A 227,017-nucleotide genomic window follows, 5' to 3' on the forward strand; every position below is an offset into this window, starting at 1 on the left:
CGCCTTTTACTACGCCAATCTGGCCGAGGCGCATTTCGAGAAAGTGGGGTTGGGCAGAGACTTCGTCAAGCACTTCATACGCTGAGTGCCAAGATCAAAAAAAGAGGAGACAACATGAAAACCATCATCAAGGGGTTGCTGATCAGCGCCTGTCTGACCGTGTCCGCGCACGCGGCCTATCCGGAGGGGCCGGTCAAACTGATCGTGCCCTTTCCGCCCGGGCAGACGACAGACATCATCGCGCGCGCGTTCGCCGAAGAACTGCAGAAAGAGCTGCAGCAGCCCATCATCGTGGAAAACCGCGCCGGCGCCGGGGGCATCATCGGCACCGAGGCGGCCAAGCGCGCGCCCAACGACGGCTATACGGTGTTGTTCACGTCGGGCGGACCGGCCTCCATCAATGAAAGCCTCTACAAAGCCATCCCCTATCGCACGTTGAGCGATTTCGACCAGGTCGCCGTCCTCTACGAAATGGCCCAAGTGCTCATCACACGCGCCGATATGCCGGCCAGCCGGGTCGACGAGCTGGTGGCTTATCTGAAAAAAACCGGGGACCAACTATGCCTCCGGCGGCATCGGGCTGACCAATCACCTGACCATGGAGATGTTCAAGCGTGAAGCCGGTGTGGATGTGCTGCACATCCCGTACAAGGGGACGACCGCCGCCTTGACGGGCCTGATCGGCGGCGACGTCGATTTGATGGTGGAATCGCTGCCGGCAGCCAAGCCCCACATCGACTCTGGGCGAGTCAAGGTCATCGCCACCGGCTCGGCCAAGGGATTGACAGGCTATCCGGAGGTGGAAACCGTGGCCAAGTACTACCCAGGGTTCAACGCCACGACGTGGGTTGCGCTCATGACGCCGAAGGGGACGGCGCCCGGCGTTCTGGACAAACTGCACGCGAGCACGCAGGCTGTCATCAAAACCGATAGGCTGCAGAAACTCTTTCGCGAGAACGCGGCCGAGCCTATGGTTTTGTCGCGGGCGCAGTCGCACGACTACATCGCCGGCGAGGTCGCCAAGTGGAAGGGCATCATCAAGCAAGGCAATATTTCCGCCGATTGATCGGGCTGTCGGCCCACGGGCCGACAGCGATTCAGGTCCACAACATGAGCAAAGAACACATGGACGAATTTTCCGGGAAAGTCATCGTCATCACCGGTGGCGCGCGTGGGCAGGGCCTGCTCGAGGCTCGCATGCTCATCGAACGCGGCGCCAGCGTCGTCATCGGTGATGTGTTGGAGCAAGAAGGCGCCCAGGCGGCGCGGGAACTGGGCGAGCGCGCCCGATTTCTGCGGATGGACGTCAGCCGCGAGGAGGATTGGCAGCAGGCGCTGGCGGCCGCGCAAGACATGGGGCGAGTCCATGGGCTGATCAACAACGCCGGTATCTATGACCCTCATCCCATCGGCGCGACCACGGCGAAGAATTTCGAGCGCCATTTCCAGGTCAATCAACTCGGCGCCTTTCTGGGCATGAAGGTTTTCGCCGGCCATATGCGCGCTCAGAGACACGGCTGCATCGTGAACATCGGGTCGGCGGCGGGGATGCGCGGGTCACCCAATTCTTTTTCGTATTGCGCCACCAAATGGGCCTTGCGCGGCATGACCAAGGCGCTGGCTGCCGATGTCGGTGTTGACAATGTGCGCGTCAACTACGTTGCGCCGGGTCCGGTGAATACGGCCATGATCGGTTTCCGGGGCGAGCAGGCCAACCGGCAGCGCGCCGCCGAGGTGCCGCTGGGCCGGCTGGCGGACGCCGAAGACGTGGCGCCGACGGTGATTTTTCTGCTTTCCGATGCAGCCAAGTACATCACCGGGGCAGAAGTGATGATCGACGGCGGCCTCTATCTTTGATGGTCGCGGCGCTGCCGGGGGCGGTTTGCGCTTGCCCGGGCGCCAGGCGCGAATACCGCCATGGCGCACGGGGGCTTTCGCATGTGGGTCAATTATTAATGATTATAATTTTCATCCGCGAAGGGCCTTATGTCGGCCATCGTGCCCACGAGCGGCCGTGCGTCGGGGACGCGCCGCGACAACATCAGCAAAAAGGAAGGCAATATGCGCATCATCAAATCCGTGGCGGCGCTCGCGCTGCTGGGCTGGACCACCATGGCATCGGCCCACTTCGTGTGGCTGGAGCCGGCCGGCGAGAACAAGGTCCGTGCTTACTTCGGCGAATGGGCCGACGATCAGCGCGAGAAGACCGAGGGCTTCCTGGGCAAGGTCGTGGTCGAACCTTCGGTCAACGGCAAGAAGGTCAAGCCTTCGGCCACCGGCGCGGACTATTTCGAATTTGAAGCGCGCGGCGACACGCGTCTGGGCCAGCCCGTGCTGTTCAAGGAAACACTGGTGGACTACAACGCCCGCCTGGGTCGCACCGACACCAAGGCGCTGTTGCCGCTGGAAATCGCCCCCACGGCGGCGGGTGGCAATACCTTCGTCCTGACCTTCGAGGGCAAGCCCTTGGCCAAGACCGAGGTGACGGTATTCGGCCCGCCGAAGTGGATGAAGCAATTCCACACGGATGAAGCCGGCAAGTTCACGATCGAAACCCCCTGGGCGGGCCAGTACGTGCTGGAAGCCGGCCATACCGTCGAGAAAAACGGCCAGCATGATGGCAAGCCGTTTACCAAGACGCGTTTCGTGACCACGCTGACGTTCGAACGCGCCAAGTAATCCGCGCGAAGGTAGCGAATGACGCCCGGCGCCTGAGCGCCGGGCGTTTTTGTTTGGGCGAGGCGTGCCCCATTTGGTGGGGTGTCTTTTTTAATGGATAATTCATCTATTATGATGGATACTCCGATGGCTGCCGACCCTGACCCGCAAGACGTCAACGCGCGCATTGCCCAGCGGGTGCGCGCGTTGCGCGCTGCCGGCGGCTTGTCTCTGCAGGCCTTGGCCGAGCGCAGCGGCGTGAGCCGTTCGATGATCTCCTTGATCGAGCGCGGCGCGGCAAGCCCGACTGCGGTGGTCCTGGACCGCTTAGCCGGGGGCTTGGGCGTGCCGCTTGCCGGCCTGTTCGAGGCCGGTTGCCAGGCGCGCGGTCCGTTGCGCCGCCATGGCGAACAGACGGTCTGGCGCGATCCGGCTTCCGGTTACGAGCGTCGTGCCCTGTCGCCGCCGGGCTGGCCGTCGCCGCTGCAATTGGTCGAGGTCGTTTTCCCGCCAGGAGCACGCGTGGCCTACGAAACCGGGCTGCGCCGCCCCGCATTGCAGCAGCAGATCTGGATGCTGGCAGGCAGCATCGACATTGCATTGGGCGAGGACCGCTTTGCGCTCAACGCCGGCGATTGCCTGGCCATGGTGCTGGACCAGTCCATCGTATTCAGTAATCCGCGGCCAGAGCCCGCCCGCTATCTGCTGGCGACCCTGGATCCGCTTGCCCCATGACCTCCCTCACTTGCCGGAGCCTCTGATGAGCGCCGCTATGCCGCACGATGACGTGCACCTGATCGATTGCACGGAGGCTGAACACGCCGCCGCGATCCTGGACATCCTCAACGATGCCATCGTCAATTCGACCGCGCTCTACGATTATGTTCCGCGTCCGCCCGCCGCGATGGCCGCGTGGTTTGCCGCCAAGCGCGCCGGCGGCTTCCCGGTGTTGGGCGCAGTCGATGCACAAGGCCATTTGCTGGCCTTCGCCAGTTGGGGCGCGTTTCGCGCCTTTCCGGCCAACAAGTACACCGTCGAGCATAGTGTCTATGTGCAGCGGGAGCAGCGCGGCAGGGGCCTGGGCGCGATGCTGTTGAGAGCCCTCATGGCGCGCGCGCAGCAGGCACAACTGCATGTGATGGTGGGTTGCATCGACGCGAGCAACGCCGGCAGCATCGCCTTGCATGAAAAGCTCGGCTTCACGCATAGCGGTACCCTGCGGCAGGTCGGCTTCAAGTTCGGCCGCTGGCTGGATGCGGCCTTTTATCAAGTCCTTTTGCCCACGCCCGTCGAGCCGCGCGACGGTTGAGCGCGCCAGCCCGGCTGTCGACAGACGAGGGTTACTCGAGGCGAATACCGTTTTCTCGCGCGATCTTGCCCCATCGCTGGATGTCCTCCAGCCAGAAATTCTGGAATTGCGTGCGCGACATCGGCTGCGGCTGCACGCCGGCACCCTCCCAGACTTTCTTGAGCTCGGGGGTCTGCAGGGCCTGTTCAATGGCGTCATGCATGCGATCCATGAGGGCAGGAGGCGTGCCCGTGGGCGCCATGACGCCGTACCAGCTCGAGACGGCAAAGCCGGGCGCCACGGTTTCGTCCAGGGTGGGCAGATCCGGCAAGGCCGGCGCCCGCGCCTGGCTGGTCACCGCGATGGCGCGCACCGCGCCCGAGCGGGTCTGCGCCAGGGCCAGCGGCATGGTCTCGAACATCAGGTCCACTTGTCCACCCAGCAGATCGCTCATGGCCGGGGCGCTGCCGCGATAGTGCACGGCGACGGCCTTGACGCCCGTGATCGCCTTGAACCATTCCATGCTCAGATGCTGCAACGTGCCCGGTCCGCCCGTGGCGTAGTTGGCGCTATCGCTCTTTCGCTTCATCCAGGCAACGAGCTGCTGGGGCGTGTTGACCGGAATCTTGTTGTTGATGATGACGACGTTGGGCGTCGTGCCGATACTAGCCACCCCGACGAGTTCGCGCTCGGGTTTGAACATCAGATTCGGGTTGACCGTCGCGCCGATGGCGTGGTGCACGGTACCCATCAGGAAGGTATAGCCATCCGGCGTGGCCTTGGCGGCGTAATCGGCCCCCAGCATGCCGCCGGCGCCGCCGCGGTTCTCGACAATGACGGTCTGACCCAGGATGGCACCCAGCTGCGTGGCCAAGGGGCGGGAGAGGATGTCGAGCGAGCCGCCGGGCGCGGCCGGCACGATCAGCCTGATCGGTTGCTGGGCAGGCCACGGCGCAGCCTGCGCGCTACAGGTGAGGGCCAACGCGAAGAAGGCGGCTAGCCAGCCGCGTGCCCGGTTCCCCTTGGGGCGAATGCATTGCATGGTTGTCTCCCGCCGCGTCATGGCGCGGCTTATCGTGGATGAATGGGTCAGTGCTTGCCGTGGCCGCGCGATAGCGGGCGCCGGGCGATGTCCTGGATGCGCTCCCAGTTCGGGGTGAAACCCAGGCCGGGCGTGTCGGGCAGAGGCAGCCAGCCGGCCTGTGGTTGCGGCAGACCGTCAAAGAGCTGTTCGCAGACCTTGACCGCGACGGTGTGGTACTCGATGAATCCGCCATGCGCCAGGCCGGCATGCAGGTGCATGTTGTGAAACGGCCAGGCTCCGCCATTGGCGATAGCGACGTTGCAGGCCTGGGCAATGCCTGCGATGCGCAGGCATTGCGTATAACCGCCGGTGATCGCGACATTGGGCTGAGCGATATCAAGGGCGCCGGCGAGGAAGAAATCGGCAAAGCGAGACGCCAGGCCTTCGTTCTGGCCCGCGGCCAGCGGCATCGGCGCGCGCCGCCGCAAGTCGGCCAGGGCGTGTACGTCGTTCTGAGCCAATGGCTCTTCAAAGAAGGCGATATCGCAGTCGGTCAGACGCTGAGCCAGCCGGCGCGCATGGTAGGCGTCCAGGCCGCAGTTCGCGTCGATGCAGAGCTCGACATCGGGGCCGACGCGCTCGCGCACGGCGCGCACCCGCGCCTCGTCTTCGCGGATGAGATCGGCCAGAGGACGCGGCTCGTCGCGCCGTTGCAGACCGTGGTTGCCAACCGTCATTTTCAGGCGTGAGAAGCCGCGTGCGGCCCATTGCGCCGCGGCATCGGCCAGTTGCTCCCGGTCCAGGAAGTTGAAGCCGAAGGTCGCATAGACCGGCACGCGCGCGCGCGCCCCGCCCAGCAGCCGCCACAGCGGCAGGTCGAGTCGCTGCGCCTTGAGGTCCCACAGGGCGATGTCGATGGCCGCGATGGCGTGGCTGGCATAGCCGCTCTGGCCGCGCGGGGTGAGGAGCCAGTAGAGCTTTTCCCAGAGCTTCTCGCTGTCCATGGCCGACTCGCCCAGCAGGGCATCGGCGGCGACGTGTTCGATCGCGGCGGCGACGACTTCCTCTTCGGTGATGGCGGTGAAGCCGCAGCCGCTCAGGCCACATGCCGTGTCGATGCGTACCAGCACACAGGACAGGTTGCTGCGTTTCTCGCCGCCAGGCACGGGCATGCCCACGTCGATATTAAGGGGGATGGCGGACACCCGGGTGATGTCTATGTCCGCGCCGATCTGCTGCATGATTGTCTCCGTGATGGGCTTTCCGCGTTATAGGACGTTCGTGGCTCGGTGGACAATCGCGTTTTTATCAAACTGCTTTCGACTTAGGTTAAGGCAGGTGCGGCCAGAAGATGCGCAATGAGGGCTTGCGCGCCCGGCGAGGGCTCGCGCTGCTGGGGCCAGCCCAACATCAGTTGCCGGTGTGCCCAGCTGTCGCTGAGCCGGATCTGGCGCAGCCGCCGCAGCGTTACATAGGATTGCGCCACCCGGGCCGGCACGATGCCAATGCCAATGCCGCTTTCGGCCATGCGGCAGACCGCATCAAAACTGGTGACCTGAATGCGCAGCCGCAGGCTGCGTCCGGCCTGGGCGGCGGCGCGCTCCATCTGCGTCAGGATGGCGGTGCCTCGGTATAGCCCGACGTGGTCATGCTCGAGCGTCTGCTCAAAGCGCAGGGCCCCGCGTACGCGCGCCAGCCTGTGATGCGGATGGGTGACGCACACCAGCGTGTCGGCGCGATAGGGATGGCAATGCAGGTTGGCGGCGGCATAGCCGCCGTCGAACAGGCCCAGGTCGGCGCGGTCGGTCTGCAACTGTTCGACCGCAGAACGGCTGGTGTGCTCTTCGAGTTCGATGCGCACGCGCGGATTGCCCTGCATGTAACCATGCAGGTCTTCGGGCAAGAACTGCACGATGGCGGCGGAGTTGGCCACGATGCGTACCCGGTCCTCGACACCGTTGGCGTAATCGCGCAGGTCTTCTTCCATCGCCCCGGCCAGCGTGGCCATGCGCCGTGCGTGGGCGATGAAAATTTCGCCGGCAGGCGTCGGCTTGACGCCGCGTCTGTGGCGCAGCAGCAAAGCCGTGCCCACGCGGGCCTCCAGATCGCTGATGCGTTTGCTGGCCGCGGCCACCGACAGATGGCTGCGCGTGGCACCGGCGCTGATGCTGCCCTGGTCGGCGATGGCGATCAGCAGGCGAAGCGCGGCGATATCAAGTTGAGACAGAGTGCTCATGGCGTCATAAGTCCTGCAAAGCCAGCACGATCTGTTCCGCAAACCATTGAACGGCGGGCTGGGATGCATGGTAAGTGTGGACATGCACACGGACTTCGAACTCGGGGATGTCTACGGGCAGGTCCCGGCTGCACAGTTGACCGTAGGATTCGAACACGCGCGCGACGCGCAGAGGCAGCGTCGCCAGCAGATCACTTTGCGCGATCAGCCCGGGCAGGATGGTGAAATGCGGGATACGCAGGGCGATTTTTCGGTGTATGCCGAAGGCGCGCAATGTGTCTTCCACATTCTGGTGCGCAAAAAAGGCGACGTCACGAGCACGTGGCGCGCCGCCAGGAACGAGGTCAGGGTCAAGGCCCTGTGCGAGGCAGGGTGGCTCTGAGCCATCAGGCAGACATAGTGCTCTCGAAACAGCAGGCGGCTGTGCAGCTTTTCGTGCAACATGGGCAGATTGCCGATGGCGGCATCGACCTTGCTGCCAGCCAGATGTTCGATGAGGGTGTCGACCGGCATCTGCACGACCTCGAGATCGGCCAGCGGCGCGACCTTGCGCATATGCGCGACCAGCGGCGGCAAAAAGCACAGCCCGCCGATATCCGACATGGCCACGCGAAAGCGCCGCGTGGTGCTACCCGGGTCGAACGGGCTGGCGAGTTCATAGGTGCTGTCGATACAGGCCAGGGCTTCCTGGAAGGCCAGGTAGATCTGCTCGGCGCGCGGGGTGGGCGCCATGCCGCGGCCGTCGCGCACGAACAGCGCGTCGCCGTAGGCCTGGCGCAGTTTGGCCAGCCCATAACTGACCGTGGGCTGGGTCAGGCCCAGCCGCTCGGCAGCGAGACTGACGCTCCGAGTCTCGAATACTGCGGTCATGAGCCTGACGAGATTGAGGTCGAGCCGCGGCTCGGCTGGGGTGTCCATGGCGCTGTCTCCGTGGCGTCTGGCGCCTTGTTTTATCTATCGATCACATCGATATGAAACATATCGGACATCGATTGTTTAGATTGTAGTTCCACTCCTACTATGCCTTCAAATCGATGATGGCGGTGCGAAGCCGCCCGGGAGACAAGGGGTATGGAGCGTTCATTCGCACGCGAAGTGGGCAGTCTTTCACTCGGCGCGGGGGAGGTCTTTCATGGTGAAGGCATTCTGGCCGTCACCAAGGCCTTGCTGCAATCGGGCGTGAGCTACATCGGCGGGTATCAGGGGGCGCCCGTGTCCCATCTGATCGATGTGTTGGGCGACGCCCGCGACCTGCTCGACGAACTTGGCATCTACTTCGAGAACAGCGCATCCGAGGCGGGGGCGGCGGCGATGCTGGGCGCTTCGATTCACTATCCGGTGCGCGGCGCCGTAACCTGGAAGTCCACGGTGGGCACCAACGTGGCCTCGGATGCACTGTCCAATCTCGCTTCGGCCGGGGTGACCGGCGGGGCGCTCATCATCCTGGGCGAAGACTACGGCGATGGTTCGAGCATCATCCAGGAGCGCACGCATGCGTTTACCATGAAGTCACAGATCTGGCTCATGGACCCGCGGCCCAATCTGACCTCCATCGTCGACGCGGTCGAACAGGATTTCCAGCTGTCCGAAGCCAGCCAGACGCCGGTGATGATGCAACTGCGTATCCGCGCCTGTCATGTGCACGGCAGCTTTGTGTGCAAGGACAATGTGGCCCCGGCCATCTCCACGCGCCAGGCGCTGCGTGAAGGCAAGTTCGATTACTCGCGCATCAATCTGCCGCCCTCCATCTACGAGCACGAGCGCCAGAAGGTACAGGTGCGCTGGCCGGCCGCGCTGGAGCACATCCGCCGCGCGGGCCTGAACGAAACCTTTCCGGGTACCCGTGAAAAGCTGGGTCTCATCGTGCCGGGCGGGCTGTACAACGGCCTGATCCGCGCGTTGCAGCAACTCGGACTGGCCGACGTGTTTGGTGCCAGTGAAGTACCGATTCATGTGTTGAATGTGGTCTATCCCCTGGTGCCTGATGCGTTGCAGGCATTCTGCGCCGGCAAGGATGCGGTGTTGATCGTGGAGGAAGGGCAGCCGAATTATCTGGAAGAGGCGCTCACCGCCATGTTGCGGCGCGCGGGATTGCCCACGCGCGTGCATGGCAAGGATGTCTTTCCGCTGGCCGGGGAGTACAACGGCGAGGTCATGCTGCGTGGTGTTGCCGCGTATCTGGATCGTGCACAGCCCGATGCCAGCCGCGCGGCGGCCGCCGGCGGGCTGCCCGGTCACAAGCAGGCGGCCGTGCAGGCGCTGGGCGAGCCCGTTCCCAACCGTCCACCGGGCTTCTGTGTCGGTTGTCCGGAGCGGCCGGTGTTCTCGGCCATCAAAATGGTGCAGCAGAAGCTCGGGCCCCTGCATGTCAGCGCCGACATCGGTTGCCACACGTTCGGCACGCTGGCGCCGTTCAACATCGGCAGCACCGTGCTGGGTTACGGGCTGGGCCTGGCGAGCTCATCGGGCATCGCGCCATTGATGGGCCGGCGCGTGGTCAGCGTCATGGGCGATGGCGGTTTCTGGCACAACGGCTTTACCAGTGGCGTGGTCAATGCCATGTATAACAACCAGGACTCGGTGCTGGTCATTCTCAAGAACGGCTACACCTCGGCCACCGGCACGCAGGCCATTCCGTCCTCGCCCTCGCAGCCGGCCGCCAAACCGCTGACGCTGGATATCGAGACGGCCTTGCGTAGGGTGGGCGTGAAATGGCTGCGCAAAGTGCCCAGCTATCAGGTGGCGGATATGAAGCGCACCCTGGATGAAGCCATGACCACCGAAGAGGGCGGCCTGAAGGTCATCATCGCCGACGGCGAATGCCAGCTGGAGCGCCAGCGCCGGATCAAGCCGCAGAACGCCCAACGACTCAAGCAGGGCTTGCGGGTGGTGCGCACGCGCTTTGGCATCGATGAGGATGTCTGTACGGGCGACCACTCCTGTATCCGGCTCTCAGGATGCCCGTCGCTGTCGGTCAAGCCCAATCCCAGCCCGCTGCGCAGCGATCCGGTGGCCACGGTCAATCAGGGCTGCGTGGGTTGCGGACTGTGCGGCGAGGTCGCGCATGCCGCGCAGTTGTGTCCGTCGTTTTTCAAGGCCGAGATCGTTCAGAATCCCGGGAGATGGGAGCGGCGCCTGGCGCGCTGGCGTGAACGGCTGATCCACGCCATGGCCGGGCGGGCGCGTCTGCCGCGCGAGGTGACGGCATGACGGCGCCAGTGACCATATTGATCGCCGCCTTGGGCGGCGAGGGCGGCGGCGTACTGGCCGACTGGATCATCGCGGCGGCCACCGCGCAGGGTTTTCCGGTGCAGAGCACCTCCGTGCCGGGGGTGGCGCAGCGTACCGGCGCGACCAACTACTACCTGGAGATACTGCCGGTTTCCCGCGCCGAACTGTGCGGGCGCGAGCCGGTGTTTTCGCTGGTTCCCTACCCCGGTGATGTCTCCATCGTCGCCGCCTCGGAGCTGGTCGAGGCCGGACGCATGCTGCAAGGCGGTTATGTGCATCCGCAAAAAACCGTGCTGGTGGCCTCGACCCACCGGGAGTATGCGGTGTCGGAGAAATCGGCCATGGGAGATGGCCGGTATGACGGCGAGCGCGTCATGAGCGCGGCCGCGACTCTGGCGCATGAGGCAATTCTGTTCGATATGGCGGTGCTCGCGGCACGGCACCGCACCGTCATCAACACCGTGCTCTTTGGCGCCATGGCCGGCAGCGGGGCCTTGCCGTTTGATCGTCAGGCTTGTGAAGCGGCCATCCGGCAGTCCGGCAAGGCGGTGCAGGCCAGTCTGGCCGGTTTTGCGGCCGGCTACGACAGGGCGCGTGGCGTGGCAGCCAGCGAAGCGCCACCCATGCCGGGCACGGCGACCGCATTCCCGGCGCGGGTGGCGGCGCTGCCGCCGGCCCTGCGAGAGGTGGCCAGCCATGGCGTTGAGCTGGTGGCGGATTATCAGGATCAGCGTTATGCCGGTCTTTATCTGGATCGTGTCGAGCGAATGCTGCGCGCCGAACAGGCGCACGGCGGCGGCGCGCTGGATGTCAGCCGCGAGACGGCGCGCTATCTGGCGCTGTGGATGAGCTACGAGGACGTGATACGCGTGGCGGACCTCAAGACACGACGTGAACGCCTGGCGCGCGTGCGGCGCGAGGTGGGGGCCGGCCAGCAAGAGCCGCTGCATGTCACGGAGTTTCTCAAGCCCGGTCTGGACGAGGTCTGCTCCGTGCTGCCCCCTGGTCTGGCTGGGTGGCTGCGCCGCCGATTGACGCGGCGCCTGGGCAAGCAGGGCATGGGGCTGCACGTGCGCACCAGCACGGTCGGCGGCTTTGCACTGCTGTGTCTGCTGCGCGGCCTGCGCCGCTGGCGTCCGCGCACTGAGCGCTACCACCAGGAGCAGGCGCTGATCGAACGTTGGCTGCAGCACGTCCAGGCGCTTTTGCCCATATCGCCGCCCGCCGCGCTGGAGCTGGCGCTATGCGGCAATCTGGTCAAGGGCTATGGCGAGACCAGCGAGCGCGGGCATCGCAATCTCGGCGCCATTCTGGACGACACCCAACGCTGCGGCTCGGTGCCTGACCTGACCGAGCGCATCGCGGCGGCTCGCCGTGCCGCGCTGGCCGACCCGCAGGGCAAGGCGTTGGCGCGTGCCCTGGACCTGCCGGACCCGCCCATGATCGAGCAGCCATTGCGCTTTGTGCGCAAGGCAGCCAGTTCCTGATTGGCGGCCAGCCGGCCGCACGCTGTTCCCGCATCGCCGCGTCAGACGGCGGGCAAGCCCAGTAGTCCCAAAAACGACTAGGAGACAAACGATGAAGCGCATGTTGACCCGGCGGCTGCCCGCCGCCTTGGTCTGTGCGGCCGCGGTATTGGCCGGCGCGGTACACGCCGAACCGGCCCCGATCAAGGTGGGGGCCGTGGTCTCGGCCACCGGCCCGGCCTCTTTTCTGGGCGACCCGGAGCAGAAAACTCTGCAGCTGTACGTGGACAAGCTCAATGCCGAGGGCGGCGTTCTTGGGCGCAAGCTGGCGCTGACGCCGTATGACGATGCCAGCGACGCCAACAAGGCCAACGCCTTCGTGCGTCGCCTGATCATGCAGGACGGTGTCGATGTGATCGTGGGCGGCTCGACCACCGGTTCGACCATGGCCATGGTGCCGCAGGTGCAAAGCGCCAAAATTCCGTTCGTGTCGCTGGCCGCAGCCAGTGTCATCGTCGAGCCGGTCAAGCCCTGGGTGTTCAAGATGCCGCACTCCGACCGCATGGCTGCCGTCAAAGTGATCGAGGACATGAAGAAAAACGGCGTCACTCGCATGGCGCTGCTTTCGGATACGGGTGGCTTTGGCAAGTCCGGACGGGCCGAGACGCTGAAGCTTGCGCAAAGCCTGGGCGTGGAAGTGGTCGACGACCAACAGTACGGCGAACGCGATACCGATATGACGCCGTAGCTCACGCGCATCAAATCGAGCAATGCGCAGGCTGTCTTCGTGTTCGGTACGGGGCAGGCGCCCGCCATCATCGCGCGCAACTACCGGCAACTGGCGATGAAGCAACCGCTCTACACCAGCCACGGTCAGGCATCGATGGAGTTTGTGCGTCTGGCCGGCGAAGCCGCCGAGGGCATACGCATGCCATCGCCCGCGCTGCAAGTCGCGCGCAGCCTGCCTGCCAGCGACCCGCAGCGTGAGGTCAGCGTCAGTTATGCACAGGCCTTTGAAGACAAGCACAAGGTGGAAGTGTCGACCTTTGGCGGCTACGCCCATGATGGCATGTTGATGGTGGCCGACGCCATCAAGCGCGCCGGCGGCACGGATCCGGAGAAGCTGCGCAAGGCGCTGGAGGAAACCAAGGGTTTTGTCGGGGTCAGCGGTATCTACACCATGACGCCCGAGGACCACATGGGCCTGGACATCTCCGCCTTCCGGATGGTGGAGGTCCGCAAGGGGGCCTTCCAGGCGCTGCCCTGACGAGGCCCATATGAGCTTGAATGTCGCAGATTTCCGTCAGCGGGCCCGCCGCGTGCTGCCGCGTTTCGTCTTCGATTATGTCGAGGGCGGCGCCGAGGACGAACGGTGCCTGGCGCGTAATCGGGCGGACCTCGATCGACTGGATCTGCTGCCGCAAGGCCTGCGCGATACGCGCCGGGTCGATACGGCGGTCGAGATCCTGGGCCAGACGTGGTCGGCGCCGTTTGGCGTAGCGCCGGTCGGGCTGGCGGGTCTGTTGCGCCCGCAAGGCGATGTGCTGGCGGCGGCGGCCGCCGGCGCGGCAGGCCTGCCTTATGTGCTGTCGACGGCGTCGAACAGTCCCCTGGAGGCCGTGCGAGCGGCCACGTCGGGGCCCTGTTGGATGCAGCTCTACGTCATGCAGGCACGCGCCGTGGCCGAGCAGATCGTGCAGCGGGCGCAACGGGCTGGCTTTGATGCGCTGGTGCTGACCATCGACGTGCCAGTCAGCGGCTATCGGGAGCGCGACGCGCGCAATGGGTTTTCACTGCCGTTTCGACCAGGCCCCGCCATGCTGTGGGACATGGTTCGCCACCCGCGCTGGCTGGCCCGGATGGCTGCGGCGGGCGCGCCGGATTTCGTCAACCTGGCGCCCCCGGAGCAACAGGCCTCGCCCCAAGCCCAGGCGGCCTTGCTGGCGCGGTCCATGGATTGCTCGCTGGTTTGGGAGGATCTGGCATGGCTGCGTTCGCTGTGGCGCGGGCCGCTGCTGCTCAAGGGTGTCCTGCATCCCGAGGATGCGCGCCGCGCGGCCGGTCTGGGTGTGGATGGCGTCATTGTGTCCAACCACGGCGGCCGGCAGTTGGACGCTGCGCCGTCGGCGATCCGCATGCTGCCGCGCCTGCGCGCCGCCGCCGGGCAAGGCATGCCGCTTTTTGTGGATGGCGGGTTTCGTCGCGGAGCGGATATCGCGCGGGCGCTGGCCAGCGGCGCCGATGGCGTCTTCGTGGGCCGTCCCATGGCGTATGGCCTGGCGGTAGGAGGCCAGGCCGGCGTGCAACAGGTATTGAATCTTCTGGCTGCCGAGCTGGCGCGCACCATGACCCTCATGGGGGTGGTGCGGCCCGGCGAGTTCGGCGCTATCCATCTATGCAATCGGGATTTCGACAGTCGAGGCTCGCATGGCTGATTTCGCGCAATTCGTTTTCGCCGGACTGACCACGGGCGCCATATACGCCCTGGCGGCACTGGGGTTCTCCGTCATCTACAACGCCAGCGGCATCATCAATTTCGCACAAGGCGATTTTCTGATGGTGGGCGGTATGGTGGCTGCCACACTGGTTGCCATGCACGTGCCGCTGCCTGCCGCGGTGGCCGCCGCGGTGGCGGTGGGCATTGTCGTGGGGCTGTTGCTCTATTTTCTGGCGATACGACCGGCCCGCGAGGCCAATGTGTTGTCGCTCATCATCATCACCATCGGCGCGTCGCTCTTCATCCAGGGAGTCGTGCAGCGGGTGCTGGGCAAGAACCAGCGCACGCTGCCGGCTTTCAGCGGCGACGATGCCATCTCGCTGGCCGGCGCCTATGTGCTGCCGCAGAGTCTGTGGATCTGGGGCGTGTCCCTGGTGCTGGTGGCAGGCTGTGCGGTCTTTTTCCGCTTCACGCTGACGGGCAAGGCCATGTTGGCCGTGGCGGCCAACCGCCTGGCCGCCCAAGCAGTGGGCATCAGTACCTCGCGCATTCTCATGCTGTCGTTCGGCCTGGCAGCCGGACTGAGCGCGGTGGCGGGCGTGACGGCCGCGCCCATCACCACCACGGTCTACGATCTGGGTCTGATGTTGGGCATGAAGGGTTTCGTCGCCGCCACGCTGGGTGGACTCGGCAGTGGCGTGGGCGCGGTAGCAGGCGGTCTGCTGGTGGGGCTGCTGGAGGCTTTCATGGCCGGTTATGTCTCGTCGGCCTACAAAGACGCCGTACCTTTCGTGCTCATCATCGTCATCCTGCTGGTCATGCCTCAGGGCCTGTTCGGCAAGCGCAGTTCGGAGCGCGTATGAGAGCGCTCGCCCTGCGTCCTTCGTTATGTGTGCTGGCTGTGGCGCTGGCTGTGCTGCCCCTGGCGCTGAACAACAACTTTCTCATGGATCTGGCGATCCGCATCTGTCTGGCGGGGATTGCCGCCGTCGGGCTGAATCTGCTGATGGATTTTGCCGGGCAGGTCAGTATCGGCCATGCGGCATTCGTGGCCATCGGCGCCTATGGCGGCGGCATTCTGACGGCCCATCTGCACTGGCCGCCACTGCTGGCAATGGCCGCCGCCGTGCTGGGCGCGGACGGCGTGGCGTATGTGGTGGCCCGGCCGATTCTGCGCCTGCGCGGCCATTCGCTCACCATGGCCACACTTGGCTTGGGGATCATCGTCAATATCGTCCTCATCAACGAAGTTGACTGGACGGGCGGCCCCGACGGCATGCCGGTCGGGCCGCTGGAGGTCATGGGCCATGCCGTCGAGGGGATGGGCATGTGGTACGGCCTGGCGGCGGTGCTGCTTTTCGGCGCCGTGGCGCTGTCGCTGAATCTGTATGCCTCACAGGCCGGCCGAGCCTTACGAGGCCTGCACGGGTCGGAAGTCGCGGCGCGCGTGGCTGGCGTGAACGTGGCCAGTTACAAGGTGAGGGCTTTCGTCGCCTCGGCGGTGTTCACGTCGCTGGCTGGTTGCCTGAGCGCGCATTACCTGGGGTTCATCACGCCCTCGCTGGCAGGTTTTACCTATTCGGTGGAGTTGGCGACCATGGTGGTGCTCGGTGGCATGGCGTCGACCTTCGGCGCGGTGCTGGGTGCGGCGCTGCTGACCTTGCTGCCGCAATTGCTGGGCGGGCTGCACGAGTACGAAATGATGTGTTTTGGCCTCATCCTCATGCTGACGATGATTTTTCTGCCGAAAGGGCTCGTGCCCACGCTGCAACATCTTTTGCGCCGGAGGTCATGATGCTGGAAGTCCAGGGATTGAGCCGCCATTTTGGCGGTGTGGCCGCCGTCCAGGATGTCAGCTTCAGCGTGCGGGAGGGGGATGTGCATGCGGTCATCGGACCGAATGGCGCGGGCAAAACGACGCTGTTCAACCTCATCAGCGGGGTCTATGCGCCCAGCGCCGGCGCCATCCTGCTCGATCGCAAGCCGGTCGGCGGACTAGCCCCCGAGCAGCTGGCGCGGCGGGGGGTGAGTCGGACGTTCCAGAATCTGCAGGTCTGCATGAATATGACGGCCTGCGAAAACGTCATGCTGGGCGCACATCTGCGCCAGCATGCCGGCTTGCTGGCCGGGCTGTTCGGCTGGACACGGGCGGCTGACCGGCGTCTGGCACAGGATGCCTTGGGATGGATGGAGATGGCCGGCGTGGGGGCTTACGCCGCCCACCACGCCTCGCAATTGTCTTTCGGTGTACTCAAGCGTCTGGAGATCGCTCGTGCATTGGCCAGCGAGCCCCGTCTGCTCTTGCTCGATGAGCCGGCTGCCGGCCTCAACGATAGCGAGACCGCCGAGCTCACCCGGCTGATCCGCCGTATCGCCGACAGCGGCATCACCATCCTGCTGGTCGAACACGACATGCGGCTGGTGATGGAGGTGTCCAATCGCATTCTGGTGCTGGATCACGGCAGGCGGCTGGCAGAAGGCAGCGCGCAGGAGATACGCGCCGACGAAAAAGTGATCCAGGCCTATTTGGGAGCCGAAGATGTCAGCCATGCCGAATGAAACCGCAAGCGCCGCGCAGGCGTTGCGCGTGCGCGGCCTGAAGGCGGGTTACGGCCGCATCGAGGTGTTGCATGGCATCGACCTGGATCTGCCGCGCGGCAAACTGGTGGCGCTCGTGGGCGCCAATGGAGCGGGCAAAACCACTTTGCTGCGCACGCTCTCCGGGCTGGTGCCGGCGCGTGCCGGAAGCATCGAGCTTCTAGGCAACGACATTGGCCGCACCAGTGCCGACACCCGGGTCCGGCTCGGGCTGGCCCAGGTTCTGGAGGGGCGGCAGGTCTTCGGCCCGCTATCGGTCGAAGACAATCTGCTGCTGGGCGGTTATGTGCGGGGCCGCCAGGCTCGCGAGCGCATGGACGAGATGTTCGCGCTGTTTCCCGTGTTGCAGCAGAAGCGGGGCTTGCCGGCGGGCACCTTGTCGGGCGGGCAGCAGCAGATGCTGGCCATTGCCCGGGCGCTCATGAGCCGCCCCAAGGTTCTGCTGCTGGACGAGCCTTCCATGGGGTTGGCGCCGTTGCTGGTGCGCGAAGTGCTGGAGGTGGTGGCGCGTCTGCGAGACCTGGACATGCCCGTATTGCTCGTGGAGCAGAACGTCCGCGCCGCATTGGCGTTGGCGGATCAGGCCTATGTACTCGAGGTAGGCCGCATCACGGTGGCGGGAACCGGCCAGGAACTGCTGCGCGACCCCCGCGTTATGCAGGCCTATCTGGGTTTGTGATGGCGCCTACCCGCCATACAGGAGAGCGCGACATGCAAGACGCCGGTTCAGATCTGGTCATCACATCGGTTCAGGCGCGCGCCGTACAGGTGCCGCTCGAGCATCCCATCCGTACCAGTGTCGGTGTGGTCGATGCCGCCCCGCTGGTGTTGATCGACCTGTACACCAGCCGCCCGGAGGTGGTCGGGCGCGCCTATCTGTTCACGTATACGCCGCTGGCGCTGGCGCCGACCTGCCTGGCGGTCAGGCAACTGGCCGGAGTGCTTCAGGGGCAACCCCTGGCGCCCGTCGAGCTGGATCGCCTGTTGTCCTGCCGGTTGCGTCTGCTGGGCCGGACCGGCCTGATGGGAATGGCCTGCGCGGGGCTGGACATGGCAGCCTGGGATGCGCTGGCGGTGGCCCACGGCCTGCCGCTGGCGCGGCTGCTGGGCGGCGAGTGCCGCCCAGCAGCCGGCGTATGACAGTCATGCCATGGATGGCGAGGCCATGGGCGTGCGGCGGGCGGCGCAGGCCTGCGAGCAGGGGTTTCGCGCGATCAAGACCAAGATCGGCTATCCCTCGCTGCAAGAGGATCTGCGCGTGTTGCGGGCCTTGCGCCACGCGGTGGGCGATGAGGTCGCCATCATGGCCGACTACAACCAGGGGCTGACGGTGCCCGAAGCCGCGCGGCGGCTGCGCGCCTTGCGTGACGAAGGGCTATGCTGGATCGAAGAGCCGACTCTGCAGGAGGATTACCTCGGCCATGCGCGCCTGCGCGGCGCGGTGCCGGTGCAGATGGGGGAGAACTGGTTCGGGGTGGAAGAAATGCAGAAGGCGCTGACGGCCGGTGCATGCGATTACGCCATGCCCGACATCATGAAAATAGGCGGGGTGACGGCCTGGCTGCGGGCCGCGGCGCTGGCGCACGCGCATGGGGTACCCATGTCCAGCCATATTTTCCAGGAATTCAGCGCGCATGTGCTGGCCGTGACGCCCGGCGCCCATTATCTCGAACGCATGGACCTGGCGGCTCCGGTTCTGCAGCAGCCGCTGCGTTTCGAGGAAGGCCAGGCCATCATCGGCCAGGCGCCAGGCGTCGGTCTGCAGTGGGATGAGCGCGCGGTAAGCCGTTACGGCGTGTGAGGCCGGGCGCTTATATCCTTAGTCGCAATCGTGCGTTTGCAGGCAGAGCCGATCGTCTTGGGCTATGCGCTGCTGCGGGCGCGGTGCCCGCCGGCCAGCCTTTCCCCGGGGTGTACCGGGCGACTCATGCAGGAGAGTATTCATGACGCTTCCCATCATCAATGCGCGCAATCAGTTTCGCGGCAAAATCAAGGAGATTGTCCTGGGCTCGGTGGTATCCGAAGTGGATGTCGAGACGCCGGCCGGCATCGTGACCTCGGTGATCACGACGCGGTCGATCAAGGAACTGGACCTGCAGGTGGGCACCGAGGTGCTGGCCTTCGTCAAGGCAACCGAGGTCTCGGTCGCCAAGCTGTGATCGCGCTCAGGCTGCCGCGCGCGCCTGGCGCGCGACGGCTGCCGGATGCGCCGGCCGTCGCAGGCCGAGATGGTCGCGCAGGGTGCGACCCTGATAGTGAGTGCGTACCAGGCCGCGGCGGCGCAATTCGGGCAACGCCAGCTCAATGAAGTCATCCAGCCCGCCAGGCAGCCAGGGCGACATGATGTTGAAGCCGTCGGCGCCTTCCTCCTCGAACCATTGCTGCAACTGGTCTGCCACCCGTTCGGGCGTGCCCACGATCTGCTGGTGGCCGCGCGCGCCGGCGATACGCAGATACAGGTCGCGAATGCTCAGCCCGTCTCGCCGCGCAAGATCCACCAGCAATTGTTGGCGGCTTTTGCCGCCGTTGGTCTGCGGCAGGTCGGGAAGGGGACCGTCGACCGGATAGCCGCTGAGGTCCGCGCCTATCATGTTGGACAGTAGCCGCACGCCGACCACCGGGTGGATCAGCTCTTGCAGTTGGGCGAATTTTTCTTCGGCCTCTTGTTGTGTCCTGCCGATGACCGGAAAGATGCCGGGCATGATCTTGATCTCGTCCGGATGCCGTCCGTAGACACCGGCCCGTTGTTTGATGTCGCGATAGAAAGACTGGGCTTCGTCGAAGGTCTGATGCGCCACGAAAATGACTTCGGCCGTGCGCGCCGCGAGGTCGCGGCCAGCCGCTGACGCGCCCGCCTGGACGACGATCGGCCGGCCCTGGGGCGAGCGTGCGACGTTCAGGGGGCCACGCATCCGGAAGTGTTCGCCGCGATGATTGAGCGGGTGTACTTTTTCCGGGGCGAAGTACTGCCCGCTGGCCGTGTCGCGCACGAAGGCGTCGTCTTCCCAGCTGTTCCACAGGCCCAGCACGACATCGTGGAACTCTGCGGCACGCGCGTATCGGATGGCGTGCTCGAGATGCTCGTCGAGATTGAAGTTCTGGGCTTCGCCCAGACCGCTGGATGTCACCAGGTTCCAGCCGGAACGTCCGCCACTGATATGGTCGAGCGAGGCGAACTTGCGGGCGACATGGTAAGGCTCGTTGTAGGTGGTCGAGACGGTGGCAATCAGCCCGATTCGCTCTGTCACCATGGCCAGCGCCGACAGTAGCGTCAGGGGTTCGAACTGATCGCTGCGCGCGGTGCGAGCCAGAGAGTCCAGTTCGCTGTTGCGCACACCCACCGAGTCTGCCAGAAAGAGGGCGTCAAAGCAGGCCGCCTCCGCGCGCTTGGCGAGTTCGACATAGTGGCGGATATTGATGCTGGCGTCGGCTTGGGCGCCGGGGTGGCGCCAGGCGGCGATATGGTGCCCTGTCTGCATCAGGAAGGCACCGAGTTTGATCTGTCTTGTCGTCATGAGAATCTCCAGACCTGTTACCAGGCCATGCGCAGGGAGGCGAGAGAGGGGTGAGCCGGGGCACGCTCGGGCAGCGGTGTTTGCGTGGCTACGGGGCCCAGAAAGTCGGACAGCACGTCGTCGCGAATCTGAATGAACCGGGGGTCGCTGCGGTTGCGGGGATGCGCCAGCGGCACGGGGACGATGCACCGGATACGCCCGGGCCGTGGCTGCATCACGACGACACGGTCGCCGAGGAAGACGGCTTCTTCCACGTCGTGCGTGACCAGAATCATGGTGATGCGCTCTTTTTGCCAGATCCGCTGAAGTTCGGTTTGCAGGCGCGCTCGCGTCAACGCGTCCAGCGCGCCGAAGGGTTCGTCGAGCAGCAGCACGCGCGGCCGATTGACCAGGCCGCGCGCGATCGCCACGCGCTGGGCCATGCCGCCGGAGATCTGATGTGGATAGGAGCGCTCAAAACCCTCCAGGCCAACCAGCGCGACGTGTTCGGCTACCCGGTCGCGCTTGTCGGCCTCGCTGATGCTGGCGTTGCGCAGGCCGACTGCGATGTTCTGTGCGACGGTCAGCCATGGGAAGAGCCGGTGATCCTGAAAGACGATCCCGCGCTCCGGGCCGGTGCCCTGCACGGGAGCCCCGCCTAGCGCGATCTGTCCTTCGTAGTGGCTGTCCAGACCGAGGATCAGCCGCAAGAGGGTGGATTTCCCGCAGCCGCTGGTCCCCACGATAGAGAGAAACTCGCCCGAAGGGATATGCAGGTCGATGCCGTCGAGCACCTGAAGCGCGCCGCCTTCGGCCTGATGGCTGGCGTAGCGCTTGCTCACCGTCTGCAGATCCAGGTCCAACGTGGAAGTAGAGTGTGTCATGCGGATGCATCCTGTCGTTATTGCGCCGCGCCACGCAGAAAGGCGAGACGGCGTTCAATGGAGCGGGCCAGCGCGTTCAACAACCAGCCGACCAGGCCGACGACGAACATGCCGAAAATGACCAGATCCATCTGAAAGTGTTCGCTGCCCTCGATGAGCAGATTGCCGATTCCCACGCCGGCCACCAGCAGGTATTCGGCGCCTATGGTGGCCAGCCAGGAATAGATAAGCGCCAGATAGATGCCCGTGAAGATCGCGGGCGTGGCAGCCGGCAGCACGACATACAGAAAGGTCTGGCGCCGCGTGTAGCCGTAGACGCGCGCGACTTCCAGCAAGGCCGGGGGCGTGCTGCGTATGCCGTCGCAGGTATTGACCACAACGGGCACCAGCGCGGCCAGCGACAGAAACACGACCTTGGCGATGTCGCCCAGCCCGAACCACACCGAAATCAGCGGAATCCAGGCAAAGAGCGAGATCTGCTTGAACGTATTGAAGCTCGGCCCGACCAGCCGGTTGAACACGCGCGACACACCCAGCAGCGCGCCCAGCACCAGCCCGCTGGTGGTGCCGATGACAAAGCCGGTCAGTTCCCGCGCGAGGCTGGCTCCCAAGGCGCGCCAGAGCTTGCCGGTGAATATCTGGTCGGCGGCCGTTTCCAGCACCTTGGCGGGCGAGACCAGCAGCGCCGAGTTGACGACCCCGGCCTGAGAGGCCGCCCACCAAAGCAGGATGAGGGCCGCCGGCAGCACGGCACCTCGCCAGCGCCGCTGGTTTTCGTCGACTGCGGTGATCGGTTGCGCGATCATGGCCGTTCTCCCTGCGGATTGCCGGCACGATGCGCTCCGATCAGAAGCGTCTCGCTCCAGTCGAGCAGACGGTCGATGGCGTAGCCCACTGCGCCGACGATGATGACAGCGGCCATGACCAGATCGAGCTGGAACAACTGCCGGCCGTAGACGATCAGGTAACCAAGGCCTTCGCTCGAGGCGACCAGTTCGACCACCACCAGCGACAACCAGGCTTTGGTAAAGCCCAGGCGCAGTCCGGTAAAAATCGTGGGCGTGGCCAGCGGCAGCACGACCTCCAGCACCTCCTGGCGCCGGCTGTAGCCATAGACGCGGGCGACTTCGCGCAGTGCCGGGCTGGCCAGGCGGAAGCCTTGCAGCGTGCCCAGCGTGACCGGCACCAGGGCGGCCTTGGCGATGAGGATGTACTTGAGTGTCTCGCCGATGCCCACCAGCAAGAGCACGAAGGGCAGCCAGGCCAGCACCGGAATCTGCACCAGCGCGTTGAACAGGGGCAGCAGGTAGGCCTGCAACGGACGCCACAGGCCCATGGCCACGCCCAGGACCAGGCCCAGCAAGGCGCCGGTGGCAAAGCCGACCAGGACACGTGCCATGCTCGCGCCTAGGTGCAGCCAGAGGTCGCCACTGGTGGCCAGTTCGCGCAGCGTCTCCCACACATAGGCGGGAGGCGGCAGCACCTGGGAGGAGATCCAGCCTTGCGCGGCGCCGGTATGCCACAACAGGTAAAGCAACAGAGGCAGCAGCCAAGGGGCCAATTGCCAGGCCAGGCCTCGGCCATCCAAGGCAAGTGCCGGTAAACGGGGCAGGCTCAGCGTGCTCATGATGACTCCTTGATGGATGGCGTCAGCGCGTGCTGGCCTGGGGAGCCTGGCTGGCGGGTAGGCCGCTGGCATCAAACGGCGTCCAGTGGCCGGTCAATCCCTGCGTCTTGAGCGCCTGATCGATATAACGGGTGTCGAACCATCCATCGATGGCGACCGGGCGGCAGATGAGTTTTTCCTTCAGCGCGTCGGCGGCCACGGCTTTGTAGCGGGCAATGATGAAGTCATCGACCAGCGGCGAGTTGCGCACCGCCAGGTCTTGCTTGTCGAACTCGGCGGCCCAGGAGGCATAGGGAACGCCGCTTTTCTCCCAGATCTTGAACAAGGCATCGCGGTTTTTCTCGTCCGAGGCCCATTTGGCGGCCTGTACGAAGACGTCGACCACCTTCTGCACCTGGGCCGGGTTCTCGCGCTCGAAGTCTTCGCGCACCAGCAGCGAGGCCTGGCGCGTGAAGGCGGGATCCTGGCCCTGCGTGGAATAGATCACCTTGGCCAGGCCTTTGTCGCGGACCTTGAACCACTCATAGCCGCCGAATGCGGCGTCCACGCCGTTGGAAACGAGCGCGGCCTGGGCGCTGCCGGTGTCCAGATTCACGCTCTTGATATCGCGTTCGGCCAGACCGTGCGCGGCCAGTACATTGATGGCGACCAGATGACCGTTGGTGCCGCGGAAGATCGACACCTTGTGGTCTTTCAGGTCTTCGATGCGCGAGAGCGTCGAGGCCGGCGGCGCGACGACGTACAGGTTGTTGCGCGCGCCGCTGACCAGCAGCAACTTGGTCTTCAGACCATTGGCCCGGCCCACGACCTGCGGCAGGTCACCTTGATAGGCAAAGTCGATCTGCTTGTTGGACAAGGCTTCGTTGACAGCAGGGCCGGCGCCCTTGAAGAACAGCCACTCCACCTTCACGCCGTCGTCCTTGAAGGCTTCTTCCAGTGCTTGGGTGGCGCGAACCACGCCGCCGGGCGAGCCGCCCCAGGTGATGGGATCTCCGCCGCCGGCCGTGGCCACGCCGATGCGGACCACCTCGGCAGCCTGTGCGGCGGCGGTCGTGGTAAGAAGAATGAGCAGGGCGGCGCGGGCCACCGTTTTGGACAGCGTATTCATGCATGGACTCCAGGGATCAGGCGGCTTTTGCTTGCGAGGCGAGCTTGCGTTCGACTTCGGTGCCCACGAAGAACGCGGGGTTGGCTTCGGTGTAGAAGCGGTAGGGGTTGCCAAAGACAAAGGCCTTGAAGTCGGCGGCGCTGATGACGCCTTGTTCGACCAGGTCCCAGCTCTCTGCCAACGGTTCGGTCAGATCCGGCACATCCCAGTGGCCGACGTCCGATGACCAGATGGCGTTGATTTTTGTACCCAGCGGATTGACGCGGTCGTTGAACGCGGCGGCCACGGTACGATCGTCGGCCTCTGAGCCAAAATAGAAACTGTCGACCCAGCGCGCACGGATGTCCTCGACGCTTTCAATGCCTGCCAGTGCGAAGTCGTCGAGTTCGTCGGGGTTGGGATCGCGGCTGTGGGGCAGTGCGGAGATACCCAGGCTGTCGCGCAGCAGTTGGGCCGGATCGATGTCGCGGCCCTTGATGAAATCGGCCCCGTAGCGCTCGAACAGGTTTTTCAGCAGCGCCAGGTCGGCATGGGCCGGGTTGTAGTTCTGCACGGCGACCCGATTGCGTTTTTCCCAGCGGTCGACCAGGTGCGTATACACATGCGAGCCCCAGTCCGCGCCGCCTTCGAGCAGGCCGACGCGCAGGCCGGGAAAACGACGCGTGACGCCGCCGAAGAACAGCGCCTTGGCAAAGGCCTGCGAGCCATCGGCGAAATGCCCGATGTGGTTGAACATGTAGTTGCTGATGGACTGGCGTCCCGTCCACCCCTGGCTGCCGTAGTGCGTGGTCACCGGCACACCCAGCTCGACGACCTTGGCCCAGAACGGGTCGTAGTCATACTCGCTGTCGATGCCGTAGAAGTCGGTGTAGTGGGCGTGTTTGGCAATCTCGGGGTAATCGCTGGCGGGATATTTGTCGGCAATGGCCTTGATGGGGCGTTTGACGCCACCCGGGATATTGATGACCTTCAGGCCCAGGGTCTTGACCGCGAACTCCAGCTCCTCGATGGCCTCTTGCGGGGTGCTCATCGGAATGCCCGCCACCGGCGTGAGGCGATCGGCGTACTTGCGGTACTGGTCGGCGTGAAAGTGATTTATGGCGCGGTGCAGTGCCTGACGCGTATCGTCACGCGCGGCCAAGGGCGCCAGCACATCATTGGGAAACAGGACGGAGTAATCCGAGCCCTGTTCCGCCAGGCGCTCGTAGAGCAGTTCGGGAAGCGTGTAGGTCGCCAGATCCAGGGTATTGCGCGTGACGCGTGCCCACCATGGCGCGCGCGGCGTGCGGTTGTACTGACGCTCTTCGGCCGTTTGCGCATACCAGTCTCGGCCTTGCGATTTTGTCGCAAAGCGCGCGCCCAGCGCACGGCGCAGTGCGTCCACCAGTTTGGCGCCGCCATAGTGCTGCACGTAGTCTTCCAGAATGGGCGCGTAGTCGTTGACGTGGACATCGGTGTCGATCACCGGGTAGTCCAGCGTGGCTTTGACGGCGGCGGATCGCGAGGCTTGGACGCGGCTGAGACGGTCGTTCATGGCGGGCTCCAGAAAAGAAAAACGTCGGTATCACTGCTGACGAAAAACTCTAAGACAGTGCGTCGTGCAGCCCAACGAAGGATTCGTTCTTTTCTTGTGCTTATGAGCAAATACCCCGTAGAGAAAGCGGTCTGGCGCAGCGTCGCGTCCGCGGCTGGCAGACGGCGGCGCGAGGTGCCGGCCCGTATTTGCCTTTATCATGAAGGCCTGGCCCGACAGGGGCCGGATGGCAGTCGCCACACGAGTCGGCGCCCGACGGTGGCTCAAAAGGCGTACCGAGACAGTGCGGGCTGCGCCCGCGACGATTCCTCTTTGCGAGCTCATCATGAAACGTATTCTTGCCGGCCTGTGCACCAGCGTCGCGCTGGCCTCGGCCGCTCACGCCGCTTATCCCGACCGCCCCATCCGCCTGATCGTGCCTTTCCCGCCCGGGCAGGCCACCGACATCTTCGCGCGCGCGTTGGCCGAGAAATTGGGCACCGACCTCAAGCAGACGATCGTGGTCGAAAACCGCGCGGGCGCGGGCAGCAACATCGGCATGGCCGAAGCCGCTCGCGCCAAGCCCGACGGCTATACGCTGGTGATCGCCGGGAGCGCGGCGGCCGTCAATCAGACCCTGTACAAGAACATCAATTTCAGCTTGACCCAGGACTTCGCTCCCGTGTCGGGCGTGTTCTCCGTGCCGCTGGTTTTCCTGGCCACGCCGGCTTCAGGCATCACCAGCATTGCGGCGCTGGTCGAGCGCGCGCGCGCCCAACCCGGCGACCTGGTCTACGCCAGTGCCGGCATTGGTGGCACGCAGCATCTGGCCGCGGAAATGTTCAAGGCAGCCGCGAACGTCGATGTCCGCCACATCCCGTACAAGGGCAGCGGCCCGGCGCAGGCCGATTTCCTGGGGGCGCAGGTTCCCCTCATGGTGGATTCGGTCACCGCGGCCTTGCCGCATATCCAATCGGGCAAGGCCGTGCCGCTGGCCGTCACGACGAGCAAGCGCCTGGCGCAATTGCCGGATGTGCCCACGGTGGCCGAGAGCTATCCAGGATTCGAGGCCATCGGCTGGGCCGCCGTACTGGCGCCGGCCGGCACTCCCGACGACATCACCGGCAGCCTGAGCAAGCACATCGGACAGGTGCTCACCAGCCCGGAGATGAGCAAGTTCTTCACGGATCGAGGGGCTCAGGCCATGCCGTCTTCGCCCAAGGCGACGGCCGATTTTGTCGCCGCTGAAGTCGGAAAATGGGGCGAAGTGGTGCGCCGTTCCGGAGCCGAGGTGGATTGAACCCGCGCCGGCCGGCCGGATGGTGGGCCGGCCGTTTTGTAATTGATAATTGAAACTATTATCATGTGTGGCCTTATCGATCATGTGCCATGCGTCCTTTCGGTTTCCTTGTCTTTTACGAAGAGCTGCTTGCGGTCTGGACCCGCAAGCTGGGCTGCCGCGACGCGGCGCGGGATCTTGCGCACGACGCCTTCGTCAAATGCCTCGAGGCCGACAGTTCCAAGATCGAGCAGCCGCGCGCCTATCTGCATCAGGCCGCGCGCAACGCCGCGATCGACAACTTTCGCCGTGAAGGCGAGCGCCAGTGGCTTCCGCTTGATACCATAGCCGGCGAGCCCGGCACGCTGGGCGATCCCGTGGCCCAGGCCCGTGCCCAACAACTGGGCCAGGCGCTGGAAGTCGCGCTGGCGGAACTACCGCTCAAATGCTGCCAGGTTTTTATCTGGCAGCGTCTGGAGGGCCTCACCCAGGCCGAGATCGCCGAGCGCATGGGTCTGTCGAAAAACATGGTCGAGAAATACATGATCCGCACCGCCTTGCATCTGCGCCAGCGCTTGGGGGCTTATGCGCCCAACTGACCGCAAGGCTGATCCGGTACGCGAGCAGGCCGCGCGCTGGTTTGCGCGCAGCCGCGACGGACTCGACGCCGCGTGCCGCGCCGAGCTCGATGCCTGGCTGCGCGAAGATCCGCGCCACGCTTATGAATTCCAGGCGCTGCACGCCATCTGGCAGGCGGCCACTCAGGTGCCAGCCGACCGCCTGCGAGCGCTGGCCGAGCCGCCCGCTCGCCGCCCTGTTTCCGCCCGCCGGGCAGTGCTGACGGCCGGCGCCTGTGCGCTGGCTCTGGGCCTGGGAGCCGTCGTCTGGGGGGTGTTGCCGGGCGCGGACGTCGTCGACTACCGCACGGCCGCCGGCGAGCGCCGGGAGGTCCGGTTGCCCGATGGCTCGCTTGCCCTGCTTAACAGCCGCAGCCATCTGCGCGTGACCGTCGACGCGAGCAGCCGACGGGTCGATCTCCTGGCCGGAGAAGCCCTTTTCTCCGTGGTCAAGGATGCCAGCCGATCGTTCTCGGTCGATGCCGGGGCGGGCACGGCCACTGTGACCGGAACCCGCTTTGTGGTGCGCCGCGACGGCGAGGCGCTGCGGGTGGCCGTCGAATCCGGTTCGGTGAATGTAGCCGGCACGCGCGATGCGCACGGTATCGCGCTGGGACCGGGACAGGCGATCCGCGTCGATCCGCAAGGCCGGGTCGGAGCGATCGAACCCGCGGCTCTGGATACCACCCTGGCCTGGCGCTCGGGGCAAATCATCTTTACCGATACCGATCTTGGGGCCGCGCTGCGTGAGGTGTCGCGCTACCGCGAGCAGCCGATCGTGCCGGCCGCCGATGCGCGGCTGGCATCCATGCGGCTGAGCAGTGTGTTCCGCACCGACGATACGGACGCCTTCCTGTGCGCCTTGCCGCGTATCTTGCCGGTCGAGCTGCGCACGTTGCCCGGTGGCGGCGTCGAGGTCGTGGCACGCTAAAGCAAGGCTGTTACAAAATACTTGTTCAGGTCGTTCAGGTTTTTGGGCGCCGCTGCGTCTTCTTCGCCATTGCCGGGAACATGCCCGGTCAGAGTCAGGGAGAAGCCGACGTGAATCACACAAAAAAGAACCGCCCGCGAGTGCGGCTGGCCACCGCAGGTGTCATGCTCTGGATGGCAAGCGCTGCAGCCTGGGCCGATGACATCAACGTGGCGTTGCCGGCCCAGCCGTTGGACCAGGCGATCCGGACACTGGCGCAAAGCCAGGGTCTGCAGATCTTCTTTTCGTCTGACCTGGTGCGCGGCATGCAGGCGCCGGCGGTGGCCGGGCGCATGTCGGCGCGCCAGGCGCTTGACGCCTTGCTCGCGGGCAAACCGTTGCGCTTGCGCGAGGATGGCGATGCCTACATCCTGGAGCCGGCGCCGGCGGCGGCCGCTGCGATCGACCTATCGCCCATCGAGATCAGCGCTTCGCGTACGAGCGGCCTGTTTGCCACGCAGCAAACCATCGTGCTCGAGCGCGAGGCCTTGCAGGAACTGCGTACTGGTTCGGACAGTCTGGCGACCTTGTTGTCCAAACAAGTGTCTGGGATGGCGGACTCCAGCCGAACGATCACCGACTATGGCCAGACCCTGCGCGGGCGCGGCATGCTGGTGCTGGTCGATGGGATCCCGCTCAATACCAATCGCGATTCGGCGCGCAATCTCGTCAATGTCGATCCTGCGACCATCGAGCGTATCGAGGTCATGCGCGGCAGCAGCTCGATCTACGGCGCCGGCGCCACCGGGGGGATCGTGTCGATCACGACACGGCCGGCGGGCGGCGAGCCGGTAGCCGAGACGACCGTGACGGCCATCTCGCCCCTTAGCCGGCTGCGGGCCGACGGGCTGGGCGGCCAGTTGCAGCAGTACTTCGCCGGCAGCCAGGGCATGCTGGACTACTCGCTGGATCTGGGCGCGCGCCACAACGGCGCGTCCTATGATGCGCGCGGCCGACGCATTGCCTCGGAGCCGAGCCAGGGCGATCTGTTCGACTCGAACATCTACAGCCTGGGCGGCAAGTTGGGGCTGCGCATCGATGATCGGCAACGCGTGCAGCTATCGGCCAGTTATTACAACGCGGATCAGGATTCCGATTATGGTTCCGACCCACGGGTCGCGAGCCTGCCCCCTGGCACCGCGCACGCCTTGCCGCTGGGCGGCCTCGAGCTGGTGGATCAGAATCAGATTCGCAACACCATGCTCAACCTGGAGTACGAGCACCTGAACGTCTGGGGCAGCAAGTTGTCGGCGCAGGTGTATTACCGCGATTTCTACACGCGCTTTACGCCCTTTGATGCGCGTGCCGTCGTCACGCGCGGCAACCATGTCGATCAGGTCATGCAAAACTCCAAGGTGTGGGGCAGCCGCCTGACGCTGGACACGCCGCTGGCCGAGCACACGCGGTTGCTGTGGGGCGCTGACTTCAATCAGGAACGCAGCGACATGCCCATCGATATCTTCGATGCGGCCGCCTTCGACGCCAGCGGGGGCAGAGTTTTTCGCAAGACCGGGCGCTTGACGTATATGCCTTCCCTGACCACGCGCAGCACGGGCATCTTCGGTCAGCTCGAGCATCGTTTCAATGAACAGTGGTCCGCTCACGGGGGTCTGCGTTACGAGTATGCGCAGGCCAGCTTCGGTGACTTCGTGCCGCTGTCGCAGTTGCGGGTCGCCAATCCGGCCACCGTCACCGGCGGTTCGGTCAATTACGATGCGCTGCTGTCGAACATCGGGCTGACCTATGCGCCTGTGCCGGACCACGAGTTCTACACGACCTTCAGCCAGGGCTTTCAGTTGCCGGACATCGGCGTGCAGATGCGCAACGCGCGCCCGGGCTTCGATATTGCGTCTTCCGATCTCGAGCCGGTAAAGATCAACAACTATGAGGTGGGCTGGCGGGGCACCTTCGGCCGCACCTCGACATCGCTGGCCGTCTTCTACACGACCTCCAAGCTCGGTGACGTGCAAAGCTTCAACAACGGCCTCATCCTCACGCGCACCAAAGAGCGCATCTACGGCGTGGAGGCCACCGTGGATACCTCCACCGACGACGAGCGTTGGGGCACCGGCGGCACGCTGACCTGGATGCAGGGACGCGAGCTGCCCGACAACGGCTCCTGGCGCGACATGACGGGATATCGCATTCCGCCGTTGAAGCTCAGCGCCTACCTGCAGTACCGGCCAAATGAACGCTGGTCGGCGCGGGTGCAGGGCAACTTCCAGGCCTCGCGCGACTATCGTCTCGATGGCGTGGCGAGCTTCGGCCGGCGCGATGTCAGCAGTTACTTCACGGTGGACCTGATGGCGCGTTATCAGTTCACGGCCAAGGACACCTTGACGCTGGGCGTGGAAAACGTCTTTAACCGCGACTACTACCCGCTCTACAGCCAGTTGATGCGCAGCAATACCAACACCAGCCGTCTGCCTGCTTCCGGGGCCGTGCTCAAACTGATTTATCAGCACCGCTGGTAAGGGCATTGCCGTGTGCGGATCCCGCCCGCGCGGGGCGGGATCCGCACGAGGTCATGATTTATTCTCGTTGGGACTTATTTCATGAAAAATACTCGCTTGTTGTGATCAACGCCGCCCCTTAGCATCGGCGGCATGATCACAGTTGGAGTCTGTTCATGAGCGCGCCTGCCACCATTCCCGTCTTTGCCCATGCCATCGTCAGCCGCGACGAGCGCGGTGTCTACACGCTGTGCATCCACGACGCCAAGAGCCTGAATATCCTCGCCTCGGCCGTGACGCTCAGCCTCACCGAAGCGGCGCGCTGGGTGGCGGCGCAACCGGATGCGCGGGGGGCCATCCTTCGCGGCAGCGGCGAGCGGGCGCTGGTCGGCGGGGCCAATATTTACGAAATGGCCGATCTCGACCCGCAAGGCGCGCGCGAATTCATCACCCGACTGCGCGATCTCTGCGATGCCGTGGCCGACATTCCGGTGCCCACGATCGCGCGTATTGCCGGGTTTTGCCTGGGCGCGGGGATGGAGCTGGCCGCGGCCTGCGACATCCGTCTGGCCAGCGAGGATGCGGTGTTTGGCATGCCCGAGGTCCGGGTAGGCATCCCATCCGTCATCCACGCCGATTGGCTGCTGCTGACCGGAGAGACGATCGACGCCGGTCAGGCATTGCAATGGGGTTACGTTGAGTTCGTCAGCGAGCGGGACGAGTTGGATGCCCTGGTCGAGAAGACGGTCGCGCCCATTGCCGCCAGCGGCCCGCGTGCCGTGCGCTCGCAGAAAGCGCTTTTGCGCTACTGGAGCACATCGACCGTCCAGGCGGGGCTGGACCGCAGCGTTGCGGCGTTCGGCGAGGCCTTCACCACGGACGAGCCGCGCCGTTACATGGCGCCCTTTGTCGCACGCAGACAGCACAAGGAGAGCCGGTGATGGCAGGGCCGCTGCAGGGCGTTCGGGTCGTGGATATGACGTCGGTGGCCATGGGCCCGTATGCCACGCAAATTCTGGGTGACATGGGGGCCGAGGTCATCAAGGTTGAAGCGCCTGAGGGCGATGTCTTCCGGACGTCGGCTCCGGCCGCCCATGCCGGCATGGGGCCGGCGTATCTCAACCTCAATCGCAACAAGGCCAGCGTGACGCTGGATGCCAAGCAGCCGGCTGATCGTGATCGGCTCTTCGCCCTGATCGCCGAGGCGGACGTGTTCGTCTCCAATGTGCGCACGGCGGCGCTGGCCCGTCTGGGCCTGGATGCGGCCACGCAGTGTGCGCGTCATCCCCGGCTGATTCACTGTTCGGCGGTGGGCTTTGGTCAGGACGGCCCCTATGCTTCGCATCCCGCTTTCGATGACATCATCCAGGCCATGAACGGCATGGCGGATCTGCAGGGTCGCAATAGCGGCGCGCCCGCCTATGTGAACACCATCATGGCCGACAAGGTGGCTGGGCTGACACTGGCTTATGCCATCCCCATGGCCTTGTATGAGCGCGAGCGCTCGGGGCAGGGCCAGGCCATCGAGGTGCCCATGTTCGAGACCATGGTGTCCTTCACCCTGGTCGAACACATGAGCGGGCACACCTTTGTGCCGGCGCGTGGCCCCATGGGCTACAGCCGCGTGCTGTCGCCGCAGCGCCGGCCTTACCGCACGCGCGATGGGTATCTGGCGCTGCTGCCTTATACCGATGCGCAATGGGGGCGTTTCTTCGCGTTGGCGCAGCGACCGGATCTGGCGGCCGATCCGCGTTATACGGATGCCGCCACACGCGCCAGGCATTTTGATGCGCTCTACCAGGACCTGGCAGATATCGTGGCCAGCCGCGACACGGCGCAGTGGCTGGCGTTGCTGGCCAACGCCGACATCCCGCATTCGCGCGTCAATTCGCCCGAGGCGCTGTTCGATGACCCCCACTTGCGCGCGACGGGCTTCTTTGAGCAGGTGGAGCACCCGACAGAAGGCCGCCTGGTGACCACGGCGGTCCCCGTACGGTTTTCGCGCACGCCTGGCGGGTTGCGACGCCTGGCACCGCGCCAGGATGCCGATCGCGATATTCTGTAGTTCACTGCCCGGCGGTCCAGGCCGGCGACCGCGACCATGAACATCACACTCAAGCAACTGCGCGTCTTCTGTGCGCTGTATGAATTGCGCAGTTTCACCGCGGCCGCCCGCGCCGCCTTCGTGACGCAATCGGCCGTCAGCAAACTGTGCGCCGAGCTCGAGGCCGAGGTCGGCCAGCCGCTGTTCGAACGCTCCACGCGCAGCATCACGCCGTGCGATGGCGCTGCGGATTTCTATGCGTATGCGCAGGAAATTCTGGGTACCGTGCGTGCGGCCGAACGCAGCATGTCCGGGCTGCGCAGCCTGGAGCGCGGACGGGTAGGGGTGGCGACCTCGCCGCTCATGATGGTGGGCCTGCTGGGCGACGTCGTGGTCGATTATCATCGCGCGCATCCCAGCGTGGCGCTCGATCTCTTCGAGCTCTCCACCGACGACACGATAGAGCATGTACGCAACGGTCGTGCCGATTTCGGCATCGTGTCGCTGGAGACCCCGGCGCAGGAGCTCAGCACGCGGGTGATCTACCGCGACACCATGTTTGCGGTGTGTGCGACGCATCATCCATTGGCGGGCCAGGAGGCCGTCACGTGGGCTGAAGTGGCCGCGCAAGAGCTCATCATGCTGCGCAACGTCTACAGCGTGCGGCGCAGCCTCGATCGGGTCGCGGCGGACCTTCGGCTGGATTTCGACTACCGTATCGAAGCCGGTATGTTGACGTCGGTGTTGAAGCTGGTCGGCGCGGGGCTGGGCATCACCGTGGTGCCGGGCTATGCGCGCGGCCTTGCCCGCGAACTAGGCCTGAGGGTGCTGGACATCGATGGCGCGCGCCGCCATGGCCACGAGCTGTGGCTGATCCAGCGCCACAACGCCCGCCTGTCGATGGCGGCGTCGGCGTTTCTGCACGATACCGAGCAGGCGCTGCGCCAGCGCGAGGCCAGGGAAGATTGATCCGTAACCGGAATAAGTCTATGAAAATTAGTCCCTTGTTGGGATAAACGATGGACGCGCATCATACGTTTCCACGCAAACGGGCCTGAGCGGTCCGCAGGAGACAAAAAAATGATGAAGCGCACCTTCCTGAGCCGCGCCGCCAGTGTTGTGGCCATGAGCGGTCTGACGCTGGCGAGCGCGCTGGCCGCCGACATGCCGCCGGCCGGCTATCCTGACAAACCGATCACCATCGTGGTGCCGTTTTCGCCGGGCAGTGCGACGGACACGAGCGCGCGCATCATCGCTGAAAAGCTTGGCCCGCGCCTGAACGTGCCCATCGTCATCGAGAACAAGCCCGGGGCGTCCGGCACCATCGGCGCGGCCTTCGCCGCACGCGCGCAGCCCGACGGCTACACGCTCATCCTGACCAGCAGCTCGACGCACTCGGCCACCCCAGCCCTGTTTCGCAAACTGCCGTTCGACCCCACGGGTGATTTCGTCCACGTCATCCGCATCGCGACCATTCCCATGATGCTGGTGGTGCGCGAGGACGCACCCTATGACTCGCTGCAGTCCCTGGTCAAGGCCACGCAGAGCAAGCCGCTGAATTACGCCTATGGCTCGCCCACCAGCCAGATCGCGGGCGCGACGTTCAATACCGTGGCCGGCGCGGCGGCCAATGCCGTGCCCTACAAGAGCCAGCCGCCGGCCGTGACGGATCTGCTGGGCGGCCATGTCGATTATCTGTTCGCGGACCTGTCGGTCGTGACGTCCTTCATGCAAAGCGGCAAGCTGCGCGGGCTGGCCTTCACCGGGCACGAACGCGCCAAGGATTTCCCCAAGGTGCCCACGATCCTGCGCGAGCCAGACGTGGTGCAGCGCTTCGAGTCGCTGGGCATGCAGGTCTCGCCAAATACGGTCGGCGAGCACAAAGCTTTCGCTCAAAAGCAGCGCGAAATCTGGACGCAGCGCGCGGTCGACGCCAAGATAGAGCCGCAGTAAAGCGCTCAGGACGCGCGCAGCGCGGCCACATCGACGGTGCGGGCGCCGCAGGCCTGCACCAGATCCGGGTCATGGCTGGCAAACAGCACCACCCGGTCGCGCGCTCATAGACGGAACGTCTCGGCCAGCACGTCGCGGGCCTGGGCGTCCAGGCCCTGGCTCGGGCCGTCCGCCACGACGACGGCCGGGTTGCCGATGGCCGCTGCGGCCACAAAGACCTTGCGCCGCGTGCCGGTCGACATCTGCTCGAAGCGCTTTTCCAGATGCGGCTCGAGGCCCAGCCGCATGGCCAGGTCCATGACGCTGTCATCAAGCGCGACCTGCTTATCGGCGGCGGCCTGCCTGAGCAGGCCCAGCCCGGTCTGCTCAGGAAACAGCAGTCAATCGTCGGGGACGTAGGCCAGGCGCGGGCGGGCCGCTTGCGGCTCGCCCGCAAGATCGTGCCCGCCGATCCAGACCGTGCCCGTATCGGGCGTCATGACGCCGGCGATGATGTTCAGCAGCGTGCTTTTGCCGGTGCTGTCCTGTTCGCACAAGGCCACGCAGCCCGGGCCAAAATCGTGCGTCAGCCCTTCGAAGACGAGGTGGTCGGCGTAGCGTTTGCTCAGGTTTTCGATACGCAGCATGCGGCCGGCATCCTTCAGGAAAGAGGAGGAGTGAAAGTGCGCGCGGACCTGCCTGGCGGCTTCGGCCCATAGCGCTGGCGCGCCGCGCTCGATGACGGGGCCGTAGCGCGCCACGACCTGGGCCTCGTTCAGGTGCGCCGCATTCCACGTGCCGCCATCGGTGGCGGTGTTGTGCAGCAGGGGTTGCAGTCTGTCGAGCGCTTTGGCAAAGCGCGCGTCGTCGCTGCTGCCGGCTTCGAACTCCTGCCACAGCGCGTAGAGGGCTTCGCCCTGATCGGGCGGCAACAATGCAAAGATACGCAGCGCGGCAGCTTGCTCACGCTCGGCCTGGCCGGCTTGCGCCGTTGCGTCATGAAAGGGGGTGTCGCCGGCATCGATCTCGACGATGTCGTGGATCAACAGCATCTTGACTACGCGCAGCACATCGACGGGCGCGGCGGCGTGCTCCGCCAGCGTGAGCGCGTACAGCGCCAGATGCCAGGAATGCTCGGCGCTGTTTTCGCGGCGCGACGCATCGATGAGCGTCGTCTGGCGCAGGACGCGCTTGAGTTGGTCTATCTCTCGCAGGAAGGAGAGCTGGCCTTGCAGCGGGGCGGGATTCACGCGGGGGTGGGGTCAGGGTGTTGCGTGAAAAAAGTATAGCAGCGCGGCCTCGCGCCGGGCCGCGGGCAGCCCCGCACGTGGCCGTCAGGCGCGGATATAGGCCCAGCCTTCGGCTTGTTTCTGCGCCAGGTAGAGTATCGCGGCGGGCACGATCGTCAGATTGGGTGGCGCCTGCGTGCCCGTGGCCAGCAAGGTGTTGGCGCAGACGCGCAGACGGGCATCGGTGGCGTGCGGGTCGGCCAGCGCGGCCGCGACGCCGGCGGCGTTGACCACGATCTCGACTGCGGCGTGTGGGTCGGCCTTGAGCAGGTTGGCGGCGTTGTTGCGAGCGCGGCGCAGGGCGTCGGCGGTGGGGGCGTGAATGAGCACGCGCAGGAGGTCAGGCATGTTCGAGGATATGGGAGATTTGCGCCACGTTCTGGGCAAAGTCCGGCAGCGCGCGATTGCGCGGGCGATGCCCACGCGTTGGGCTTGTCCGCCGGAGAGTTGGTGCGGCCAGCGGTCGTCCAGGCCCTCCATGCCGGTCAGCGCCAGAGCCTGCCGCGCGCGGCGGCGTTTCTCTTCGCCGGATAGACCCAATCCCTCCAGCCCATAGGCCACATTGGCGCCGACTCGGCGCCAGGGCAGGAGCCGGCTGTCCTGGAACACCACCGCACGGGCGCGGCAGCCGGGCTTGGGGCGAGCCTCGAAGCGCACGCTGCCTCCACCCGGTTCGGTCAGGCCGGCGGCGGCGCGCAGCAAGGTGGACTTACCCACGCCCGAGCCGCCGACGATGGCCACGAAGCTGCCGGCCTGGATGTCCAGCGTCAGGCCGCGGATCACCGGCGCGGTCGCGCCGGGATGGGTGTAGCTGAAGTTCTCGAAACGCATTACGGCCGCCATTGCAGTACCCGTTTTTCCAGTTGGCCGTAGGCGAAATCGCACAGCGTATACACCAGCGAGATGGTCAGCATATAGACGACGACCGCGTCGTAGGCGCCTACGCCCGCGGCGGCGTTCATCTCCTGGCCCATGCCGGGCACGCCCAGCAATTCCGCCGCGATCAGTGTCATCCAGGCCTGGCCGATGCCGGCGCGTACACCGGCCAGCGCGCCCGGCGAGATGGCCGGCAGCGTGATGCTCCAGGCGCGTGCCAGGTAGCTGCCATGTCCGAAAGCCCGCGCCAGTTCGTACAGGCGCGGATCGACGTTGCGCACCGCGGCATAGGTGGCGAAGTAGTTGACCCAGAACACGCCGATGGCGATGACAAAGGCCGCGCCGGCGTGGCTGACCTTGAACCAGGCAATGGCAAACACCACCCAGGCCAGCGGCGGGATGGGGCGCAGTACGCGTGCCAGCCAGGCTTGCAGCATGTCGAAGCGCTGCGTCGTGGCGGCGGCCAGGCCGACGCCGAAGCCGAACAGGGTGCCCAGCGCCAGGCCCCAGAAGTAATGCACCAGGCTGGAGCCCACCGCCGGCAGCAGCCGGCCGTCACGCCACTCGCGCATCAGCGCGCCCGGTAGGGCGAAGGGGTCGGGCAGCGTGCCGCGCGGCGCCCACTCCCAGACCTGGGCGGCTTTCCAGATGGCCAGAAAGATCAGCACTCCCCGCGCGCCATAGAACATGCGCCGGGGCCAGAGCCGCCGGCGCGGTAGTGACGGCGCCAGAGCGATTACGCTGGTGTCCATTTGGCGTTGACGTAGAAGCGAGTATCAAAGAGTTGGCCGATGTCCACGCGCTCGGCTTGCGTGCCCAACTGGGCCTGGAAGTCCTGCAATTGCGCGGTGGCCGCTTCGATGGCGCGGGGGTCGGCTTCGAATTGGTCTCGCGAGTTGCGGATGGCTGCTTCGACGAGGTCCAGCGGCAGGCGACCGCCGCCGACGAATTTCTGCACATAGCCGGCCGCCTTGGCGGGATCGTCGCGCAGCATGGCCGTGGCGGCAATCTGCGAACGCACGAGCGCCTGGACGATCTCGGGGTGGTTCTTGATCAGCGTTTCGCGCACGAGAAGAACGGCGCCGGGCTGCTTGGGAAAGAGCTGCGAGCCGCGAGCGACCACACGTGCGTCGGGCTGGCGGCGCAGGACCGAGGTGGTGGTGGGTTCGAGCACGGCCGCACCGTCGATGGCACCGGTCATCAGCGATTGCTGGATCTGCGCTTCGCCCTGATAGACGAAATCGATGTCCGCCAGATCGGCTTTCAGGACGTTGCGCAGCCAATATTGGAGGGCGGCTTCGGGCACCGCGCCTTTGGGATAGCTGGCAATGACGGCCTTGCGGCCTTTTTCCTTGGCAAAGCGGGCAAAGGCGGTAGACGGGTCGCCCGAGGCGAAATACGGCGCCAGCGGGCCCAGGGCCAGGACGCCCACCTGTTCGACGATATTGGAGGCGACCACCTTGATGTCGGCACCCTTGGCGCGCGCCACCAGGGCCGGGCCGATGCCCACATAGGCAGCGTCGAGCTGTCCGGCGATCAAGGCCTGGGTCAATGCCGGGCCGCTTTGGAACTGCACGAGCTTGGGCTGAGTGACGCCATCGGCGGCCAATGAGCCGCTTTCCAGTGCGACAAAGAGCTGGGCATCGGGAAGAATGGGCAGGTAGCCGATTTCCAGTGCGGGTTGGGCGGCCTGAGCGGCGCTGCCCAGACCGGCGGCCAGCAAAGCGGTGGCAAACAGCTTACGCAACATGATTCAGTGGTCCTGTGCCCGTTATGGGCTTAGCTTATGTCTTAATAATTTTAAGGAAGTTGTCCTAACAATTTCATTCATTTTGGTTATATGCATAGTTGTATCCGCGCGGGTAGCGCGCGCGTGGGCGGTTATTGCTGCGAGCTATTAGTGTCCAAGAGATCGGTCTTCGACCCACGCGCCGCCTTGCGGTAAGCTGGCGTTTTCTCCTGGCCGGCATTTCGCATGACGACATCCGAATATCTCTGGTACATCCCCAATCACACCGAGGCCGGTCATCGCGGCGACACCGCGGCCGACGATCACAACAGCCTGGACACGCTCACCCGCCAGGCGCTGGCCCTGGAAACGCATGGCTGGACCGGAGCCTTGCTCGGAGCCGGATGGGGACGCCCCGATACCTTCACGGTGGCTACCGCGCTGGCCGCACGCACGACCCGCTTCGAGCCCTTGATCGCCGTGCGGCCGGGTTACTGGCGTGCCGTGCAGTTTGCCGCCGCCGCGGCCACGCTGGATCACCTGAGCGGCGGCCGCGTGCGGGTGAACATCGTTTCGGGCAAGGATGACCTGCAGGCTTACGGTGATCACGAGGGCGGGCAGGACGAACGCTATGCGCGCACGCGGGAGTTCATGCAACTGACGCGCCGGTTATGGACAGAGGAGGCGGTCACCTACGACGGGGACTTTTTTCAGGCCAGGCAGGCACGGCTGCAGCCGCAGGTGGTGACGCGGGGGGCGCGGCGTCATCCCAAGTTGTACTTCGGTGGCGCCTCGGCAGCGGCCGAGCGGGTGGCTGCCGCGGAGGCGGACGTGCAGTTGTTCTGGGGCGAGCCGCTGGCCGATCTGGCCGAGCGCATCCATCGGCTCAAAACACTGTCGGCACGGCTGGGTCGTGTGCACGCGCCGCTGGAGTTCGGCTTGCGCATCACCACCGTCGTTCGTGAGACGACGGAGCAGGCATGGGCCGACGCCCAGGCACGGGTGGCTGCGATGGCGAACGCGCAAAACGGGGCCTGGCAGGATCATCGCCGCGCCGTGGCTGTGGGCCAGCCGCGCTTGTTCGACCTGCAGCAGCGCGGCGAGGTGCTCGATGACATCCTCTACACCGCACCCGGCCGCCACGGCGGCGGCGGGGCGGCGACGACCTGGCTGGTGGGTTCCGCCCGCGATGTGGCCGCAGCGCTGCGGAAGTACCAGGATCTGGGCATCACGCAGTTCGTGCTCTCCGATACGCCTTATCTGAACGAGATCGGGCGGCAGGGCCGTGACCTGCTGCCGCTTCTGCGGGCCGGCTGACGGCGGCCGCGCTGGCATGCCCGGGCAAGCGCGAGCCCGGCGGGGACGCTACTATCGTGTTCTCTCTTGTCTGGCGGGCACTATGTTGACGACGCAGGATCATTTCATCGAGACGGATCACGGCCGTCTGTTCGCCCGCCGCTGGCATGCTGGCGAGACTGGCTTGCCGCCGGTGGTGTTGCTGCATGATTCACTGGGCTGTGTAGCGTTGTGGCGTGATTTTCCTGCGCGGCTGGCTCAAGCGGCCGGCCGGGACGTGATCGCGTATGACCGCCTCGGTTTCGGGTGCTCGGATGCGCATCCTGGCCGGCTGGACCTGGACTTCGTCAGCCAGGAAGCCGAGTCGGGCTTGCGCTGCGTGCGAGAACAGCTGGAGATCGGGCCGTTTGTCGCCATGGGCCACAGCGTGGGCGGCGGCATGGCGATCGTGGCTGCTGGCCGGTATGCGCACGATTGCTGGGGCTTGATCACCGAGTCGGCCCAGGTCTTTGCCGAGTCGCGCACCCTGTCCGGGATCCGGCAGGCGCGCGAGGATTTCGCTCTGCCCGGTCAGTTGGACCGATTGAAAAAGTATCACGGCGACAAAGCCGCCTGGGTGCTGAGCGCCTGGGTCGATAGCTGGCTGTCGCCGGATTTCGTGCAGTGGAATCTCGACACGGCGCTGGCCGAGGTCCGCTGCACGGTGCTCGCGCTGCACGGCGACAGCGATGAATATGGATCCCTGATCCATGCCGAGCGCATCGCCGGCCAGACCGGCGGGCAAAAAAAGGTCTTCGCCCAGTGCGGACATGTGCCGCACCGTGAACAACCCGAGGCCGTGCTGGCGGTCATCGGTGCGTGGCTGGCGTAGTCCCCCCGCGCCGGTTCGCCGGCCCCGGCCGGATCGACTGTGGCGTGCAGCCAACTATGGCCGCCATCGATCTGAAACGAATCCCTACAAACCCGGATAATATCGCCGGCAACGGCGGGCACGAGCCTGGCCGCAACGCAAGCAAGGAGTCCTGATGTACGTCGGAATGTTTACGAAAGGCGCGCTGGCAGCCGTAGCGGTGGCGGCATGCTCGCAAGCCGCAGCGCAAAGCCAGAACTTCATCGGGCTGGGCGTCGGTGTCGTCCCGGTGTATGACGGGTCGAGCGAGTACCGCACGGTTCCGCTGCCGCTCATCAATTACGAGTCGGGCAATTTCTTCATCACGCCGCGCGCCGGTCTGCCGGCGATGGGTTTGAAGACCACGCTGGCCCCGGACCTGAGCGCCGGCGTGTTCATCGGAGCCAATCTCGGCCGGGACGCCAGCGACGCCGATCGCACGCGCGGCATTGGCGACATCAAGTTTCACGCGGCCTACGGCGCCTATGTCGAGTGGGCTCCGGGCCGCTACTCCCTGGGCGCAGCCTACCGCCAGGCCGCACACAGCGGTTACGGCGGTGCGCTGGAGCTGCGCACCTCTTATGCCGTGTTGCAGACCGAGCGCAACAGCGTTCGCGTCGGAGCCGCGACCCAATGGGGCAGCCGCGACGATATGCAGACGTGGTTTGGTGTGACGTCCTCGCAGGCGGCCAACAGTCGTGAGGGCCTGTCGACGTATTCGCCTTCGGCCGGCTTCAAATCGGCATCGGTGTTTGCCAGCTGGGCCTACCTCTTCGATGCGCGCTGGAGCCTGCTGACCAATCTGGGCGTGAGCTCCGTGTTGGGTGACGCGCGCGACAGCCCGCTGAACGAACGCCGCACGAATCTGTTCGGCAGCGTGGGCATGGTCTACGCGTTCTGAGCGGGTGGGCTTCGGCGTGCTGCGCCACGCCTTGGCGAATGCGCCGCTTGCGTAGCCCGGCGAGGGTTCGCGGCGTCGGAGACCGTACCGCGGGCCGCCCCGGCGGATCGTCCCTGACGGCGTCGGCGCGAACGCCCCCCTTGTTCTTCATCATGTAAGCCCCGAGGGTTGGAGGGATCTCCAACCCTCGGGGCCAGTACGCCTGGCGTGTTTCCGTTCAGAAGTCGATCTGCGCCGACAGCAGCACCGCGCGTGGCGCAGCCACCGAGGCATAGGTGCCGCTGGCCAGCCAATAGCTCTTGTTGAACAGGTTTTCGATGTTGGCGCGGAACACGATGGCATGGCCCATCATCCGCGTGCTGTACCGCGCGCCCACGTCGTAGCGGGTCCAGGAGGGCAGGCGGATGGTGTTGGCGGCGTTGAACCAGGCCGACGAGGTGTGGATCACGCGGGCATTGAGGCTCAGGCCCTGTACCCACGGCATGTCCCAGTCCACGCCAAGATTGAAGGTGCTGTCGGGTACGCCATTGGCGTCGTTGCCGTCGTTGACGCCGCCCGCGCTGCGGGTGATCTTGGCATCGTAGAAGGTGGCGCTGGCCATCATGCGCAGGCCGGAGACGACTTCGCCGGTAGCGGCAAGTTCGAAGCCACGGTTGCGCTGCTCGCCGTCAAAGCTGTAGACGTTGGTGGTCGGGTCCGTCAACGCGTTGGGACGCTTGATCTGGAACACCGAGGCGCTGGTCATGACACGGCCCCAATCGACCTTCACGCCCGCTTCGTATTGCTTGGATTTGTAGGGGGAGAAGACCTGCCCGGCATTGGCCGCGGTAGCGGGTGCTACGCCACCGCGCGTCAGGCCGGACGTGAAATTGCCGTACAGCGAGACGTTGGACCAGGGCTTGAACACCACGCCCGCCAGCGGAGAGACGGCGCTCTCGTCGTAGGAACTGGTGAGGTCACCCGTGGATGTCGAGTAGTTATCCAGCGCCACGCGTTGCTGCCGCAGGCCGCCGGTGATCATCAGGCGGTCGTCGGCAAACGACAGCGTATCGGCCAGCGTGAAGCTGGTGAGCGCGGTTTTCGACGCCTTGTTGGGCGAGCCCCGATGTCCGGTGACATCAGGCAGGGGGGACGGGTTGTAGATGTTCGACGGTGTAGTGGCCGTCGAGGTGAGGTAGAAGTTGCCGAGCTCCTGGTCCAGGCGCGTGGCACCCAATGCCAGATTGTGCTTGACGCCCCAGGTGTCAAAGCGTGCGCGCAGCCCGGCCTCGCCGGTGGAGGTGCGCGAGTAAGAGTCATAAAAGGCATTGCGGGCCGTGAAGTCGCCATTGGCATCGACCGGACCGGGCGGGAACGTCTGATCGGCCGTGCCATAGCGATAGCCGCCGGCGGCATAGACCGTGACCGCGTCGTTGATGTCGTACTCCAGGCGCGAGGCGACGGTGGAGTCCTCCAGTTTGAGCTGCGTGCCCGGGTAGAAGTTGCGGTGGCCGGACGGCGGCGAAGGCAACTCGGTCACCGAGGATTGGAAGCCCACCTGAGGGCGGAAGTTGTCGGTGCGCTCGCGTTGCGTATAGGCATCGAGCGACCAGCGCAGGCGCTCGCCGCGGTAGTCCAGCGCCAGCGCGCCCATCCCCTGGCGCTGACTGCCGCCATCGAGCGTGGTCTGGCCGTTGTGATAGACGCCGTTGACGCGGATGCCCCATTCCTCGTTGTCACCGAAACGGCGTCCCATGTCGAGCATGCCCCCCAACTGGGACTTGTCCTGATAGGTAGCGGTCAGGCGGGTGAGCGGTTCGTCGCCGGCTCGCTTGGTCACCACATTGATGCCGCCGCCGATGCTTCCATTGGGGCCGACGCCATTCATGAGCGTGCCGGGCCCTTTGAGCACTTCGACCCGCTCCATGATGGCCGCCGGCATGCGGCTCGAAGAGGTCAGGCCGAACAGGCCGTTGAGCCCCACGTCGCCACTGGAGACGGTGTAGCCCCGGATCTGGAAGTCTTCGCCAAAGCCGCCGCTGGAGGTCAGCGTGCGCACCGAGGCTTCGTTGACCACGACATCGGCCAGGGTGCGCGCCTGTTGGTTTTCCAGTGTCTGGGCGGTGTAGTTGGTCGTGTTGAAGGGCACGTCCATGACGTCGGCGCTGCCCAGCATGCCCAGACTGCCTCCGCGGGCGACCTGCCCTCCGGCGTAAGGCGCAGGCAGTCCGTCGCTTGAGGCCTGGGCCGCCACGGTGATGGCCTGCAATTGGGCCACGCCGCCATGGCGTTCGAGCACATATCCGCCGGCGCCTTGGGGCCGGACCTCAATACCGGTGCCGGCCAGCAGGCGTTCGAGACCGGTTTGCACGGTAAAGCTGCCCCGCAGGCCGGCGCTGTCCAACCCCTGCGTGACCTCAGGGCGGAAGGACAGCAAGACGCCAGCATCGCGGCCAAAACGGCCCAGCACTTCTTCGAGCGTGCCGGCGGGGATGTCGAAGCTTCGTGCGGTCTGGGCCTGGGCCGCCAGCGGCCAGGCGGCCGACGCGGTCACGCCCAGCGCGCCCAGGGCCAGGCGAGTCGCCAGGGTGACGGTGCGCAGGGAAAGCAGAGAGCGTTGTTTCATGGACAGGTCTGTTTTGAGAGAAGGTTCACTCCCCTTGACCCGCGAGATCCGAAAACGGATCAGTATTCGGCAGAAATGTTGTAACCGCGGTCAGGACAGGTGTAGCCGGCGCGCCCGCCACAGCGGCGCCTGTGTGTCCAGGTGCAGGCCCAGGGTGATCGCCACGGCGGCCAGCACGCGCGGCACATCGCCGGTGGGAAAGGCTCCGGAGACCTGAAGATCGGCCACGGCCTGGGCGCAGGACAGGTCGTCGGCGGTGTAGCGACTGAGTTCGGTCACAAAGTCAGCCAGCCGCATGCTGCGCGCGACAATGAAACCGTCTTTCCAGGCAAGGTCGCGCTCATCGGCTGGGGAGGCCTCGGCGATGCCTGCGGCGGTGTAGCGCGCGCGGCGTCCCGCTGCCAGCAGCAATCCCTGTGCGGGATAGTCGCGGGGTTCTATCTGCACCTGGCCTTGCAGCACGGTCACGCAGGTCGCGCGCGAATGTTGCCGCACGCTGTATTGCGTGCCCAGCGCCCGCGCCACTCCCTGACGGGTCTGCACCAGGAAAGGCCGGGGCGGGCTCTGCGGGTCAGGGGCCGTTGAGATGAGCACCTCGCCGGCCACCAGAGAGAGCAGCCGTTGCGCCGGACTGAAGCGAACATCGACGGCGCTGTTCGTATTGAGGATGAGGTGCGTGCCATCGGGCAGCGTGAGCGCGCGCCGCTGACCCGGGCGGGTGCGCTCATCGGCAGACCATTCGCGCCAGATCAGCGTATCGCGCAAGGCCCAGGCAGAGCCGCCCGCCATGGCCAGCACCGCCAGGGCCTTGATACCGTTACGCCGCGCCGGCAGCAGGACGGTGCGGCTGGCCGCGGCGCTGTCGGGCGCGGCCAGCGGACGCAGTTGGCCCAGGACAGACTCGATGCGCGCCCAGGCGCGAGCGTGGTCCGGATGCGCTTGATGCCATTGTTGCCAGGCCATGCGGTTCTGCGGCGAATGGTCTTCACGCAGGTCGAGCAGCCAGTGCAGCGCGCGTTCGGCCACCTCGGACGTGACCTTCCCGGCATCCTGCGTGTGCCGGTACCACGCGGAGTGCCCGCTCATCGCGAACCGCCGAGATCGGCGAAGCAGCAGCGTGTCAGCGCGCGGACGATGTGGCGTTTTACCGTCGGCACGGATAGGCCGAGGGTCTGGGCAACCTGCGCATGGGTCTGGCCCTCCAGTTGCGACAGTAGAAAGGCACGCCGCACGAGGGTCGGCAGCCCGTCGAGCTGCCGGTCGAGTTCGAACAGCGTCTCGAGCAAAAGCGCGCGCTCTTCCGGCGAGCGGGCCAGGGGCTGTGGTGCCAGCGCCAGAGCGTCGAGGTAGGCGCGTTCGAGCTTCTCGCGGCGCCAATGATTCGACAGCAGCCGCTGTGCGACCGTGGTCAGAAAGGCGCGGGGCTCGTCCAGGACGGCCGGCACACGCTCGCTGCACAGCAGGCGGATGAAGGTGTCGTGCGCCAGATCGGCGGCTTGTTCCCGGTTGCCCAGGCGGCGGTGCAGCCACCCTCGCAACCAGGAGTGGTGGTCGATGTAGAGGGTTTCTAGGGTCGTGGGCAGCACACAGAATCTCGCCGTTCGTGTAACAGGGCCGGCGTGCTGTCTTGCCCGTGCGGCCCGTGATCAAACGGGTAATAATAATCGTTATTGTTTTTGGCGGGTGCGGCCCGCCGCCGCGGGCCGGCCGGATCAGCCGCGCCGCCGCCGCCGCACCAGGACAAACACCCCCAGCAGCACAAGCACGGCGGCCACGATGAGGGCCGGCAGTATGTAAGGCTGCATGCGCGCCAGCAGCGGCGGGGCCCCGCCGCTGCGCGCGACCTGGACATCTTCGGCAGTGACGGTCAGCACGGGATTGCCGTAGTTGGCCAGCACATAATTGGCGATGAGGGCGATTTCGTTATTGGTCAGTGGTTGGACATACGATTTCTGATCGAAGCGAGGCATCAGCACGTGTTGTCCGGCGGCATTGCGCTCGACTCCGTAGAGGATGGCGGCGACCAGGTTGTTGGCATTGTCCGCCCCGGTTGCCGTGTTGTGAAACAGGGCAGGGTAGGCCTGGCCGGTGCTGCCGGTGCCGCTGGCCTGGTGGCAACTGGCGCAATAGGCGCTGTAGAGCGCCGCGCCGGTTTTCAGGGTGTGGTTGGCCGTTTGTGGATGGGTGCCGCGCAGTTGCGCTTCGGCGCTGGCGGCAGCTCCGCGCGCGTAGCTGGCCGGTGCCGCAGAGGCCGCGGGCACGGGCGGCGTCTGTTTGAGCCAGGCCGCGATGGCCGTCAGATCGGTCTCGGACATATGTTGGAAACTGTGTTCCACGGCTTCGGCCATGGAGCCTGCGGCCTGCCCCTTGCCGGCCACGCGGCCCGTGCGCAGGTATTGCACGATCTCTTCGTTGCTCCAGCCTCCGATGCCAGCGGCGGGGTCGCTGCTGATGTTGGGCGCATGCCAAGGCCCCACCATGCCGCCGCCCAGCGGGCGTTTCACGTCTTCGGCCATCAACGCATTGCGCGGTGTGTGGCAACTGCTGCAATGCGTCAGGGCGCGGGCCAGATAGGCTCCCCGGTTGATCTCGGCGTCTTTCGTCGGGTCGGGCGTAAAGCGCTCGTCGTCGAAAAAGAGCGCATTCCACACGAGCATGGAAGCCCGGATACCAAAGGGGAAGGGCAGGTCGGTCGACGGCGGTTTGTCGTCGACGGCCTGCACGCCGTTCATGAAGTAGGCGTACAGGTCCCCGATATCCTCGTCGGTGATGAGCGTGTAGGAGGTGTAGGGCATGGCCGGATAAAGCCGGCTGCCGTCACGCCGTATCCCTTGGCGCACCGCGCGGGTGAAATCTTCCAGGCTGTAGTCGCCGATACCCGCACTTTTGGACGGGGTGATGTTGCTGGCGTAAATCGTGCCCAACGGGCTCTGGATGGGGTAGCCGCCAGCGAAGGGCTTGCCCGAAGGCGCCCGCGTATGACAGGCCATGCAGTCCGCGGCGATGGCCAGGGTACGGCCGCGCTCGATCCGTTGCGCATTGTCATTGGCGTGCGCGCCCGTCGAGGCCAGCGCCAGCGCCAAGGTCAGGAGCAGACGCTTCATGACGTGGCCTCCAGGCGCCTGGCGATGGCCGCGGCGGCCTTCAGTCCCAGTGCCGCCATGCTGAGCGTGCTGTTGACCACGCTGGCCGATGGCATGGCGCCGCCGCCAGGCAGCCAGAGGTTGTCGTGATCGTGCGCGCGGCAATCGCCATCGACCACGGAGTCGCGCGGATCCGAGCCCATGATGACGCTTCCCATCATGTGGTTGTTGGCGTTGAGGTCCGTCGTGATGAGAAAGTCGGTTGCGCCAAACAGGCTGCCGATATGACGCAGTTGAGTATGGGCGGCCTCGGCGCCTTTGCGCACGTACTCTCCGACGTCATAGTGCACGTCGGGGCAGGGCAGGCCGAGCGGATCCATGCGTGTCTTGCTCAGGGTGACGCGGTTGCCGGGTTCGGGCAGCGGCTCCAGATTGATGGACAGATCCACTCCGTGGGCAGCGCGGCGGCGTATTTCGGCATCGAGCGCCTTGCCGCTCAGGCCCCGGGCCAGGGCGGTCTTGGTTGCCAACGTGACCTGGGTGATGTTGTTCAGGATCATCTTGTTGGCCGAATAGCGGGCCCGGAAGGCGCCATCGCGCGGGCCGACCAGACAACTGCTTTGCGCCGGCCCTCGGCCCGGCCAAAGCGGCTCCGCTGACTGGAAGTAGCAATGAAAACCCGAGTGATCCATCAGGTTGCGGCCGACCTGATCGGAGCGATTGGCAATGCCTTTCGGATTGCGTGCATCGGCGGCCATGAGCAGCAGGCGCGGCGTCTCCATGGCATTGCAGGCCAGGACGAAATGCTTGCCGGTGGCCTTGTGGGATTGGCGCTGCGCGTCATACCAATGCACGGCCGTGATGCGGTTGTTCTCGTCGGTGTCTATCTTGTAGACGACGGCCTGCGCCAGCACCTTGGCACCTTTTTCTTCCGCAGCCTGTACATGGTGAATGCCGTTGTACATTGCGCCGATGGGACAGATGGGCTGGCAGTTATTGTTGCCACAGCAGGTGGGGCGGCCGCGCCAGGGATGGATGCTGCGGCCCTGCGGGATGGGCACCGAACGATATCCATGCGGATTGACGACGTCGGCGAAGCGCTGGTCGCCATACGCCCAGGGCACCATGTCCATGGGGTAGGGGCCGCTGCGCTCGGAGGGCGATTGTTGCGCCGGGTCGTTCGGGCCCGCTACGCCCATCTCATCTTCGGCCTGGAGATAAAAAGGCTCGAGTTGTTCGTAGGAGATGGGCCAATTCCGGCCCACGCCGTAGGTCGATTTCATGCGCAGATCCACCGGCAGGTGGCGCCAACAGGACGCGGCCCAATGCCATGTCGTCCCGCCCACGGTACGCAGATAGCCTTGCTTGAAGCTGCCGGCGCTCGGGCCGCTCAGATGCACGTAATGGTTCTCGGGGAAATAAAGCGGCGCCGGCGCATCGGGACTCTGCGGGTACAAGCCCTGGAAGTCGGAGCCCGCGCGATTGGCAAAAGGCATGTTGCGCCAGTTCTCGACGGCCTGGCCGCGTTCGATACGCAGGCCGGCCTCGAGGATGAGCACGGCGTGGCCGCGAGCAGCCAGTTGGTCGGCGATCATGGCGCCCAGCACCCCCGAGCCCACGATGACGATATCGGCCTGGGCATCGCCGTTGGCCTGAAATTCTGCTTGCCGGGTCATTACAGCCCCCTTGCGTCGGGAATGAGGTCAGGTTCAGGCGGCATCACCGCCACATCCGGAGGCATGCCCGTCCACCACATCGGCCCGTAGTTGCAATAGGTGGGCACCGTCAGCCCGTCTCGCACGGGTTGGTACATCAGCGCTTCCTCGTAGGCGACGACCACGGCCTTGGGGCCCTGGCCGACGGTCCCGGTGTACCAGGCGGTGACGATGTCGATGGCCAGGTCACCCAGACCGGCTTCGGTGGCGGCGTGCATCAACTGCGCACTGTCGCTGGCCGAAGCCGCTAACGCGAGCAGTTCGGGAAGACGCGCGGCCTGCCGCACACCTGAACCGGCCAGGGCCGCTTCGATGCGCGAGGCAGTCAGGGGATTGAGGTGGTGCCGGTCCGTGAGAATGCTCGACAGCGCCAGAAATGCGGTGCCGCCCGCTGGCGCGCTCATCATGGCCGCGACGCCGGGCAACGGGGCGGCCACGCAGAGGCCGGCCATGCCGAGCAACAGCGCACGCCGCTGTCGTGACGGCTGCCGTACGCCGCTTCCGGTGGGGGGGGCAGTGAGATCCAACGCAGCTCCTTGAGTGTTTCGCGTTACCTTAAAGGGCCGGCCTGACGATCTTCTGTCAAAACGGCAAAGGCCATGCGGGCAGCAGGGTATTGCTTGGGTCGTGGATCCTGCAGTGGGCGCGCCAAGCGCATCCGTCCCACCGTGGACGATAGACCTTATCATGGTTGAGGAGCCTTCAGGGAACGGCGATGGAACTGGAAACCGCGTATTGGGATGGCGAATTGGTGATTGCCGTGCAGCCTCGTGAGGCGCGCATGAGCCACTGGATACATGCACCCCGCGCCTGGCGGTCGCTGGACGGGCAGATGCTCTTCGATCTGACAGACAGCGATTGGGATCTCTACGGGGTCAGCGGCGACGACGAGGATTGCCTGGTGCTGGCGCTGCGGCGCTACCCGGGCGCGGGGCCCCTGGTCAGGCTGACGATTGCCCGAGGCAGTCTGGACATGCACCTGGAGGGGCGCAGCCTGCCTGCGGATGATCTGTTGCAGCAGTTGCAGGCATGGACAGATGCCTGAGCGCAACGGCTCCGAGGCGGGCCGACTGTCGTCGCCGGTGGAACAATCTGTCTCGCCTGGTCAGGCCCGCGCGCGTCAATAAAGGCTGGCTCCGGGGCCATCTGGCTAGGTAGAATCCCCAGGTTCCTCTCTGTTTAACCCTGCCAAAGGCAATCAAGGTCATGAGCAACGCTTATATCGACGCGCTCAAGCAGCGCCGCACCCAATACGCCCTGGGCCGCAATGTTTCCCTGTCCAAGGAAGCCCTGGTCAATCTGATCCAGGAAGCCATCAAGCACAGCCCGTCTTCCTTCAACTCGCAAACCTCGCGCGCCGTGGTGCTGTTTGGCGCCGAGAGCGAAAAACTCTGGGCCCTGGCCGCCGATGAGGTTCGCAAGGTCGCCCCGGCCGATGGTTTCGAGATAACCGAAGCCAAGCTCAAAAGCTTCGCCGCCGGCGTGGGCACCGTGCTGTTTTTCGAAGACCAGGACGTCGTGCGCGGCCTGCAGGAAAAATTTGCGCTCTACGCCGACAACTTTCCCGTGTGGTCGGAACAGTCCAGCGGCATGGCGCAGTTGTCGGTCTGGTCGGCCCTGGCCAGCGCCGGCGTGGGCGCCAGCCTGCAGCACTACAACCCGCTGATCGACGATGCGGTGGCACGTGAATGGAAGGTGCCGGCCTCCTGGAAGCTGCGTGCACAAATGCCCTTCGGTTCGAACGAATCCGGCCAAACCGAAAAAGCCTTCATGAACGACGCCGACCGCTTCATCGTGGTGGGCTGAGCGTCACTGGCTTGGCAATGAAACACGGGGCCTGCGGGCCCCGTGTTTTTTCTGGCCCGGATTGCGGCGGGCGCGCGTTTACGCCTTGGGAACCTTGTCGAAGTCGGCCGCGTCATGCCGCTCGTGCAGTTGCTCCGACACCGGGCCGCGCAGGCGATTGACGATGCGTCCGCGCTCGACGGCAGGACGGGCCTTCAGGCTGTCTGCCCAGCGTTGTACGTGACGGTATTCATGCACGGCCAGGAACTCGGTGGCGTCATAGATCCAGCCCTTGATGAGCCCGCCATACCAGGGAAAGATGGCCATGTCGGCGATGGTGTATTGGTCACCCGCCACATAGGCGTGGTCAGCCAGGCGCCGATCCAGGACATCGAGCTGACGCTTGACCTCCATGGTGAAGCGGTCGATGGCGTACTCGATCTTCACCGGCGCATAGGCATAAAAGTGGCCGAAACCGCCGCCGACATAAGGGCCGCTGCCCATTTGCCAGAACAGCCATGACAGGCATTCGGCGCGTGCCGCCGGTTCGGTCGGCAAAAACTCGCCGAATTTCTCGGCCAGGTAGAGCAGGATGGCGCCGGACTCGAATACGCGTATCGGCTCAGGCCCGGAGCGGTCCACCAGTGCCGGGATCTTGGAGTTGGGGTTGATGTCGACAAACCCGCTGCCGAACTGATCGCCATCGCCGATGCGAATCAACCAGGCGTCATACTCGGCGCCCGCATGGCCGAGCGCCAGCAGCTCTTCGAGCAGAATGGTGACCTTCTGGCCGTTGGGCGTGCCCAGCGAGTAAAGCTGCAAGGGGTGGCGTCCCACGGGCAGGACTTTGTCATGCGTGGCGCCGGAGATGGGGCGGTTCAGGCTCGAAGCATTGGAGGCGGTGCTGGCACTGTTCTTGTTCCAGGTCCAGACCTTCTCAGGGGTGTATTCCGTCGTCATGATGGGGCATTCCGGTTGGGGGATGACGAGGAGGATTGTCCCGCGTTTTCGGTCGAATGCTCGGATTATCCCTGCCGCCGTGCCCGTTTTACGTCCGCTGCTGTCCTCAGGCCGCCAGGTGCGCGCGCACCAGATGCAGCAGCAGCGGCAGCGACCCCGAAAAAAAGTGATCCGCGCCCGGCACCACGGTGACCGGATGTCCGGTGGGCCGCGCCCACTCCATCAGCAACGCCAGCGGCGCCTGCTCGTCGCGTTCGCCATGAATGAGCGCGACGTCTTCGGGCAGCGCCGGGGTGTCGTAGAAGCGCTCGGCGGGGACTTCACCCACGGGCAGACCGGCCAGTGCGACGCGTTGCGCCGGGGAGCCGGCATCGATGAGCGCGCGGGCCACGCGTGCCTGAACAAAGGCCCCGAAGGAAAACCCCACCAGCGCCAGCGGCAGGGTGGGGGAGGCGTCGCGCAACGCGTGCACCAGAGCCAGCATGTCTTCACTTTCGCCATCGCCATGGTCGTATTGCCCCGCGCTGCGGCCCACTCCGCGGAACGCCGGGCGCACGGCCAGCCAGCCGTCATCGCGCAGCGCGTGCGCCAGCCGGTGGGGAATTTTGTGACGGGGGCTGCCGCCCAAAAGCGGCTGGGGATGGGTGATGAGCGCGATGCCACGTGGTGTCTGCACCGGGGCGTCGATGAGGATGTCGATGTCGCCGGCCGGGCCGGCATAGAGGTGATGTTCGGTTTTGCCGGCAACGGCAAACAGGGACCCGGGCATGCATGGCTCCATCAGGAAGGATTCAGGCGACAGGGTAGCCCGGCGCCTGCGCCAAATGGGCTTGCCTTGGGGCCCGTCAGCGGGCGGCCACGCGCAGACCAGGCTGCGGTTACGGCTCTAGGATTTACCCTCGTTATGGCCGTGCCGCCGTCCTAAGTAGTTACCACTAGCGGGCGCCGGCGCTGCCCAGGTGGCGGGCGTTTATGTCTGCAAGTTATAACCCTGCGGAATAGGAGGCTCAGGTTGAGGACTTTGACGCCATGGTCGTCTGGCTCGTAGTCTGCGCTTCATCCAACAATGGCTGCGTTCAGGCGCGGCGATACCCAGGGGAAATCCATGAAGCGGAAAGTCTTGATGCGTTGCGGTCTGGTGGTGGCGCTTGCAGCCTGTGGGCTGTCCTCTTCGGCTTGGGCCGAAGACCGGCAGATGTTGCGTTTGAGTTCGGGCGCGGCCGATAACGCCACGCTGGATCCGCACCGGGCAACGTCGACCGCCGACAAAGGGGTGGCAGCCGAAATGTTCAACGCGCTGGTGCGCTTTCCTCCTGGCAGCGCCGACCCCAAGGCCCTGGAGCCCGACCTGGCCGAACGTTGGGAGTCGTCGCCCGACAGCAAGACCTGGACGTTTCACTTACGCAAGGGGGTGAAGTTTCATGGCGGCTACGGCGAGCTCAAGGCCGACGACGTGGTCTACTCCATTCAGCGCGCCGCCGACCCCAACCGGTCCAGCTTTGCTGCGGCCTTTGGCCTGATCGACAAGGTCGAGGCCCTGGACGACCACACCGTGCGTTTCACGCTCAAGTATCCGGATGCGGCTTTTATGGGGCGGGTGTCCAACTATCACGGCGGCAACATCGTCAGCAAGAAGGCCGCTGAAAAGTTGGGCGACAAGTTTGGCGCGGCGCCCGTGGGTACCGGGCCGTTTGCCTTTGGCGAACACGTCACGCAGCAGTACGTCAAACTGGTGGCCAATGACGAGTACTTCCGCGGCAAGCCCAAACTGGCCGGCATTATGTACCGCATGATCCCTTCGGACAGCGCGCGCGAGCTGGCGTTCACGTCCAACGAGATCGACGTGATGCAGGGCAAGCGTGAGCAGCGCTGGGTGGAGCGTTCGGGTAAACGGGGCATGCAGGTCGATATTTTCGAGCCGGCCGAGTTCCGCACGCTGCACGTCAATCGCAACATCAAGCCGTTGGACAACCTCAAGGTACGCGAGGCCATTGCCGCGGCCATCAATGTGGATGAGATCGTGCGCTACGCCGGCAAGGATGTGGCCGACAAGGGCTGTTCGGTCGTGCCCAATGGCTATCTGGGTCAGGATTACGGCGTGGGCGCCTATGCCTACGACGTCGAGCGCGCCAAGAAGCTGTTGGCCGAAGCCGGGTTTCCCAATGGGATTCAGATCAAGTCCGTGGTGTCGAACATCTCCGCGCAACAACCCATCATGGAGATCGTGCAGGCCCAGTTGGGCAAGGCTGGCATCAAGCTGGACATGGAAGTGGTCGATCACGCGACCTATCAGGCCAAGAGCCGTCAGGATCTGAGCGGTCTGGTGTTCTATGGCGCGGCGCGCTTTCCGAATGCCGACACCTACCTGACCGAGTTCTATGACTCGGCCGCCGCCATTGGTGCGCCGGGTGCGATGTCGAATTTCTCGCACTGCGCGGTCGTCGATGAGCCCATCCGGCAGGCGCGGGTCGAACCCGACGCCCAGAAGCAACTGGCGTTGTGGAAGGATGCCCAGGCCAAGATACGCGCCGATGTCTGCGCGGTGCCGCTGTTCGGCCTCAAGCAGGTCTGGGTGCACAGTGACCGTGTGAAGTACGGCTACAAGCTGGACGGAGCGCTCAATCTTCAGCCGCCCGTCACCGAAGTGACAACCGTCACTGCCCCTTGAGCACCTCGCGCGAGACGTGCGCGGCGACGTCGCGTACGTCTTGCACGAAGTCTTCGACCAGCGCCGCGTTACGCGAGGCCTGCGCCCGGCACAGTTGGAAATGGAAATGCAGCTCCGGATCGAAACGCCGCAGCACGAGGCGGCTTTGCATGCCTTCGGCAAACAGGGGATGGATGAGCGATACCCCCAGGCCGGCGGCGACGAACTCACAGACCGTCGGCGCGGTGTTGGTGTCGAGCACCACGTTAAGGGGCAGCCCGGCCGTGTCGAAGGCGTGCTGCACCAGTTGGTGGGTTTGACTGTCCGCCCCAAAGGATACAAAGGGCTGGCCGGCGAGATCGCGCGCACGGATGACGCGCTTGCGCGTCAGGACGTGGTTGACGGGCATCGCACAGACCAGGGGTTGGCGAAACAGCGGTTCGCGATCGATATAGGGGTTGTCGACATGGCGCCGAGCAGGGCCACATCGATGTGGCGCGTTGCCAGCCAGTCAGCCAGAAAGAGCGAGCCCCGGCTCTGAATGGAGACGCGCACATCGGGATGGCGCGCGAGGAACTGCATCGTCACGCGACGGATGAAGGGGGCCGCCAGTGCGGGCAGCACGCCCACATTGAGCGTGCGCTGTTCGGCGCGGCGGATGGACTCGACGGCCTGTTCGACCTGGCGCAACCCGTTGAAGACGCGGTCGATCTCGCGATAGAGGCGCATACCCTGGGTAGTGGGCGCGAGTTTTCCCCGGACACGGTCGAACAGCTTGAGGCCGCTGTCGGCTTCGAGATGCGTGAGCAACTTGCTCACGGCGGGCTGGGACACTCCCAGGACCGTTGCGGCCTGACTAACCGTGCCGTGCTCGATCACCGCCTTGAAGGCTTCGATCTGGCGGAGATTGAGAACGTCTTTCATGACATGAGCGGAAACGGACATGAATACAGAGGGTAGTCAAAAAGGTTATAGGTCCGCAGCAGACAAGGCAAGGGAAGAACTCGATGTCATTGTGGCCGGGGCAGGCATGGTGGGAGCGGCCATTGCCTATGGACTGGCCGGCCTGGGCCAGCGTGTGCTGCTGATCGATGGCGCGGACACCGACTATCGGGCGGCCAAGGCTAATTTCGGCCTGGTATGGCTGCAAGGCAAAGGCCTGAACCACCCTCACTACCAACGCCTGTCGTACCGGTCGGTGCGGCAGTGGCCGGCGTTCGCGCGCGAGCTGCAGGAAGAAAGCGGCGTGGACCTGCACTATGAACGGCGGGGCGGACTGCATTTCTGTCTGGGCGAGGCGGAGCTGGAGGCCCGCGCGGCACGCATGCAGGCCTGGCTGCGGCAAGCCCCGGAGGTGGGCGAGTGCGTCAGCATCCTGCCGCGTGATGCGTTGTTGCGGCGGTATCCCGGACTGGCTCTGGGGCCCGAGGTCAGCGGTGCCAGCGTGGGCGAGCTGGATGGTCACGCCAACCCGCTGCGATTGCTGGCAGCGCTGCAATCGGGCTTTCAACGACGCGGCGGCCAGTTGTGGGGTAATTCTCCCGTGCATGGCATCCGTGCCTTGAGCGGCGGAGGATTTGAGGTCGAGGCCGGCACGCGCCGCGCGCGCGCTGCACGTCTGGTCATTGCCGCCGGACTGGGGTCGATCCGCCTGGGCCCGATGGTGGGCTTGGATGTGCCCCTGCGGCCGCAGCGCGGCCAGATTCTCGTGACCGAGCGCTTGGCGCCGATCCTGCCCGTGCCGGCAAACGGCATCCGCCAGACCGGCGAAGGCACGGTCATGGTCGGGCTGACGCAGGAGGAGGTCGGTTTTGATCTGTCCACCACTACGGATGCCGCCGTGCGCATGAGTCGCAACGCCTTGCGGGTGTTGCCGGCGCTGGCGCAAGCCAGGCTGGTGCGACAGTGGTCCTGTCTGCGTGTCATGACCCCGGACGGCTGTCCGGTCTACGCATCGTCGCAACATTTTCCCGGCGCCTACATCGCGCTATGTCATTCGGGCGTGACCCTGGCGGCGGTGCATGCGGGCGAGTACGCCCGTAGCCTGGCCGCGGGCGCCCCCCCTTCTTTCCTGGATGTCTTTCATCATGAGCGCTTCAATGTTCAGAAAGTTGCATGAATCCGGCGCGGCCTCGCTGACGCTGACCATCGATGGCGAGCCGGTCACGGCCGAGGCGGGAGAAAGCGTGGCAGCGGTGTTGTTGCGACAGACCACGCCGGCCAGTCGTAGCACGCCGGTCAACGAAAGCCCGCGTGCCCCGTACTGCATGATGGGCGTGTGCTTCGAGTGCCTGGCCATCATCGACGGGGTGGCGTCCACGCAATCCTGTATGGTGCCGGTACGCGAAGGCATGCGGGTCGAGCGTCAACATGGCAAACGGAGCGTGCAAGCATGAAGCGCGAATTTGATGTTGTCGTCATTGGCGCCGGTCCGGCCGGCATGAGCGCGGCGCTGGGCCTGCGCGCACAGAATCTGCGGGTGCTGGTCGTCGACGAGCAACCTGCCCCCGGGGGCCAGATCTGGCGCGCGGTCGAAACCATGGCCGCCACCGACACGGGCAGGCTGTTGGGCGAGGAGTACCGCGCAGGCGCCGCGCTGGCCGAGCGCTTCCGGCAGTGCGGCGCGGTTTACGAGCCGCAGACGCAGGTCTGGCAAATCGAAAGCGGCTGGCATGTCTACATGACCCGCAATGGCCGGGCCGAGGTGGTGCGGGCCGATCGCATCGTGCTGGCCATCGGAGCGCAGGAGCGCCCGGCACCGTTTCCGGGCTGGACGCTGCCGGGCGTGCTGACGGTGGGGGCGGCGCAGATCTTGCTCAAGACATCCAGACAGGTGCCTGCGGCGCCTGTCTGGGTGGCCGGCAGTGGCCCGTTGCCGCTGCTGTACATGGCGCAATTGCTGCGCGCCGGCGGCAAGATCGCCGGCTGGCTGGACACGACCGCTCCGGGGGCCTGGCGCCGAGCCCTGCCTTGGGCCGGGGCAGCGCTGGCGTCCTGGGGCGATGTCCGTAAGGGACTGGGCTGACTGCGGGAGTTGAAGGCGGCCGGGGTCAGGCACGTGCGCGGGGTTACCGGCCTGCGCGCGCTGGGCGAGTCCGCGCTGCGCGAGATCGAGTACACCCTGGCGGATGGCAGCAGCCATCGCGAGCCGGCCAGCGTGCTGTTGTCGCACGAGGGTGTGGTGCCCTCCATTCATATGACGCGCGCGCTGGAGTGCGACCATCATTGGGATACGCGCCAGGCCTGCCTGGCACCGGTGCTTTCGGCATGGGGCCAGACCAGCCGCGAGGGGGTCTACGTCGCCGGGGATGCGGCCGGCATCGGCGGGGCGCTGGCAGCCTGCGTACGCGGTGAACTGGTCGCCCTGGGGGTGGCGCAGCAGGCAGGACGGCTCAGCGCCCAGGCGGCCGAGCAGGCGGGCGCGCCGCTGCGCGCCAGGTTGCACGGCCTGTTGCGTATGCGACCGATGCTCGATGAGATGTATCCGCCGCGTGCCAGCATTTTCAATCCGCCCGATGACACCATCGTCTGCCGTTGCGAAGAGCTCACCGCGGCAGACATCCGCCGCGCGGCACGTATCGGTCAACCGGGTCCCAATCAGGTGAAGTCATACACGCGAGCCGGCATGGGTCCCTGTCAGGGGCGTCAATGCGGCTACACCATCGCGCACATCGTGGCCGCCGAAGAAAAGCGGCCCGTGGCCGAGGTGGGTTTCTACCGTATCCGCCCGCCGCTCAAGCCGTTGACGCTGGGCGAGCTGGCCTCGCTGGACATCGAGGACGAGCAAGCATGAGTACGCCAATTTTCGATGTGGCCGTCATCGGTGGCGGGCTGCACGGCCTGTCGGCCGCCTTGCACATCGCCCGTCAGGGCAAGCGCGTGGTCGTTCTGGAGCGCCATTGGACCGAACGTCATGCGTCGGGAGCCACAGCGGCCGGTGTGCGCACGCTCAACCGTGACCGCCGCGAGCTGGACCTGTCGCTCGAAGCGCTGGATATGTGGCACAACATGGCGGCGCTGGTGGGCGATGATTGCGGTTTTCATGCGCACGGACAGATCTGCGTGGCCGAGACCGAACAGGGCCTGGCCAAGCTCGCCGCGCGCGTGGCGACGTTGCGTGCGGCGGGCTATACGCATGAAGAGGTCATCGACGCGGCCGAGCTGCGCCGCCTGTTGCCCGAGCTGAGCCCGCATTGCGTGGGCGCGACCATGGTGCGGCGCGACGGCGCGGCGGATCCGCACCGGGCGCTGCGCGCGTTTCGCGCCAGCGCCGAGGCGGCTGGCGTCACGCTGGTCGAGCATTGCGCGGTAACCGGACTGCGGCGCCAGGGTTCGGACTGGTGCGTGGTCACCGAGCGCGGCGAGTGGGTGGCGCCGGCCGTGGTCAACGCCGCCGGCGCCTGGTCGGCGCGCATTGCCACGATGGCCGGCGACGATATTCCGCTGGACACCAAGTCCTCCATGATGATGGTCAGCGAGCGCCTGCGGCCGTTCATCAAGCCCGTGGTCGCCATCGTCGGGCGGTCGTTGTCGTTCAAACAATCCGATCAGGGCACGCTGGTCATTGGCGGCGGCCTGCAGGGCACCCCCAATCTCGAGCGGGAAACCTCGACCGCGCGCATGCGCGTGCTGGCCAAAGGCGCGCATGCGGCCACCGACCTCTTTCCGATGGTGCGCGATATCCGCATCGTGCGCGTCTGGGCGGGGCTTGAGGCCAAGACCGAGGATCTGTTGCCCGTCGTCGGTCCGTCGCCCAATGCGCCGGGTCTGTTCCATGCGTTCGGTTTCTCGGGCCACGGTTTCGAACTGGTGCCCGTGGTCGGGGCGGTCATGGCCGATCTGGTGCTGCGCGGCACAACCTCGCGGCCCATCGAGGCATTGCAGGCCACGCGCCTGATGGGAGCCCAGCCATGATCCGTTATGCGATCAAGCGCCTGCTGTTGGCGATTCCGACCCTGCTGGCCATGCTGACGGCAGTTTTCGTGCTGGTGCGACTGGTGCCGGGCGATCCGGCAGCCGTCATGCTGGGCGATCAGGCCAGCGCCGAGGCCCTGGCCGCCTTGCGGCTGCGCCTGGGCCTGGATATGCCCATGTACGAGCAATACCTGCGCTTTCTGGGCGATATGCTGACGGGCAACTTTGGCGTATCCATGGCCAGCGGCCGCACGGTACTGCAGGAGGTGGCGCTGGTTCTGCCGTGGAGCTTGCAATTGACGGCCGCAGCGGTCCTGATCGGAGTGGTCTTCGGCCTGCCGCTGGGTATCTGGGCGGCACTGCGCCGTAACGCCTGGCCCGACTATCTGGGCCGTCTGCTGTCGCTGACCGGTCTGTCTTTTCCCGCGTTCGTGTCGGCGATCCTGATGCTGCTGGTCTTTGCCATCGAGCTGCGCTGGTTTCCGGTGATCGGCAGCACCACGGGCGGGGATTGGAGCACGCAGTTGCGCAATCTGACACTGCCGGCGTTCAACCTCGGTCTGATCATGATGGCTTACGTGATGCGCGTGACCCGCTCGTCCATGCTCGGTGTGATGGGCGAGGACTATGTCCGCACCGCCCGCGCCAAGGGCGTGCGGCCGCTGCGGCTGATCCTGCGCCATGGCCTGCGCAATGCGCTCATCCCCATCGTGACGGTGGTGGGCCTGTACTTCGGTACGTTGATCGGCAACTCGGTGCTCACCGAAATCGTCTTCAACCGGCCCGGGCTGGGCAAGCTCATCCTCGGCGCGCTCAATACGCGCGACTACACGCTATTGCAGGGGCTGATGGTCGTGTTCGCCTCCTGCGTGATTCTCGTCAATCTTCTGACCGACCTGGTGTACGGGCTGGTCGATCCCCGGGTGAAATACAAATGAGCGCCGTCATGTCCTCCGCCCGGCCCAATCCGCTGTTGCAGGCGCTGGCCAAGAACCGCCTGTCCTGGGTGGGTATCGGGCTGCTGTTGTTCATTATCCTGGCCGCCGTGCTGGCGCCATGGCTGGCGCCGCACGATCCGCTGCAGCAGAACATCGCGTTCCGCCTGGAGCCGCCCTCGGCGCAGTTCTGGCTGGGCACCGACAGTTATGGCCGGGATGTGCTCTCGCGTCTGATCTACGGGGCGCGGGTGTCGCTGCTGGTGGGGTTCGTGGCCATCATGATCGCCATGTGCATCGGCTCGGCGCTGGGCATTCTGGCCGGCTATGTGGGCGGCGTGATCGATCAGGTCATCATGGGGCTGGTCGATGTGCTGCTGTCCTTTTCGACGCTGTTGCTGGGCCTGATGATCGCGGCCATGCTGGGCGCCAGCCTGGAGAACCTGATCATCGCCATCGCCATCACCGAGATCGCGCCCTTCGTGCGCGTGGCGCGTGCGCCGACGATTGCGCTCAAGCAACGCGACTTCGTCGAAGCAGGCAGGGCGCTGGGTTATGGGCCGCTGCGCCTGATGGGGGTGCATATCCTGCCCAACATGATCTCCGATGTCGTGGTGCTGGGTTCGCTGTGGATGGCCTCAGCCATTCGCACGGAAGCGTCGTTGAGCTTCATCGGGCTGGGTGTGCCGCCGCCGGCGGCCACCTGGGGCAGCATGATCCGCGAAGGATTCGAGAACATCCTCGATGCCTGGTGGCTGACCGTGTTTCCCAGCCTAGCCATTCTTTTGACGGTCCTGGCGCTGAATCTTCTGGGCGACGCCCTGCGCGACGCCATCGACCCCAAGCTGCGTTCGGAGCGATCATGAGCACTCCCGTACTGGAATTGCGTCAACTGCGCACCGAGTTCCGCATCGGTGGCGCCTGGCACGCCGCCGTGCGCGATGTGTCGCTGACGGTCGCGCCCAACGAAACCTTGGCGGTGGTCGGAGAGTCGGGCAGCGGCAAGAGCGTCACCGCGTTGTCGGTGTTGCGGCTGCTGCCAACCTCGGGGGCGCGCCATGCAGGCGGGCAGATCCTCCTCGAAGGCCAGGACATCGCGTCCTTGCCCGAGAAGCAGATGATGCGGCTGCGCGGCGACGCCATCGCCATGATCTTTCAGGAGCCCATGACCTCGCTCAACCCCACCATGACGGTGGGGGGCCAGATCGCCGAGGCCATCCGTCAGCATCGCAAGCTGTCCTGGGCCGAGGCACGCAAGCTGGCCCTGGAAGCCTTGCAGGAAGTCAAGATTCCTGCCGCCGAGAAGCGCTTTGATGCTTACCCGCATCAGTTCTCGGGGGGGATGCGCCAGCGTGTCATGATCGCCATGGCGCTGGCCTGTAAGCCGCGCGTGCTGCTGGCCGACGAGCCGACCACGGCCTTGGACGTCACCATCCAGGCGCAGATTCTGACCTTGCTGTCCGAGCTGAAGTCGGCGCACGGCATGGCCGTCGTTTTCATCACGCACAACCTCGGTGTGGTGGCGCAGATTGCCGACCGCGTTGCCGTCATGTATGCCGGCGAAGTCGTCGAAACGGCCGACGTGCAGACGCTGTTCGCCCGCCCCTTGCATCCGTACACCGAGGCACTGCTCAAAGCCATGCCGCGCGTCGATTCCGATGCCGAATCGTTGGCGTCCATCCCCGGCGGGGTGCCGGCCATCACGGCCATGCCGCCCGGGTGCGCTTTCGCGCCGCGTTGCCCCTTGCGCCAGCAACGGTGCGACGCGCAGCCGCCGGCACTGACAGGTGTGGCGCCCGGACACGAGGTGCGGTGTCTGGTCAGGGCCGAGGCGGCGCAGGGGCAAGCAGCATGAAAAACAGCGGCAAGGAAGATCAAATGGACGACATTCTTCAGGTCAGGAACCTGGTCAAGCGCTTCGAGAGCGGCGGCGGTTGGCTGGGAGGCCAGAAGCAGGTCGTGCGGGCGGTCAACGATGTTTCCTTCAGCGTGCACCGAGGCCAGTCGCTGGGATTGGTGGGCGAGTCCGGCTGTGGGAAATCCACGGTGGCGCGCACGCTGTTGCGCCTGATCGAGCCGGACGAGGGCAGCATCGTGTTCGACGGGCAGGATATACGGCGTGCTGGCGGACAGGCCATGCGGGCCTTGCGCCGGCGCGTGCAGATCGTGTTTCAAGATCCCTACGCGTCACTGAACCCGCGGCGCACCGTGCGCCAGGCGCTGACCGAACCGCTGCATGTGCATCGCATGGGCACGCCAGACGAGATCGCGCGCAAGGTCGAGCAAGCCATCGACGAGGTGGGGCTGCCTGCTTCGACGCTGGACCGCTATCCGCATGAGTTCTCGGGCGGGCAGCGGCAGCGCATCGGCATTGCGCGCGCGCTCGTGCTGGATCCCGAGCTTATCGTGGCCGATGAGCCCGTGTCGGCGCTGGACGTGTCGGTGCAGGCACAGATCCTGCAACTGCTGGACCGGCTGAAGCGCGATCGGGGGCTGTCTTTCGTGTTCGTCTCGCATGATCTCGGGGTGGTGCGCCACTTCTGCGACTCGGTGTGTGTGATGTACCTGGGGCGCATCATCGAGCAGGGGCCTACCGCGCAGGTACTGGATACGCCGCGTCATCCGTACAGCCGGGTGCTGCGTGACTCGTCCCCCGTGCCCGATCCCCAGGCGCGTATTCGTCTCATGAAGATCGAGGGCGAGATCCCATCGCCCACTCATCTGCCGCCCGGTTGTGCCTTTCATCCGCGCTGCGCCCGTGCCCAGGCCGACTGCAAGAGTGCGGTGCCGCCGTTGGCCGGCCAGGGCGATCGGCGCCTGGCCGCCTGTTTCCATCCACTGGTTTGATCGGGATCGGCCCGATGAGGCGGGTCAGGCTAAGATCGCCGTCATTCACACGTCATCGAGGGGACACGGATGAAGAAGCGGCTTTCGATCATGGCGTTGGCTCTGGCCGCTGCGGCGGTGCAGGCCGCGCCTGCCAAACCATTGCGCACGCCTCAGGCCGGCGTGCTGTGTGACAGCCATTTCTGCGCCGATGCGCGCGGCCTCTCGACCGCGCTCACCCAGAAGTATCTCGGCGCGCAGGCCGCTGGCGCCTTGCGCGAGCAGGGCGCGTTCGATCACCAGGCATTTACCTACGAAAACGGGGTGTTTTGCGACACCCGCGAACGTCTGTGCCGCGAGAATCGGTATTTCGGCAGTGACGGCAAACGCAGCGCGGCGGTCGAACCGGTGTTCACGCGTCTGCTGTTTCCGGAGTAGCCGCCCGGTGGGAGCCGCCGGGGCCGGGCGAGAAGCGGCAAAGATTGTCTGACAGCCGGCGCCGGCAGGAATACACTGCCGCACAATAAATTCAGCCACCATCCAGGTGGCAGACAATGGGGGAGACCATGATGCACTATCGCAGTATTGCTGCACTGGCGTTGGGCCTGGCGTTCAGTAGCGCGCAGGCCAATGATGCCAACGGGGTCAAGATTGGGGTACTGACCGACATGGCTGGCGTCACGGCCGATGCCACCGGCAAGGGGTCGGTCGAGGCCGCGCGCATGGCGATCGAGGAAGTGGGCGGCCGGGTGCTGGACAAGCCTGTGAGCCTGGTGGTGGGCGATCATCAGCATAAGCCGGACATCGGCAGCAGCCTGGTGCGCAAGTGGTACGACGCCGACGGCGTGGATGTGGTGGTCGACGTCCCGAATTCGTCGGTGGCGTTGGCGGTGCAAGGCATCGCCCGCGAAAAGAAAAAACTCGTTCTGGTCTCCAGCGCCGGCACGACGGCGTTGAGCCAGGCGCAATGCTCGCCATATGGCGTGCAGTGGACCTACACCACCTACGCGCTGTCGCGCGGTACGGCCAACGCCGTGGTCAAGGAAGGCAATAAGCGCTGGTTCATCCTGGCCTCCGATTATGCGTTCGGCAAACAGCTTGCCGCCGATACCGAAGCCGTGGTCAAGGCCGATGGAGGCCAGGTGCTGGGCACGGTCTACCATCCGCTTAACGCGTCCGATTTCGCGTCCTTCCTGCTGCAGGCGCAAGCGTCCAAGGCGCAGATCATCGGTATCGCGAACGCGGGCGGAGACACCATCTCGACGATCAAGCAGGCCGCCGAGTTCGGCGTCTCCGGTGGCGGGCAGCAATTGGCAGCCATGCTGCTGCTGCTCACCGACGTGCACAGCCTGGGCCTGCAGGCCGCGCAGAAAACCTATCTGACCGTGCCGTCGTATTGGGACATGAATGAGGGCACCCGCAAGTTTTCCAAGGACTTCCAGGCCCGCGTGGGCCATCCGCCAACCTTCCTGCAGGCCGGTGTCTATGGTTCGGTGCGCCATTATCTGCGCGCAGTGCAGGCGGCCGGCACCACGGACAGCGATGCCGTAATGGCCAAGATGAAGGCGCTGCCCATCGACGACGCGTTCAGCCAGAACGCCCGCATCCGCGAGGATGGCCTGGTGGTGCGCGACATGATGCTGGCGCAGGTCAAAACCCCCGAGCAGTCCAAGGGCGCCTGGGACTATTACAACATCGTGCGCACCATCCCCGGCGACACCCTGGTTTGGCCGCTGTCCGAAAGCCAATGCCCGCTGGTGAAAAAACCGTGAGTCTGCATCTGGCCGATGTCGGCAGTTTCTATGCCGGCGGTGAGCAGGTCCGGCTGCAGGGCCAGCCCGTGCGCGACATTCAGTTCACGCGCACGGCGGCGTACTCCTACGACCCCAACGGCCTGTATCACTTCGGCCAGGCCTATGTGCAGTATTTCATCCCCCAGCGGCGGGTGCAGCCCTTGCCGCTGGTGCTGTTGCATGGTGGCGGCATGACCGGCAGCATGTGGGAGCAGACGCCGGACGGCCGGCCCGGATGGCTGCGGCACTTCCTGCAGCAAGGCCACGCGGTCTATGTGGTGGACAACGTCGAACGCGGCCGCGCCGGGTGGGCACCGTTTACGGACGTCTGGCCCGACGCGCCCATCATGCGCACGGCCGAAGAAAGCTGGTCGTTGTTTCGTTTCGGCCGCGCCGACGATTACGCCCAGCGGCGGCCGTTCCCGGGCCAACGGTTTCCGGTGCAGGCGTTCGACGCCTTCATCCGGCACGCCGTGCCGCGCTGGCTCGGCAATAACGACGCCGCGCTGGCGGCTTTTTGCGCCGTACTGGATCGGGTGGGGCCCTGCCTGGTCCTGGCCCACAGCCACGGCGGTGAGGTCGCCTATCGGGCCTTGCACGAGCGTGCCGACCTGGTGCGAGGGCTCATTGGCATCGAACCCTCGGGGTTTTCCGCCGACGTGCGTGCCGACTGCGTGGCGGACAAACGCTTTCTGTTCGTCTATGGCGATTACCTCGACGCCACGCCGTTGTGGGCGCAATTGAGTGCCAGCGGTCTGGCGTATGCCGCCCGCCTGAGCGGGCAGGGCGCACGGGTTCAGACCTGGAAGCTGGCCGATATGGGCATCGCCGGCAACTCGCACATGCTCATGATGGATGACAACAGCGACGCGCTGGCCCAGCGTATCGGTGAGTGGATCATGCAAGCATAGGCTTCAATTAATGGCATACAATTAGTTTGCATATCATCTAATTGTATTGTCCATGCCGGATTCCACCTCGGCAGCCGTCCGTTTCGGGCCGCTGCTTGCCCAGGCCGCGCGCAGCTGGCGCCGTGCCGCCGATCGCCGTCTCGTCCCGTTCGGATTGACCGAAGCCACCTGGCTGCCCTTGTTGCGCGTCTCGCGCGCCGGCCATCCCATGCGCCAGAAAGACTTGGCCGCCTCGTTGGGGCTGGATGGCTCTTCCATCGTCAGGGTGCTGGATGCGCTCGAAGCCAGCGGTCTGCTGGCGCGGCAGCCGGATCCCGAGGATCGGCGCGCCAAGGCGCTGGTGCTCACGCCCGCTGGGCAGGCGGTGGTCGAGCAGGTGGAGGCCGTCGCCCGGCAGGTGCGCGAGGCCGCGCTGGCCGACCTGCCCGATGAGGAGGTGCTGCGCGCCTGCGCGCTGCTCGATCTCATCTGCCAGCGGCTCGATGGCGAGGGAGAAAGCGCGTGAGCAAGGCCATCCCCCGGGTGCAGTTGTGGATGCTGGCGGTGTTTACGTTCAGCGGCACGCTGGCCATGCATATCTTCGTGCCCGCGTTGGCGATGGCGGGTAAGGATCTGGGCGCGAGCAATGCGTCCATGCAGATGACGGTCAGTCTTTACATCCTGGGCCTGGCCGGCGGGCAGTTGGTCTACGGCCCGCTGTCGGATCGGTTTGGGTGCCGCCCTGTCCTGATGGGCGGCTTGTTCATCTATACGCTGGCGGGCCTGGCGGCGGCGCTGGCCCCGGACGCCCATGCGCTGATCGCCGCGCGGCTGTTCCAGGCCTTGGGAGGCTGCGCCGGCCTAGTGCTGGCGCGCGCCATCGTGCGCGACACGGCCGCCGACAGTTCGGCTGCCAAGCGGCTTGCGCTCATGAACATGATGGTCATGATCTCGCCCGCCCTGGCGCCCTTGCTGGGCAGCTTTCTGGCCGCCACGCTGGGTTGGCGTTCCATTCTGGTGGTGCTGTGCCTGCTGGGCGTGGCCAATCTGTTGCTGGCCTGGCGCAAATTGCCCGAGACGCTGCCGCAGACCGCGGCCCTGACGCCATCCCGATTGCTGCGTGACTACCGCGCGCTGTTTCGTTCACCGCGTTTCGTGGGCTATACCCTGGGCGGCGGTTGCGCGACGACCTCCATGTACGCCTTCGTGGCGAGCGCGCCGTTCATCTTCATCGATCAGTTGCATCGCCCCGAGCATGAGGTCGGGGTCTACCTGGCGATTCTGGTCTCCGGGGTATGGCTGGGCAATGCGATCTGCGGGCGCTTGCTGAACACCGTTCCGATCGACCGCCTGCTGATGGGCGGCAATCTGCTGAGCGCCATCAGTGTGCTCCCCCTGCTGGTCTGCGTGCTGGGCGGCGTGATGAACACCACATTGACCATGGGGCTGATGTTTGTGTTTTGCGTCGGCGCAGGAGCCTGTTCGCCGGCAGCGCTGACGCTTGCCATGAGCGTCAACCCGCAGGTCATCGGTTCGGCGTCGGGGCTCTACGGCTGCACTCAGATGGCCATCGGGGCAATCTGCACTAGCCTGGCTGGCCTGGGTTCGTCGCCGTTGCGCGCGGCCGTGCTGGTGATCGCCGTCGCCTGCGTGCTGTCGCAGTTTGCGTTGCGTATGGCGCAGTCGTCTCGCGATCCCGCGCCCGCCGCGTCCTGAGCGATAGTGATTTCAATGGCGCACGCATTGGCGGTATGCTTTTGCGAGCCGCTTATTCCTGTTTAGCTGGAGACACACATGAGTCAAGACAAACCCGAGTTCCTGCTTGAGCGCCACCCGAGTCCGGTGGCGCCCGCCGAACGTGAGCGCCTGCTCCAGGATCCGGGATTTGGCCGGATCTTCACCGATCATATGGCCACCGTGCGCTATAACGCGGACCGCGGCTGGCATGATGCCAAGATCGAGGCGCGCGCCGATCTGCGCCTGAATCCGTCGACGCTGGTGCTGCACTACGCGCAGGAGATTTTCGAAGGCCTCAAGGCCTATCGCCTGCCCGATGGCAGCGCCACGCTGTTTCGCCCCCAAGCCAATGCACGGCGCTTCCGCAACTCGGCGGCCCGTCTGGCGATGGCCGAGCTGCCCGAAGCCGTCTTCGTCGAGTCGGTCGAACAGTTGGTGCGCTTAGAGCGCGACTGGATTCCGTCGGCCGATGGGGCTTCGCTCTATCTGCGCCCTTTCATGATCGCCACCGAAGTCGCGCTGGGCACCAAGCCGTCCGCCGATTATCTGTACGCCGTCATCGCCTCACCGGTGGGCGCCTATTTCAAGGGGGGCGGTTCGGCCGTCACGATCTGGGTGTCGGATAACTACACGCGCGCCGCGCCCGGCGGCACCGGTGCGGCCAAGTGCGGCGGCAATTACGCCGCCAGCCTGCAGGCCCAGGCCGAAGGCGCGCGCCAAGGATGCGACCAGGTGGTGTTCCTCGATGCGGTCGAGCGCCGCTGGGTCGAGGAGCTGGGTGGCATGAATGTCTTTTTCGTCTTTGCCGACGGTTCGCTGCAGACCCCGCCGCTGACCGGCACCATCTTGCCCGGCATAACCCGTGACTCGCTGATCACCCTGGCGCGCGATCTGGGCATGACAGTGCGCGAAGAGCCGTATGCCATCGACCAGTGGGAGGCCGATGCCAAGAGCGGCAAGCTGGTCGAGTCGTTTGCCTGCGGGACCGCGGCGGTGGTCACCCCGATCGGCCAGGTCAAGGGCCGCCAGCACGGCTTTACCATCGGTTCCGGGGCGGTGGGCGAGATCACGGTGCGTCTAAAAGCCGCGCTCGAGGATATCCAGCGCGGCCGCAGCGAGGACAAGCACGGCTGGCTGCATAAAGTCGCCTGACCGTCCGGCATGCACCTGACGGCCGTCCGTGGCATTTAGGTTGCGGACGGCCGTATTTCTTCCTGGTTCAGGGTGATCTGATACAAGGCGGCAATGAGGTCGGATTGCGTGACCACCCCCTTTAGCTGCCCATCGTGGTCCAGCACCGGCACGCCATGCAACCCGTCGGCCATGGGGCGCGCCAGGGTGACCGCCGGCAGGTCTTCGGTGGCGAAGGCGCCATCGCGACTGAGGCAATCGACCAGCGCGCGGCCTGCCGCCTGGCCCGCCTGGGCGGCATGCTCATGCAACATGCCCAGGTAGGCACCGGTGGCGGGGTCGACCACCGGCAGGGTGTGCAGGCGGTGGTGGCGCATCAACGCCTGGGCATGGTCCAGCGTGTCCTGCGGCGACAGGCGCACGATGTCGCGCGACATGATATCGGCGCATTGCACCGTGGCATGCCGGCGTGCGGCGGCGCGGGCCTCGGCGGCCAGGATGATGTCCTGGATATCGTCGGGGCTGATATCCAGCAGGCCTTCGTGCGAATCCAGCGTCTGCCGCAGGTCGTCGGCCGAAAATCCCAGGCGTTCACTGGGCAGTGGGTTGCGGGTCGCATGCGGCGAGGGGGTATCGTGCGTTCGTTTGGGGTAAGGGCGTTTGAGCAGGCCATTGAACATCACGGCCACGCACAGCAGCGCCAGCGAATTGATGCCGACTGGCCAGATCGCAAAGCCAAACCCCAGTTGGCTCACGGCAGGGCCGCCGAGCACGGCTGTCAGGGCCACGGCGCCGCCGGGCGGGTGCAGGCAACGCAAGGCAAACATGGCGGCAATGGCCAGCCCTCCCGCGGCGGCCGCGGCCAGCGCGACATCAGGGATATAGCGGGCGCAGACCACGCCTATCAGGGCCGAGACAACGTTGCCGCCCAGGATCGACCAGGGTTGCGCCAGCGGGCTGGCCGGCACGGCAAAGAGCAATACGGCCGAGGCGCCCATGGGCGGGATGAACCAGGGGCTGGCCTGGCCCAGCGCCAGGCGGGCTATCCATGCGGTGCATAACAGTCCAAGCAGCGCACCCAGGGCGCCATAGCATTTTTCTCGCAGGCTGGCTCCGACGGGAGCCGGGGCAAAGGCGCGTAACCAATGGGCAAAGCGGACGGGCAATGTGTTCTCCTCGTGACCGAGCAATCACGCGGGAAAAGACTGTAGCACGCGTGCCGAGGGTGCTGCCGCGCTAAGCTTGGGGCGGCGCAGCCCGCAGGTGTGACCCCGTTGGCGGGTCTTGCGGCGCGCCGCAGCCAGGAGCACAGAATGCCCTCTCATTTTCAAGTGGTGGCGCTCGAGCATGCCAGCCGCCTCATCAATCATGGTCCGACGGTGCTGATCACCACGCGTCATGGCGCCGTGCGCAATATCATGGCCGCGGCCTGGTCCATGCCGGTGGAATTCACGCCGCCGCGCATTTCGGTGGTGATAGACAAGCACACCTATACGCGTGAGCTGATGCAGGCCAGCGGCCATTTCGGACTGCTGATCCCGGGCGCCAAGGCGGCCGATCTGACCTATGCCGTGGGGAGCGTGTCTGGCCGCGACGGTGACAAATTCGTGCGCTGCGGTGTCGAACCCCTGAGCGGTCCGGCGCTGGGCCTGCCCTTGCTGGAAGACGGCATGGCCGCCTGGATGGAGTGCCGCTGGATCCCCGAGACGCATACCGAAGACGCTTACGACACCTGCTTTGCCGAGGTCGTGAGCGCGGCGGCAGACAGCCGCATTTTTGCCGGCGGGCATTGGAATTTCAGTCAGGACAACCGCGATCTGCATACGCTGCATCATCTCGGTGGGGGCGCCTTCGCCATAGCCGGCACCCCCATCCAGGCGCAGGCGCGCTGACGTCAGCCGGCCGTGGCGCTCAGGTGCTCGTAGAGAATGGTCGATCCGATACCGATCAGAGCCACACCGCCCAGGATCTCGGCGCGCTTGCCCGCCATGGCGCCCAGGACGCGGCCAAGCATGACGTCCAGGGTCACCATGGTCCGCGTGGCCAGGCCGATGGCGATGGCGGTGAGTACGATATTGGTGTCGATGAAGGCCAGGCTCACTCCCACGGCCATGGCATCGATACTCGTGGCAAAGCCCGTGGCCGCCAGAAGCCAGAAACCGTGTCGGGAAGGGGGAGCGGCCTCTTCCTGCGGCCCTGACAGCCCATTGCGTATCATCATGACCCCCAGCACACAGAGCATGCCGAAGGCAATCCAGTGGTCCCAGTCGGCGATGAATGTGGCGGCGATGGAGCCCAACGCCCACCCGATGACGGGGGTGATCGCGTCGATCACCCCGAAGATCAGGCCGGTGCGCAAGGCTTCGGAGAAACGGGGTTTGTGCAAGGCGGCGCCTTTGCTGACGGCGGCCGCGAAAGCGTCGGTCGACATGGCAAAGGCCAGCACCAGAATGGACAACAGATTCATTAACAGCTCCAGCCGGGCAACGTACGCATAGACCTCTGCCTGCCGCCCGGCGCAGCAGGAAAGGTCCATGGTCTCGCCAGGCCGGCAGGCTGCGCGCGCCATGGCCGTGTCGGGCCAAGAGTGTTGACGCGTGCCCTTTCCGCAACGGAAAGGAGGCTACTCCCCAAAAGGATGGGCCGAGTGTAGCAGGGTATTTCGTGACAGCCCTCCAAGCCGCATGGCTGCGGGCGGCAATCCCTGGTCTGGGTATGATTGAGCCATGATTGCCGCCGCTATTCCCTCTATCTGGTCCTATCTTCTGCCTTTGTTGTCCCTGCTGGCCCTGGTGTGTCTGGTGGTGTGGGGGCTGGGGCTGGCGGTGAGCCGGGGTTGGCGCGCGGCGATACGCCGGCACCCCTGGCGTGCCCTGGTTCTGCTGCTGCCCCTGGCGTCGTTGCTGGCGTATGGCGTGGCATTTGCGCATTCGGTCTGGCGTTACCAGCAAGTCGTGGCGCGGCAGGAGGCCGCGCGTGCGCTGGTGCTGGAGCACGCGCAGACGATCGACGGGATCGCCATGCCCGCCGGCAGCCGTCTGCAATTGCAGCGCGCCGGACACCCCGAGAGCTTCGTCGAGGCGGAGTTCGCCCAGCCCGTCATGGTGCAGGGGATCGCCGCGCGTCGTCTGGCACGCCGCGTCTCCACCCGATACGACGCCCAGAGTCATGCCGAGATCGGTAGCGACGTGCTGTCGATGTCGGTGTTTGGCGACGGCCCCCAACGTGTGCATGGCTGGTCGTGTGACGCCGCGCTGCCGATCGAGTTCGAGTTCAAAGGTGGCCGTGCGGTATTCGAGCAATGCACGTTGGCTGCCGGCGCCGCCCACCCCCTGGCCATCGCTGGCGCGCGCCTGCGCGCCAGCGCGGGTACGGCCTACACCGACGGTCATATCGATCCGGATCGCTGGATCATCAGCCTGAAAGAAGGCCAGAGCCTGCGTCTGGCGGGGATGTGGTTGGCCGAAGCGAGTCTGCGTCTGCACGACGATGGCACTTTTTTTGCATTGAGCGCAGGGACGCTTATCTGCCCTCATGTCATGGGCCCGATGCGTTATCCGCCCGGCACGCAGGTCCAGACCATCGCGCGCGGGTGGCAAGGCCGCCGGCCCTGGCTGTTCACACCTGCGGCGCACACGCATGCCAGCTATGCCGGTCACGCAGACGTCGAGGCCTCCTCATCGGTGGTGCAGTCGCAGGACGGCGAGGTGCTCAGCGTGGCTCCCAGCCGCGAATTAGGCGTCAGGGATTGGATGAAGCTCGGCCCGCACGCCGCTTTGCCGGCTTGCCCGGACTAGTCTTGGCGGGTGAGGGCAGTGCCGTATTCAAGCGCTCCAGGCCGCAGAGCGTGTCCACATAGGCCATGAACTGATGCAGGTAGTCGGGCGAGAGCGAGCGCAAGTGCGACAGGGCCCGGTGTACCAGATGGTCGGAGTTCAGCGCGAACAGCACGCTGCCACTGATGCCGATGCGGCCGTCGACCAGCGTGACGCGTCCGGCGGCCAGAGGGCCGGCCAAGGCCTGCTCGAGGGTCTCGCGGCGCTGGGTTTCAGCCTGCCTTTCTTTAACCTCTTCATCGAGTTTGGTTGTCAACTGCAACTGGAACCCGATGATCCCCACCAGAATGAGTACGAAGGCGCCCAGCAGCACCGACATCAGGTCGCCGAAGACCGCCCAGGCAGGCGCCGGGGCGTCCAGGCCGGCATCGAGCTCGTCGTTCATGTGGCCTGAGCCCCGTCACGGTCGCGTTGCTGCAACTGCTGCATGATTTGCTTCTGCGACAGCAGCGACAGGTCGACGACCTCCCGGGCCTGTGCCACGTAGTAGGCCAGTTGTTCGTCGCTGCGCGTGAGCGATTTGGCCAGCGCCGCCTCGATGCGCTCGAGCTGGCCGATGAGCCTGGCGTTGGCCTGGTCGAATGTCTGCACCGCCGCGCCGAGCGCCTCGCCCAGGCTGGCGACTTCGACGGCGCTGCCCGTGACCTGTTCTGCGACTGCGCCCAGCTTGCCTGTCTCCCCTTCGAGGTGGTCGGTAAAGCGCTGTCCCACACGCTCGAGCAGTTCGGCCGAAGACGCCACCAGGGCGTCGACCGCCCCGCGCTGTTCATGACTGGCGTGGTTGATGGCCTGCAGCAGGGTGTCCACGGTTTCGAGGAGATGGCCGCGCTCTTGCAGCATGGCGTTGTCGCGCGCCATGCTGTCGGAGAGTTTTTCGCGCAGCTCGCTCACCATGGCCGCGGCGGCCTTGGGGGCTTGCGAGGCGGCTTCGAGCAAGTGCTCGATCTCGCCGATCATGCGCTGCGACTGCGCATCGGCCAGGGCGGTGATGGCGCCGACCGCAGCCGAAAAGCTATCGCAGATCTCTTGTTGGCGCGCCAGGGTGCGGTTGCCGGTGGTCTCCCATTCCGCGCGCAACGCGGCGGCGACATCGGCCAGGGATTCGGTCCAGGTGGCCAGGCGCGCTTCGTCGCGGGTGGCCAGTTCGCCATGCAGGCGGCCATGGGCCTGGTCGACCGTTGCCAGCAGCGCGGCGGAATGGGCCTCGAATCGTTCGGCCGCTGCGTCCAGGGCGACGTGGTGCGCATCGGCCAGCGAGGCGCTGGCTGCCTCGTGGCGCCCCAGCGCCTCGCGCCAGGCCTGAGCCAATTGCTCGGTGGTGAGGTCCATGCGGCTGGCGACGTTGTCGACCAGGCCGATGGAACGCTGGTCAAACGCCGAGCAAAAATCCTGCAGCGTGGCGCGCAACGCGTCGGACAGGCGGGCCTGGTCTTGCGCCTGTTCGGCCAGTGCGGCCTGCCAGTGTTGCAACGTGTCGGACGTACCCTGGGTGACGGTCCGGGCCGTGCCTTCCAGTCGCGTAGCGATGCCGTCGATGAGGGCGGCCGAACGCGTCTCGAAGGAGGCGGAGAACTGCTGCAGGGCGTCGTGCAAGCCCTGGGCGGCGTCCTGCTGGCCGCGGCGTTGCTCGCCCAGCGCGGCCTGCCAGGCGCCCAGCGCAGCCTGCACATGGGCCGCGATGCCGCTGGCCGCGCCGTCCAGGCGCGCATCCATGCGCGCAACCAGATCGGTGGCGCGGCCGTCAAAGCCCGTGCTGAATTGCTCCAGCGCCACGCGCAGATCCTGCGCCAGCGTGGCCTGCGCGGCGTGCTGTTCGGCCAGCGCCGCTTTCCAGATAGCGGCCACGCCCGCCGTGGTCTGCGCGACGCTGTCCGTGGTGCTGGACAAGCGGGCGGCGACGTCGTCGAGCAGGCGGCTGGAGCGGCTTTCGAAAGTCGCCGCGAACCGGTTCAGCGCCGTGTCGAGTTGGTCGGCCAGCGCGGCGGACCAGCCGCTGGCGGTCTGTTCGGTGCTGACGGCCAAGGTGGCGGCGGTCGTGTCCAGCCGGGCCGAGACATCGGTCAGCAACGCCGATGCGCGGCCGTCGAAACTGGCGCCGAACTGCTCCAGCGTGGCGCGCAGATCCTGGTTCAGCGCCAGATTGGCCTGCTGCTGTTCGGCCAAGGCCTGGCTCCAATGGTCGGCCAACGTCGAACTGGTCTGCTCCAGCCGCCGGGACAGCTCGTCCATCTGCTGCTGCAGCGCCTGGGTGACGGTGTCGCGCCAGGCGCTGGTCTCACGCGCCAGGGTCTGCATGGTGGTCTGCACCGCTGGCTGGATGGCAGCCCCGGCGGCCTGGGCGCTTTCGGCCACGCTGTGCGTGAGCGCGGTTTGCACCGAGCTGGCCAGACGGCCGTAGACCGCCTCGGTGTTGCCGTAGAAGGCCTGCTGTCCGTCGAGCAGCCGCTGGTTCAGCGCCTGGCTCTGGTTTTCCATCGAGGCCATCATGGCCGCCAGGCGGTCTGCCAGCAGCGGCAGGGTGTCTGCCTGGCTGCGCAGCAACCGGAAACTCTCTCCCCGCTGATGGGCCAGTGAATAGCCGCGCAGCGTCGTGGCGGCCTTGGTGTCGAGCAATTCGCCGGCCTGCAGGCGCGCGCGCCGGCACAGGGCCGAAAGCAGTCCCAGCATGGCCGAGGCAGCCACGCCCGCGACCGAGGTGCCAAAGGCAAACCCCAGGCCTTTGACCGGCGCGGCCAGCGACGCCCGCATGGCGGCCAGGTCGGTGGCGCTTTCCAGGGCCAGTCCGGTCCCGCGCAACGTGGCGACCATACCGAGAAAGGTCCCCAGCATGCCCAGCAGGACCAGCAGCCCAACCAGGTAGGGCGTCAGGGCCGGACCCGGCAAGCCGGCACGTTCGCCTTCGATGCGCAATCTGACCGTATTGCGCAACCCCTGGGGCAGCACGTCGAGCCAGGGGCCAAGTTGCGCGGGGGCTTCGGACAAACGCTCCAGGGCATGCGTGAGGCTGCGCGTGGCTTGCTGATAGCGCAGCAGCTCCAGCGCGCCGGCCAGGTAGCAAACACCGATCAGGGCGGTGACGGACAGCGCCAACGGATTGCTGCCGAGATAGCCGACGCCGATCCAGCCGATGGCGGCCAGGCCGACGAGAAAGACGATGAGATGGAGGATGCGAGTCATGAGGGCCTGATTAGCGGGCGCGAAGGGCGGCTAGCTGTGAAGATTCAATAGGTTGTATGCATGGTTCATCCGAACCGGATTTGAGAAACTGGAAATCGCCAACCCCCCAGTTCACTCAAGGAGCCCGGCCGGATGAACACCCATAAGCATGCCCGATTGACCTTCCTACGTCGCCTCGAAATGGTCCAGCAATTGATCGCCCATCAAGTTTGTGTGCCTGAAGCGGCCCGCGCCTATGGGGTCACCGCGCCGACTGTGCGCAAATGGCTGGGCCGCTTCCTGGCTCAGGGCCAGGCGGGCTTGGCCGATGCGTCCTCGCGCCCGACGGTCTCGCCCCGAGCGATTGCGCCGGCCAAGGCGCTGGCTATCGTGGAGCTGCGCCGCAAGCGGCTGACCCAAGTGCGCATCGCCCAGGCGCTGGGCGTGTCAGCCAGCACCGTCAGCCGCGTCCTGGCCCGCGCCGGTCTGTCGCACCTGGCCGACCTGGAGCCGGCCGAGCCGGTGGTGCGCTACGAGCATCAGGCCCCCGGCGATCTGCTGCACATCGACATCAAGAAGCTGGGACGTATCCAGCGCCCTGGCCACCGGGTCACGGGCAACCGACGCGATACCGTTGAGGGGGCCGGCTGGGACTTCGTCTTCGTGGCCATCGATGACCACGCCCGCGTGGCCTTCACCGACATCCACCCCGACGAGCGCTTCCCCAGCGCCGTCCAGTTCCTCAAGGACGCAGTGGCCTACTACCAGCGCCTGGGCGTGACCATCCAGCGCTTGCTCACCGACAATGGCTCGGCCTTTCGCAGCCGCGCCTTCGCCACGCCGCAGCGCAAGGCCACGCCATGGTCGCGCAGTTCCGCGGTTGGCAGGCGGCGAGCGACGCGGCGCCGCGGCACGTCGCCGCGCTCGATATGACGCCAGAGATCATGCGCGTCCTGGCGCAGTTCGATGAGCCGGTCCAGGCGCATGGCCAGGCTGGTACGAAGAATGGCCTCCCAGGCCTGCGTGCCGGGCGGCGAGCGGGTCATCTGTGCACTGCTGCGCAGTTGGCCGATGGCCACGCGCAAGCGGTGCAGATTGGCCGCATCATCGTCGTGCGTCGGCGGACGCAGCCACCGCTGCAGTAGGCCGGTCAGGCGGGCAATGTCATCGGGGCAGGTCCCTGCGGCTAGCGTGGTGAGCGCGGTGACGCGGTCGGAGATGGCGCCGATGACCGGCAGCATCAATGACATGCGGTCATGCAGGATGCGCAACGCGCCTTCGCCCCCGCGCAACTGAGGTTTCTCATAGGCCAGGTGAACGAAGAAGGTACGCAGCTCCGCCACCCCGGCGGCCAGGTTCTGCATGTCGTGCGGCATGCGCTTGTGGCCTTGAGGGCCATGCAGGCTGTCGATCAGCAAGGTGGCCGAGTCACGCAACCAGCCTTCGATGCGCGCTGCGATCAGCCCGCCGACATGGCGCGGCAGAATCAGATGGCTGACCAGCGTCGCGCACAGAATCCCCAGGGTGATTTCTTCGCAGCGCGCCAGTGCCGTATCAAAGACCGCGAGGGGTTCGGTCGCGCTCGAAAAACCGACAATGGCTGCCGTGTAGCCGGCCAGCATGAAGATGTAGCTGCGCGGGCGCCTGTCCAGCATGGAGACATACAGGCACAGACCCACCCACAACGCCAGGGTGCCGGACATGAGCGCCGGCGCATTGACCAGCCTCGGCACGAGCAGTACCGCAACGGCTGCGCCCAACCATGTGCCGATGACACGGTAGATGGCCTTGGACGTCAGCGCGCCGGACAACGGATGAGCAATGATGTAGGCCGTGGCCATGGCCCAGCCGGGACGCTGAAAGTCCAGGCACAGCGACAGGTAGAGCGCCAGCATGGACGCAATGAAATTCTTGCTCGAGAAGATGGCATCGCTCAGGGTGGGGCGGTAGGTGAAGATCTTCGCGATCATGCCTGGGAGTCTGAGGTGTTGAGGGTTTCGAGCCGCTGCTGTATGGCCCGCAACACGCGTTCGGCGATGCGCAGTTCGGCCGGATCGATCCCGTTGACGACGTCGGCGCGCACCCGGTCGACGATGTGGGCGATGTCCGCCGCCTTGGCCTGGCCGGCAGCCGACAAGGTGACGCAGCGGGCGCGCCGGTCTTCGGGATCGGCCAACCGCTCGATCAGGCCGGCCGTCTCCAGCGCGTCGATCACCCGGACCAATGACGCGCCCTCGACGCCTATCTCGTCGGCCAGAACACCCTGGCGCAGCGGCACGCCGTGCACGCGCAGCACCAGCAGGGGCCAGGCGGTGGCCTGCGACAGGCCCTCGCAGGCCAGGGCCTGGTCGATGCGCTTGCGCCATTGGCGGCCGCTGTTGACGAGCAGCCGGCCGATGGAGGCGGGGGGGAGGAGATGACATGGATGACTTCCGTTTATTGCTTAGTATTCTATATATTATAATTCTATGTATATCGGCCAGGCATACCCCTTGGCCGACGGGGGGCTCTGCGCGGGCGGCCGGCACCCGCGCTAAACTGACGCTTCTCTGTGCCCGGGCGGTACGGTTGACCATTTCACATGCAGGGGGCGAGCGACGATGCCTCTGCATGCCCACCTGCGCCTGCCTGCGCGACGCACTTGAGCGGTCGCGCGTGCGGCACCAATGCCGGGCGAGACCTGGCGGGTCGCCGCGCCTTCTCCGGCCTGACCCTACGCTGCCTTTACCGCGTCTGCGGTAGGCGCTGTTGCTCTCCTTGCGTGCCGGCCCTCGTGCCGGCCTATTTACTATGGCTAGATCCCACCAAGAACGCCGCGGGCAGACTTTCCGCAATGTGCTGGTTTTCACGCTGCGCCGCTGGGTCAAACAGTCCTGGCGCCTGAGCGTGGTGGCCGCAATGGCGTTGCTCTCGGCGGGGGCCGATGTGCTCACGCCGATGTACGCCGGGCGGCTGGTGGATGCGCTGGTGTCCGGCTCGCCGGGTGAGCAAGCGGTCTGGCATGCCGCGCTGACGGCCTTCTGGATGCTGGTGGCGCTGGGGGGGGGCGGCACCTTGCTGCGCCAGATCGCGTTTCGCAACATCATTCCGTTTACGCTGACCTTGATGCACGGCATGGCGTGCGACGCCTTTCACCGAGTCCAACGCCTGTCGTCGGACTGGCATGCCAACAGCTTTGCCGGTTCGACGGTACGCAAGATCACACGGGGCATCTGGGCTGTCGACCTGCTCAATGACACCCTGCTGACGGCACTGCTGCCGTCAGTGGTCATGCTGGTGGGGGCGACCGTGCTGCTCGGGGTGAGCTGGCCGCTGATGGGGTTGGTGGTGGGTCTGGGTGCGCTGCTCTACATCGGGGTGGCGGTCGTCATGGCGCTGCGCTACGTCGCTCCGGCTGCCCGGCTGTCCAACGCCTGGGATACGCGCATGGGCGGGGCACTGGCCGATGCGGTCAGCTGCAATGCCGTGGTCAAGGCCTTTGGCGCCGAGTCGCGTGAAGAAACCCGCTTCGAAGGTGTGCTGGCCAAGTGGCGTGCGCGTACGCGCCGCTCCTGGTTGCGAGTCACGCTCAACGGCGGGCTGCAGGGCGTGATGATGACGGCCATGCAGGCCGCCATGCTCGGGGTGTCGCTCTACCTTTGGATCAACGAGAAAGCCAGCGTGGGAGATATCACCTTTGCGATGACGATGTTCTTCGTCCTCAAGGGCTATCTTCGCGAAGTCGGCATGAACCTGCGCAACCTGCAGCGTTCGATCAATGACATGGAAGAGTTGGTCATGCTCGATACGCAGCCGCTGGGTGTGGAAGACCGGCAGGGCACGCGGGCCATCAAGGTGGCCGACGGCGAGATCCGGTTTGAACACGTCACCTTCCGCTATGGGGCGCAGCAAAAGCCGTTGTATGAAGACTTCTCGATTCGCATCGCGCCGGGCGAGCGTATCGGCCTGGTGGGGCATTCGGGGTCGGGCAAGACGACCTTCATCAAACTCATCCAGCGCCTGCACGACCTCGACAGCGGCCGCATCACCATCGATGGGCAGGACATTGCTCTGGTGCGCCAGGCCTCGCTCAGGCGGCAGATCGCCATCGTGCAGCAGGAGCCGATTCTGTTTCATCGCACGCTAGCCGAGAACATCGCCTATGCCCGTCCCGATGCGTCGCGGGCGGAGGTCGAGGAGGCCGCCCGCCAGGCCAGCGCGCACGATTTCATCATGGCCTTGCCCAAGGGATATGAGACGCTGGTGGGCGAGCGCGGCGTCAAACTTTCCGGCGGCGAGCGCCAGCGGGTGGCGATTGCACGCGCTTTCCTGGCCGATGCGCCCATCCTCATCCTGGATGAGGCGACCTCCAGTCTGGACAGCGAAAGCGAGGTCCTGATCCAGGCCGTCATGACACGGCTGATGCAGGGCCGCACGACATTGGTCGTCGCGCATCGGTTATCGACCGTGCGCGCCCTGGACCGGTTGCTGGTGATGGATCACGGCAAGGTCGTCGAAGCGGGCAGCCACGAGGCACTCATCCGCCGCGAGGGGGGCATTTACCGGCGTCTTTTCGAGCGGCAGGCGCTGGCGCTGACCGAGGGGCTTGACGAGGCGCTGCCCCGAGGGTGACCTGCCAGGAGAAATAAACCGACATGCAAGGACAAGAAAGCGGCTGCCGGCGAAATTAATGTAAGCATCCATCCTTTCGCCCGTTGTGCTGCCTACACTGGGCAGGTGCCCGTCGTGGGCACCTGCCCTGGAAGGCGTGGCTCATGGATGAAGGCTCTCTCTCGCTGTGGACGACGCGGCGGCGCATGACTCTCAAGCAGGCCTTGCTGGCCCTGGGGGCGGTATGTGCGTTGCCCGCCTGCCTGATTGCGGCTGCCGTCGCTTACGAGGATTACACCCTGCGCGAACAGCGGGTGTATCAATCCGTGGTGGAGACGGCTCGCGCCGTCGGCGCGGGGCTAGAGCATGACCGCAACACCGTCGAAGGCGGACTGCGCGTGCTGGCCGCCTCCGAGGAGTTGCGCCATGTCGACCTTGCCGGTCTGAGCGGCCGTATGGTGCAGATCATGAGTCTGCAGGGCGTCGATGGTTTTGTGCTGGCCGATGGGGCGGGGCGGATACTGCTGAACGTGGGCGATGCTCACTGCGCCACGCGCATCCCTGACACCTTGCTGGCCGCACGCTTGCGCCCGGAAGCCGTGGCGGTCTCCGGTGTGCAGTCCGGTGCTCGGGCAGGCCAGGCATGTCTGCTCATGGGCCTGCCGGTGCGTCTGGGCGAATCCGCCGATCACGCCCTCTACGCCAAGGTACGCTCGGACCGCCTGAGCCAGGCCTTGCGGCGTTATCCGTTGATCTCTGGCTGGGTGGTTGCCGTGCTCGACGATAGCGGACATATCGTTGCGCGCTCGCGCGATGAACTCAATCACGTCGGCAGTGCGTCCACACCAAGCCTGATGCAAGCCGTCAGCGAAGGAACCGAAGGCATACTGCATACGATGACGCGCGATGGCGTGGACGTATTGACGGCCTTTACGCGCATACCGGGTGGATCGGTGGCCGTGGGTGCGCCGTCGGCCACGCTGCGCTCGGGGCTGTACCGCTCCATGTCGCTGGCCATGGTCTCTGGCTTGCTGGTGCTGGTCGCGGCCCTGATGGTGGCCTATGCGCTGGCCCGTTCCATCACCCGGTCGGTGAGGGCCCTGATCACGCCGGCCGAAGCCTTGGGGCGGGGGGGCGCCGGTCTGGGTGCCCGAGACTTCCTTTCGCGAGACCGAGGAGCTGGCAGCCGCGCTGGTGCATGCGGCCCGGACCTTGACCCGCGCACGCGAGCAGGCCTATCACGACCCGCTCACCGGGTTGAACAACCGGCTTCTGTTTCGCGAGTTGGCGCAGTTGACGATGCGTACCGCGCAACGCGAGAAGCGCCCCTTGGCCCTGTTGATGCTCGATCTGGATGGCTTCAAGGCCGTCAACGACCAGCATGGCCATGCCGCAGGCGACAGTGTGCTCAAGCAGGCGGCCCGGCGCATGACCGAAACCGTGCGCGGCAGCGATGTCGTCGCGCGCCTGGGTGGCGACGAGTTCGTCGTGCTGCTGCCGGGCGCGGATGCGCTGGCCGCCGAGCGGGTGGCGAGTCTGCTGATCGCCGTGCTGTCATATCCTTTTGCCGGTGTCAGCGCGTCCATTGGCGTATCGGTCGGCATCGCGCTCTTTCCGCAGGATGGTGCGACGCTGGATGTGTTGCTCGACCGGGCCGATCGTGCGCTGTACGAGGCCAAGCGGGCGGGACGCTCCTGCTATCGCGGCGCGCAAGCCAGAGAAGCGCTCGCGGGTGTGGCGGCGGAGTGACAGCCGTATTTTTGTTTTACGCGCCGCTCGCGGGTTGGGATAATGTCAGGGCGGGGCGGGCGTCGCCCTTTGGAAGGAAGCCGGCATGACAACGCAAGTTCAACGATCGCTCCGTAAACGCCTGGGCAGGGCCGGCCGCTTGGCTGCGGCCGCGCTGCTATGCGCGCCGCTTGTCGCTCAAGCATGCACGCGCGTGGTCTACCTCGGGCCGCAAGGCAACATCATTACCGCTCGCTCCATGGACTGGAAGGTCGATGTGGGCACCAATCTATGGATTTTTCCGCGCGGCATGGCGCGCGACGGTGCGGGAGGCCCTGGCGGGTTGCGCTGGACGTCCAAGTACGGCAGCGTGATCGCCAGCGGGTACGATATCTCGACCACGGATGGCGTGAACGAGGCGGGTCTGTCCGCCAACGTGCTCTGGCTGGTGGAGTCCAACTATCCGAAGCCGACGGGCGACAAACCGCCGCTGGCCGTGTCGGCCTGGGCGCAATACGTGCTGGACAATTACGCCACCGTGGCCGAAGCGGTGACTGCGCTGGAGAAAGAACCTTTCACCATCGTGACCGAAAAGGTGCCTGGCGAGAGTCGTCTGGCGACCTTGCATTTGTCGCTGTCCGACAGCACGGGTGACAGCGCCATCGTCGAGTACATCGACGGCAAGCAGGTGATCCATCACTCGCGTGAGTACCAGGTGATGACCAATTCGCCTATCTTCGAGAAGCAATTGGCTCAGGAGGCCTATTGGCGCGAAGTCGGTGGCACGGTGGTTCTGCCCGGCACCAACCGGTCGGTCGATCGCTTTGCCCGCGCCATGTTCTATATCAACGCCATCCCGAAGAGCGAAAACCCGGACATGGCGCTGGCCAGTGTCTTTAGCGTCATCCGCAACGCATCGGTGCCTTACGGTATCACCACGCCGGATCAGCCGAATATTTCCTCGACCCGCTGGCGTACCGTGGGGGATCACAAGCGCAAGCTGTATTTCTTCGAGTCGGCGGTCAGCCCCAATATTTTCGGTTCATCGAGGAATACCGGGGAATGCAGACCGGATCTTGAGGAAGAAGTACTCCTGATCGCGGTAGCCGTAGGCGCGGCGCTTGATGACTTTGATGGTGTTGTTGATGCCCTCGACGATGCTGGTGTTGAGCCGGTGGCGACAGCGAGACAGAATCCCGTGCAGATAGGCTTTTAGCTTGAGCGCGAAGTGAGCCAAGGCGGCGATGCCGCTGCCCTGAGCCTGTTGCAGCCAGTGATCCCATGCCTGGCGGGCGTAGCCGGGGTGTTGGTAGAACCACAGCTGTTTGAGCTCATCGCGCATCAGATAAGCGGTGAGCAAGGGCTGGTTGGCCTGGAGCAACTCGTCCAACTTTACCGATTGGCACGGATCGAGGTTTTTGCGATTGCGCAGCAGTAGCCAGCGACTGGACTTGATCACCCGGCGGGCCGGCTTGTCGTGCCGCAACTGGTTCGCTTGGTCTACACGCACCCGGTCTATCACTTCACGGCCGTACTTGGCCACGACGTGGAACAGGTCGTAGACGATCTCGGCGTTGGGGCAGTTGGCCTGGATCTCCAGCTCATAGGCCGTCGTCATGTCGATCGCTACGGCCCGGATCTGCTGGGCAACCCCAGTTGGCAGTTGTTCGAAGAAGGCTCTGGCCGTCTCGCGCGAGCGGCCATCACCGATCCATAGCACCTGACGGCGGATCGGATCGACAACGACCGTGGCATAACGATGGCCCTTGTGTAGAGCGAACTCGTCCATCGCTAGGTAGTGGATCTGGCTCCAGTCCGGCTCTTGGATCGCCCGTCGCAGCAGGGCCTTGTCCAGCGCCTTGACCGTGTGCCAACCCAGTTGGAAGAAGCGCGCCACGGCCAGAATGTTGCTGGACTCAAGCAACTGGCTGACCGCCTCGGCCAGCCGGTCGGTCACTCGCTGGTAACGGCCCAGCCAGCTCAGCCTCTCCAGATGCGGTCCACCGCACTGCTCGCACCAGACCCGCCGACGCGGCACTACCAGCGTCACTCGCAGCGCCATTAGCGGCAGATCCCGCACCCGGCGCGTGGTCGTCTCATGCACCTGCCGACATCGGTTGCCGCAGTGCTCGCAGTGCATCGTTCGCGCTGAAGGCTTCAGGTAAATCGTGACCGTCCGGCTCTCACCTTCAGGCCACACGACCCGCTCCACCCGATAACCCTCCCACCCACCCAACCTCTCGATCGTCTTGCGGTCCAGCATGATCCCGGCCTTGATCCTTGAAAAATCAAGGATCAAGCGTAACGGCAATCAAGCACGGCTCCACGCTATTCCGCGATGAACCTTTTTTTGTGCACCCGGGTCAAGCCCGGGTGTTTCTTGATCAGGCGGATGCCTGTGTTTCGCTCTGCGGCATTTCGATCTTGACTTCGAGCACTTCCAGGGTGTCCTGGCGCTCAAGGTTGACCTTGATATCGTCGGGATTGATCTTGACGTACTTGGAAATCACGGCCACCAGTTCCTGCTGCAATTGCGGCAGGTAGTCGGGGGAGTCGCCCCGGCCTGAGCGCTCATGCGCCAGGATGATCTGGAGCCGTTCTTTGGCGACGCTGGCCGAAGCTTTCTTCTGGCCGAGCAGAAACGACAGGAAGGACATTGCTTACTTTCCTCCGAACAGGCGCTTCAGGAAGCCGGGCTTCTCATACTCAGTAAAGCGCAGCGAGCGTTCTTCGCCCAGATAGCGGGCCACCACATCTTTGTACGCCTCGGACACATCGGTGTCCTTGAGGTGGATGGCGGGCAGACCCTGGTTGGACGCCTGCAGCACCGCTTCCGATTCGGGTACCACCCCGATCATCTTGATGCGCAGAATGTCTTCGATATCGCCCAAGGACAGCATTTCGCCGTCGATGACGCGCTTGGGGTTGTAGCGCGTGAGCAGCAGGTATTCCTTGACTGGCTCGTCGCCCTCGACGGCGCGGCGCGACTTGGCTGCCAGAATGCCGAGGATGCGGTCGGAATCACGCACTGACGAGACTTCGGGGTTGGTCACCGCGAGCGCGTCGTCGGCGTAATAGGCCGCCAGCAGCGCACCGGTTTCGATGCCGGCAGGTGAATCGCAGATGATGTAGTCGAAGCCCATTTCCTTGAGGTCTTCGATGACCTTACCCACGCCTTCCTGCGTCAGCGCGTCTTTGTCGCGCGTCTGCGAGGCGGGCAGGACGAATAAGTTTTCGAGGTGCTTGTCTTTGATGAGGGCTTGCTTGAGGCTGGCCTCGCCTTGAATCACGTTGACGAAGTCGTACACGACGCGCCGCTCGCATCCCAGTTCGTCTTCCTGGGCGTATAGGGAGCGGGCAGGCGCGTGTGGGGTCGGGTTATGCTCGGCAGGGCTGCGGATCTCGTGACAGCCGCTCCTGGAGAATGATTTGACCCAACCCCACTCCTCGCAGGCCCAGGGTATGCCAGCCGAGTCGGTTTCGGCGCCCTCGGGCCTGAGGCGCACGCTGTCGGCGCGCCACCTTTCCATGATCGCTGTGGGCGGCTCCATCGGTACCGGGCTGTTCGTCGCCTCGGGCAACACCATTGCACAGGCCGGGCCGGGCGGGGCCCTGCTGGCCTACGGGCTGATCGGCCTGATGGTCTACTTCATCATGACCAGCCTGGGCGAGCTGGCCGCCAGCATGCCGGTTTCCGGTTCGTTTGCGACCTATGGCGCGCGTTATGTCGAGCCCGGCTTCGGGTTCGCGCTGGGCTGGAACTACTGGTACAACTGGGCCGTCACCGTGGCGGTGGATCTCGTAGCCGCGCAACTGGTGATGGCGTACTGGTTCCCGGACGTGCCCGGGGTCTACTGGAGCGCCCTGTTCCTGGTGCTCACCTTTGGCCTGAATGCGTTGTCGGCACGCGGATTCGGGGAAGCAGAATTCTGGTTCTCGTTGATCAAGGTGGTCGCCGTGCTCGCCTTTATCGTGATGGGCGTGTTGATGCTGCTGGGCATCATCCGCGGCGGTGAGGGGGCGGGCCTGCATAATTGGACCGTCGGCGAGGCCCCCTTTGTCGGGGGCTTCGCCGCCTTGATCGGCGTGGCCATGGTGGTGGGATTTTCGTTCCAGGGCACCGAGCTCATCGGTATTGCCGCTGGCGAATCCAGAAACCCCGCGCGCGACCTGCCGCGTGCGGTGCGCCAGGTGTTCTGGCGCATTCTGCTGTTCTACGTGCTGGCCATCGGCATCATCGGCCTGCTCATTCCCTATACCGATCCGCAGTTATTGCGCAACGAGGTCGGCGACATCGCCGTCAGCCCCTTCGCCCTCATTTTCGAGCGGGCCGGTCTGCTGGCGGCGGCCTCCATCATGAATGCCGTCGTGCTGACCTCGGTGCTCTCGGCCGGCAATTCCGGCATGTATGCCGCCACGCGGATGCTTTATGCGCTGGCTCGCGAAGGCAAGGCGCCGGCCCTGTTCGGCCGCGTATCCCGGCAGGGAGTGCCGCTGGTGGCGCTGCTGGCAACCGCGGCGATCGCCGCGCTGTGTTTTCTGTCCTTTCTGTTCAGCCCGAATCAGGTGTATATCTGGCTGCTCAACACCTCCGGCATGACCGGCTTTATCGCCTGGCTGGGTATCGCCATCAGTCATTACCGGTTTCGGCGCGGCTATGTGGCGCAAGGTGGCCGCTTGCAGGATTTGCCGTATGTCTCGCCTTATTTCCCCTTCGGGCCGTTGTTCGCCTTTTCTCTGTGCCTGGCCATCACGCTAGGGCAGAACTACGAAGCCTTTCTTCAGGATCGCATCGACTGGACCGGCGCGGCCGCCACCTACGTCGGCATCCCGCTCTTTTTCCTGATCTGGGCGGGGTACCGCCTGGCACGCGGTTCGCGCTTCGTGCGCTACGCCGAGATGGAGTTTCCGATTCGCCGCCGCGGGGAATACTGAGGGTTGGCGGGCTGCGGCACGAGCCCCTGGCGCAGCGGCTCGTGCCGCCCGACCTGCCGGCGCGCGGCGACACCATCGTCAACGCCATCTCCGCATCGCCCTGTGGCGGGTGCCGGAAATGGGCCACCCAGGCCATCTGCATCTGTGGATGATGAGTCGCAACTGGCCAGGCGCCGGCCGAACGGCGGCACCTGCACCGGCTCTGCGCGCCGCTTTCAGATCTTGCTGCCCTTGGTCACGGCCAGGGCCAGATGCAGCGTCTCGGTGATGCGGCGTTTGGCGGCGGCCTTCTGATCGGCGGGCAATTCCAGGCTTTTGCTCAGGTATTGCAGCAGCGAATCGGCGACGTCTTCCAGCACGCCCAGGGCTTCCTGCGGCTTTTGCTGGCGCATGGCAAACAGCGCGATGTGAGCGGCGTTCAAGGCCAGATCGCCCAAGACCTGTGGGTCGACGGCGGGAGGGGTGGTGGATGCGCTCATGATCGGCTCCTGTGGCCAGTGGATGCGGCAGCGGCCGCAACGACCGACGCCAAAGGCGAGACTATAGGAAAAACAGGCGGCCAGGACAAACCGGCCCGCCCGTGCCGGGCAACGCCTCGGTGGGCTGATGTCCGTCACCGGGGAGGCGGATCGCGGGCCCATGCGCGCCGGCATTCCCATCGCGGATCTCAGCGCCGGTCTGTTCGCAGCCATCGGCATCCTGATCGCGTTGCTGGACCGCGAACAGACGGGCAAGGGGCGTTGGGTGCAGACCTCGCTGTTGCAGTCTCAGGTGTGGATGATGGATTTCCAGGCCACGCGCTGGCTGATCGACGGCGAGGTGCCCGGGCAGTCCGGCAACGACCATCCCACCAGTTCGCCCACGGGTGTCTACCCCACGGCCGACGGCTACATCAATATCGCTGCCATGGGTTCGAGCATGTTCGCGCGCCTGTGCGACGTGCTGGAAATGCCGGGCCTGATCGACGATGCGCGCTTTGCCTCGGCCGGGTTGCGGGTGGAAAACCGCCCCGCGCTCAACGAGCAGATCGTCTCGCGGACCCGTCAGCGCACGAGCGCGGAGTGGATCGAGCGCCTCAATGCCGCCGGCGCGCCGTGCGGCCCCATCCTGTCCATGGATGGCACGTTCGCCAACGAGCAGGTGCATCACTTGAACATGACGCGCAAAGTCAGGCATCCGCAGCGCGGCGAGGTCGAGATTCTGGCCCAACCCGTGATCTTCGCCGATAGCGAGCCCGGACCGGTCACGCCCGCGCCGGAGACCGGGGCCCATTCCGACGACATTCGGACCTGGCTGGGGTTGGATGGAGCGGCCCGCGAGCGTTTGCGCGCCGTCGGGGCGGTGTGACACCATCGAAGCTTTTGCTCTCATCAGGAGTCCCATGGCTACGCCCGCGCACGATACGCTGTTTGGCAATCTCAACCGGCCCGAAAATCTGGCCGATGAGATCGCGCAGCAGATCCGCCAGAAGATACTCAGCCAGGCGTTCGAGCCTGGGCAGCGCCTGCCTACGGAGTTCGACCTGGCGCAGCGGTTTGGCGTCAGTCGCAACGTGGTGCGCGAGGCCATCGCGCGTCTGAAACTGTCGGGTTACGTGGAAACCCGCCGCGGGGTGGGTAGCTTCGTCGCGGCGGGCGGGCAGACCAGCTTCGAGATCCTGCCCGAGGATCTGTTGCGCGTCGACGCGCTCGAGCAGATATATCAATTGCGCGTGGAGATCGAGGCGGGGGCAGCCGCGCTGGCCGCGCAGCATCGCAGCGAGCAGCAGCTCGAGGTCCTGCGCGGCGCCTTGGCCCAGGTCGATGCTGCTGGTGACAACTGGCGCCAAGGCGCCGATCGCGCGCTGGACTTTCACATGGCTGTCTGTCAGGCCAGCAACAACCCGTATTTCGTGCGCCTGCTGTCTTTGTTTGGCAGAGCCATCGGCGACGCCGTGCGCACGCTGCGTTATGGCAGTACGGGCACCGACCGCATTTCTGAGGTCGAACAAGAGCATCACCGGATTTTTGACGCTATCGCCGCGCGCGATAGCGAAGGCGCCCGCGCCGCGATGCGCGAGCATTTACGCAACGGCATGCTGCGCCGTCAGGCGCAATTGCGCGCACGTAGCGAAGACTGATAACGAGACAACACCATGCAACGCCAGCGTATTCTGCAGGATCGCGTCACCGAGCACCTCATCGTGGAAAAGCGTGGCTCTGCCGGCTGGATCACGTTCAATGATCCGGAACGACACAACGCCGTGTCCTTTGCCATGTGGGAAGGGATTCCGCTGGCGCTGCAGGCGCTGGCTGACGACCCGGCCATTCGCGTGGTTGTTCTGAGCGGCGCGGGGGAGCGCGCCTTTGTCAGTGGCGCCAATATCTCGCAGTTCGACACGCTGCGTTCGGGCGAGCAGGCCGTGCAGGCCTACGAGCGTGTCGCCGAGGCGGCGCAACTGGCGCTCTACAACTATGAAAAGCCCACCATCGCGCGCATCAAGGGCTATTGCATTGGTGGCGGATTAAACATCGCGTTGTGCTGCGACTTGCGCCTGGCCTCGGAAGACAGCAGTTTCGCCATCCCGGCTGGCAAGCTGGGGCTGGGTTATCGCATGACCGCCATTCGCAATCTCGTGACGGCTACCGGCGCGGCGCGCGCGCTGGAAATCTTTCTGACGGCCGCCCGCTACCCGGCGCCGCAGGCGTTGCATCTGGGGCTGTTGCACAAAGTGGTGCCGGCTGCCGAACTGGATGTCGAACTGCAGACGTATATCGATCAGATAGGTGCCAATGCGCCGCTGACGCTCATGGCTGGCAAGAAGATGATTCGTCAGATGCAGCAACTGGGGCCGCAGATCGATCTGCAGGCCATGACGGATCTGGTGCTCGCCTGCTTCGAAAGCAATGATTATCGCGAGGGGCGACGAGCCTTCGCCGAGAAACGCTCGCCGGTGTTCACCGGCACCTGAGCCTGGGCCCGAAGCGGCCATGACTCCGACGTTTGTTACATGCCAGCCTGCCTGGCAGGATCACGTGCGCCCGCCACGTGGAGGAGGCGCACGTGCCTACCGCGGGACGCCAGGCCGGGCGTGGCGGCCATATAAAAGACGGAGACACCCATGAGAAAAGCTTTGGCAGCCATGCTGTTCACCCTTGCCTTGCCCGCCGCGCACGTGGCCTATCCCGAGCAGCCGATACGTCTGGTCATCGGCTACGCGGCTGGCGGCACCACCGATATTCTGGCGCGTGCGCTGGCCGAGCAACTGAGCAAGTCGCTCAAGCAATCCATCATTGTCGAGAACAAACCGGGGGCAGCGGGCAACATCGCCGCCACAGCGGTACAGCAGGCCAATTCCGATGGCTACACGCTCTTCATGGCGACGGTATCCAGCCACGGCATCAACCCGGCCTTGTACAAGAAGTCGCTGGGCTACGAAGCGGTAGAGGGCTTCGAGCCCGTAGGGATGGTGGCGTCAATCCCGCTGGTGCTGGTGGCCAATCCCAAGTTGCCGGCTACCGATGTGCCAGGGCTGGTGGCGCTGGCCAAAGCCAAACCTGGGGAGCTGAATTACTCCTCCAGCGGCAATGGCTCGCCCGTTCATCTGGCCGGCGCCATGTTCGCCCAGCAGGCCGGGCTGGACATGGTGCACGTTCCGTATCGCGGCGGCGCTCTGGCCAACACGGCCGTCATGACGGGCGAGGCCCAACTCAGTTTCGCCACCTTGCCCGGCGCCATGCCTCAGGTCAAGGCGGGCAACTTGCGCGCGCTGGCGGTGACCACCCGCGAACGTTCCTCCCAGTTGCCCGATGTGCCGACGCTGGCCGAGGCGCCCGGTTTTGACGGCTTCGAGATCAATACCTGGAACGCGCTGCTCGCGCCCAAGGGAACGCCTCCTCAAACGGTCGCCACCTTGAACGCCGCGCTCAAGCAAGCCATGACGTCGGACAAACTCAAAGAGCACTTCAAGCGCGAGGGCGCCACGCCGGCCACCAGCACACCGGCCGAACTGGGCACCTTCATCCAGGCCGAGCTCGACAAGTGGGCCGGTGTGGTCAAAAGCGTGAACATCCGGGTTGACTGAGCTCCTTCAGTTCTGAAAGTAGAGCCGCTGGGGGTTGTCCACCAGCAGTTGCTGCAATACTCCGGCGTCGCCGTACAGAGGCAGGATGTCGATGAGGTCGCCGTCATCGGGGACCTCCCGCACGTTCGGATGGGGCCAGTCCAACCCCCAGACGGCGCGCTCGCCCGCCACGCCAAGGATGCGGCGGGCGATGGGCACGACGTCCGCATAAGGCGGTTCGCTCGCGCTGAGCGTGGCCGACAGCCGTTCGGGGCCGCTTACCTTGATCCAGGCGCCCGGGTGTTCGAGCACCCGCAGCAACTGGTCCAGCTCCGGCTGCATGGCATCGGCCATGACCCGGGCCATGTGATCGATGACGTAAGGCACGGGCAGCGCGTGCAGGAAGGATTGCATCTGCGCCAGTTCGGCCGCATGGGCGTGCAACTGGATATGCCAGCCCAGATCGGCGACGCGTCGGGCCATGCGCGTGACGGCACCGAGATCGGCCGAGGGGCCTAGATGCGGCATGAAGTTGTAGCGCAGGCCGCGCACCCCCTGCTCGTGCAGCGCGCGCAGTTGTGCCGCGCTGATGTCGTCATCGACAAGTGCCACGCCGCGATAGCGCTGCGGCTCGCGCGCGATGGCGTCCAGCATGGCGCGGTTGTCGGTGCCGTGCACGGTGGCCTGCACCAGGACGGCACGCTCCACGCCCAGCAGGCGATGCAGCGGTTGCAGTGTCTCGATCGGGGCATCGGGCGGATCGTAGCGCCGCTCAGGCGCATACGGAAAGCGCTCGGCGGGTCCATAGACGTGGACGTGGCAATCACAGCTGCCCTGGGGCAGTTTGTAGCGGGGCGCACGCGGGTTGGGGTGGGGCGGCGGGACGGTTTTCAATGGAAGTCTCCTCTTGGGCTGTGGGCCCAGTATGAGGGGGGCGCCGCCGCGAGGGTTGCGTTCGGGGCGGGGCGGCGATCGAATCGGCTTATGCCGTGGTGATCTGCCGGGCCTGGGCCTGGACCTCCTGCAGCAGGGCGTTGGCCCCGGGCGATAATTGCGCGCCGGCGCGCACCGTCACGCCGATGTCGCGCTGCATGCCGTCGAGCGAAAAATTCAGCGCCTGTAGGCCTCCGCTGGCCACTTCATAGTGCATCTGGTGACGCGACAGCGCGGTCAGCATATCCGAATGCAGCAGCAAGCCTCGCAGGGTGGCCAGATCGGCCGTCTCGACCGACGGCTCCAACAGTGGCTGCCCTTTGGCACGGAAGAAGTCGTTCAATTGGTAACGCAAGGGAGACGAGGCGCGCGACAGTACCCAGGGATAGCTTCGTAAATCGTCAAAGTCTATCGTTCGGCGGCGGGCCAGAGGATGGCCGGCGCGCGCCAGCAGCACGATGTCCTCGTGCATCAACACGCGTGTGCTGAGCGATTTGTCATGCAGTGGGCGCAAGGCGCCCAGAATGAAGTCCACGTCGGCACTTAGCAGGCCGGCGCACAGGTCGCCATAAGGGCTCTCGAGGGTGCGGATCCTCAGCCCTGGGTGCCGCGCCAGCACCGCAGCGATGGCGCTGGGTAGCACCAGTGTACGTATCAATGGCAACGAACCGACGGTGACGGTGCCTTCGATGGCGCCGTTCAGTGCTGCGACATCAGCCTCGATATTGCGCAGCTCGGCCAGCACCCGTTTGAAGTTCCGGACCCAGCGCTCGCCCGCTTGGGTGGGGATCATGCCACGCGGCGTGCGTTGAAAGATCGCTTGTCCCAGGCATTGCTCCAGCCGTGAGACGGCGGCACTGATGGCGGGTTGCGTCAGGCCTTGCTGATGGGCCACGGTGGACATATGGTGCACGTCGGCTAGCAGCACGACGCTGGCCAGCCGGCCCGTGTGATACAGGGCCGCCGAGGTTCCTGCCCGGGCGCCGCGCTGCCGGGCTTCGTCCATGACGGACTCCAGCTCGTCCTGGATGCGCGCCGTGCGCACGCGTACGGTGTCGCCCGCCGCCGCCACCGCCACCGCGTTGAAGACGTGCAGATGGTGAAGATTCAGGGGCGGATGCGGATCCATGTTTCAAGGGAATCTGAGGTCATAAATTTATTAGAACGGTCATTCGCGCACAAGGCAACCCCGATATCGGCATATGCCCACATACTTTTGCACAAAATGTGAAGCCGGATATCGGGCATGGATACTCAGGATAAAAATCAAACGCAGCAGGCGGTGGACTGCCTGTTCATGCGCGGTGGGACCTCGCGCGGGCCGTTTTTCCGCGCGGCGGATTTGCCGACGGACCTCATCAGTCGAGACGCCTTGCTGCTGGCGATCATGGGTTCGCCGGATACGCGGCAGATCGACGGTCTGGGCGGCGCTCACCCGTTGACGAGCAAAGTTGGCATCGTCGGTCCGGGCCGCGAGCCCGGTGTGGATCTGGAGTTTCTGTTCGCGCAAGTTGCGGTGGACCAGGCCCGTGTCGACACCACTCCCAATTGCGGCAATATGCTGGCCGCTGTCGTTCCGTTTGCCCTTGAGACGGGGCTGGTCGCCGCGCGCGGCGAGTGCAGCAGTTATCGCGTGCTCACGCTCAATACCGGCATGCTTTGTGATATCGAGGTGCAGACCCCGGGTGGGCAGTTGCGCTATGACGGCACCGCCCGCATCGATGGCGTGCCTGGCACGGCCGCGCCTATCGCCATCAATTTTCTGGATACCGCGGGCTCAGTGTGCGACAGCCTGCTGCCGACCGGCCATGCCCTGGACCGGCTCCGTGTGCCGGGGCAAGCGGACATCGACGTCACATGCATCGACAACGGCATGCCCATGGTTCTGATGCGCGCGTCGGACTTGCAGCGTCGCGGCGACGAAAGTGTGGCCGAACTCAATGCAGACGAAGCCCTCAAAGTCCGCCTGGAGGCCTTGCGCTTGGCGGCCGCAGAGCGCATGGGTCTGGGGGATGTGCGCGATAAACCTTATCCAAAAATGTGTTTGTTATCGCCGCCCCTTCGGGGCGGCAGCATCGCGACGCGTTGCTTCATCCCGCATGTCTGCCATGACGCCATTGGTGTGCTGGCCGCGGTGACGGTGGCAACGGCTTGCGTATTGCCCGGTTCCGTGGCCGACGGCCTGGCGCGGTTGCCTGGCGGAACAAAGCAGTGCCTGCCCGTCGAGCATCCTTCTGGTGAGTTCAGTGTGGAGTTGGAACTTGACGCGTCGGGGCAGGTGAGTCGCGCGGCGCTCTTGCGCACGGCCCGTTTATTGATGCGCGGGACGGCCTATGCGCCGCGCATGGTTTCTTCCGGAGAGTCCGCTTGATTATCGATTGTCATGGCCATTACACGACGGCCCCACCTGCACTGCAAGCCTGGCGCCAGCGTCAGATCGACGCGCTGAACAATCCGTCGGCCGCGCCTCGAGCCAGTGAGCTGCATGTCAGCGACGACGAGATACGGGAGTCTATCGAGGCCAACCAGTTACGTCTTATGCGCCAGCGCGCCTGCGACCTGACGATATTCTCACCGCGCGCGAGCTTCATGGCTCATCACATCGGTGACCTGTCCACCAGCCAGACGTGGGCGGCGTTGTGCAATGAGATGTGCCACCGTGTTGCTCAGCTCTTTCCGGACCAATTCGTGGGAGCGGCCATGCTGCCGCAGTCCCCTGGCCAGCCCATCCAGACCAGTCTGGCCGAGTTGGACCGCTGCGTGCAGGAGTACGGGTTTGTGGCACTCAACCTCAATCCCGATCCCTCAGGGGGGCATTGGACTTCACCGCCCCTGTCGGAGCCCTACTGGTATCCACTGTACGAACACATGGTCGAGTACGGCATTCCCGCCATGGTCCACGTCAGCACCAGTTGCAACGCCTGCTTTCATACCACCGGCGCGCATTACTTGAACGCGGACACCACGGCGTTCATGCAGTGTCTGACGTCAGATCTGTTCAAGGTGTTTCCCCAGCTGAACTTCGTCATCCCACATGGCGGCGGCGCCGTGCCCTATCACTGGGGCCGCTTTCGCGGCCTGGCTCAGGAGATGAAAAAACCCCCGCTCGAGGACTGGCTACTGGATAACGTCTACTTCGACACCTGCGTCTATCACCAGCCTGGCATCGACCTGCTGGCACGCGTCATTCCGGTGAAGAACGTGCTGTTTGCCAGCGAAATGATAGGCGCGGTGCGCGGTATTGATCCGCAGACGGGTTTTCACTACGACGATACGCGGCGCTACATCGAGGCTGCGGACCTGAGCGCCGAAGACCGGTTTCAGATTTATGAGGGTAATACGAGGCGGGTCTATCCGCGCCTGGACGCCGCGCTCAAGCGCAAGGGACTGTAAATGAATGATCTGCTCAACACCCTGGGTGTGGTCAAGCGCAAGTTCGACAGACCCGATCCGGCGCTGGTGCGCCGACTTTCCGCCCATGGCGTGGCGACGGTGCACGAGGCGCTGGGACGCGTGGGGCTCATGGATCCCGGCATCCGGCCCGTGTACGACGGCGCGCGTCTGTGCGGCACGGCGGTGACCGTATTGCTGCAACCGGGCGATAACTGGATGCTGCATGTCGCCGCCGAACAACTGCAGGCCGGCGATGTCGTGGTGGCGGCATGCACCACCGACAGCCACGATGGCTTTTTTGGCGAGCTGCTGGCCACGAGTTTTCGGGCACGGGGAGCGCAGGGCCTGGTCATTGACGGCGGCGCGCGCGATATCAGCGAGTTGCGCGAGATGGATTTCCCGGTCTTTAGCAAGGCGGTTTGCGCCAAGGGTACTGTCAAGGCCACGCTGGGCTCGGTGAACATCCCGGTCATTTGCGCCGGCGCGCTGGTGCGCCCTGGCGATGTGGTGCTGGCCGATGCCGATGGCGTGGTCGTTATCCCTGCCGCCCAGGCCGCAGAGGTCGCAGACCGGGCCGATGAGCGACTGGCCAACGAGGCACGCAAGCGCGCCCGACTGGCGGGCGGAGAACTCGGGCTGGACATCTATTCAATGAGGGAACCGCTGGCGCAGGCCGGCCTGCGTTACCTCGATTGAATCGGGCGCTTTGCGCTCCTAAAAACGACAAGGAGGAGACTATGAATCGACGCGAGTTTATGTGGAAATCGGCCCTGACCCTGGCGGCCGCGCAGGGCTTGCCGCGCCTGGCCCTGGCCGCCTATCCGGAACGGCCATTGCGCCTGATCGTGCCGTTTGCGGCCGGCGGCAATATCGATGCGGTCGGCCGCATCATCGGCGCGGCCATCGGGCCCAAGCTCGATGTGCCGGCCGTGGTGGAAAACAAGCCCGGAGCGGGAGGCAGTATCGGAGCCGACATGGTCGCGCGCGCGCCCGCTGACGGATATACCTTGCTGGTCGGCTCCAATGGCCCATTGACGGTCAATCCCTTCATTCAGGCGCAATTGCCTTATGAACCGTTGAAGGATTTCACACCCGTGGGCATGGTCGGTTACGTACCGCATGTGCTGGTGGTCAACCCTAATGTTCCCGCCAAGAATCTGGCTGAACTCGTGGCCCTGTCGAGTAAGCAGGGCATCAATACCGGAACGTCCGGTGTGGGTAGCGCCACGCATTTGACCTTGTTGCGCATCAACGCGGCCACCGGCGCCAAGCTCGTCAATGTACCCTACCGCGGCGGCGCACTGATTCCCGATCTGCTGGGCGGCAACATCGAAGCCACGGTCACGGAGTTTTCGACGGCATTGCCTCTGCATCGCTCGGGCAAGGCCCGGATTATCGCCATCACCTCCGACCATCGTCTGGCCCTGGCCCCGGAGCTGCCGACCCTGGCCGATCAGGGCTACGACAATCTCGTGGCCGCCAGCTACATCGGCCTGCTGGCGCCGGCGGCCACCCCTCCCGACGTGATGGCTCGCTTGCAAAAAGCATTGGCCGACGGCGTGCATGACTCGTCCATCGCCGCCAAGCTCAAAGACTTTGGCGTGGAGCCGGCCACCGCGCAACAGGAAACCTCGGCGGGATTCTCCGCATTTCTGCGCGACGAGTATGCCCGCTCCAAGGCTGCTGCCGAGCAGGCGGGCATAAAGCCGGAGTAAATCCGGGATAGGGCAGGGAGGGGCCGTGGGCCCCTCCCGGGATTCTGACGTGAAAGCGTTCAAGACGTCGTATGTGCAGGTGCTGACAGCCGGCTACCGGCTCACCAGCGACGACGCCATGCCTACACATGGCCTGCGGCGCAGGATTCATCGCGCAGGCTGCCGACGCGGCGTTGCCCTTGTCCGGCGGGCCTGCTGTTCGGTACCGACCGCATATGGCTAGCGTCACACCAACCCCTCATGCCATCGGCAATAGCGTGGCCGTTCTGGTGTTCGCGAAATGGCTGAGCCTTTTCGCCCGCCTGAAATTCTCAATGCCTGCGCGCGCCGCCGTGGTGCCGCGCCGGCCGTCAACACACCCTCACTGTACTTCCGGAGATATGCATGTCTGCCCCCACTTCCCTCCCCCGTATCGCCATCATCGGATTTGGCGAGGTTGGTCCGATCTTTGCGCAGGCCTTGCACGAGCGTGGCTGCGAGGTGGCCGCCTATGACCTGAAATTGCAGGATCCGGCCAGCGCCGACGTGATCCGGGCCAAGGCGGCGCGCAGCGGCGCCCGCGTGGCCGGCAGCCTGTCGGATTGCCTGAACCAGGCGGATTGGATTTTCTCGGCGGTCACTGCCAGCCAGGCTGGCGCCGTCGCGCGCGATGCCGCCGCCTTCATGCAGGCCGGTCAGATTTTCATCGACCTGAACTCGGTGTCGCCGCGCGTCAAGCAGGAGAATTGCGCGCGCATTCAGCAGGCCGGCGGCGAGTATATCGAGTCGGCCGTGATGGCTCCGGTGCCACCGCAAGGTGTACAGGTGCCGATGCTGCTGGGCGGGCGCCGGGCACGCGAGATGGCCGAGTCCCTCAATGCGCTGGGAATGCGCACCCAGGCCGTAGCGGATGACGTCGGTTTGGCCTCGGCCATCAAGCTGTGCCGCAGCATCATGATCAAGGGCCATGAGGCGCTTTGCCTGCAATCCATGCAGGCCGCTCTGCATTTCGGGGTCGACGAACGGGTGCTGGCCTCGCTGGCCGCCACTTTTCCTGGGGTGGGTTGGGACAAGGGCTATGAAGCCTACCTGATTGGCCGCGTCGCCGAGCATGGGCAACGGCGCTCGGAGGAGATGCGCGAGGCCGCCGCCATGCTTGACGAATTGGGGCTGGACTCTGGTTTGGCCAGCGCTATTGCCGACGTGCAGCAGGATTTCGCGCAACGCGGCCGGGGTTGGCTCACAGACCTGGACGCTCGCGGTGGGCTGCCCGGCTGGCGCGATCTGCTGGCATGAGTACAGGGGCGGCTGGTTGATGCCGGCCCCGGCCGCCGAGAGCATTCCTCGTTGTCTTGCCGGGCTGGCGGACTCGCGTTATACGATAGATGCAGGCGTGCCTGCGCATCGGGCGGGTTCGACTTGTCTGCGTGCGGCTTGCGGGCGGGACAGGCACGCGATCCATGGACAAGGAGGTTGAAGATGCGAAATCCCGGATGGCTCATTGCCGCATGTGTCAGCATGGTGGCGCCGGCAGGCGCGGCAAACTCAGAGTCGGCGTTGCTGGAGGCCGCCGCCCAGGGGCAGGCCGATCGTGTAAGGACCCTCATCGCCCAGGGTGCTGCGCTCGAATCGCGTGATGCGCAGGGCAACACCCCATTGTTGCGCGCCACCGACGGCAATCATGTGGCCGCTGCGCGCGTGCTGATGGAGGCCGGTGCCAACGTCAATGCGCAGAACCGCATGCAGGATAGCGCCTACCTGCTGGCAGGGGCCTGGGGCTACGACGATGTTCTGCGCCTGACGCTTGAGCGCGGCGCGGATCTCAAAAGCACTAACCGGTATGGCGGCACGGCGCTCATCCCCGCTTGCGAGCGCGGCCACGTCAACACGGTGGATATCCTGTTGCGGGCCGGTGTAGACCCCGATCACGTCAATCGTCTGAGCTGGACCGGCTTGCTGGAGGCGATCCTTCTGAGCTATGGAGGCCCCCGTCATCAGGCCATCGTGCGCCGTCTGATCGAGGCCGGGGCCGATGTCAATCTGCCCGACGGCCAGGGCGTCACGCCGCTGGCGCATGCGCGCCAGCGCGGGCAGAAAGAGACCGAGCGCCTGCTGCTGGCAGCCGGCGCCCGGTAACACTGCTTGACGGTCAGAACTTGACCGTCGCGCTCAGGCTGTACGTACGCGGGTCACCCGGCTTGATGTATTCGGCCGTCTGGTAGAGCCAGTAACGTTTGTTGGCGAGGTTGTTGATGCCCGCGCGGAAAGTGGTTTCGTAGCCGGCGATGCGCGTGTCGTAGGTCGCGCCGATGTTGACCAGCGTGTAGTTGTCGAGCTGGATGTCGTTGGCCTGGCGCAGTTCGCTGCTGCCGGTGAAGCGAACATCCGCGCGCAGCTTCAGCCCGGGCAGTTGCGGCACGCTGTAGGCCAGTTGCGCGGCGGCCACGAAACGCGGAGCACCGGCGACGCGGTTGCCGTTGTAGGTGGTGCCCTTGCGGTATTCACTGTCCAGGAACATCAGGCTGCCGCCCAGCGTCCAGAGTTTGGCCAGCCGGGTCGAGGCCGCCAGCTCCAGGCCCTGATAGCGCGACAGGCCGTTTTGCTCGAGCCGCGCGCGGCCCGTGTTGGGATCGACCACCGGGTTCTCAGTCTTGCGCTCGATGCGAAACAGCGCGGCTGTGGCGGCCCAGTCGTCCTGCTCGGTCTTCAGGCCAAGTTCATATTGTTTGCTCTTGAGCGGATCGAGCAGGGTGCCGGCGTTGGTGTGGTTGTTGCCCACGACCGACCCGGCCTCCAGCGACTCGATGTAGCTGGCGTAGGCCATCGTGCGCGGCGTGATGTTGTACATCAGGGCCACGGTCGGTGTGAGCACGCCGTTCTTGTCGTACTCGGAGTTGCGCGCCCCGTTCACGCCAAACCCCTTCTGGCTGTAGTCCGTCACGCGCAGGCCGCCCAGCAAGGACCAGCCATGCGTCAGATCGATGGTGTCGCTGGCGAAGACAGCCTTCTGGGTGATCTCAGCCGCGCGATACAGCGACATATTGCCGTTGCTGTAGTAGGCATTGTGGTTGGTCTGGTAGAGATTGCCCGTGCCGACCGAACCGTAGAAGTACGTCGACGAGTAGTCGTTTTTCTGTTTTTGCCAGGAAGCACCGGCGACGAGCTGATGTTTCAGCGCGCCGGTTTCGAACTTGCCTTCGATCATGCCGCGCCACTGGTTGTAGCCGTAGGCCTCGCCATAGTCGGAGCGCTGGTCGTCATAGTTGCCGGCGCTGTCGAGCAGCGCCAGCACGACTTCGTTGCGGCGCGTCTCGGTAGTGCTATAGCTGTAGTTGGTGCTGACCGACCAGTCGTTGTTGATCTGGTACTTCAGGCCGGTGTTGTAATAGCGGAAGTGATTCTTGACGTAAGAGCCCTGGCCCACGAGCGAATCGTCATCCTGGCGCACGGGCGAGGGCAGACGCGTTCCCACCAGGCTGAAACTGTTGATGGTCGGATCCTGGCCGATGGTCTTGCGGTCCTGGTAGATGGTCTGGAAATCCCAGGTCAGCTTCTCGGTCAGGCGGGCATCCAGCGCCAGCGAAGCGGAGGTCCGGTAGAGGGATCTGTCGTTGTAGGTGCTGCCCTCTTCGTGCGTGGCATTGAGGCGGTAACCAAAACGGTCGTCCGGCCCCCCCCGTCCGCCCAGATCGATATGTTCATGGATCAGGCTGTTGGATTGCACGCCGATATCGATGGCGCGCAAGGGGTCATCCGTGGGCTTTTTGGTGACGTAGTTGATCATGCCGCCCGGTGAGCCGAAGCCGTACATGAAGCCCGTGGCGCCCTTGAGCAGATCGATCTGCTCGAGCTGCTCGTACGGCAGCACGGTGACATAGGTGGGGAAGGGATTGCCGTCGATACGGAAGGAGTTCTGCCAATCGAGTTGCAGCCCGCGCACGGTCAAGTAGCTGGCCCAGGCGCCCGACGAGGAGCCGTTGTCATTGACCGAGGCGTCCAGCGCGAAGACGTCGCCGAGTTTGGAGATCTGCCGATCCCGCAGTTCGGTACTGCCCACTACCGTGGTGGCAAAAGGCGTTTCGAGCTGGCTGCGATTGCCCAGCGCGCCGCTATTGACGGGGACACGCAGGTTCTCCAGGTCATCTTCAGCGGTGTCATTGGCCTTGACCGACACGGCAGGAAGCTGGGTGACCTGGCTGGACGTCTGGGCATGAGCGGCCGCGCTCAGTGCCAGGGCCAGGGCCAGGGCGGTTGGGATGAGGCGGGGTGCGCGCAAAGCAGTTCTCCGATGGCGACTTTCGAGGAATGCGATGCTAGTGGCGAATGGGAGTGATTAGCAATTGAAGAATGATTGCGGCGTCCAGAAAGCAGACAATGGCGGTCTATATCGGCCAATCGCCCCGCATCGTTGATGCGCAGGCGCCACACTTCGCCGGTGCGCGGGTCTAACGCTGGCGCAACGCGGTCAATGCGTCGAGGACGTGACGAGTGGCCAGGTCCAGGCAGCCGGTGCGGTGCTCGATGCCTAGCGGACGCCACAAGGCCGGGCGCAAGGCGCGCATGGCGATCCGCGCGTCCGGTGGGGGCGCCGTTGCCTCCTGAGGCAGCAGCGCAGCGCCATAGCCGGCGGCCACCAGACTCTTGATGGCGTCGTTGAAGTTCAGATGGATGCGCGCACGCACGGGCAGTCCGGCTGCGCCAAACCATTCGGTGGTAAGCCGTGAAAGGCGGGTGCTGGCGTCGTTGAGGATGAGCGGGCGCTGCGCCAGCCACTGAGGCGTGACGCGGGCTGGCGGATGCCAGGATGCAGGCAGGAAGGCCATGACCGGATCGCGCCGCCAGGGCAAGACGGGCAGGCCGGCCACCGGAGCCTGGGGCAGGGCGATCAAGGCGGTATCCAGCGTGCCCTGCGCCAGTCTGGTCAAGCTTTCCTGGGAAGTGAGCACCGCGACCTCGACGTCGATCTGAGGGTGGTCGCGTCCCAGCGTCTCCAATGCCTGCGGCAAAAGATGGGCGATGGCACCCGTGGAGGCACCCAGGCGAACCCGGCCGACCAACCCTTGCACCTGGCGTTGGACGTCCTCCAGGGCCTGATCCGCCTCGGCCAGCAGGCGGCGGGCCCGTTCGAGCAGTGTTTGACCGATGGCGGTGGGGCGCACCTGACCACGCCGGCGGCTCAGCAGCGCCGCGCCGATGCGGGCCTCGAGGTCGGCGATATGCAGGCTGACCGTGGGGGCTGCCAGATGCAGGGCGCGCGCGGCGTGCGCGAAGCTGCCCAGATCGGCAATCGCCACCAGCGTACGTAAGCGGTCCAGACTGATTTCGCGCATGGGGATGATTCAGAAAAGCTGAACTGGATCGTTATGAAATTCAACTTTTCGTAGTTTAGTGGATGGTCGAAGATAGCGGCATCCTTCTTCCAGGCAGCTTCCATGACCCAGACACTTGTTTTCATCGATGGAGATCAAGGCACCACCGGACTGCAGATCCATGAGCGGCTGCGCGGCCGCGAGGACCTGAACCTCATCACGTTGCCGGCGGCCGAGCGCAAAGACAGCGTCCGGCGTGCCGAGGCCATCAACCAGTGCGATATCGCCATTCTTTGCCTGCCCGATGCCGCGGCCCGCGAAGCGGTCGGCGCGATCCGCAATCCTGCCGTGCGCGTGCTCGACGCCAGTTCGGCCCACCGGCTCAGTCAGGGCTGGGAGTATGGTTTCGCCGAATGGAAACCGGGGCAGGCCGAGCGCATTGCGCAGGCCTCGCGCGTGAGCAATCCGGGCTGCTATCCGACGGGCGCCATCGGCTTGCTGGCCCCCTTGATCGCGGCCGGCCTGGTGCCCGCGGATTACCCGCTGACCGTGCATGCGGTGTCCGGTTACTCGGGCATGGGCCGGGCAGGCGTGGACGACTATGAGGGCCCGGGCGCGGCCCAGGCGTTGCCTTACGCGGCCTACGGCCTGACGTTGGCGCACAAGCATACGCCCGAGATTCAACGCTACGCTGGCCTGACCGAGCGGCCGGTCTTCACGCCTGCTTACGGGGCCTATCGTCAAGGCATCGTGCTGACCATCGCGTTGCAGCGCCGCCTGTTGCCTGCCGGTGTCGATGGCGCGGCGCTACGGGCTTGCCTGGCGCACCACTATGCCGCCAGTCCATCCCTGCGGGTGTCGGCCGACGGGCAGTCGCCCGAGCGTCTGGATCCGAGGGTTGCCAACGGCAGCAACGATCTTTATCTGCATGTCTATGAGAACGCCGAGCACGGCCAGATTCTGCTGGCTGCGGTGTTCGACAATCTGGGCAAGGGCGCATCGGGCGCGGCGGTGCAGAATCTGGATCTCATGCTGCAAGGCGCGGCTGGCCGCGGGGCGTGATGCGCACGCGGCGGCCGGATTCTCTCGCTGCCTAGCCCCACTCGCGGCGGTTGCGGCCCAAGGCCTTGGCACGGTAGAGCGCCAGATCGCCGCGCGCCAGCACCGTCTGCGGGCCGGCGTCGTCGGCACGCATCATGCTCAGGCCCACGCTGGTGGTGAGCGCGCGCGCGCCGCCAGGCAAGGGCGTGGCGCGGGTGTCGCGCAGGATGCGACAGGCGAAGGCGTCGGCCCGGGTGGCATCGGCCTGCCCCAGAATAACCGCGAACTCTTCGCCCCCCATCCGCCCGGCATAGTCGCCGGGCAGCAAGGCCGCGCGCAGGATGTCGGCGAAGTGCGACAGCGCGTCATCACCGGCGGCGTGGCCATGCCGATCGTTGACGTCCTTGAAGTGGTCCAGGTCGAGCATCAGCACGGCCGCCGGCTCGTCTGGCGCATGTTGCAACTGCTGCCACCGGGTCTGTAGATAGTGCAGCAGCTGCCGGCGGTTGGGCAGCCGGGTCAGGCTGTCGGTGGTGGCCAGTTCATGCAACCGTGCTTCGGCCAATTTGCGGTCGGTGATGTCGACCGTAGTGCCCATCATGCGCAATGGGCGGCCCTGCTCGTCATGCGCGACGATGCGGCCTCGGCTGGCTACCCAGCGATAGCTGCCGTCGCGGCACCGCAGGCGGTGTTCGACGTGGTAGGCATCGGTGGTGCTATCGAAGTGCGCCTGCATGGCGGCTTTGACGTAATGAGCATCATCGGGATGAAGACGTCCGTAGCTTTCCTCGATACGGGAGCCAACCTCGTGATCGGCATAGCCGAGCAGGGCCTTCCACCCTGCGGAATAATGGATTTCGCCCGTCTGGATATTGCGATCCCACAGACCCGTGCCGCTGCCGGTCACCGCCAGCAGCACGCGCTCCTGGTCCGCGTGCCGGGCCTGCAGCGCGACTTCGGTCTGGCGCAGGGCGGCCAGCAGTTGCGCCTGCGCCTGGGCCAGGGCGGCAAAGTGGGCCAGGCGGTTCCGCATCTCGGGCGCGGGCGGGCAGGCCAGCAACAGGCCGACCACCCCCTGCACGTTGCCGTCGGTGTCCAGCCAGGCTTGTCCGGCATAGAACAGCGGCGCGTCCTTGTCCTGATCCGGCCAAACCAGCAACGCGCCGCCCTCATGCCTGCCGACGAAGGCCAGAGCATCGGCCGTGGGCAGGCCGGCGATCTGCCAATCCGCCGCAGGCAGGCGCAGCGCCACGAACGCTGCTTCGCACTCGAACTGCTGGGACATCAATGAGGCCAGCAGGCTGGGGGCGCTGGCCAGAGGGGGGAAGGGGTCCGGCATAGGGCGGGTCACAGATCAATGAGCGGGAGTGTACGTCAGCTCAGTGGCGCCAACGATGACGGTTTGACCCGGTCAGGATCGGGGATTCAGGGGCGAGCCGCTGAGCGGCCGGGCGACGGGGCCGGCGCGTCAGGGCAGGGCGGTCTGCATGTCGGCCCAGATGCCCTGCGCGGCGGCCTTGCCGCTGGCCAGGCAGGCGGTCAACAGGTAGCCGCCGGTCGGCGCCTCCCAATCCAGCATTTCGCCGGCGCAGTAAACGCCGGGCAGCGCATGCAGCATGAAATGGGGTGTGAGCGCCTCCAGGCGCACGCCGCCGGCGCTACTGATGGCCTCGTCAATGGGGCGGGGCCGCAGTAGCGGGATGGGCAGGGCTTTGATGCGGCGCGCCAGCAGGTCGAGATCATTGAAGTCGGGCAGGCATTCGCGCAGCAGCGCCGTCTTTACCCCTTTGAGGCCCAGGCGGCTTTGCATGTGGCTCGACCAGGAGCGCGCGCCGCGCGGATGGTGCACGGCCTGCAGAACGCGTTGCGCGCTCCAGCCGGGCAACAGGTCGAGCCACGCGGTCGCATGGCCCGTGGCCGCGAGGCTGTCGCGCAACGGCGCCGACAGGGCGTAGACCAGCCCACCCTCGATGCCGTGGGCGCTGATCATGCATTCGCCGGCCCGGCCAGGCGCCGCCTCGGCCAACGACAGGCGTACCGATTTCAGCGGCTGGCCGGCGTAATGCGTCTTGAAGTGTTCGCTCCAAGACACATCGAAGCCGCAATTGGCCGGCAGCAACGGCGTGGTGTCCACGCCGTTGGCCGTCAAAGGGGCCAGCCACGCACCGTCCGAACCCAGGCGGGCCCAACTGGCTCCGCCCAGCGCCAGCAGCACCGCGTCTGCCGCGTGCTGTTCCTCGCCCTGGGGAGTGTCGAAGCGCAGACAGCGCGGGCCGGCCGGTGTGCCGGGCGGCCATCCCAGCCAACGATGGCGCATGTGAAAGCGCACGCCCTGGGCGCGCAGCCGCGCCAGCCATGCCCGCAGCATGGGCGCGGCCTTCATTTCCTTTGGAAAGACTCTGCCCGAGCTGCCCACGAAGGTTTCCACGCCGAGCCCATACGTCCATTCGCGCAGCGCCTGCGGGTCCATATGGGTCAGCCAGGTGGCGACCTGCCCGGCTCGGGCGCCGTAGCGGTCCACGAACTGTGGCAGGGGCTCGCTGTGCGTGAGGTTCAGCCCGCCCCGGCCGGCGAGCAGGAATTTGCGACCCACCGAAGGCATGGCGTCGTAGACATCGACCTGGGCGCCCGCCTGGGCCAGGGTCTCGGCGGCCATGAGACCGGCTGGGCCTGCGCCGATTACGGCGATGCGGGAGGAAGAAGGGGACATGAGAAAGAATGCCGACTGTTCAGGCCGGCATTGTCTCACGCGCCGCCGCAGGGGCCCGGCGTCTGGGCCGCCTCGGGGTTGGATTGGCCACGGCTGCCCACCAGACGAATCAAGCTGATTTCCGATGGTGCCGCCAACCGCATGGGCGGGCCCCAATAGCCAGTGCCTCGGCTGGTGTAGACCCAGAGCCCGCCCTGCCGGTGCAGGCCGGCGGTAAACGGCTGCTGCAGACGCACGAAAAATCCCCACGGGAAAAACTGCCCGCCATGGGTGTGGCCCGACAGTTGCAAGGTGTAGCCCAACGGGGCTGCGGCGGCCGCGCTGCGCGGCTGGTGCGCCAGCAGAATTTTCACCGGCGCGCCGGCCGGTGCGCCTTGCAGCGCCTTTGCAGGATCGCTGCGTTGACCCGGATCGAAGGCACCGGCCCCGAAATCCGTCACGCCGGCGACCACCACCGGTTGGTTCCTGACCCGGATCACGGCGTGCTCATTGAGCAGAACGGTCAGCCCCAGCCGCCGGAATTCGTTGACCCAGGACGCCGCGCCCGAGTAGTACTCGTGGTTGCCCGTCACCAGATAGACGCCGCCCGGCGCGCGCAGATCGGCCAGCGGGCGGGTATGGGCCGCCAATTGCGCCACGCTGCCGTCGACGACGTCGCCCGTGATGGCGATGAGGTCGGGATGCAAGGCATTGACCGCATCCACGATGGCCTGCACATAGGGCGCTTTGATCGTCGGGCCCACATGGATGTCGCTGATCTGAGCGATGCACAGGCCTTCGAGCTCGGCCGGCAATCCGTCGATGGGTACGTCGATGTGTTTGACCCGCGCCAAGCGACGCGCATTGAAAAACCCCCACACACTCCCGGCCAATGCCAGCAGCGGCACGGCGGCGGCACTGGCCGGCCGCAGTCGCGCCATGTCCGGCACACCGCTTGCCAGGCGCAGCAGCCCTGCCATGACCAGCACGACGTCGCGCAGTACGGTCAGCACAAACAGCGACGAGAAAAACCCCATGGCCAGCAGGCCGATCCAGGCCATCCGGTCGGCCCACGGCGGCCGCCCCGATGAGCGGCTGAGCATCCCGACAGGGATGAGGATGCAAGAGGCAATGAGCACGAGGATGGCAATGGATTTGCCTGCCATGCCCATGGGCAGATCCGGGATGATGCGGATGCCGACATACACATGTGCCAGCGCGCCCAGGGTGAGAAAACGGATGAAAAATGAGGACTTGCGCAGTGCCACGTTGCCTCCGGATCGATGCGCGGACAGAATAGGCTAACCGATACCGCCGGCAGACGGCGGCCTTAACATTGGCTTTTCTTTTGCGCAGAGGCATCGAGCATGCACCGGCTTGTACGCGCTCCCAGTCTGTTGATGGCCCAGCATTGGCTGAATCTGTTGCGGCAGGCCCGCGTGGCCGCTGACGTGCACAATCAGCATCTGCAAGGTGCATTGGGCGAAATCCCGGCCGACCAGTGCGGCCCTGAAATCTGGATCGAACGCGAGGCCGACCGCGATCTGGCCTTGCGGCTCATCGGTCTGGCGCCCGGGGGAGACGGGCCTGCCTTGCCCTGGCGGTGTCCGGCGTGCGGCGAGCGGCTCGAGCCGCAGTTCAGCGCTTGCTGGCATTGCGGCACGGACCGCTCCTGACAGGCGGGCATGCGCCGAGCCTGGCACTCGGCCAGGCCGGCAGCGGTCAGGCCGGCGCGTTAAGCGACGTGAGTTTGCGCAGCTCGGGGAATTTCCACATCCAGATGCCCGCCACGGCGATGGTCCCCACTCCACCGAGCACGACCGCGGCAACGGTGCCGAACATGGCCGCGGTGACACCCGACTCGAACTCGCCCAATTGGTTGGAGGTGCCAATGAACAGCGTGTTGACCGCGCTTACTCGGCCCAGCATCTCATCCGGCGTGTTGAGCTGCACCAGGGACGAGCGCACGACCACGCTGATCGAATCGGCCGCGCCCAGCACCACGAGCGCGCCCAGCGACAGGGGAATGGCGGTCGACAGACCAAAGACGATGGTGGCCAGGCCAAAGAGAAACAGAGCACCGAAAAGCAGCCGGCCCACATGGCGCTCCATGGTCATGCGGGCCAGCATGAGCGACATCAGCGCAGCACCCACGGCGGGCGCGGCGCGCAGTGCACCCAATGCCCAGGGGCCGGCATGCAGGATATCCTTGGCAAAGACGGGCAGCAGGGCGGTTGCGCCGCCCAGGAGCACGGCAAACAGATCCAGCGACAGTGTGCCCAGCAGCAGGCGCCGGCTGGCAATGAAGCGGATGCCGGCGAACAGCGTGTGCCAGGTCGTCGGCGCCCGGTGCGGGGGCGCGCGCTCCGTGCGCACCCGCAGAATGGACACCAGGCCGAATACATACATCAGCGATGCAATGCCATAAATCCAACCGGCTCCGATGCCGTAGCCGATGCCGCCCAGCGCCGGGCCGGCAATCTGGGCGATCTGGTTCGACGAGGCCGACAGGGCTGTGGCGCGCGGGATCCACGCGCGGGGCACGATGGCCGGGATAAGCGTGGGTAGCGTAGGCGCTTCGAAGGCCCGCGCCGAACTGATCACCATCACTGTCAGGTAAACGAGGGCTTTGCCGCCGAAGCCCTGTACCGCGGCCACTGCCAGCAGCAGGGTGGCCGCTCCTTCCAATGCCATGCAGACGGCCACGATGCGGCGGCGGTCATAACGATCGGCGACGTGGCCCACGACCAATGTCAGGCACATCATCGGCAGAAACTGCGCCAGGCCGATCAGCCCCAGATCGAGTGCATTGCCGGTCAGGGCAAAGATCTGCCAGCCCACCGCGACCGACACGATCTGGTAAGCCAGCGAGGAGCAGAAGCGGGCGGCGAGAAAACGTCTGAAAGCAGGTCGCGACAACGGCGTGTCGGCAGGGGGCGAGTCAGCGGAGCTGGCCGGGGACATGGGACGGTCCGGAAGAGAGTGGCCAGGCCACCGAAGGCGCTGATTGTACGGACAACCGCTGACGGCGGCCTGGATCCGCCCGTGCTGGTCCCGGTGGGCCAGCGGGGCGGGCAGAGGCTCAGAAGGAGCCGAACATCGTTCCCAGGGCGATGACGGTGATCAGCGCGATGACGGGCATGAGAATGGTCACGGCGGCGATGTCGCCATAGGATTTGCGGTGAGTCAGGCGGCAGATGGACAGCAGCGTGATGATGGCGCCGGAGTGCGGCAGGGTGTCCATGCTGCCCGAGGCCAGCACCGCCACCCGATGCAGCAGTTCAGGGCTGATACCGGTTTTTTCGGCCATGGCGAGATAGTCGCTGCCCAGCGTGGCCAGCGCGATGCTCATGCCGCCCGACGACGAGCCGGTGATGCCGGCCAGCGTACCCATGGCGATGGCTTCCGAGATCAGCGGGTTGTCGGGCGCGACATCGAGCACGGCGTCGCGGATGATGGCAAAGCCGGCCAGGCTGGCGATCACGGCGCCATAGCCGACCTCGGAGGCGGTATTGAACAGCGGCAGCATGAAGCCGAAGACGCCCTTGTTGACCGTGTCGCGCAGATCGGCCCAGTGCTTCAGGCGTATCACGATCAGCATGATGCAGGCCGACGCCAGGGCAATGATGAGCGACCACAGACCGCTGACGCGCTTGGGGTCGATATCGGCATAGCGCTCGCCCATGGCGCTGAAATCCATGTGCGGAAAAATCCCATAGGTAAAGAGGGCGTTGACGCCGACGACCATCAGCAGGGGCAGCACCGCCAGCGCCAGCGGCATGCCGGGGTGGTCGCCGTGGTCGGGCGCCTGGATGGCATCCTCCGCTTCGCCATAGCCCTCGCCTGCGAGCAGGGCGCGACGGGCACGGGCAAGCAGCCAGGCCATGCCCAGCCCCAGCATGATGACCGCAGCGATGATGCCCAGCCCGGGCGCGGCAAACACATTGGTGCCGAAATAAGGAATGGGGATGGCGTTCTGGATCGACGGCGTGCCGGGCAGCGCGGTCATGGTGAGGGTAAACGACCCCAGCGCGATCGAGGCCGGTATCAGTCGCTTGGGGAGGGTGGCGTGGCGAAAGAGCGCTGTGGCAATGGGATAGACGGCGAACGCCACGACAAACAGGGAGACCCCGCCATACGTCAGCGCCGCGCAGGCCAGCACCACCGTCAGGATGGCGTGACGCGAGCCCAGCTTGTCGGTGATCCAGCGTGCCAGGGCGTAGGCCGCGCCAGAGTCGGCCATCAACTGGCCGAACAGCGCACCCAGCAGAAAGATGGGTAGAAACGAGATGACGTAGCCACCCAGCGCGGACATGAAAGTCTGCGTATACGCCGGCAGCAGCACGGCCGCGTCGCCCGATAGAATGACCGCCACCGCCGCCATGATGGGGGCGAGGATGAGCACGGTCACGCCCCGGTAGGCAAAGAACATCAACAGCAGCAAGGACACGACAATGGCCAGCGTTCCCATCTATGTTTTCCTAGAGTCAGCAGTAAAGAGTGTGAGGTGGAGGCAGGTACGCCTGGCCCATTGAACAGGTCGTCGGGGTACGGGCGGGCCAAAGGGGGAGATTATCGCGCCCGGCCGAGGTAAGCGGTGTGACAGGTCTAGCGAGCCTCGGACGCAGGGTGATCTTGCCGGGGCCATGGTAACCGCAGCCATCATCCCTGTCCGTGCGCGGCTGTCACGCCCGATTGCCGGGCAACTGTATCTGTCGCGCGCGGCACCGCGAGTTCACAATACGATAGTTCCCCATCGTACAGGCCAGGCATGCGTATCCTCGGTAAGGCGTCCTCGATCAATGTCCGCAAAGTCCTCTGGACGTGCGACGAACTGCGCTTGTGGCCTTGTCGCGAGGAGTGGGGAGCAGGCAAACGCGAACTCGATGAGCCGGGCTTTCTGGCGCTCAATCCCAATGCGCAGATTCCGGTCCTGGTCGACGGAGATTTCGTGCTCTGGGAGTCCAATAGCATCCTGCGCTACCTGGCCAACCAGAATGGGGCGGACTGGCTTTACCCGGCCGCGCCGCGCCCGCGGGCGCGGGTGGACCAATGGATGGATTGGCAGGCCAGCGACCTCAATTCGTCCTGGCGCTATGCCTTTATGGCGTTGCGGCGGCAGGCGCCTGCGTTTCAGGACGCCGCGCAGATCCAGGCGTCGTGCCTGGCATGGACACGGGCCATGGGCGTGCTCGAGGCGCGCTTGCATGACACCGGCGCCTATGTAGCGGGTCCGGCGTTCAGCTTGGCCGATATTGTCATCGGCTTGTCGGTGCAGCGCTGGCAGGCAACGCCTTGGGACAAGCCTGCACTGCCGGCTGTCGCCGCTTATTGTGCGCGGCTGGCTGTCAGGCCGGGTTTTAGCGCTTACGCCGAGCCCTGATCCCGCCATTCCTGCGCCAGCGCAGCCACCAATTGCGCGGCGGGCAGGCCCCGCGACAAGGCGGCGGCCTGGCCGGCCCATTGGGCGGCGTACCCGTGTTCGCCTCGCGCCTTGGCAGCGGCGTTGAGCGCTTTGCCGGCGTCGTACGTCATGGGGTAGCCGGGCGCCGGTGGCGTGCCGGCCTGCTCGCCGAAGGCCGTGAAACGATTGACGACGCTGCGCGCCAGGCGCCCGGAGATCGCCCGGGTGAACGTGGTGGCTACGTGATCGTGGCCCAGCAGGGCCGCGCGATAGGCCGCGTCCGCGGCGGATTCCGGGCAGGTGATGAAGGCGGTGCCCAATTGCGCGGCCTGCGCGCCCAAGGCCAGGCCGCGGCAATGCCCGCCCCATCCATGATGCCGCCGGCGGCGATGACAGGCCGCTGCAGGCGCGAGGACAGCAGTCGAGTCAGGGCCAGCGTGCCCAGGCGCTCGTCACGTGCCGTGTCATCGAACGTGCCTCGGTGGCCGCCCGCCTCGATGCCTTGCGCCACGATGGCGTCGACGCCCGCCTCGGCGACACGGCGGGCCTCGTCGGGCTGGGTGGCCGTGGCCATCAGGTAAATGCCCGCCGCCTGCAAGGCCTGGAGTTTCTTGCGGTCGGGCAGGCCGAAGTGCAGGCTGACGACCGCAGGCCGTGTATCGAGCAGCATCTGCAGCATCTCGTCATCGGTCTGGAAACTGGTATAGATCTCGCGCAGCTCATCGGGCGGCTCGGCGCCGAACGCGGCAAAGTGCGGCGCCAGCGCGCGCAGCCAGGCGGCCTGGCTGACCGGGTCGGCCACCCCGGGACGATGGCAGAAGACGTTGACCGCGAACGGGCGCTGGGTCAGGGCGCGGGTGGCATCGATGGCTTGGCGCGCGGCCTGCGCGTTGCCCGCGCCCAGGCCCAGCGCGCCCAGGGCTCCGGCATTGGAGACCGCCGCCGCCATGGCCGGCGTGCTCACGCCCGCCATGGGCGCCTGGACGATGGGCAAGGACAGGCCCAGACGGGCAGTGAAGTCGTTCATGATCAGGCTCCTTGGTGATCAGTCGCGCAGTGCGGCCAGCAGCGCCTGGTAGTTGGCGCTGGCATGGCCCTGGCGGCGAATGAGAAAGCAATGGGCGGGCCCGATGGCGCGCGTGGGCAAGGCAAAGGCGTGCAGCGCCAGCACCGATTGGGGCAGTACGGCCATGGCCGAGCCTGCCATGACGCAGGCCAGCATGGCGTGATAGGATGCCAGCTCCATTATTTGCAGCCGGCCTGGATCGCTGCCCGCCTCGCGCAACCATTGCTCGGCGCGCTCGCGGTACACGCAGCCGCGCGCGAACGCGGCCAGCGCCTGTGGCTGGCCGCCGCCTGGCGGCAAGACCAGCAACAGGTCCTCGGTAAAGAGATAGTGGCCCTGCAGGCCAACGCCCAGGGCGCCGACATCGTCGCTGCGTTGCGGATAGGGGTGAGCCACGATGGCGCAGTCCAGCGCGTGGCTGGCCACGGCATCGGCCAGCGCGCGCGTCGTGCCGGTGCGCAACTGGAGGTCGATGCCAGGGTGGCGGGCGTGCAGGCGGGCCAGGGGCTGGGGGAGCCGGCTGGCCGCGGTGCTCTCCATCGAGCCCAGGCGCAGGCAGCCGCCGGGCTCGGCCACGCGCACGGCCTGCTCGGCCTCGGCGGCCAGATCCAGCAGGCGGCAGGCGTAGCCCGCCAGAGTCTGGCCTGCATCGGACAGCAGCATGCGTTTGCTGTCGCGGGTAAACAGTGCCGCGCCGAGGCTGTCCTCCAGTTGCTGGATCCGGGTGCTCACGTTCGACGGCACCCGATCGAGGGCCTTGGCCGCTCGGGTGACGCTTTGCTCGCGGGCAACCGACAGAAAAATGCGCAGATCGGAGAGTTCCATTGCAGAGTCCTGAGCGTGGCCTGCGAGCATAGCGCAATATTCTTTTTAAAAGAAATAATTAAAAAAATTATTCATATAAAAAGAACAAAATGGTGAGGGCGCTATCATCTTCCGTCTATTTGAGGAGTCGTCATGCGGGATTGGTTGATCCGTCTGCCCAAGGCCGAGTTGCATATTCACCTGGAGGGCGCGCTGGAGCCCGAGCTGCTTTTTGCGCTGGCGCAGCGCAACGGCATACGCTTGCCATGGGCCGATATCGAGTCCTTGCGCCAGGCCTATCACTATCAGAATTTGCAGGAATTTCTGGACCTGTACTACCTCGGGGCTCAGGTGCTGCAAACCGAGCAGGACTTCTATGACCTGACCTGGGCGTATCTGAACAAATGCGCCGAGCAGGGCGTCACCCATACCGAGCCTTTTTTTGACCCCCAGACGCACACCGATCGCGGCGTACCGTTCGAGACGGTGCTGTCGGGTATACAGGGCGCCTTGGCTGACGGGCGCCGGCAGTTGGGTATATCGAGCGGCCTGATCCTGAGTTTTCTGCGCCATTTGCCCGAGGCTGCGGCCATGGCCACGCTCGAGCAGGCGCTGCCTTATCGCGATGCCTTCATCGCGGTGGGTTTGGACAGCAGCGAGGCAGGATTTCCACCGCGACTGTTCGAGCGCGTGTTCGCCCGCGCCCGGGCCGAGGGGCTACCCGCCGTGGCGCATGCCGGAGAGGAAGGCCCACCGGCCTACATCTGGGAGGCGCTGGATCTACTGAAGGTCAAGCGCATCGACCATGGCGTGCGCGCTTGGGAGGATGCACGGCTGATCGAGCATCTGGTCGATATCCAGATGCCGCTGACGGTGTGCCCGCTGTCGAATGTGCGGCTTAACGTGTTCTCGCATATGGGTGAGCACACGGTGTTGGACATGCTGGACCGCGGCCTGAATGTCAGCATCAATTCGGACGACCCCGCCTATTTTGGCGGCTATGTGCTGGAGAATTTCCTGGCGCTGCAGCAACACTTGCCGCTCACACCCGAGCAGGCTCGCCAACTGGCCGACAACAGTCTGGCTGCGGCGCTTGCCCCGCGCGCCTGAGCACGGGCTTGCAAGCACCCTAGGTTTTTGCCCCAAGCCTCCGGATAAGCGCCTCGTGCGAGGAGTAGGCGCGTAAAAGCGCGGCCGTATCGGCCAGCTCGAATTCGCTGAACTCGAACCCCGGCGCGACCGTGCAGCCGACCAGCGCAAACCCGCCGGGGTCGGCCAGTTCGGCGGCAAACCAGTTGCCCGCCGCGACGGTCACCTGAAATTCCGTGTCGGTCAACGAGGCGCCCAGCCGGTGCGTACGCAGCCCGCCGTGAGCCTGCAACTCATGAACACGCAGTTCGGTGCCGGTGTAAAAATGCCAGGTTTCATCCGACTGGATACGGTGCCAGGCCGAATAGGCCCCATCGCATAGCAGGTAGTAAATCGCCGTCGCGGCGCGGCGGCTGGCGCCGTCGTCGCGGCGTACGGTTTGCGCGGCGCGATAGGTTTCGCGGTAATAGCCGCCCTCGGGGTGGGGGATGAGCTTGAGGCGGCGCACGAGGTCTTGCGCATTCATACCGGTAATCCGCCAGTCAAAACGCTATTTTGCCGGGATATCGAGCAGGCGCAAGAGGTTGTTGACGACTGCCGCGCGCTCGCCGCGGCGCACGGCCAGCCCGAGCACGGCGCGCGGCCAGTCAAGCTCCAGGGGCAGATAATGAATGCCGCGCGCGCGCATGTGCCGCATGGACGCCGGTACGATGACCACGCCGAGACCGGCGGCCACCAGGTTCACGGCCGACGACAGTTGCGGGGCGCGCTGACGAATGGCCGGGTTGAATCCCTGACGGCGGCAGGCGGCGATGATGTCGGCCGACAGCCCATAACCCGATTTGCGCGAGTAATCGATGAACCGATCGTCACGCAGGTCCGCCAACGCGATGCGAGTGCGCCCGGCCAGGGCATGGCCGCTGGGCAGGGCGGCAATCAGGCTTTCTTCCTCGAGCGGCAGATAATCGATCGCCCCGGACAGGGCAAACGGCGGGCGCACGAAAGCCGCATTCAGATCACCGGCCGCCAGGCTCTGCACCAGGCTCTCGCTCTGGCTTTCTTCCAGGCGCAGCTCCACATCGGGATGCGCCTGCTGATAGGCGCCGATGGCGCCTGTGACGGTGTCGTTGAACGACGCCGATTCGGTAAACCCCAGTCGCAGCACGCCGACTTCGCCGCGGGCGGCACGGCGGGCAATGTCGCCGGCCTCGGCCACGCGCGCCAGGATGTGCTGGGCGCAAGGCAGAAATGCGCGTCCGGCTTCACTCAACACCACGCCGCGGCCCACGCGGTCAAACAACGGGGTGCCGATTTCGCGCTCAAGTTCGCGGATCTGCTGGCTCAGCGGGGGTTGCGCCATGCCCAGCAGCTCCGCGGCCCGGGTGAAATGCTGCGTCTGGGCCGTGACCACGAAGTAGCGCAAATGCCTGAGTTCCATCGCCCAAAATCCATACGTTAAAGGTACTGGTAAGTCATTTTTAATATATTAGACATTTGGATTGAATCTGACCATCATGGCGACCCCAGGGGCCGCGGCCCCCTTTGCGAGGAGTTTGCTCATGAAACCCACCCAAAAACTGCGTCTGGCGCTGTCCGCCGGCCGGACCCTGGTGGCGCCTGGCGCGTACGACGGCATGTCGGCCCGCCTGGTTGCCGATGCGGGCTTTGACGCCGTCTACGCCAGCGGCGGCGCGATCGCGCGCGCTGCCGGCTACCCCGATCTGGGTATTCTGAGCTTTGCCGAGGTGCTCGACCGCATCGAGAAAATCGTCGAAGCCAGCGGGTTGCCCGTTGTGGCCGATGCCGATACCGGCTTTGGCGGATCGGCCAATGTCGAACGCACCGTGCGTGCGTTCGAACGGGCAGGCGTGGCCGGGTTTCATATTGAGGATCAGTCCTTTCCCAAGCGTTGCGGCCACCTCGATGACAAGAGTCTGGTCGACGCCGATGAGATGTGCCTGAAGATCCGCATCGCGCGCCAGACGCTCAGCGATCCGGATTGCCTGGTGATCGCCCGTACCGATGCGATCGCGGTCGAAGGGTTCGAGGCGGCCTTGGCGCGCGCCGAGCGCTACGTGCAGGCCGGCGCCGACATGATCTTCGTCGAGGCGCCCGAAACCCTGGAGCAGATTCGCGAGATCGCCCGGCGCCTGCCCGGCCCCAAGCTCATCAATATGTTTTACGGTGGCAAGACCCCGCTGGTGCCGGTCGAAGACCTGTCGGCCATGGGGTATCAACTGGCCATCATTCCCTCGGATCTGCAGCGCGCGGCCATTCATGCCATGCAGAAGACGCTCGCCCAAATCCGAGCCACAGGCGATGCCAGCGCGTTGGCCCAGGAGCTCACCAGCTTCAAGGAACGCGAAGAAATCGTGCAAACCCGCCGTTACCTGGCGTTGGACGCGCTGTAATTTCGCGCGCCCGAGTTTTTTCTGAGGAGACACCCTATGAAACCTTCGTTCAAGGCAGCCATGGCGCTGACCCTGGCTGGATTGGCCTTCGGCGCTCAGGCCGCCGACTGGCCCGATCACCCGATCACCTTCGTCGCACCGTTTTCGGCCGGCGGCGCCAATGATCTGGTGGCACGCATCGTCGCCAAGGCGGTGGCCACGGAGCTCAAGGCAAACGTCATTGTCGAAAACCGTCCCGGCGCCGGAGGCGTGGTCGGCTCGGCCCATGTGGCACGCAGCGCGCCCGATGGCTACACCTATCTGGTCGGCAGCAACGGCACGGTCACCAACAGCCTGATTCGCTCCGACCAGCCCTACAAGGACGAAGAACTCACTCCGGTCGCCCTGTTGTCGATCACCCCCTCGGTCATTGTCACCAACCCGGACAACCCGGCCAAGGATCTGAAGGAGTTCGTCGCCAACGCCCGCGCCAAGAAGACCGATCGCATCACCTTCTCGACGGCTGGCAACGGCAGCACGCCGCATTTCGTGGCCGTCATGATGAAGCAGGCCACGGGCCTGCCGGTCGAGCCGATCTCGTATAAAAGCGGCTCGGAGGGTGTGACCGCGGTGGTTGGCAAGCAGGTCGACGCGACATCCGAGGCCAGTATCGTGACGCTGCCCCTGGTCAAGTCGGGCAAACTCAAGGCCCTGGCCACCACATTGGACAAGCGCATGGCCAGCGCGCCGGATATCCCCACCACCAAGGAAGCCGGCTTCCCGACGATTCAGATCGGCCATTGGGCTGGCTTGTATGCGCCGACGGGTACGCCGGCCGACGTCATGGACAAGATGAACGCCGCGGTCAACCGCGCCCTGAAAACCCAAGATGTGCAGGACGCGCTCAAGTTGAGCAGCATTGAGCCGGGCGGTGGCAGCCGCGCCGAGTTCACCGACTTTGCGACCAGCGAGCGTGCGCGCCTGACCGACGTGGTCAAGCAAGGCCACATGCGCGGCGACTGAGCGCCGGAAAAACGGTCTGTCGCAGCGAAAAACGCCGGGGTCCGCCCCGGCGTTTTTCGTGTCGGCCACGAGAGTAGAATGGCTCGCATCTTTATGGGGGAAGTCCGTTATGTCCAAACTTCGTATCGCCCTGGCCCTTGCCGGCCTGGTCGCCAGCGCTGCCGTGTCGGCGCAAACCACCTTGCGTATCGGCCTGCAGGATGATCCTGACGTGCTGGATCCGGTCCGCGCGCGCACCTTCGTCGGACGCATTGTGTTCGCCTCGCTGTGCGACCGTCTGGTCGACATCACGCCCGATCTGAAGTTCGTGCCGCAACTGGCCGAGTCCTGGTCCACGTCGGAAGACGGCAAGTCGCTGACCTTCACGCTGCGCAAAGGGGCGGTCTACCATGACGGCGCACCCATCGATGCCGCCTCGGTAAAGGCCAACCTCGATCGCGCCATGACGCTGCCCGACAGCAATCGCAAGAGCGAGTTGTCTTCGGTGGCCAGTGTCGAAGCGCCCGATGCGCAGACCGTCGTGTTGCGCCTGAAAGAACCCGACGCGTCCTTGCTGTCGCAACTGTCGGACCGTGCCGGCATGATGATTTCGCCGGCCACCTTCGACAAGGATCCGGGTAGCAAGCCCGTTTGCTCCGGCCCGTACCGGTTCAAGGAGCGCGTGCAGAACGACCGCATCGTGCTGGAGAAATTCCCGCAGTACTGGGATGCACCCCACTACCATTTCGATCAGGTGGTCTTCACGCCCATTCCTGATTCGACCGTGCGCCTGAACAACCTGCGCGCCGGTGGCCTGGATATTGTCGAGCGCATTGCGCCCTCCGACGCGGATGCGGTCAAAAACGACGCCAAGCTGACGCTGGCGCCGGTCACCGGCCTGGGCTTTCAGTCCATCGCCGTGAACATCGGCAATGGCGCGCGCGCCGACACGCCGCTGTCCAAGGACGCACGCGTGCGTCAGGCCCTGGATCTGGCGATCGATCGCGATGTGATCAACCAGGTCGTGGGCCAGGGCATGTTCCAGCCTGCGCACCAACCTTTCCTTCCCGCCAGCTTCGCCTACGACAAGAGCGTCGAGCACGCAGGGCGCGATCCCAAAAAGGCCAAAGAGTTGCTCAAGGCCGCCGGCCATGACCGTGTGAAGTTCGAGCTCACCTATGGCAACAACACCACCATGCAGCAGGTGATGGAAATCATCCAGGCCATGGGTGCAGAAGCCGGTTTCGACATCACGTTGCGGCCGCTGGAGTTTGCCGCGGTGCAGGCCGCGCTGGCGCGTGGCGACTTCCAGGTCGGACAGACGGGCTGGTCCGGCCGTGTCGACCCGAGCGGCAATATCCACCAGTACGTCAGTTGCAAAGGCAATCTGAACGATGGCCGCTTCTGCAACGCCGATGTGGACAAACTGCTCAACGAGGCGCGCGTGACGTCCGACGAAGGCAAGCGCCGCGCCCTGTACAGCCAGGTGCTGCAGACGATGCAGGCTGAGCGTCCGCAGATCTATCTGTTCTACCTGCCCTGGGTGTTTGGCGCGCAGAAAAAGCTCGAGGGATTCGTTGCCTATCCGGATGGCCTGATCCGCCTCAAAGACGTCAAGGTAGCCAAGAAGTGATCATGGACACGCGCATGTTCACGACCCGCCCCGAGATCCTGGGCAGCTTCGGCGTGGTCACCTCCACGCACTGGCTGGCCAGCGCCAGCGGCATGAGCCTGCTCGAGCGCGGCGGCAATGCGTTCGATGCCGCCGTGGCCGCAGGCTTCGTGCTGCAGGTCGTCGAGCCGCATCTGGTCGGCCCGGCCGGCGAGGTGCCGGTGCTGTTTCACTCGGCGCGTACGGGCAGGACGGAAGTGCTTTGCGGGCAGGGCCCCACCCCGGCTGGCGCCACGCTGGAGCACTATCGCAGCCTGGGGCTGGATCTGATCCCCGGCAACGGCCTGTTGCCGGCAGTCATCCCCGGGGCGTTCGATGCCTGGATGCTGCTGCTGCGTGATCACGGGTCGATGCGCGTGCGCGATGTCCTTGAACCTGCCATCTTCTACGCCGACACGGGTCATGCGCTGATGCCGCGCATCAGCAACACCATCGCCGGCCTGAAGGATTTTTTCCTGCAGCACTGGCCCAGCACGGCCGAGGTGTATCTGCCTGGCGGGCAGGTGCCGCGCGCGGGCAAGCTTTTTCGCAATCCTGCCCTGGCGCGCACGTGGCGCCGCGTGCTGGCGGCCGCGGAGGCCGCCGGCGCGGATCGCGAACGCCAGATCGAGGCGGCGCGCGATGCCTTCTATCGCGGCTTTATTGCCGAAGCGATAGACAGCTTCGTTCGCAACGAGGTCATGGATGAAAGCGGACGCGCGCATTGCGGCGTGTTGCGGGCTTCGGATCTTGCCGGTTGGTCAGCCACCTACGAAGCTGCCGCGACCTACGATTACGGTGACTACACCGTGGCCAAGGCCGGCGCCTGGAGCCAGGGGCCGGTGTTCCTGCAGACCCTGGCGCTGCTCAAGGGAACCGATCTTGCGGCAATGGGACCGAGCAGCGCGGACTTCATCCATCATCTGACGGAGGCGATGAAACTTGCCTTCGCCGATCGCGAAGTCTATTACGGTGACCCGGCATTCACCGATGTGCCGCTCGATACGCTGCTGTCGGACGCCTACAACGACGCACGCCGTGCGTTGATCGGCGGGTCCGCCTCGCAGGAGCTGCGCCCGGGACAGATCCCCGGGTTCGAAGCGCAACTGGCGCGCGTCATGGATACGCTGTCGCGCCTGTCCAAGGTGACGCCGGTGGGGGCGCCGGGCAGCGAACCAACACTTGCCGACATGCGCGCCTCGGTCAAGCGGGGCGATACCACCCATGTGGATGTCATCGACCGTTGGGGCAATATGGTCTCGGCCACGCCCTCGGGTGGCTGGTTCCAGTCGTCGCCGGTCATCCCCGAACTCGGTTTCGGCCTCAATACCCGCGCCCAGATGTTCTGGCTGGAGCCTGGCCTGCCGTGCTCGCTGGCTGCGGGCAAGCGGCCACGCACCACGCTCACACCGACACTGGCTCTGCGTGAAGGCAAGCCGTACATGGTGTTTGGCACGCCCGGTGGCGACCAGCAGGAGCAGTGGCAGTTGCTACTGTTCCTGCGCCACGTCCATCATGGCCTGAACCTGCAGGAGGCCATTGATATGCCGATGTCGCACACCCAGCATTTCCCGACCTCGTTTTACCCGCGCGACCGCAAGCTCGGACATCTGGCCGTCGAGGTCAGCTTCGGCCGTGACGTGATCGAGGACCTGCGCCGCCGCGGGCACGCCATCGAAGAGGCGCCCGCCTGGAGCGTGGGCCGTCTGACGGCGGCCGCACGCGACGCAGACGGGCTGCTGCATGCCGCCGCCACGCCGCGTCTGATGCAGGCCTACGCGATCGGTCGCTGACGCGCGGAGCCGGGGGGAGATCCCTGGTTGCAGGTCGATGGAAAAAAGGGGCGTTTTTCTTCCATATGCCTGCGCCAGGCCGATCCGGCAGTAAGCGGGGCCGCGGCGTCCCGAGACCCGTGGCACGAGCGCCAGGGTGCAATGAAAAAGCCGCCCCGCGGCGGCATGCAGAACGATCGTGGGACGGCTGACGCTTACACTTCCATCAAGTCGCGACCGGTGCGAGTCTGTAACCACACCTGCGTGTCGTGCCGCAGGCTGCGGACATACTGCAGCAGGAAAGCCTGCACGGCGCGCATTTGCTGCGGGTCGAACTGCCGACTTAAAAAGTGCACCTCCTCCAGGACGGCCTGGCGGGCCTGAACGAGTTCCTTGCAGCGCTCCGCCACCGGATGGATGACGATGATCCGACGGTCCAGCGGATGGCGGCCGCGCTGCACGAAGCCCGCCGCTTCGAGCCGATTGATCAGGGCCGTGGCGCCGCCCCAACTGATCCCCAGCAACTGGCCCAGTTGGCCGGTGGGCAGCGACTCCAGCTCCTGCACCAGCTCCAGCGCCTTGATCTCCGTGACGGACAGACCAAGTTTTTCCGCTACCGCGGCCTGGTTGGCGGTGGCGTATACCGCCAGTTGCTGGCTCAGGATGGCGGCAATGTCGGCCGCCGCGCCCGTTTGGGCAGCGGGCGGTTCCCCGAATTTGCTAAGGTCGACCTCGCGGTGACGTTCTTCGGTAACGATACGGTCTGCTTCGAACATGGCGTTGCTCCGGGAGATTGGCTCGGTCCGGTTGAGTTACTTCTTGCTGCCCAGGCCACCCAGCAGTCCGCCGAGCAGTCCGCCGAGCAGTCCGCCGTTGGTCGTTGCGGAGGTTCCGGTGGTGGTGCTGCCGGTGTTCAGGCCGCCCAACAGTCCACCGAGCAGCCCGCCGTTGCCCGCGTTGCCGGCCGAGGAAGTGGCCGAGGCCACGCCGCCGGTGACCGTGGCAACCGTCGTGGTCACCGTGCTCACCACACCGCCGACCAGTCCGCCTGCGGCGCCGCCACCCAGTACACCACCCAGCGCGCCACCGTTGGCCGTGTTGGCGGCACCCGTCACGCCGCCCAGTACACCCCCCAGCAACCCGCCATTGTTGGCGGTGCCGCTTCCCGATGCGCTGGCCGTGAGCCCGCCCAGCAGGCCACCCAGCAGACCGGAGTTGCTGCCGGTGCCGCCCGTCGTGCCGCCGGTGACGCCACTGAGCAGGCCGGTCACCGGCGAGAGCAGGCCACCGTTGGCTGCGCCGCCCGTCACCCCGCCAAGCAGTCCGCCCGTGATGGGTGACAGGAGTCCACCCGTGCCGGCGTTCAGGCCCAGGCCGCCGGTCAAGGAGGCGACGGCGCCAGTGGCATCCTTCAGCACCGTACCCAAGGGGTTGGCGTTGCTGGCGTCAGCCTTGACCAGACCGCCTGCGTGCGCCACGGCGTTGCCTACGCCTTGCAGAACGCCGTCCAGGCCGCCGACGGGCAGGCCACCACCGAGCGACCCGCTGGCGCCAGCGATCGTGCCGCCCACGCTCGACAGCAGGCTGGAGACGGGTGCGCCCAGGGTCGTCGTGGCACCGACAGTCTGCGTCAGGTTGGTGACCGTCGCGCCGACGGGCGCCACGGTGGGGTCGAGCCCTTCACCCACGGCGCTCAGTGCGGTTTGCAGGCCGAGCGGCAGAACATTGTCCGTCGCCTTGCCCGTGTTGTTCAGGGCAGGTTCCAGCAGGGCACCCTGAGACTGTCCCAGCAGGCCGCCGGTCAGTCCGGCGACGGCCTGTGTGACAGGTTGCAGCAGGCCACCGTCGCCGGTCAGCCCGGCGGTGAGTGCGCCAACCGCTCCGGTGGCGTTCTTGGCCACTTTGGTCAGCGGATTCGGATTGTTGGCATCGGCCACCAGAAGTCCGTCCGCGCTGGCCACCGTCTCGCCCAGGCCGCTGACCAGACCACCCAGGCCGCTGCTCAGGCCGCCGGGCAGCCCGCTGCCCGACAGCGTGTCACCCAGATTGCTGACCGTGCCGCCGACCGAGTTAAGTGTCGCTGCCACCGGTTCGCCCAGGCCGGTGGTGCTGCCCAACGTCTGAGTCAGGTTTTCCACGGTGGCCACGACCGGCTGAAGCGTGGGATCCAGCGCCTTGCCGACGCCGCCCAGTGCCGCTGCGGTATTCAGGGGCAGGGCGTTATCCACGGCTCCGCCCGTGCCTCCCAGCGCGGTTTGCAGCAAACCTGCCGTAGTCGTATTGACTGGAGGATTGGAGGGATCTTGTCCACCGTTGTTGCCACCTCCGCCATTATTGGTGCCGCCGCCGGTATCACCGCCCAGGCCGGGGCCGACGCTGGCCGTATGTCCGCCACCGCCGCCGCCGCCGCAAGCGGTCAGGGCCGCCAGTACGACCGCGCTCATCAGGGAAAGTGCAAGCCGGGACGGTGCGCGGCGAGTCTGGGTCTTCTCTTGCATGACGTGCTCCTTTGGAAGGTGATTCAGGCCGTTTGCCGCCCGATGCCTTTCCATACGCAGGATTCATGCCAAGTTTTTGAGGATTATCCCTGATATTGGGTGTTAACGTAGTTGTTGATTTTTAAAACCCATGCATATCAATGGCTTGCATTGATTATTGCAAGTATTGCGGCATAAAAAAACCTGCTTTTTTGCGAAAGCAGGCCTGATGTGAATGTGGTTATTCCTCGATATTCGCCGGGTGTTACGTCGAACGTTACGTCCGACGTAACGTAACGCGGGGCGTGTTACAGCGCATCGTAGAACAGGGAATAATTGGCGTTAAAACGTATGTCGCGGTCCCTGTCGTTCGCCGTTACTGAGCCGACGGGCTTGGCAATATTGAAGTCAAACAGGTAATACTTGTCGTCGGTAACCCGAAAACCCAGGGCCACCGACGACAGATGCTTGGGATTGACCGGCTTCAATGCCGGATTGTTGTACCAACTGCGTGCGTAATCGACCAGGGCATAAGGCTGCAGAGCCTGCAGATACTTATAGCCGATATTGAATCGGCGATTCACCTCCGCCGAAAGTCCCAGCCCCTTGTCACCGCTGATTTCGCCTTGCGGATAACCCATGCCGAAGCGCCAGCTGCCATATGACACCTGTTCCGAGGAGAGCAGAATGTCGCTGCTGTATTGCCCGGCGCCGCTGAGCACCAAACCGAATTGCGCCGGCAGCGTCACTGCCTGCCGCACGCTCAGGTTCCAGAGCGTGAAATCCAGATCCGTCGCCGGCGTGGCCTGATAGCCGTAATTGCTGGTGATCTTGGCCCGGGCGCCCATGCTGTCGACGCCCTTGGACACGCTCACCGTCGCGTCGGTGGAGCGCTCTGGCAAAACATCCAGGTAACGCAGTTCGGCGGTGGCCGCGCGCACGCGCGAGTCTTCCCGCAGCCAGTTGTCGCTGTTGTGCTGGTCATAGCGGTCTTTGGCGTTGGTGGCGTACACGCCCAGCGTCCCCGTCAGGGACCGGCGGTTATTCAACAGAAGCGGGTAGCTCACGCCTACGCCAATGCGGTCCGTCGTCACCTTGCGGCCAAAGCCCAGATACTGGATGGCTTCGTCGCGCGGCTTGGCCTGGTAATGGTAGCCGTCGACCTTGATCGCCCAGCCGTCATTGCCCACGGGTACACGGACATCGGCGGAAAAATACCGCACGTCGTCGGTATTCAGGGGCACGCTGGCCGTCAGGCGCACCTGTTCGCCCAATGGGGTGAGGCTGTTGGCACCCACGTTGACCATGGGTTGCATGCCTGTGCCCATGTCCGCCACGCCGCCGTTGCCGGTGAATTTCTTGCGGGTGGCGTTCACACTTAATTCAGTCGCGCCATTGGCCCGCTTGGGCAATTCCAGCGCGGGCGTGAACGACACGCCAGGCACCGTGCGCATGAGATTGAGCACGCGTTCCAGCGTCGCCTGTTTGAGGGGTCTGTCCTGCAGCAGCGGCTGGGCCAGATCCTGCAGCCTGGCTTGAGCATTACCGAGGTCGCCATCGATGCGCACAGTGTCGATGTAGCCTTCGACGACCGTCACCACCACCAGGCCGTCGGCAAAATCCTGGTTCTGCACGAGAGCGAAAGACAGTGGATAGCCACGTTCCCGATAGAGCGCGGTGATTTTGTCGACTTCGGTCACCAGCTGGGCAACGGTGATGTCCTTGCCCGCCAGCGGGGTGAGAAACGCGGACACCTCCTCAAACGGGAGGGTTTTGACGCCTGAGACGTCGAAATGGCGCGGAACAATATGTTGCGCCAACCTCGCGGCTACCGCCTGTTGCTCGGGCGTGGGTGCCACCGGTGTTTGCGGAGCGGCCGCGGGCGGGCGCTCGATGGTGGGCAGGGCATCCACGGGGTTGCCCCGCAGCGGACCATCGGCCCAGGCATGGGACGTAAACAGTGCCAGGCTGACGGGGATCAGCAAACTGCCGAAGACGGGATGCTTCATCGATGCGGGCTGTTTGAAATAAGGCGCGTGCGCGCGCTGGGGATTATTTTCGATTCGTGATCGCCACGATTTTTGTTGCATAGTGCCAGCAACAATTGCGCGTATCAATCCTGTGCAAACCCCATGAACTTAGATTGCGATTGTTGCATTGCACCCCCCTCGATGGCGCTCAATTGCCAGGGGTGGCCCCACAAAATTGCATATAAATTCAGTTTATTGCCAAAAATCCGAATATCTGTAGCAATTCTGTTGTCGCAATAGTTCGAATATAAGGGAAAACCCGGATGTAAGGAGAATGTTAATAGATAAGACTAGATAAACATTTCAAGACAAAAATTGCAGTAATTTTTGGCCACGGGGACCGTAGTTCTATATATCAGGAGACACGGCAATGATTTATTTTTTGCTGATGCTCGGTGTGAATTGACTGCGGAGTGTAGATGAATCCGGGTGATGTAATACCGCTCTCTTTTCAGATGGCGCTGGTGGCACTGTCTTTTGTCATCGCCTTTCTGGGAGCCTATGTCGCATTAAGTGCGGCTGCCAGAATTCGCCTGAATGTCCAATATGGCGACAACTGGCGGGGTTTTGCTGTGGTGGGAGCGGTGGCGATGGGCGGCATCGGCATCTGGGGCATGCATTTCATCGGCATGCAAGCGCAGTATCTGCATTCAACGTGACCTACAGCCTCTGGCCGACCATATTTAGCGCACTGGTCGCCATGGGCTTTTCCGGCGCGGCCTTTCTTTATGTCGGCGGCAAACCTTTTTCATTGCCGCGCTGCCTGGTCGCCGGCGTGGCCGTCGGCCTGGCGGTGGCCGCCATGCATTACATCGGCATGAGCGCCATGCGCATGCCCGCTATTTTTCGCTGGAACAGTTCGCTGATCGTGCTGTCCGTGCTGATCGCCATCCTCGCTGCGACCGTGGCGATCTGGCTGGCTTTCAATGTCCAGCGCGAGGGACAACGAGTGGCCGCCGCAGTGGTCATGGCCGTGGCGATCGGCGGCATGCATTACACCGGGGCCGCGGCTGGCGTGGTGGTCTGCAGCTCGCCGCTGGGGCCAGGGCAGGCCGGGCAGGTCGGCGGCGCGGCCCTGCCGTATGTGGCATTTATTGGTGCGGTGACGATTTTGATTGCGATGCGCTGGCAGATGCATCGCAGTTATAGACGCTATCAGTTGCGCATGGCGGCCCGGGTCGATGACCTGCTGGGCGCGGCGCACCCGGCCAGACCCGTGGTCTGAGCGCGAAGGACAGAGACAGTTGGTAAACCGGTTCAAGAAGGACCCCTGCCCGCGACGCCGGCAGGGTTAGTGGCAGCGCCCGAAGAGCGGGCGCGTTCATTCAACCTGTGCAGTACCTGTTTTCTCGCTTTTGGAGGTGTCTATGTTGGCGCAACTCTCTTCTTTCTGGCGTGACGAGGACGGCGCGACCGCCATTGAATATGGCCTGATCGCTGGTTTGATCGCAGTGGCGATTATTACTGCGGTCATCGAAGTGGGTGATGGGCTGAACGGGCTGTTTGGTCGAATCAGCACGGCATTGACCACTGCGACCGACGCACCGTAGGCCAGTTTCTACTTGTGTGGTGAAGCGATGAGGGCCGCGAGGCCCTCATCGCGGTAGTAATGCCCAGGAGCCCGACGGGCGTATCTCGCCTTGATGCCGTTGATCAACGACGGGAGTAGTGCCTTGTTGAAGGAGAATGCGTGGTGGATGGCTTGGCTGGCCTTCAACGCTGCCGTCGTGGTGTACGACCTGGGCTGGCGGTGCGTACCCGACTGGCTGGTGTCTCTGGCCGCGTTGGCGCAATTGGCCTGGCTGGCCGCGCATAGCTTGAGCGGAACCTGGCCGCCGGTCGGTCCGCATGGCTGGTTCGATGCCTGGCTGCCATTCGTGTTGGGATTGCTGTTCGTCGCGTTGTGACGCCTGCGCCTCATGGGGGCGGGCGACGTCAAGTATCTGGCCGTCATCGGCCTGTGGCTGGGGCTCATGCCCTGGCTGATGGTCCTGGTGCTGGCGAGCGTGCCGGCGGGCATCCATGCGCTGTGCCAGGCTTGGGGCGTGCTGCGCCATCCCCGGCGCGCGCGCCGGGGCGTTCCGTACGCGGCCTACCTGGCCCTGGTCGCGCTCAGTCTGGCGGTTATGCCGTCGAGTTGGCCCTGGTGTTCCTGGTGTTCTTCCTGGTGGTTTACGGCATTCTGACCTGGGGCCTGATCTTCGTGGCTCAGCAGTCCGTCAACTACGCCGCCGAAGAGGGCGCGCGCACGGCCCTGAAATGGCAGGGCGCCGACGCCATGGCACTGCGGGCCCAGCAGGCGCGCACCGAGGCGGTGCGCCAGTTGTCCTGGGTGCAGGCGATGGGCCGCGCCGATGCCACGATCGCTGTGTGCGGCGCTGCCGGACTGGTGCAGGGCGAGGGGGCGTGCAGCGGCGTGGCACTGGACGCCGATCAACTCGAGGTGCTGGTGCGTTACCCCTATACCTCGGGTCCGTTGGTGCCGGTCTTGCCGGGCGTGTTGCCCTGGCTGCCCACGCAATTGGCGGCCCGCGCCTCGGTGCGCCTGGGCGGGCCGTTGGGAGGCAGTTGAGATGCCGCATCTGCCTGCGCTGCGTCAACGCGGTGCTGCCGCCATCGAGTTCGGCATCACCCTGATTCTCCTTCTCATGCTGGTGGTGGCCATCGTCGGCTACGGCGCCTGGTTCTGGGCGCAGCAAAAGGTCACCAAGGCAGCCGGGGAGGGTGCCCAGGCGCTTTTGCAGACCGGTTTTCATACCGGGTCGGCGAACATGGCGGCCGCCTGCGCGGCGGCGCGTCAGGAGGCCGCCTGGATGGCGATCACCTGCGCGGCGCAATCGCAGCCGTGCTCATGGACCAATGCGGCCGGTGTGGCCCAACGTTGCGCGCGTGTCTCGGTTTCCTATAACGCCAATACCTGGCCACTTCTGGCGACCATGAATTCGCTGGCGGCGGCCTTTTCTTCCAACCCCTGGTTCCCCAGTACGCTCAATGCCTGGGCCGTTGTGCAGATCCCGCAGGATGTGACGCCATGAACAGTCTGACCAAAATCGCCGCCGTGTTCTTTCTTCTGGTGGCCCTGGCGCTGGGCTATCTGGCGGTTCGTCTGGCCATGCGCGAGGCCCCGCCGCCGCCGCCAGCCCAGGTGGCGCAAAGCGCGCCTGCGCCTGCCGAGAAAACCCATGCCGTGGTGGTGGCCAAAAAAGACCTCGAAGCCGGCACCCGGCTGAGCAACGACATGCTCGAGGTCGCCCAATGGAACGCGGCGCCCGACATCGCCGTGGCCGATCCCGGCCTGGTGAGCGGCCACATCCTGCGCCAGGCGGTAGCCAAGGGGCAGCCCGTGGGGCCCTATGTCCTGGCCAAAGGCCTGGCGGCTCATCTGGCGCCGGGCGAGCGCGCCATCACCATCCCGGTCGATGAAATCGTCGGCGCGCAGAACCGTATCCGTCCCGGTGATCTGATCGATGTCTTCATGATGATGGAGCGCGGCCCCGAGGTGCAGGGTTCGCAGATGCGCCTGCTGCAGTCGCGGGTCAAGGTGCTGGCCTATGGCCGGGACTCGGTCGACGGGCCGGGCGAGCCGGACCGCGCCGCAGGTGGCGGCTCGGGCAACCCGGCGCCTGTGGCGCGCAACGCCATGCTGGCCGTGCCGGTAGCCCAGGTCAATGAGCCTTTGCTGGCAGCGCGTGCCGGCAAGTTGCAACTGGCGCTGCGCTCGCCCGAGGACACCGCCGTGCCCGATCCCAGCCTCTTCGTGGCGCGCACACCGGTCCTGGCGCCGCGCGCCAACCTGACCGCAGACCAGAACGCCACCGTTCACGACGGGGTGAACATGGCGTTTGCGGCGATGGCCTCGCGCAGTTGGCTGGCCCCGCTGCGGTGGCCCAGCCCGCGGCGCGCGCCTCGTCGATTGGCTCCGGCCGCAGCGTTGAAGTGCTGCGTGGCTCAACCGTACAGAACGTGGCGTATTGATGATTGTTTCCCCAGACCTCGACGTGAAAACGCGCATGACTACCGTACGCACTGCAGGAAAGTGGACGTTGCTCATGGCCATCCTGGCCACGATGCCGGCCCTGCCTGTCCAGGCGCAAAGCGCGCCGGCGGTGGCGGCGGCCGCAAACGCCCCCGGCGAAATCGTCGTGGCCGTCAAAGGGCAGGAGCCTCTGCGCCTGAACGCCACGCCGGCTCGTATCGCTGTGGCGGATCCCGAGGTCGCCGATGTCAAAGTGCTCGGCCCGGAACCGAATCGGGCGGGCGAAGTGATCATCATCGGCCGCAAGCCCGGCGCCACCGAGCTGCGCATCTGGGCGCGCGGCCAGCGCGATCCCCAGGTATGGGTGGTGCGCGTGGCCTCCGATGTACAGGCGGCGCTGGCGGCCCGCGGCGTGCAGCCGGGCGCCTTTGTCGACCGGGCCGGAGACCGGGGGGTGGTCAACCGTGTGGCGCCTTCGGCCGAAGCGCATCGCGGCGCGGTCGAAGCGGCCGGCGGCGACAAACAGGTGGTGGATGTGTCGCAGATCAACACCAGCGGCGTGGTGCAGGTGGAAGTCAAGGTGGTGGAAGTCTCGCGCACCGTCATGAAGGACATCGGCGTGAGCTTTAACGCGGGTGGCTCGCGCTTTAACGGCGGGGTGAGCCTGCTGCCGGATCTGGCCGGGGGGGTTCTGGGGTCGTTGACTTATAGCAGCCGCGACTTTAACGCCACGCTGCAGTTGTTGCAAAGCAATGGTCTGGCGCGCGTGCTGGCCGAGCCGACGCTGCTGGCCTTGTCGGGCCAGAGCGCGAGCTTTCTGGCCGGTGGAGAGATCCCGGTGCCCGAGTCCGGCGGATTGGGTACGCAGAACGTGACTTACAAGCCCTTCGGGATAGGCCTGACCGTCTCGCCCACCGTCATCTCGCGCGAACGCATCGCGCTGAAGGTCGCGCCGGAGGCCAGCGAGTTGGACTACACCAATGGCACGACCATCGTGAACGCCAACAACACGACCACCATCATTCCGGCGCTGCGTACGCGTCGCGCCGACACCATGGTCGAACTTGGCGATGGCGAGAGCTTTCTTATCAGCGGCCTGGTTTCGCGCCAGACCAAGGCCAACGTGAGCAAGATCCCTTTGCTGGGCGATCTACCCATCATTGGCTCTTTTTTCCGCAATGTGCAGTACTCGCAAGAGGACAACGAACTGGTCATCGTCGTCACCCCCCGTCTGGTCAGGCCTATCGCCCGCGGCGTCACCTTGCCGCTTCCGGGCGCGCGCCAGGAAGTGACCGACTCCGGCTTCAACGCCTGGGGGTATTACCTGCTGGGGCCCATGGGCGGCCAGCAAATGCCGGGTTTTTCACAGTGAATGATATGAAAACACACGCCCGAGAATGGGTTGGCCTGGACAAGGCCAACTGCTTTCTGTTTTGCTCGAGTGACAACGGCGTGGCGCAGCAACTGGGACAGGCGGTCGGGGATCTCGGCATGCTGACTCAGGAATCGCCCTCACTGGACGTGCTTGCCCAGCGCCTGGCGGAAATCAATCCGCAGGTCGTTTTTCTGGATTTCACCGGCGGGCAGGCGCAGCCGGGCAAGTTGTTGATGGCTTCCGACATGGCGCGCGTGCTCATGCGTGTGGCGCCTTCCTTGCCTCGGGTGGCCGTTGGTTACCTCTCTGAGCCCGACGGCGCGATCGCCGCCTTGCGCGCGGGCGTGAGCGATTTTGTCGACCCGTCCGTTTCTCCCGACGAGGTGCAGGCCGTGGTGCAACGCCTGCTGGCGGACTGCCGGCAAGCCGGTGGCAACGGCAGCTCGCATCGCAGCGTGCTGGTGCTCGGCGCGCGGCCCGGCGTGGGGGCCAGCACGCTGGCCGTGCACGCTGCCGGCCTGGCGCAGCAGCATCTGGCGCAGATCGCGCTGTCGCGCCAGCACGCCCAGGGTGGCAAGGCGCATGGCAAAGGTGAACTCCTGGCCGCGCAATTGCCGCTGAACGAACGGGTGTGTGTCCTGGATCTTGGCTGGCCGATAGGCGATTGCCTGCTCTACCTGAATATCAACAGTGACTTCGATTTTGCCGAGGCGGTGCGCAATCTGCGCCGGCTCGACGGGACGTTGCTGAGCTCGACCGTGGCGCATACGGCAGCCGGCATCAGCGCCATGACGCTGCCGCGGGACATGGCCCAGGTGCGCACGTTGTCACCCGCGGACTCGCTTTCGCTGTTCGAGCGTCTACGGCAGCACTATGGCGTTCTGGTGACCGACGCGGGTGGTTTTTCCAATCCCGATTTCACCGCAAAACTGGCGCGAAGCTCGCATGAAGTCTGGTTGGTCACCGATCAGAGCGTGAGTTCGCTCGTGTCGCTGGCGGGGGTGCTGCAGGAGCTGGAGCAGCAGCACGTGCCGCGCGACACCCTGAAACTCGTGGTCAATCGCTATGACGAACGCTATGGCATGACCTCCATGCAGATTGCCGAGCGCTTCGGGCTGGCCCTGGCCGGCACGCTGCCGGATCGCACCATGCCGCTGATGCTGTGCACCAACCAGGGCCGTCTGCTTTATCAGCAGGCCGAGCGCGATATCTACGTAAGGGCTGTGCAAGGGCTGGTGGACCGCATGCTGGCCGAACGCATGGCCCCGGGGGCGCGCCAGGGTTGGCTGGCAGCGTGGCTGCCCGGCGTTCACAAACGCATGATGCTGCACTGAGGGAACGACCACCATGATCATGTCGGCATCGATGGTGTTTGGTAACGGCGAGGCGGCGGACGAATTCGCCGGTTCGCAACGCTACCAGGATGTCAAAAGCCAGGCGTATGAACACCTGCTCTCGCGCATCGAAGAGTTGGGAGCGGAATTTGGTCGTTGGACACGCGCGGCCATTCAGGAGTTCGTTGAAATCGAGGTGGCCGGCTTTGCCCGCATGCGGCGGTTGGCGCTCAACGAAGCCGAGCTGTCCCACATCAGCAGCGCATTGACCAAGGAGCTGGCGGGGCTGGGCCCGCTGGAGGATCTGCTGGCCGATCCGGCTGTCGAAGATGTGCTGATCAACGGCTACAACAATGTCTTTGTCTCGCGCCGCGGCGTGCTGGCGCGCGAGAGCTTGCGATTCACCGACAACCAGCATGTGCTGCGTATCGTGCGCCGCATTCTGGCGCCGATAGGCCGGCGGCTGGATGAGTCCAGTCCCATGGTGGACGCGCGGCTGCCCGATGGCGGCCGGCTTAATGTGGTCATCGAACCCCTGGCCGTCGACGGGCCCATGGTGTCCATTCGAAAATTCCGCCAGGATCCGCTCAAACCTGCCGACCTGCTCGTGCTGGGGACGTTCAACGAAGAGATTCACCGCTTGCTCAGCTTGGCTGTCAAACACCGCTGCAATGTGCTGGTCTCCGGTGGAACGAGTTCCGGCAAGACATCGTTGCTCAATGCCTTGGCGTTTTTCATCCCGGAAGGCGAGCGGGTCGTCACGGTGGAGGACACGGCCGAACTGTCGCTCAACCACCCGCACGTGGTGCGGCTGGAGTCGCGTCAGGGGGGATTTGACGGCGCGGGCGCCATCAGCATTCGCGATCTCATACGCAACAGCCTGCGCATGCGGCCCGACCGCGTGGTGGTGGGCGAAGTGCGCGGCGCCGAGGTCATGGATATGTTGCAGGCCATGAATACCGGTCACGAAGGTTCGATGGCCACCATTCACGCCAATTCGCCGCGCGAATGCCTCTATCGCATCGAGATGCTGGCCGGTTTCGCAGGTTTTCAGGGCAGTGAGGACAGCCTGCGGCGGCAGATCGCCAGCGCGCTGGATTTCATCATCCAGATCGGCCGCCTGCCCAATGGCAAACGTCGCGTCATTTCCGTGACCGAGGTCACCGGCATGGGCGATAACGTGATCGCCACGCAGGAGCTCTATCGGTATGAGTCTGTCCTCGCGCCAGATGGCGAAGACAGGGACAACTGGGTCGGCCTGGGCATCAATCCGCATACGCCCAAGTTGGCGCGTGCATGGGCCGATATGCGTGCGTCGCTCGCGCCCGAAGACCCCGAACCCAGTTCGGGTGGCGCGGGCTTCTGGGGACGGCGTCGATGATGACGGCCCTGGCTCTGCTGGCTGCGGCGCTCTTGCTAGCCGCAGGCGCATTTTTATTGCTGCGCCGCGCCAGCGCCGGGCAACGGCGCTCGGCCACGTCGGCCTTTCTGGCCTCACGCCTTGACCCGTCTGCCGCCCGGAGCACGGCCGAGAAACTGTTGCGCCCGATACGCAAAGGGGGCAACGCCTGGGCACGCTTGTTGTTGCTGGCCGGCGAGCGTTCCGACGGGAAACTCTATCTCGTATTGCTGTTGCCCGCCCTGGTGGCCGCCGCGCTGGGCGCGATGTTCGGAGGGGCGGCATCGGCCTTCGCGGCCTTTGCGCTGTTCTTGCTTCTTGGCTTGTTTCGCCTGTGGCGCAAGGCCGACAAGCGCCGGCGGCGCGTGATCCATCAACTGCCGGGCTTTCTCGATGGCGTGGTGCGCTTGATCACCATCGGCAACAGCGTCAACGCGGCGTTCCAGGGCGCGATGCTCGCGGTCGACGATCCGCTGCTCGAAGTGTTGGAGCGCACCGACGCGTTGACCCGCTCGGGCAAGGAGCTCGATGCCGCGCTGCTGATCGTATCCCGGCAGTACGGGTTGCAGGAACTCTTCCTGGTGTCGTCGGTGATCTCGCTGGCCCTGCGGTTTGGCGGGCGCAGCGAACAGGTGCTCGAACGGATGTCGGCCTTCATGCGCGATCTGGAGCAGGCGCGCGATGAGCTGGTGGCGTTGTCCGCCGAAGTGCGCCTTTCGGCCTGGATTCTGTCGCTGCTACCCATTGGTCTGGCGTTGTTCATCATCATTTTCAACAACGACCTGTTCATGAATATGTGGCGTGATCCGCTGGGTTTCAACATGCTGCTCGGCGGGCTGGGGCTGCAGATCATCGGGACCTATTGCCTGTTCCGCATGGCCCGGGGCGTGTGAGGAGGGTGCTATGCAAGCGATGCTCAACGACCCGAGTGCCCGCTGGTTCCTGATCAGCGCCGTTATCGCCATGATGATCGCCTGCCTGGTGGTGAGCGTGGCGGTGTTTGTGCGTGTGGGCCGCGCGGATCGCAACCGCGCGGTGGTCGACCGCGCGCTGGCCGCGCGCGAGGGCGTTGCGCTCGATGCCGTACGTCCGCCCAAGGGCGCGCGCGAGCGCGCCGCCGCCATGACGCATGCCGCCAGCTCCATGGGCTTGCGCATCGGTCAGGGCAGACTGGGTGAGTCGCTGCTCGCTGCCGAAGATCGCCGCCTGGTCGAACTCTATTTTCTGGATCAAAGCCAGCGTGCGCGCGGCCTGTTCATCATGAGCCGCGCCGTTCTTGCGGTGCTTTTTCCCTTGCTTGCGTGGTGGCTGCTGGACGACTTCCTCGATCGTCGCGGCGTCTTGGCCTGGATGATCGCCGTGTTTTTCGGCTTTGCCGTGGGCTGGATGTTGCCCAAATGGTGGCTGATGCGTCGCTGGCGCGCCCGGCGCAAGCAGGCCGAGAATGAGTTGCCGCTGCTGATCGACCTGCTCCGTCTGTTGCAAGGGGTCGGCCTATCGGTGGATCAGAGCATCCATGTCCTGGTGACCGACTTCCGTACCGTGATGCCGGTGCTTGCTGCCGAGATGCGCCATTCGGCGGAGTTGCATACGCGCGGGCGCAGCCGCGAGCAGTCGCTTGGCCGGCTGGCCGTGGACTACGAAAACGATGATTTGACCGCCATCTGCCGGCTCATCGTGCAGGTGGACAAACATGGGGGCGCGGTGCAGGAGCCGCTGGCCCGTTTCAGCGACCGCGTGCGCGAGCGGCGCAAGCTCGATCTCAAGGCCCATGTAGCACGGCTGACCGTCAAGATGACGGGTGTCATGGTGTTGACGCTGTTGCCGGCCTTGCTGATTGTGACCGGTGGCGCGGGGTTTCTGGCGGTGATTCGCGGCCTGTCGCGTATCAATGGAGGCTAGGCATGAGGATGTGGAGAATACCGGCGGCAGGTTTGGGGCTCGCGCTGCTGGCCGCCTGCGCCACCAATAACGTGGACAGGGCCTGGCAACTGATGCAGCAACAGCAGCAGGAGCAGGCCCTGATGCAGCACAAGAACGACGCGGCCGATCGTCAACGCGCGATGGCCTCGCGGCCCGCCATGGCGCTGTCGGTCATACGCGAGGCCCAGCAGAGCGGGCGTTATTTCGCGTCGCTGGCCTATCTGGACGCATACCGGCAGACTTATGGCGAGACGCCGCAAGTGCAGGTCATGCGCACCGATGCCCTGCGCATGACCGGGCAGGCCGACAGCGCCGAGGCGCTCTACCGTGCGCTGCTCAACGGCGAAGAGGCTGCGCAGGCCTGGCATGGCCTGGGCTTGCTGGCGGCCGGCCGTTCGGACTTTGCGCAGGCCGCCACGGATCTGGCGCGCGCGGCCAGCTTGCGGCCCACGGATGCCCAATACCTCGGGGACCTGGGCTATGCGCGGTTGCGCGCCGGCGACCTGCAAGGCGCCCGTTTGCCCCTGGGGCAGGCCGCCGAACTCGATCCCTCCAATGCCCGCATTCTGGGCAACCTGGCGTTGTTGCTGGTGTTGCAGGGCGAGGAGGGCGGCGCCCAGCAGATCATGACGCGAGGCCAGCTCAGCCCCGCCGCGCGCGACAGGGTGTATCAGTTGGCCGCCGAGATCCGCCGGCCCGCCGCGGTGTCGGCCGTCGCGCCGGCTGCGGTGGCCACGAGCGGGCCGGTCGTGCGTGCGGTCGCCAGCGGTCAGCCGACCACGGTCGTGGCCGCCGAGCCTGTCAGCGTCCTGCCCATGGTGCAGCGTCCTTTGTTGGATCGCTTGGGCAACCCCCCTTTAGTGCAATAACGCCCGTGGAGATGCCGACGTGACCCGTACCCTGAAATACTGCCTGTTAACGGCTTTGTTGTTTGGCACCGTCGCCCAGGCGCAGACGCAAGGCCGGCTCACCGGCCCGGCCGCAGCGGGCGTGCCGCCCGTCAGCGCGCCATCCGTGGCACCGCCTCCTTCCGACGGCGCGGCGCCCCCCGTGGTACGCCAGATAGACGTCGCGGCCCCGGGCGTCTCGGCCTCCGCGCCGGCCGCCCCGGCCGCAACGTCCACCGACTTGGCTCAGGAGAACCCTGGCGACGTGACGCGCGCGCTGATGCAGGCACAGGCCGACGGGCGGCGCTACCTAAAGAGTTTCGATCAACCCTTGCCGCAGTGGTTCGATAGCAGCTCGACCAGCGGCAAGAGCGGCTCGGGCGGCGGCCTGGGCGCAGGCCAATAGGATCGCCATGGTCGGGCGCAACCGGTCTTTCCGTCAGCGTGGCTCCATCCTGGTGTCGGCCGCACTGATCATTCTGGTTGGCATCATCCTGCTGGGTGGTGCCCAATTGGGCTATTTCTATTACGTCAAACGCGAACTGCAAAAGGCCGCCGACCTGGGTGCGCTGACGGCGGCACAGATGCTCGACGGCACCAGTTGCACCTGGGCTGCTTCGGCCGCCAGGGTCAACGTGCGCGAGAATCTCAGCGGTTACGCGCAGGCGCTGTTGCCTACCGGCGTCGAATGCTATCGCTGGGATCCGGATAATGCCTCGCTGGCCCCTCGTTTCGTGCGAGCCCCGGCGGCGGGGGAGCGGCTCAACGCCGTGCGCGTGGAGGTCTCGCTTCCGGTGTCCGCGCTCTTTCCCTACATGTCGTCCCGCACGCTGCAGGCCGAAGCGGTGGCGGCCCGCCCGGCCGAGCCGGTGGCGTCTTTCTGGGTGGGTGACCTGCTCCCCGTGATTAGTACGAAATCGATGTAGAGTCCGTTCCCAAAGGAATGGCAATGAAGAAACGATTTACGGAAGAGCAAATCATCGGCGTGCTCAAGGAAGCCGATGCAGGTGCCAAGCCCGCAGAGTTGTGCCGCAAGCACGGAATCTCCGAGGCAACGTACTACAACTGGAAGGCGAAGTTCGGTGGCATGACGGTGTCGGACGCTCAGAGGCTCAAGGAGCTGGAGCAGGAGAACAACAAGCTCAAGAAGCTGTTGGCCGAGTCGATGCTGGACAAGGCGGCGCTTCAGGATCTGCTAAGCCGAAAGTAGTCAGCCCGCAGGCCAAACGCGAGGCGGTCAGGACATTAATGACCGAGCGCGTGGTTCGCCCAGCGGCAATCGCGCCGAATCAGAGTTGGTCAATGGACTTTGTGGCCGACGGCCTAGCCTATGGCCGCCGATTCCGCTGTTTGACTATCGTCGATGACTACACTCGCGAATGCCTGGCCATCGAGGTCGATACGTCGTTGCCGGGACTGCGTGTTGCCATGGTGCTGCAACGGCTGGCGGAGATGCGTGGCCTGCCGCGATCTATTACCGTGGACAACGGGCCAGAGTTCGCCGGAAGAGCCTTGGACGCCTGGGCCTACCAAGCAGGCGTAAAGCTGTCGTTTATTCGGCCGGGTAAGCCGGTGGAGAACGCTTATATCGAAAGTTTCAACGGCAAGTTCCGCGACGAATGCCTTAACGAGCACTGGTTCTTGTCCCTGCGACAGGCTAAAAGCTTGATCGAAAACTGGCGAGTCGAGTACAACACCGATCGGCCTCACAGCGCGCTCGGATATTTAACGCCGGCGCAATTCGTGCAGGCTCATCAGAAAGAAGGTCTTTTACCCCTGGGCTCTATGTCGGTGCCGTACTAAATCTGGGGGTAGGTCAGATTGAGTGGCTTTCTGGGGGGGCTGACCGGGTCCACGCTCGATATCCTGGGCAGCCTCCTGACACTGAATATCCCCGGTCTGCTGCAAGGTGTGGGCAGTCTCGTCAATGGTGTGGTGGGTCTGGTCGGCGGCTTACTCGGCGGCTTGCTGGATGCCCTGGGGTTGAACACTTGCAGCGGCTACCTGTCAGGCAGCGAAACCGGCTGCCTGAACCAGTTCAAAAGCACGTTGACCACGACAGCCAACAATGCGCCTGGCGTAGGTAATGCGTCCAATGCCGTGACTGCCCTGGTGGGGCTGTTGCTCAAGGTGCTGCAGCCGGCCCTCGATGCCGTGGGCGCCTCCGTGCTGCAGCCGCTGATCAACGATACGATCGGGCTCAAACTGGGCCTGACCGACGTGCACATGTTGTCCGTCGATTGCGACGGCAAAGGAGTTCAGCTTGTTTATTGAGAGGCGAGTATGAGCGAGAGCCTGCTCACTGAGGGCCTGGACGTGTACGTATGGGAGGGCAGTTCCGATATCGCCCTGCGTACCGAGCGCGCCCTGGCGGGCTATGACGCCACGGTCATCCATGCGGACGCCTCGGCGACTTCGCTGCCGCATGACCGCGATGCCGCGCGCCTGGCCGTGGGGGGCGTCTCCGTGACCATCATGGGCGATGGCCGCTTTTCCAGTGACTGGCTGGCCACGCAGGGGATCCCCGTGGTGTGGGTGGCTGGCCAAGAGCGCAGCCAGGATCACCGCTTCTATCCGCCCGAATACTCCTACACCTTGCCGCTGGCCTTCAGCGGCGCCGAACTGCGCCGGCTCCTGTTTCGCGTGGCGGGCATCGCCCAGCGGGCTGCCGTGCCCGATGGTGCGCGCGTGCAGCCGGCGCTGGTGGCCGAATCGCCCGCGATGCGCAGCCTGCTGGCCGAGGCCACCATGTTCGCCGATTGCCGTTCCAACGCGTTGATCCATGGCGAAACCGGCGTGGACAAAGAGCGCATTGCGCGCCTGCTGCACGAGGCGGCATCCTGGGCGAATGGGCCTTTCGTTGCAGTCAATTGCGGTGCCATTCCGGAGGGGCTGTTCGAGGCGCATTTCTTCGGCCATGCCAAGGGCGCCTTCACGGGCGCGGTAGGCGCGCACAAGGGCTATTTCGAACAAGCGCACGGCGGCACGCTGTTTCTCGATGAAATCGGCGACCTGCCGCTGTATCAACAGGTCAAGCTGTTGCGGGTGCTGGAGCAAAGCACCGTGACGCGCCTGGGATCCACCACGGAGGTGCCGGTGGCCTTCCGCCTGGTGGCCGCCACGAATAAGGACTTGCTCGCCCTGGTCGCCCAGGGCGAATTCCGGGCCGATCTGTATTACCGCCTGGCCGTCATCGAGCTGCACATTCCCAATCTGGAGGTGCGAGGCCCGGCTGAAAAGCGCGCGCTTATGACGGCGATGCTGAAACAGCAGGGCATCGATGAGGACGTGCCGGCCTGGGTGCTGCAACGGGTCGAGAGCCTGCGCTTTCCCGGCAATGTGCGCGAACTCTCCAATCTTGCCGAGCGCGTGGCCATCGTAAGGCGGCAACTGCAGGGCTGGGATGCCGAGCGGCTGCAACGTATCTTCGACGGCTGCGGCGCCGCCCTGAAAGCACCGCCTGTGGTGATGCCGGCCACGGCGCTGTCCGATGCCGAGCGGGCCGAGCGCGAGCGGATCCTGGCGGCGCTCGACAGCAATGGCTGGCGGCGGCAGGACACGGCCCATCATCTGGGCATCAGCCGCAAGGTCTTGTGGGAAAAAATGCGCAAGCTCCGTCTGGGCGACGCCCAGAGTGAGGCGGTCGAAGGCATGGGCGAGTTATAGCCGCCGGAAATGGTGTTTCGCCCCTGTTTTCCGGGCGGACGCTGATACGAATATTCGCGATTAGTTGCTATAGTGCGGTACTCACCGCATAGGGGAAGGAATTGAAGATCGATATCCTGGGGAAAGGCACGCGCCTGGCCATGGCCGGCACGATCCTGACCGCTTTGGCCGCCTGCGCCACTACCCAGCCGCCAGAAGAGCGCCCGGTAGTGCAACAGGTCGAAGACAAAGATGCGGCCACCACGGCCGTCACCCCCCCCCCCGCCGCCTCCCCAGGCAGCGCCTGCGACGCCGCGCGTCAGCTCCACCGCCTCCGAGTTGCAAGGCCTGATCCAGGCCCGCCAGGTATCGGAACTGCGCACGGCTTATAACGGCAGCTACGGCGCCAGCCTGTTGTTCAAACCCGACGACCAGACGTATTTCGTCGTCCTGTTTCAGCACAAGGATTTCTGGCGTGTCATCAAGACCCGCAACGCCGCGCAGGCCGAGTCCACCTATCGTGCCTTCGTCGCTCGCTCCTCCGAGCTGGCAGGCATAGAGATCAAGCGCATCCTGTTGCAAGCCGAGTACAACCAGGCCGAGCAACAGCTCGCTGCCCGCAATGCCGAGTTGGCGTCCTTGCAGGCGGATCAGACCTTGCGCCAGGAGCAAGAGCAGCAGGTGGCGGCGCGTCAGGAGCAGTCGATCCAGGAAACCCGCGCGCTTACCGACCAGAACAAGGACGTGCATCAGCAACTGCGCGCCTTGCAGCGCCAGATCGACACGCTGCAGGCTGAGCAGATGCGCATAAATACCCGGCGCAAATGAGGGGCGGCATGGGGGGCGCTTTTTCTGCGCCCCGAGCCCTTGTTTTCCCGGCTGGATTCTCCATCTATCCGCCATGGCATTAAAAGTTTTTGATCTCCAGTGCGAGCATGGCCACGTCTTCGAGGGCTGGTTCGGCTCGCATGACGACTATGACGCTCAACAGGCGCGAGGCCTGTTGAGCTGTCCGGTCTGCGCATCGGCCAGTATTACCAAGCGGCTTTCGGCGCCACACCTGAATGTCGCCCATTTGCACCAGCCGACGCCCGCGCCAACTGCCGCCCCTGCAGCCATGCAGGCCGAAGTCATGCGCAAAGTGCGTGAGATCCTGCGCAAGACCGAAAACGTCGGAGCGGGTTTTGCCGCCGAGGCCCGCCGCATTCACGAAGGTGAAGCCGTCGAGCGTCCCATCCGCGGCACCGCCACGGCTGACGAACGTGCCGAATTGGCTGAAGATGGCATCGACATCTTGTCCGTGCCGGCCTTTCTGGACGAAGACCAGCTTCAGTAGACCAGCCCCCGGCGCGGATCACGGCCCAAAACAAACGCCCATCTTGCGGTGGGCGTTTGTTTTGGCGGGCAGCTTGCGGACTTAGTTGACGCGGCTGCGGTACTCGTTGGTGCGCGTGTCGATCTCGATCTTGTCGCCGATCGCGCAGAACAGCGGAACATTCAGTTCGTAGCCGGTGTTGATCTTGGCCGGCTTGAGCACCTTGCCCGAGGTGTCGCCGCGTACGGCTGGCTCGGTATAGGTGATTTCACGAACGAGGATGGTCGGCAGTTCGACGGAGATGGCGCGGCCATCGTAGAACACCACTTCAACCGGCATGGCTTCTTCGAGGTAGTTCAGGGCATCGCCCATGCTCTCGGCCTCGATTTCGTACTGGTTGTATTCCGTGTCCATGAAGACGTACATCGGGTCGCCGAAGTAAGAGTAGGTGCACTCTTTGCGTTCCAGCAAGACGATATCGAACTTTTCGTCGGCCTTGTAGACCGATTCGCTGGCCGAACCCGTCAGCAGGTTCTTGAACTTCAGCTTGACCACGGCGGCGTTACGGCCGGACTTGTTGTATTCGGTCTTCTGGACCACGAGCGGGTCCTTGCCGACCATCACCACGTTGCCGACTCGCAATTCCTGAGCGGTTTTCATCGATTAAAACTCCGGGGATAAAGTGCGCGCTCGCCGTGCATGCGCGTAAGCGGAGTTAACCATTCTGCGCGCCCCGGGAGGCCAACAAAAAAGATCTTTGCAAGCGCCACAGACTCACGGGCTGGCCGTGTCGGCATATTGCAGAAAACTCTCTATTCTAGCGCGTCTTGGTCAGGCTCGCGCAGAAATCCGCCAATGCGTCCCCTAAGTCTTGTCTGGCGGCAAAGCCCGCATCCCAATCGCTTGCGGATTGCCGCCATGCATCCCAGGCCTGGCCTTGCAGCGCGGCATCCAGGGTGGTGGCCCAGTCTGTGCCGGTTGCCGGGGCATTCCAGGCGCGCAGCAAATGGTGCGCGGCCGGCGGGGCCGGATACCGTGCCAGCCAGGCTTGCAGCTTTTCCAGATGGATATTTTCCTGCTGCGGATAGATCTGCCACACCAGGGGCCGCGCAGCCCAGGCCGCGCGCACGAAAGAGTCTTCCCCGCGCACGAAATTCAGGTCTGCACACCAGAGCAGGCGATCGAAATCCGGCTGCGTGACAAAGGCGATGCGGGCGATCTGCACCTCGCCGCCGGCGGCGTCTTCCAGGCCGGGCGCCACACCCTGAGGAACGATCACCAGCGTAGGCCAGCGGCGCAATGCCTGCACCAGCTCCCGATAGGGGGCCTCGGGATAACAGAACAGCGTCAGAATGCGGCGGGCGTGGTCCGCGCGGGGCACGCCCAACGTGCTCAGAAACGCTTGCTGCGCGGCATGGCTGCTCTGCAAGGCATCGCGCTCTGCGCTTAACCCCGGTTCGCGGATCAGCCCCCCCGTGGCGGAGGTGAATCCGGGGAAGAAAAAATGTTTGACCAGCCCATCCGGGCGTTGCGATGGCAGGCCGTGGCAACTCTCCACCCAGTCTTCGGCGCTCAGGTACTCGAGATTTATCCAGGCGGGCAAGGGATGGCTGCGCCGCATCGCTTGCACAAAGCCGGCCGGTGGGTCACACGCAAAGGCTTCGATCACGACGTCGCCCGGCAGGAGGTCCGGGTGCTCGCCCCAGCGAATGACGTCGATGCCTTGCACCTGTTGTCGTGCGGCGGTGGGATCGACCTCGGGTTGCAGCCGGGCGAAAGCCCGCAGGTCATCCACCCACAGGCGTATCTGCCAACCACGGCCGGCATGCAGCCGTCGCGCCAGGCGCCAGCACACGCCGATATCGCCGTAGTTGTCGACCACACGGCAGAAAATATCGGCGCGCATACTGGCTCAGTGGAACTTGGCCGGTACGGCCTCGGCGTCCTCGGGCAGCTCGGCGTGCACCATCACGCCCAGCGGGTCGGGGAAGTACGGCGCGCCGCAATCCTCACAGAACTCGGTCTGCAGACGGCCAGGAATGCGGCGGATGTCGGTCACGCCATATTCTTTCAGCACCGCGGCGATCTGTTCGGCGGGGTCGGCCGCATTTTCATCTTCGCCGGGCAGAGCCTCTTCCCGGCCATACACCGGCCAGACGCAACCGTAATACACATCGTTGCTGTTGCGCGGCGTAAAGCCGATGCGGAACTCCTCGATATGCTCCTGACCGCAGGCGGCAATGACCGCGCGCAACTGATCCGCTGGCAGGCTGGTGGCGCCTTCCAGCCAGCTGACGGCGGCGCGCAGCGACAGCGGCCGCACCCGGCGATCGGCTTCACGGTTGCTGACGTAATAGGCATCGGGCAGCAGACACTCCAGCCCGCAACCGGGCATCAAGCCGGATAGCGTCGGCATGGCTTGCTCCGACCAGCGCGCCAGGCAGGCGTCGCGGCTGGATTCGGCGTCTTCGGGCTGCTCCTGCCAGCGGAAAATCGGCGCATGCTCAGGCACGGCCACGGCGGCGACCAGATAACGCGTATCGGCCAGCATGTTGGCGGTCTCGACCGCGCTGTCGATCATGGTGCGCGTCGGCGTGGCGCCCAGCGCCTGGCTGGCCAGGCGCTGCATCCATTGCGCCGTCTCCGAAAAGGTGCGCGGCATCTGGTCGATGCTGACCAGATGCGGCATCAACGCCACACGGGTATTGCTGGCCAGCACATGACCATGCAACTGGGCCAGCAGCGCTTGCTGAGCCGGCGCCGGAATCGGCCCGGTCGGGATGGCATAGCGCGTCCACGCCACCACGGGTGCGACCAGCAACAGCACATCATGGCAGACGCCGTTTTTGTCGGCTTTCATCGATTCGGAGAGCGTTTCGGCCTGTTCGATCAACACTTCGTAGGCGCCGATGTCGCTTTGCGCCAGATGGTCCAGCGCGGCCTCCAGCGGGCCGTCGCTGCCGGGGCGCAGCAGTTTGCCGATGGATTCGGCCAATTGCGCTTCCCAGTACAGATCCTCGATGTGGCTGCCCGAGCGATTCAGGGCCTGGGCAAGACTGGCCAGGCGGGTTGCCTCGCGGTTCAAGCGGGGAGCGGTGGTGCTGCGGGTACGGGCCATGACTTCGTCGGGTCAAAAGTGCGTAACGGAATAGTTTACCGCTGTCGGCGTGTCGGCTTCGCAATTGTTGCCAATTCGGGAATGGTCCATAAGTGATTAGAGGCTTTATTGCCGGTTGCCGCGCGCGCACAATGGATCCATCAACATTTGGAAGTAATGCGATGACCTGGCCTGTTCTCTTTGTTTCTCACGGTTCTCCCATGCTCGCTGTCGAGCCGGGCCGCACCGGCGCCGTCCTGCAGCAGTGGAGCGCAGCGCAGCCGGACAAACCGCGCGGCATACTTGTGGTCTCGCCCCACTGGATGGGGCATGGCTTGGCCGTATCCACCCGAGACCGGCAGATCGCCTGGCACGACTTTGGCGGCTTCCCGCCCGAGCTGTATCAACTCCAGTACAGCCCGCAGGGATCCCCGTCACTGGCTGCCCGGGTGCGTGACGTGCTGGCGGCCTCGTCCATCGAAGCGGCCGACGACGTCCGCCGGCCTCTGGATCATGGCGCCTGGGTGCCATTGCGTTATCTGTACCCGCAGGCCGATGTGCCGGTGGTCCAGCTGGCCCTGGATGTCGGGCGCGATGCCCGCGGGCAATACGACCTGGGTCAGGCACTGGCGCCGTTGCGCGAGGAGGGCATTCTCATCATCGGCTCGGGCTCGCTCACGCACAATCTGCGCGACGTACGCATGCCGCAGTCAGCGCCACCCAGTGCGTACGTGCCCGGTTTTCAGCAATGGTATGCCGATCGGCTGGCCGCCGGCGATCTGCCCGCCCTGTTTGACTGGCAGAGGCTGGCGCCTGGCGCGGGCCAGGCGCACCCGCACGATGACCACCTCATGCCGCTTTACGTGGCGCTGGGTGCTGGCGGGTTGCCCGCACGGCGCCTCAATGATGAGGTCAGCTACGCGGCGTTGGCCATGGATGCCTACCAGTTCGGCCTCGATGCCTGAGCTGCCTGCCCAATGCATCACGCCCCGCAAGCGGGGCGTGATGCATGATGGACCGAAGCCGCCGGTCAGGCAGCCAGTAACTGGCGCAGCACGAAGGGCAGAATGCCGCCGTGCAGGTAGTAGTCGACCTCGATGGGTGTATCGATGCGCAGCAACAACGTGACGTCCTGCTTGCTGCCATCCTTGCGATGAATGGTCAGAGTGACATCCTGCATGGGTTTGATGCCATGCTCCAGACCCGAGATGTCGTAGGTTTCCTCACCGGTGATGCCCAACGACTGCACGCTGTCGTCGCCCTTGAACTGCAAGGGAAGCACGCCCATGCCGACCAGGTTGCTGCGGTGGATGCGTTCGAAGCTGCGCGTGATCACGGCCTTGACACCCAGCAACTGCGTGCCCTTTGCGGCCCAGTCGCGCGAGGAGCCCGTGCCGTACTCTTCGCCGCCGAACACCACCGAGGGCGTGCCCTGAGCCACATAGCTCATGGCGGCGTCATAGATGGACATCTGTTGGCCCGAGGGCTGCAGCAGCGTTTCGCCGCCTTCGAAGCGGCTGCCATCGGCGCGCGCCGGAATCATGAGGTTCTTGATGCGAACGTTGGCAAAGGTGCCGCGCATCATGATCTCGTGATTGCCCCGCCGTGAGCCGTAGCTGTTGAAGTCGGCTTTGAGCACGCCATGATCCTTGAGCCATTTGCCGGCGGGCGAGGTCTCCTTGATCGAGCCTGCCGGCGAGATATGGTCGGTGGTGACTGAATCACCAAAAACGCCCAGCGCGCGCGCGCCCTTGATCACCGGGATGCTGCCCGGCGTCATGCTGAAGTCCTGGAAGAACGGCGGTTCGGCGATATAGGTCGAATCAGGCCAGTTGTACGTGTCGCCCGACACGCCCTTGATGTTCTCCCAGAGCTTGCCAGGATTGCTCTTGACCTGGCTGTAGTTGGCCTGGAAGGCTTTCGGGTTCATGGCGAATTTCAGCAATGCGTCGATTTCTTCGGTCGACGGCCAGATATCGCCCAGCCATACGTCGCCATGCTTGCCGCGGCCGACCGGCTCGGTCATGAGGTCGCGCGTCATGGTGCCGGCCAATGCATAGGCCACCACCAGCGGGGGCGAAGCCAGGAAGTTGGCCTTGATGTTCGGATGAATCCGCGCCTCGAAGTTGCGGTTGCCCGACAGCACGGCTGCGCAGATCAGATCGTTGCTGGTAATGGCTTCGTTCAGATCCGGCGTGAGGTCGCCCGCGTTGCCAATGCAGGTCGTGCAGCCGTAGGCGGCAATATCAAAGCCGAGCTTCTCCAGATAAGGCAGCAGTCCGGTCTTGGTCAGATACTCCGTGACCACGCGCGATCCGGGCGCCAGCGAGGTCTTGATGTGCTTGGGCACTTTCAGACCGGCTTCGACGGCCTTCTTGGCCAGCAGGCCCGCGGCCAGCAGCACGCTCGGATTGGACGTATTGGTGCACGACGTAATGGCAGCAATGAGGATGTCGCCATTCTTCAATTTGGTGCCGGTGCTGGTCGTGAAGACTTCCGACAGCTTCTGCGCGGGCTGATTGAAGCCGTTCTCGGCGATGGGCTTGGAGAACAGATCGATGAAGGTGTTCTTCACATTGCCGATCTCGATGCGATCCTGCGGGCGTTTGGGGCCGGCCAGCGAGGGCGCGACCGTGGACAGGTCCAACGTGAGCAGCTTGCTGAAGTTGATCTCGCTGGCCTTGGGCACGCCGTACATCTTCTGCGCCTTGAAGTAGGCTTGGAACGCCGCGATTTCTTCCTCGGTACGGCCCGTACCCTTGAAGTAATCGATGGTGCGGTCGTCCACCGGAAAAAAGCCCATGGTCGCGCCATACTCGGGCGCCATGTTGCCGATGGTGGCTCGGTCGGTGACCGACAGGCTGGCGGTACCTTCACCACAGAATTCGACGAACTTGCCCACGACCTTTTCGCGGCGCAGCATCTCCGTGATGGTCAGCACCAGATCGGTGGCGGTGACGCCGCCGCGCAACTGACCCTTGAGCTCGACGCCCACGACATCGGGGGTCAGAAAATACACGGGTTGGCCCAGCATGCCGGCTTCGGCCTCGATGCCGCCCACGCCCCAGCCCACCACGCCAATACCATTGATCATGGTGGTATGGCTGTCAGTGCCCACGAGCGAGTCCGGGTAGTAGACGCCCGTTTTCTTGTCCTGGTGCACACCGCGCGCCAGGTATTCCAGATTGACCTGGTGCACGATACCGAAGCCCGGGGGCACGACGCCGAAGGTGTCGAAGGCCTGCATGCCCCATTTCATGAACTGGTAGCGCTCGCGGTTGCGCTGAAACTCCAGTTTCATATTCAGGTCGAGGGCATTCTTGGTGCCGAAATAATCGATCATCACCGAGTGGTCGACCACCAGGTCCACGGGCACGAGGGGTTCGATGCTCTTGGGCGACTTACCCATCGTCTCGGCGACCGAGCGCATGGCGGCAATGTCGGCCAGCAACGGCACTCCGGTAAAGTCCTGCAGAACCACGCGAGCGACCACGAACGGAATCTCGTCCTCACGCTTGGCGTTCGGTTGCCAGTTGGCCAACTGGCGGATGTGCTCTTCTGTGACCTTCTGGCCATCACAGTTGCGCAGCACCGACTCCAGCACGACACGGATGGACACCGGCAGGCGCGAAATATCGACGCCCAGCGACTTGCCGAGCGCCGGCAAGGAATAGTACTGACAGGTTTTTTTCCCTATCTTGAAGGACTTCAGGGTGTCGAGCGTGTTTTGCGGCATGATGGACTCCGGTTGTTTGACCGCGTAGAACCACCATTTTCTGGCGGTCGTGCGCATTTGTCATGATACGGCGAGCGGCGCGGCCCGCATTGTGCAGTGCCTTCAATCTTATATAAGACCGGGATGTCCGGTCAAAGTTCAGGCGCTCGATGCAGCGGCCAGGGCAGGGCGGTCAGGCCCGGCGCGCGCCGGATCTTTATTATTACCAAGTTTCCATGACGCGCGCCTTGCTGCGCGCCACGCCAGGGCTAAAACAGCCAGCCGCCCCGGCTCAGTTCGCGCTGGCACTGCTGGTACTGCGCGCCGAACCGCTCGGCACGGGCTTGAACCTGGCGCGCGACCCGTTGCAGCCAGGCTTTGCGCTCAAAGCTGCGGTTGCGGTAGCCCGTCCAGCCTTCGTGGTAATTCAGGTACTGCCCATAGGCATCCCATTTGGAAATACTGTTGATGCGTTGGGTCTTGGCCATGTACCAGCCCATGAAGTCGATCGAGTCGGCGAAATCGTCCCGGTTTGCCAACCAGCCGCCGGCCTCGCGCTTGTAATCCTCCCAGGTTTCGTCCTTGGCTTGTGCATAGCCATAGGCCGAACTGACGCGTCCCCAGGGGATGAATCCCAGAAAGTAATAGCGTGGGGGCAGCGCATCGTGTTTGAAACTCGACTCCTGGTACATCATCGCGATCGGCACCTGCACCGGCGCGCCCCACTTTTCCTGAGCCTTGAGCGCCGCGTCATGCCATTGCGGCTTCTCGCGGAAGATGGCGCAGATATTCTCGGGATCGGCGGGCGGGCGTGTGCTGGCGCAGCCGCTCAAGATCAGCAAGGTGGTGAGAAGGGCCAAACGTGGAAGCATCGGCGGCGTTCTGCGGCAATGGTCAGGCCGATTCTAAGGGGTGGCGGCCGGAATGCCCGAAGGCGGATTAGGGATGCGCGGGGGAAGATGCGGCATGGTTGTTGCATGCGCGCCACGCAATATGCTGAAAATAAGCTTACAAATGAGAATCATTCTCCTCGTTGGTTATTATTCAGCCCGAGCCGGGACGGCATCGGCGGCCCACATACCGTTTGTGCAGTGTGGCCTGGTGTATCCCGTGACAAGACCTTATCCCTCCGGACGATCAATGAAAAATCTCCCCCGTCTCGCTTATTTGGCGGCCGTCCTGCCCTGGGGCGTCCTCCACGCTCAATCGGCGCCGGCCACCAGCGACAATTCCGTCACCCTCGGTTCGATCAAGGTCGAGGCCAGTGCCGATGCCTCCGCTGCCGGTCTGGCCCCGGCGTTCGACGGTGGACAGGTCGCCACGGGCAGCCGTGCGGGGATTCTGGGTACGCGCGACAACCTGGAGACGCCGTTCTCCATGACGAGCTACACCAGCGAGTTGATCAAAGACCGACAGGCGCGCAGTGTGGCCGATGTCCTGCAAAACGATCCTGGCGTGCGCGTGGCGCGTGGCTTTGGCAATTTCCAGGAATCATATTTCGTGCGTGGTTTTCTGCTTAGCTCGGAAGACATCGCCTATAACGGTCTCTATGGCCTGATGCCTCGTCAGTACATTGCTTCGGAGTTCTTCGAGCGCGTCGAGGTGCTGCGTGGGGCATCCAACTTCCTGACCGGCACGCCGCCGACCGGCGGCGGTGTAGGGGGCGCCATCAACCTGGTGCCCAAGCGCGCCCCGAATGAGCCGCTGACCGAATTCACCACGGGTATTTCTTCTGGCGGCGCGGCGCAGTTCTCGGCCGACATCGCCCGCCGCTTCGGCCCGGATGACAGCACCGGCATCCGCATCAACGTCGGCCAGCGTGGCGGCGAAAGCGAGGTCGACGGCGAGTTCGGCCGGACTACTGCCGCGTTGGTCGGCCTGGATTGGCACAACGACCGCGCACGGATTTCGGCCGACATCGGTTATCAGTACAACCGTATCAAGCGCGGTCGCCCCAACGTTTCGTTGGCAGGCACCGCCACGTCGGTACCGGATGCGCCGCATTCGAGCACCAACTACGCACAGGACTGGAGTTACTCCAACGAGCGCGATGTTTTCGGTACTTTGCGTGGCGAGTACGACCTTACCGACACCCTGACGGCCTATGCGGCCTACGGCCATCGCGACAGCAAAGAAATCAACTCGTTGGCCAACGTCAACAACGTCGATTCCTCCGGCAACGGAAACTTCTACCGTTTCGATAACGTCCGCAAAGACAAGGTCGACACCGGTGAAATCGGCTTGCGTGCCAAGCTGGACACCGGGCCGGTCAAGCATGAAGCGGTACTGGCGGCCTCTTACTTCGAGCTCGAGAAGAAAAACGCCTATGCGATGGACTATGCCAACACCACGGCGACCAACATCTATAGTCCGGTGCACAGTCCCAAACCCGCTTTCAGCGCGGCCACGCTGTTTGGCAACGATCTGGGAGACCCCGCGCTCAACGGCCGCGTGCGCATGACCAGCGTTGCCTTGGGTGACACGATGTCGGTGCTCGACGACAGCGTGCTGCTCACGCTCGGACTGCGGCATCAGCGTCTCTACAGCCGCGACTTCGCCTACAACACCGGCGTGGGTTCCAAGGCGTATGACGAAAGCCGCAATTCGCCGGCCGCCGGCATCGTCTGGCGCGTCACGCCGGAAATCTCGCTGTATGCCAATTACATCGAGGCGCTGACGGCAGGCGATACTGCACCGGCCAACTCTAACGGCCTTCCGGTGACGAACGCGGGCGCCATGCTGCGTCCTTACGTCTCCAAGCAAAAGGAAGTGGGCGTCAAGCTGCAGCGTGACGGCATTGGCGCCGGCCTGGCCTTTTTCTCCACCGACAAGCCCCGTTCCTTCGTCAATGCCAATCAGCAGTTCACGGAAAGCGGCAAGGATCGCCACCAGGGCCTGGAGCTGACCTGGTACGGCCAGGTGGCCCCCAGCGTTCGCGTGCTGGGTGGCGTGACCTGACTCGATGCCAAGCAGCGCTCCACCGGCTCCAATACCACCGATGGCAAGCGCGTGATCGGCGTGCCGGAATACCAGGCCAACCTGGGTGTGGAGTGGGATATCCCCGGCATCGAAGGTCTGTCTATCGACGGTCGCGTGGTCTACACCGGCTCGTCCTACGTCAATGCGACCAATACGCTCAAGGCGCCGGGCTTGGACCCGTCTGGATGCCGGCCTGCGCTACGCCACCGAAATCAGTGGCCACACGGTGGTCTGGCGCGCGCGCGTCGAAAACCTCGCCAATCGCGACTATTGGGCATCGGTGGGCGGCTACCCCGGCTATGGCTACCTGGTGCAAGGTGCGCCGCGTACCTTCACGTTCACGGCCAGCATGGCATTCTGATCCTTCTGCGAGCCAAACCGGCGCTATTGCCGGTTTGCCAAGGCCCGAAACCCCCGATAGCCTCGTGGCTGCCGGGGGTTTTTTTGTGGCCGCCGATTGGGCCGCCGCGCAGCGGCCCAAAAACGACAAACCCTCCGTTTGACGGGAGGGTTTGTCGTTTCAGCCCGGCCGGGGTGGGGCTGGAGGGGCTGCCAGCTTAGACGGCGACCGAATCGGCCACGTCTTTGTAGTCAGCGATCTGATCGAAGTTCAGGTACTTGTAGATCTGGTCGCCACTCTTGTTGATGACGCCCATATCGGACAGGTACTCTTCCTTCGTCGGGATGCGGCCCAGACGCGAGCAGATGGCTGCCAGTTCCGCCGAACCCAGGTAGACATTGGTGTTCTTGCCCAGGCGGTTGGGGAAGTTGCGGGTGCTGGTCGACATGACGGTCGCGCCCTCGCGGACTTGTGCCTGGTTGCCCATGCAAAGCGAGCAGCCCGGCATTTCGGTGCGGGCGCCAGCAGTACCGAAGACACCGTAATGGCCTTCCTCGGTCAACTGCTGGGCATCCATCTTGGTCGGCGGAGCCACCCACAGCTTGACCGGGATATCGCGCTTGCCTTCGAGCAGCTTGGACGCTGCACGGAAGTGGCCGATATTGGTCATGCAGCTGCCGATGAACACTTCGTCGATCTTGGCGCCGGCGACATCCGACAACGTCTTGACGTCGTCAGGGTCGTTGGGGCAGGCGACGATGGGTTCGTGAATATCGGCCAGATCGATTTCGATCACGGCAGCGTACTCGGCATCGGCATCCGGCTCGAGCAGCTTGGGGTCGGCCAGCCAGGCTTCCATGGCCTTGATACGGCGAGCAATGGAACGCTCGTCTTCGTAGCCATTGGCGATCATCCACTTGAGCATCACGATGTTGCTGTTGATGTACTCAATGATGGGTTCTTTGTTCAGGCGCACCGAGCAACCGGCGGCCGAACGTTCAGCCGAGGCGTCCGACAGTTCGAAAGCCTGTTCGACCTTCAGATCAGGCAGGCCTTCGATCTCGAGAATGCGGCCGGAAAAGATGTTCTTCTTGCCTTGCTTGGCGACGGTCAGCATGCCTTGCTTGATGGCATACAGCGGAATGGCGTTGACCAGATCGCGCAGCGTCACGCCAGGCTGCATCTTGCCCTTGAAGCGCACCAGCACCGACTCCGGCATGTCCAGCGGCATGACGCCGGTGGCAGCGGCAAAGGCCACCAGGCCCGAGCCGGCCGGGAAGGAAATCCCGATCGGAAAGCGCGTGTGCGAGTCGCCGCCAGTGCCGACGGTGTCGGGCAGCAGCATGCGATTGAGCCACGAGTGAATCACGCCATCGCCCGGACGCAGGGAAATGCCACCGCGCGTGCTGATGAATTGCGGCAGCGTGTGGTGCGTCTTGACGTCCACGGGCTTGGGATAGGCTGCGGTGTGGCAGAACGACTGCATCACCAGATCGGCCGAGAAGCCCAGGCAAGCCAGATCCTTGAGTTCGTCACGGGTCATGGGGCCCGTGGTGTCCTGGCTGCCCACCGAGGTCATCTTCGGTTCGCAGTAAGTGCCCGGGCGCACGCCCTGGCCTTCAGGCAGACCGCAGGCGCGACCGACCATCTTCTGAGCCAGGCTGAAGCCTCGGCCGCTGTCGGCCGGATCCATGGGCAGGCGAAACAGCGTCGAGGGCGGCAGACCCAGCGCTTCACGGGCCTTGGCAGTAAGACCGCGGCCGATGATGAGCGGAATACGGCCGCCGGCGCGCACTTCGTCAAACAGGACATCCGACTTGACCTGGAATTCGGCAATGACCTCACCGTTCTTCAGGGCCTTGCCGTCATAGGGGCGCAGCTCGACGACATCGCCCATTTCCATCTTGGAGACGTCCAGCTCGATCGGCAGGGCGCCGGCATCTTCCATCGTGTTGTAGAAAATGGGAGCGATCTTGCTGCCCAGGCACACGCCGCCGAAACGCTTGTTCGGCACGAAGGGGATGTCTTCGCCCGTGAACCACAGCACCGAGTTGGTTGCCGATTTGCGCGAAGAGCCGGTACCGACCACGTCGCCCACATAGGCGACCAGATGGCCTTTGTCCTTGAGCGATTCGATGAACTTGACCGGGCCGCGCTTGCCGTCTTCTTCGGGCTGGAAGTTGGCGCCTTCGCGCTTGTTCTTCAGCATCGCCAGAGCGTGCATGGGGATGTCCGGGCGCGTAGTCGCGTCGGGAGCGGGCGACAGGTCGTCGGTATTGGTTTCGCCCGGCACCTTGAAGACCGTGATGGTCAGGCTCTGGGGCACTTCGGGGCGGCTGGTGAACCACTCGGCATCGGCCCAGCTCTGCAGCACGCCGCGCGCATTGGCATTGCCCTTGTCCGCTTTTTCCTTCACATCATGGAAGGCGTCGAACATCAGCAGGGTTTTCTTCAGGCCTTCGGCGGCAACCGTGCCTACCTCGGCGTCATCCAGCAGTTCGATCAGCGGGCCGATGTTGTAGCCGCCGAGCATGGTGCCCAGCAGTTCGGTTGCCTTGGCGCGGCTGATCAGCGCACACGATTCTTTGCCCAGCGCGACGGCGGCAAGATAAGACGCCTTGACCTTGGCGGCGTCATCCACACCGGCCGGGACGCGATGCGTCAACAGGTCCAGCAGGAAGTGCTCTTCGCCCGCGGGCGGGTTCTTCAGCAGTTCGATCAGGTCAGCGGTTTGTTGGGCGGAAAGCGGAAGCGGGGGGATGCCCAGCGCGGCGCGTTCAGCCACATGTTGGCGGTACGTTTCCAGCATGAGAGGCCTGCGAGTGTCGGTTAGTAGGAAGTGTGGGCATTTTAGAACCAACCGGCGTTCGCAAGCAAATGTCTTATATCTTATATAAGACCTGTGACCTGTGCGCCACGGCCCACGGGCGGACCTACAATGGCAGCTTTCCTGTCTGCTGGGGTTGGACTTGCCACCTTCTGTTGCCTTGCGCCGTCGCCCGTCTACCTCCGACGCGGCTACCTCGCGCGCCTTGCGGGCGCTGAGCGGCGATTTCGTGGTTGCCGACCTGGAGACCACGGGGTTGTCGGCGGCCTCCTGCGAAATCCTTGAGTTTGCAGCGGTTGCGGTGGATATCGAGGGGTGGATCACGCGCGAGTTCAGTCAGGTGGTGCGTATCCAGGGCACCGTCCCGAGTTTTATTGCACGGCTGACCGGCATTTCCCAGCAGGAAGTCACCCGGCAAGGACAGCCCGTCGAACAGGTCTTCGGCGACTTTCGTGCGTTTGTCGGAGCCGCGCCGGTGTTTTTTCACAATGCGGCCTTCGATACGCGATTCCTGCTGGCGGCCTCGCAGCGTTGCGGCCTGCCATTCGACAACGAAACCTATTGCACCTTACGGCTGGCCCGCCAGGCCTGGCCGGAGCTGGCCTCGCACAAACTGGGCATTCTGGCCCATCATCTGGGCGCGGCCACCCCTACCCACCGGGCGCTGGCCGATGTCCATACGACCGTGGCCGTGGTCCTGGCCGCACGAGCTCGCCTGGCGGTCAGGCAGACGCCTGCGCCCGTTTAGGGGCGCCAGGCGCGATCAGACCACGCGTGCTTCGTGGTGGACTTGCGGCGGCGCGGCAAAATGCTCGCCTACCAGTCGGCGCCACTCCTGAAAGTCAGCCGAATTGCGGAAGTCCACCATGTGGTTGTCTACCGTTTCCCACTGGACTACCAGGGTGTAATCCTGCGCCGACTCTTCCCAACGATGCAATTCGACGCCATGGCAGCCTTTGGCGCGCAGAAACAATGGCACGGCAGCTTTGACGCCGGCCTCGAATGCGGCTTCCTGGCCGGCCTTGATACGAATGCTGGCGATTTCCTGGATCACGTTGATTCTCCTTGAAGAGCGCGGCCTGCGGCCTGCGGATCGCAGCATCCTAGCGTGAAGCTGTCACGCTTGCCCATGGGCCGGGCCTGCGGCGGATGCTTACCGACGCCTTAATGCGTGGCCAGCGAGGCTGTGGACACTTCGGTACACTCGCCTTCTTTGCCATCCGCCGGCGGCGCTGCCATGCCCTTTACCCATTTGTTGTTGGCCTTGTTAGTGGTTTTCATCTGGGGCACCAACTTCGTCGTCATCAAATGGGGGCTGGCCGATTTTCCTCCCTTTTTGTTCGCCGCCTTGCGCTTTGTGTTGTGCGTAGTGCCCTGGCTGTTTTTTTTCCGCCGGCCGAACGTTCCATGGTCCGCGATGGCGGCGGTGGGCGTATTGCTGGGCGCAGGCCAGTTCGGGCTGCTCTATTGGGCCATGCAGGGCAGCATTTCGCCCGGCCTGGCTTCGCTGGTGGTGCAGTCGCAGGTGTTTTTCACCATCATTCTTGCCATGATCCTCGCTGGCGAACGGCCGCGCCTGGGCCAGTATGCCGCATTGAGTCTGGCCGCAGCCGGGTATCTGCTGGTGGCCTGGCACAGCGTGGCGGACCCGATGGCCGCCGTGACGCTGGCAGGCCTGGGACTGGTGCTGGCTGCCGGATTGTGTTGGGCCTGTGCCAACACCGTGGTGCGTGGAGTCGGCCGCGTCAATATGGCCGCATTTATCGTCTGGAGCAGTATCTTTGCCATCATTCCCGTGCTGGGTATCAGCCTGCTCGTGGAGGGCCCGGGCCGTATCGTTGACGCCGTCACACATGCCAGCTGGCTCGGTTGGGCGACTGTGTTCTGGCAGGCCGTGGGCAATACCGTGCTGGGCTTCGGCATCTGGAACTGGTTGCTGGTGCGGCATCCGGCCGCGTTGGTCACGCCATTGGCGCTGCTGGTGCCGGTGTTCGGCATGGTGTCGTCCACGCTTTTACTGGCCGAACCATTGCCGGGCTGGAAGATCCTCGCGACGTGCCTGGTCCTGTGCGGCCTGGCCCTGAATATCTATGCCGGCCGGGGCCGTCGCGCATGAGTCCCGGTCAGCACGTGCTCTTTCTGCTGGCTGTCGCGCTGGCGACCTACGCGCAGACCATGACGGGCTTCGCCTTCGGGTTGGTGCTGCTCGGCCTGTCCAGTCTCGCCGGCCTGGCGCCGTTGCCCGATATGTCCAATACGGTCAGCATCCTGACACTGATCAATGCGCTGGTGGCCATAGGCCGCAACCGTCCGCAAGTGAATTGGGCCTTGCTGCGGCCGGCCTTGATCAGCAGCCTTGTCGGCGTCGCGCTGGGCGTAGCGGCCCTCGATCTCATCCATGGCAGGCTGTCCGTGATCCTGCAATGGTTGCTGGGGCTGACCATTCTGGTGTGCGCATTCATGCTGGTAATGCAGGCCCGTCAACTGGCGCAGATCTCGTCCCGGCGGGTATTTCTGTCGTTTGGCCTGGTATCCGGGCTGCTGGGGGGATTGTTCTCCAGCGCGGGCCCACCCATGGTGTATCAGTTGTACCGGCAGCCGCTGCCCCTGGCCGTCATCCACAATTCGCTGCTCGTCCTTTTCGCGGCCAATGCCGTCGTTCGCCTGAGCCTGGTGACATGGCAGGGCAGCATTCATGTCAACACCCTGTGGATGAGTCTGGAAGCCTTGCCGGTCGTCGTTATCCTGACCATGCTGGTGCGCCGCTTTGCCTCGGCGCACGCCATCCGGTCAGTCAAACGCATGGTTTTCGTACTGCTCATCGCGGCGGGGCTGGGTTTGTTCGTCCCCGCCTCGCGCACCTTGCTCCAGATGATATTGTGAGTCAGAGCGGGGCGGCCGCCGAGCTGGGCGGCGGCTCCAGCGGCGGGCTATTGTCGGCGCGCAACACCATGGTGTTGGGCGAAGACATCTCCAGGCCCGCCTCGTCCAGCCTGCGCAGCATCTCGAACAGTAGCGCGCTGCGTACCCCGTAGGCCGTGCGCGGAGAGCTGACGTACGCCTTGGCGTTGAACAGCAAATGACCGTTGTCGATGCCGTCCAGATAGACATTGGGGGCGGGACTCTCCAGGATGTTTTCATGGGCGGCAAACGCCTCCAGCATGATCTGCCGCACCTGTTGAGCGTCCGTCGACAAGGGCATGGGCAATTTGATCTGCACCAGGCCGATGGGATTGGCGTGCGTGACGTTACGTACGGTCTTGGTGATGAACTCCGAGTTCGGCACGATGACCGTAGAACGGTCGCTCATCTGGATCTCGGTGGCGCGCACGTTGATGCGTTGAATGTCGCCCTCGATGCCTCCTAACGACACCCAGTCGCCGACCTTGACCGGCCGCTCGGCCAGCAGGATGAGGCCGGACACAAAGTTTTGAACCACCGCCTGCAAGCCGAAACCGATACCCACTGACAGCGCGCTGGCGATCCACGCCACGCGTTCCAGGCCGATGCCCAGCGCAGATAAAGCAAGAGCGACGGCAACCACCACGCCAGCGTAGCCAAACAGCGTGGCCGCCGACACCTGCATGCCGGGATCCAGCTCGGTCGTGAGCAAATAACGTGTGGCCAGCCAGCGTTTGAGCAATCTGACCGATAGCAGGCCAGCGGCCAGCACCAGCAGAGCCTGGGCAACGGCTCCCGGACGGATCTGGACCTCGCCTATCTGCAGGCCTTTGTATAGCTGATCCAGCCTGTGAAGCAGGTCGGTGGGAGCTTCTCCGAACGGCGCAAGCAAGAGAACCACGGCGATGAGTATCACCATCAGCCGGCCGACCCCAGACAGCAGAACCCCCGCCTGCCCGCGCAGACGCGTCTGCAGGGTCGGCGGCTCTTCTTTGGCCGGCCCGCCCAAAAGCGTCGTGAAGCCATCGTCGATCAGCACGGAGGCCAGATAGGCCGTGGCCATGACGATCAGTGTCCAGATGGTCTGCCGGACGAGAAAACTGCCCAGCGCCGCATAACCGGTCAGTAGCGCCAGCAGGCTCAATCCCAGCACGATCCAGGCGATGACGGTGAGTGCGGCCAGCCATAACGGCCGGGGAGGGGGCGTCTCGCCCAGCCGGCGGCGTAACCGTTCGGTGCGCGCCAGCGCCGCCATCAGTACCAGCGTCATGACCGTGACGACCAGACTGTTCAACGCGATCGTGCCGGTCAGGCTGGCGTTGATGAGCACGGGCAGGCGTTCGGCCAACCAGGCAGCCACCACGAGTATGCCCAGTGTCAGAGGCAGACGGCGCAGCCCGTCGGCGGCCACGTCGGGCAGGGGCGGCAGGCGCCAGGAAGGACGGTGAATGGACAGCAACGCATAACCGAGTCCCGCCACGAAACCGCCGAAAGCCGCCATCTCCACCAGACTGGTCAGCAGTATTTGCACATCGTCGGCGATTTCGCCATGCCAGGTCAGGCCGATGACCACCAGCTCAGCGACCAGCGCCGGGGCGAGGGTCGACAGCGCCACAACCGCCACGGCGAGCACCGAACGCCGCAGTCTGCCGGGTGGCACGCGGGTGGCGGTCAGCCTCAACAGCATCTGCCCGGCCCAATAGCGCAGGGCAACCCCTACCGCGACCAGAACGGCGATCGACGTCCAGACCCAGCCCGGAGTATCGGCCACTGTGGCGTAGAGGTCGTCTAATAGATCACTCAACCGCGAAAGGTCGCGGGGCAGTTCGCCGCGCAGCTCCGACCAGAAGCTCGAGGCCAGCAACGAGCCACGGCGTTCACCCAGTTTGGCCTGAAACTGGGTGCGGCGCAGCGCCGAAATCTGCTCGGCCGTCTGGGCGGCTTCGACCGAAAGCAGGCGGGCAAGTTTTACCTGGGCATCGAGGTTGCGATTGTTCTTTTCCAGTTGGGCGCGTTGCGCGGCCACATCTGGCGTGTCCCGGGCGCCGTCGGCGATCGGGCCCAGTTCGGTCAGCCGCGCGGTTACGCTGGCTTGCTGAGGCGCCAGCGCCTCGGCGATGGCATCGGCCTGCGCCTGTATCTGCAAGGCATCGCTGCGGCGCTGGACCAACACATCGTCATTGGTCTGCTGGTCCAGATCTTTGCGCAGCGCATCGATGGTCTTGCGGGCCTCGGCCAGGGTCGTCTCGGCGTCCGCGGCCGCCGTTGCGGGCGGTGCCCCGGCCGCGTTGCCCAGCGCCAGCGCCAAGGACAGGACGACAAACAGGCGCATGCAGGCCATGCGCCAGAAAGAGAGAGTCGGTTTCATGGTCAATGCTCAAGGACTGAGCCAGAATAGCAAGCGGCGCTTCGCCATGTGCAACAGGGACATGCAGCGATGCAACAGGATATATCGGCAGGCAGTTTACGCCTGCTCGGACGACGCGGCTTGCGCCCGCGCTCCCGCACCAAGAATTTCATCGCAGACCTCGAGCCAGGCACGGGCGGCATAGGAGAGATAACGGTCGCGCACCCATATATGGCCGATTTCCCACTGCACGCCGGCGCGGGCCAGACGCGCCATGGTCAGGCCCCGCGTTTTGAGCATCTGCACCAGCGGTTCGGGCAGAATCGCCGTGCCCAGCCCTGAGCCGGCCATGGCGGCCAGAAAATCCCAATGCGCGCTTTGCGCGGCGATCTGCGGATCGAAGCCGGCAGCCTCGCAGGCCTGTCGTAACCGGCGGGTCAGTGCGAAATCGTCAGTGGGTATGAGCAAGGGCACCTCGCGCAACGCGGTCAACGGCAAGGTGAGTTTTCCCGCCCACACCGCATCAGCGGGCCCCACCGCCCACAGCGAATAACTGCCGAAACGCCGGGCCTGTAGCGGTCCGTTGGCGGCCACGGGCAACACGGTGGCGCCCACTTCGATTTCTCCGGCGGATACCAGACGTTCGACCGCCTAGCCGGTGCCCTCGCGCAGACTTAGGCGGATCTGTGGATAGCGCTGCCGAAAGCATTGAACCACGGGGATAAAAAGCAGGTTGATCATGGGCGGGATACCCACTTCGAGTTCGCCGCGTTCGAGTTCGACCGCCTGGCGCACTTCGGCATTGAGCTGACGCATTGCGCCCAGGATATGCAGGCCGCGCTCGTAGACGATGCGGCCCGTATCGGTGGGGCGGGCGGTATGGCCATCGCGGATCAACAGTGGGGTGCTGACCTCATCTTCCAGTTGCCGAATCATCTTACTGACGGTCGACTGCGTCACGAATAACTTTCTGGCCGCCTGCGTGAAGCTGGCGCAACCGACGGTTTCGACGAAGTAACGCAGCGCGCGGATATCCATAAGCGTCAAATGATGAAAAAAACGACTTAACTTGATGATTTTAAGTCATTACGAGATTCTTCCGGGCGTTTCTATACTCCAGAGATCACGCCATACGCCGGCAGCAGCCCGCGATGGCGAATTGGAAAACGCCGCGATAGACGGTGTCCAGGCATGTGGAGACCCGATCTGTCAGCAACGTGCCGTGGGCGCTCGTTGGTCGGCACAGAAGTCTGGAGACACCATGGACCTCGACCGTATCCGTCACGCCGGCCTGCGCTCGCGTGTGACGACTGCCCAGGCAGCCGTCGAACTCATTCAGAATGGCATGACCGTTGGCATGAGCGGCTTCACGCGCGCTGGCGACTGCAAGGCCGTGCCGGCCGCGCTGGCCGAGCGCGCCGGACAGTTCCCCCTGCAGATCACGCTTATCACCGGCGCTTCGCTGGGTCACGATACCGACAAACGGTTGGCCGACGCCGGTGTGCTGTCGCGTCGCCTGCCATTCCAAGTCGACAGCACGTTGCGTCGCAAAATCAATCAGGGCGACGTGCGCTTCATCGACCAGCATCTGTCGGAAACCGTCGAGCAACTGCGCAGCGGCCATATCGGTCCGATCGATGTGGCCATCATCGAAGCGGCCGCCATCACCGAAGATGGCAGCATCATTCCGACCATGTCCGTGGGCAATTCGGCCTCCTTTGCCGAGCAGGCTGCCGTCGTCATCGTCGAAATCAACCAGAGTGTGCCGGTGGAGATCGAAGGGCTGCACGATATCTATGTGCCGGCGGCCCACGGGCAGCGCCAGCCTTTGCCGCTGATCGCGGCGGATCAGCGCATAGGCAAGAGCGCCATCGCCGTCGATCCGGCCAAAATCGCGGCCATCGTGTTCACCGACGCGCCGGACAGCCCCTCGAACGCGTTGCCCGCCGACGAAGAAACCGCCCTGATCGCGGGCCATATCGTGCGCTTTCTCGAAGGCGAGGTGGCTGCCGGCCTACTGACGCGGTCGCTGTTTCCTCTGCAGGCAGGCATCGGCACGATTGCAAATGCCGTACTGCAGGGGTTCGAGCAGGCGGACTTTGAGGGCCTGACAATGTATTCGGAGGTGCTCCAGGACAGCGCCATTTCCCTGCTCGACAGCGGCAAGCTGGCGTTTGCCTCGGCGTCGTCCATCACCGTGTCTCAGCCGGTCTATGAAAAACTGCTCAATAACCTGGACGACTACCGAGACAGGCTGGTGCTGCGCCCGCAGGAAATCAGCAATGCACCGGAAATCGTACGGCGATTGGGCCTTATCGCCATCAATACCGCCCTGGAGTTCGACATCTACGGCAACGTGAACTCCACCCATGTGGGGGGGACCCATATGATGAACGGCATTGGTGGATCCGGGGATTTTGCCCGTAACGCTCATCTGGCAATCTTCGTGAGCAAGTCCGTCGCCAAAGATGGCGAGGTCTCCAGTGTGGTGCCCATGGTGCCTCATGTGGATCACAACGAGCATGACGTCGACATCCTGGTGACCGAGTGTGGTCTGGCAGATCTGCGGGGCTTGTCGCCCCGCGAGCGGGCTCAGGCAGTCATCGCGAATTGCGTTCATCCCACATACCGTGCCGCGCTGCAGGACTACTACGACCGCGCCTGTGAGCGGGGCGGGCAGACGCCGCATCTGCTCGAAGAGGCTTTCTCCTGGCACCAGCGTTACAACGAATCCGAGTCGATGCGTCTGCCGGAGCCTGCCAACCGGCGTGCGGCTTGATCCTTGTCTCCGGCGCGCGCGGCGTCCCTTTAAGGGCCCAGGGCCCTTTTTTCATCTGTGCCGGCCGGCGGCGGCCTTCTATATATAGGGAGCGTCTTCTGACGAGGGCCGCCCTTCCCGGGTTCCTGGCGGGGACGGGGTGTCACGGGGTTATCCCTGTCAGGGCAACTACGGGTCTGGTTTTGACAGATAAAAAACCGTGCTATAGTTCGCCCCCTCGCAGCACAGACAGCAACGCAGATGCAACGCAGTCGGTGTAGTGAGGACCGAAGCGAGATTGGTTTTTCGGTTTCCGAGGCGATTGCCGCATGAGCGGGGCGCAGGAAGCGGGAAGTGATTTCGAACACGGGGAGTGAGGATTAGGCGAAGAGCCGGCCGGGATTCCAGTGTTGCACGACGGTGTAGAAATAAAGCGGCTTCGGTTGCATGATCTGCAAAAGTTGTGTTATAGTTTCGGGCTTGGCAGTTAACGAAACGTCAGGGTTAATCCTGATCTGCACTGAAAGGCGCAGGACGCTTCGCTAGTTGCTAAGCAGGGTTGCCGAGGGGTGATCCCGGGGGCGCGAGTCTCTGAGGAGGTGGTGAGTTGGCAAGGCAAACGTGAGCAGAAGAAATTTTGCGAGCGTCGCGAAAAAAGCGAAGCCGAGTTGACAAACTTAAAAAACTTCTTCATAATCTCGTTTCTCTGCTGCTGACAACGATGCAGCGACGACAGCAAGGCAAGGCGCTGTAAGTTGCACGACGTTGGCAGGCAAGCGAAGCAGTTTGGCAGTACCGCTCTTTAACAATTAAACAACCGATAAGTGTGGGCACTTGATGTGAGTGCGCAACGACTGGGTTTCAGCCTGGTCGGGAAGCGAAACTATCAAGTGCTCATATATGAAGTAAGGAATAGTTTTTCGAAACTATCCCTCACTTCCTTTGAGCAAGCGAAAGTCGTCATTGGGTAACACTGATGGCGCAACACAGAGATTAAACTGAAGAGTTTGATCCTGGCTCAGATTGAACGCTGGCGGGATGCTTTACACATGCAAGTCGGACGGCAGCACGGGGCTTCGGCCTGGTGGCGAGTGGCGAACGGGTGAGTAATGTATCGGAACGTGCCCGGTAGCGGGGGATAACTACGCGAAAGCGTGGCTAATACCGCATACGCCCTACGGGGGAAAGCGGGGGACCTTCGGGCCTCGCACTATTGGAGCGGCCGATATCGGATTAGCTAGTTGGTGGGGTAACGGCCTACCAAGGCGACGATCCGTAGCTGGTTTGAGAGGACGACCAGTCACACTGGGACTGAGACACGGCCCAGACTCCTACGGGAGGCAGCAGTGGGGAATTTTGGACAATGGGGGCAACCCTGATCCAGCCATCCCGCGTGTGCGATGAAGGCCTTCGGGTTGTAAAGCACTTTTGGCAGGAAAGAAACGGCACGGGCTAATATCCTGTGCAACTGACGGTACCTGCAGAATAAGCACCGGCTAACTACGTGCCAGCAGCCGCGGTAATACGTAGGGTGCAAGCGTTAATCGGAATTACTGGGCGTAAAGCGTGCGCAGGCGGTTCGGAAAGAAAGATGTGAAATCCCAGGGCTTAACCTTGGAACTGCATTTTTAACTACCGAGCTAGAGTGTGTCAGAGGGAGGTGGAATTCCGCGTGTAGCAGTGAAATGCGTAGATATGCGGAGGAACACCGATGGCGAAGGCAGCCTCCTGGGATAACACTGACGCTCATGCACGAAAGTGTGGGGAGCAAACAGGATTAGATACCCTGGTAGTCCACGCCCTAAACGATGTCAACTAGCTGTTGGGGCCTTCGGGCCTTGGTAGCGCAGCTAACGCGTGAAGTTGACCGCCTGGGGAGTACGGTCGCAAGATTAAAACTCAAAGGAATTGACGGGGACCCGCACAAGCGGTGGATGATGTGGATTAATTCGATGCAACGCGAAAAACCTTACCTACCCTTGACATGTCTGGAATCCCGAAGAGATTTGGGAGTGCTCGCAAGAGAACCGGAACACAGGTGCTGCATGGCTGTCGTCAGCTCGTGTCGTGAGATGTTGGGTTAAGTCCCGCAACGAGCGCAACCCTTGTCATTAGTTGCTACGAAAGGGCACTCTAATGAGACTGCCGGTGACAAACCGGAGGAAGGTGGGGATGACGTCAAGTCCTCATGGCCCTTATGGGTAGGGCTTCACACGTCATACAATGGTCGGGACAGAGGGTTGCCAACCCGCGAGGGGGAGCCAATCCCAGAAACCCGGTCGTAGTCCGGATCGCAGTCTGCAACTCGACTGCGTGAAGTCGGAATCGCTAGTAATCGCGGATCAGCATGTCGCGGTGAATACGTTCCCGGGTCTTGTACACACCGCCCGTCACACCATGGGAGTGGGTTTTACCAGAAGTAGTTAGCCTAACCGCAAGGGGGGCGATTACCACGGTAGGATTCATGACTGGGGTGAAGTCGTAACAAGGTAGCCGTATCGGAAGGTGCGGCTGGATCACCTCCTTTAAGAGCTTGAGTGCTCGTGTCAAGTGTCCACGCTTATCGGTTGTTGTTATATAGCTGCTGGATCGGTGGCTGCTGATCCGAGAGAGAAAGGTTTCGCGGGTCTGTAGCTCAGTCGGTTAGAGCACCGTCTTGATAAGGCGGGGGTCGTTGGTTCGAATCCAACCAGACCCACCAAGGTTTCCTGAGAGGGAAATGGGGGTGTAGCTCAGCTGGGAGAGCGCCTGCTTTGCAAGCAGGATGTCATCGGTTCGATCCCGTTCACCTCCACCAAAGCCTGTCCAGAGGATGGGTGTGGGGCGAGACCAGAAGGCGAGAGAGCAACGCTTAGTGCTGCGAGTCAGTGTTAAGCGTTGGGTTTTGGCCCGACAGCTATATATGTTCTTTAACAATTTGGAAGAAACACAACGTAAAGTGTTCGTTTAGTAGTCGGCGCGAGTCGATGAGGACGGATACGGGTTGTGATTGCATGATTTTGTTCCAAGTCTCAAGAACTGGCTGGGCGCGCAAGCGTTTGGTCAGATGCTTTGAACTTATGAACGGCACAAGCACGAATGAACAGCACCTATAAGACTTTAGTGTTATAGGATCAAGCGACTAAGTGCATATGGTGGATGCCTTGGCGATCACAGGCGATGAAGGACGTAGTAGCCTGCGAAAAGCTGCGGGGAGCTGGCAAACAAGCATTGATCCGCAGATATCCGAATGGGGAAACCCACCGCGCAAGCGGTATCCCTGGCTGAATACATAGGCCAGTGGAGGCGAACCGGGTGAACTGAAACATCTCAGTAGCTCGAGGAAAAGAAATCAACCGAGATTCCGAAAGTAGTGGCGAGCGAAATCGGAAGAGCCTTTACGATTTAGCATTTTGCATAGTCGAACGGAATGGAAAGTCCGGCCGTAGCAGGTGATAGCCCTGTAGACGAAATGCAGAGTGTGGAACTAGGCGTAAGAGAAGTAGGGCGGGACACGTGAAATCCTGTCTGAAGATGGGGGGACCATCCTCCAAGGCTAAATACTCGTGATCGACCGATAGTGAACCAGTACCGTGAGGGAAAGGCGAAAAGAACCCCGGAAGGGGAGTGAAATAGATCCTGAAACCGTATGCATACAAACAGTCGGAGCCTCTTTATGGGGTGACGGCGTACCTTTTGTATAATGGGTCAGCGACTTACATTCAGTGGCGAGCTTAACCGAATAGGGAAGGCGTAGCGAAAGCGAGTCCGAATAGGGCGTCCAGTCGCTGGGTGTAGACCCGAAACCAGATGATCTACCCATGGCCAGGTTGAAGGCACGGTAACACGTGCTGGAGGACCGAACCCACTAGTGTTGAAAAACTAGGGGATGAGCTGTGGATAGGGGTGAAAGGCTAAACAAATCTGGAAATAGCTGGTTCTCTCCGAAAACTATTTAGGTAGTGCCTCAAGTATTACTGCAGGGGGTAGAGCACTGTTATGGCTAGGGGGTCATGGCGACTTACCAAACCATGGCAAACTCCGAATACCTGCAAGTACAGCTTGGGAGACAGAGCACCGGGTGCTAACGTCCGGACTCAAGAGGGAAACAACCCAGACCGCCAGCTAAGGTCCCGAATTATCGCTAAGTGGGAAACGAAGTGGGAAGGCATAGACAGTCAGGAGGTTGGCTTAGAAGCAGCCACCCTTTAAAGAAAGCGTAATAGCTCACTGATCGAGTCGTCCTGCGCGGAAGATGTAACGGGGCTAAGCGATAAACCGAAGCTGCGGGTGTGTACTATGTACACGCGGTAGGAGAGCGTTCTGTAAGCCTGCGAAGGTGGCTTGTGAAGGCTGCTGGAGGTATCAGAAGTGCGAATGCTGACATGAGTAGCGATAAAGGGGGTGAAAAGCCCCCTCGCCGTAAGTCCAAGGTTTCCTGCGCAACGTTCATCGGCGCAGGGTGAGTCGGCCCCTAAGGCGAGGCAGAGATGCGTAGCTGATGGGAAGCTGGTTAATATTCCAGCACCGTCGTACAGTGCGATGGGGGGACGGATCGCGGAAGATCATCAGGGTGTTGGATGTCCCTGTTGCTGCATTGAAGATGGCGCTTAGGCAAATCCGGGCGCGTAAATCAAGGGTGTGGCTCGAGCGAGCATGTCTCGCGAAGTGATTGGAAGTGGTTCCAAGAAAAGCCTCTAAGCTTCAGCTGTACGAGACCGTACCGCAAACCGACACAGGTGGACGGGATGAATATTCCAAGGCGCTTGAGAGAACTCGGGAGAAGGAACTCGGCAAATTAATACCGTAACTTCGGGAGAAGGTATGCCCCGGTAGTGTGAGGCGCCTGCGCGCTGAGCATGATGGGGTCGCAGAGAATCGGTGGCTGCGACTGTTTATTAAAAACACAGCACTCTGCAAAGACGAAAGTCGACGTATAGGGTGTGACGCCTGCCCGGTGCCGGAAGGTTAAGTGATGGGGTGCAAGCTCTTGATCGAAGCCCCGGTAAACGGCGGCCGTAACTATAACGGTCCTAAGGTAGCGAAATTCCTTGTCGGGTAAGTTCCGACCTGCACGAATGGCGTAACGATGGCCACACTGTCTCCTCCCGAGACTCAGCGAAGTTGAAGTGTTTGTGATGATGCAATCTACCCGCGGCTAGACGGAAAGACCCCATGAACCTTTACTGTAGCTTTGCATTGGACTGTGAACCGGCCTGTGTAGGATAGGTGGGAGGCGCTGAGCTCGAGTCGCTAGATTCGAGGGAGCCGACCTTGAAATACCACCCTGGTTTGTTTGCGGTTCTAACCTTGGTCCGTTATCCGGATCGGGGACAGTGCATGGTGGGCAGTTTGACTGGGGCGGTCTCCTCCCAAAGTGTAACGGAGGAGCTCGAAGGTACGCTAGGTACGGTCGGAAATCGTGCTGATAGTGCAATGGCATAAGCGTGCTTGACTGTGAGACTGACAAGTCGAACAGGTGCGAAAGCAGGACATAGTGATCCGGTGGTTCTGAATGGAAGGGCCATCGCTCAACGGATAAAAGGTACTCTGGGGATAACAGGCTGATACCGCCCAAGAGTTCATATCGACGGCGGTGTTTGGCACCTCGATGTCGGCTCATCTCATCCTGGGGCTGTAGCCGGTCCCAAGGGTATGGCTGTTCGCCATTTAAAGAGGTACGTGAGCTGGGTTTAAAACGTCGTGAGACAGTTTGGTCCCTATCTGCCGTGGGCGTTGGATACTTGACGGAGCCTGCTCCTAGTACGAGAGGACCGGAGTGGACGTACCTCTGGTGTACCGGTTGTCATGCCAATGGCATTGCCGGGTAGCTAAGTACGGAAGAGATAACCGCTGAAAGCATCTAAGCGGGAAACTCGTCTGAAGATTAGGTATCCCGGGGACTAGATCCCCCTAAAGGGTCGTTCAAGACCAGGACGTTGATAGGTCGGGTGTGGAAGCGCAGTAATGCGTTAAGCTAACCGATACTAATTGCCCGTGCGGCTTGATCCTATAACTCTTTAGTCTTACATATACGATTGCTGGCCAGTTCGCGCCAGTGCCGTCTGAACATACATCAACGCAACCTCAGTTGCTGCTTCTTCCAAATTCAAGCCGTTGACAACGCGTCAACCGCTTAGCCGGTTACGCCTGACGACCATAGCAAGGTGGCCCCACTCCTTCCCATCCCGAACAGGACAGTGAAACGCCTTCGCGCCGATGATAGTGGACGTACGTCTGTGAAAGTAGGTCATCGTCAGGCTTTTATTCCTCAAAACCCCGTAAGCTATCCGCTTACGGGGTTTTGTTTTGCGCAAAACATTTACACCGCCCCTACACCGTCCGCCGGCATAACCCGGCCAGGCTCGGTTGCCTCGTAGCGCACTTCTCCGTGCCTCGCCCCCCTTCGCCACGCCGCGGGCCCAGTGACCTGCCCCCAGATTTAGTACGGCACCGACATAGAGCCCAGGGGTAAAAGACCTTCTTTCTGATGAGCCTGCACGAATTGCGCCGGCGTTAAATATCCGAGCGCGCTGTGAGGCCGATCGGTGTTGTACTCGACTCGCCAGTTTTCGATCAAGCTTTTAGCCTGTCGCAGGGACAAGAACCAGTGCTCGTTAAGGCATTCGTCGCGGAACTTGCCGTTGAAACTTTCGATATAAGCGTTCTCCACCGGCTTACCCGGCCGAATAAACGACAGCTTTACGCCTGCTTGGTAGGCCCAGGCGTCCAAGGCTCTTCCGGCGAACTCTGGCCCGTTGTCCACGGTAATAGATCGCGGCAGGCCACGCATCTCCGCCAGCCGTTGCAGCACCATGGCAACACGCAGTCCCGGCAACGACGTATCGACCTCGATGGCCAGGCATTCGCGAGTGTAGTCATCGACGATAGTCAAACAGCGGAATCGGCGGCCATAGGCTAGGCCGTCGGCCACAAAGTCCATTGACCAACTCTGATTCGGCGCGATTGCCGCTGGGCGAACCACGCGCTCGGTCGCCGCGATTCGCTTACGCTTTCGTTTTCGCACGCTTAACCCTGCCAGACTGTACAGCCGCCAGATTCGCTTGTGATTTGCTTGCCAGCCTTCGCGACGTAAGAGCACATGGATCCTCCGATAGCCGTAGCGTCGTTTCGCCACTGCCATCTCTTTCATGCGCTCGGTCAGCGCAGCATCGCCTGAGCGTGTGCTCTCGTAGGCAAACAGCGACCGCGAAATTCCTACCAGCCCACAGGCCCGGGTAACACCCATGCTGCGCTCGGTCATTAATGTCCTGACCGCCTCGCGTTTGGCCTGCGGGCTGACTACTTTCGGCTTAGCAGATCCTGAAGCGCCGCCTTGTCCAGCATCGACTCGGCCAACAGCTTCTTGAGCTTGTTGTTCTCCTGCTCCAGCTCCTTGAGCCTCTGAGCGTCCGACACCGTCATGCCACCGAACTTCGCCTTCCAGTTGTAGTACGTTGCCTCGGAGATTCCGTGCTTGCGGCACAACTCTGCGGGCTTGGCACCTGCATCGGCTTCCTTGAGCACGCCGATGATTTGCTCTTCCGTAAATCGTTTCTTCATTGCCATTCCTTTGGGAACGGACTCTACATCGATTTCGTACTAATCACGGGGAGCAGGTCAGTACCATGCCGTTCAGGGTGATTACGCAGCAGGCACGTTCACCGCCAGTGCCGAGGGCAGCAGCACGCTTGTGATCTATGACGGAGCCAGCGGCAGCAACGTAGCGGCGACGGCGATATTGCTCAGCAACGTGACACTGGACCAGTTGCAGTTCAGCAACGGGGCGATCACGCACGCATGAAGGGCCGTTGCCACATGCAGATGCCGCCGCGCTCTGAGCGTGGCGGCTGGGTGACACTGGGCCGTCGGGGGCTGGTGCTGGGGCTGTGCTGCCTGGCGCCGGCTATCTCCATGGCCAGCCGGGATTGGACCCTGCCGGCCTTGTTGTTGGCGGCCGAAACCACGCACCCCTCCGTGGCGGGGCGGCGGGCCGACGAGGCCGCCGCTCAGGCTAATCGCGACGCAGCTGGTTGGCAGCGTTTTCCGACCCCCAGCGTGGAGATCGGATCGCGTTCACTGTCTAACGGCAACTCGGGCAATGCCAATGGGTCGACGCGCGCCATACGGTTGGACCAGCCGCTGTGGACCGGAGGGCGGATCGATGCAGGTATCGACGCGGCGGATGAGCGTGTGCAGGCGGCAGCATCGGCCATCAGCGAAACACAGCTCGAGTTGCGCTTGAGGGTCGCCAATGCCGCCAGTGAGGCTATGCGGCAACAGGAGCGTATCCGGGTAGCGCAAGGGCACGTTGTCCAATTGGACAGGCTGCTGGAGATGATACGCAGACGCGTCGCTCAGGAGGTCAGCGCCACGGCCGACCTGAACCTGGCGCAGTCCCGCATGCTCACGAGTGTAAATGATGTCAATACGGCCAGGCAATCGCTGCGCATCGCGCTGGTGCAGTTGGAGCAGTTGGTGGGCGAGCCCGTAGCGCGTGTCATCGGCAGCGCGGCGGACGAGACCGGGGTCAGCGACAGGGACGCGCTGCTGGAGCGGACGCTGGCGCTTTCGCCGCGATTGAAGCGGCTGCCGTCCGAGCTCAGGCAGGCCGAAGCCGTCGTGCGCGAGCGTCGCGCGGTGCTCAGCCCTGCAGTGTTGCTGCGACTGGAAAACGTACAGGGCGCTGCCTTGGTGGGTAGCGGCACGGGGTCGACGAATCGGGCGCTGGTGGTCATGCAATGGCAGACCGGAGCCGGGCTGTCCGCCGTCTCGGCGGTAAGCGAGGCCAGATCGCAGGTGGAGTCCGTACGCATGCTGCGCGAGGCGGCCAGGCGTGAGGTGTCGCAGCAGTTCGAGACGGACTGGGCGCAGTGGACGGATGCAAAACTGCGGCTTGACATCGCCCGGCGCGTCGAGGTGACGGCCGCCGAAGTGGCCGATTCTTATTCGCGACAGTATGTGGCCGGACGCAAAAGTTGGTTAGACATGATGAACTCGGTTCGTGAAGTGGAGCAGGCCGAACTGGCCAGCGTGGATGTGCGATATGAGGGGCAGGCGGCGGCGCTGCGCCTGCGGCTGCAGTCCGGGAGCCTGCAATGACCGCATTGCCGCCTGCAAACGCTCCCGACACGCAGGCCCGGGCCTTGCGCTGGGTGGGCGCCGCGCTTTGGCGCAGGCGCTCGCCCTTTGTCGAGGCCTTGGTGGCCACGACAGTGGCCAACCTACTGGCACTGGGCACGTCGATGTTCTCCATGCAGGTGTATGACCGGGTGATTCCCAATGACGGTCATCAGACCCTGTGGGTGCTCACGGTTGGCGTCAGTTTGGCCGTCATTCTGGAGTTCTTGCTCAGGCTTGTGCGCAGCCGTATGCAGGAGCGCGTCGCCAGCTCGGTGGATCAATCGCTGTCGCGGCGTTTGTTCGAGCGAATGCTGCGGGTCAGAATGGAAGCGCGCCCGCCCATGGTCGGCACGCTGGCCTCGCAGATCAAAGGGTTTGAATTGGTCCGGGGCGTATTGACCTCCGCCTCGCTGCTCGTGCTGGCCGATGTGCCTTTTGCCTTTCTGTATATCGCGGTGATTGCGATGGTCGGAAGTTGGGTTGCGCTGGTACCAGTGGTGGTCGCGCCGCTGGCCCTCTTGACGGGCCTGGGGCTGCAGTCGCTGGTGCGCAAGCATGCCCGGCGACAGCAGACTGCCGCCAACCGTAAAGCCGGTCTGCTGGTGGAGGCCGTCGATGGTGCCGAGTCCATCAAGGCCAATGGTGCTGAGCCTGTCCTGCAGGCGCGTTGGAGCGCGTTGGTCGACGAAGCCGCTATCTCCGAGCGGCAATCCCGGGACCACAGCAGCCTCGCGCAGCAATTGACAGTCACTCTGCAACAGTTGGGATACGTCGCGACGATCGCCTTCGGCGCCTGGCTGGTCTCCGACAACAAGATCACAATGGGTGGTTTGCTGGCGTGCTCGATTCTGAGCAATCGTGCGCTGGCACCGCTCATCCAACTGCCGGGCGTGATGATGCAATGGGCCCATGCCCGTGTCGCGCTCGACTCCCTGGACCATTTGCTTGCCCTGCCCAATGAAGAGGATGAGCGCGAGCAGACCCTGAAGCCGGGCGTGATCGAGCCGTCTGTACGGTTTGAGCGCGTCCGCTTCGCGTACACGCGCGAAGACCAGGCGGCATTGGATGTCGAGCGGCTCGACATCCGCCAAGGTGAGCGCGTCGGCGTGCTGGGCGCCGTAGGGTCGGGCAAGAGCACGCTGCTGAAGTTGGCCAGCACGTTGTATCGTCCGCAGGAGGGCCGCATTCTGCTGTCTAACCTCGATGCAGGTCAGCTCGATCCGGTCGTGGCGCGGGCTGCAGTCGGTTATCTGCCTCAGAACTTGCGGCTGCTCAGCGGCACCCTGCGCGAGAATATTCTGCTGGGCTTGCCTGATCCGGGCGATGCCGTCGTGCTCGAGGCCGCCGGGCGTACGGGGCTGTCACGCCTGATTTGTGGGCAGTCCAAGGGCCTGGCCTTACCGATCGCCGAGGGAGGGCGCGGGATCTCCGGCGGGCAAAAGCAGCAGTTGGGGCTGACGCGGCTGCTGCTGTCCGGCCCATCGTTATGGCTGCTCGATGAGCCCACCGGCGCCATGGATGCCGACAATGAGGCGCTGGTCGTGCGGCTGTTGCAGCAGGAGTTGCAGGACGGCAGACGCACAGCATTGATCGCGACGCACAAGACCGCGCTTTTACCACTCTTTACCCGCCTTATCGTGATGCACGGCGGGCGGATATTGCTCGATGGGCCGCGCAATGAAGTCATTGCAAAACTGAACGCCGCCAACAAACCTGCCGAGGTGGTCCCCGCATGACGCATGATCCGGCTCAGGAGGGCAGCATGGAGGCAGACGCCAAGGTGGGCAGTGGCAGCCGTGCGCTGCTTTGGCTCGTCGTCGCGGCGGTAGGCAGTTTTGTCGCGTGGGCCCATTGGGCTGAGCTCGACAAAATTACACGTGCCAGCGGACAGGTGATCGTCAGCTCCCGCAACCAGGTGATTCAGGCGCCCGATGGCGGCGTGCTGGAGGAGATGCTGGTGCGCGAGGGAGACACGGTCAGACGTGGCCAAACCTTGTTCCGCTTTCAGCAGACGCGCGCCCGTGCGGCGATGCAGGAAAGTGTCGCCAAGGTTGCAGGTCTGAAGGTGGCGGTGGCGCGGTTGCAGGCCGAGGTCTTTGAAACGCCGTTGCAGTTCGACGCCGATGCCAGCGCCTTTCCGGAGCTACGCGACAATCAGATGGCCTTGATGCGGCGACGCCAGGCTGCGTTGAGCGAAGAGCTCGGCGCCCTGGAACGCGCGCGTAAACTGGCCCAGGAGGAGTTGAACCTCAACCAACCCCTGGTGGCGCGCGGGGACGTCAGCCGGGCCGAAGTACTCAAACTGCAGCGGCAAGTGGTCGACCTGACCGGGCAGATCACCAATAAGCGGAACAAGTTCTACCAGAATGCGCAGGCGGATCTGGCCAAGGCGCAGGAAGACCTCGAAGGCGCACGGCAAGTGCTGGCGCAACGTCAGGATCAGCTCGAGCATACGGAAGTCTATGCACCAATGGATGGCGTCGTGCGCAATGTCCGCTTGACGACGGCGCAGGGCGGAGTGGCTCGTCCGGGCGATGAGATCCTGCAAATCGTGCCTGTCGATGAGGATCTGGTGATCGAGGCCAAGGTCAAGCCGCGCGACGTTGCCTTCATCAAGGCGGGACTGCCCAGCAACATCAAGCTCGACGCCTATGATTACGCCATCTACGGATCTCTGCAGGGGCGGGTCAGTTATATCAGTGCCGACACGCTCTATGACGAATCCAAGGAGGGTGCTCAGCAGCCCTACTATCGTGTGCAGATAAAAACCGATGCCCGGGATCTCGGTGCTGCCAGCGGGCAGCCCATCCAGACTCAGCCGGGCATGACGGCCACGGTGGAAATCAAAACGGGCAAGCATTCGGTATGGGACTATCTGACCAAACCGATCACCAAAACGCTGGGAGAGTCCTTGCAGGAGCGCTGAGCCCGCACGCGCTCACGCTGGGAACTCGCCATCCACATAGTACCAACGGCCATCGATACACTCGAAGCGGCTGATCTCGTGCAGTCGGGTCGCGCGTCCTGCCTGCCGGTAGCGCGCCACGAACTCCACGATGGCGTGAGCCTCGCCGTCCTGCTCGTGACGACGTACCTGCAGGCCCAGCCATTTGAGATCGGGCGGATTGGGGGCAAGCTCGGCGGGTCGCGTCGAGGGGTGCCAGGTCGTCATCAGATAGTCCAACTCGTCCATGACGAAGGCGCTGTAGCGCGAGCGCATCAGGCTGGCCGCATCGGGCGCAGGTGATTCGTTCTGGTGCCAGCGGCCGCAGCAACCGGAGTAAACGTCGCCGCTGCCGCAGGGGCACATCAACGAGCCGGGTTTCATGCGAGCAGGTCGTTGTACTCGGGGTGGCGCTTGAAATAGACCACGGCATAGGAGCACAGTGGGCGCACCTTCCAGCCGTGTTCGCGCGCCGTATTCAAGGCCGACGTTGTCAGTTGGGCTGCGATGCCGCGTCCGCCGACGGCTGCGGGCACGCCCGTGTGCAGGATGACCATGACGCCATCGTGCAGTTGGTACTCCAGTTCGCTGACAAGGCCATCGACAATGATTTCGAATCGGCCTTGATCGGCAAGATGCGTGACTTCCGGCGTGGTCTGGCTCATGCGGATCTCCCTGAGGTGTCGGGGTAAGCAGTGGGCAGGGCATTGCCTGGCAGGCCCTGGCTCCATTGTTGCATGCCCGGCGCCTGGCCGCGCCGGCGCACCTTGCCGTGGTCTGTCACCAACGCGCTCGTGATCGGAGGGGCTGCTATCCTCAGCGGCCGAGCATCAGCATGATCCACAGGGCGATCATGGCGATTAGGCCTACCCAGCACGAACCCCAGAATCCGATGATGGGCCACTTGACGTCCAGCGGCACTTTCTTGGGATCGACATACTTGAGCTGGTAGTTGGCGTAGCCGGCCACCCAGCGCTTGGCGCGCGGGAAGGTCAGGCGCAGGAAGTAATCCAGGAAAATCGCCGCCTGAATCGAGAAGGAATACTGCCGGAAGGGACGGTGTTCGAGGAGGGGGTGTTTGAGCACGCTGTTGACACGCTTGCTTTTCCAGAAAAAAAGCACCAGGCCGCAGATCGTGCACGTAATGAAGCACAGCGCGAACAGGCTGAAAACGAAAACAAAGGTCTGAGAGTAAAGGGCCGTCATAGTGGACTATCCGCGGGTCTGGCCTTCGCCAGTGAGTACCCATTTGTACGTGGTCAGGCCTTCGAGGCCGACCGGGCCCCGGGCGTGCAGGCGGTTGGTGGAAATCCCGATCTCCGCTCCCAGGCCGTACTCAAAGCCATCGGCAAAGCAGGTGGGCAGGTTGGCGTAGACCGAACTGGAGTCGACCTCGCGTTGAAAACGTTGGGCGGCAGCCAGGTCTTCCGTGACGATGGCGTCGGTGTGCCCGGAACCCCAGCGGGCGATATGTTCAATCGCCTGATCCAGGGTATCGACCACTCGGACGGCCAGGATGGGGGCGAGGTACTCGGTACCCCAGTCTTGCTCGTCGGCCGGTTTGATGGCCGGCAGGATTGCGCGGCTGCGCTCGCAGCCGCGCAATTCGACGCCGTGCTGCTGCAGAGCCTGGCCAATGCGAGGCAGCAGGGTGGGGGCCACAGCCTGATGCACCAGCAATGTTTCCATGGCCCCGCAAATGCCATAACGGTAGGTCTTGGCGTTGAAGGTGATCTCGAATGCCCGATCCGCATCGGCGGCGGCATCCAGGTAAACATGGCAGTTGCCGTCCAGATGTTTGATGAGCGGCACGCGGGCTTTCTGAGCCAGGCGTGCGATCAGGTTTTTGCCTCCGCGGGGCACGATGACGTCCACGTGCTCGGTCATGGTAATGAGTTTGCCGACCGCAGCCCTGTCGGTGGTGTCTACCACCTGAACGGCCGCCGGTGGAAGTTCCGCGGCAGCCAGACCCGCTTGGATGATGGCGCCCAGGGCGACATTGGAGTGGAGCGCTTCGCTGCCGCCACGCAGGATGGTGGCGTTACCCGACTTCAGGCAGAGCGCCGCCGCATCGATGGTGACGTTGGGGCGCGACTCATAAATGATGCCGATCACGCCCAACGGCACCCGCATTTGCGCCACGCGCATGCCATTGGGGCGTACCGTGGTCGGGCCGAGACTGCCGACAGGGTCGGGCAACGCGGCGATCTGACGCAGGCCTTCGGCCATCAGTTGCACACTGCGATCCGATAAGGTGAGCCGGTCCAGCTGCGCCGCCTCCAGGCCGTTTGCGCGCGCGCTGTCGACATCACGCGCATTGGCCTGTTGCAGGGCCTGCTTGCCGTCGGTCAGCAGTTCGGCCATGGTGAGCAGGGCCCGATTTTTGGCCGAGCCGCTGGCACGCATCATGGCACGCGCGGCTTGCCGGGCGTTTACGCCCAGCGTGAGCATGGTTTGTTCGATTGAGGACATGGGGGACATCCAAAAATGGGGGATCAGGCGCGTGCGCCGGTCGCAGCCACGCGCAGGGTCAGACGTGTCATTTCTTCCCAGGGGTCGGTCAGACGCCCGGGGACGGTAAGGCCTTTGATCAGCCGGTCAACCTCATGGGCATGCTGCACGGCGGCAGGCCAAGCCTGGGGAGGGACGCGGCCCAGGGCCTGCAAGGCCAAGCGTTCATGGGCGCCGAAGATCCGCAGGCGGCGCATGAGAGCGCCCACGTCCTGGCGGTGCTGCCGGGCTTCGGCAATCCTGGCCAGCAGGCGGATTTCTTCACCAACGGCCCAGAGCACCAGCGGCAGCGCTTCGCCCTCGGCCCGCAGGCCGTCGAGCATGCGCACCGTACGGGCGATATCACCGGCCAGCATGGCGTCGCGCAGACCGAAGACATCGTATCGCGCGACATTGAGGACGGCGCGCTCGACATCTTCGGCGGCGATCTCGCCTTCGGGATACAGCAACCCCAATTTGAGGATTTCCTGGTGTGCGGCCAGAAGATTGCCTTCCACCTTGTCGGCCATCCATTGCAGGGTGGCGCCATCGACGCGCTGATTCTGGCGTGCCAGCCGTGCGCCGACCCAGGCGGGCAGGCGCGTGCGCTCTATCGTCGGGATATCGGCGCTGATCCCGCTGCGCGCCAGGGCCTGAGCCCATTTGGATTCGCGCGTCGCGCGATCCAGGCGGGGCAGCGACACTACGATCAAGGTGTCGGCGTCCGGTTGGCGTTCGGCCTGCTCGGCCAGGCGTGTGAGGGTATCGGCACCGGTCTTACCGGGTTTGCCGGTGGGAATCTTGATTTCCAGCAGGCGACGATCGCCGAACAACGACACGCTTTGCGTGGCCGCGAGGACTGCGCTCCAGTCGCCGCGGGCATCCATGACCAGAGAGCTGCGATCCGTAAACCCCGCCTTGCGCGCCGCGGCCCGCAAGGCATCGCCAGCTTCGGTGACCAGCAACGGTTCGTCACCCGAGAGGGTGTAGAGCGCGGCCAGCGGGCCGCGCCTCAGGTGATCGAGCAGCCCGTCGGCATCCAGATGCTGCGCCATTATTCAGGCTGTGCGCCACGCCCCGGGGTGATATTGGGCGTATTCCAGAGCGCCGGGCCCTGTCGTTGGTCGGTGCGTACGTTCGGATCGAACAGCGGAGTATCTTCGCTGATGTCATCCTTGGTTTGCTCGAGTCGGTGCATCGATTCCGCCACGTCCGGCGCCGTCAGGCGGCGTAGCAGGCGGCTGAGCAGGGTCTGCTGCATGGATTCGTACAGCGCCTCCATCTGCGACTGTTTGGCTTGCACGACGCCATCGTCGTAAGGCAGATCGCGATAGACCGTGAAGGTAGTGTCGGGAATGATGGCGCGCCCGGTGGAGTCGACCAGCCGGAACGTGAACACCAGCCCCAATTCGTACTCCTCGACCCGGCCCTGGGCATTGAGCGCCACGTCGCGCAAACTGCGTGTGCTGCTGACCTGCTGCAGATTGGCCGCAGCGGCCTTCGGGTCAGCGACAATGCGCGTTTCCGGAGAAACCGCTCGGATCGAACGCCTGACGTCCGCGCCGAAGCGCGTGTTGTCGGGAATACCGACATACAAGGTTTTGAAGGGCAGGGGCGTTTCCCCCCGCATCTGGAAGCCGCAGGCAGTCAGCAGCATGACCACGGCCAGGCCAGTAGCCTTCAGGCCCCGTGACCTTGGGAAAAACAGCAGGAAAAACCCGGCGAGGTTCATGCGTATCCTTGTCAGCCCACAACGTTGACCAATTTGCCCGGCACCACAATCACCCGCTTGGGCGGGCGGCCTTCGAGGAAGCGCGTCACCTCCTCTTGAGCCAGGGCGATCTGTTCGATGTCTTCCTTGGCGGCCTTGGCGGTCACGCGGATGGCTCCACGCAGCTTGCCGTTGACCTGAAGCATGAGCTCGATTTCTTCGGCCACCAGGGCGCCCTCATCGACGTGCGGCCAGGCAGCGTCAAGCAAATCGCCCATTTCCTGAGCGAAGCCCAGATCGCGCCAGAGTTGCCACGTGACATGCGGCACCACCGGATAGAGCACTCGCAACAGCAGGCCCAGACCTTCGGCACGCACGGCGTCGCTGGCGTGGCCTTCGGGCAGCTTGGCGTTATCCAGGGCGTTGAGCATTTTCATGCAGGCCGACACCACCGTGTTGTATTGAATGCGCTGGTAATCGTACTCGGCCTGCTTGAGCAGGCCGTACATTTCGCGGCGCAGATCCTTGACGACAGCGGGGGCATCTTGCCAATCGGTGCCCTGGGCCAGACCGCGGGCGACGGCCTCGCGGTGCTCGTAACCCAGCGACCAGAGGCGGCGCAAGAAGCGGTTGGCGCCTTCGACCCCCGAATCCGACCACTCGAGTGTCTGCTCGGGCGGGCTCGCAAACGTGACGAACAGCCGCGCGGTGTCGGCACCCAGCGTATCGATGAGAGATTGCGGGTCCACGCCATTGTTCTTGGACTTGGACATCGTACCCACGCCGCCGTAGGTGATTTCAGAGCCGTCGGATTTCAGGCGGGCACCGGTGATGGCGCCCTTGGCGTCATAGATGTTCTCGACCTCTTCGGGCCAGAAGTATTCGATGCCACCTTGCGGGGTGCGGCGCGAATAAATATGGTTGAGCACCATGCCCTGGCAGAGCAGGCGGGTAAAGGGCTCGTCGAACTTGAGCATGCCGAGGTCGCGCATGACCTTGGTCCAGAACCGCGCATAGAGCAGGTGCAATACGGCGTGCTCGATGCCGCCGATGTACTGGTCCATGGGCATCCAGTAATCGTTGCGATCATCCACCATGGCCTGGTCGTTGCCCGGCGAGGTATAGCGCATGAAATACCAGGACGAGTCCACAAAGGTGTCCATGGTGTCGGTTTCACGCCGCGCCGGCTTGCCGCAGGACGGGCATGAGCACGACAGAAAGGCCTCGTTCTTGGCCAGCGGATTGCTCGAGCCATCCGGGATCAGGTCATCGGGCAGCACTACGGGCAGGTCTTGCTCGGGCACGGGCACGGGACCGCAATCCGGGCAGTGAATGATAGGAATGGGCGTGCCCCAGTAACGCTGGCGCGAAATACCCCAGTCGCGCAGGCGATAGGTGGTTTGTTTTTCGCCCAGGCCCTTGGCAGCCAGGTCGCCGGCGATGGCATCGATGGCCTCGGCCGAGCTCAGGCCGTCGTAGGCGCCCGAGTTGATCGCGCGGCCCGACTGCTTGTCGCCATACCATTCCTGCCACGCTTGTTCAGAGTAGGTTTTGCCCTCGAGGGCGATGACCTGGCGGATGGTCAGGCCATACTTGCGGGCGAAGGCGAAGTCGCGCTCATCGTGGGCAGGAACACCCATTACGGCGCCGTCGCCATAGCTCATCAGCACATAGTTGCCGACCCAGACCTCCACCGGCTGACCGGACAAGGGGTGCGTGACGGTCAGGCCGGTACGCATGCCTTCCTTTTCGCGCGTTGCGATCTCGGCTTCGGTGGTGCCACCCAGCTTGCATTGCTCGATGAAACTGGCCAGCGCCGGATTGTTGCGCGCCGCATACGTGGCCAGCGGGTGCTCTGGTGCGACGGCGCAGAACGTCACGCCCATGAGCGTGTCGGCACGCGTGGTGAACACAAACAGCTTGCCCTCCTGGATGGGCTGGCCGTCTTCGTCCTTGATGTCATGGGGGAAGGCCAGACGGACACCGGCGGACTTGCCGATCCAGTTCTCCTGCATGATGCGTACTCGCTCGGGCCAGCCGGGCAGATGGTTCTTGACCTGGTCGAGCAGTTCGTCGGCGTAGTCGGTGATGCGCAGGTAATAGCCGGGGATTTCCCGCTTCTCGACCAGCGCGCCAGAGCGCCAGCCGCGGCCGTCGATGACCTGCTCGTTGGCCAGCACGGTCTGATCGACCGGATCCCAGTTGACTACCTGGGTCTTGCGATAGGCAATGCCTTTTTCCAGCATCTTCAGGAACAACCATTGGTTCCATTTGTAGTATGCGGGATCGCAGGCGCACATCTCGCGCGACCAGTCGATGGCCAGCCCCATCGCCTTCATCTGCTTTTTCATGTAGGCGATGTTGTCATAGGTCCACTTGGCTGGCGGGACCTTGGATTTGATGGCCGCGTTCTCCGCAGGCATGCCGAAGGCATCCCAGCCCATGGGCATGAGCACGTTGTAGCCGCGCATGCGCAACTGGCGCGCCATCATGTCGTTGATCGTGTAGTTGCGCACGTGGCCCATGTGCAGCTTGCCGCTGGGGTAGGGCAGCATGGAGCAGGCATAGAACTTGGGCTTTTCGGAGCCGTCAGCGTTCTTTGCGTGCTCATGGACGAGATAGGCGTCACGGGCCTGCCAGTCTTCTTGGGCGGCCGCTTCGACGAGAGTAGGTTGATAGCGTTCCTGCATGGACTCGTGCGTAGAAATAGGGATGGGTGCGGCCGGCGGACGGACGCTCAAACCCTAGATTATAGGAGGTGCTAGGTCGAGGATGGGGAAGCCGGGGTTGCGGGGATGCTGGCCCCCTTGGCCAGGCAGCCGTAGAGCAGCGCCAGCAGGGCGGTGATAGCGCCCGTGGCCGTCACCCCATACCATCCATAATGGCCGTAGATCCAGGCCGACGCGAGCGAGCCGGCGGCTCCACCAATGAAATAAGACGTCATATAGCCAGCCGTGAGCCGGCTGCGCGCCTCCGGGCGCAGCCGGTAGACGGCGCTCTGATTGGTCACGTGCACGCCCTGGATAGCCATGTCCTGGATGATGATGCCGATCAGCAGGGGGATGACGGCGTGGGCGCCCCAGGCGATCAGTCCCCAGGATCCCAGCAGCAGGACCAGGCCTGCAACCGTGGCGCGGTTGCCCAGGCCCTGATCTGCCATGCGTCCAAAGGCGCGGGCCGCGTAGGCGCCGAGCGCACCGGCCAGGCCGAACAGCCCGATGGTCGTGGTGCTGTAGCCGTAGGGCGGGCTCGACAGCAGGAAGGTCAGCGGCGTCCACAACATGCTGAAGCAGGCGAAGATAAGCCCGCCGATGATAGAGCGCGCGCGCAGTAGCGGCTCTTCACGGTAGAGATGGACGATGGACATCAGCAGGCGCGGGTAGCTCAGTTGGGCCGAGCCGCGGTGATCGAGCAGGATACGCCACAGCACGACAGACATCCCCAGCAGCAGCACCGAGGCTACCCAATAGACCGTGCGCCAACCGCCCAGATCGGCCAGGACCCCCGAGGCGGTGCGCGCCAGCAGAATGCCAAGCAGCAAACCGCTCATGAGCGTGCCGACGATGCGGCCGCGCTGCGCCGGGTCGGCCAGCGTCGCAGCAAACGGCACCAGCACCTGGGCGACGACCGACAGCATGCCGGTCAGGAAGGTGCCCAGCATCAACCAGCTGATGCCAGGGGCGCTGGCCGATATCAACAGCCCGACGGCCGACAGCGCCGTCATGAAGACGATGAGTCGGCGCCGCTCCACCAGGTCGCCCAACGGAACGATCAGCACCAGGCCAACGGCGTAGCTCAATTGGGCAATCGTAACGATGCTGCCCGTGGTGGCGTTGGAGACCTGGAATTGTTCGCCGATGATATGCAGCAGAGGCTGGGCGTAATAGTTGCCGGCCACCGCCAGGCCGGTGGCCACTGACATCAGGAAAACCATCGCGGGAGTAAGACGGGAGTTCAAAATTCGACGCCTCCAGGGGCATGTTGATCGTGCGGGGCCAGCAGGCGCTTGAGCAGGCCGGCGAGCTGACGGCGTTCGCTGGCGTTCAGCGGAGCCAGGGTCTGCTCCATTTCATCCAGATATGCCTCCAGCACGTGGCGCAAGGCGCGCTGACCTTGCTGGGTGAGTGAAACCAGCACGCTGCGGCGGTCCTCGGGATTCGGGCTGCGCGCGATCAGGCCGGCACTCTCGAGCCGGTCCAGCCGGTTGGTCATCGCGCCCGAAGACAGCAGCAAAGCCCCGATCAGTTGCTGTGGGCTCATGCTGTAGGGCAGGCCGGCCCGAAACAACGTGGCCAGTACATCGAATTCACCCTGATGCATGCCGTGCGCGCGAAAAGCTCGGTCGGCATTACGCGCGGCGACGATGTTCATGCGAAACAGGCGGCTGCAAACCGCCATCGCAGAGACGTCCAGATCCGGGCGTTGTTGCGCCCATTGGGCTAGGACAAGGTCGACGTGGTCTTTCATGAGGCACTTATCTTTATGTAGAGTATCTTTATATCAAGATAAGTGGGCTGCAATCAACCCCCAAAAGAAAGAGCCCGCCTCAGGTCTCTGAGGCGGGCTCTTTCCGGTTTGACCGGACGACGAGGCTTACTGCGCTGCGTCCTTGAGCTTCTTGAGCGGGCGAACCTTGACCTTCACCGAAGCCGGCTTGGCCGGGAACCAACGCTCTTGGCCAGTGAACGGATCCTTGCCGAAGCGCTTGGCCTTGGCCGGAACCTTTTGCACGGCAACCTTGAACAGGCCAGCCAGCGTGAATTCGCCAGCACCCTTCTTGTCAACCGAACCCAGCACGGCGGCTTCGAGGCCAGCCAGAACTGCCTTGACCGACTTGGCTTCGACGCTGGTGCTTTCAACCAGGTGAGCGATCAGTTGCGACTTGTTCAGTGCTTCCTTGATGGGGCGCACGGCAGCGGTGGCCGTCTTCTTCACGGCCGGCTTGGTGGCGACGGCCTTCTTGGCAGGAGCCTTGGTGGCGGTTTTGGTGACTTTCTTGGCGGGAGCTTTTGCTTTGGTAGCCATGGTCAAGATCCGTATGTTGGGTAATAAAGCGGCGCTTGCGACGGATGTCCGGCACCACGCGCCCGATGATAGCGGAAACTACGGCGCGCGCATGAATTTTTACGCGGTTTAATACTTACGAGATGTTGTTTTCGCGAGAAACAGGATGCACGGCCGCGTGCGAGGTCTTGTTTTAAGGTGTTTGCAATGCCACGCACTCGTTGCGTGAGTGCGTGGCGCAGATTACGCTAGGCGCCTTGGCGCGGATGTCGCGCAATCAACAAACAAGGGGAGATACTTGCGCGCTGCTCGATGGATGGGAAGCTGGGTTCTCGACATTACGCCCGCCGTCCTGCGCAGCGATGCGATGGCTGGACTGCTCGGCGCGTTGCTCGTGCTTCCGCAGGGCATGGCATTTGCCTTGCTGGCCGGCTTGCCGCCGCAATATGGGCTTTACAGCGCAGTGGTGCCCTGCGTCATTGCCGGACTCTTCGGCTCTAGCCGGCATGTCTTGTCCGGTCCTACCAATGCCAACTCGCTGGCCTTGCTGGCCGTGCTCGCACCCATGGCCGTGCCGGGTTCGCCCGGCTATATCGAGCTGGCGCTGGCCGTCACCGTGCTGGTGGGGCTGATGCAACTGGCAGTGAGTTTGTTGCGGCTGGGCGTGCTGGCCAATTTCATTTCGCCGGCGGCACTGTTCGGCTTTACCAGTGGCGCAGCGATCCTGATTGCCCTGCATGCCTTGAAGGATGCTTTTGGCGTGCCTCGCGAGGCCGCGCATGGCCTGTCGGAAACGTTCTCAGCCCTGTTTGCAGGGCGGATCAGTGCAGGCGCCATCGTCGTGACCGTGGTCACGTTGGTCAGCGCACTGGCGGTGCGGCGCTGGGATCGGCGCCGTCCGCATATGCTGGTCGGGCTCGCGGCTGGCACGCTCGCCGGCTGGCTGATGGATATGCTTGGCGCCGGGCTAGCTGTGCTGGGGCCTATCGCGCAGCCTTTGCCGCCGCTGCATATTCCTGACGTGGAGTGGCGCCGGCTGCCCGATATGCTGGGTGTGGCCGTGCCGCTGACCATCGTGGCCCTGGCGCAGTCCATCTCCATCGCCAAAGCGGTGGCCCAGCGTTCAGGCCAGGTCATCGATCCGAACCGGGAGTTCTTCGGGCAGGGGCTGTCCAATGCCGTCGGCGGCTTGTTTTCCTGTTATTTGTCCTGCGGATCGCTGAACCGGTCGTTGCCCAACTATGAAGCCGGTGCACGCACCCCCATGGCTGCGGTGTTCTCGGCTCTGATACTGGTGGGGCTGGTGTTGCTGAGCGTACCCTTGCTCGCTCACATCCCTTATGCGGCCATCGCCGCCTTGCTATTGCTGGTGGCCTGGACCCTGCTCGATGTCTCGCGGTGGTACTGGTTGGCCAAAGTCGATCGCAACGAGGCCATGATCGCCGCGGCCACGATGGCCGCGACCTTGTTCATCCGCATGGAAGTGGCCATCATGCTGGGCGCCTTGCTGTCGTTGTCGGCCTACTTGTATCGCACCTCGCGGCCTGCGATGCGCATCATGGGGATCGATGCGCAGGATGCTGCACGTCATTTCGTGGTGCGAGACAGCAGCGCCCCGGTATTGCCGCCGTGTCCGCAGCTATGTCTGTTGCGTATGGAAGGTTCGGTTTACTTTGGTGCCGCCGCTTATGTGGACGAGCGGTTGGGCGCCTTGCGGCAGGGGGGGCGCCCCATTTGCTGGTTATGACCAAGAGCATGAACTTCATTGATCAGGCGGGGGCGCAGGTCTGGGAAGACGAACTCAAGCGCCGAAGGGCCCTGGGCGGTGATATTTATTTTCATCGTCCGTGGCCCGAGGTGCTGGCGACGTGGCAGCGCACGGGCTTCGTCGAGCGCCTGGGCCCGGATCACATCTTTCCCGACAAGGCCACTGCCATTGGCAGCATCTACCAGCGCCTGGATCCTGCCGTATGCCGTTCTTGTCAGGCCCGCTGCTTCCTGGAGTGTGGGCCGCCCGGCACGGCACATCAGTCGGGCCAGGCCGAAAGCGCGGTTCCTCCGGGGTGCAATCCAGATGCGTCGAACGTGGGCAGGTGAGGCACGGCGGCAGAACTGACGCTTGGCGGCGGCGCAGGCGGCGTCGTTCTCACGGGCTTGCGCAGCCGTTGCGCCACGGCGTCAGGCAGTTGCAGCCGGCTGCCCTCGAGATAGGTGAGCGGGCCGAGCCCTTTTTCTTGGTTCATCGAGGAATACCGGGGAATGCAGACCGGATCTTGAGGAAGAAGTACTCCTGATCGCGGTAGCCGTAGGCGCGGCGCTTGATGACTTTGATGGTGTTGTTGATGCCCTCGACGATGCTGGTGTTGAGCCGGTGGCGACAGCGAGACAGAATCCCGTGCAGATAGGCTTTTAGCTTGAGCGCGAAGTGAGCCAAGGCGGCGATGCCGCTGCCCTGAGCCTGTTGCAGCCAGTGATCCCATGCCTGGCGGGCGTAGCCGGGGTGTTGGTAGAACCACAGCTGTTTGAGCTCATCGCGCATCAGATAAGCGGTGAGCAAGGGCTGGTTGGCCTGGAGCAACTCGTCCAACTTTACCGATTGGCACGGATCGAGGTTTTTGCGATTGCGCAGCAGTAGCCAGCGACTGGACTTGATCACCCGGCGGGCCGGCTTGTCGTGCCGCAACTGGTTCGCTTGGTCTACACGCACCCGGTCTATCACTTCACGGCCGTACTTGGCCACGACGTGGAACAGGTCGTAGACGATCTCGGCGTTGGGGCAGTTGGCCTGGATCTCCAGCTCATAGGCCGTCGTCATGTCGATCGCTACGGCCCGGATCTGCTGGGCAACCCCAGTTGGCAGTTGTTCGAAGAAGGCTCTGGCCGTCTCGCGCGAGCGGCCATCACCGATCCATAGCACCTGACGGCGGATCGGATCGACAACGACCGTGGCATAACGATGGCCCTTGTGTAGAGCGAACTCGTCCATCGCTAGGTAGTGGATCTGACTCCAGTCCGGCTCTTGGATCGCCCGTCGCAGCAGGGCCTTGTCCAGCGCCTTGACCGTGTGCCAACCCAGTTGGAAGAAGCGCGCCACGGCCAGAATGTTGCTGGACTCAAGCAACTGGCTGACCGCCTCGGCCAGCCGGTCGGTCACTCGCTGGTAACGGCCCAGCCAGCTCAGCCTCTCCAGATGCGGTCCACTGCACTGCTCGCACCAGACCCGCCGACGCGGCACTACCAGCGTCACTCGCAGCGCCATTAGCGGCAGATCCCGCACCCGGCGCGTGGTCGTCTCATGCACCTGCCGACATCGGTTGCCGCAGTGCTCGCAGTGCATCGTTCGCGCTGAAGGCTTCAGGTAAATCGTGACCGTCCGGCTCTCACCTTCAGGCCACACGACCCGCTCCACCCGATAACCTTCCCACCCACCCAACCTCTCGATCGTCTTGCGGTCCAGCATGATCCCGGCCTTGATCCTTGAAAAATCAAGGATCAAGCGTAACGGCAATCAAGCACGGCTCCACGCTATTCCGCGATGAACCTTTTTCTTCCCATACGCCTAGCGACAGGCCCATGGTGGATTGATGGTCTGCCTTACGGTACAGGATGGGCCCTACTGCGCTGTCTACACGCAGCCCCTCGAATGCATCTGTCAGTTTCTCGGGGTCGGCAGATTGCGCCGTGCGCAGCGCCGCGACGAGGCTGTGCAGCGCCACATAGCCTTGCAAGGCCGCCAGATTGGGCGGGTGCCCCATGCGTGCGCCGTACTCAATGGCAAAGCCATCTTGCTCATTCAGGGCGCCGTGTGTGGCGACGATCCAGCCAGCCGGCGCCCTGTCGGGCAGGTCTTCGCCATGCAGGATGATTGCCGGCAACTGTTGCAGGGTGGGCAACTGCAGGACCAGTTTGCTGAAGGTAATCAGATCCTGACCGCGCAGGGCCACCAGTAGCGCCTGCGTATGGCTGGCTTGCAAGGCCCGCATCAGGTCTGCATTGACTTGACCGGCGGTGACGGCCTGGCGGCTGACGATGTCGTGCCTGGCTTGGAAGGCCGCCAATGTGGCAGCAAACGACGCGGCCTGCTCCTGCCCATCCTGGGAAGCGGCATGAACAAGGGCCCAGCGTGTCTGTCGCAGGGCCAGTGCCCGGGGGGCGAGCGCGGCGATGCGCATCCGGCTCGAGGGTGCCAGGCGGAAGGTATAGCGATTGCCTTCCTGCCAGACCAGACGGTCGCTGGGGGCGCGTACGACCAGGTAGGGCAGCTGCCACGCGGCGGCCTGCCGGGATGTCAGCAAGGCTTGCGCGCTGTCAGGTTCTGGGTCGAAGAGCGCAATGACGTTCGGCACTGGTGCGCCGGGGGCAATCTTGATCGGCACGACTTGCACTGGACGGCCCAGGACGCCGCCGGCCTGGTTGATGTCCTCCAGGGCCATGCGCCAGCCCTGCGCAAACTCTTTGTCGGCGACCATGGATTGGACTTCGCCCAGCCTGATGGGGGGGGAGTCTTGCGCCCGGGCAACGGAGCCCGCCGCCATGAGGGCCAAACCTAGCAGGAAAGCGTTGCAAGAGCGCATGAGGCTGGGGCAGTGGTCTTTTGGTCGAGTGTAAGGGTGCCGGCGGCGGCGTTACCGTACGAATTCGCGCCTGTTTTTGCCGCTTTCTGCTTGTTTCCGGGGTGCAAAAACAAAAAGCCCTGCGAGGGCAGGGCTTTTGCGACCGAAACGGCTGAATTACTTCAGCTTGGTTTCCTTGTAGTCAACGTGCTTGCGAGCGACCGGATCAAACTTCTTGATCAGCATCTTTTCGGGCATGTTGCGCTTGTTCTTGGTGGTCGTGTAGAAATGGCCCGTGCCGGCGGTCGACTCGAGCTTGATCTTTTCGCGGATACCTTTGGCCATGTCGGGCTCCTAGTATGAATTTGCAGTTCGTGGCGCTATGTGGCGCGCACGGAATGAGGCGTGATGGGGCTGCGCCGGGCTTAGGCCACTTCGCCGCGTGCGCGCAGGTCGGCCAGCACGGCGTCGATGCCGTTCTTGTCGATCGTGCGGATGGCCTTGGCCGTCACGCGCAGACGGACCCAGCGGTTTTCGCTCTCAACCCAGAAGCGGCGCGACTGCAGGTTGGGCAGGAAGCGGCGCTTGGTTTTGTTGTTGGCGTGCGAAACATTGTTGCCCACCATCGGGCCTTTGCCGGTTACTTGGCAAACACGTGCCATGGATGCACCTCTTGTGTTTATTCGCCGGGAGTCTCGCAAGGCCGAGGCTAAGGGGGATATTCGCACAAGCAGGGATTGGAAATCTCCTGCTAGCCACCCAAAAACCTGGATGAGGGCCGCTGCGTGTAGCGGTCATCGTAGTGCTGATGACCCGCAAGCTGGCCCGTGCTTATACCCGCTTAGCCGCTGACTAGAAAAAAACCCAGGCAGAAGTAAGTAATGTGGCAACTACAAAGCATAGTAGTCACGCACGGGATATGGAATTAATGCTCAGTCTTCGACTATACGACGAATTGCAATTCGAGGTCAAGCCCCGCGTCTTGCGATGCGCCCGGCCGCCCAAGACAGGCAGGCACACCCTGCCAGCACCGTGGTCAGCGGCAGGGCGCTTTGCGTCTGCCAGAGGCTGATGATCAGACCGGCCAATGCTCCGCAGGATAACTGCAAGGTGCCCAGCATGGCCGAGGCGGCACCCAGTCGTCGGCCCTGCTCGGCCAGGGCCAGCGCGGCCGAGTTCGGATTCACGAAACCCTGGCTGAACATATAGCCGATCAGGCAAAGCATCAAGAGCGGCAGGCTCATCATGCCGGTAATGGTCAATACCACCGCGGTAAGGCTGGCGATGGCCAGCGCGTTCTGGGCTCGGCGCTGCAAGGTCGCTGGCTGCAGGCGGCGCAGCAGTCGGGCGCTGACCTGCGAGCCCACGATGAGCGCTGCGGCATTGGCGCCAAACAGCAAACCATAGTATTGCGGCGCCACCCCGTAGTACTCGATAAAGATGCGTGGTGAACCCACGATGTAAGCAAACATCCCCGCCTGTCCCAGGCCGCCTGCCAGGCTGTGGGCCAGAAACGAGCGGTGCGTCAGCAGGGCACCGTAGTTGCCGAAAATGGTATGCCAGCGCAGGGGGACGACTCGTTCGGGAGCGAGGGATTCCTTCATGATGAAAATGACGCTGGTCAACATGGCGGCCGCCGCTAGGGCCATGAGCCAGAACAGGCTGCGCCAACCGACGATACTGAGCAGTTGTCCGCCAGCCAGCGGTGCCAGAATCGGGGCGAGCCCCATGATGAGCATGAGCAGCGACATGGCTCGGGCGGCATCCTGCGTCTCATAGTGATCGCGGATGACCGCGCGCGGGATGACCACGCCGGCCGCGCCCCCCAGCGCCTGAATCACCCGCCACCAGGTCAGCGACTCGATGTTGCCAGCCAGCGCACAGCCCAGCGAGGCCACGATGTAGAGCACCAGCCCCGCCATGACGGGCAGCTTGCGTCCGTAGCGGTCAGCCAGAGGGCCATAGACCACCTGTGCCATGGCCAGCCCGACCAGATAGGCCGCCAGCGTGCGCTCGACGTCCCCGCGCGCCACCCCAAGGTTCTGCGCGATCGTCGGAAACGCCGGCAGATACATATCAATGGAGAAAGGTCCGATGGCGGTGAGTGCGCCCATCAGGATGAGCCAGCCTGGCAGGCTGCGGCCTAAGGATTCGGAACGGGAGGCAGGCGGGGGGAAGAAGGTGGCATCTGGGGGGCGGAAAACAGCGGGCGGCTCGGCATGCAGCGGGAGGTTCCCCAGGATTGGCCGAGCCAATGACTGTAGCACGCACGCCCTTACGTACAAATTTCAACTGTTTTCCGATAAAGTCGCTGTGTCGGTCATGTTCCAGTGGAGAGGGAATTGGTTAATCCTTTGCTGTCTGTTGTCGAACGTAAGCTTGCCGCCCTGCCGGTGTCGGTACAACTTCAACTGCCTGACGGGACCGTATTGGGGCCGCCTCAGGCCAAGGTGCGCTTTGCCGCTCGCGACAAGGGGGCCCTGGCTCACCTGGCCGAGGGCTCCGTGGGGGTCTTGGGTCAGGATTACGTCGAGGGCCGGATTGACATCCAAGGCAGCATGCGCGATGTAATGGCCGCGGCGGCCGCGCTTCTGCCCGGGTCGCCGGTCGATGCTGCTCGTGGCGGATGGTTGACCGAGCTGATACGCAAAGTGACGTCCGTATGGCGGCATTCCGTCGAACGCGATGCCAAGCAGATCGAATTTCATTATGACTTGTCGGATGAGTTTTACGCCTTGTGGCTCGACCCGCGGCGCGTCTATTCTTGCGCCTATTATCGCGAACCCGGCATGACGCTGGCGCAGGCCCAGGAGGCCAAGCTCGACCTCATCTGCCGCAAATTGAAGCTGCGTCAGGGTGAGCGCTTTCTGGACGTGGGCGCCGGCTGGGGCGGGTTGCTGCTTTGGGCGGCTGAAAATTACGGCGTGGATGCCACTGGCATCACGCTTTCGCGTAACCAGCATGCCCACGTCAACAGGCTGATCGAGAGCAAGGGGTTATCCGGGCGGGTGCGCATGGAGTTGCTGGATTACCGCAAACTCGATGAGACCCAGCCGTACGACAAAATAGCATCTGTCGGCATGTTCGAGCACGTGGGCCGCGCGCAGTTGCCGGGTTACTTTGCCAAGTTGCGCAACCTCATCAAGCCGGGCGGTCTCATCATGAACCACGGTATCACGGCTGCAGGCCTGTACAACTCCGAGTTGGGCAGCGGCATGGGTGAGTTCATCGAGAAGTATATTTTCCCCGGCGGCGAGCTTACTCATATCAGCAGCGTGCTCGAAGCCGTTACCGCCGGTGGCCTGGAGGCGGGCGACGTCGAAAACCTGCGTCCGCACTATGCCCGCACGCTATGGGCCTGGAGTGACGAACTCGAAACCAAGTTGGAAGACGCTTCCCGCATTTTGTCGGGCGAGCAGGGCGCCCGGTCGCTGCGCGCCTACCGGCTTTATCTTGCCGGGTGCGCGATGGCCTTCGAGCACGGCTGGATTGCCTTGCATCAGATCCTGGTCAGCACGCCGGCCAAGGGGGATGACCAGGAGCTCAATTACCCGCCGGATCGGCAGTATCCTTGGCGACGCGAGTACATGTATCAGGATATCAAGGCCTGATCGGTCCGCGAGGGCAGCCCCGAAAGGGGCATTTTTTTGGTTCATCGAGGAATACCGGGGAATGCAGACCGGATCTTGAGGAAGAAGTACTCCTGATCGCGGTAACCGTAGGCGCGGCGCTTGATGACTTTGATGGTGTTGTTGATGCCCTCGACGATGCTGGTGTTGAGCCGGTGGCGACAGCGAGACAGAATCCCGTGCAGATAGGCTTTTAGCTTGAGCGCGAAGTGAGCCAAGGCGGCGATGCCGCTGCCCTGAGCCTGTTGCAGCCAGTGATCCCATGCCTGGCGGGCGTAGCCGGGGTGTTGGTAGAACCACAGCTGTTTGAGCTCATCGCGCATCAGATAAGCGGTGAGCAAGGGCTGGTTGGCCTGGAGCAACTCGTCCAACTTTACCGATTGGCACGGATCGAGGTTTTTGCGATTGCGCAGCAGTAGCCAGCGACTGGACTTGATCACCCGGCGGGCCGGCTTGTCGTGCCGCAACTGGTTCGCTTGGTCTACACGCACCCGGTCTATCACTTCACGGCCGTACTTGGCCACGACGTGGAACAGGTCGTAGACGATCTCGGCGTTGGGGCAGTTGGCCTGGATCTCCAGCTCATAGGCCGTCGTCATGTCGATCGCTACGGCCCGGATCTGCTGGGCAACTCCTGTTGGCAGTTGTTCGAAGAAGGCTCTGGCCGTCTCGCGCGAGCGGCCATCACCGATCCATAGCACCTGACGGCGGATCGGATCGACAACGACCGTGGCATAACGATGGCCCTTGTGTAGAGCGAACTCGTCCATCGCTAGGTAGTGGATCTGGCTCCAGTCCGGCTCTTGGATCGCCCGTCGCAGCAGGGCCTTGTCCAGCGCCTTGACCGTGTGCCAACCCAGTTGGAAGAAGCGCGCCACGGCCAGAATGTTGCTGGACTCAAGCAACTGGCTGACCGCCTCGGCCAGCCGGTCGGTCACTCGCTGGTAACGGCCCAGCCAGCTCAGCCTCTCCAGATGCGGTCCACCGCACTGCTCGCACCAGACCCGCCGACGCGGCACTACCAGCGTCACTCGCAGCGCCATTAGCGGCAGATCCCGCACCCGGCGCGTGGTCGTCTCATGCACCTGCCGACATCGGTTGCCGCAGTGCTCGCAGTGCATCGTTCGCGCTGAAGGCTTCAGGTAAATCGTGACCGTCCGGCTCTCACCTTCAGGCCACACGACCCGCTCCACCCGATAACCTTCCCACCCACCCAACCTCTCGATCGTCTTGCGGTCCAGCATGATCCCGGCCTTGATCCTTGAAAAATCAAGGATCAAGCGTAACGGCAATCAAGCACGGCTCCACGCTATTCCGCGATGAACCTTTTTTTCTGTCCATGGCGGCCGTGAACGGGTGTTTCAGACCGTCTTTCTCCTAGCAAAATTCTCTAAATTAGTAACGTAATGAAACTGTCGGGGTGGTTTTTTTGTTGCACTCCAATGGCAGGGGGAACCCCCCGGCTGTCATGCGTATCCCTGGGAGTTTCCCTAGGCTGTTTATGGCCCAAATGCTACTTAATGTAATGGCCTGAGCTTGGTTGAGTCGTCAAAATCGTCTAACATGCAGTCTTCTTCATTGAGTTTCTTTCAATTTTCTGCGTTTTGATTGGCGGCATGCGCCGCAAACAACGCGCTGTCATTTGGAAAACCGGCCGCCCGGCTGGATTTTCTGCTGTGAGTGTCGGTTTGTATTGGTGGTTTTGCCCGTCTTCCGCACAACCCCCTTAGCTCTACGGCACGGCCTGCGATTCGCGCAGCCGCTGTGTCCTTGAACCTATGGAGGCAAAAGCCATGCGTTTCACCCCCCTCAAGGCCTTGGCCGCTACGGCCATTTTTTCAGTGTTCGCCGGAGCCGCTCATGCCGCCCCGCAATGCGAACTCAAACGTCCCGTGAAGTTTGGCGCAATGAACTGGGAATCCAACCTGGTCCTGGTAGACGTAGAACGTTTCATCATGGAAAAGGGCTACGGCTGCAAGACCGAAACCCTGCCCACCGAAACCTTGCCTGCCCTGGCCGCGCTGGAGCGTGGTGACCTGGATATCAATTCCGAGATTTGGCTAAACAGCGTGGCTGATCCCTGGGAGCGCGCCCAGAAGACCGGCAAGGTCAAGCGCGTCGGTGATATCTACATGGGCGGCGAAGCCTGGTTCATTCCCCGCTACACGGCCGAGCGCTACCCCGAGTTGAAGTCGGCGGCCGACCTGCCCAAGTTCAAGGATAAATTCAAGGACCCGGAAGAACCTGGTAAAGGCCGTTTCTACGGTTGCCCGGCCGGTTGGGGATGCGAGGTCACGAGTACCAATCTGTTTCATGCGCTCAAGCTCGACGACAGCTTCACGCTGTATTCGCCTGGCACCGGCGCGGCCCAGAAGGCTGCCCTGATGTCGGCCTATAAGCGCAAGCAGGACGTGGTGTTCTACTACTGGTTCCCGACGCCGCTGGTTGGCGCCATGGATCTGGTCAAGCTGGAAATGCCCCCTTATGACGCTGAGAAGCATAAGTGCCTGACCTCGCCCAAATGTGACAAGCCGCAGGCCAGCGCCTATCCCGAGAATCCGGTCTTCACCGCAGTGAACACGGCTTTCTCGAAAGAGGCGCCGGAGTTGACGGGCTTTTTGTCCAAGGTCAATGTGCCGCGCGCGCAGATGGACGAGACGCTGGCTCACATGGAGTCCTCGGGTGACGATTCCGCCGAAGTGGCGCAATGGTTCCTGAAGAACAAGGCGGATATCTGGAAGAAGTGGGTGCCGGCTGATGTGGCCACTCGCGTCGAGGCCTCGCTCTGAGTTCAGGCAAGCCGGCCCCTCCCCGGGGCCGGGGACGACCTCCGTCCCGATCCGGTCGCAATGGCCGTGAAGATTCCCGAGCATGCTGCCCCAGCCGTAATGGCCGGGCCATGCAATCTCCCGAAAGAGGAGTTCTCTGATGTTTCCTGAATGGATACCCGCGAAATCCGTTCGTGGGGTGATCGACGAGTTCGTCGATCATCTTGTGACCAATTACGCCGATACGCTTGAAGCCCTGGCCAGCCCCGTTCTCAAAGTGCTGGTGTGGCTCGAGCAATTGCTGCGCACCTCGCCTTGGTGGGCTGTCGTGCTGGCCACGGTGGCCATTGCCTGGCTGGTCAGCCGCCGTATCGGTCTGAGCGTGGCCATGGGCGCCTTGCTGTGCGTGATCGGCTTTCTCGGCCTGTGGGATGCCGGCATGCAGACGCTGGCCCTCATGATCATGGCCGCCGGCCTGTCGGTGATCATCGGTATCCCCTTGGGCATACTCATGGCACGAGTGCAGTGGTTGCGCTCGGTCATGCTGCCCGTGCTGGATGTGATGCAGACGATGCCCAGCTTCGTCTATTTGATCCCCGTGGTCATGCTGTTCGGGCTGGGCAAGATTCCGGCGCTGATCGCAACGGTTATCTACGCCGTGCCCCCGTTGATCCGCCTGACCGACCTGGGTATTCGCCTGGTCGATCACGAAGTCCTGGAAGCCTCGCGTGCCTTTGGTGCCAATTCGCGCCAGCAACTGTTCGGCGTGCAGCTTCCCCTGGCGCTGCCCAACATCATGGCTGGCGTGAACCAGACAACGATGATGGCGCTGTCCATGGTGGTGATCGCCTCCATGATCGGCGCGCGCGGCCTGGGCTATGAAGTGCTGCTGGGTATCAACCGCCTGGAGGTGGGCCGCGGCCTGCTGGCGGGTCTGGGCATTGTGGTGCTGGCGGTATTGTTTGATCGTATTACGCAGTCCTATGGGCAGCGTGTGCGCGCAGGAGGCCACCGATGAGCAAGATTGAAGTCAAGAATATCTACAAGATCTTCGGACCCCATCCGCAGAAATGCCTCAAGGCCGCGCAGGACGGTATCAGCAAGGAAGCGCTGCTGGCGGAAACGGGTCATACCCTGGGCTTGCGCAACATCAGCCTTTCGATTGACGAAGGCAGCATCTTTGTCATCATGGGGCTGTCCGGATCTGGCAAGTCAACGTTGATCCGTCATTTCAATCGTCTGATCGAGCCCAGCGCGGGCCAGATTCTGGTCGATGGGGTCGACGTGGTGAGCTTGAACAAGCGCGACCTGGAGGCTTTCCGCCAGAAGAAAATGAGCATGGTCTTCCAGCGCTTCGGGCTATTTCCGCACCGCACGGTGCTGGACAACGCGGCCTATGGGCTGGCAGTGCAGGGTGTGTCCCGCGCCAAGCGCGAAGAACGTGCGCGGCACTGGCTGGATCAGGTGGGACTCAACGGTTTCGAGTCGCAGTATCCTCACCAGTTGTCCGGCGGCATGCAGCAGCGCGTCGGCTTGGCCCGTGCCCTGGCCACGGATGCCGAGATTCTGTTGATGGACGAAGCGTTCTCCGCGCTTGACCCGTTGATCCGTCGCGAGATGCAGGATCATCTGTTGCAATTGCAGGCCAAGCTGAACAAGACCATCGTCTTCATCACGCACGATCTGGACGAAGCTCTGCGCCTGGGAAACCGCATCGCCATTCTCAAGGGCGGCGAGTTGGTGCAGGAAGGAACTCCGGAAGACATTCTGCTGAGCCCGGCGAACGATTATGTGCAGGCTTTCCTGCAGGACGTCAATCGCACCAAGGTCCTCAACGCGGCCCACGCTGTCAATCCGTCGCGCCTGACGCTGACGATGCGCTCCCGCCCTGCGCACTCGCTCGAACGGATGCAGGCACTCAATTACGAGTACGCTCCGGTGCTCGGCGGCAAGCGTCTGGCAGGCATACTGACCGGGCAAGCCGCCATGTTGGCGCAGCAGGAAGGGGCGCGCGACGTGTCGCGCTATGTCGAAGACCTGGCGTCCGTCCCTGCCACAGCAGGTCTGGATCAGGTACTGTCCCAATTGGTGCACAGCGATCAGCCCTTGGCTGTCACCGGTGAGGATGACGAGTTTTTGGGCATGCTATCGCGCAAGAAGGTCGTCGAGCTTGTTGCTCCCGTCGTGGCCGAGAGCAACGAAGCCGCTGTGTCGGCCGAGCCTGCCGCGCCGCTTGACCCGGCCGATCCGGAAAAGCTCCCGAACTGAGCTGGCCTGCCTGGGCACGGCTTGCCTGTGAGGCTATGATGAGGCCCCCCGTCAGTGACAGGGGCCTCATTTTCATTGGAAAAACGCCATGCCCATCCTGAACGTCCAGATCATGCAGGGCTACGCGCCCTCGGCCAAGACTGCTCTGCTCAAGTCCCTCAGCCAGGCGGTGGTCGACAGCATCGGCGCGCCCGTGGCCAGCGTGCGCATTACCTTGGCCGAAGTTGACGCAGGGCATGTCATCGTGGCGGGTGAGTTGGGCAAGGACATGGCCCTTATCATCGTGGACCTGATCGCAGGTCGTACCCCCGAGCTAAAGAGCGCACTCATCTCGGCCTTGAATCAGGCCGCCTGCGAGAGCCTGGGCATCAGTGGTCAGGATGTCAGAGTCGTGTTGCACGACGTGCCCAAAACCGACATGGGCGTGGCTAATGGTTTGAGCGCCGCCGCCGCCGGTCGCTAAGCCGCGGGTATGATGATCCTCCGAGACGTTTAATCCAGGAGGAACATCATGAAGGAAGTGCTGGTCATCGCCGGCGCGCGCAGCGCCATAGGGGATTTTGGCGGCGCGCTCAAGGATGTGCCCCCCTGCGATCTGGCTGCCACCGTCATCCGTGAGGCGCTCAATCGCGCTGGCGTCAACGGCGATGAGGTCGGTCATGTCGCCGTGGGCAACGTCATCTGCACTGAACCGCGCGACATGTATCTGTCGCGCGTGGCCGCCATCAACGCCGGAATCAGCAAGCAGACCCCGGCCTTCAACGTCAATCGCTTGTGCGGTTCGGGTCTACAGGTCGTGGTGTCCGCAGCCCAGTGCATCCTGCATCGGGGATGCCGAGGTCGCCGTGGCTGCGGGCGCCGAAAGCATGAGCCGGGCCCCCTATATTGCACAGGGACAGCGCTGGGGCGCGCGCATGGGCGACAGTGTCATGGTCGACATGATGACAGGAGCATTGTCGGACCCCTTTGGCCGTATGCACATGGGCGTGACGGCAGAGAATGTGGCGGCACGTTTTGGCGTCAGCCGGGCCGATCAGGATGCCCTGGCCGCGGAGTCGCACCGGCGCGCCAGCGCGGCTATTGAGGCGGGCCGCTTCAAGGATCAGATCGTGCCCATTACCCTAAAAACCCGAAAAGGGGAGGTGGTGTTCGACGTCGATGAGCACGTGCGTGCGGATGTCGACGTGGCCGGCCTGTCCAAACTCAAACCGGTATTTCAGAAAGAAAACGGCACGGTGACGGCCGGCAATGCATCAGGCTTGAACGACGGCGCCGGCGCACTGGTGTTGATGGACGGCGGTGTGGCGGCGCGCCGTGGGGTCAAGCCCCTGGCCCGTCTGGTCGCTTACGCGCATTCTGGCGTGGATCCGGACATCATGGGTATCGGCCCTGTACCGGCGACCCAGGCCGCGCTCAAGCGCGCCGGCCTGACGGTAGATCAGCTCGATGTCATCGAAGCCAACGAGGCGTTCGCCGCACAAGCCTGCGCGGTCACGCGTGAGCTTGCGCTCGACCCAGAGAAGGTCAATCCGAACGGCAGTGGTATCAGCCTGGGGCACCCCATCGGTGCGACGGGGGCTATCATCACCGTCAAGGCGCTGTATGAACTGCAGCGCATCCAGGGTCGATATGCCTTGGTGACGATGTGTATTGGGGGCGGCCAGGGTATCGCTGCGATCTTCGAGCGCGTTTGAGGTGCGGCGGGTTCAGTAGCTCAAAGTCTCGATGCGGTAGGCCGCCTGGCCCGTGCTCAGCCTGCCGCGCGGCTGCCTGGCATCGAGCGTCAGGCGCAGCGTGCTGCCTAAACGGAACATCCGCAGCAAATCATCGGTGGCCGGGCTGGAAAGCGGTGCATCCAAGCAACCTGCAGCCACGGGCTGACCGTGGCGGCTAAAGCGGGCGCACATCTTGCCGTGCGGGCGTTCGAGCGCGCTGACCTGCACGTCGACGTAACGTAGCCGGCCGTGGTCATGCGGCGCCTGCGGCGTGGCCGAATCTATGGTCGGTCGTATGGGGCCCCAAGCGAGGCAAAGATTGCGGGGCAGGCTGGCGGCCTCGTCAGCCGTTGCCGTCACCAGCGTGCCACCTTGTGGCTGGCTCAGGTATTTGCCGTCGGACAGGCCATAGGTGCCGGGCGGCAAGGCTTGCAATTGGGGCAGCAGGGTTGGCAGGCGCGCGTGCTCCATGGGCAGCCCGTGATAACCATCGGGGCAATGGCCATAGCCCTGGCCCACGAGCAGGTGCGGCGGCCACGGGTGCGCCCAGGCGGACACGCTCAGCAGGCTCGCCAGCAGGCACAGCCGTTTTTGCAGAATGCAGGCAAGCATAGTCGGCCTATGGCTGGATGTGCGTGATGCGGAAGGTCTCCTGCCTGTGCACCGGCGGATAGCGTCTGGTGTGATCCAGGTAGACCCGCAGCGAACGATTGGTCATGAGGCTGTCAGCGAGGCGGTAGGCCGCAGACACCGGAGCGCAGCCCGCCACGACCCACTCAGGGCCGCGGCCAAACAGCGCGCAGATGAGATCTGCCCTGCGCTCCAGGGCGACGACCCGGACGTCCGAATACCAGCCTATGCCGTTGGCATCCAGTTTGCGCTCCTGAGCGCCCGCGTTGCGGGCCATCGGCCTGCCCAGCCCACGGTCTATCTCCTGCTGCATGCCCTGCAGAATATCCTGGGCCCATTGGGGAGGCTGGCTGGCTGAGGGATGCGATGGTCCGAAGGAATAGGCTAGAGCCGGCGCTGCATAGGCCAAGGCCAGAGCCAGCGCCGCCTTGCATGGCGCGAGTCTGAAAGAAGCGAGGCGCATTTCATCGATCCTGCAACGAAAGGATCGAACATACCCAGCGGCAGCACGGCGCCAGGGCGCCGTGCTGGAGAATCAGGCCAGTCTGTCAGGCCGGCAGCGAAGGGGCGTACTGTTCTTCAGGCGACTGCTTTTTGCGGTGGAACTCCACGATATGGCGCACGGCTTTCTCCGGATCGTCCTCGATAATGAACAGATCCAGGTCGTGGGCCCCGATCATGCCGTTGCCCAGCAACTGTGCGCCCATCCAGTCGATCATGCCATGCCAGAACTCACTGCCCACCAGGACGATAGGCGCGGGTGGCACTTTGCCAGTCTGGATGAGCGTGAGGGCCTCGAACAATTCGTCCAGCGTGCCGAAACCGCCCGGCATGGAGACATAAGCCATGCTGTGCATGAAAAACGTCGCCTTGCGCGAGTAAAAATACTCGAACGACAGGCTGATGCTTTGATACGCATTGTTGTGAGCTTCGTGCGGCAGGCTGATATTCAGCCCGACGCTGGTGCCATCGGCTTCAAATGCGCCTTTGTTGGCGGCCTCCATGATGCCCGGGCCGCCGCCGGCAATGACGGCGAATCCTTCGCGCGCCAAGGCAGCCGCGATGGCGACCGCAGTCTCATAATAGGGGGAATTACGGCTTATCCGGGCGCTGCCGAACACACTCACGGCCGGGCCGATGTCCGCCAGCTTTTCGGCTGCGATCCCTATCTCTGACATAATCACCGGAATTTGTTTGCCGGCGGGTGTGTCCATCTCTGCCTTTGTAACCATGAAAAAAACCTTGTTGCTGGTAGACGGTTCGAGCTACTTGTACCGTGCCTTCCATGCCATGCCGGATTTGCGCAATGCCCAGGGGGAACCGACCGGGGCGCTCTATGGCGTGATCAACATGCTGCGCAAGTTGGTCCTGGACCATAAGGCAGAGTATGCCGCATGTATTTTCGATGCGCGCGGCAAAACGTTTCGCGATGATCTCTATCCGGAATATAAATCGCATCGCCCGCCGATACCGCCTGACCTTGCCGCCCAGATCGAGCCGATTCACGCCGCCGTGCGCGCCTTGGGCTGGCCGGTGATGGCCGTCGAGGGCGTCGAGGCGGACGATATCATCGCCACGCTGGCGCGGCGCGCCACCGAAGAGGGCCTGCACACCGTCGTATCGACGGGCGACAAGGACCTGGCTCAGTTGGTCAATCCCCAGGTCACCCTTGTCAACACCATGACCGGCGAGGTGCTCGATGAGGCGGGCGTCGTCAACAAGTTCGGGGTGCCTGCCAATCGTATCGTGGATTATCTGATGCTGGTGGGCGATGCCGTAGACAATGTGCCGGGCGTGACCAAGGTCGGCCCCAAAACAGCCGTCAAATGGCTCAGCGAATTCGGCTCCATCGACAATCTGATCCAGCACGCCGACGACATCAAGGGCGTGGCGGGCAGCAATCTGCGCGAAGCGATGGTTCACTTCCCGCTGACCCGTAAGCTGCTGACCGTCAAAGAGGACTGCGATCTTGAGGGCCTCATTACGTCCGCCGAGGATCTCAAACCCAAGGCGCCCGATCAGGCGACGCTGAGTGCGCTTTTTGACCGGTATGGCTTCCGTACCTGGCTGCGCGAACTCTCGGGCGATGCAGAGCGTCTACCGTCCGGCGATGCGCGTGCCGCTGAGGTGGCTTACCAGGCGCCTGCCGAGCAGCACTATCAGATCATTACAGAGTGGCACGATCTGGATGCCTGGATGGCGCGTGTGGATAAGGCTGGCCTGGTCGGTCTGGACACCGAGACGACGTCCCTGGATGAAATGCAGGCGCGGCTGGTGGGCATTTCCATGGCCATCGAGCCTGGCGTGGCCTGCTATATACCGGTGGCTCACCGAGGACCTGAAGCTGGCACGCAACTGCCGCGTCAGGAAGTGATCGAGCGTTTGCGTGCCTGGCTGGAAGATCCCGCGCGACCCAAGCTCTTGCATCACGCCAAGTACGACACGCATGTCTTCGCTAATGAGGGTGTGACGCTGCGCGGCGTGACGGAAGACACCATGCTTGAGGCCTACGTGCTCGAATCGCATCGCGGCGTGGGGCTGACCGATCTGGCGCAGCGTTTTCTGGGCCGCAGCGGTGTCAGTTACGAGGATCTCTGCGGCAAGGGTGCCAAGCAGATCGGCTTTGACGAAGTGGCCGTCGACAAAGCGGGTTATTACTCCGCTGAGGACGCCGACTTCACCTTGCAGCTGCATCAGGTCCTGCGCCCGCGTGTGGCAGCCGATGCCGGCCTGGAGCGGATCTATGCGCTGGAGCTTGAGGTTTCCCGTGTGCTGGTCGTCATCGAACGCAATGGTGTGAAGGTCGACGCGGCCGAGCTGGGCCGCCAGAGCCACGAACTGGGCCGTGAGATGCTGAGCCTGGAGCAAAAAGCCTACGACCTGGCCGGCCAGCCCTTTAACCTCAACTCGCCCAAGCAATTGGGAGAGATTCTGTTCGGCCGCATGGGTTTGCCCGTGGTGCGCAAGACCGCGGGCGGCGCGCCTTCCACGGATGAGGAGGTGCTCTCCAAGCTGGCACAGGACTATCCCTTGCCGCAGGTTCTGCTGGACTATCGCGGCCTGTCGAAGTTGAAGTCCACCTATACCGACAAGTTGCCGCGCATGATCAATTCGGCAACCGGTCGGGTGCACACGCATTATTCGCAAGCGGCGGTCATCACCGGGCGCCTGGCGTCTTCCGATCCCAATCTACAGAACATCCCGGTTCGCACGGAGGCCGGCCGGCGCGTGCGCGAGGCGTTCGTGGCCGAACACGCCGGTTTTCTGCTGTCGGCGGATTACTCGCAGATCGAGCTGCGCATCATGGCACATGTCTCCGATGACGCCAATCTGCAGCGCGCCTTTGCCGCGGGGGAAGATATCCACCGCGCCACCGCAGCCGAGGTCTTCGGGGTAGCGGTGGACGAGGTCACGAGTGAGCAGCGCCGCGCCGCCAAAGCCATCAATTTCGGCCTGATATATGGCATGGGCGTCTTTGGGCTGGCGTCCAATCTGGGCATCACCCGTGATGCCGCCCAGGCTTACATCGATCGTTATTTCGCCCGCTATCCTGGCGTGGCGCGTTACATGGAAGATACGCGCCGACTGGCACGCGAACAGGGCTACGTCGAGACGGTGTTCGGGCGGCGTTTGCAGTTGCCCGATATCCGCGCCGCATCGGGGCCACGGCGGCAGGGAGCCGAGCGCGCTGCCATCAATGCGCCCATGCAGGGCACGGCGGCGGATCTCATCAAACTGGCCATGGTGGCGGTTCAGGATTGGCTGGTCGCCGAAAATATGCAAGCGCGCTTGATCATGCAGGTGCACGATGAGCTGGTGCTGGAGGCCCCCGAGGCCGAGGTGGAGACACTGCGCGTGGCCGTGCCGCGCTTGATGAGCGACGTCGCGACGTTGCGCGTGCCACTTATCGCCGAGGTAGGGGTGGGTCGTAACTGGGAGCAGGCCCACTGACGGCCAGTCTGGCGCGGAGACGTTTTTCGTCGCGTGCGATCATGATCCCGCCGGCCATCACCAGGCCGGCGAGGGCATACCAGGTGATAGCGTAGACGAGATGATGGTCGGCAAAACGCAGCACGGTCAGCCCGTCCGCGGGCTGGCGTGACGGATTCACGGCGCCCGGCGTTGCGTCGCTGTCGATGAAATACGGTGCTACCGCGCCCAGGCCGCGTGCCTGGGCGATGCCCCGCACATCGCGGGAGTACCACCGGCCGGCCGCGGCATCGTTGCGGCGCAGAAAGCCCCATGGAGGTTCTCCCATGCGCAGCAGGCCTGTGACCACGATGTCCTCGCTTTCCTGCGGCGGCTGGCGCCATGCTGGCAGCACGAACCCGCGGTTGACCAGTATCGTACTGCCGTCATCGCGCAGCAGCGGTGTCATCACCCAGTAGCCGTCCCCCATTTCGGTCACTGCCTTGACGAGGGTTTGCCGGCCGAAGTCGTAGCGGCCCAACGCGTGGACGCGCCGGTACTCATCCTTGGCCGAACTCAGTGTGGGCCAGAGCGACGCGCGGGGAGCAGGAACCCGCGGCGCCTGCAGGTGGGCGTGTACTTGGGCGATGAGGGCATGCTTGCTCGTCCGGTGCTGAAGCTGCCAGGTCCCTAGCGCGCACAGCGCTGTGAACGTCAGGACGGCAGCAATGGACAGGACGACGAGCGTGCGCACACGGCGCGGCGCTCTCGGCGAAGTCGTCTCGTCAAGGGACGTTGCGCCAATCATGCGTGGTCATAGGCATCATGTTGGCGTCCAGGTGATACATGATCCAGATCGATCCGCTCAGCGTGATCACCACCAGCACCAGGGTGAAAATCAATGCCAGCATGTTCCAGCCGCTTTCGGAGCGCGCGTCCAGATGCAGGAAGTAAACAATGTGCACCACGATCTGCACGGCCGCCAGAGCCAGGATAACCAACGCCGTATTGCGCGAGCTTTCGAATACTCGCGCCATGACGATCCAGAACGGGATAACCGTGAGTATGGACGCCAGGATAAATCCGGTGGCATAGCTTTTGAGCGTGCCGTGCGCGGTTTGCTCATGATGGTCGTCATCGTCGTCATGTCCGCGATGAGTGGTGCGCGTGGTCATGGCAGGACTCCCATGAGGTAAACGAAGGTGAACACGCCTACGCAGATGAGATCCAGGAAGTGCCAGAACATGGACAGGCACATCAGGCGCCGGCGATTTGCAGGAATCAGGCCGTGCAGGCGCAGTTGCACCATCAGCGTGATCAGCCACACGATGCCGAAGGTCACATGCAGGCCGTGGGTACCCACCAGCGTGAAAAATGACGACAGAAACGCGCTGCGCCCCGGCCCCGCGCCCTCGGCAATCATGTGTGCGAATTCATAGATTTCCAACGAGAGAAAGCCCAGCCCCAGCAGCCCGGTCACGGCCAGCCAGGCCTGCACGCCGCCCAGGCGCCGCCGCTGCATCTCCAGCATGGCAAATCCATACGTAATGGATGACAGAAGCAACAGTGAAGTATTGGCGGCGACCAACGGCAGATCAAATAGCTCTGCGCCCGTGGGCCCGCCTGCGTAGTTGCGGCCCAGGACTCCATAGGTCGCAAACAGGCAGGCGAAGATGAGACAGTCGCTCATCAGGTAGACCCAGAACTCCAGCAACGTATCGTTTTGCGGGTGATGTTCGTCCGTGATGTGAAAGACTGGGCCGGGCGCCTGGGGCGAGCGGCCGGGATCCGCGGTGGCCAGCGTGTCAGACATGGCTCTCCAATAGGCGGGTGCGCGCCGTTTCGGTGCTCAGGACCTCTTCGGCTGGCACGTAGTAGTCGCGCCGGTAATCGAAGGTGTGGACAATGCAGACCACGATGAGGGCGGCAAATGCCAGCACGGCTAGCTGTGAACTGTCAATAGGTTGTATTCGTCCAGGTTGAGTCTGGAGATGGGTACAGCGCGCCCGATGCCTTGGTGGGGTCGATGCCAGTTGTAGTGGTGTAGCCAGGATTTCATGGCATCGGCTCGGTGTTGGGAGTTCTGGTAGGTGTGAGCGTAAGCCCACTCACGCAAGGCCGACTGGATGAAGCGTTCGGCCTTGCCATTGGTCTGTGGGCGGTAAGGTCGGGTAAAGCGGTGCTTGATGCCCAGCTCATGGCACAGCGCGGCGAAGGCGCGGCTGCGAAAGGCCGAGCCATTGTCGGTGAGCAAGCGCTGGATGGTCACGCCCAGGCGCTGGTAGTAGGCCACTGCGTCCTTGAGGAACTGGACGGCGCTGGGGAAGCGCTCGTCGGGGTGGATGTCGGTGAAGGCCACGCGGGCGTGGTCATCGATGGCCACGAAGACGAAGTCCCAGCCGGCCCCCTCAACGGTATCGCGTCGGTTGCCCGTGACCCGGTGGCCAGGGCGCTGGATACGTCCCAGCTTCTTGATGTCGATGTGCAGCAGATCGCCGGGGGCCTGATGCTCGTAGCGCACCACCGGCTCGGCCGGCTCCAGGTCGGCCAGGTGCGACAGACCGGCGCGGGCCAGGACGCGGCTGACGGTGCTGGCTGACACGCCCAGCGCCTGGGCGATGCGCACTTGGGTCAGCCGCTTGCGGCGCAGCTCCACGATAGCCAGCGCCTTGGCCGGCGCAATCGCTCGGGGCGAGACCGTCGGGCGCGAGGACGCATCGGCCAAGCCCGCCTGGCCCTGAGCCAGGAAGCGGCCCAGCCATTTGCGCACAGTCGGCGCGGTGACCCCATAGGCGCGGGCCGCTTCAGGCACACAAACTTGATGGGCGATCAATTGCTGGACCATTTCGAGGCGACGTAGGAAGGTCAATCGGGCATGCTTATGGGTGTTCATCCGGCCGGGCTCCTTGAGTGAACTGGGGGGTTGGCGATTTCCAGTTTCTCAAATCCGGTTCGGATGAACCATGCATACAACCTATTGAATCTTCACAGCTAGCGGCCACATGTGCCAGATCAGGCAAAAGCCCAGAAACACACTGATGGCCGCCAGCACGATGCCGGCCCAGGTATTCTTGGGCATATGGATGGGGATGAACTCGCCTTGCGGCCGCCGGTAGCCGTATTGCTTCATCTGCCACCAGGCATCGAGGTCATGCACACGGGGGGTGAAAGCGAAGTTGTAGACTGGTGGCGGCGACGAGGTTGACCACTCCAGCGTGCGTCCGTCCCAGGGGTCGCCTGTGAAGTCCCGCAGCGCGTCGCGCCTGCGATAGCTCACGATCAGTTGGATGATGAAGCTGGCGATGCCCAGCGCAATCAATACCGCGCCCAGCGCCGCGACCTGAAACCAGATCTGCAGCGACATGTCCTGGAAGTGATTGATACGGCGGGTCACACCCATCAGTCCCAGCATATAAAGGGGCATGAAAGCCACGTAAAAACCCACCAGCCAGAACCAGAACGAGCATTTTCCCCAGAATGGATCGAGCCGGTAGCCAAAGGCCTTCGGAAACCAGAAAGTGATGCCCGCCATCAGCCCGAAGAGCACGCCGCCGATGATGACGTTGTGAAAGTGCGCGATGAGGAAAAGGCTGTTGTGCAGCGCGAAGTCTGCGGGGGGCACCGCCAGCAGCACGCCGGTCATGCCACCGATCACGAACGTCACCATGAAACCCAGGGTCCAGAGCATCGGCACTTCGAACTGAATACGACCCCGATACATGGTGAACAGCCAGTTGAAGATTTTCGCACCCGTCGGGATGGAAATGATCATGGTGGTGATTCCGAAGAAGGAATTCACACTGGCACCCGATCCCATGGTGAAAAAGTGATGCAACCACACCAGATAGGACAGCACGGTGATCACCACGGTGGCATACACCATGGAGGCGTAGCCAAAAAGCCGTTTACGGCAAAAGGTCGCGACCACCTCCGAGAAAATACCGAACGCCGGAAGAATGAGGATATAGACCTCGGGGTGTCCCCAGATCCAGATCAGGTTCACGTACATCATGGCGTTGCCGCCAAGTTCCGTCGTGAAGCAATTGGTGCCGACATACCGGTCCATGGTGAGCATGCCCAGAACGGCCGTCAGAACCGGGAAGGCGGCCACGATCAGCACATTGGTGCACAGCGCCGTCCAGGTGAAGATGGGCATGCGCATCATCGGCATACCGGGGGCGCGCATTTTGACGATGGTCACCAGCAGGTTGACCCCCGACAGAAGTGTCCCTACGCCCGCTATCTGAAGTGCCCATATGTAGTAGTCCACCCCCACATCCGGGCTCTGGGCGATGCCCGACAGCGGGGGGTAGGCCAGCCATCCTGTGCGGGCAAACTCGCCGACGAAAAGCGACATCATCACCAGTACGGCGCCGCCCGCAGTCATCCAGAAGCTGAAATTGTTCAAAAACGGAAAAGCCACGTCGCGCACGCCGATCTGCAGCGGCACGATATAGTTCATCAGACCCGTCACCAGCGGCATGGCGACGAAGAAAATCATGATCACGCCATGGGCCGTGAAGATCTGGTCGTAGTGATGTGGCGGCAGATAACCGGCCGAATCGCCAAATGCGATGGCCTGTTGCAGGCGCATCATGATGGCATCGGCAAAACCGCGCAGCAGCATGATCAGCCCAAGGATCATGTACATGATGCCGATCTTCTTATGGTCGATGCTCGTGAACCATTCGCGCCAGAGATAGTTCCATTTGCCGAAGTAGGTAAGACCGCCCACGAGCACCAGTCCGCCCAGCGCCACCGCGGCGAACGTCGCCAGCAGGATGGGCTCGTGATAGGGAATGGCCTCCCAGGTCAGGCGGCCAAAGATGAGACTGCTGTGTTCTGGCTGGTCAATCATCCCGACTCCAGATGAAAAGCGAGGCTGACGCCTACAGTGCGAGGTCCTGCTCGGAGCGGCAAATGGCCCCCAGGTAGCTCTGCCCGGCGGTATTCAGATTCAGGGCGCCTTTGGCGCGGGCATGGTTCATGCGGCAGGGACGTGCCGGGTCGACACACTGCTCGACAATGGCGTCGAACAGGCCGGGCGTTACGCTGCCGAAGTACTGCACAGGGTTGCGCTCGCTGGGCCGTTCAAGCTGGAGATAGGTCTGGCGGTCGAGCGTATGTCCCTGGTCGCGCACGCGGGATATCCATTGCTGAAAGCCCGCTTCGTCGACCCCGTGAAATGCAAAGTGCATGCCTGAAAAGCCGGCGCCACTGTAGTTGGCCGACAGTCCTGCATACTCGCCTGGGTGATTGATGACGGCATGCAGTGTGGTCTGCATGCCCGGCATGGCATAGATCTGACCCGCCATGGCCGGAATGAAGAAAGAGTTCATCACCGTCGATGAGGTGATGCGGAACTGTATGGGGCGATTGACCGGCGCGGCCAGTTCATTGACCGCCGCTACGCCTTGTTCCGGATAGACGAAAAGCCATTTCCAATCCAGCGCAACGACCTCGACGACCAGAGGCTTGGTATCCGGTGGAATGTCGTGGCCTTCGGACAGCCGTGAAAGCGGTCGGTAGGGGTCCAGTTGATGCGTGCTCACCCACGTTAGGGCGCCGAGCGCGATGATGATGAGCAGCGGTCCGGCCCAGATCAGCAGTTCGAGCACGGTGGAATGGTTCCACTCGGGGGTATAGGCCGCAGAGGTATTGTTTGCCCGATAGCGCCAGGCGAACCAGAGGGTCAATACGATGACCGGCACGATGACGATGAGCATCAGGCCGGTTGAAATGAGGATCAGATTGCGTTGCTGTACGGCGATATCTCCGGAGGGAGATAGCAGCACGGCATTGCATCCTGTCAGCAGGGGCAGGAGACCGATCAGCAGTATTCCGCGGAACCTTGGCAAGGACGGCATTGACCATACCCCGTGACGAACCCGTGGGACATAAGCAGCAACACTACGCCCGACCGCGCAGAAAATCCAGCGTATTTCTGCATCGGCCGGTTCGACGAAGTCATGAGAGGCCGGATTGCTGGATGAGTGCTTGCAGGGCAGGCAGACCTGGGCGTACCCTAGAAACCGCTGTATGTGGGCAAGGTGTAGCTGGAACCTCCTTTCGCGAGCGAGCCTATGTCAACCTCCACGCATTACCCCAGCCAACTGCTCGAGGCAGATGGGCATGATGGTCACGCCAAGGTCGCACCGGGCGAGATCGCCGTCGGCGTCGTGATCGGACGCGCCTCGGAGTACTTTGACTTTTTTGTCTTCGGTATTGCCTGTGTGCTGGTGTTTCCGCAGGTTTTCTTCCCGTTCGAAGCGCGGCTGGAGGGCACCCTCTGGTCGTTCGTCATTTTTTCTTTCGCTTTCATCGTGCGCCCTGTCGGGACGGCGTTGTCCATGGCCGTGCAGCGACGCTGGGGGCGGGCGACCAAGTTGACCCTGGCGCTCTTCGTACTGGGCACCGCCACGGTCGGCATGGCTTTTCTGCCCAGCTATAACGACATTGGGATACACGCGATTACGCTGCTGGCATTGTTTCGCTGCCTGCAGGGCCTGGCTTTCGGCGGGTCATGGGACGGGCTGCCGTCTCTGCTGGCACTGCGCACCGCCGGGGAGGAGAGGCTGGTACGCCATGATGGGCCAGTTAGGGGCTCCGGTCGGCTTTCTGGTCGCCAGCGCGCTGTTTCTCTTTCTATTGCTGACCCTGAGCGAGGCGGATTTCCTCGCCTGGGGTTGGCGCTACCCGTTTTTCGTGGCGTTTGCCATTAATGTCGTAGCGCTGTTTGCTCGTCTGCGTCTGGTGGTCACCGAGGAATACACGCGCCTGCTCGAAGAGGGCGAACTCGAGCCCATCAGCGTCAGCGAAATCGTGCGCGTCCAGGGCTATAACCTTTTCATCGGTGCGTTCGCCGCCTTGGCCAGTTATGCGCTGTTTCATATGGTCACGGTCTTTCCGCTGTCATGGATCGCCGTGAGTGGCACCCAACAGATAGCCGACGTGCTTGTTGCCCAGCTCATCGGGGGCGTTCTGGGGATATTGGGCACCATCGCCTCCGGCATGCTGGCCGATCGAATTGGAAGACGCACCACGCTGGGGCTGCTGGCCTTGCTGATCGGCGTATTCGCCTTGTTCACGCCCTGGCTTCTGGGAGGCGGCCCGAAGGCACAGAACGCCTTTATCCTGATCGGCTTTTTCTTGTTGGGGCTGTCCTATGGGCAGGCATCGGGCACCGTGACAGCCAATTTCTCCCGGCGTTTTCGCTACACCGGAGCAGCGTTGACGTCGGACATGGCGTGGTTGATCGGGGCGGCGTTCGCCCCATTGGTCGCGCTGGCGCTGTCGGCGCGTTTCGGCTTGGTGGCCGTCAGTATTTATCTCTTGTCCGGATCGGCCTGCACTTTGCTGGCCCTGGGAATCAACCGGGCGCTTGCGGTGCGTGAGTGAGGACGTGCGCATGGCCAGCCAGGCGCCGGGTTTTTACCTTGTTGTTTGAAACAATATAATATTGCGCTTTCCGCCACCATCCTCCCACCTCCATGTTGCTCCTTTGGATCATCCTGGCCACGATCACAGGCGGCCTGATCGCGGTCGCCATCGCCCATTGGCTGGCCTATCGCGTCTTCGCGCAATATCTGCATCACATGGTGAGCCTGTCGGTCGGCGTGCTGCTATCGGTGGCGTTGCTGCATTTGTTGCCGGAGGCGTTCGAGCAAGCCGGGGTCGGGGCGCACACCCTTTTCGGGCTCATGCTGGCCAGCCTGATCGGTTTTTTCGTCCTCGAGAAAATCGCCCTGTTGCGGCACAGCCATCACCATGAACATGATGGCCATCATCATCACAAGGGTCACGATCGGCATGAAGCAGGCCGCGGCGGAGTGCTCATTCTCATCGGCAGCTCTTTGCACAACCTGTGCGATGGCGTGTTGGTCGCTGCGGCATTTCTCACGGATCCGCTGCTCGGCGTCCTGACCGCCGCGTCCATCATCGTCCACGAAGTCCCTCATAAGTTGGGCGACTTTGTCGTGCTGATCAATGCCGGCTTGCAGCGCCAGCGCGCCTTCGGGCTCATCCTCTTTACCAGTCTATGCACGGCCATTGGGGGCGGTGTAGGATACTTCGTGCTGCAGGAAGCCCAAAACCTGGTGCCTTACGTGCTGGTGGTTGCGGCCAGCAGCTTCCTCTATATCTCGGTCGCCGATCTCATGCCGCAAATGCACGAGCGCGTGACCCTCTCTGACGCTGTTCCGCAACTCTTGCTCGTAGGTGTGGGCGTAGCCATTATCTATGGCGTGACCTCCCTCATGCACCATGGCCATGAGCATGGCCATGCTCATGATCACGATCATGCCGCGGCAGTGCTCGAAGCGGGCCCGCATCGCCATTGACGCACTGAAAGGCGGCCCCCTGACCAACGGAGTCCGCCCATGAGTTTCGCCCCCGCCGCCGGCACCCCTGCTGCAACCACCATCCACACCGATACCCAGGGTCTGTCCCAGGGTGACTTCGAACTGCCCGTCGCCGGTGGTACGCAACAAGCCTATTACGCCGCGCCCGCCGACGTAAAGGGAGCACCGTTGGTGCTCGTGGTGCAGGAAATCTTCGGCGTCCATGAGCACATCAAGGACGTCTGCCGCCGGCTGGCCAAGGCGGGTCACTTCGCCGTCTCCAGCAATCTCTACCAGCGTCAGGGCGATGCGTCAGCCTATACGGACATCGCAAAGCTGGTGGCCGAGATCGTCGCCAAAGTTCCTGATGAACAGGTCTACGCAGATCTGGACGCCGCGGTCGCCTGGGCGGCCACGCAGGGCGCGGATGTCTTGCGCCTGGGGATCACCGGGTTTTGCTGGGGCGGTCGGATCACCTGGATGTACGCGGCCCAGAATCCCAAGGTCAAGGCAGGCGTGGCTTGGTATGGCAAGCTGGCTTCCGGCCATGGTCCGCTCATTACGTCGGTGGCGTTCGACATCGCCGATCGATTGCACGGCCCGGTTCTGGGCCTGTACGGCGCGCAAGACCACAGCATCCCGCTCGAGGATGTGCGCACCATGCAGGCCAAGCTTGCCGAGGGCAACGCGGCCTCCAAGGCATCGCACTTTGTGGTCTACCCCGATTCTGGTCATGCCTTTCTGGCCGATTACCGGCCCAGCTACAACGCCGCCGATGCCAAGGACGGCTGGGCGCGCATGCTGTCGTGGTTCGACCGCTATCTGACGACGTGAATACCTGCCTGAGGCGGGATCTCGGGCAAGTCAGAGCACGTAGGCGTTAACGTCGGCCAGGTCGCCGACCGTCCCGAGCGCGCCCGCATGGCGCAGCCGCGCATCATGGCCGGCGGCGATATGCGAGGCGCCGGTGTAACCGAGTACGGGCATCCCGGCCGCGCGAGCCGCGGTCACGCCCGGTACGCTGTCCTCGATGACCAGGCAGCACTCCGGCGCCACGCCCATCTGTTTGGCAGCAAACAGGAAGATATCGGGTGCCGGTTTTCCGCGACGCACCTGGCTGACGCTGAATACATGAGGTTCGAACAGGGGCCACAGGCCCGTCAGGCCCAATGCTTTACGCAGCTTTTCCGGCGTGCTGCTCGAGGCTACGCAATAAGGCACGCCGCGCGCTCGCAGCGTAGTGATCAGATCCTGGGCATGGGGCAGGGCGCGCAGTTCGCTCTCGAAGACCTTTGCCAGGTGCGCGGCATAGTCGCTCTCGAAATCAGCCGGCAACCGGATGCTCGATTCGGACTGCAGCGTCAGCCACATATCGTGATCGGGGATGCCGGCAAACCGCCGGGCCGCGTCCTGGGGGGAAATGTCGATGCCATGTGCTGCGAGCGCCTGGGATTGGGCTCGGGCGGCGATGATCTCGCTGTCGATCAAGACCCCGTCACAATCAAAAATGACAAGCTCAGTGGTGGCCCGGTTCATGGTGCTCCGCCTGTAGAGGGCCGGGCGTGTTCCCGGCCCGGCTATGGTGCAGCCGCGCGAGCGGCACGTCAATCGGCGCTGGCGTCGCGCAAACGGCTGGGCAGCAGTTCGCCATGGCGGGCCAGCAGCGGATAGGCCGCCGCGCCAACCAGGTGCGAATTGATACCTTTCAGGTCGCGCAATATGTCCAGATAGAGCGCTCCGGCTTCGGCTGCGTCGACTTCTCCGTTCTTGATTTTCTGCAGATGAACTTCAGCCGCTTCGGCTTCCATAGCCCGAAAACGCGACTTCTCGCCCGCCAGCACGCGGGCCTGGCGCAGATCGTCGTTGACGAATAGCGCGGCGGCCTGGCGCTGATTGGCCACCAGTGCCGCCAGCGTATCGTCAATCTGCGCGCGCTGTTCGGCCGACAGTTGCAGCCCCTGTTTGCGCAGCCGTGCGATATGGCCCAGGAGGCCATGAAAGGCAATGTCGGAGGCATGTCCCACATTGCTGATGAACGCCAGAATGCTGTCGATCTGCTGGCGGTCTTCTTGCGTGAGGTCATCCTGATCCAGCGTGGCGATATAGGTGGTGATTGCGGTTTCCAGTTTGTCCAGCGCGCTGTCGAGTTGGCGGGCCTGCACCATGCGGTGCCGGTTGTCGCGCTTGAAGCCGGCGCGGGCATATAGCAACAGCGTCTGCAGCATATCCGTCATGCGCAAGGCTTCGCGCCGCGCATTGCCCAGGGCCGCCGCGGGGACGTCGTGGGCCCACTCATCCAGATACTGCGGCCGCGCCGGATCATTGGGATCGCTACGCTTGGGCAGCCAGCGAGTCAGCAGTGCGCCGTACGGCGTGAGCAGAGGTAGAAAGGCTGCCGCGACCACGACGTTGAACACGGTGTGAAAGTTGGCCACCATGCGGCTGGGGTCGGCCTCCAGCGTGGCCATGAGCGGAGCGACGTACGGCAAGAGGATAAGACCGATGATCACGCCGGCCACGCGGGTCAGCAAGTTGCCAAGTGGCAGGCGGCGGGCGGCCGGATCATCGCCCGTGACGCCTTCGATCATGGGATTGACGGCGGTACCCAGATTGGCGCCGAGCACCAGGGCCATGGCCACATCGATGCTGACGATCTGATGGCTGACCAGCGACATGATCAGGACTACAACCGCCACGCTGGAGTGCGCCGCCCAGGTAATCGCTGCCGCCCGCAAGACGGCCAGCACCGGCTGGGAGGCCAGCGATTGCAGGATGGTCGACAACAACGGGGCCTGCTCCAGAGGATGGAACAGCTCCACCAGCGCGTGCAGGGCCAACAGCAACAAGCCCAGTCCGATGAACACCCGTCCGAGGTCGCGGGTGCGACCCGGCGGGTAGCGGCGAAACATCCACACCCCGATCAGCGTGAGGATAGGAGCCAGCGATGTCAGGTCGAAAGACAGCAGTTGCACGATCAATGTCGTGCCGACATTCGCCCCCAGCATGGCGGCCAGAGCAGGCACGAGTCCGACCACGCCGGCCGCGGCAAAGCCAGTGATCATCAGGCCCGTTGCCGTGCTGCTTTGCAGGGCGGGGGTGATCACCAGCCCCGCGACGAAGGCTCGCACGCGTGTTCCCAGGGCTCGGCCCAACGCGGCGCTCAGCGCGGCACCAAAGGGGCGTTGCACACCGGTCTGCACCATATGCACGCCCCATAGGAGCAGGGCGACATACCCGGCAAAATCCAGCATGGTCAGCAATCCCGACATAGGACTCCTCAGGCGCGCGGCCTAACTCAAATTTGAATGTGACAAGAAATATGTTTGCAATAATGGCATGTCTGGGACGGACCAGGAAATACCGCCCTCATGTTCGGACGCGCGAGCCGCCAAGCGCCGCGTATCATGGGCCCATTATGCGCCGGCAGGTTCGCCAGGAGGTTTCAGGTGGCAGTTTCCGTCTTCGATCTCTTCAAGATCGGTATTGGTCCGTCCAGCTCGCACACCGTAGGACCCATGCGTGCGGCGTTGCTCTATGTGCAGGGCCTTGAGCGCGACGGTCTGTTGCCCCAGGTGGCCAGCGTGCGTTGCGAGCTGTACGGTTCACTGGGCGCGACCGGCAAAGGCCACGGCACCGACAAGGGCGTCATGCTGGGCCTGATGGGGGAAGCACCCGATAGCGTCGATCCCAGCGCCATTGCTGGCATGTTGCAGGCGGTACGCGCCAGCCGCAGCCTGCCTCTGCTGGGCCGTCACCCCGTGTCCTTCGTTGAGAAGGAACACGTTCTGTTCTATCGCCGGGAGGCGCTGGCCGAACATCCCAACGGCATGAAGTTCCATGCCTTTGATGCCGCCGGGTCCTGTCTGCGCGAATCGCGTTACCTGTCGGTGGGCGGCGGATTTGTCGTGACACCAGGGGCGTCCAACAGTCAGGTCATCGCCGCGCATGACCAGCTACCGTTTCCCTTTCGCACCGGGCGTGACCTAGTGCAGATGTGCCGGGACAGCGGTCTGTCCATAGCCGGCCTGATGATGCGTAACGAGCTTACGTGGCGTGATCGCGAGTCCGTCGAGCAGGGCCTGGACCATGTCTGGCAGGTCATGCAGGATTGTGTCGCGCGCGGCTGCGGCATAGGCCACCCTGAAGCTGACGCCGAATTGCCGGGTCCGCTCAGGGTGCGCCGGCGCGCCCCCGAGTTGTATCGCAGCCTTACGCAACGCGCCGAACGATCGCTGTCCGACCCCTTGTCGGTAATGGACTGGGTCAATCTCTATGCCATGGCCGTCAATGAGGAAAACGCCGCTGGCGGTCGGGTGGTGACCGCGCCTACCAATGGAGCCGCCGGCATCATTCCCGCCGTGATGCACTATTACGACCGGTTTGTGGCGTCCGCCAGCCGCCAGGGCATACATGATTTTCTGCTTACTGCCGCGGCTATCGGCCTGCTGTACAAGTACAACGCCTCCATTTCTGGGGCCGAAGTCGGTTGTCAGGGGGAGGTTGGCGTGGCCTGTTCGATGGCCGCGGGTGCGCTGGCCGCGGTGTTAGGCGGATCGGTGGCTCAGGTGGAAAACGCCGCCGAGATCGGCATGGAGCACAATCTTGGGCTGACCTGCGATCCAGTCGGTGGTTTAGTGCAGATTCCTTGCATCGAGCGCAATGCGATGGCGTCCGTCAAGGTGGTCAATGCCGCCCGTATGGCGCTTCGCGGGGACGGCCACCACTATGTCTCGCTGGACTCCGTCATCAAGACCATGCGTGAGACTGGCGCCGACATGAAGACCAAGTATAAAGAGACCGCGCGCGGCGGTCTGGCCGTCAATATCGTCGAGTGTTAAGCGGCTTCAGAGGGTTTCTTCATTGAGGAGTTCTTCCTTGCCGTAGAACTTCACGCCGATGTGGATGCGCTCGCGGCCCTGTTCTCGCCGATGGCGATTGGTGTCGCGCAGCGAGTAGACGCAGCCGCAATACTCTTGCTGATAGAAATTTTCGCGCTTGCTGATCTCGATCATGCGCTGCGAACCGCCACCTTTACGCCAGTTGTAGGTCCAGTACAGCATGCCGTCATAGCGTGCTGCGGCACGCTCGCCACAGCCGTTGATCTGGTTCATGTCCTTCCAGCGCGAGATGCCCAGTGAGCTGCTGATCGTGTCGTAACCATGCTCATGGGCGTACAGCGCGGTGCGCTCGAAGCGCATGTCGAAGCAGACCGTGCAGCGTTCGCCGCGTTCGGGTGAGTTTTCCAGCCCCTTGACGCGGTCAAACCAATTGTCCATGTCATAGTCGGCGTCGATGAACTTGATGCCGTGCTTTTCCGCAAACCGGATATTTTCCTGTTTGCGGATTTCGTACTCCTTCACCGGATGAATATTCGGGTTGTAGAAGAAGATGTCGTAGTCTATGCCCGATGCCGTGATGGCCTCCATCACCTCGCCGGAGCAGGGCGCGCAGCAGGAATGCAGCAGCACTTTGCCGTGACCGGCAGGCAGTTCAAGTTTGGGGCGCAGAAGTTCAGACATGGCAAGATTCGGCAGGAAGGTCCAACGTAAGGCGGTATTTTACGATGCCGCGCCGGGCATGCTTGCGTCCCCGAATACGGTACGCCAGAGGCCACGCACCGCGTCGCGTTCGTCGGCCAACTCCGCCGGCGGCACGCGCGCACGGTCTATGCCCTTGAGACGCATTTGATGCTGGACCCGTCGCAAGGTGCGGTAGGCGTTGCCGGCGGCCAGGCCCAGATTGGAGGGGATGAGGCCCGCCTGGCCTGCCAGGCGCAGCAACGCGATATTGCCGAGGTTGTTGACCAGCACCCTGTGCTCGCCTGCATGGCATAGCACCAGATATTGGGTGACGAACTCCACATCGACCATGCCGCCACGGTCATGCTTGAGGTCGAACAGTTCGCTGTGATTCGGGTGGCCCGCATTGATCTTGTCGCGCATGGCCAGCACTTCGCTGCGCAGTACGGCGGTGTCGCGCGGCATGACGAGGATTTCTCCGCGAATGCGCTCAAACGCCGCGCCGACTTCGGTGTCGCCTGCCGCATAGCGCGCGCGCGTGATGGCCTGATGTTCCCAGGGCCAGGCATGCTTGCGTTGGTATTGCTCGAAGGCCTCCAGCGACACGGCCAGCAGTCCGGCGTCGCCATCCGGGCGCAATCGCAGATCCACCTCGTACAGTCTGCCCGAGGACGTCATGGTCGACAGCCAGGATGTCATGCGCCGACCAAGTTTGGCGTAGATCTCGGCGGCGTCTTCGCGCTCATCCTGAAAGAGATAGACGAGATCAAGGTCCGAGGCGTATCCCAGCTCCTTTCCCCCCAGCTTGCCATAGGCAATGACGGCGAACTGCGGCTGCGCTCCAGGCAGACGGTTGACCAGTGGCCAGACACGACGGATGGTTTCGGCCAGCAGCAGGTCGGCCAGCGCGGAGAGTTGATCGCCCAGTGCCTCGACGCTCAGGCGGCCCTCCAGGTCCTGTGCCAGCAACTGGAAGCTGGCCTGGCGTTGCACATCACGCATGAGATTCATCTGACGCTCAACATCGGGGCTGCCATCCGGCAGCAGGCAGGCATCCAGATCGGCGCCGAGCTGACGGGCAATCTGCGAGAAGTCCAGCGGTTCGAAGAGGGTGCGCCAATCGATCAGGCTGTCGAGCAGCAGGGGGTGCTGGGTGAGGTACTGCGCTGCCCATGGACTGGCGGCCACCATGCGCGCCACGCGCGCCAAGGTGTCCGGATACTCGGCCAGCAGTGCGAGGTAGGCGCTGCGTTGTGCAATGGCTTCAATGAGATCGAGCAGCCGTTTGGCAGCATCCAGGGGCGCACTGGTTTGCGCGGCTGCTTGCAGGGCGGCGGGCAGCAACGCCTCGAGGCGGCGGCGGCTGCTCTCCGGCAGGCTGCGGATGCGATGACTCGACAGCAGGGATTCGGTGCGGTGCAGAAGGTCGTCGGCCTGTTCGCCAAACACTTCCTGAATCTGCTGACCCAGGCGCTCTTCGGCATTGGCCGGGCCGCGTCGCGGCGGCTCGTCTTCCTCGCCCAGGCCGGCCAGGCGGAAGGCATTGCGAAATGTCTGCGACACAAACTCGCGATGCCCGGCCAGGGTATCTTCGAATTCGGTGGGCGTGTAGCCCAAGGCGCGCGCCAGGGTGTCGCGTTGCGCGCCAGTGCCAGGCAGCAAATGTGTTTGCTCGTCCTCGCGGTATTGCAGCGCGTGTTCGGTGCGGCGTAGAAAACGATAGGCCGCCTCCAGTCGGGTCGCGTCTTGTTCGGACAGCAGCCCGGCGTCCCGCTCCGCGTGCAAGGCTTCAATCAAGCCGCGCTTCTGCAGCGCGGGCATGCGTCCTCCACGGATCAGTTGCGACAGTTGCACCACGAATTCGATTTCACGGATACCTCCGTCGCCCAACTTGATGTTGTTGGCGCTATCCACGCCGCTGCGTGCCAGTGCTCGGCGCTGCCAGTCCTGACGGATGCGTTCACGCAGGGCGCGCAGCGCGGCCAACGCATCAAAATCGAAATACTTGCGATAGACGAACGGCACGCGCAGGCTTTCGAGCTGTTGGGCCTGCAGCCGGCTGTCACTGCCCGCGAACGCCTCGGCGGGCATCAGCCTCGCCTTGAGCCAGGCGTAGCGTTCCCATTCGCGCCCCTGGCCGATCAGATAGTGTTCAAAGGCATCCAGGCTCCAGGCCAGAGGTCCGGCGTCGCCATCGGGGCGCAGGCGCAGGTCGGTGCGAAACACTTGTCCGTTGGCGTCGACTTCCGAGAGCGCCGGCATCATGCGGCGGGTCAGGCGGCCGTAGAACTCATGATTGCTGATGCGGCGCGGGCCATCCGTATCGCCCTCGTCGCCATAGAGCATGACCAGATCAATATCGGAGGACACATTCAACTCACGTCCGCCCAGCTTGCCCATACCAACGATGAGCATTTCCTGAGGGGCGCCGTGGATGTCACGTGGCACGCCATGCGCCTGAGCCAGATCTGCGGCGACGCAGCGATAGGCGGCTGAAACGGCAAGGTCGGCCAGCTCGGTCATGGCGCCGACGACTTCTTCGAGATCAGCCTGCCCGCCCAGATCGCGCGTGATCAACGCCAGGAAAACCCGTTCACGCAGCTTGCGCAGCACGGTGCGCGTCGTATCGATACGCAACATGTCTTCTGCGCCGGCCAGTTCGCACATCCAGGCCTGCAGGCGCGCGGCATCCACCGGCATCGGGGCCGCCTCATCGAGCCAGTCGAGCAGATCGGGATGGGCGTCCAGACGGCGCCGCAGGTGGCCGGACCAGGCAAGTGCCTGATCGAAAGAAGAGGTGGATGACGACATGGCGTAATAGAGAGAGACGGCGCGGCCGGTTTGGGTTATAAGGGGACGATACCCCAAGATGCGTCAATTGCCGATAGTCCCGTGCGTGTACCCACCCAAGTCTTTCGCTGGCTCTTTTGGGGCCTGATGACCCTTTATGTCGTGGCGGCCATCGGTCTGCTGGGGCTGCGTTACTGGGTATTGCCGCGCGCCGACGAATGGCGTCCGAGGATAGAACAGTACGCGAGTCAGGCCTTGGACGCACGCGTGACCATCGACCATCTGAGCGCGGATTGGACGGGGCTCAATCCCCGCCTGACGCTGAAAGGGGTACGTATCCAGACCCGTCACCGGACGGACGCGGTGTTGAACATTCCGTCCGTCGGTGCGGTGTTGAGCTGGCGCAGTATGTTGCGGATGTCGCCTTCCCTGCTGACATTGCGGGTTGACGGTGCGGATATCGCATTGCAACGCGACAAGCAGGGACAGCTTTGGGTGGCAGGCCAGTCCTTCGATCTGTCCCAGCAGAGCACCCACGATGACAGTCCTTGGCTGAACTGGCTGGGCCGGCTCGGCGAACTGACACTCTATGACACGACGGTGCGCTGGCTGGATGAAAGCCGCCAGGTGCCGGAGATCGCGCTGACGGACCTCGACCTTCTGGTGCGCAATGGTCGCCTGTCGCATCGGTTTTCCTTGCGAGCTCGGGCTTCCGGTGAGCTCGCCTCCGGTGTCACCCTGCGTGGCGAGTTCAATCGCGGCCTGTTTGCGTCTGACCCTAATGCCTTGTCGAGCTGGAGCGGACAGATTTACGCCGAGCTACGCGACGCCGAGCCCCTGGCCTGGCGTCCCTGGATCGACGTCCCCGACGTGCAGGGCCGCATGTCCACGCGCGCTTGGCTGCAGATCGATCATGGAAAGCTGGCCGACTTCACGATGGATGCCGTGACCCGAGGGCTATCCTGGCAGATCGGCGGCCCGGCCAAAGCGTCCGCCGCTCTGGCCGCGAACCGCTTGCGTTGGCGCTTGCAGGGCATGCCGGGTGATGTGCTGGAATTCGACGATCTGCCGCTGGCCCGCAGCCATAACGGAGCAGGGATGCATCTGAAGGCGCATGCCGAGCAGGCTAGCGCTTATCTGCCCGAGTGGTTCGAGTTTCCCGACATCCAGGCCAGCGAACTGGACCTGGACACGACTTTCGTGCGCCCAAAGGATCAGCCCTGGCGTATGGAGCTGAGCCAGTTGCGGGTAGCCAATGAGGACGAGGAACTCAAACTCTATGGCACCTGGCGGGCCGAGGGGAAAACGGCTGCGGGCACCGCGGATCTGCGTGGCAGCATGATGCGTGCGCACATGAACGCGATCCATAAGTACTTGCCGCTGGAGGTCAATGCGGATGCGCGGCAATGGTTGGCCGTGGGTTTGCCAGCGGGCGAAATCCGGGATGCCGCCGTGACCATTCAAGGGGACTTGGCGGACTTTCCTTATGCCGCGCCAGGTGTGGCGGGGGCATTTCGCATCGCGGGCCATTTCAGCCATGCAACGGTCGACTATGCGCCGGCTAGTGCAGGCCGCAAGGCCTGGCCCAGGCTGGAGCAATTGGGCGGCAGTTTTGCGGTGGACAAGGCCAGCCTGACGCTGGATTCGCCGGGCGGCGGGCGCCTGCCTGTGGGAGCCTCGCAGTTCTTGACGCTGGGCGCGGTCAGTGCGCGTATCCCCGACATGGAGAACAACGCGCGCCTTCATCTGGATGGCGCAAGCTCGGGTCCGGTGGCCGCCTACCTGGCGCTGGCGGCCAATTCGCCATTGGGCGGGCTGCTGGACGACGCCTTGAGCGAGTCGTCCGGAACCGGCGACTGGCGGGTGCCGTTGACGCTGGACGTGCCGTTATTGAACGCTGAAGAGACGGCCGTGCAGGGGCAGGTGATTTTTTCCGGCAATAACTTCCGCTTCATGCCCGAGATCCCCGTACTCGAGCAGGTATACGGCACGCTGGATTTTTCTGATCGGGGTATCGAGGTCAAGGACATCCAGGCGCAGTTCCTCGGCGGGCCCGTGCGTATCTGGGGCAAGATGGAAAAAGGCAGCGAGCCACTGCGGTTCGAAGGCACGCTGGCGGGGCACGCGTTGACACAGGTCATTAACGCACGCGCCATGAAGCGGTTTTCAGGCAAGACGGCTTACCAGGGCCAGCTTAATTACCAGCGCGGTGGTGCGGTCGATGTGTCCGCGCGTTCGGACCTCATGGAGCTGGCCATAGACATGCCAGCTCCCGTTGGCAAGAAGGCCGGCGCGGCCTTGCCGTTGAAGATGCAATGGACGGCTGCGACCGACGCCGGTAGTCGCAATCGCCGTTGGCTCACAGGCAGCCTGGGCGAAAACATCAACGTGCTGCTCGAGCGCGACGAACGTGACAGGTCCGGGACATATTTTGCGCGCGGAGCGCTGGGCATGAACCGGGCGGCATCCTTGCCGCGTCAGGGGCTGACGCTGGCCGCGTCGTTGCCCGAGATCGATGTGGCGGGCTGGGAAGCGGTCATCGATGAGTTTGATGAGCCGGCCCACCGCGCCACGGCCCGCAAAACCGCGCAGCCCACGCTGCCGCCGCTCAATCAGGTCAATCTCGCTACGCCGCTGCTGCGCAGTTCCAGCATGGATCTGACTGACCTGAAGTTGTTCGCGCAACGGCCCGCGCCCGCGCAATGGCGTGTCGATCTCGAATCGCGTCAGGCCACGGGCCGGCTGGAGTGGACCGAAGGCTCGGGGGCAATCGCCGGGCATGTCGTGGCTCGGTTGAAATCCCTGTCGCTGGCTGCTGCGGGAGACAGCAACAAGGTCAAAGAACGCGTTTCGACGGGCAGCGATCTGTCGGATATCCCCGGTATCGATCTGCAGGTGCAAGACTTCTCGCTTTATGACAAACCGTTGGGCAGTCTGCAATTGCGTGGCACCAATACTGCCCGGGGCCGGCTTTGGCAACTGGAGAAGCTGCAGATTCAGAACACGGACGCCACTCTCCATGCGACGGGCAGCTGGAAGCTGGATAGCGCCGAGCGTGGTTTGACCGTGCAGGCGCGGGTTGATTTCAAGGACGTGGGCAAATTTCTCGACCGCATCGGCGTCAAAGAGGTGATGGCAGCCGGGGTGGGCAGTGTCGAAGCAGACTTCACCTGGGGCAATCTGCCCTGGACGCATAACCTCATCAACATCAGAGGCCAAGGCAAAGTGAGCATCGACAAGGGGCGTTTTCTAAGTGTGAATTCGCGCACTGCGCGTCTGTTGGAGCTTTTGTCCCTGCAGTCGCTGCAACGGCTTGCCAAGCTGGAGTTCAACCCCTCCAGCCTGGTGCGCGACGGTTTTCCCTTCGATACCCTGCGTGGGGATATGGCGCTCAACGGCGGTGTGCTCAAGACCGAGGGTTATCGCGTCACGGGTCCGGTGGCAGATATCGCACTGTCGGGCAACACCAACATCATCAGCGAGCGCTGGGACTTGAAGGCCGTCGTGGTGCCCAATCTGGATGCCAGCGGCGCCGCCGTGGCGACGGCGTTGGTCAATCCCTTGGTTGGCCTTGGCGCTTTTGTCACCCAATGGCTGCTCAAAAAGCCGCTCGAGCGAGCCATGACGCAGGACTACAAGGTCACCGGCTCCTGGGAAGATCCCAAGGTCGAGCCCGTCACGTCGAGCGCGCCTGTACGCCGTCAGGGGTTGCCGAATTTCGACACAGGCCATTGAGCGGGTTCTCGTAAAAACACCCCACAGTCTGGATGACAGTCCAGGCTGTGGGGTGTTTTCCGGGGCGTAGCTTTCGCTGCGCTTATTTCTTCATCATGTCGAAGAATTCAGCGTTGGTCTTGGTGGCCCGCATCTTGTCGACAATGAATTCCATGGATTGGATTTCGTCCATGTCGTGGATGAACTTGCGCAACACCCAGACCTTTTGCAGCAGTTCGGGCTTGATGAGCAACTCTTCGCGGCGGGTGCCTGACTTGTTCAGGTTGATGGCCGGATACACACGTTTTTCTGCCAGGCGGCGCTCCAGGTGCACTTCGGAGTTGCCAGTGCCCTTGAATTCTTCATAGATGACTTCATCCATGCGGCTGCCGGTTTCGATCAGCGCGGTGCCCAGGATGGTGAGCGAACCGCCTTCTTCGAGATTGCGTGCCGCGCCGAAGAATCGCTTGGGCCGCTGCAGAGCATTGGCGTCCACGCCACCTGTGAGCACTTTGCCGGAAGCAGGGACCACGGTGTTGTAGGCGCGAGCCAGTCGGGTGATCGAGTCCAGCAGGATGATCACATCCTTCTTCATTTCGACCAGGCGCTTGGCCTTCTCGATCACCATTTCGGCGACCTGGACGTGGCGCGTTGCGGGCTCATCGAACGTGGAGGCGACCACTTCGCCGCGCACGGTGCGCTGCATTTCGGTCACTTCTTCAGGGCGTTCGTCGACCAGCAGGACGATCAGCACGGCATCGGGGTAGTTGGTGGTGATGGCATGCGCGATGTGCTGCATCATCACCGTTTTGCCCGACTTGGGTGGAGCGACGATCAGGCCGCGCTGGCCTTTGCCGATGGGGGCAAAGATGTCCAGGATCCGGCCGGTGAGGTTTTCTTCGCTTTTGATGTCGCGTTCGAGGCGCATTACCTGGTTAGGGTGCAGCGGCGTCAGATTCTCGAACATGATGCGGTGCTTGATGGTCTCGGGCGTGACGCTGTTGACCTTGTCGACCTTGACCAACGCGAAATAGCGCTCGCCATCCTTGGGCGTACGCACTTCGCCTTCGATCGAGTCACCTGTGTGCAGGTTGAAGCGGCGGATCTGCGACGGCGAGATGTAGATATCGTCGGTGCTGGCCAGATACGACGTCTCGGGCGAGCGCAGGAAGCCGAACCCGTCAGGCAGGACTTCCAGCACGCCGTCGCCGAAGATCTGTTCGCCTTGCTTGGCGCGTCGCTTCATGATGGCGAACATCAACTCCTGCTTGCGCAGACGGTTGGCGTTCTCGATTTCCAGGCCAGCGGCCATTTCCAGCAGCTGCGACACGTGCAGCGCCTTCAGTTCATTGAGGTGCATCGCGGTGAATGTGGGGGAGATATATGAGATGGGATCTGGCGGCGAGCCACGGACGGGCTCGCGCGGTACTCTTGGCGCACCACCGTGGGCGGCGCGCCGTCCGCTGCGCGTAGTTTACAACGCGCTGTCCAGAAATGCGGTTAGCTGGGACTTGGACAGGGCGCCGACCTTGGTCGCGGCAGCCTGGCCGTCCTTAAAGAGCATGAGGGTCGGGATACCGCGGATACCGTACTTGGCGGCAGTGTCCTGGTTTTCGTCGACGTTGAGCTTGGCCACAGTCAGACGGCCGGCATATTCGCTGGCGACTTCTTCCAGAATGGGGGCGATCATTTTGCAAGGGCCGCACCAGGCTGCCCAGTAGTCGACCAGCACAGGTTGGCTGGACTTCAGCACATCGCCTTCAAAGCTGGCGTCGCTGACGTTCTTGATTTGCTCGCTCATGATGGGGATATCCGACGGAGGCCTCGGGCCAAGAGGGGGCCGGGCCTTTGTTACTTGTTTGATGGAAGGATTAAAGCATACCACTGTCAATAACAACAGGGTTTGCCGGTTTTGTGTAGGATGATGCGGCGCGAGCAGCCAGGGCGGCTCGCTGTCTTGTCCATCCTACCGAATACTGGCCTGCTCAGGGCGTGCGCATCCCACCAAAAGCCGCGCCAAATATGGGCTTGTACGTAAAATGTAGGTTTTTTTCCACAGATGTTGGGGATAACTTGGCCACACCACGTTACACCGAAGCGTCGATCCGCGTTCTGAAGGGGTTGGAGCCTGTGCGCCAGCGCCCGGGCATGTACACCCGTACCGAGAACCCCCTGCATATCGTGCAGGAGGTCATCGACAACGCGGCCGACGAAGCATTGGCCGGCCACGGCAAGCAAATTCAGGTCACGCTGCACGCCGACGGCAGCATTTCCGTCGAGGATGACGGCCGGGGCATCCCGGTCGGTATGCATCCCGAAGAAAATGCGCCCGTCGTGGAGCTGGTTTTCACACGCCTGCACGCAGGCGGCAAGTTCGACAAGCAGGGCGGCGGCGCCTATGCCTTTTCCGGCGGCCTGCACGGCGTAGGCGTGTCCGTGACCAATGCCTTGGCAAAACGCCTGGAGGTCGTGGTCTGGCGCGAGGGCGGTGTGCATCGTCTGGTGTTTGCCGGCGGTGATGTCGTCGAAGCCATCGCCCCTTATCCCGAAGGTGGCCGCAAAAAGTCTGGCACCCGCGTACGGGTATGGCCCGACCCAAAGTATTTCGACAGCCCCAATATTCCCATGGGAGAGCTCACCCATCTGCTGCGTAGCAAGGCTGTGCTGCTGTCTGGCGTGAAGGTGGTGCTCGTCAACGAAAAAAGCGGCGACAGCAAAACCTGGCACTACCAGGATGGGCTGCGGGGCTACCTGTCCGAAGCCTTGGCTGGGGCCGAGCTCATGGTGCCGTTTTTCGAGGGCGAGCAGTACGCCGGTTCCGACCATGAGAGCTTTGCCGAAGGCGAGGGGGCCCAATGGGTCGTGGCCTGGTCAGAGGACGGCAATGTCGTGCGCGAGTCCTATGTCAACCTGATTCCGACCCCCGCAGGCGGCACGCACGAGTCCGGCCTGCGCGAGGGCCTGTTTGGTGCGGTCAAGAGTTTTGCCGAGCTGCACAGCCTGCTTCCCAAGGGTGTGAAGCTTCTGCCCGAGGATGTTTTTGCACGTGCCAGCTTCGTGCTCTCGGCCAAGGTCCTGGATCCGCAATTCCAAGGCCAGATCAAGGAACGCCTGAACAGCCGTGACGCGGTGCGTCTTGTGGGCGGTTTCGCCAAGGGCGCGCTGGACCTCTGGCTGCACAGTAACGTCGAGTACGGCAAGAAATTGGCGGAGCTGGCCATTC

190 protein-coding genes, 2 tRNA genes, 3 rRNA genes, 20 pseudogenes and 1 riboswitch (2 of these 216 running past the window's edge) are annotated in these 227,017 nt (G+C 63.9%); of the genes and pseudogenes, 120 read left to right on the forward strand and 95 right to left on the reverse strand.

Going from position 1 to position 227,017, the window contains the following annotated elements; all coding sequences use genetic code 11:
* The 7 genes from LK440_RS00775 to LK440_RS00800 form a co-directional block, all read left to right on the forward strand.
* Positions 1-85 carry the final stretch of a 2,4'-dihydroxyacetophenone dioxygenase family protein gene (locus tag LK440_RS00775; RefSeq protein WP_005016429.1) on the forward strand. It extends 383 nt beyond the left edge of the window, so the window shows 85 of its 468 coding nt (coding positions 384-468); its start codon lies off the left edge, out of view; it ends in the stop codon at positions 83-85.
* A gap of 29 nt (positions 86-114) precedes the next feature.
* A complete protein-coding gene (locus LK440_RS17790) occupies positions 115-618 on the forward strand; it encodes a Bug family tripartite tricarboxylate transporter substrate binding protein (RefSeq protein ID WP_005016426.1) in 504 nt (167 codons plus the stop codon).
* On the forward strand, positions 599-1,066 hold the full coding sequence (locus tag LK440_RS17795) for a tripartite tricarboxylate transporter substrate-binding protein (RefSeq protein WP_005016424.1): 468 nt from the start codon (positions 599-601) through the stop codon (positions 1,064-1,066). The genes LK440_RS17790 and LK440_RS17795 overlap by 20 nt, the downstream gene beginning before the upstream one ends.
* A gap of 44 nt (positions 1,067-1,110) precedes the next feature.
* Positions 1,111-1,857 (forward strand): SDR family NAD(P)-dependent oxidoreductase, encoded by a 747-nt coding sequence (locus tag LK440_RS00785; protein ID WP_017685416.1) that lies wholly within the window; start codon positions 1,111-1,113, stop codon positions 1,855-1,857.
* Positions 1,858-1,986: 129 nt separating this feature from the next.
* On the forward strand, positions 1,987-2,679 hold the full coding sequence (locus LK440_RS00790; protein ID WP_005016420.1) for a DUF4198 domain-containing protein: 693 nt from the start codon (positions 1,987-1,989) through the stop codon (positions 2,677-2,679).
* 126 nt (positions 2,680-2,805) lie between these two features.
* Complete coding sequence (locus LK440_RS00795; RefSeq protein ID WP_005016418.1) at positions 2,806-3,393, forward strand: helix-turn-helix domain-containing protein; 588 nt, start codon at positions 2,806-2,808, stop codon at positions 3,391-3,393.
* 25 nt (positions 3,394-3,418) lie between these two features.
* Entirely contained in the window at positions 3,419-3,967 is a 549-nt protein-coding gene (locus LK440_RS00800) for a GNAT family N-acetyltransferase (protein WP_005016411.1), read from the forward strand.
* Between the two features lie 31 nt (positions 3,968-3,998).
* Here LK440_RS00800 and LK440_RS00805 read toward each other — a convergent pair whose 3' ends face one another.
* From LK440_RS00805 to LK440_RS00820, 4 genes and pseudogenes are all read right to left on the reverse strand, one after another.
* Positions 3,999-4,988: a Bug family tripartite tricarboxylate transporter substrate binding protein gene (locus LK440_RS00805; protein ID WP_005016410.1), complete on the reverse strand. Its 990-nt coding sequence runs from the start codon at positions 4,986-4,988 to the stop codon at positions 3,999-4,001.
* 47 nt (positions 4,989-5,035) lie between these two features.
* Complete coding sequence (locus tag LK440_RS00810) at positions 5,036-6,211, reverse strand: mandelate racemase/muconate lactonizing enzyme family protein (RefSeq protein WP_005016406.1); 1,176 nt, start codon at positions 6,209-6,211, stop codon at positions 5,036-5,038.
* A gap of 83 nt (positions 6,212-6,294) precedes the next feature.
* Positions 6,295-7,206, reverse strand: a complete 912-nt coding sequence (locus LK440_RS00815) for a LysR family transcriptional regulator (RefSeq protein ID WP_005016404.1) — start codon at positions 7,204-7,206, stop codon at positions 6,295-6,297.
* 4 nt (positions 7,207-7,210) lie between these two features.
* Positions 7,211-8,124: pseudogene (locus LK440_RS00820) on the reverse strand (LysR family transcriptional regulator).
* 153 nt (positions 8,125-8,277) lie between these two features.
* On the opposite strand from LK440_RS00820, the gene LK440_RS00825 reads away from it, so the two are divergent.
* The 11 genes and pseudogenes from LK440_RS00825 to LK440_RS00875 all read left to right on the forward strand — a co-directional run bounded on the left by LK440_RS00825 (position 8,278) and on the right by LK440_RS00875 (position 19,097).
* A complete protein-coding gene (locus LK440_RS00825; RefSeq protein ID WP_005016401.1) occupies positions 8,278-10,416 on the forward strand; it encodes a thiamine pyrophosphate-dependent enzyme in 2,139 nt (712 codons plus the stop codon).
* The gene (locus LK440_RS00830) at positions 10,413-11,924 is read left to right on the forward strand and encodes an indolepyruvate oxidoreductase subunit beta family protein (protein ID WP_005016399.1); all 1,512 of its coding nucleotides are present in this window, start codon (positions 10,413-10,415) and stop codon (positions 11,922-11,924) included. Before LK440_RS00825 ends, LK440_RS00830 begins: the two co-directional genes overlap by 4 nt.
* A 100-nt stretch (positions 11,925-12,024) precedes the next feature.
* Positions 12,025-13,170, forward strand: a pseudogene (locus LK440_RS00835) (ABC transporter substrate-binding protein).
* A gap of 10 nt (positions 13,171-13,180) precedes the next feature.
* The gene (locus tag LK440_RS00840) at positions 13,181-14,338 is read left to right on the forward strand and encodes an alpha-hydroxy acid oxidase (protein WP_005016397.1); all 1,158 of its coding nucleotides are present in this window, start codon (positions 13,181-13,183) and stop codon (positions 14,336-14,338) included.
* Entirely contained in the window at positions 14,331-15,203 is an 873-nt protein-coding gene (locus tag LK440_RS00845; RefSeq protein ID WP_005016395.1) for a branched-chain amino acid ABC transporter permease, read from the forward strand. Before LK440_RS00840 ends, LK440_RS00845 begins: the two co-directional genes overlap by 8 nt.
* Positions 15,200-16,135 (forward strand): branched-chain amino acid ABC transporter permease, encoded by a 936-nt coding sequence (locus LK440_RS00850; RefSeq protein ID WP_005016392.1) that lies wholly within the window; start codon positions 15,200-15,202, stop codon positions 16,133-16,135. The genes LK440_RS00845 and LK440_RS00850 overlap by 4 nt, the downstream gene beginning before the upstream one ends.
* Positions 16,135-16,899, forward strand: coding sequence for an ABC transporter ATP-binding protein (locus LK440_RS00855; RefSeq protein WP_005016390.1), 765 nt, complete (start codon positions 16,135-16,137; stop codon positions 16,897-16,899). Before LK440_RS00850 ends, LK440_RS00855 begins: the two co-directional genes overlap by 1 nt.
* Positions 16,889-17,617, forward strand: coding sequence for an ABC transporter ATP-binding protein (locus LK440_RS00860; RefSeq protein ID WP_005016388.1), 729 nt, complete (start codon positions 16,889-16,891; stop codon positions 17,615-17,617). Before LK440_RS00855 ends, LK440_RS00860 begins: the two co-directional genes overlap by 11 nt.
* A 32-nt stretch (positions 17,618-17,649) precedes the next feature.
* Complete coding sequence (locus tag LK440_RS00865) at positions 17,650-18,078, forward strand: enolase-like domain-containing protein (RefSeq protein ID WP_227944752.1); 429 nt, start codon at positions 17,650-17,652, stop codon at positions 18,076-18,078.
* A 10-nt stretch (positions 18,079-18,088) separates the two neighbouring features.
* Entirely contained in the window at positions 18,089-18,739 is a 651-nt protein-coding gene (locus LK440_RS00870; RefSeq protein ID WP_227944753.1) for an enolase C-terminal domain-like protein, read from the forward strand.
* 142 nt (positions 18,740-18,881) lie between these two features.
* Positions 18,882-19,097 (forward strand): TOBE domain-containing protein, encoded by a 216-nt coding sequence (locus tag LK440_RS00875; protein WP_005016386.1) that lies wholly within the window; start codon positions 18,882-18,884, stop codon positions 19,095-19,097.
* A gap of 6 nt (positions 19,098-19,103) precedes the next feature.
* On the opposite strand, the gene LK440_RS00880 is transcribed toward LK440_RS00875, so the two are convergent.
* The 6 genes from LK440_RS00880 to LK440_RS00905 are packed head-to-tail and all read right to left on the reverse strand — an operon-like array spanning position 19,104 to position 25,585.
* The gene (locus LK440_RS00880) at positions 19,104-20,453 is read right to left on the reverse strand and encodes an LLM class flavin-dependent oxidoreductase (protein ID WP_005016383.1); all 1,350 of its coding nucleotides are present in this window, start codon (positions 20,451-20,453) and stop codon (positions 19,104-19,106) included.
* Between the two features lie 17 nt (positions 20,454-20,470).
* Positions 20,471-21,316 carry an ABC transporter ATP-binding protein gene (locus tag LK440_RS00885; RefSeq protein ID WP_005016380.1) on the reverse strand — a complete coding sequence of 282 codons (846 nt, stop codon included), beginning with the start codon at positions 21,314-21,316 and terminating at the stop codon, positions 20,471-20,473.
* A gap of 17 nt (positions 21,317-21,333) precedes the next feature.
* The gene (locus LK440_RS00890) at positions 21,334-22,122 is read right to left on the reverse strand and encodes an ABC transporter permease (RefSeq protein ID WP_005016377.1); all 789 of its coding nucleotides are present in this window, start codon (positions 22,120-22,122) and stop codon (positions 21,334-21,336) included.
* A complete protein-coding gene (locus tag LK440_RS00895; protein WP_005016373.1) occupies positions 22,119-22,943 on the reverse strand; it encodes an ABC transporter permease in 825 nt (274 codons plus the stop codon). Before LK440_RS00895 ends, LK440_RS00890 begins: the two co-directional genes overlap by 4 nt.
* 22 nt (positions 22,944-22,965) lie before the next feature.
* The gene (locus tag LK440_RS00900; RefSeq protein WP_005016372.1) at positions 22,966-24,051 is read right to left on the reverse strand and encodes an ABC transporter substrate-binding protein; all 1,086 of its coding nucleotides are present in this window, start codon (positions 24,049-24,051) and stop codon (positions 22,966-22,968) included.
* 16 nt (positions 24,052-24,067) lie between these two features.
* Positions 24,068-25,585 (reverse strand): amidohydrolase family protein, encoded by a 1,518-nt coding sequence (locus tag LK440_RS00905; protein WP_005016370.1) that lies wholly within the window; start codon positions 25,583-25,585, stop codon positions 24,068-24,070.
* 325 nt (positions 25,586-25,910) lie between these two features.
* Here LK440_RS00905 and LK440_RS00910 point away from each other — a divergent pair, with 325 nt between their 5' ends.
* The 8 genes from LK440_RS00910 to LK440_RS00945 all read left to right on the forward strand — a co-directional run bounded on the left by LK440_RS00910 (position 25,911) and on the right by LK440_RS00945 (position 34,880).
* On the forward strand, positions 25,911-26,864 hold the full coding sequence (locus tag LK440_RS00910; RefSeq protein WP_005016368.1) for a Bug family tripartite tricarboxylate transporter substrate binding protein: 954 nt from the start codon (positions 25,911-25,913) through the stop codon (positions 26,862-26,864).
* An 89-nt stretch (positions 26,865-26,953) separates the two neighbouring features.
* Positions 26,954-27,442, forward strand: a complete 489-nt coding sequence (locus tag LK440_RS00915; RefSeq protein ID WP_005016366.1) for a sigma-70 family RNA polymerase sigma factor — start codon at positions 26,954-26,956, stop codon at positions 27,440-27,442.
* Positions 27,429-28,391 carry a FecR family protein gene (locus LK440_RS00920; RefSeq protein ID WP_005016364.1) on the forward strand — a complete coding sequence of 321 codons (963 nt, stop codon included), beginning with the start codon at positions 27,429-27,431 and terminating at the stop codon, positions 28,389-28,391. The genes LK440_RS00915 and LK440_RS00920 overlap by 14 nt, the downstream gene beginning before the upstream one ends.
* A gap of 164 nt (positions 28,392-28,555) precedes the next feature.
* On the forward strand, positions 28,556-30,904 hold the full coding sequence (locus tag LK440_RS00925) for a TonB-dependent siderophore receptor (protein ID WP_406564581.1): 2,349 nt from the start codon (positions 28,556-28,558) through the stop codon (positions 30,902-30,904).
* A 155-nt stretch (positions 30,905-31,059) separates the two neighbouring features.
* The gene (locus LK440_RS00930; RefSeq protein ID WP_005016351.1) at positions 31,060-31,824 is read left to right on the forward strand and encodes an enoyl-CoA hydratase; all 765 of its coding nucleotides are present in this window, start codon (positions 31,060-31,062) and stop codon (positions 31,822-31,824) included.
* Complete coding sequence (locus LK440_RS00935; protein ID WP_005016348.1) at positions 31,824-32,948, forward strand: CaiB/BaiF CoA transferase family protein; 1,125 nt, start codon at positions 31,824-31,826, stop codon at positions 32,946-32,948. The genes LK440_RS00930 and LK440_RS00935 overlap by 1 nt, the downstream gene beginning before the upstream one ends.
* Positions 32,949-32,984: 36 nt before the next feature.
* Positions 32,985-33,896, forward strand: a complete 912-nt coding sequence (locus LK440_RS00940; protein ID WP_005016347.1) for a LysR family transcriptional regulator — start codon at positions 32,985-32,987, stop codon at positions 33,894-33,896.
* Positions 33,897-34,010: 114 nt separating this feature from the next.
* Positions 34,011-34,880, forward strand: coding sequence for a Bug family tripartite tricarboxylate transporter substrate binding protein (locus LK440_RS00945; RefSeq protein ID WP_025341247.1), 870 nt, complete (start codon positions 34,011-34,013; stop codon positions 34,878-34,880).
* A 5-nt stretch (positions 34,881-34,885) separates the two neighbouring features.
* On the opposite strand, the pseudogene LK440_RS00950 reads toward LK440_RS00945, so the two are convergent.
* The 5 genes and pseudogenes from LK440_RS00950 to LK440_RS00970 all read right to left on the reverse strand — a co-directional run bounded on the left by LK440_RS00950 (position 34,886) and on the right by LK440_RS00970 (position 38,774).
* Positions 34,886-35,506 (reverse strand): annotated as a pseudogene (locus tag LK440_RS00950) (ABC transporter ATP-binding protein).
* A 126-nt stretch (positions 35,507-35,632) separates the two neighbouring features.
* Positions 35,633-36,109, reverse strand: a pseudogene (locus LK440_RS00955) (HD domain-containing protein); the annotation flags it as partial.
* 84 nt (positions 36,110-36,193) lie between these two features.
* Entirely contained in the window at positions 36,194-36,991 is a 798-nt protein-coding gene (locus LK440_RS00960; RefSeq protein ID WP_005016335.1) for an ATP-binding cassette domain-containing protein, read from the reverse strand.
* The gene (locus tag LK440_RS00965) at positions 36,979-37,713 is read right to left on the reverse strand and encodes an ABC transporter permease (protein ID WP_005016331.1); all 735 of its coding nucleotides are present in this window, start codon (positions 37,711-37,713) and stop codon (positions 36,979-36,981) included. Before LK440_RS00965 ends, LK440_RS00960 begins: the two co-directional genes overlap by 13 nt.
* A 47-nt stretch (positions 37,714-37,760) precedes the next feature.
* Positions 37,761-38,774 (reverse strand): ABC transporter substrate-binding protein, encoded by a 1,014-nt coding sequence (locus LK440_RS00970; protein ID WP_005016329.1) that lies wholly within the window; start codon positions 38,772-38,774, stop codon positions 37,761-37,763.
* Between the two features lie 225 nt (positions 38,775-38,999).
* On the opposite strand from LK440_RS00970, the gene LK440_RS00975 reads away from it, so the two are divergent.
* The 3 genes from LK440_RS00975 (at position 39,000) to LK440_RS00985 (ending at position 41,839) form a co-directional block, all read left to right on the forward strand.
* On the forward strand, positions 39,000-40,070 hold the full coding sequence (locus LK440_RS00975) for an LLM class flavin-dependent oxidoreductase (protein WP_005016327.1): 1,071 nt from the start codon (positions 39,000-39,002) through the stop codon (positions 40,068-40,070).
* An 82-nt stretch (positions 40,071-40,152) separates the two neighbouring features.
* A complete protein-coding gene (locus LK440_RS00980) occupies positions 40,153-40,920 on the forward strand; it encodes an alpha/beta fold hydrolase (RefSeq protein WP_005016326.1) in 768 nt (255 codons plus the stop codon).
* Positions 40,921-41,074: 154 nt separating this feature from the next.
* Positions 41,075-41,839, forward strand: coding sequence for a MipA/OmpV family protein (locus tag LK440_RS00985; RefSeq protein ID WP_005016325.1), 765 nt, complete (start codon positions 41,075-41,077; stop codon positions 41,837-41,839).
* Positions 41,840-42,056: 217 nt separating this feature from the next.
* On the opposite strand, the gene LK440_RS00990 is transcribed toward LK440_RS00985, so the two are convergent.
* The 6 genes from LK440_RS00990 to LK440_RS01015 form a co-directional block, all read right to left on the reverse strand.
* Positions 42,057-44,444, reverse strand: coding sequence for a TonB-dependent receptor (locus LK440_RS00990; RefSeq protein ID WP_005016323.1), 2,388 nt, complete (start codon positions 44,442-44,444; stop codon positions 42,057-42,059).
* A 90-nt stretch (positions 44,445-44,534) separates the two neighbouring features.
* Positions 44,535-45,530, reverse strand: coding sequence for a FecR domain-containing protein (locus LK440_RS00995; protein WP_005016321.1), 996 nt, complete (start codon positions 45,528-45,530; stop codon positions 44,535-44,537).
* Positions 45,527-46,030, reverse strand: coding sequence for a sigma-70 family RNA polymerase sigma factor (locus tag LK440_RS01000; RefSeq protein WP_005016319.1), 504 nt, complete (start codon positions 46,028-46,030; stop codon positions 45,527-45,529). Before LK440_RS01000 ends, LK440_RS00995 begins: the two co-directional genes overlap by 4 nt.
* 126 nt (positions 46,031-46,156) lie before the next feature.
* Positions 46,157-47,548 (reverse strand): cytochrome c, encoded by a 1,392-nt coding sequence (locus LK440_RS01005; protein WP_005016317.1) that lies wholly within the window; start codon positions 47,546-47,548, stop codon positions 46,157-46,159.
* A complete protein-coding gene (locus LK440_RS01010; protein ID WP_005020171.1) occupies positions 47,545-49,203 on the reverse strand; it encodes a GMC family oxidoreductase in 1,659 nt (552 codons plus the stop codon). The genes LK440_RS01005 and LK440_RS01010 overlap by 4 nt, the downstream gene beginning before the upstream one ends.
* On the reverse strand, positions 49,203-49,769 hold the full coding sequence (locus LK440_RS01015) for a sugar dehydrogenase complex small subunit (RefSeq protein WP_005016309.1): 567 nt from the start codon (positions 49,767-49,769) through the stop codon (positions 49,203-49,205). Before LK440_RS01015 ends, LK440_RS01010 begins: the two co-directional genes overlap by 1 nt.
* A 188-nt stretch (positions 49,770-49,957) precedes the next feature.
* Between LK440_RS01015 and LK440_RS01020 the strand changes: the two genes are divergently transcribed.
* Positions 49,958-50,287: a hypothetical protein gene (locus LK440_RS01020; protein WP_005016306.1), complete on the forward strand. Its 330-nt coding sequence runs from the start codon at positions 49,958-49,960 to the stop codon at positions 50,285-50,287.
* 161 nt (positions 50,288-50,448) lie between these two features.
* On the forward strand, positions 50,449-51,048 hold the full coding sequence (locus tag LK440_RS01025; protein WP_005016303.1) for a nitroreductase family protein: 600 nt from the start codon (positions 50,449-50,451) through the stop codon (positions 51,046-51,048).
* 78 nt (positions 51,049-51,126) lie between these two features.
* Here the strand turns inward: LK440_RS01025 and yghU are convergent, their stop codons facing one another.
* Together yghU and LK440_RS01035 are read right to left on the reverse strand one after the other, a co-directional pair.
* Complete coding sequence (gene yghU, locus LK440_RS01030) at positions 51,127-51,987, reverse strand: glutathione-dependent disulfide-bond oxidoreductase (RefSeq protein ID WP_005016301.1); 861 nt, start codon at positions 51,985-51,987, stop codon at positions 51,127-51,129.
* Positions 51,988-52,093: 106 nt separating this feature from the next.
* Positions 52,094-52,756, reverse strand: coding sequence for an alpha/beta hydrolase (locus LK440_RS01035; protein WP_005016299.1), 663 nt, complete (start codon positions 52,754-52,756; stop codon positions 52,094-52,096).
* Between the two features lie 336 nt (positions 52,757-53,092).
* Between LK440_RS01035 and LK440_RS01040 the strand changes: the two genes are divergently transcribed.
* Positions 53,093-54,655, forward strand: a complete 1,563-nt coding sequence (locus tag LK440_RS01040) for an ABC transporter substrate-binding protein (protein WP_017685403.1) — start codon at positions 53,093-53,095, stop codon at positions 54,653-54,655.
* Here LK440_RS01040 and LK440_RS18015 read toward each other — a convergent pair.
* Positions 54,642-55,579: pseudogene (locus tag LK440_RS18015) on the reverse strand (LysR substrate-binding domain-containing protein). The gene LK440_RS01040 and the pseudogene LK440_RS18015 overlap by 14 nt on opposite strands.
* A gap of 70 nt (positions 55,580-55,649) precedes the next feature.
* Between LK440_RS18015 and LK440_RS01050 the strand changes: the two are divergent.
* The 15 genes from LK440_RS01050 (at position 55,650) to LK440_RS01120 (ending at position 68,881) form a co-directional block, all read left to right on the forward strand.
* A complete protein-coding gene (locus LK440_RS01050; protein ID WP_005016295.1) occupies positions 55,650-56,753 on the forward strand; it encodes an NAD(P)/FAD-dependent oxidoreductase in 1,104 nt (367 codons plus the stop codon).
* Positions 56,734-57,030 (forward strand): (2Fe-2S)-binding protein, encoded by a 297-nt coding sequence (locus LK440_RS01055; protein ID WP_005016292.1) that lies wholly within the window; start codon positions 56,734-56,736, stop codon positions 57,028-57,030. Before LK440_RS01050 ends, LK440_RS01055 begins: the two co-directional genes overlap by 20 nt.
* Positions 57,027-57,659, forward strand: coding sequence for an NAD(P)/FAD-dependent oxidoreductase (locus LK440_RS01060; protein ID WP_017685402.1), 633 nt, complete (start codon positions 57,027-57,029; stop codon positions 57,657-57,659). The genes LK440_RS01055 and LK440_RS01060 overlap by 4 nt, the downstream gene beginning before the upstream one ends.
* Before the next feature lie 33 nt (positions 57,660-57,692).
* Positions 57,693-58,427 carry a (2Fe-2S)-binding protein gene (locus tag LK440_RS01065; protein WP_017685401.1) on the forward strand — a complete coding sequence of 245 codons (735 nt, stop codon included), beginning with the start codon at positions 57,693-57,695 and terminating at the stop codon, positions 58,425-58,427.
* A complete protein-coding gene (locus LK440_RS01070) occupies positions 58,424-59,548 on the forward strand; it encodes an NAD(P)/FAD-dependent oxidoreductase (protein ID WP_005016289.1) in 1,125 nt (374 codons plus the stop codon). The genes LK440_RS01065 and LK440_RS01070 overlap by 4 nt, the downstream gene beginning before the upstream one ends.
* Positions 59,545-60,486 carry an ABC transporter permease gene (locus tag LK440_RS01075; RefSeq protein WP_005016286.1) on the forward strand — a complete coding sequence of 314 codons (942 nt, stop codon included), beginning with the start codon at positions 59,545-59,547 and terminating at the stop codon, positions 60,484-60,486. The genes LK440_RS01070 and LK440_RS01075 overlap by 4 nt, the downstream gene beginning before the upstream one ends.
* Positions 60,483-61,349, forward strand: coding sequence for an ABC transporter permease (locus LK440_RS01080; protein WP_005016284.1), 867 nt, complete (start codon positions 60,483-60,485; stop codon positions 61,347-61,349). Before LK440_RS01075 ends, LK440_RS01080 begins: the two co-directional genes overlap by 4 nt.
* Positions 61,346-62,338: an ABC transporter ATP-binding protein gene (locus LK440_RS01085; protein ID WP_005016282.1), complete on the forward strand. Its 993-nt coding sequence runs from the start codon at positions 61,346-61,348 to the stop codon at positions 62,336-62,338. Before LK440_RS01080 ends, LK440_RS01085 begins: the two co-directional genes overlap by 4 nt.
* Positions 62,339-62,361: 23 nt before the next feature.
* Complete coding sequence (locus LK440_RS01090; protein ID WP_025341245.1) at positions 62,362-63,330, forward strand: ABC transporter ATP-binding protein; 969 nt, start codon at positions 62,362-62,364, stop codon at positions 63,328-63,330.
* Positions 63,331-63,399: 69 nt separating this feature from the next.
* Entirely contained in the window at positions 63,400-63,747 is a 348-nt protein-coding gene (locus LK440_RS01095) for a YcgJ family protein (protein WP_005016276.1), read from the forward strand.
* A 116-nt stretch (positions 63,748-63,863) separates the two neighbouring features.
* On the forward strand, positions 63,864-65,081 hold the full coding sequence (locus tag LK440_RS01100) for an ABC transporter substrate-binding protein (RefSeq protein WP_005016269.1): 1,218 nt from the start codon (positions 63,864-63,866) through the stop codon (positions 65,079-65,081).
* A complete protein-coding gene (locus tag LK440_RS01105) occupies positions 65,057-66,013 on the forward strand; it encodes an alpha/beta hydrolase family protein (protein ID WP_005016268.1) in 957 nt (318 codons plus the stop codon). The genes LK440_RS01100 and LK440_RS01105 overlap by 25 nt, the downstream gene beginning before the upstream one ends.
* A 52-nt stretch (positions 66,014-66,065) precedes the next feature.
* The gene (locus tag LK440_RS01110) at positions 66,066-66,518 is read left to right on the forward strand and encodes a MarR family winged helix-turn-helix transcriptional regulator (protein WP_005016266.1); all 453 of its coding nucleotides are present in this window, start codon (positions 66,066-66,068) and stop codon (positions 66,516-66,518) included.
* On the forward strand, positions 66,515-67,708 hold the full coding sequence (locus LK440_RS01115) for a multidrug effflux MFS transporter (protein WP_005016263.1): 1,194 nt from the start codon (positions 66,515-66,517) through the stop codon (positions 67,706-67,708). Before LK440_RS01110 ends, LK440_RS01115 begins: the two co-directional genes overlap by 4 nt.
* Before the next feature lie 78 nt (positions 67,709-67,786).
* On the forward strand, positions 67,787-68,881 hold the full coding sequence (locus tag LK440_RS01120; RefSeq protein ID WP_005016261.1) for a branched-chain amino acid aminotransferase: 1,095 nt from the start codon (positions 67,787-67,789) through the stop codon (positions 68,879-68,881).
* 35 nt (positions 68,882-68,916) lie between these two features.
* On the opposite strand, the gene LK440_RS01125 is transcribed toward LK440_RS01120, so the two are convergent.
* Positions 68,917-70,026, reverse strand: a complete 1,110-nt coding sequence (locus LK440_RS01125; protein ID WP_005016257.1) for an HPP family protein — start codon at positions 70,024-70,026, stop codon at positions 68,917-68,919.
* Between the two features lie 147 nt (positions 70,027-70,173).
* On the opposite strand from LK440_RS01125, the gene LK440_RS01130 reads away from it, so the two are divergent.
* The gene (locus LK440_RS01130) at positions 70,174-70,752 is read left to right on the forward strand and encodes a flavin reductase family protein (RefSeq protein ID WP_005016256.1); all 579 of its coding nucleotides are present in this window, start codon (positions 70,174-70,176) and stop codon (positions 70,750-70,752) included.
* A 2-nt stretch (positions 70,753-70,754) separates the two neighbouring features.
* Here LK440_RS01130 and mntP read toward each other — a convergent pair whose 3' ends face one another.
* Positions 70,755-71,327, reverse strand: coding sequence for a manganese efflux pump MntP (gene mntP, locus LK440_RS01135; protein ID WP_005016255.1), 573 nt, complete (start codon positions 71,325-71,327; stop codon positions 70,755-70,757).
* Between the two features lie 4 nt (positions 71,328-71,331).
* Positions 71,332-71,498, reverse strand: a riboswitch (yybP-ykoY riboswitch).
* Between the two features lie 88 nt (positions 71,499-71,586).
* Here mntP and LK440_RS01140 point away from each other — a divergent pair.
* The gene (locus LK440_RS01140; RefSeq protein ID WP_005016253.1) at positions 71,587-72,657 is read left to right on the forward strand and encodes a hypothetical protein; all 1,071 of its coding nucleotides are present in this window, start codon (positions 71,587-71,589) and stop codon (positions 72,655-72,657) included.
* On the opposite strand, the gene LK440_RS18020 is transcribed toward LK440_RS01140, so the two are convergent.
* The 3 genes and pseudogenes from LK440_RS18020 to LK440_RS01150 form a co-directional block, all read right to left on the reverse strand.
* Positions 72,602-72,760 carry a DUF2894 domain-containing protein gene (locus LK440_RS18020; protein ID WP_242697806.1) on the reverse strand — a complete coding sequence of 53 codons (159 nt, stop codon included), beginning with the start codon at positions 72,758-72,760 and terminating at the stop codon, positions 72,602-72,604. The genes LK440_RS01140 and LK440_RS18020 overlap by 56 nt on opposite strands.
* Positions 72,749-73,081 (reverse strand): annotated as a pseudogene (locus LK440_RS17810) (DUF2894 domain-containing protein); the annotation flags it as partial. The pseudogene LK440_RS17810 and the gene LK440_RS18020, both read right to left, overlap by 12 nt.
* Complete coding sequence (locus LK440_RS01150) at positions 73,078-75,873, reverse strand: DUF802 domain-containing protein (protein ID WP_005016251.1); 2,796 nt, start codon at positions 75,871-75,873, stop codon at positions 73,078-73,080. The pseudogene LK440_RS17810 and the gene LK440_RS01150, both read right to left, overlap by 4 nt.
* A gap of 132 nt (positions 75,874-76,005) precedes the next feature.
* Between LK440_RS01150 and LK440_RS01155 the strand changes: the two are divergent.
* Positions 76,006-76,689: pseudogene (locus LK440_RS01155) on the forward strand (IS481-like element IS481 family transposase); the annotation flags it as partial.
* On the opposite strand, the gene LK440_RS01160 reads toward LK440_RS01155, so the two are convergent.
* Positions 76,614-77,822: an FUSC family protein gene (locus LK440_RS01160; RefSeq protein WP_005016249.1), complete on the reverse strand. Its 1,209-nt coding sequence runs from the start codon at positions 77,820-77,822 to the stop codon at positions 76,614-76,616. The pseudogene LK440_RS01155 and the gene LK440_RS01160 sit on opposite strands and share 76 nt — an antisense overlap.
* Positions 77,819-78,139, reverse strand: coding sequence for a MarR family winged helix-turn-helix transcriptional regulator (locus LK440_RS01165; protein ID WP_230580953.1), 321 nt, complete (start codon positions 78,137-78,139; stop codon positions 77,819-77,821). The genes LK440_RS01160 and LK440_RS01165 overlap by 4 nt, the downstream gene beginning before the upstream one ends.
* A gap of 503 nt (positions 78,140-78,642) precedes the next feature.
* Between LK440_RS01165 and LK440_RS01170 the strand changes: the two genes are divergently transcribed.
* A complete protein-coding gene (locus LK440_RS01170; protein ID WP_032826942.1) occupies positions 78,643-80,463 on the forward strand; it encodes an ABC transporter ATP-binding protein in 1,821 nt (606 codons plus the stop codon).
* Between the two features lie 338 nt (positions 80,464-80,801).
* Here the strand turns inward: LK440_RS01170 and LK440_RS01175 are convergent, their stop codons facing one another.
* Together LK440_RS01175 and LK440_RS01180 are read right to left on the reverse strand one after the other, a co-directional pair.
* Entirely contained in the window at positions 80,802-81,269 is a 468-nt protein-coding gene (locus LK440_RS01175; protein ID WP_017686014.1) for a hypothetical protein, read from the reverse strand.
* Positions 81,266-81,448: a hypothetical protein gene (locus tag LK440_RS01180; RefSeq protein WP_135238896.1), complete on the reverse strand. Its 183-nt coding sequence runs from the start codon at positions 81,446-81,448 to the stop codon at positions 81,266-81,268. The genes LK440_RS01175 and LK440_RS01180 overlap by 4 nt, the downstream gene beginning before the upstream one ends.
* Positions 81,449-81,588: 140 nt before the next feature.
* Here LK440_RS01180 and LK440_RS01185 point away from each other — a divergent pair, with 140 nt between their 5' ends.
* Positions 81,589-82,191 carry a GGDEF domain-containing protein gene (locus LK440_RS01185; RefSeq protein WP_017686012.1) on the forward strand — a complete coding sequence of 201 codons (603 nt, stop codon included), beginning with the start codon at positions 81,589-81,591 and terminating at the stop codon, positions 82,189-82,191.
* A gap of 85 nt (positions 82,192-82,276) precedes the next feature.
* Positions 82,277-83,209: pseudogene (locus LK440_RS01190) on the forward strand (linear amide C-N hydrolase); the annotation flags it as partial.
* A 3-nt stretch (positions 83,210-83,212) separates the two neighbouring features.
* Here LK440_RS01190 and LK440_RS01195 read toward each other — a convergent pair.
* The 3 genes and pseudogenes from LK440_RS01195 to minD form a co-directional block, all read right to left on the reverse strand.
* Positions 83,213-84,433, reverse strand: a complete 1,221-nt coding sequence (locus LK440_RS01195; protein ID WP_005011985.1) for an ISL3 family transposase — start codon at positions 84,431-84,433, stop codon at positions 83,213-83,215.
* A 121-nt stretch (positions 84,434-84,554) separates the two neighbouring features.
* A complete protein-coding gene (gene minE / locus LK440_RS01200; protein ID WP_005015207.1) occupies positions 84,555-84,827 on the reverse strand; it encodes a cell division topological specificity factor MinE in 273 nt (90 codons plus the stop codon).
* A 3-nt stretch (positions 84,828-84,830) separates the two neighbouring features.
* Positions 84,831-85,499: pseudogene (gene minD / locus LK440_RS01205) on the reverse strand (septum site-determining protein MinD); the annotation flags it as partial.
* A 133-nt stretch (positions 85,500-85,632) separates the two neighbouring features.
* On the opposite strand from minD, the gene LK440_RS01210 reads away from it, so the two are divergent.
* On the forward strand, positions 85,633-87,105 hold the full coding sequence (locus LK440_RS01210) for an amino acid permease (protein WP_005016235.1): 1,473 nt from the start codon (positions 85,633-85,635) through the stop codon (positions 87,103-87,105).
* Positions 87,106-87,320: 215 nt separating this feature from the next.
* On the opposite strand, the gene LK440_RS01215 is transcribed toward LK440_RS01210, so the two are convergent.
* Positions 87,321-87,584: a hypothetical protein gene (locus LK440_RS01215; RefSeq protein WP_005016233.1), complete on the reverse strand. Its 264-nt coding sequence runs from the start codon at positions 87,582-87,584 to the stop codon at positions 87,321-87,323.
* A 127-nt stretch (positions 87,585-87,711) separates the two neighbouring features.
* On the opposite strand from LK440_RS01215, the gene LK440_RS01220 reads away from it, so the two are divergent.
* The 4 genes from LK440_RS01220 (at position 87,712) to LK440_RS01235 (ending at position 91,168) form a co-directional block, all read left to right on the forward strand.
* A complete protein-coding gene (locus LK440_RS01220; protein ID WP_017685711.1) occupies positions 87,712-88,452 on the forward strand; it encodes a CaiB/BaiF CoA transferase family protein in 741 nt (246 codons plus the stop codon).
* Between the two features lie 34 nt (positions 88,453-88,486).
* Positions 88,487-89,224, forward strand: coding sequence for a FadR/GntR family transcriptional regulator (locus LK440_RS01225; protein ID WP_005016229.1), 738 nt, complete (start codon positions 88,487-88,489; stop codon positions 89,222-89,224).
* A 15-nt stretch (positions 89,225-89,239) separates the two neighbouring features.
* Complete coding sequence (locus tag LK440_RS01230) at positions 89,240-90,055, forward strand: enoyl-CoA hydratase (RefSeq protein WP_005016227.1); 816 nt, start codon at positions 89,240-89,242, stop codon at positions 90,053-90,055.
* 171 nt (positions 90,056-90,226) lie between these two features.
* Complete coding sequence (locus LK440_RS01235) at positions 90,227-91,168, forward strand: Bug family tripartite tricarboxylate transporter substrate binding protein (protein WP_005016219.1); 942 nt, start codon at positions 90,227-90,229, stop codon at positions 91,166-91,168.
* Positions 91,169-91,174: 6 nt separating this feature from the next.
* Here LK440_RS01235 and LK440_RS01240 read toward each other — a convergent pair whose 3' ends face one another.
* Together LK440_RS01240 and LK440_RS01245 are read right to left on the reverse strand one after the other, a co-directional pair.
* The gene (locus LK440_RS01240; RefSeq protein ID WP_005020143.1) at positions 91,175-92,041 is read right to left on the reverse strand and encodes an amidohydrolase family protein; all 867 of its coding nucleotides are present in this window, start codon (positions 92,039-92,041) and stop codon (positions 91,175-91,177) included.
* Between the two features lie 88 nt (positions 92,042-92,129).
* On the reverse strand, positions 92,130-93,209 hold the full coding sequence (locus tag LK440_RS01245) for a LysR family transcriptional regulator (RefSeq protein WP_005016213.1): 1,080 nt from the start codon (positions 93,207-93,209) through the stop codon (positions 92,130-92,132).
* Between the two features lie 117 nt (positions 93,210-93,326).
* On the opposite strand from LK440_RS01245, the gene LK440_RS01250 reads away from it, so the two are divergent.
* The 6 genes from LK440_RS01250 to LK440_RS01275 all read left to right on the forward strand — a co-directional run bounded on the left by LK440_RS01250 (position 93,327) and on the right by LK440_RS01275 (position 99,303).
* Complete coding sequence (locus tag LK440_RS01250; RefSeq protein ID WP_005016210.1) at positions 93,327-94,451, forward strand: 4-oxalomesaconate tautomerase; 1,125 nt, start codon at positions 93,327-93,329, stop codon at positions 94,449-94,451.
* A complete protein-coding gene (locus LK440_RS01255; protein ID WP_005016206.1) occupies positions 94,448-95,473 on the forward strand; it encodes an amidohydrolase family protein in 1,026 nt (341 codons plus the stop codon). The genes LK440_RS01250 and LK440_RS01255 overlap by 4 nt, the downstream gene beginning before the upstream one ends.
* On the forward strand, positions 95,474-96,169 hold the full coding sequence (locus LK440_RS01260; RefSeq protein WP_005016203.1) for a 4-carboxy-4-hydroxy-2-oxoadipate aldolase/oxaloacetate decarboxylase: 696 nt from the start codon (positions 95,474-95,476) through the stop codon (positions 96,167-96,169).
* A 41-nt stretch (positions 96,170-96,210) separates the two neighbouring features.
* Positions 96,211-97,188, forward strand: coding sequence for a Bug family tripartite tricarboxylate transporter substrate binding protein (locus tag LK440_RS01265; protein ID WP_005016201.1), 978 nt, complete (start codon positions 96,211-96,213; stop codon positions 97,186-97,188).
* A gap of 384 nt (positions 97,189-97,572) precedes the next feature.
* Complete coding sequence (locus tag LK440_RS01270) at positions 97,573-98,463, forward strand: DUF1932 domain-containing protein (RefSeq protein WP_005016198.1); 891 nt, start codon at positions 97,573-97,575, stop codon at positions 98,461-98,463.
* A 183-nt stretch (positions 98,464-98,646) separates the two neighbouring features.
* The gene (locus LK440_RS01275; RefSeq protein ID WP_005016195.1) at positions 98,647-99,303 is read left to right on the forward strand and encodes an ankyrin repeat domain-containing protein; all 657 of its coding nucleotides are present in this window, start codon (positions 98,647-98,649) and stop codon (positions 99,301-99,303) included.
* A 13-nt stretch (positions 99,304-99,316) separates the two neighbouring features.
* Here the strand turns inward: LK440_RS01275 and LK440_RS01280 are convergent, their stop codons facing one another.
* Both LK440_RS01280 and LK440_RS01285 read right to left on the reverse strand, forming a co-directional pair.
* Positions 99,317-101,425: a TonB-dependent siderophore receptor gene (locus LK440_RS01280; protein WP_026087893.1), complete on the reverse strand. Its 2,109-nt coding sequence runs from the start codon at positions 101,423-101,425 to the stop codon at positions 99,317-99,319.
* Positions 101,426-101,612: 187 nt separating this feature from the next.
* The gene (locus tag LK440_RS01285; protein WP_005016185.1) at positions 101,613-102,497 is read right to left on the reverse strand and encodes a LysR family transcriptional regulator; all 885 of its coding nucleotides are present in this window, start codon (positions 102,495-102,497) and stop codon (positions 101,613-101,615) included.
* Positions 102,498-102,599: 102 nt separating this feature from the next.
* On the opposite strand from LK440_RS01285, the gene argC reads away from it, so the two are divergent.
* Positions 102,600-103,538, forward strand: coding sequence for an N-acetyl-gamma-glutamyl-phosphate reductase (gene argC, locus LK440_RS01290; protein WP_005016181.1), 939 nt, complete (start codon positions 102,600-102,602; stop codon positions 103,536-103,538).
* A gap of 31 nt (positions 103,539-103,569) precedes the next feature.
* On the opposite strand, the gene LK440_RS01295 is transcribed toward argC, so the two are convergent.
* From LK440_RS01295 to LK440_RS01305, 3 genes are all read right to left on the reverse strand, one after another.
* A complete protein-coding gene (locus LK440_RS01295) occupies positions 103,570-104,856 on the reverse strand; it encodes a GGDEF domain-containing protein (RefSeq protein WP_005016176.1) in 1,287 nt (428 codons plus the stop codon).
* Positions 104,857-104,985: 129 nt separating this feature from the next.
* Positions 104,986-106,173, reverse strand: a complete 1,188-nt coding sequence (locus LK440_RS01300; RefSeq protein WP_005016171.1) for a TIGR03862 family flavoprotein — start codon at positions 106,171-106,173, stop codon at positions 104,986-104,988.
* Positions 106,174-106,262: 89 nt separating this feature from the next.
* Entirely contained in the window at positions 106,263-107,474 is a 1,212-nt protein-coding gene (locus LK440_RS01305) for a metallophosphoesterase (RefSeq protein ID WP_005016169.1), read from the reverse strand.
* Between the two features lie 99 nt (positions 107,475-107,573).
* Between LK440_RS01305 and LK440_RS01310 the strand changes: the two genes are divergently transcribed.
* Positions 107,574-107,882 carry a putative signal transducing protein gene (locus LK440_RS01310; RefSeq protein WP_005016167.1) on the forward strand — a complete coding sequence of 103 codons (309 nt, stop codon included), beginning with the start codon at positions 107,574-107,576 and terminating at the stop codon, positions 107,880-107,882.
* A 46-nt stretch (positions 107,883-107,928) separates the two neighbouring features.
* Here LK440_RS01310 and LK440_RS01315 read toward each other — a convergent pair whose 3' ends face one another.
* On the reverse strand, positions 107,929-109,170 hold the full coding sequence (locus tag LK440_RS01315; protein ID WP_005016164.1) for an MFS transporter: 1,242 nt from the start codon (positions 109,168-109,170) through the stop codon (positions 107,929-107,931).
* Positions 109,171-109,288: 118 nt separating this feature from the next.
* Positions 109,289-110,677: a GntP family permease gene (locus LK440_RS01320; protein ID WP_005016161.1), complete on the reverse strand. Its 1,389-nt coding sequence runs from the start codon at positions 110,675-110,677 to the stop codon at positions 109,289-109,291.
* 300 nt (positions 110,678-110,977) lie between these two features.
* Between LK440_RS01320 and LK440_RS01325 the strand changes: the two genes are divergently transcribed.
* Positions 110,978-111,589 (forward strand): glutathione S-transferase family protein, encoded by a 612-nt coding sequence (locus tag LK440_RS01325; protein WP_005016158.1) that lies wholly within the window; start codon positions 110,978-110,980, stop codon positions 111,587-111,589.
* On the opposite strand, the pseudogene LK440_RS01330 reads toward LK440_RS01325, so the two are convergent.
* Together LK440_RS01330 and LK440_RS01335 are read right to left on the reverse strand one after the other, a co-directional pair.
* Positions 111,574-112,637: pseudogene (locus tag LK440_RS01330) on the reverse strand (NAD(P)H-dependent flavin oxidoreductase). The gene LK440_RS01325 and the pseudogene LK440_RS01330 sit on opposite strands and share 16 nt — an antisense overlap.
* 18 nt (positions 112,638-112,655) lie before the next feature.
* Positions 112,656-113,501, reverse strand: a complete 846-nt coding sequence (locus tag LK440_RS01335; protein WP_005016154.1) for a LysR family transcriptional regulator — start codon at positions 113,499-113,501, stop codon at positions 112,656-112,658.
* Positions 113,502-113,633: 132 nt separating this feature from the next.
* Here LK440_RS01335 and LK440_RS01340 point away from each other — a divergent pair, with 132 nt between their 5' ends.
* Positions 113,634-114,590, forward strand: coding sequence for an adenosine deaminase (locus LK440_RS01340; protein WP_005016151.1), 957 nt, complete (start codon positions 113,634-113,636; stop codon positions 114,588-114,590).
* 19 nt (positions 114,591-114,609) lie between these two features.
* On the opposite strand, the gene LK440_RS01345 is transcribed toward LK440_RS01340, so the two are convergent.
* Both LK440_RS01345 and LK440_RS01350 read right to left on the reverse strand, forming a co-directional pair.
* Positions 114,610-115,095 carry a cupin domain-containing protein gene (locus tag LK440_RS01345; RefSeq protein ID WP_005016148.1) on the reverse strand — a complete coding sequence of 162 codons (486 nt, stop codon included), beginning with the start codon at positions 115,093-115,095 and terminating at the stop codon, positions 114,610-114,612.
* 24 nt (positions 115,096-115,119) lie between these two features.
* Positions 115,120-116,007: a LysR family transcriptional regulator gene (locus tag LK440_RS01350; RefSeq protein WP_005016145.1), complete on the reverse strand. Its 888-nt coding sequence runs from the start codon at positions 116,005-116,007 to the stop codon at positions 115,120-115,122.
* Between the two features lie 121 nt (positions 116,008-116,128).
* Between LK440_RS01350 and LK440_RS01355 the strand changes: the two genes are divergently transcribed.
* The 4 genes from LK440_RS01355 to LK440_RS01370 all read left to right on the forward strand — a co-directional run bounded on the left by LK440_RS01355 (position 116,129) and on the right by LK440_RS01370 (position 121,405).
* Entirely contained in the window at positions 116,129-116,980 is an 852-nt protein-coding gene (locus LK440_RS01355) for an isocitrate lyase/PEP mutase family protein (RefSeq protein WP_005016141.1), read from the forward strand.
* Positions 116,981-117,016: 36 nt separating this feature from the next.
* Positions 117,017-117,982: a Bug family tripartite tricarboxylate transporter substrate binding protein gene (locus LK440_RS01360; protein ID WP_005016137.1), complete on the forward strand. Its 966-nt coding sequence runs from the start codon at positions 117,017-117,019 to the stop codon at positions 117,980-117,982.
* Between the two features lie 109 nt (positions 117,983-118,091).
* The gene (locus LK440_RS01365; RefSeq protein ID WP_005016133.1) at positions 118,092-119,594 is read left to right on the forward strand and encodes an ABC transporter substrate-binding protein; all 1,503 of its coding nucleotides are present in this window, start codon (positions 118,092-118,094) and stop codon (positions 119,592-119,594) included.
* 14 nt (positions 119,595-119,608) lie between these two features.
* Positions 119,609-121,405, forward strand: coding sequence for a gamma-glutamyltransferase family protein (locus tag LK440_RS01370; protein ID WP_025341240.1), 1,797 nt, complete (start codon positions 119,609-119,611; stop codon positions 121,403-121,405).
* Positions 121,406-121,599: 194 nt separating this feature from the next.
* Here the strand turns inward: LK440_RS01370 and LK440_RS01375 are convergent, their stop codons facing one another.
* The 3 genes from LK440_RS01375 to LK440_RS01385 form a co-directional block, all read right to left on the reverse strand.
* Positions 121,600-122,160 (reverse strand): MarR family winged helix-turn-helix transcriptional regulator, encoded by a 561-nt coding sequence (locus tag LK440_RS01375; RefSeq protein ID WP_005016130.1) that lies wholly within the window; start codon positions 122,158-122,160, stop codon positions 121,600-121,602.
* Between the two features lie 36 nt (positions 122,161-122,196).
* A complete protein-coding gene (locus tag LK440_RS01380) occupies positions 122,197-123,882 on the reverse strand; it encodes a collagen-like triple helix repeat-containing protein (RefSeq protein WP_005016129.1) in 1,686 nt (561 codons plus the stop codon).
* Positions 123,883-124,169: 287 nt separating this feature from the next.
* Positions 124,170-125,870: a ShlB/FhaC/HecB family hemolysin secretion/activation protein gene (locus tag LK440_RS01385; protein ID WP_005016126.1), complete on the reverse strand. Its 1,701-nt coding sequence runs from the start codon at positions 125,868-125,870 to the stop codon at positions 124,170-124,172.
* 440 nt (positions 125,871-126,310) lie between these two features.
* Here LK440_RS01385 and LK440_RS01390 point away from each other — a divergent pair.
* The 20 genes and pseudogenes from LK440_RS01390 to LK440_RS01485 all read left to right on the forward strand — a co-directional run bounded on the left by LK440_RS01390 (position 126,311) and on the right by LK440_RS01485 (position 141,766).
* A pseudogene (locus LK440_RS01390) lies at positions 126,311-127,116 on the forward strand (MHYT domain-containing protein).
* 142 nt (positions 127,117-127,258) lie between these two features.
* Entirely contained in the window at positions 127,259-127,441 is a 183-nt protein-coding gene (locus LK440_RS01395; RefSeq protein WP_005016124.1) for a Flp family type IVb pilin, read from the forward strand.
* A gap of 123 nt (positions 127,442-127,564) precedes the next feature.
* A complete protein-coding gene (locus LK440_RS01400) occupies positions 127,565-127,798 on the forward strand; it encodes a hypothetical protein (protein ID WP_227944756.1) in 234 nt (77 codons plus the stop codon).
* A 12-nt stretch (positions 127,799-127,810) separates the two neighbouring features.
* Positions 127,811-128,077 carry a prepilin peptidase gene (locus tag LK440_RS01405; RefSeq protein ID WP_017685647.1) on the forward strand — a complete coding sequence of 89 codons (267 nt, stop codon included), beginning with the start codon at positions 127,811-127,813 and terminating at the stop codon, positions 128,075-128,077.
* Positions 128,038-128,463: a TadE family protein gene (locus tag LK440_RS01410; protein WP_230580974.1), complete on the forward strand. Its 426-nt coding sequence runs from the start codon at positions 128,038-128,040 to the stop codon at positions 128,461-128,463. Before LK440_RS01405 ends, LK440_RS01410 begins: the two co-directional genes overlap by 40 nt.
* Position 128,464: 1 nt before the next feature.
* A complete protein-coding gene (locus LK440_RS01415; RefSeq protein ID WP_005016120.1) occupies positions 128,465-128,926 on the forward strand; it encodes a TadE/TadG family type IV pilus assembly protein in 462 nt (153 codons plus the stop codon).
* Positions 128,927-129,003: 77 nt separating this feature from the next.
* Positions 129,004-129,606: pseudogene (gene cpaB, locus LK440_RS01420) on the forward strand (Flp pilus assembly protein CpaB); the annotation flags it as partial.
* Between the two features lie 334 nt (positions 129,607-129,940).
* Complete coding sequence (locus tag LK440_RS01425) at positions 129,941-131,239, forward strand: type II and III secretion system protein family protein (protein ID WP_005016114.1); 1,299 nt, start codon at positions 129,941-129,943, stop codon at positions 131,237-131,239.
* Positions 131,236-132,576: a MinD/ParA family protein gene (locus LK440_RS01430; RefSeq protein ID WP_005016110.1), complete on the forward strand. Its 1,341-nt coding sequence runs from the start codon at positions 131,236-131,238 to the stop codon at positions 132,574-132,576. Before LK440_RS01425 ends, LK440_RS01430 begins: the two co-directional genes overlap by 4 nt.
* Before the next feature lie 13 nt (positions 132,577-132,589).
* Complete coding sequence (locus LK440_RS01435; RefSeq protein ID WP_005016107.1) at positions 132,590-133,957, forward strand: CpaF family protein; 1,368 nt, start codon at positions 132,590-132,592, stop codon at positions 133,955-133,957.
* On the forward strand, positions 133,957-134,868 hold the full coding sequence (locus tag LK440_RS01440) for a type II secretion system F family protein (protein ID WP_005016106.1): 912 nt from the start codon (positions 133,957-133,959) through the stop codon (positions 134,866-134,868). Before LK440_RS01435 ends, LK440_RS01440 begins: the two co-directional genes overlap by 1 nt.
* Positions 134,869-134,878: 10 nt before the next feature.
* Positions 134,879-135,877, forward strand: a complete 999-nt coding sequence (locus LK440_RS01445; protein ID WP_005016105.1) for a type II secretion system F family protein — start codon at positions 134,879-134,881, stop codon at positions 135,875-135,877.
* 8 nt (positions 135,878-135,885) lie between these two features.
* Positions 135,886-136,767 (forward strand): tetratricopeptide repeat protein, encoded by an 882-nt coding sequence (locus LK440_RS01450; protein WP_005016103.1) that lies wholly within the window; start codon positions 135,886-135,888, stop codon positions 136,765-136,767.
* Positions 136,768-136,786: 19 nt separating this feature from the next.
* Entirely contained in the window at positions 136,787-137,191 is a 405-nt protein-coding gene (locus tag LK440_RS01455) for a hypothetical protein (protein ID WP_227944757.1), read from the forward strand.
* Between the two features lie 7 nt (positions 137,192-137,198).
* Positions 137,199-137,711: a TadG family pilus assembly protein gene (locus LK440_RS01460; protein ID WP_005016099.1), complete on the forward strand. Its 513-nt coding sequence runs from the start codon at positions 137,199-137,201 to the stop codon at positions 137,709-137,711.
* A gap of 23 nt (positions 137,712-137,734) precedes the next feature.
* Positions 137,735-138,588, forward strand: a pseudogene (locus LK440_RS01465) (IS3 family transposase).
* An 18-nt stretch (positions 138,589-138,606) separates the two neighbouring features.
* Positions 138,607-139,059, forward strand: a complete 453-nt coding sequence (locus tag LK440_RS01470) for a hypothetical protein (RefSeq protein WP_005016097.1) — start codon at positions 138,607-138,609, stop codon at positions 139,057-139,059.
* Between the two features lie 9 nt (positions 139,060-139,068).
* Positions 139,069-140,451 (forward strand): sigma 54-interacting transcriptional regulator, encoded by a 1,383-nt coding sequence (locus LK440_RS01475; RefSeq protein ID WP_005020092.1) that lies wholly within the window; start codon positions 139,069-139,071, stop codon positions 140,449-140,451.
* Between the two features lie 101 nt (positions 140,452-140,552).
* Positions 140,553-141,258 (forward strand): annotated as a pseudogene (locus tag LK440_RS01480) (DUF2968 domain-containing protein).
* Between the two features lie 73 nt (positions 141,259-141,331).
* The gene (locus LK440_RS01485) at positions 141,332-141,766 is read left to right on the forward strand and encodes a DUF1178 family protein (RefSeq protein WP_005016089.1); all 435 of its coding nucleotides are present in this window, start codon (positions 141,332-141,334) and stop codon (positions 141,764-141,766) included.
* Between the two features lie 81 nt (positions 141,767-141,847).
* Here LK440_RS01485 and efp read toward each other — a convergent pair whose 3' ends face one another.
* The 3 genes from efp to LK440_RS01500 all read right to left on the reverse strand — a co-directional run bounded on the left by efp (position 141,848) and on the right by LK440_RS01500 (position 144,863).
* Positions 141,848-142,405, reverse strand: a complete 558-nt coding sequence (gene efp / locus LK440_RS01490; protein ID WP_005016087.1) for an elongation factor P — start codon at positions 142,403-142,405, stop codon at positions 141,848-141,850.
* Positions 142,406-142,562: 157 nt separating this feature from the next.
* Positions 142,563-143,651, reverse strand: coding sequence for an elongation factor P maturation arginine rhamnosyltransferase EarP (earP, locus tag LK440_RS01495; RefSeq protein ID WP_005016083.1), 1,089 nt, complete (start codon positions 143,649-143,651; stop codon positions 142,563-142,565).
* 6 nt (positions 143,652-143,657) lie between these two features.
* The gene (locus LK440_RS01500; RefSeq protein ID WP_005016081.1) at positions 143,658-144,863 is read right to left on the reverse strand and encodes a DUF2863 family protein; all 1,206 of its coding nucleotides are present in this window, start codon (positions 144,861-144,863) and stop codon (positions 143,658-143,660) included.
* A gap of 161 nt (positions 144,864-145,024) precedes the next feature.
* On the opposite strand from LK440_RS01500, the gene LK440_RS01505 reads away from it, so the two are divergent.
* Complete coding sequence (locus LK440_RS01505; protein ID WP_017685262.1) at positions 145,025-145,807, forward strand: DODA-type extradiol aromatic ring-opening family dioxygenase; 783 nt, start codon at positions 145,025-145,027, stop codon at positions 145,805-145,807.
* Between the two features lie 65 nt (positions 145,808-145,872).
* Here LK440_RS01505 and acnA read toward each other — a convergent pair whose 3' ends face one another.
* Both acnA and LK440_RS01515 read right to left on the reverse strand, forming a co-directional pair.
* Positions 145,873-148,578, reverse strand: coding sequence for an aconitate hydratase AcnA (gene acnA / locus LK440_RS01510; protein WP_005016075.1), 2,706 nt, complete (start codon positions 148,576-148,578; stop codon positions 145,873-145,875).
* A gap of 248 nt (positions 148,579-148,826) precedes the next feature.
* Entirely contained in the window at positions 148,827-149,429 is a 603-nt protein-coding gene (locus LK440_RS01515; protein ID WP_005016073.1) for a transglycosylase SLT domain-containing protein, read from the reverse strand.
* Between the two features lie 268 nt (positions 149,430-149,697).
* Between LK440_RS01515 and LK440_RS01520 the strand changes: the two are divergent.
* Positions 149,698-151,897: pseudogene (locus tag LK440_RS01520) on the forward strand (TonB-dependent receptor).
* Between the two features lie 196 nt (positions 151,898-152,093).
* Here the strand turns inward: LK440_RS01520 and acnB are convergent.
* Positions 152,094-154,685, reverse strand: coding sequence for a bifunctional aconitate hydratase 2/2-methylisocitrate dehydratase (gene acnB, locus LK440_RS01525; protein WP_005016071.1), 2,592 nt, complete (start codon positions 154,683-154,685; stop codon positions 152,094-152,096).
* A 160-nt stretch (positions 154,686-154,845) separates the two neighbouring features.
* Between acnB and LK440_RS01530 the strand changes: the two genes are divergently transcribed.
* Entirely contained in the window at positions 154,846-155,451 is a 606-nt protein-coding gene (locus LK440_RS01530) for a 3'-5' exonuclease (protein ID WP_227944759.1), read from the forward strand.
* A 15-nt stretch (positions 155,452-155,466) separates the two neighbouring features.
* On the opposite strand, the gene LK440_RS01535 is transcribed toward LK440_RS01530, so the two are convergent.
* On the reverse strand, positions 155,467-155,757 hold the full coding sequence (locus LK440_RS01535) for an antibiotic biosynthesis monooxygenase family protein (protein WP_005016069.1): 291 nt from the start codon (positions 155,755-155,757) through the stop codon (positions 155,467-155,469).
* 183 nt (positions 155,758-155,940) lie between these two features.
* On the opposite strand from LK440_RS01535, the gene LK440_RS01540 reads away from it, so the two are divergent.
* Together LK440_RS01540 and LK440_RS01545 are read left to right on the forward strand one after the other, a co-directional pair.
* Entirely contained in the window at positions 155,941-156,819 is an 879-nt protein-coding gene (locus LK440_RS01540; RefSeq protein ID WP_005016068.1) for an EamA family transporter, read from the forward strand.
* Positions 156,816-157,586: a TSUP family transporter gene (locus LK440_RS01545; RefSeq protein WP_005016066.1), complete on the forward strand. Its 771-nt coding sequence runs from the start codon at positions 156,816-156,818 to the stop codon at positions 157,584-157,586. Before LK440_RS01540 ends, LK440_RS01545 begins: the two co-directional genes overlap by 4 nt.
* A gap of 1 nt (position 157,587) precedes the next feature.
* On the opposite strand, the gene LK440_RS01550 is transcribed toward LK440_RS01545, so the two are convergent.
* Both LK440_RS01550 and LK440_RS01555 read right to left on the reverse strand, forming a co-directional pair.
* Positions 157,588-159,972, reverse strand: a complete 2,385-nt coding sequence (locus LK440_RS01550) for a DUF3772 domain-containing protein (RefSeq protein WP_101557887.1) — start codon at positions 159,970-159,972, stop codon at positions 157,588-157,590.
* A 96-nt stretch (positions 159,973-160,068) separates the two neighbouring features.
* Positions 160,069-160,989 (reverse strand): annotated as a pseudogene (locus LK440_RS01555) (LysR family transcriptional regulator).
* Between the two features lie 223 nt (positions 160,990-161,212).
* Between LK440_RS01555 and LK440_RS01560 the strand changes: the two are divergent.
* From LK440_RS01560 to rrf, 6 genes are all read left to right on the forward strand, one after another.
* On the forward strand, positions 161,213-162,730 hold the full coding sequence (locus tag LK440_RS01560; protein ID WP_005016064.1) for an acetyl-CoA hydrolase/transferase family protein: 1,518 nt from the start codon (positions 161,213-161,215) through the stop codon (positions 162,728-162,730).
* A 974-nt stretch (positions 162,731-163,704) separates the two neighbouring features.
* Positions 163,705-165,236: ribosomal RNA gene (locus LK440_RS01565) — 16S ribosomal RNA — on the forward strand.
* Between the two features lie 97 nt (positions 165,237-165,333).
* A tRNA-Ile gene (locus LK440_RS01570) sits at positions 165,334-165,410 on the forward strand.
* 20 nt (positions 165,411-165,430) lie between these two features.
* Positions 165,431-165,506 (forward strand) — tRNA-Ala (locus LK440_RS01575).
* A gap of 314 nt (positions 165,507-165,820) precedes the next feature.
* A 23S ribosomal RNA gene (locus LK440_RS01580) occupies positions 165,821-168,700 on the forward strand.
* A 137-nt stretch (positions 168,701-168,837) separates the two neighbouring features.
* Positions 168,838-168,950 (forward strand): 5S ribosomal RNA (gene rrf / locus LK440_RS01585).
* The 16S, 23S and 5S rRNA genes sit together here with 2 tRNA genes alongside, the layout of an rRNA operon.
* A 180-nt stretch (positions 168,951-169,130) precedes the next feature.
* On the opposite strand, the gene LK440_RS01590 is transcribed toward rrf, so the two are convergent.
* Positions 169,131-170,251 (reverse strand): IS3 family transposase gene (locus tag LK440_RS01590; protein WP_101557886.1). Its coding sequence is split into 2 segments (ribosomal slippage): positions 169,131-169,999 and positions 169,999-170,251, totalling 1,122 coding nucleotides; the frame shifts between segments, so codons are not numbered across the junction.
* Between the two features lie 261 nt (positions 170,252-170,512).
* Here LK440_RS01590 and LK440_RS01595 point away from each other — a divergent pair.
* Genes LK440_RS01595 through LK440_RS01605 form a run of 3 tightly spaced genes read left to right on the forward strand, consistent with a single transcriptional unit; the run spans position 170,513 to position 174,737 of the window.
* Positions 170,513-171,790, forward strand: coding sequence for a TolC family protein (locus tag LK440_RS01595; RefSeq protein ID WP_227944760.1), 1,278 nt, complete (start codon positions 170,513-170,515; stop codon positions 171,788-171,790).
* A complete protein-coding gene (locus LK440_RS01600; protein ID WP_005016057.1) occupies positions 171,787-173,547 on the forward strand; it encodes an ATP-binding cassette domain-containing protein in 1,761 nt (586 codons plus the stop codon). Before LK440_RS01595 ends, LK440_RS01600 begins: the two co-directional genes overlap by 4 nt.
* The gene (locus LK440_RS01605) at positions 173,544-174,737 is read left to right on the forward strand and encodes an HlyD family efflux transporter periplasmic adaptor subunit (protein ID WP_005020070.1); all 1,194 of its coding nucleotides are present in this window, start codon (positions 173,544-173,546) and stop codon (positions 174,735-174,737) included. The genes LK440_RS01600 and LK440_RS01605 overlap by 4 nt, the downstream gene beginning before the upstream one ends.
* 12 nt (positions 174,738-174,749) lie before the next feature.
* On the opposite strand, the gene LK440_RS01610 is transcribed toward LK440_RS01605, so the two are convergent.
* The 10 genes from LK440_RS01610 to LK440_RS01655 form a co-directional block, all read right to left on the reverse strand.
* Positions 174,750-175,139 carry a YchJ family protein gene (locus tag LK440_RS01610; protein WP_005016047.1) on the reverse strand — a complete coding sequence of 130 codons (390 nt, stop codon included), beginning with the start codon at positions 175,137-175,139 and terminating at the stop codon, positions 174,750-174,752.
* Positions 175,136-175,420 carry a GNAT family N-acetyltransferase gene (locus tag LK440_RS01615; protein WP_005016046.1) on the reverse strand — a complete coding sequence of 95 codons (285 nt, stop codon included), beginning with the start codon at positions 175,418-175,420 and terminating at the stop codon, positions 175,136-175,138. The genes LK440_RS01610 and LK440_RS01615 overlap by 4 nt, the downstream gene beginning before the upstream one ends.
* Positions 175,421-175,571: 151 nt before the next feature.
* The gene (locus LK440_RS01620) at positions 175,572-175,961 is read right to left on the reverse strand and encodes a hypothetical protein (RefSeq protein WP_005016045.1); all 390 of its coding nucleotides are present in this window, start codon (positions 175,959-175,961) and stop codon (positions 175,572-175,574) included.
* A gap of 6 nt (positions 175,962-175,967) precedes the next feature.
* Entirely contained in the window at positions 175,968-177,227 is a 1,260-nt protein-coding gene (locus LK440_RS01625) for a glutamate-5-semialdehyde dehydrogenase (protein ID WP_005016044.1), read from the reverse strand.
* Positions 177,228-177,250: 23 nt separating this feature from the next.
* On the reverse strand, positions 177,251-178,300 hold the full coding sequence (gene holA, locus LK440_RS01630; protein WP_005016043.1) for a DNA polymerase III subunit delta: 1,050 nt from the start codon (positions 178,298-178,300) through the stop codon (positions 177,251-177,253).
* A complete protein-coding gene (locus tag LK440_RS01635; protein ID WP_005016042.1) occupies positions 178,300-178,977 on the reverse strand; it encodes an LPS-assembly lipoprotein LptE in 678 nt (225 codons plus the stop codon). Before LK440_RS01635 ends, holA begins: the two co-directional genes overlap by 1 nt.
* An 11-nt stretch (positions 178,978-178,988) precedes the next feature.
* The gene (gene leuS / locus LK440_RS01640) at positions 178,989-181,646 is read right to left on the reverse strand and encodes a leucine--tRNA ligase (RefSeq protein ID WP_005016033.1); all 2,658 of its coding nucleotides are present in this window, start codon (positions 181,644-181,646) and stop codon (positions 178,989-178,991) included.
* A 71-nt stretch (positions 181,647-181,717) separates the two neighbouring features.
* Positions 181,718-182,890 (reverse strand): MFS transporter, encoded by a 1,173-nt coding sequence (locus LK440_RS01645; RefSeq protein WP_017685931.1) that lies wholly within the window; start codon positions 182,888-182,890, stop codon positions 181,718-181,720.
* A gap of 20 nt (positions 182,891-182,910) precedes the next feature.
* Positions 182,911-183,423 carry a MarR family winged helix-turn-helix transcriptional regulator gene (locus tag LK440_RS01650; RefSeq protein ID WP_005016025.1) on the reverse strand — a complete coding sequence of 171 codons (513 nt, stop codon included), beginning with the start codon at positions 183,421-183,423 and terminating at the stop codon, positions 182,911-182,913.
* A 126-nt stretch (positions 183,424-183,549) separates the two neighbouring features.
* On the reverse strand, positions 183,550-183,981 hold the full coding sequence (locus LK440_RS01655) for an HU family DNA-binding protein (RefSeq protein ID WP_005016024.1): 432 nt from the start codon (positions 183,979-183,981) through the stop codon (positions 183,550-183,552).
* A gap of 295 nt (positions 183,982-184,276) precedes the next feature.
* Here LK440_RS01655 and LK440_RS01660 point away from each other — a divergent pair.
* Positions 184,277-186,057: pseudogene (locus LK440_RS01660) on the forward strand (SulP family inorganic anion transporter).
* 142 nt (positions 186,058-186,199) lie between these two features.
* Here LK440_RS01660 and LK440_RS01665 read toward each other — a convergent pair.
* From LK440_RS01665 to LK440_RS01685, 5 genes are all read right to left on the reverse strand, one after another.
* Complete coding sequence (locus LK440_RS01665; protein ID WP_005016023.1) at positions 186,200-187,420, reverse strand: ISL3 family transposase; 1,221 nt, start codon at positions 187,418-187,420, stop codon at positions 186,200-186,202.
* 25 nt (positions 187,421-187,445) lie between these two features.
* A complete protein-coding gene (locus tag LK440_RS01670) occupies positions 187,446-188,534 on the reverse strand; it encodes an ABC transporter substrate-binding protein (RefSeq protein WP_005016021.1) in 1,089 nt (362 codons plus the stop codon).
* 156 nt (positions 188,535-188,690) lie between these two features.
* On the reverse strand, positions 188,691-188,858 hold the full coding sequence (gene rpmG / locus LK440_RS01675; RefSeq protein WP_003810296.1) for a 50S ribosomal protein L33: 168 nt from the start codon (positions 188,856-188,858) through the stop codon (positions 188,691-188,693).
* Between the two features lie 80 nt (positions 188,859-188,938).
* Positions 188,939-189,175, reverse strand: a complete 237-nt coding sequence (gene rpmB, locus LK440_RS01680; protein WP_005016019.1) for a 50S ribosomal protein L28 — start codon at positions 189,173-189,175, stop codon at positions 188,939-188,941.
* 306 nt (positions 189,176-189,481) lie between these two features.
* The gene (locus LK440_RS01685; protein WP_005016018.1) at positions 189,482-190,627 is read right to left on the reverse strand and encodes a multidrug effflux MFS transporter; all 1,146 of its coding nucleotides are present in this window, start codon (positions 190,625-190,627) and stop codon (positions 189,482-189,484) included.
* Between the two features lie 228 nt (positions 190,628-190,855).
* Between LK440_RS01685 and LK440_RS01690 the strand changes: the two genes are divergently transcribed.
* Positions 190,856-192,124, forward strand: coding sequence for a class I SAM-dependent methyltransferase (locus LK440_RS01690; protein WP_017685909.1), 1,269 nt, complete (start codon positions 190,856-190,858; stop codon positions 192,122-192,124).
* A 41-nt stretch (positions 192,125-192,165) separates the two neighbouring features.
* Here the strand turns inward: LK440_RS01690 and LK440_RS01695 are convergent, their stop codons facing one another.
* Positions 192,166-193,386, reverse strand: a complete 1,221-nt coding sequence (locus tag LK440_RS01695) for an ISL3 family transposase (protein WP_005011985.1) — start codon at positions 193,384-193,386, stop codon at positions 192,166-192,168.
* Positions 193,387-193,935: 549 nt separating this feature from the next.
* Between LK440_RS01695 and LK440_RS01700 the strand changes: the two genes are divergently transcribed.
* From LK440_RS01700 to LK440_RS01720, 5 genes and pseudogenes are all read left to right on the forward strand, one after another.
* Complete coding sequence (locus tag LK440_RS01700) at positions 193,936-194,931, forward strand: ABC transporter substrate-binding protein (protein ID WP_005016013.1); 996 nt, start codon at positions 193,936-193,938, stop codon at positions 194,929-194,931.
* 139 nt (positions 194,932-195,070) lie between these two features.
* Entirely contained in the window at positions 195,071-195,928 is an 858-nt protein-coding gene (locus LK440_RS01705; protein WP_005016011.1) for an ABC transporter permease, read from the forward strand.
* Entirely contained in the window at positions 195,925-197,178 is a 1,254-nt protein-coding gene (locus tag LK440_RS01710; protein ID WP_005016008.1) for a quaternary amine ABC transporter ATP-binding protein, read from the forward strand. The genes LK440_RS01705 and LK440_RS01710 overlap by 4 nt, the downstream gene beginning before the upstream one ends.
* 88 nt (positions 197,179-197,266) lie before the next feature.
* Positions 197,267-197,641 carry a tautomerase family protein gene (locus LK440_RS01715; protein ID WP_005016004.1) on the forward strand — a complete coding sequence of 125 codons (375 nt, stop codon included), beginning with the start codon at positions 197,267-197,269 and terminating at the stop codon, positions 197,639-197,641.
* 48 nt (positions 197,642-197,689) lie between these two features.
* Positions 197,690-198,872: pseudogene (locus tag LK440_RS01720) on the forward strand (acetyl-CoA C-acyltransferase family protein).
* Between the two features lie 12 nt (positions 198,873-198,884).
* Here the strand turns inward: LK440_RS01720 and LK440_RS01725 are convergent.
* The 3 genes from LK440_RS01725 to LK440_RS01735 all read right to left on the reverse strand — a co-directional run bounded on the left by LK440_RS01725 (position 198,885) and on the right by LK440_RS01735 (position 200,755).
* Positions 198,885-199,505 carry a hypothetical protein gene (locus LK440_RS01725; protein WP_005016002.1) on the reverse strand — a complete coding sequence of 207 codons (621 nt, stop codon included), beginning with the start codon at positions 199,503-199,505 and terminating at the stop codon, positions 198,885-198,887.
* Positions 199,506-199,512: 7 nt separating this feature from the next.
* The gene (locus tag LK440_RS01730) at positions 199,513-199,986 is read right to left on the reverse strand and encodes a hypothetical protein (protein WP_005015996.1); all 474 of its coding nucleotides are present in this window, start codon (positions 199,984-199,986) and stop codon (positions 199,513-199,515) included.
* Positions 199,987-200,071: 85 nt separating this feature from the next.
* A complete protein-coding gene (locus LK440_RS01735) occupies positions 200,072-200,755 on the reverse strand; it encodes an LOG family protein (protein ID WP_445979207.1) in 684 nt (227 codons plus the stop codon).
* On the opposite strand from LK440_RS01735, the gene polA reads away from it, so the two are divergent.
* On the forward strand, positions 200,754-203,474 hold the full coding sequence (gene polA / locus LK440_RS01740; protein ID WP_005015994.1) for a DNA polymerase I: 2,721 nt from the start codon (positions 200,754-200,756) through the stop codon (positions 203,472-203,474). The two genes, LK440_RS01735 and polA, sit on opposite strands and share 2 nt — an antisense overlap.
* Here polA and LK440_RS01745 read toward each other — a convergent pair.
* The 7 genes and pseudogenes from LK440_RS01745 to cyoA all read right to left on the reverse strand — a co-directional run bounded on the left by LK440_RS01745 (position 203,428) and on the right by cyoA (position 209,299).
* On the reverse strand, positions 203,428-204,186 hold the full coding sequence (locus tag LK440_RS01745) for an SURF1 family protein (RefSeq protein WP_005015993.1): 759 nt from the start codon (positions 204,184-204,186) through the stop codon (positions 203,428-203,430). The two genes, polA and LK440_RS01745, sit on opposite strands and share 47 nt — an antisense overlap.
* A gap of 31 nt (positions 204,187-204,217) precedes the next feature.
* Complete coding sequence (cyoD, locus tag LK440_RS01750; protein WP_005015991.1) at positions 204,218-204,607, reverse strand: cytochrome o ubiquinol oxidase subunit IV; 390 nt, start codon at positions 204,605-204,607, stop codon at positions 204,218-204,220.
* Positions 204,604-205,245, reverse strand: coding sequence for a cytochrome o ubiquinol oxidase subunit III (gene cyoC / locus LK440_RS01755; protein WP_005015989.1), 642 nt, complete (start codon positions 205,243-205,245; stop codon positions 204,604-204,606). Before cyoC ends, cyoD begins: the two co-directional genes overlap by 4 nt.
* Positions 205,238-205,372: a hypothetical protein gene (locus LK440_RS17815; RefSeq protein ID WP_265585976.1), complete on the reverse strand. Its 135-nt coding sequence runs from the start codon at positions 205,370-205,372 to the stop codon at positions 205,238-205,240. The genes cyoC and LK440_RS17815 overlap by 8 nt, the downstream gene beginning before the upstream one ends.
* Before the next feature lie 2 nt (positions 205,373-205,374).
* On the reverse strand, positions 205,375-206,325 hold the full coding sequence (locus LK440_RS01760) for an IS481-like element IS481 family transposase (RefSeq protein ID WP_005016594.1): 951 nt from the start codon (positions 206,323-206,325) through the stop codon (positions 205,375-205,377).
* Between the two features lie 93 nt (positions 206,326-206,418).
* A pseudogene (cyoB, locus tag LK440_RS01765) lies at positions 206,419-208,290 on the reverse strand (cytochrome o ubiquinol oxidase subunit I); the annotation flags it as partial.
* 31 nt (positions 208,291-208,321) lie between these two features.
* The gene (cyoA, locus tag LK440_RS01770) at positions 208,322-209,299 is read right to left on the reverse strand and encodes a ubiquinol oxidase subunit II (RefSeq protein ID WP_025341232.1); all 978 of its coding nucleotides are present in this window, start codon (positions 209,297-209,299) and stop codon (positions 208,322-208,324) included.
* A gap of 216 nt (positions 209,300-209,515) precedes the next feature.
* Here cyoA and LK440_RS01775 point away from each other — a divergent pair.
* From LK440_RS01775 to LK440_RS01785, 3 genes and pseudogenes are all read left to right on the forward strand, one after another.
* Positions 209,516-210,830 (forward strand): annotated as a pseudogene (locus tag LK440_RS01775) (MFS transporter).
* 92 nt (positions 210,831-210,922) lie between these two features.
* Complete coding sequence (locus LK440_RS01780) at positions 210,923-211,771, forward strand: ZIP family metal transporter (RefSeq protein ID WP_005015984.1); 849 nt, start codon at positions 210,923-210,925, stop codon at positions 211,769-211,771.
* Between the two features lie 39 nt (positions 211,772-211,810).
* On the forward strand, positions 211,811-212,605 hold the full coding sequence (locus tag LK440_RS01785; protein ID WP_005015981.1) for a dienelactone hydrolase family protein: 795 nt from the start codon (positions 211,811-211,813) through the stop codon (positions 212,603-212,605).
* A 30-nt stretch (positions 212,606-212,635) separates the two neighbouring features.
* Here the strand turns inward: LK440_RS01785 and LK440_RS01790 are convergent, their stop codons facing one another.
* Together LK440_RS01790 and LK440_RS01795 are read right to left on the reverse strand one after the other, a co-directional pair.
* Positions 212,636-213,307, reverse strand: coding sequence for an HAD family hydrolase (locus tag LK440_RS01790; RefSeq protein ID WP_005015979.1), 672 nt, complete (start codon positions 213,305-213,307; stop codon positions 212,636-212,638).
* A 68-nt stretch (positions 213,308-213,375) separates the two neighbouring features.
* On the reverse strand, positions 213,376-215,040 hold the full coding sequence (locus tag LK440_RS01795; protein ID WP_005015977.1) for a Na/Pi cotransporter family protein: 1,665 nt from the start codon (positions 215,038-215,040) through the stop codon (positions 213,376-213,378).
* 177 nt (positions 215,041-215,217) lie between these two features.
* On the opposite strand from LK440_RS01795, the gene LK440_RS01800 reads away from it, so the two are divergent.
* A complete protein-coding gene (locus LK440_RS01800) occupies positions 215,218-216,609 on the forward strand; it encodes an L-serine ammonia-lyase (RefSeq protein WP_005015976.1) in 1,392 nt (463 codons plus the stop codon).
* Positions 216,610-216,615: 6 nt separating this feature from the next.
* On the opposite strand, the gene LK440_RS01805 is transcribed toward LK440_RS01800, so the two are convergent.
* Complete coding sequence (locus LK440_RS01805; RefSeq protein WP_005015975.1) at positions 216,616-217,290, reverse strand: epoxyqueuosine reductase QueH; 675 nt, start codon at positions 217,288-217,290, stop codon at positions 216,616-216,618.
* Between the two features lie 39 nt (positions 217,291-217,329).
* Entirely contained in the window at positions 217,330-220,101 is a 2,772-nt protein-coding gene (gene glnE, locus LK440_RS01810) for a bifunctional [glutamate--ammonia ligase]-adenylyl-L-tyrosine phosphorylase/[glutamate--ammonia-ligase] adenylyltransferase (protein WP_005015974.1), read from the reverse strand.
* A gap of 126 nt (positions 220,102-220,227) precedes the next feature.
* Here glnE and LK440_RS01815 point away from each other — a divergent pair, with 126 nt between their 5' ends.
* Positions 220,228-223,815, forward strand: coding sequence for a YhdP family protein (locus LK440_RS01815; RefSeq protein WP_227944761.1), 3,588 nt, complete (start codon positions 220,228-220,230; stop codon positions 223,813-223,815).
* Positions 223,816-223,897: 82 nt separating this feature from the next.
* Here LK440_RS01815 and rho read toward each other — a convergent pair whose 3' ends face one another.
* Both rho and trxA read right to left on the reverse strand, forming a co-directional pair.
* Entirely contained in the window at positions 223,898-225,154 is a 1,257-nt protein-coding gene (gene rho / locus LK440_RS01820; protein WP_005015972.1) for a transcription termination factor Rho, read from the reverse strand.
* Between the two features lie 114 nt (positions 225,155-225,268).
* Positions 225,269-225,595 (reverse strand): thioredoxin TrxA, encoded by a 327-nt coding sequence (gene trxA / locus LK440_RS01825; protein WP_005015971.1) that lies wholly within the window; start codon positions 225,593-225,595, stop codon positions 225,269-225,271.
* A gap of 221 nt (positions 225,596-225,816) precedes the next feature.
* Here trxA and parE point away from each other — a divergent pair, with 221 nt between their 5' ends.
* On the forward strand, positions 225,817-227,017 hold the 5' portion of the coding sequence (gene parE, locus LK440_RS01830) for a DNA topoisomerase IV subunit B (RefSeq protein ID WP_050427738.1). Its footprint extends 812 nt past the window's final position; the window shows 1,201 of its 2,013 coding nt (coding positions 1-1,201); it begins with the start codon at positions 225,817-225,819; the stop codon falls past the right edge of the window.

Origin of the sequence: Bordetella holmesii, assembly GCF_020735985.1 — a bacterium.
GTDB classification, from domain to species: Bacteria; Pseudomonadota; Gammaproteobacteria; order Burkholderiales; family Burkholderiaceae_B; genus Bordetella; species Bordetella holmesii.

What these genes read in the sequence shown, in the direction of transcription:
- LK440_RS17790 (WP_005016426.1), top strand. Translation starts at nt 115, where the DNA reads ATGAAAACCATCATCAAGGGGTTGCTGATCAGCGCCTGTCTGACCGTG.
- LK440_RS17795 (WP_005016424.1), top strand. Translation starts at nt 599, where the DNA reads ATGGAGATGTTCAAGCGTGAAGCCGGTGTGGATGTGCTGCACATCCCG.
- LK440_RS00785 (WP_017685416.1), top strand. Translation starts at nt 1,111, where the DNA reads ATGAGCAAAGAACACATGGACGAATTTTCCGGGAAAGTCATCGTCATC.
- LK440_RS00790 (WP_005016420.1), top strand. Translation starts at nt 1,987, where the DNA reads ATGTCGGCCATCGTGCCCACGAGCGGCCGTGCGTCGGGGACGCGCCGC.
- LK440_RS00795 (WP_005016418.1), top strand. Translation starts at nt 2,806, where the DNA reads ATGGCTGCCGACCCTGACCCGCAAGACGTCAACGCGCGCATTGCCCAG.
- LK440_RS00800 (WP_005016411.1), top strand. Translation starts at nt 3,419, where the DNA reads ATGAGCGCCGCTATGCCGCACGATGACGTGCACCTGATCGATTGCACG.
- LK440_RS00805 (WP_005016410.1), bottom strand. Translation starts at nt 4,988, where the DNA reads ATGCAATGCATTCGCCCCAAGGGGAACCGGGCACGCGGCTGGCTAGCC.
- LK440_RS00810 (WP_005016406.1), bottom strand. Translation starts at nt 6,211, where the DNA reads ATGCAGCAGATCGGCGCGGACATAGACATCACCCGGGTGTCCGCCATC.
- LK440_RS00815 (WP_005016404.1), bottom strand. Translation starts at nt 7,206, where the DNA reads ATGAGCACTCTGTCTCAACTTGATATCGCCGCGCTTCGCCTGCTGATC.
- LK440_RS00825 (WP_005016401.1), top strand. Translation starts at nt 8,278, where the DNA reads ATGGAGCGTTCATTCGCACGCGAAGTGGGCAGTCTTTCACTCGGCGCG.
- LK440_RS00830 (WP_005016399.1), top strand. Translation starts at nt 10,413, where the DNA reads ATGACGGCGCCAGTGACCATATTGATCGCCGCCTTGGGCGGCGAGGGC.
- LK440_RS00840 (WP_005016397.1), top strand. Translation starts at nt 13,181, where the DNA reads ATGAGCTTGAATGTCGCAGATTTCCGTCAGCGGGCCCGCCGCGTGCTG.
- LK440_RS00845 (WP_005016395.1), top strand. Translation starts at nt 14,331, where the DNA reads ATGGCTGATTTCGCGCAATTCGTTTTCGCCGGACTGACCACGGGCGCC.
- LK440_RS00850 (WP_005016392.1), top strand. Translation starts at nt 15,200, where the DNA reads ATGAGAGCGCTCGCCCTGCGTCCTTCGTTATGTGTGCTGGCTGTGGCG.
- LK440_RS00855 (WP_005016390.1), top strand. Translation starts at nt 16,135, where the DNA reads ATGCTGGAAGTCCAGGGATTGAGCCGCCATTTTGGCGGTGTGGCCGCC.
- LK440_RS00860 (WP_005016388.1), top strand. Translation starts at nt 16,889, where the DNA reads ATGCCGAATGAAACCGCAAGCGCCGCGCAGGCGTTGCGCGTGCGCGGC.
- LK440_RS00865 (WP_227944752.1), top strand. Translation starts at nt 17,650, where the DNA reads ATGCAAGACGCCGGTTCAGATCTGGTCATCACATCGGTTCAGGCGCGC.
- LK440_RS00870 (WP_227944753.1), top strand. Translation starts at nt 18,089, where the DNA reads ATGGATGGCGAGGCCATGGGCGTGCGGCGGGCGGCGCAGGCCTGCGAG.
- LK440_RS00875 (WP_005016386.1), top strand. Translation starts at nt 18,882, where the DNA reads ATGACGCTTCCCATCATCAATGCGCGCAATCAGTTTCGCGGCAAAATC.
- LK440_RS00880 (WP_005016383.1), bottom strand. Translation starts at nt 20,453, where the DNA reads ATGACGACAAGACAGATCAAACTCGGTGCCTTCCTGATGCAGACAGGG.
- LK440_RS00885 (WP_005016380.1), bottom strand. Translation starts at nt 21,316, where the DNA reads ATGACACACTCTACTTCCACGTTGGACCTGGATCTGCAGACGGTGAGC.
- LK440_RS00890 (WP_005016377.1), bottom strand. Translation starts at nt 22,122, where the DNA reads ATGATCGCGCAACCGATCACCGCAGTCGACGAAAACCAGCGGCGCTGG.
- LK440_RS00895 (WP_005016373.1), bottom strand. Translation starts at nt 22,943, where the DNA reads ATGAGCACGCTGAGCCTGCCCCGTTTACCGGCACTTGCCTTGGATGGC.
- LK440_RS00900 (WP_005016372.1), bottom strand. Translation starts at nt 24,051, where the DNA reads ATGAATACGCTGTCCAAAACGGTGGCCCGCGCCGCCCTGCTCATTCTT.
- LK440_RS00905 (WP_005016370.1), bottom strand. Translation starts at nt 25,585, where the DNA reads ATGAACGACCGTCTCAGCCGCGTCCAAGCCTCGCGATCCGCCGCCGTC.
- LK440_RS00910 (WP_005016368.1), top strand. Translation starts at nt 25,911, where the DNA reads ATGAAACGTATTCTTGCCGGCCTGTGCACCAGCGTCGCGCTGGCCTCG.
- LK440_RS00915 (WP_005016366.1), top strand. Translation starts at nt 26,954, where the DNA reads ATGCGTCCTTTCGGTTTCCTTGTCTTTTACGAAGAGCTGCTTGCGGTC.
- LK440_RS00920 (WP_005016364.1), top strand. Translation starts at nt 27,429, where the DNA reads ATGCGCCCAACTGACCGCAAGGCTGATCCGGTACGCGAGCAGGCCGCG.
- LK440_RS00925 (WP_406564581.1), top strand. Translation starts at nt 28,556, where the DNA reads ATGCTCTGGATGGCAAGCGCTGCAGCCTGGGCCGATGACATCAACGTG.
- LK440_RS00930 (WP_005016351.1), top strand. Translation starts at nt 31,060, where the DNA reads ATGAGCGCGCCTGCCACCATTCCCGTCTTTGCCCATGCCATCGTCAGC.
- LK440_RS00935 (WP_005016348.1), top strand. Translation starts at nt 31,824, where the DNA reads ATGGCAGGGCCGCTGCAGGGCGTTCGGGTCGTGGATATGACGTCGGTG.
- LK440_RS00940 (WP_005016347.1), top strand. Translation starts at nt 32,985, where the DNA reads ATGAACATCACACTCAAGCAACTGCGCGTCTTCTGTGCGCTGTATGAA.
- LK440_RS00945 (WP_025341247.1), top strand. Translation starts at nt 34,011, where the DNA reads ATGAAGCGCACCTTCCTGAGCCGCGCCGCCAGTGTTGTGGCCATGAGC.
- LK440_RS00960 (WP_005016335.1), bottom strand. Translation starts at nt 36,991, where the DNA reads ATGGCGGCCGTAATGCGTTTCGAGAACTTCAGCTACACCCATCCCGGC.
- LK440_RS00965 (WP_005016331.1), bottom strand. Translation starts at nt 37,713, where the DNA reads ATGTTCTATGGCGCGCGGGGAGTGCTGATCTTTCTGGCCATCTGGAAA.
- LK440_RS00970 (WP_005016329.1), bottom strand. Translation starts at nt 38,774, where the DNA reads ATGTTGCGTAAGCTGTTTGCCACCGCTTTGCTGGCCGCCGGTCTGGGC.
- LK440_RS00975 (WP_005016327.1), top strand. Translation starts at nt 39,000, where the DNA reads ATGACGACATCCGAATATCTCTGGTACATCCCCAATCACACCGAGGCC.
- LK440_RS00980 (WP_005016326.1), top strand. Translation starts at nt 40,153, where the DNA reads ATGTTGACGACGCAGGATCATTTCATCGAGACGGATCACGGCCGTCTG.
- LK440_RS00985 (WP_005016325.1), top strand. Translation starts at nt 41,075, where the DNA reads ATGTACGTCGGAATGTTTACGAAAGGCGCGCTGGCAGCCGTAGCGGTG.
- LK440_RS00990 (WP_005016323.1), bottom strand. Translation starts at nt 44,444, where the DNA reads ATGAAACAACGCTCTCTGCTTTCCCTGCGCACCGTCACCCTGGCGACT.
- LK440_RS00995 (WP_005016321.1), bottom strand. Translation starts at nt 45,530, where the DNA reads ATGAGCGGGCACTCCGCGTGGTACCGGCACACGCAGGATGCCGGGAAG.
- LK440_RS01005 (WP_005016317.1), bottom strand. Translation starts at nt 47,548, where the DNA reads ATGAAGCGTCTGCTCCTGACCTTGGCGCTGGCGCTGGCCTCGACGGGC.
- LK440_RS01010 (WP_005020171.1), bottom strand. Translation starts at nt 49,203, where the DNA reads ATGACCCGGCAAGCAGAATTTCAGGCCAACGGCGATGCCCAGGCCGAT.
- LK440_RS01020 (WP_005016306.1), top strand. Translation starts at nt 49,958, where the DNA reads ATGGAACTGGAAACCGCGTATTGGGATGGCGAATTGGTGATTGCCGTG.
- LK440_RS01025 (WP_005016303.1), top strand. Translation starts at nt 50,449, where the DNA reads ATGAGCAACGCTTATATCGACGCGCTCAAGCAGCGCCGCACCCAATAC.
- yghU (WP_005016301.1), bottom strand. Translation starts at nt 51,987, where the DNA reads ATGACGACGGAATACACCCCTGAGAAGGTCTGGACCTGGAACAAGAAC.
- LK440_RS01035 (WP_005016299.1), bottom strand. Translation starts at nt 52,756, where the DNA reads ATGCCCGGGTCCCTGTTTGCCGTTGCCGGCAAAACCGAACATCACCTC.
- LK440_RS01040 (WP_017685403.1), top strand. Translation starts at nt 53,093, where the DNA reads ATGAAGCGGAAAGTCTTGATGCGTTGCGGTCTGGTGGTGGCGCTTGCA.
- LK440_RS01055 (WP_005016292.1), top strand. Translation starts at nt 56,734, where the DNA reads ATGTTCAGAAAGTTGCATGAATCCGGCGCGGCCTCGCTGACGCTGACC.
- LK440_RS01060 (WP_017685402.1), top strand. Translation starts at nt 57,027, where the DNA reads ATGAAGCGCGAATTTGATGTTGTCGTCATTGGCGCCGGTCCGGCCGGC.
- LK440_RS01070 (WP_005016289.1), top strand. Translation starts at nt 58,424, where the DNA reads ATGAGTACGCCAATTTTCGATGTGGCCGTCATCGGTGGCGGGCTGCAC.
- LK440_RS01075 (WP_005016286.1), top strand. Translation starts at nt 59,545, where the DNA reads ATGATCCGTTATGCGATCAAGCGCCTGCTGTTGGCGATTCCGACCCTG.
- LK440_RS01080 (WP_005016284.1), top strand. Translation starts at nt 60,483, where the DNA reads ATGAGCGCCGTCATGTCCTCCGCCCGGCCCAATCCGCTGTTGCAGGCG.
- LK440_RS01085 (WP_005016282.1), top strand. Translation starts at nt 61,346, where the DNA reads ATGAGCACTCCCGTACTGGAATTGCGTCAACTGCGCACCGAGTTCCGC.
- LK440_RS01090 (WP_025341245.1), top strand. Translation starts at nt 62,362, where the DNA reads ATGGACGACATTCTTCAGGTCAGGAACCTGGTCAAGCGCTTCGAGAGC.
- LK440_RS01095 (WP_005016276.1), top strand. Translation starts at nt 63,400, where the DNA reads ATGAAGAAGCGGCTTTCGATCATGGCGTTGGCTCTGGCCGCTGCGGCG.
- LK440_RS01100 (WP_005016269.1), top strand. Translation starts at nt 63,864, where the DNA reads ATGGGGGAGACCATGATGCACTATCGCAGTATTGCTGCACTGGCGTTG.
- LK440_RS01105 (WP_005016268.1), top strand. Translation starts at nt 65,057, where the DNA reads ATGCCCGCTGGTGAAAAAACCGTGAGTCTGCATCTGGCCGATGTCGGC.
- LK440_RS01110 (WP_005016266.1), top strand. Translation starts at nt 66,066, where the DNA reads ATGCCGGATTCCACCTCGGCAGCCGTCCGTTTCGGGCCGCTGCTTGCC.
- LK440_RS01120 (WP_005016261.1), top strand. Translation starts at nt 67,787, where the DNA reads ATGAGTCAAGACAAACCCGAGTTCCTGCTTGAGCGCCACCCGAGTCCG.
- LK440_RS01130 (WP_005016256.1), top strand. Translation starts at nt 70,174, where the DNA reads ATGCCCTCTCATTTTCAAGTGGTGGCGCTCGAGCATGCCAGCCGCCTC.
- mntP (WP_005016255.1), bottom strand. Translation starts at nt 71,327, where the DNA reads ATGAATCTGTTGTCCATTCTGGTGCTGGCCTTTGCCATGTCGACCGAC.
- LK440_RS01140 (WP_005016253.1), top strand. Translation starts at nt 71,587, where the DNA reads ATGATTGCCGCCGCTATTCCCTCTATCTGGTCCTATCTTCTGCCTTTG.
- LK440_RS01150 (WP_005016251.1), bottom strand. Translation starts at nt 75,873, where the DNA reads ATGACTCGCATCCTCCATCTCATCGTCTTTCTCGTCGGCCTGGCCGCC.
- LK440_RS01160 (WP_005016249.1), bottom strand. Translation starts at nt 77,822, where the DNA reads ATGATCGCGAAGATCTTCACCTACCGCCCCACCCTGAGCGATGCCATC.
- LK440_RS01170 (WP_032826942.1), top strand. Translation starts at nt 78,643, where the DNA reads ATGGCTAGATCCCACCAAGAACGCCGCGGGCAGACTTTCCGCAATGTG.
- LK440_RS01180 (WP_135238896.1), bottom strand. Translation starts at nt 81,448, where the DNA reads ATGGAGCGGTACAGCCCCGAGCGCAGCGTGGCCGACGGCGCACCCACG.
- LK440_RS01195 (WP_005011985.1), bottom strand. Translation starts at nt 84,433, where the DNA reads ATGCTGGACCGCAAGACGATCGAGAGGTTGGGTGGGTGGGAGGGTTAT.
- minE (WP_005015207.1), bottom strand. Translation starts at nt 84,827, where the DNA reads ATGTCCTTCCTGTCGTTTCTGCTCGGCCAGAAGAAAGCTTCGGCCAGC.
- LK440_RS01210 (WP_005016235.1), top strand. Translation starts at nt 85,633, where the DNA reads ATGCCAGCCGAGTCGGTTTCGGCGCCCTCGGGCCTGAGGCGCACGCTG.
- LK440_RS01215 (WP_005016233.1), bottom strand. Translation starts at nt 87,584, where the DNA reads ATGAGCGCATCCACCACCCCTCCCGCCGTCGACCCACAGGTCTTGGGC.
- LK440_RS01220 (WP_017685711.1), top strand. Translation starts at nt 87,712, where the DNA reads ATGTCCGTCACCGGGGAGGCGGATCGCGGGCCCATGCGCGCCGGCATT.
- LK440_RS01225 (WP_005016229.1), top strand. Translation starts at nt 88,487, where the DNA reads ATGGCTACGCCCGCGCACGATACGCTGTTTGGCAATCTCAACCGGCCC.
- LK440_RS01230 (WP_005016227.1), top strand. Translation starts at nt 89,240, where the DNA reads ATGCAACGCCAGCGTATTCTGCAGGATCGCGTCACCGAGCACCTCATC.
- LK440_RS01235 (WP_005016219.1), top strand. Translation starts at nt 90,227, where the DNA reads ATGCTGTTCACCCTTGCCTTGCCCGCCGCGCACGTGGCCTATCCCGAG.
- LK440_RS01245 (WP_005016213.1), bottom strand. Translation starts at nt 93,209, where the DNA reads ATGGATCCGCATCCGCCCCTGAATCTTCACCATCTGCACGTCTTCAAC.
- LK440_RS01250 (WP_005016210.1), top strand. Translation starts at nt 93,327, where the DNA reads ATGGATACTCAGGATAAAAATCAAACGCAGCAGGCGGTGGACTGCCTG.
- LK440_RS01260 (WP_005016203.1), top strand. Translation starts at nt 95,474, where the DNA reads ATGAATGATCTGCTCAACACCCTGGGTGTGGTCAAGCGCAAGTTCGAC.
- LK440_RS01265 (WP_005016201.1), top strand. Translation starts at nt 96,211, where the DNA reads ATGAATCGACGCGAGTTTATGTGGAAATCGGCCCTGACCCTGGCGGCC.
- LK440_RS01270 (WP_005016198.1), top strand. Translation starts at nt 97,573, where the DNA reads ATGTCTGCCCCCACTTCCCTCCCCCGTATCGCCATCATCGGATTTGGC.
- LK440_RS01275 (WP_005016195.1), top strand. Translation starts at nt 98,647, where the DNA reads ATGCGAAATCCCGGATGGCTCATTGCCGCATGTGTCAGCATGGTGGCG.
- LK440_RS01285 (WP_005016185.1), bottom strand. Translation starts at nt 102,497, where the DNA reads ATGCGCGAAATCAGTCTGGACCGCTTACGTACGCTGGTGGCGATTGCC.
- argC (WP_005016181.1), top strand. Translation starts at nt 102,600, where the DNA reads ATGACCCAGACACTTGTTTTCATCGATGGAGATCAAGGCACCACCGGA.
- LK440_RS01295 (WP_005016176.1), bottom strand. Translation starts at nt 104,856, where the DNA reads ATGCCGGACCCCTTCCCCCCTCTGGCCAGCGCCCCCAGCCTGCTGGCC.
- LK440_RS01300 (WP_005016171.1), bottom strand. Translation starts at nt 106,173, where the DNA reads ATGGCCGCCGAGACCCTGGCCCAGGCGGGCGCCCAGGTCGATGTCTAC.
- LK440_RS01310 (WP_005016167.1), top strand. Translation starts at nt 107,574, where the DNA reads ATGCACCGGCTTGTACGCGCTCCCAGTCTGTTGATGGCCCAGCATTGG.
- LK440_RS01315 (WP_005016164.1), bottom strand. Translation starts at nt 109,170, where the DNA reads ATGTCCCCGGCCAGCTCCGCTGACTCGCCCCCTGCCGACACGCCGTTG.
- LK440_RS01320 (WP_005016161.1), bottom strand. Translation starts at nt 110,677, where the DNA reads ATGGGAACGCTGGCCATTGTCGTGTCCTTGCTGCTGTTGATGTTCTTT.
- LK440_RS01325 (WP_005016158.1), top strand. Translation starts at nt 110,978, where the DNA reads ATGCGTATCCTCGGTAAGGCGTCCTCGATCAATGTCCGCAAAGTCCTC.
- LK440_RS01335 (WP_005016154.1), bottom strand. Translation starts at nt 113,501, where the DNA reads ATGGAACTCTCCGATCTGCGCATTTTTCTGTCGGTTGCCCGCGAGCAA.
- LK440_RS01340 (WP_005016151.1), top strand. Translation starts at nt 113,634, where the DNA reads ATGCGGGATTGGTTGATCCGTCTGCCCAAGGCCGAGTTGCATATTCAC.
- LK440_RS01345 (WP_005016148.1), bottom strand. Translation starts at nt 115,095, where the DNA reads ATGAATGCGCAAGACCTCGTGCGCCGCCTCAAGCTCATCCCCCACCCC.
- LK440_RS01350 (WP_005016145.1), bottom strand. Translation starts at nt 116,007, where the DNA reads ATGGAACTCAGGCATTTGCGCTACTTCGTGGTCACGGCCCAGACGCAG.
- LK440_RS01355 (WP_005016141.1), top strand. Translation starts at nt 116,129, where the DNA reads ATGAAACCCACCCAAAAACTGCGTCTGGCGCTGTCCGCCGGCCGGACC.
- LK440_RS01360 (WP_005016137.1), top strand. Translation starts at nt 117,017, where the DNA reads ATGAAACCTTCGTTCAAGGCAGCCATGGCGCTGACCCTGGCTGGATTG.
- LK440_RS01365 (WP_005016133.1), top strand. Translation starts at nt 118,092, where the DNA reads ATGTCCAAACTTCGTATCGCCCTGGCCCTTGCCGGCCTGGTCGCCAGC.
- LK440_RS01370 (WP_025341240.1), top strand. Translation starts at nt 119,609, where the DNA reads ATGTTCACGACCCGCCCCGAGATCCTGGGCAGCTTCGGCGTGGTCACC.
- LK440_RS01375 (WP_005016130.1), bottom strand. Translation starts at nt 122,160, where the DNA reads ATGTTCGAAGCAGACCGTATCGTTACCGAAGAACGTCACCGCGAGGTC.
- LK440_RS01380 (WP_005016129.1), bottom strand. Translation starts at nt 123,882, where the DNA reads ATGCAAGAGAAGACCCAGACTCGCCGCGCACCGTCCCGGCTTGCACTT.
- LK440_RS01385 (WP_005016126.1), bottom strand. Translation starts at nt 125,870, where the DNA reads ATGAAGCATCCCGTCTTCGGCAGTTTGCTGATCCCCGTCAGCCTGGCA.
- LK440_RS01395 (WP_005016124.1), top strand. Translation starts at nt 127,259, where the DNA reads ATGTTGGCGCAACTCTCTTCTTTCTGGCGTGACGAGGACGGCGCGACC.
- LK440_RS01405 (WP_017685647.1), top strand. Translation starts at nt 127,811, where the DNA reads ATGGGGGCGGGCGACGTCAAGTATCTGGCCGTCATCGGCCTGTGGCTG.
- LK440_RS01415 (WP_005016120.1), top strand. Translation starts at nt 128,465, where the DNA reads ATGCCGCATCTGCCTGCGCTGCGTCAACGCGGTGCTGCCGCCATCGAG.
- LK440_RS01425 (WP_005016114.1), top strand. Translation starts at nt 129,941, where the DNA reads ATGGCCATCCTGGCCACGATGCCGGCCCTGCCTGTCCAGGCGCAAAGC.
- LK440_RS01435 (WP_005016107.1), top strand. Translation starts at nt 132,590, where the DNA reads ATGATCATGTCGGCATCGATGGTGTTTGGTAACGGCGAGGCGGCGGAC.
- LK440_RS01440 (WP_005016106.1), top strand. Translation starts at nt 133,957, where the DNA reads ATGACGGCCCTGGCTCTGCTGGCTGCGGCGCTCTTGCTAGCCGCAGGC.
- LK440_RS01445 (WP_005016105.1), top strand. Translation starts at nt 134,879, where the DNA reads ATGCAAGCGATGCTCAACGACCCGAGTGCCCGCTGGTTCCTGATCAGC.
- LK440_RS01450 (WP_005016103.1), top strand. Translation starts at nt 135,886, where the DNA reads ATGTGGAGAATACCGGCGGCAGGTTTGGGGCTCGCGCTGCTGGCCGCC.
- LK440_RS01460 (WP_005016099.1), top strand. Translation starts at nt 137,199, where the DNA reads ATGGTCGGGCGCAACCGGTCTTTCCGTCAGCGTGGCTCCATCCTGGTG.
- LK440_RS01475 (WP_005020092.1), top strand. Translation starts at nt 139,069, where the DNA reads ATGAGCGAGAGCCTGCTCACTGAGGGCCTGGACGTGTACGTATGGGAG.
- LK440_RS01485 (WP_005016089.1), top strand. Translation starts at nt 141,332, where the DNA reads ATGGCATTAAAAGTTTTTGATCTCCAGTGCGAGCATGGCCACGTCTTC.
- efp (WP_005016087.1), bottom strand. Translation starts at nt 142,405, where the DNA reads ATGAAAACCGCTCAGGAATTGCGAGTCGGCAACGTGGTGATGGTCGGC.
- earP (WP_005016083.1), bottom strand. Translation starts at nt 143,651, where the DNA reads ATGCGCGCCGATATTTTCTGCCGTGTGGTCGACAACTACGGCGATATC.
- LK440_RS01500 (WP_005016081.1), bottom strand. Translation starts at nt 144,863, where the DNA reads ATGGCCCGTACCCGCAGCACCACCGCTCCCCGCTTGAACCGCGAGGCA.
- LK440_RS01505 (WP_017685262.1), top strand. Translation starts at nt 145,025, where the DNA reads ATGACCTGGCCTGTTCTCTTTGTTTCTCACGGTTCTCCCATGCTCGCT.
- acnA (WP_005016075.1), bottom strand. Translation starts at nt 148,578, where the DNA reads ATGCCGCAAAACACGCTCGACACCCTGAAGTCCTTCAAGATAGGGAAA.
- LK440_RS01515 (WP_005016073.1), bottom strand. Translation starts at nt 149,429, where the DNA reads ATGCTTCCACGTTTGGCCCTTCTCACCACCTTGCTGATCTTGAGCGGC.
- acnB (WP_005016071.1), bottom strand. Translation starts at nt 154,685, where the DNA reads ATGCTGGAAACGTACCGCCAACATGTGGCTGAACGCGCCGCGCTGGGC.
- LK440_RS01540 (WP_005016068.1), top strand. Translation starts at nt 155,941, where the DNA reads ATGCCCTTTACCCATTTGTTGTTGGCCTTGTTAGTGGTTTTCATCTGG.
- LK440_RS01545 (WP_005016066.1), top strand. Translation starts at nt 156,816, where the DNA reads ATGAGTCCCGGTCAGCACGTGCTCTTTCTGCTGGCTGTCGCGCTGGCG.
- LK440_RS01550 (WP_101557887.1), bottom strand. Translation starts at nt 159,972, where the DNA reads ATGAAACCGACTCTCTCTTTCTGGCGCATGGCCTGCATGCGCCTGTTT.
- LK440_RS01560 (WP_005016064.1), top strand. Translation starts at nt 161,213, where the DNA reads ATGGACCTCGACCGTATCCGTCACGCCGGCCTGCGCTCGCGTGTGACG.
- LK440_RS01595 (WP_227944760.1), top strand. Translation starts at nt 170,513, where the DNA reads ATGCCGCCGCGCTCTGAGCGTGGCGGCTGGGTGACACTGGGCCGTCGG.
- LK440_RS01600 (WP_005016057.1), top strand. Translation starts at nt 171,787, where the DNA reads ATGACCGCATTGCCGCCTGCAAACGCTCCCGACACGCAGGCCCGGGCC.
- LK440_RS01605 (WP_005020070.1), top strand. Translation starts at nt 173,544, where the DNA reads ATGACGCATGATCCGGCTCAGGAGGGCAGCATGGAGGCAGACGCCAAG.
- LK440_RS01610 (WP_005016047.1), bottom strand. Translation starts at nt 175,139, where the DNA reads ATGAAACCCGGCTCGTTGATGTGCCCCTGCGGCAGCGGCGACGTTTAC.
- LK440_RS01615 (WP_005016046.1), bottom strand. Translation starts at nt 175,420, where the DNA reads ATGAGCCAGACCACGCCGGAAGTCACGCATCTTGCCGATCAAGGCCGA.
- LK440_RS01620 (WP_005016045.1), bottom strand. Translation starts at nt 175,961, where the DNA reads ATGACGGCCCTTTACTCTCAGACCTTTGTTTTCGTTTTCAGCCTGTTC.
- LK440_RS01625 (WP_005016044.1), bottom strand. Translation starts at nt 177,227, where the DNA reads ATGTCCTCAATCGAACAAACCATGCTCACGCTGGGCGTAAACGCCCGG.
- holA (WP_005016043.1), bottom strand. Translation starts at nt 178,300, where the DNA reads ATGGCGCAGCATCTGGATGCCGACGGGCTGCTCGATCACCTGAGGCGC.
- LK440_RS01635 (WP_005016042.1), bottom strand. Translation starts at nt 178,977, where the DNA reads ATGAACCTCGCCGGGTTTTTCCTGCTGTTTTTCCCAAGGTCACGGGGC.
- leuS (WP_005016033.1), bottom strand. Translation starts at nt 181,646, where the DNA reads ATGCAGGAACGCTATCAACCTACTCTCGTCGAAGCGGCCGCCCAAGAA.
- LK440_RS01645 (WP_017685931.1), bottom strand. Translation starts at nt 182,890, where the DNA reads ATGGTTTTCCTGATGTCAGTGGCCACCGGCCTGGCGGTGGCCGGCAAC.
- LK440_RS01650 (WP_005016025.1), bottom strand. Translation starts at nt 183,423, where the DNA reads ATGAAAGACCACGTCGACCTTGTCCTAGCCCAATGGGCGCAACAACGC.
- LK440_RS01655 (WP_005016024.1), bottom strand. Translation starts at nt 183,981, where the DNA reads ATGGCTACCAAAGCAAAAGCTCCCGCCAAGAAAGTCACCAAAACCGCC.
- LK440_RS01665 (WP_005016023.1), bottom strand. Translation starts at nt 187,420, where the DNA reads ATGCTGGACCGCAAGACGATCGAGAGGTTGGGTGGGTGGGAAGGTTAT.
- LK440_RS01670 (WP_005016021.1), bottom strand. Translation starts at nt 188,534, where the DNA reads ATGCGCTCTTGCAACGCTTTCCTGCTAGGTTTGGCCCTCATGGCGGCG.
- rpmG (WP_003810296.1), bottom strand. Translation starts at nt 188,858, where the DNA reads ATGGCCAAAGGTATCCGCGAAAAGATCAAGCTCGAGTCGACCGCCGGC.
- rpmB (WP_005016019.1), bottom strand. Translation starts at nt 189,175, where the DNA reads ATGGCACGTGTTTGCCAAGTAACCGGCAAAGGCCCGATGGTGGGCAAC.
- LK440_RS01685 (WP_005016018.1), bottom strand. Translation starts at nt 190,627, where the DNA reads ATGGGCGCACTCACCGCCATCGGACCTTTCTCCATTGATATGTATCTG.
- LK440_RS01695 (WP_005011985.1), bottom strand. Translation starts at nt 193,386, where the DNA reads ATGCTGGACCGCAAGACGATCGAGAGGTTGGGTGGGTGGGAAGGTTAT.
- LK440_RS01700 (WP_005016013.1), top strand. Translation starts at nt 193,936, where the DNA reads ATGCGTTTCACCCCCCTCAAGGCCTTGGCCGCTACGGCCATTTTTTCA.
- LK440_RS01705 (WP_005016011.1), top strand. Translation starts at nt 195,071, where the DNA reads ATGTTTCCTGAATGGATACCCGCGAAATCCGTTCGTGGGGTGATCGAC.
- LK440_RS01710 (WP_005016008.1), top strand. Translation starts at nt 195,925, where the DNA reads ATGAGCAAGATTGAAGTCAAGAATATCTACAAGATCTTCGGACCCCAT.
- LK440_RS01715 (WP_005016004.1), top strand. Translation starts at nt 197,267, where the DNA reads ATGCCCATCCTGAACGTCCAGATCATGCAGGGCTACGCGCCCTCGGCC.
- LK440_RS01725 (WP_005016002.1), bottom strand. Translation starts at nt 199,505, where the DNA reads ATGCTTGCCTGCATTCTGCAAAAACGGCTGTGCCTGCTGGCGAGCCTG.
- LK440_RS01730 (WP_005015996.1), bottom strand. Translation starts at nt 199,986, where the DNA reads ATGCGCCTCGCTTCTTTCAGACTCGCGCCATGCAAGGCGGCGCTGGCT.
- polA (WP_005015994.1), top strand. Translation starts at nt 200,754, where the DNA reads ATGAAAAAAACCTTGTTGCTGGTAGACGGTTCGAGCTACTTGTACCGT.
- LK440_RS01735 (WP_445979207.1), bottom strand. Translation starts at nt 200,755, where the DNA reads ATGGTTACAAAGGCAGAGATGGACACACCCGCCGGCAAACAAATTCCG.
- cyoD (WP_005015991.1), bottom strand. Translation starts at nt 204,607, where the DNA reads ATGACCACGCGCACCACTCATCGCGGACATGACGACGATGACGACCAT.
- cyoC (WP_005015989.1), bottom strand. Translation starts at nt 205,245, where the DNA reads ATGTCTGACACGCTGGCCACCGCGGATCCCGGCCGCTCGCCCCAGGCG.
- LK440_RS01760 (WP_005016594.1), bottom strand. Translation starts at nt 206,325, where the DNA reads ATGAACACCCATAAGCATGCCCGATTGACCTTCCTACGTCGCCTCGAA.
- cyoA (WP_025341232.1), bottom strand. Translation starts at nt 209,299, where the DNA reads ATGCCGTCCTTGCCAAGGTTCCGCGGAATACTGCTGATCGGTCTCCTG.
- LK440_RS01780 (WP_005015984.1), top strand. Translation starts at nt 210,923, where the DNA reads ATGTTGCTCCTTTGGATCATCCTGGCCACGATCACAGGCGGCCTGATC.
- LK440_RS01785 (WP_005015981.1), top strand. Translation starts at nt 211,811, where the DNA reads ATGAGTTTCGCCCCCGCCGCCGGCACCCCTGCTGCAACCACCATCCAC.
- LK440_RS01790 (WP_005015979.1), bottom strand. Translation starts at nt 213,307, where the DNA reads ATGAACCGGGCCACCACTGAGCTTGTCATTTTTGATTGTGACGGGGTC.
- LK440_RS01795 (WP_005015977.1), bottom strand. Translation starts at nt 215,040, where the DNA reads ATGTCGGGATTGCTGACCATGCTGGATTTTGCCGGGTATGTCGCCCTG.
- LK440_RS01805 (WP_005015975.1), bottom strand. Translation starts at nt 217,290, where the DNA reads ATGTCTGAACTTCTGCGCCCCAAACTTGAACTGCCTGCCGGTCACGGC.
- glnE (WP_005015974.1), bottom strand. Translation starts at nt 220,101, where the DNA reads ATGTCGTCATCCACCTCTTCTTTCGATCAGGCACTTGCCTGGTCCGGC.
- LK440_RS01815 (WP_227944761.1), top strand. Translation starts at nt 220,228, where the DNA reads ATGACCCTTTATGTCGTGGCGGCCATCGGTCTGCTGGGGCTGCGTTAC.
- rho (WP_005015972.1), bottom strand. Translation starts at nt 225,154, where the DNA reads ATGCACCTCAATGAACTGAAGGCGCTGCACGTGTCGCAGCTGCTGGAA.
- trxA (WP_005015971.1), bottom strand. Translation starts at nt 225,595, where the DNA reads ATGAGCGAGCAAATCAAGAACGTCAGCGACGCCAGCTTTGAAGGCGAT.